Source organism: Pseudomonas sp. AN-B15 (genome assembly GCF_019056475.1).
GTDB classification, from domain to species: Bacteria; Pseudomonadota; Gammaproteobacteria; order Pseudomonadales; family Pseudomonadaceae; genus Aquipseudomonas; species Aquipseudomonas parakoreensis.
In genome coordinates this window covers 1,085,711-1,312,583 of the sequence record NZ_CP049737.1, presented here as the reverse complement: position 1 = coordinate 1,312,583, position 226,873 = coordinate 1,085,711, and the positions used below count along the sequence as shown (strand labels likewise).

General features: G+C 60.2%; 230 protein-coding genes and 2 pseudogenes (2 of these 232 cut by a window edge). 96 read left to right on the top strand and 136 right to left on the bottom strand.

What is annotated here, in order from left to right; genetic code table 11:
• From pyrH to rpsB, 3 genes are all read right to left on the bottom strand, one after another.
• On the bottom strand, positions 1–482 hold the 5' portion of the coding sequence (gene pyrH, locus GTQ41_RS05920; protein ID WP_003222124.1) for a UMP kinase. Its footprint begins 262 nt before the window's first position; only the first 482 of its 744 coding nucleotides appear in the window; it begins with the start codon at positions 480–482; the stop codon falls past the left edge of the window.
• Positions 483–694: 212 nt separating this feature from the next.
• The gene (tsf, locus tag GTQ41_RS05915) at positions 695–1,558 is read right to left on the bottom strand and encodes a translation elongation factor Ts (RefSeq protein ID WP_025110889.1); all 864 of its coding nucleotides are present in this window, start codon (positions 1,556–1,558) and stop codon (positions 695–697) included.
• A gap of 203 nt (positions 1,559–1,761) precedes the next feature.
• Positions 1,762–2,499, bottom strand: coding sequence for a 30S ribosomal protein S2 (gene rpsB / locus GTQ41_RS05910; RefSeq protein ID WP_003222119.1), 738 nt, complete (start codon positions 2,497–2,499; stop codon positions 1,762–1,764).
• Positions 2,500–2,872: 373 nt separating this feature from the next.
• On the opposite strand from rpsB, the gene map reads away from it, so the two are divergent.
• From map to GTQ41_RS05890, 4 genes are all read left to right on the top strand, one after another.
• Complete coding sequence (map, locus tag GTQ41_RS05905; protein ID WP_047291865.1) at positions 2,873–3,655, top strand: type I methionyl aminopeptidase; 783 nt, start codon at positions 2,873–2,875, stop codon at positions 3,653–3,655.
• A 41-nt stretch (positions 3,656–3,696) separates the two neighbouring features.
• The gene (locus tag GTQ41_RS05900) at positions 3,697–6,399 is read left to right on the top strand and encodes a [protein-PII] uridylyltransferase (protein WP_047291863.1); all 2,703 of its coding nucleotides are present in this window, start codon (positions 3,697–3,699) and stop codon (positions 6,397–6,399) included.
• 207 nt (positions 6,400–6,606) lie between these two features.
• The gene (gene dapC / locus GTQ41_RS05895) at positions 6,607–7,806 is read left to right on the top strand and encodes a succinyldiaminopimelate transaminase (RefSeq protein WP_047291860.1); all 1,200 of its coding nucleotides are present in this window, start codon (positions 6,607–6,609) and stop codon (positions 7,804–7,806) included.
• A 261-nt stretch (positions 7,807–8,067) separates the two neighbouring features.
• Positions 8,068–8,715: a hypothetical protein gene (locus GTQ41_RS05890; RefSeq protein WP_047291859.1), complete on the top strand. Its 648-nt coding sequence runs from the start codon at positions 8,068–8,070 to the stop codon at positions 8,713–8,715.
• A gap of 21 nt (positions 8,716–8,736) precedes the next feature.
• On the opposite strand, the gene GTQ41_RS05885 is transcribed toward GTQ41_RS05890, so the two are convergent.
• The 53 genes from GTQ41_RS05885 to GTQ41_RS05625 all read right to left on the bottom strand — a co-directional run bounded on the left by GTQ41_RS05885 (position 8,737) and on the right by GTQ41_RS05625 (position 46,094).
• Positions 8,737–10,368 carry a Na+/H+ antiporter gene (locus tag GTQ41_RS05885; protein ID WP_041072355.1) on the bottom strand — a complete coding sequence of 544 codons (1,632 nt, stop codon included), beginning with the start codon at positions 10,366–10,368 and terminating at the stop codon, positions 8,737–8,739.
• A gap of 518 nt (positions 10,369–10,886) precedes the next feature.
• Entirely contained in the window at positions 10,887–11,393 is a 507-nt protein-coding gene (locus GTQ41_RS05880; protein ID WP_217325467.1) for a lysis system i-spanin subunit Rz, read from the bottom strand.
• Positions 11,393–11,815, bottom strand: coding sequence for a cell wall hydrolase (locus GTQ41_RS05875; protein WP_047297611.1), 423 nt, complete (start codon positions 11,813–11,815; stop codon positions 11,393–11,395). Before GTQ41_RS05875 ends, GTQ41_RS05880 begins: the two co-directional genes overlap by 1 nt.
• A gap of 59 nt (positions 11,816–11,874) precedes the next feature.
• Positions 11,875–13,068, bottom strand: coding sequence for a tail fiber domain-containing protein (locus GTQ41_RS05870; protein WP_217325315.1), 1,194 nt, complete (start codon positions 13,066–13,068; stop codon positions 11,875–11,877).
• A gap of 24 nt (positions 13,069–13,092) precedes the next feature.
• Complete coding sequence (locus GTQ41_RS05865) at positions 13,093–13,755, bottom strand: hypothetical protein (RefSeq protein WP_121184008.1); 663 nt, start codon at positions 13,753–13,755, stop codon at positions 13,093–13,095.
• Positions 13,752–14,105 carry a hypothetical protein gene (locus tag GTQ41_RS05860; RefSeq protein ID WP_047297530.1) on the bottom strand — a complete coding sequence of 118 codons (354 nt, stop codon included), beginning with the start codon at positions 14,103–14,105 and terminating at the stop codon, positions 13,752–13,754. Before GTQ41_RS05860 ends, GTQ41_RS05865 begins: the two co-directional genes overlap by 4 nt.
• On the bottom strand, positions 14,102–17,143 hold the full coding sequence (locus GTQ41_RS05855; RefSeq protein ID WP_217325466.1) for a DUF1983 domain-containing protein: 3,042 nt from the start codon (positions 17,141–17,143) through the stop codon (positions 14,102–14,104). The genes GTQ41_RS05860 and GTQ41_RS05855 overlap by 4 nt, the downstream gene beginning before the upstream one ends.
• A complete protein-coding gene (locus tag GTQ41_RS05850; RefSeq protein WP_047297607.1) occupies positions 17,140–17,538 on the bottom strand; it encodes a hypothetical protein in 399 nt (132 codons plus the stop codon). The genes GTQ41_RS05855 and GTQ41_RS05850 overlap by 4 nt, the downstream gene beginning before the upstream one ends.
• Positions 17,539–17,540: 2 nt before the next feature.
• Positions 17,541–18,143, bottom strand: coding sequence for a hypothetical protein (locus GTQ41_RS05845; protein ID WP_047297606.1), 603 nt, complete (start codon positions 18,141–18,143; stop codon positions 17,541–17,543).
• Entirely contained in the window at positions 18,143–18,727 is a 585-nt protein-coding gene (locus GTQ41_RS05840) for a hypothetical protein (protein WP_217325465.1), read from the bottom strand. Before GTQ41_RS05840 ends, GTQ41_RS05845 begins: the two co-directional genes overlap by 1 nt.
• 23 nt (positions 18,728–18,750) lie before the next feature.
• Positions 18,751–19,050 carry a hypothetical protein gene (locus tag GTQ41_RS05835; RefSeq protein WP_042559961.1) on the bottom strand — a complete coding sequence of 100 codons (300 nt, stop codon included), beginning with the start codon at positions 19,048–19,050 and terminating at the stop codon, positions 18,751–18,753.
• Complete coding sequence (locus GTQ41_RS05830) at positions 19,047–22,997, bottom strand: phage tail tape measure protein (protein ID WP_217325464.1); 3,951 nt, start codon at positions 22,995–22,997, stop codon at positions 19,047–19,049. Before GTQ41_RS05830 ends, GTQ41_RS05835 begins: the two co-directional genes overlap by 4 nt.
• Positions 22,998–23,053: 56 nt before the next feature.
• Positions 23,054–23,407 carry a hypothetical protein gene (locus tag GTQ41_RS05825; protein ID WP_217325463.1) on the bottom strand — a complete coding sequence of 118 codons (354 nt, stop codon included), beginning with the start codon at positions 23,405–23,407 and terminating at the stop codon, positions 23,054–23,056.
• A gap of 196 nt (positions 23,408–23,603) precedes the next feature.
• Positions 23,604–23,789, bottom strand: coding sequence for a hypothetical protein (locus GTQ41_RS05820; RefSeq protein ID WP_217325462.1), 186 nt, complete (start codon positions 23,787–23,789; stop codon positions 23,604–23,606).
• Between the two features lie 535 nt (positions 23,790–24,324).
• A complete protein-coding gene (locus GTQ41_RS05815; protein WP_217325461.1) occupies positions 24,325–24,888 on the bottom strand; it encodes a hypothetical protein in 564 nt (187 codons plus the stop codon).
• 565 nt (positions 24,889–25,453) lie between these two features.
• Entirely contained in the window at positions 25,454–25,666 is a 213-nt protein-coding gene (locus GTQ41_RS05810) for a hypothetical protein (protein ID WP_042559967.1), read from the bottom strand.
• Between the two features lie 47 nt (positions 25,667–25,713).
• On the bottom strand, positions 25,714–26,229 hold the full coding sequence (locus GTQ41_RS05805; protein WP_217325460.1) for a hypothetical protein: 516 nt from the start codon (positions 26,227–26,229) through the stop codon (positions 25,714–25,716).
• Positions 26,230–26,278: 49 nt separating this feature from the next.
• Positions 26,279–27,208, bottom strand: coding sequence for a phage tail tube protein (locus GTQ41_RS05800; protein ID WP_200614849.1), 930 nt, complete (start codon positions 27,206–27,208; stop codon positions 26,279–26,281).
• Positions 27,209–27,277: 69 nt separating this feature from the next.
• Positions 27,278–27,964: a DUF1983 domain-containing protein gene (locus GTQ41_RS05795; RefSeq protein ID WP_042559969.1), complete on the bottom strand. Its 687-nt coding sequence runs from the start codon at positions 27,962–27,964 to the stop codon at positions 27,278–27,280.
• Positions 27,965–27,982: 18 nt separating this feature from the next.
• Positions 27,983–28,378: a phage tail terminator-like protein gene (locus tag GTQ41_RS05790; RefSeq protein WP_042559970.1), complete on the bottom strand. Its 396-nt coding sequence runs from the start codon at positions 28,376–28,378 to the stop codon at positions 27,983–27,985.
• Positions 28,375–28,755: a hypothetical protein gene (locus GTQ41_RS05785; protein ID WP_108183182.1), complete on the bottom strand. Its 381-nt coding sequence runs from the start codon at positions 28,753–28,755 to the stop codon at positions 28,375–28,377. The genes GTQ41_RS05790 and GTQ41_RS05785 overlap by 4 nt, the downstream gene beginning before the upstream one ends.
• 2 nt (positions 28,756–28,757) lie before the next feature.
• The gene (locus tag GTQ41_RS05780; protein ID WP_054898879.1) at positions 28,758–29,123 is read right to left on the bottom strand and encodes a hypothetical protein; all 366 of its coding nucleotides are present in this window, start codon (positions 29,121–29,123) and stop codon (positions 28,758–28,760) included.
• A gap of 2 nt (positions 29,124–29,125) precedes the next feature.
• A complete protein-coding gene (locus tag GTQ41_RS05775; RefSeq protein WP_200614844.1) occupies positions 29,126–29,503 on the bottom strand; it encodes a hypothetical protein in 378 nt (125 codons plus the stop codon).
• Between the two features lie 3 nt (positions 29,504–29,506).
• A complete protein-coding gene (locus GTQ41_RS05770) occupies positions 29,507–29,773 on the bottom strand; it encodes a hypothetical protein (RefSeq protein ID WP_200614842.1) in 267 nt (88 codons plus the stop codon).
• 49 nt (positions 29,774–29,822) lie between these two features.
• Positions 29,823–30,791 (bottom strand): major capsid protein, encoded by a 969-nt coding sequence (locus tag GTQ41_RS05765; RefSeq protein WP_200614840.1) that lies wholly within the window; start codon positions 30,789–30,791, stop codon positions 29,823–29,825.
• 9 nt (positions 30,792–30,800) lie between these two features.
• A complete protein-coding gene (locus GTQ41_RS05760) occupies positions 30,801–31,547 on the bottom strand; it encodes a DUF6651 domain-containing protein (protein WP_200614838.1) in 747 nt (248 codons plus the stop codon).
• Between the two features lie 104 nt (positions 31,548–31,651).
• Complete coding sequence (locus tag GTQ41_RS05755) at positions 31,652–31,915, bottom strand: hypothetical protein (protein ID WP_200614836.1); 264 nt, start codon at positions 31,913–31,915, stop codon at positions 31,652–31,654.
• Between the two features lie 43 nt (positions 31,916–31,958).
• Positions 31,959–33,017, bottom strand: a complete 1,059-nt coding sequence (locus GTQ41_RS05750) for a phage minor head protein (protein ID WP_217325459.1) — start codon at positions 33,015–33,017, stop codon at positions 31,959–31,961.
• A 3-nt stretch (positions 33,018–33,020) separates the two neighbouring features.
• Positions 33,021–34,397 carry a DUF4055 domain-containing protein gene (locus GTQ41_RS05745; RefSeq protein WP_217325458.1) on the bottom strand — a complete coding sequence of 459 codons (1,377 nt, stop codon included), beginning with the start codon at positions 34,395–34,397 and terminating at the stop codon, positions 33,021–33,023.
• A gap of 3 nt (positions 34,398–34,400) precedes the next feature.
• Complete coding sequence (locus GTQ41_RS05740; protein WP_217325457.1) at positions 34,401–35,888, bottom strand: terminase; 1,488 nt, start codon at positions 35,886–35,888, stop codon at positions 34,401–34,403.
• 1 nt (position 35,889) lies between these two features.
• On the bottom strand, positions 35,890–36,498 hold the full coding sequence (locus tag GTQ41_RS05735) for a hypothetical protein (protein WP_217325456.1): 609 nt from the start codon (positions 36,496–36,498) through the stop codon (positions 35,890–35,892).
• 8 nt (positions 36,499–36,506) lie between these two features.
• On the bottom strand, positions 36,507–36,758 hold the full coding sequence (locus GTQ41_RS05730) for a hypothetical protein (protein ID WP_217325455.1): 252 nt from the start codon (positions 36,756–36,758) through the stop codon (positions 36,507–36,509).
• Positions 36,755–36,946: a hypothetical protein gene (locus tag GTQ41_RS05725; RefSeq protein ID WP_212546451.1), complete on the bottom strand. Its 192-nt coding sequence runs from the start codon at positions 36,944–36,946 to the stop codon at positions 36,755–36,757. Before GTQ41_RS05725 ends, GTQ41_RS05730 begins: the two co-directional genes overlap by 4 nt.
• Positions 36,946–37,176, bottom strand: coding sequence for a hypothetical protein (locus GTQ41_RS05720; RefSeq protein WP_212546450.1), 231 nt, complete (start codon positions 37,174–37,176; stop codon positions 36,946–36,948). The genes GTQ41_RS05725 and GTQ41_RS05720 overlap by 1 nt, the downstream gene beginning before the upstream one ends.
• A gap of 59 nt (positions 37,177–37,235) precedes the next feature.
• Positions 37,236–37,736, bottom strand: a complete 501-nt coding sequence (locus GTQ41_RS05715; protein WP_217325454.1) for a DUF2514 family protein — start codon at positions 37,734–37,736, stop codon at positions 37,236–37,238.
• Complete coding sequence (locus tag GTQ41_RS05710; RefSeq protein ID WP_217325453.1) at positions 37,733–38,071, bottom strand: hypothetical protein; 339 nt, start codon at positions 38,069–38,071, stop codon at positions 37,733–37,735. The genes GTQ41_RS05715 and GTQ41_RS05710 overlap by 4 nt, the downstream gene beginning before the upstream one ends.
• Entirely contained in the window at positions 38,071–38,442 is a 372-nt protein-coding gene (locus tag GTQ41_RS05705) for a DUF3450 domain-containing protein (RefSeq protein ID WP_217325452.1), read from the bottom strand. The genes GTQ41_RS05710 and GTQ41_RS05705 overlap by 1 nt, the downstream gene beginning before the upstream one ends.
• Positions 38,443–38,568: 126 nt before the next feature.
• Positions 38,569–39,075 (bottom strand): hypothetical protein, encoded by a 507-nt coding sequence (locus tag GTQ41_RS05700; protein WP_217325451.1) that lies wholly within the window; start codon positions 39,073–39,075, stop codon positions 38,569–38,571.
• 255 nt (positions 39,076–39,330) lie between these two features.
• The gene (locus tag GTQ41_RS05695) at positions 39,331–39,495 is read right to left on the bottom strand and encodes a hypothetical protein (RefSeq protein WP_154220638.1); all 165 of its coding nucleotides are present in this window, start codon (positions 39,493–39,495) and stop codon (positions 39,331–39,333) included.
• 138 nt (positions 39,496–39,633) lie between these two features.
• Entirely contained in the window at positions 39,634–40,305 is a 672-nt protein-coding gene (locus GTQ41_RS05690) for a hypothetical protein (protein ID WP_217325450.1), read from the bottom strand.
• Positions 40,302–40,916: a recombination protein NinG gene (locus tag GTQ41_RS05685; protein ID WP_217325449.1), complete on the bottom strand. Its 615-nt coding sequence runs from the start codon at positions 40,914–40,916 to the stop codon at positions 40,302–40,304. Before GTQ41_RS05685 ends, GTQ41_RS05690 begins: the two co-directional genes overlap by 4 nt.
• Positions 40,916–41,317 (bottom strand): recombination protein NinB, encoded by a 402-nt coding sequence (locus GTQ41_RS05680; protein ID WP_217325448.1) that lies wholly within the window; start codon positions 41,315–41,317, stop codon positions 40,916–40,918. Before GTQ41_RS05680 ends, GTQ41_RS05685 begins: the two co-directional genes overlap by 1 nt.
• On the bottom strand, positions 41,314–41,535 hold the full coding sequence (locus tag GTQ41_RS05675; protein ID WP_217325447.1) for a hypothetical protein: 222 nt from the start codon (positions 41,533–41,535) through the stop codon (positions 41,314–41,316). The genes GTQ41_RS05680 and GTQ41_RS05675 overlap by 4 nt, the downstream gene beginning before the upstream one ends.
• A gap of 2 nt (positions 41,536–41,537) precedes the next feature.
• The gene (locus GTQ41_RS05670; RefSeq protein ID WP_217325446.1) at positions 41,538–42,080 is read right to left on the bottom strand and encodes an ead/Ea22-like family protein; all 543 of its coding nucleotides are present in this window, start codon (positions 42,078–42,080) and stop codon (positions 41,538–41,540) included.
• Positions 42,077–42,487, bottom strand: a complete 411-nt coding sequence (locus GTQ41_RS05665; RefSeq protein WP_217325445.1) for a phage protein NinX family protein — start codon at positions 42,485–42,487, stop codon at positions 42,077–42,079. Before GTQ41_RS05665 ends, GTQ41_RS05670 begins: the two co-directional genes overlap by 4 nt.
• Positions 42,484–42,792: a hypothetical protein gene (locus GTQ41_RS05660; RefSeq protein ID WP_217325444.1), complete on the bottom strand. Its 309-nt coding sequence runs from the start codon at positions 42,790–42,792 to the stop codon at positions 42,484–42,486. Before GTQ41_RS05660 ends, GTQ41_RS05665 begins: the two co-directional genes overlap by 4 nt.
• Positions 42,792–43,544, bottom strand: a complete 753-nt coding sequence (locus GTQ41_RS05655; RefSeq protein ID WP_217325443.1) for a replication protein P — start codon at positions 43,542–43,544, stop codon at positions 42,792–42,794. The genes GTQ41_RS05660 and GTQ41_RS05655 overlap by 1 nt, the downstream gene beginning before the upstream one ends.
• Entirely contained in the window at positions 43,541–44,245 is a 705-nt protein-coding gene (locus GTQ41_RS05650; RefSeq protein ID WP_217325442.1) for a helix-turn-helix domain-containing protein, read from the bottom strand. Before GTQ41_RS05650 ends, GTQ41_RS05655 begins: the two co-directional genes overlap by 4 nt.
• Positions 44,242–44,550, bottom strand: coding sequence for a hypothetical protein (locus GTQ41_RS05645; protein ID WP_048398981.1), 309 nt, complete (start codon positions 44,548–44,550; stop codon positions 44,242–44,244). Before GTQ41_RS05645 ends, GTQ41_RS05650 begins: the two co-directional genes overlap by 4 nt.
• A 2-nt stretch (positions 44,551–44,552) precedes the next feature.
• On the bottom strand, positions 44,553–45,323 hold the full coding sequence (locus tag GTQ41_RS05640) for a KilA-N domain-containing protein (RefSeq protein WP_217325441.1): 771 nt from the start codon (positions 45,321–45,323) through the stop codon (positions 44,553–44,555).
• A gap of 86 nt (positions 45,324–45,409) precedes the next feature.
• Positions 45,410–45,655 (bottom strand): hypothetical protein, encoded by a 246-nt coding sequence (locus GTQ41_RS05635; protein ID WP_047275919.1) that lies wholly within the window; start codon positions 45,653–45,655, stop codon positions 45,410–45,412.
• A gap of 20 nt (positions 45,656–45,675) precedes the next feature.
• Positions 45,676–45,870, bottom strand: coding sequence for a hypothetical protein (locus tag GTQ41_RS05630; protein WP_040267807.1), 195 nt, complete (start codon positions 45,868–45,870; stop codon positions 45,676–45,678).
• A 29-nt stretch (positions 45,871–45,899) separates the two neighbouring features.
• Complete coding sequence (locus tag GTQ41_RS05625) at positions 45,900–46,094, bottom strand: Cro/CI family transcriptional regulator (protein ID WP_060765666.1); 195 nt, start codon at positions 46,092–46,094, stop codon at positions 45,900–45,902.
• 109 nt (positions 46,095–46,203) lie between these two features.
• On the opposite strand from GTQ41_RS05625, the gene GTQ41_RS05620 reads away from it, so the two are divergent.
• From GTQ41_RS05620 to GTQ41_RS05540, 18 genes are all read left to right on the top strand, one after another.
• Complete coding sequence (locus tag GTQ41_RS05620) at positions 46,204–46,956, top strand: S24 family peptidase (RefSeq protein ID WP_060765667.1); 753 nt, start codon at positions 46,204–46,206, stop codon at positions 46,954–46,956.
• Between the two features lie 3 nt (positions 46,957–46,959).
• Positions 46,960–47,205, top strand: a complete 246-nt coding sequence (locus GTQ41_RS05615) for a hypothetical protein (protein WP_217325440.1) — start codon at positions 46,960–46,962, stop codon at positions 47,203–47,205.
• Positions 47,202–47,420, top strand: coding sequence for a hypothetical protein (locus tag GTQ41_RS05610; RefSeq protein WP_217325439.1), 219 nt, complete (start codon positions 47,202–47,204; stop codon positions 47,418–47,420). Before GTQ41_RS05615 ends, GTQ41_RS05610 begins: the two co-directional genes overlap by 4 nt.
• An 88-nt stretch (positions 47,421–47,508) precedes the next feature.
• Complete coding sequence (locus GTQ41_RS05605; RefSeq protein WP_217325438.1) at positions 47,509–48,426, top strand: hypothetical protein; 918 nt, start codon at positions 47,509–47,511, stop codon at positions 48,424–48,426.
• Positions 48,427–49,138: 712 nt separating this feature from the next.
• Positions 49,139–49,387, top strand: coding sequence for a DUF1654 domain-containing protein (locus GTQ41_RS05600; protein WP_060765683.1), 249 nt, complete (start codon positions 49,139–49,141; stop codon positions 49,385–49,387).
• Positions 49,388–50,318: 931 nt separating this feature from the next.
• Complete coding sequence (locus GTQ41_RS05595; RefSeq protein ID WP_217325437.1) at positions 50,319–50,552, top strand: hypothetical protein; 234 nt, start codon at positions 50,319–50,321, stop codon at positions 50,550–50,552.
• 331 nt (positions 50,553–50,883) lie between these two features.
• Positions 50,884–51,465 (top strand): HNH endonuclease, encoded by a 582-nt coding sequence (locus GTQ41_RS05590; protein WP_217325436.1) that lies wholly within the window; start codon positions 50,884–50,886, stop codon positions 51,463–51,465.
• 43 nt (positions 51,466–51,508) lie between these two features.
• A complete protein-coding gene (locus GTQ41_RS05585; RefSeq protein WP_217325435.1) occupies positions 51,509–52,051 on the top strand; it encodes a hypothetical protein in 543 nt (180 codons plus the stop codon).
• A gap of 36 nt (positions 52,052–52,087) precedes the next feature.
• Positions 52,088–52,579 carry an HNH endonuclease gene (locus tag GTQ41_RS05580; protein ID WP_179294972.1) on the top strand — a complete coding sequence of 164 codons (492 nt, stop codon included), beginning with the start codon at positions 52,088–52,090 and terminating at the stop codon, positions 52,577–52,579.
• A 484-nt stretch (positions 52,580–53,063) separates the two neighbouring features.
• The gene (locus GTQ41_RS05575; RefSeq protein ID WP_217325434.1) at positions 53,064–53,300 is read left to right on the top strand and encodes a hypothetical protein; all 237 of its coding nucleotides are present in this window, start codon (positions 53,064–53,066) and stop codon (positions 53,298–53,300) included.
• The gene (locus GTQ41_RS05570) at positions 53,297–53,530 is read left to right on the top strand and encodes a hypothetical protein (RefSeq protein ID WP_097090013.1); all 234 of its coding nucleotides are present in this window, start codon (positions 53,297–53,299) and stop codon (positions 53,528–53,530) included. Before GTQ41_RS05575 ends, GTQ41_RS05570 begins: the two co-directional genes overlap by 4 nt.
• The gene (locus GTQ41_RS05565; protein ID WP_097090012.1) at positions 53,527–53,721 is read left to right on the top strand and encodes a hypothetical protein; all 195 of its coding nucleotides are present in this window, start codon (positions 53,527–53,529) and stop codon (positions 53,719–53,721) included. Before GTQ41_RS05570 ends, GTQ41_RS05565 begins: the two co-directional genes overlap by 4 nt.
• The gene (locus tag GTQ41_RS28765; protein WP_256616944.1) at positions 53,718–53,843 is read left to right on the top strand and encodes a hypothetical protein; all 126 of its coding nucleotides are present in this window, start codon (positions 53,718–53,720) and stop codon (positions 53,841–53,843) included. Before GTQ41_RS05565 ends, GTQ41_RS28765 begins: the two co-directional genes overlap by 4 nt.
• Positions 53,844–54,011: 168 nt before the next feature.
• A complete protein-coding gene (bet, locus tag GTQ41_RS05560) occupies positions 54,012–54,815 on the top strand; it encodes a phage recombination protein Bet (protein WP_047297621.1) in 804 nt (267 codons plus the stop codon).
• Complete coding sequence (locus GTQ41_RS05555; RefSeq protein ID WP_217325433.1) at positions 54,812–56,434, top strand: YqaJ viral recombinase family protein; 1,623 nt, start codon at positions 54,812–54,814, stop codon at positions 56,432–56,434. The genes bet and GTQ41_RS05555 overlap by 4 nt, the downstream gene beginning before the upstream one ends.
• On the top strand, positions 56,431–56,673 hold the full coding sequence (locus tag GTQ41_RS05550) for a hypothetical protein (protein ID WP_047297523.1): 243 nt from the start codon (positions 56,431–56,433) through the stop codon (positions 56,671–56,673). Before GTQ41_RS05555 ends, GTQ41_RS05550 begins: the two co-directional genes overlap by 4 nt.
• Positions 56,670–57,134, top strand: coding sequence for a hypothetical protein (locus GTQ41_RS05545; RefSeq protein ID WP_047297522.1), 465 nt, complete (start codon positions 56,670–56,672; stop codon positions 57,132–57,134). Before GTQ41_RS05550 ends, GTQ41_RS05545 begins: the two co-directional genes overlap by 4 nt.
• 81 nt (positions 57,135–57,215) lie before the next feature.
• On the top strand, positions 57,216–57,599 hold the full coding sequence (locus tag GTQ41_RS05540; RefSeq protein ID WP_047297521.1) for a hypothetical protein: 384 nt from the start codon (positions 57,216–57,218) through the stop codon (positions 57,597–57,599).
• A gap of 35 nt (positions 57,600–57,634) precedes the next feature.
• On the opposite strand, the gene GTQ41_RS05535 is transcribed toward GTQ41_RS05540, so the two are convergent.
• Positions 57,635–58,144, bottom strand: a complete 510-nt coding sequence (locus tag GTQ41_RS05535) for a hypothetical protein (protein WP_230679412.1) — start codon at positions 58,142–58,144, stop codon at positions 57,635–57,637.
• Positions 58,145–58,227: 83 nt separating this feature from the next.
• Between GTQ41_RS05535 and GTQ41_RS05530 the strand changes: the two genes are divergently transcribed.
• From GTQ41_RS05530 to GTQ41_RS05520, 3 genes are all read left to right on the top strand, one after another.
• Complete coding sequence (locus GTQ41_RS05530) at positions 58,228–60,273, top strand: DNA cytosine methyltransferase (protein ID WP_217325432.1); 2,046 nt, start codon at positions 58,228–58,230, stop codon at positions 60,271–60,273.
• 224 nt (positions 60,274–60,497) lie between these two features.
• Complete coding sequence (locus tag GTQ41_RS05525; RefSeq protein WP_217325431.1) at positions 60,498–61,097, top strand: hypothetical protein; 600 nt, start codon at positions 60,498–60,500, stop codon at positions 61,095–61,097.
• The gene (locus GTQ41_RS05520; protein ID WP_047297526.1) at positions 61,094–61,681 is read left to right on the top strand and encodes a hypothetical protein; all 588 of its coding nucleotides are present in this window, start codon (positions 61,094–61,096) and stop codon (positions 61,679–61,681) included. Before GTQ41_RS05525 ends, GTQ41_RS05520 begins: the two co-directional genes overlap by 4 nt.
• Before the next feature lie 35 nt (positions 61,682–61,716).
• Here GTQ41_RS05520 and GTQ41_RS05515 read toward each other — a convergent pair whose 3' ends face one another.
• Positions 61,717–62,298, bottom strand: a complete 582-nt coding sequence (locus tag GTQ41_RS05515) for a hypothetical protein (RefSeq protein WP_217325430.1) — start codon at positions 62,296–62,298, stop codon at positions 61,717–61,719.
• Positions 62,299–62,422: 124 nt separating this feature from the next.
• Here GTQ41_RS05515 and GTQ41_RS05510 point away from each other — a divergent pair, with 124 nt between their 5' ends.
• The 9 genes and pseudogenes from GTQ41_RS05510 to GTQ41_RS05475 all read left to right on the top strand — a co-directional run bounded on the left by GTQ41_RS05510 (position 62,423) and on the right by GTQ41_RS05475 (position 68,205).
• Positions 62,423–63,205, top strand: a complete 783-nt coding sequence (locus GTQ41_RS05510; protein WP_047293247.1) for a hypothetical protein — start codon at positions 62,423–62,425, stop codon at positions 63,203–63,205.
• Positions 63,206–63,254: 49 nt separating this feature from the next.
• A complete protein-coding gene (locus tag GTQ41_RS05505) occupies positions 63,255–63,593 on the top strand; it encodes a hypothetical protein (RefSeq protein WP_254369343.1) in 339 nt (112 codons plus the stop codon).
• Positions 63,594–63,636: 43 nt separating this feature from the next.
• Positions 63,637–63,879 (top strand): excisionase, encoded by a 243-nt coding sequence (locus GTQ41_RS05500; protein WP_083352033.1) that lies wholly within the window; start codon positions 63,637–63,639, stop codon positions 63,877–63,879.
• Positions 63,860–64,963: a phage integrase Arm DNA-binding domain-containing protein gene (locus tag GTQ41_RS05495; RefSeq protein ID WP_131671908.1), complete on the top strand. Its 1,104-nt coding sequence runs from the start codon at positions 63,860–63,862 to the stop codon at positions 64,961–64,963. Before GTQ41_RS05500 ends, GTQ41_RS05495 begins: the two co-directional genes overlap by 20 nt.
• A gap of 50 nt (positions 64,964–65,013) precedes the next feature.
• Positions 65,014–65,376, top strand: a complete 363-nt coding sequence (locus tag GTQ41_RS05490) for an ArsC family reductase (protein ID WP_121183906.1) — start codon at positions 65,014–65,016, stop codon at positions 65,374–65,376.
• Between the two features lie 32 nt (positions 65,377–65,408).
• On the top strand, positions 65,409–66,443 hold the full coding sequence (dapD, locus tag GTQ41_RS05485) for a 2,3,4,5-tetrahydropyridine-2,6-dicarboxylate N-succinyltransferase (RefSeq protein ID WP_007954762.1): 1,035 nt from the start codon (positions 65,409–65,411) through the stop codon (positions 66,441–66,443).
• A 19-nt stretch (positions 66,444–66,462) separates the two neighbouring features.
• Positions 66,463–66,555 (top strand): annotated as a pseudogene (locus GTQ41_RS28595) (metal ABC transporter ATP-binding protein); the annotation flags it as partial.
• A 37-nt stretch (positions 66,556–66,592) separates the two neighbouring features.
• On the top strand, positions 66,593–67,798 hold the full coding sequence (locus GTQ41_RS05480; protein WP_047291856.1) for an aminotransferase class V-fold PLP-dependent enzyme: 1,206 nt from the start codon (positions 66,593–66,595) through the stop codon (positions 67,796–67,798).
• A complete protein-coding gene (locus GTQ41_RS05475) occupies positions 67,795–68,205 on the top strand; it encodes a SufE family protein (protein WP_047291854.1) in 411 nt (136 codons plus the stop codon). Before GTQ41_RS05480 ends, GTQ41_RS05475 begins: the two co-directional genes overlap by 4 nt.
• Before the next feature lie 130 nt (positions 68,206–68,335).
• Here the strand turns inward: GTQ41_RS05475 and tcdA are convergent, their stop codons facing one another.
• Positions 68,336–69,154 carry a tRNA cyclic N6-threonylcarbamoyladenosine(37) synthase TcdA gene (tcdA, locus tag GTQ41_RS05470; protein ID WP_003222099.1) on the bottom strand — a complete coding sequence of 273 codons (819 nt, stop codon included), beginning with the start codon at positions 69,152–69,154 and terminating at the stop codon, positions 68,336–68,338.
• Between the two features lie 382 nt (positions 69,155–69,536).
• Between tcdA and GTQ41_RS05465 the strand changes: the two genes are divergently transcribed.
• The 4 genes from GTQ41_RS05465 (at position 69,537) to GTQ41_RS05450 (ending at position 74,744) form a co-directional block, all read left to right on the top strand.
• Positions 69,537–72,125 (top strand): glycosyltransferase, encoded by a 2,589-nt coding sequence (locus GTQ41_RS05465; protein WP_047291852.1) that lies wholly within the window; start codon positions 69,537–69,539, stop codon positions 72,123–72,125.
• Positions 72,126–72,330: 205 nt separating this feature from the next.
• Positions 72,331–73,482, top strand: a complete 1,152-nt coding sequence (gene dapE / locus GTQ41_RS05460; protein WP_041072365.1) for a succinyl-diaminopimelate desuccinylase — start codon at positions 72,331–72,333, stop codon at positions 73,480–73,482.
• Positions 73,482–74,291, top strand: coding sequence for a putative RNA methyltransferase (locus GTQ41_RS05455; protein ID WP_047291849.1), 810 nt, complete (start codon positions 73,482–73,484; stop codon positions 74,289–74,291). The genes dapE and GTQ41_RS05455 overlap by 1 nt, the downstream gene beginning before the upstream one ends.
• A gap of 75 nt (positions 74,292–74,366) precedes the next feature.
• Complete coding sequence (locus GTQ41_RS05450) at positions 74,367–74,744, top strand: hypothetical protein (RefSeq protein WP_007964251.1); 378 nt, start codon at positions 74,367–74,369, stop codon at positions 74,742–74,744.
• 93 nt (positions 74,745–74,837) lie between these two features.
• On the opposite strand, the gene GTQ41_RS05445 is transcribed toward GTQ41_RS05450, so the two are convergent.
• Positions 74,838–75,047 (bottom strand): cold shock domain-containing protein, encoded by a 210-nt coding sequence (locus tag GTQ41_RS05445; protein ID WP_047291846.1) that lies wholly within the window; start codon positions 75,045–75,047, stop codon positions 74,838–74,840.
• Between the two features lie 237 nt (positions 75,048–75,284).
• Here GTQ41_RS05445 and plsB point away from each other — a divergent pair, with 237 nt between their 5' ends.
• From plsB to GTQ41_RS05430, 3 genes are all read left to right on the top strand, one after another.
• The gene (gene plsB / locus GTQ41_RS05440; RefSeq protein ID WP_047291844.1) at positions 75,285–77,786 is read left to right on the top strand and encodes a glycerol-3-phosphate 1-O-acyltransferase PlsB; all 2,502 of its coding nucleotides are present in this window, start codon (positions 75,285–75,287) and stop codon (positions 77,784–77,786) included.
• A gap of 119 nt (positions 77,787–77,905) precedes the next feature.
• Positions 77,906–78,304: a YbaY family lipoprotein gene (locus GTQ41_RS05435; protein WP_047291842.1), complete on the top strand. Its 399-nt coding sequence runs from the start codon at positions 77,906–77,908 to the stop codon at positions 78,302–78,304.
• Positions 78,305–78,325: 21 nt separating this feature from the next.
• The gene (locus GTQ41_RS05430) at positions 78,326–79,015 is read left to right on the top strand and encodes a DUF4197 domain-containing protein (protein ID WP_047291840.1); all 690 of its coding nucleotides are present in this window, start codon (positions 78,326–78,328) and stop codon (positions 79,013–79,015) included.
• A gap of 63 nt (positions 79,016–79,078) precedes the next feature.
• Here GTQ41_RS05430 and GTQ41_RS05425 read toward each other — a convergent pair.
• The 3 genes and pseudogenes from GTQ41_RS05425 to GTQ41_RS05415 form a co-directional block, all read right to left on the bottom strand.
• Positions 79,079–79,249: pseudogene (locus tag GTQ41_RS05425) on the bottom strand (hypothetical protein); the annotation flags it as partial.
• Between the two features lie 765 nt (positions 79,250–80,014).
• Positions 80,015–83,083, bottom strand: a complete 3,069-nt coding sequence (locus GTQ41_RS05420) for an efflux RND transporter permease subunit (protein WP_047292824.1) — start codon at positions 83,081–83,083, stop codon at positions 80,015–80,017.
• Positions 83,084–83,089: 6 nt separating this feature from the next.
• The gene (locus GTQ41_RS05415) at positions 83,090–84,190 is read right to left on the bottom strand and encodes an efflux RND transporter periplasmic adaptor subunit (RefSeq protein WP_047292822.1); all 1,101 of its coding nucleotides are present in this window, start codon (positions 84,188–84,190) and stop codon (positions 83,090–83,092) included.
• A 94-nt stretch (positions 84,191–84,284) separates the two neighbouring features.
• Between GTQ41_RS05415 and GTQ41_RS05410 the strand changes: the two genes are divergently transcribed.
• Positions 84,285–84,920: a TetR/AcrR family transcriptional regulator gene (locus GTQ41_RS05410; RefSeq protein ID WP_041063295.1), complete on the top strand. Its 636-nt coding sequence runs from the start codon at positions 84,285–84,287 to the stop codon at positions 84,918–84,920.
• Between the two features lie 129 nt (positions 84,921–85,049).
• On the opposite strand, the gene GTQ41_RS05405 is transcribed toward GTQ41_RS05410, so the two are convergent.
• The gene (locus tag GTQ41_RS05405; RefSeq protein WP_179294993.1) at positions 85,050–85,829 is read right to left on the bottom strand and encodes a class I SAM-dependent methyltransferase; all 780 of its coding nucleotides are present in this window, start codon (positions 85,827–85,829) and stop codon (positions 85,050–85,052) included.
• A 96-nt stretch (positions 85,830–85,925) separates the two neighbouring features.
• Between GTQ41_RS05405 and GTQ41_RS05400 the strand changes: the two genes are divergently transcribed.
• Positions 85,926–86,546 (top strand): hypothetical protein, encoded by a 621-nt coding sequence (locus GTQ41_RS05400; RefSeq protein ID WP_047293047.1) that lies wholly within the window; start codon positions 85,926–85,928, stop codon positions 86,544–86,546.
• Between the two features lie 4 nt (positions 86,547–86,550).
• On the opposite strand, the gene GTQ41_RS05395 is transcribed toward GTQ41_RS05400, so the two are convergent.
• The 7 genes from GTQ41_RS05395 to ppc form a co-directional block, all read right to left on the bottom strand.
• Entirely contained in the window at positions 86,551–87,243 is a 693-nt protein-coding gene (locus GTQ41_RS05395) for an extensin family protein (RefSeq protein WP_047292817.1), read from the bottom strand.
• Positions 87,244–87,245: 2 nt separating this feature from the next.
• Complete coding sequence (locus GTQ41_RS05390; RefSeq protein ID WP_095667404.1) at positions 87,246–88,082, bottom strand: oxaloacetate decarboxylase; 837 nt, start codon at positions 88,080–88,082, stop codon at positions 87,246–87,248.
• A gap of 33 nt (positions 88,083–88,115) precedes the next feature.
• A complete protein-coding gene (locus tag GTQ41_RS05385) occupies positions 88,116–88,976 on the bottom strand; it encodes a DUF72 domain-containing protein (protein WP_047292812.1) in 861 nt (286 codons plus the stop codon).
• Entirely contained in the window at positions 88,976–89,284 is a 309-nt protein-coding gene (locus tag GTQ41_RS05380; RefSeq protein ID WP_003222071.1) for a hypothetical protein, read from the bottom strand. The genes GTQ41_RS05385 and GTQ41_RS05380 overlap by 1 nt, the downstream gene beginning before the upstream one ends.
• 285 nt (positions 89,285–89,569) lie before the next feature.
• Positions 89,570–90,244, bottom strand: coding sequence for a tRNA (adenosine(37)-N6)-threonylcarbamoyltransferase complex dimerization subunit type 1 TsaB (tsaB, locus tag GTQ41_RS05375; protein WP_047292810.1), 675 nt, complete (start codon positions 90,242–90,244; stop codon positions 89,570–89,572).
• Positions 90,245–90,337: 93 nt separating this feature from the next.
• A complete protein-coding gene (gene adk, locus GTQ41_RS05370; protein WP_025112233.1) occupies positions 90,338–90,985 on the bottom strand; it encodes an adenylate kinase in 648 nt (215 codons plus the stop codon).
• Positions 90,986–91,275: 290 nt separating this feature from the next.
• Positions 91,276–93,906 (bottom strand): phosphoenolpyruvate carboxylase, encoded by a 2,631-nt coding sequence (gene ppc / locus GTQ41_RS05365; RefSeq protein ID WP_217325429.1) that lies wholly within the window; start codon positions 93,904–93,906, stop codon positions 91,276–91,278.
• Positions 93,907–94,116: 210 nt separating this feature from the next.
• Here ppc and GTQ41_RS05360 point away from each other — a divergent pair, with 210 nt between their 5' ends.
• From GTQ41_RS05360 to GTQ41_RS05350, 3 genes are all read left to right on the top strand, one after another.
• Positions 94,117–94,461, top strand: coding sequence for a hypothetical protein (locus GTQ41_RS05360; protein WP_003222064.1), 345 nt, complete (start codon positions 94,117–94,119; stop codon positions 94,459–94,461).
• Positions 94,462–94,827: 366 nt separating this feature from the next.
• The gene (locus GTQ41_RS05355) at positions 94,828–95,232 is read left to right on the top strand and encodes a DUF4398 domain-containing protein (RefSeq protein WP_007964219.1); all 405 of its coding nucleotides are present in this window, start codon (positions 94,828–94,830) and stop codon (positions 95,230–95,232) included.
• 56 nt (positions 95,233–95,288) lie between these two features.
• Positions 95,289–96,077 carry an OmpA family protein gene (locus GTQ41_RS05350; protein WP_047292806.1) on the top strand — a complete coding sequence of 263 codons (789 nt, stop codon included), beginning with the start codon at positions 95,289–95,291 and terminating at the stop codon, positions 96,075–96,077.
• 138 nt (positions 96,078–96,215) lie between these two features.
• On the opposite strand, the gene GTQ41_RS05345 is transcribed toward GTQ41_RS05350, so the two are convergent.
• The 15 genes from GTQ41_RS05345 to GTQ41_RS05275 form a co-directional block, all read right to left on the bottom strand.
• The gene (locus GTQ41_RS05345) at positions 96,216–96,545 is read right to left on the bottom strand and encodes a hypothetical protein (RefSeq protein WP_007964217.1); all 330 of its coding nucleotides are present in this window, start codon (positions 96,543–96,545) and stop codon (positions 96,216–96,218) included.
• Positions 96,542–97,447, bottom strand: coding sequence for an alpha/beta hydrolase (locus GTQ41_RS05340; RefSeq protein ID WP_047292804.1), 906 nt, complete (start codon positions 97,445–97,447; stop codon positions 96,542–96,544). The genes GTQ41_RS05345 and GTQ41_RS05340 overlap by 4 nt, the downstream gene beginning before the upstream one ends.
• A 162-nt stretch (positions 97,448–97,609) precedes the next feature.
• Complete coding sequence (locus tag GTQ41_RS05335) at positions 97,610–98,887, bottom strand: flavohemoglobin expression-modulating QEGLA motif protein (RefSeq protein WP_047292802.1); 1,278 nt, start codon at positions 98,885–98,887, stop codon at positions 97,610–97,612.
• Between the two features lie 24 nt (positions 98,888–98,911).
• Complete coding sequence (locus GTQ41_RS05330; protein WP_047292800.1) at positions 98,912–99,469, bottom strand: hypothetical protein; 558 nt, start codon at positions 99,467–99,469, stop codon at positions 98,912–98,914.
• Positions 99,470–99,615: 146 nt separating this feature from the next.
• The gene (locus GTQ41_RS05325) at positions 99,616–100,329 is read right to left on the bottom strand and encodes a TetR/AcrR family transcriptional regulator (RefSeq protein WP_007964212.1); all 714 of its coding nucleotides are present in this window, start codon (positions 100,327–100,329) and stop codon (positions 99,616–99,618) included.
• 105 nt (positions 100,330–100,434) lie between these two features.
• Positions 100,435–101,937, bottom strand: coding sequence for a lysine--tRNA ligase (lysS, locus tag GTQ41_RS05320; RefSeq protein ID WP_041063265.1), 1,503 nt, complete (start codon positions 101,935–101,937; stop codon positions 100,435–100,437).
• A 112-nt stretch (positions 101,938–102,049) separates the two neighbouring features.
• Positions 102,050–103,145, bottom strand: a protein-coding gene (prfB, locus tag GTQ41_RS05315; protein ID WP_096795805.1) for a peptide chain release factor 2 whose coding sequence is annotated in 2 segments (ribosomal slippage) — positions 102,050–103,072 and positions 103,074–103,145 — 1,095 coding nt in all. Because the reading frame shifts where the segments join, the coding sequence is not laid out codon by codon here.
• Positions 103,146–103,347: 202 nt separating this feature from the next.
• Entirely contained in the window at positions 103,348–104,349 is a 1,002-nt protein-coding gene (locus tag GTQ41_RS05310) for a PleD family two-component system response regulator (protein ID WP_047292797.1), read from the bottom strand.
• A 48-nt stretch (positions 104,350–104,397) separates the two neighbouring features.
• Positions 104,398–105,408: a chemotaxis response regulator protein-glutamate methylesterase gene (locus GTQ41_RS05305; protein ID WP_041063258.1), complete on the bottom strand. Its 1,011-nt coding sequence runs from the start codon at positions 105,406–105,408 to the stop codon at positions 104,398–104,400.
• Positions 105,405–107,732, bottom strand: coding sequence for a hybrid sensor histidine kinase/response regulator (locus tag GTQ41_RS05300; RefSeq protein ID WP_217325428.1), 2,328 nt, complete (start codon positions 107,730–107,732; stop codon positions 105,405–105,407). Before GTQ41_RS05300 ends, GTQ41_RS05305 begins: the two co-directional genes overlap by 4 nt.
• Positions 107,729–108,424 carry a chemotaxis protein CheW gene (locus GTQ41_RS05295; protein WP_047292794.1) on the bottom strand — a complete coding sequence of 232 codons (696 nt, stop codon included), beginning with the start codon at positions 108,422–108,424 and terminating at the stop codon, positions 107,729–107,731. Before GTQ41_RS05295 ends, GTQ41_RS05300 begins: the two co-directional genes overlap by 4 nt.
• Complete coding sequence (locus GTQ41_RS05290; RefSeq protein WP_047292792.1) at positions 108,421–109,698, bottom strand: protein-glutamate O-methyltransferase CheR; 1,278 nt, start codon at positions 109,696–109,698, stop codon at positions 108,421–108,423. Before GTQ41_RS05290 ends, GTQ41_RS05295 begins: the two co-directional genes overlap by 4 nt.
• The gene (locus tag GTQ41_RS05285) at positions 109,695–110,213 is read right to left on the bottom strand and encodes a chemotaxis protein CheW (RefSeq protein ID WP_047292789.1); all 519 of its coding nucleotides are present in this window, start codon (positions 110,211–110,213) and stop codon (positions 109,695–109,697) included. Before GTQ41_RS05285 ends, GTQ41_RS05290 begins: the two co-directional genes overlap by 4 nt.
• Positions 110,213–111,835: a methyl-accepting chemotaxis protein gene (locus GTQ41_RS05280; protein WP_041063242.1), complete on the bottom strand. Its 1,623-nt coding sequence runs from the start codon at positions 111,833–111,835 to the stop codon at positions 110,213–110,215. Before GTQ41_RS05280 ends, GTQ41_RS05285 begins: the two co-directional genes overlap by 1 nt.
• A 352-nt stretch (positions 111,836–112,187) precedes the next feature.
• Positions 112,188–112,910, bottom strand: coding sequence for a tellurite resistance TerB family protein (locus GTQ41_RS05275; RefSeq protein WP_047292787.1), 723 nt, complete (start codon positions 112,908–112,910; stop codon positions 112,188–112,190).
• Positions 112,911–113,087: 177 nt separating this feature from the next.
• Between GTQ41_RS05275 and GTQ41_RS05270 the strand changes: the two genes are divergently transcribed.
• The 8 genes from GTQ41_RS05270 (at position 113,088) to GTQ41_RS05235 (ending at position 123,033) form a co-directional block, all read left to right on the top strand.
• Positions 113,088–114,002 carry a LysR family transcriptional regulator gene (locus tag GTQ41_RS05270; protein ID WP_007954670.1) on the top strand — a complete coding sequence of 305 codons (915 nt, stop codon included), beginning with the start codon at positions 113,088–113,090 and terminating at the stop codon, positions 114,000–114,002.
• A 130-nt stretch (positions 114,003–114,132) separates the two neighbouring features.
• On the top strand, positions 114,133–115,590 hold the full coding sequence (locus GTQ41_RS05265; protein ID WP_047292784.1) for a gamma-aminobutyraldehyde dehydrogenase: 1,458 nt from the start codon (positions 114,133–114,135) through the stop codon (positions 115,588–115,590).
• 83 nt (positions 115,591–115,673) lie between these two features.
• Positions 115,674–116,825 carry a putative ABC transporter substrate-binding protein YdcS gene (ydcS, locus tag GTQ41_RS05260; RefSeq protein ID WP_047292782.1) on the top strand — a complete coding sequence of 384 codons (1,152 nt, stop codon included), beginning with the start codon at positions 115,674–115,676 and terminating at the stop codon, positions 116,823–116,825.
• Positions 116,826–116,971: 146 nt separating this feature from the next.
• Complete coding sequence (locus GTQ41_RS05255; protein ID WP_047292780.1) at positions 116,972–118,009, top strand: ABC transporter ATP-binding protein; 1,038 nt, start codon at positions 116,972–116,974, stop codon at positions 118,007–118,009.
• Between the two features lies 1 nt (position 118,010).
• Positions 118,011–118,946, top strand: a complete 936-nt coding sequence (locus tag GTQ41_RS05250) for an ABC transporter permease (RefSeq protein WP_047292778.1) — start codon at positions 118,011–118,013, stop codon at positions 118,944–118,946.
• Complete coding sequence (locus GTQ41_RS05245; protein WP_047292776.1) at positions 118,936–119,745, top strand: ABC transporter permease; 810 nt, start codon at positions 118,936–118,938, stop codon at positions 119,743–119,745. Before GTQ41_RS05250 ends, GTQ41_RS05245 begins: the two co-directional genes overlap by 11 nt.
• Positions 119,746–119,912: 167 nt before the next feature.
• Entirely contained in the window at positions 119,913–121,337 is a 1,425-nt protein-coding gene (locus tag GTQ41_RS05240) for a gamma-aminobutyraldehyde dehydrogenase (protein ID WP_047292773.1), read from the top strand.
• Positions 121,338–121,548: 211 nt separating this feature from the next.
• Positions 121,549–123,033: an APC family permease gene (locus GTQ41_RS05235; RefSeq protein WP_047292771.1), complete on the top strand. Its 1,485-nt coding sequence runs from the start codon at positions 121,549–121,551 to the stop codon at positions 123,031–123,033.
• Positions 123,034–123,139: 106 nt separating this feature from the next.
• On the opposite strand, the gene GTQ41_RS05230 is transcribed toward GTQ41_RS05235, so the two are convergent.
• Positions 123,140–123,325 (bottom strand): hypothetical protein, encoded by a 186-nt coding sequence (locus tag GTQ41_RS05230; RefSeq protein WP_041063212.1) that lies wholly within the window; start codon positions 123,323–123,325, stop codon positions 123,140–123,142.
• 393 nt (positions 123,326–123,718) lie between these two features.
• Here GTQ41_RS05230 and GTQ41_RS05225 point away from each other — a divergent pair, with 393 nt between their 5' ends.
• Positions 123,719–125,347, top strand: coding sequence for a glucan biosynthesis protein D (locus GTQ41_RS05225; protein ID WP_047292768.1), 1,629 nt, complete (start codon positions 123,719–123,721; stop codon positions 125,345–125,347).
• 125 nt (positions 125,348–125,472) lie between these two features.
• Here the strand turns inward: GTQ41_RS05225 and GTQ41_RS05220 are convergent, their stop codons facing one another.
• The 4 genes from GTQ41_RS05220 to GTQ41_RS05205 form a co-directional block, all read right to left on the bottom strand.
• Positions 125,473–126,006 carry a GNAT family N-acetyltransferase gene (locus GTQ41_RS05220; RefSeq protein ID WP_047292766.1) on the bottom strand — a complete coding sequence of 178 codons (534 nt, stop codon included), beginning with the start codon at positions 126,004–126,006 and terminating at the stop codon, positions 125,473–125,475.
• A gap of 83 nt (positions 126,007–126,089) precedes the next feature.
• On the bottom strand, positions 126,090–127,196 hold the full coding sequence (locus GTQ41_RS05215) for an NADH:flavin oxidoreductase/NADH oxidase (protein ID WP_217325427.1): 1,107 nt from the start codon (positions 127,194–127,196) through the stop codon (positions 126,090–126,092).
• A 253-nt stretch (positions 127,197–127,449) separates the two neighbouring features.
• Complete coding sequence (recJ, locus tag GTQ41_RS05210; RefSeq protein WP_047292763.1) at positions 127,450–129,159, bottom strand: single-stranded-DNA-specific exonuclease RecJ; 1,710 nt, start codon at positions 129,157–129,159, stop codon at positions 127,450–127,452.
• A gap of 55 nt (positions 129,160–129,214) precedes the next feature.
• Positions 129,215–129,757 carry a YaeQ family protein gene (locus GTQ41_RS05205; protein ID WP_041063193.1) on the bottom strand — a complete coding sequence of 181 codons (543 nt, stop codon included), beginning with the start codon at positions 129,755–129,757 and terminating at the stop codon, positions 129,215–129,217.
• 146 nt (positions 129,758–129,903) lie between these two features.
• Here GTQ41_RS05205 and GTQ41_RS05200 point away from each other — a divergent pair, with 146 nt between their 5' ends.
• Both GTQ41_RS05200 and GTQ41_RS05195 read left to right on the top strand, forming a co-directional pair.
• Positions 129,904–131,103, top strand: coding sequence for a CaiB/BaiF CoA-transferase family protein (locus tag GTQ41_RS05200; protein WP_047292761.1), 1,200 nt, complete (start codon positions 129,904–129,906; stop codon positions 131,101–131,103).
• The gene (locus tag GTQ41_RS05195; protein ID WP_230679363.1) at positions 131,051–132,010 is read left to right on the top strand and encodes a TIGR02285 family protein; all 960 of its coding nucleotides are present in this window, start codon (positions 131,051–131,053) and stop codon (positions 132,008–132,010) included. The genes GTQ41_RS05200 and GTQ41_RS05195 overlap by 53 nt, the downstream gene beginning before the upstream one ends.
• 176 nt (positions 132,011–132,186) lie before the next feature.
• On the opposite strand, the gene GTQ41_RS05190 is transcribed toward GTQ41_RS05195, so the two are convergent.
• The 7 genes from GTQ41_RS05190 to xerD form a co-directional block, all read right to left on the bottom strand.
• Entirely contained in the window at positions 132,187–132,468 is a 282-nt protein-coding gene (locus GTQ41_RS05190) for a DUF3509 domain-containing protein (RefSeq protein WP_027610974.1), read from the bottom strand.
• A gap of 162 nt (positions 132,469–132,630) precedes the next feature.
• On the bottom strand, positions 132,631–133,038 hold the full coding sequence (locus GTQ41_RS05185) for a response regulator (protein ID WP_047292759.1): 408 nt from the start codon (positions 133,036–133,038) through the stop codon (positions 132,631–132,633).
• A gap of 127 nt (positions 133,039–133,165) precedes the next feature.
• Complete coding sequence (locus GTQ41_RS05180) at positions 133,166–134,518, bottom strand: transporter substrate-binding domain-containing protein (protein ID WP_047292756.1); 1,353 nt, start codon at positions 134,516–134,518, stop codon at positions 133,166–133,168.
• 119 nt (positions 134,519–134,637) lie between these two features.
• Positions 134,638–136,047: a threonine synthase gene (thrC, locus tag GTQ41_RS05175; protein ID WP_027610971.1), complete on the bottom strand. Its 1,410-nt coding sequence runs from the start codon at positions 136,045–136,047 to the stop codon at positions 134,638–134,640.
• A 66-nt stretch (positions 136,048–136,113) separates the two neighbouring features.
• Positions 136,114–137,418, bottom strand: a complete 1,305-nt coding sequence (locus GTQ41_RS05170; protein WP_095667423.1) for a homoserine dehydrogenase — start codon at positions 137,416–137,418, stop codon at positions 136,114–136,116.
• Positions 137,419–137,549: 131 nt separating this feature from the next.
• Entirely contained in the window at positions 137,550–138,281 is a 732-nt protein-coding gene (gene dsbC, locus GTQ41_RS05165) for a bifunctional protein-disulfide isomerase/oxidoreductase DsbC (protein ID WP_007967782.1), read from the bottom strand.
• Between the two features lie 236 nt (positions 138,282–138,517).
• Positions 138,518–139,414, bottom strand: a complete 897-nt coding sequence (xerD, locus tag GTQ41_RS05160) for a site-specific tyrosine recombinase XerD (RefSeq protein ID WP_041063163.1) — start codon at positions 139,412–139,414, stop codon at positions 138,518–138,520.
• 108 nt (positions 139,415–139,522) lie between these two features.
• On the opposite strand from xerD, the gene GTQ41_RS05155 reads away from it, so the two are divergent.
• Complete coding sequence (locus GTQ41_RS05155) at positions 139,523–141,331, top strand: sodium:proton antiporter (protein WP_047292750.1); 1,809 nt, start codon at positions 139,523–139,525, stop codon at positions 141,329–141,331.
• A gap of 107 nt (positions 141,332–141,438) precedes the next feature.
• On the opposite strand, the gene GTQ41_RS05150 is transcribed toward GTQ41_RS05155, so the two are convergent.
• The 6 genes from GTQ41_RS05150 to ffh form a co-directional block, all read right to left on the bottom strand.
• On the bottom strand, positions 141,439–141,852 hold the full coding sequence (locus GTQ41_RS05150) for an acyl-CoA thioesterase (RefSeq protein WP_108181783.1): 414 nt from the start codon (positions 141,850–141,852) through the stop codon (positions 141,439–141,441).
• Between the two features lie 149 nt (positions 141,853–142,001).
• On the bottom strand, positions 142,002–142,352 hold the full coding sequence (rplS, locus tag GTQ41_RS05145; RefSeq protein WP_003175895.1) for a 50S ribosomal protein L19: 351 nt from the start codon (positions 142,350–142,352) through the stop codon (positions 142,002–142,004).
• Between the two features lie 45 nt (positions 142,353–142,397).
• Positions 142,398–143,150: a tRNA (guanosine(37)-N1)-methyltransferase TrmD gene (gene trmD / locus GTQ41_RS05140; protein WP_003221981.1), complete on the bottom strand. Its 753-nt coding sequence runs from the start codon at positions 143,148–143,150 to the stop codon at positions 142,398–142,400.
• Between the two features lie 3 nt (positions 143,151–143,153).
• The gene (rimM, locus tag GTQ41_RS05135) at positions 143,154–143,690 is read right to left on the bottom strand and encodes a ribosome maturation factor RimM (protein ID WP_047292745.1); all 537 of its coding nucleotides are present in this window, start codon (positions 143,688–143,690) and stop codon (positions 143,154–143,156) included.
• Between the two features lie 5 nt (positions 143,691–143,695).
• Positions 143,696–143,947 carry a 30S ribosomal protein S16 gene (rpsP, locus tag GTQ41_RS05130; RefSeq protein WP_003185073.1) on the bottom strand — a complete coding sequence of 84 codons (252 nt, stop codon included), beginning with the start codon at positions 143,945–143,947 and terminating at the stop codon, positions 143,696–143,698.
• 249 nt (positions 143,948–144,196) lie between these two features.
• Positions 144,197–145,573: a signal recognition particle protein gene (ffh, locus tag GTQ41_RS05125; RefSeq protein ID WP_217325426.1), complete on the bottom strand. Its 1,377-nt coding sequence runs from the start codon at positions 145,571–145,573 to the stop codon at positions 144,197–144,199.
• Between the two features lie 195 nt (positions 145,574–145,768).
• On the opposite strand from ffh, the gene ccsA reads away from it, so the two are divergent.
• The 3 genes from ccsA (at position 145,769) to GTQ41_RS05110 (ending at position 149,455) form a co-directional block, all read left to right on the top strand.
• Positions 145,769–146,581 (top strand): inner membrane protein YpjD, encoded by an 813-nt coding sequence (ccsA, locus tag GTQ41_RS05120; RefSeq protein WP_045122140.1) that lies wholly within the window; start codon positions 145,769–145,771, stop codon positions 146,579–146,581.
• 12 nt (positions 146,582–146,593) lie between these two features.
• Entirely contained in the window at positions 146,594–147,835 is a 1,242-nt protein-coding gene (locus tag GTQ41_RS05115; RefSeq protein WP_047292740.1) for an HlyC/CorC family transporter, read from the top strand.
• Between the two features lie 303 nt (positions 147,836–148,138).
• Entirely contained in the window at positions 148,139–149,455 is a 1,317-nt protein-coding gene (locus GTQ41_RS05110) for an MFS transporter (protein ID WP_047292737.1), read from the top strand.
• Between the two features lie 118 nt (positions 149,456–149,573).
• Here GTQ41_RS05110 and purT read toward each other — a convergent pair whose 3' ends face one another.
• From purT to GTQ41_RS05085, 5 genes are all read right to left on the bottom strand, one after another.
• Positions 149,574–150,755 carry a formate-dependent phosphoribosylglycinamide formyltransferase gene (gene purT / locus GTQ41_RS05105; RefSeq protein ID WP_047292735.1) on the bottom strand — a complete coding sequence of 394 codons (1,182 nt, stop codon included), beginning with the start codon at positions 150,753–150,755 and terminating at the stop codon, positions 149,574–149,576.
• Positions 150,756–150,854: 99 nt separating this feature from the next.
• Complete coding sequence (locus GTQ41_RS05100; RefSeq protein WP_047292733.1) at positions 150,855–151,322, bottom strand: VUT family protein; 468 nt, start codon at positions 151,320–151,322, stop codon at positions 150,855–150,857.
• A gap of 136 nt (positions 151,323–151,458) precedes the next feature.
• Positions 151,459–151,674: a DUF1289 domain-containing protein gene (locus GTQ41_RS05095; protein WP_047292731.1), complete on the bottom strand. Its 216-nt coding sequence runs from the start codon at positions 151,672–151,674 to the stop codon at positions 151,459–151,461.
• A complete protein-coding gene (locus tag GTQ41_RS05090; RefSeq protein ID WP_047292730.1) occupies positions 151,671–152,195 on the bottom strand; it encodes a gamma carbonic anhydrase family protein in 525 nt (174 codons plus the stop codon). The genes GTQ41_RS05095 and GTQ41_RS05090 overlap by 4 nt, the downstream gene beginning before the upstream one ends.
• A gap of 47 nt (positions 152,196–152,242) precedes the next feature.
• A complete protein-coding gene (locus GTQ41_RS05085; RefSeq protein ID WP_007967803.1) occupies positions 152,243–152,842 on the bottom strand; it encodes a CoA pyrophosphatase in 600 nt (199 codons plus the stop codon).
• 146 nt (positions 152,843–152,988) lie between these two features.
• Between GTQ41_RS05085 and GTQ41_RS05080 the strand changes: the two genes are divergently transcribed.
• The 7 genes from GTQ41_RS05080 (at position 152,989) to nagE (ending at position 161,779) form a co-directional block, all read left to right on the top strand.
• Positions 152,989–153,540, top strand: a complete 552-nt coding sequence (locus GTQ41_RS05080) for an NUDIX hydrolase (RefSeq protein ID WP_047292729.1) — start codon at positions 152,989–152,991, stop codon at positions 153,538–153,540.
• A gap of 124 nt (positions 153,541–153,664) precedes the next feature.
• Positions 153,665–154,180 (top strand): murein L,D-transpeptidase family protein, encoded by a 516-nt coding sequence (locus GTQ41_RS05075; protein ID WP_041063109.1) that lies wholly within the window; start codon positions 153,665–153,667, stop codon positions 154,178–154,180.
• A 274-nt stretch (positions 154,181–154,454) separates the two neighbouring features.
• Complete coding sequence (locus GTQ41_RS05070; RefSeq protein ID WP_161794889.1) at positions 154,455–155,195, top strand: GntR family transcriptional regulator; 741 nt, start codon at positions 154,455–154,457, stop codon at positions 155,193–155,195.
• A 30-nt stretch (positions 155,196–155,225) separates the two neighbouring features.
• A complete protein-coding gene (gene nagA / locus GTQ41_RS05065; RefSeq protein ID WP_047292725.1) occupies positions 155,226–156,332 on the top strand; it encodes an N-acetylglucosamine-6-phosphate deacetylase in 1,107 nt (368 codons plus the stop codon).
• Positions 156,325–157,335 (top strand): SIS domain-containing protein, encoded by a 1,011-nt coding sequence (locus GTQ41_RS05060; RefSeq protein ID WP_047292722.1) that lies wholly within the window; start codon positions 156,325–156,327, stop codon positions 157,333–157,335. Before nagA ends, GTQ41_RS05060 begins: the two co-directional genes overlap by 8 nt.
• A 179-nt stretch (positions 157,336–157,514) precedes the next feature.
• A complete protein-coding gene (gene ptsP, locus GTQ41_RS05055) occupies positions 157,515–160,028 on the top strand; it encodes a phosphoenolpyruvate--protein phosphotransferase (RefSeq protein ID WP_047292720.1) in 2,514 nt (837 codons plus the stop codon).
• A 35-nt stretch (positions 160,029–160,063) separates the two neighbouring features.
• Positions 160,064–161,779, top strand: a complete 1,716-nt coding sequence (nagE, locus tag GTQ41_RS05050) for an N-acetylglucosamine-specific PTS transporter subunit IIBC (protein ID WP_047292718.1) — start codon at positions 160,064–160,066, stop codon at positions 161,777–161,779.
• A 122-nt stretch (positions 161,780–161,901) separates the two neighbouring features.
• Here nagE and GTQ41_RS05045 read toward each other — a convergent pair whose 3' ends face one another.
• The 3 genes from GTQ41_RS05045 to purL form a co-directional block, all read right to left on the bottom strand.
• Positions 161,902–162,264 carry a DUF6124 family protein gene (locus GTQ41_RS05045; protein ID WP_047292716.1) on the bottom strand — a complete coding sequence of 121 codons (363 nt, stop codon included), beginning with the start codon at positions 162,262–162,264 and terminating at the stop codon, positions 161,902–161,904.
• Positions 162,265–163,277: 1,013 nt separating this feature from the next.
• Positions 163,278–163,589: a YqfO family protein gene (locus GTQ41_RS05040; RefSeq protein ID WP_047292715.1), complete on the bottom strand. Its 312-nt coding sequence runs from the start codon at positions 163,587–163,589 to the stop codon at positions 163,278–163,280.
• Positions 163,590–163,594: 5 nt separating this feature from the next.
• Positions 163,595–167,491 (bottom strand): phosphoribosylformylglycinamidine synthase, encoded by a 3,897-nt coding sequence (gene purL, locus GTQ41_RS05035; protein ID WP_047292712.1) that lies wholly within the window; start codon positions 167,489–167,491, stop codon positions 163,595–163,597.
• Between the two features lie 285 nt (positions 167,492–167,776).
• On the opposite strand from purL, the gene mltF reads away from it, so the two are divergent.
• Entirely contained in the window at positions 167,777–169,237 is a 1,461-nt protein-coding gene (gene mltF / locus GTQ41_RS05030; protein ID WP_080963251.1) for a membrane-bound lytic murein transglycosylase MltF, read from the top strand.
• A gap of 85 nt (positions 169,238–169,322) precedes the next feature.
• On the opposite strand, the gene pdxJ is transcribed toward mltF, so the two are convergent.
• The 8 genes from pdxJ to lptF form a co-directional block, all read right to left on the bottom strand.
• On the bottom strand, positions 169,323–170,069 hold the full coding sequence (gene pdxJ / locus GTQ41_RS05025; RefSeq protein WP_047292711.1) for a pyridoxine 5'-phosphate synthase: 747 nt from the start codon (positions 170,067–170,069) through the stop codon (positions 169,323–169,325).
• 39 nt (positions 170,070–170,108) lie between these two features.
• A complete protein-coding gene (recO, locus tag GTQ41_RS05020) occupies positions 170,109–170,798 on the bottom strand; it encodes a DNA repair protein RecO (protein WP_047292710.1) in 690 nt (229 codons plus the stop codon).
• A gap of 170 nt (positions 170,799–170,968) precedes the next feature.
• Positions 170,969–171,871 (bottom strand): GTPase Era, encoded by a 903-nt coding sequence (gene era / locus GTQ41_RS05015; protein WP_041064729.1) that lies wholly within the window; start codon positions 171,869–171,871, stop codon positions 170,969–170,971.
• On the bottom strand, positions 171,864–172,553 hold the full coding sequence (gene rnc, locus GTQ41_RS05010; protein ID WP_024011703.1) for a ribonuclease III: 690 nt from the start codon (positions 172,551–172,553) through the stop codon (positions 171,864–171,866). The genes era and rnc overlap by 8 nt, the downstream gene beginning before the upstream one ends.
• Positions 172,554–172,736: 183 nt before the next feature.
• The gene (gene lepB / locus GTQ41_RS05005; RefSeq protein ID WP_041064734.1) at positions 172,737–173,591 is read right to left on the bottom strand and encodes a signal peptidase I; all 855 of its coding nucleotides are present in this window, start codon (positions 173,589–173,591) and stop codon (positions 172,737–172,739) included.
• Positions 173,592–173,600: 9 nt separating this feature from the next.
• Entirely contained in the window at positions 173,601–175,397 is a 1,797-nt protein-coding gene (gene lepA / locus GTQ41_RS05000; RefSeq protein ID WP_041064736.1) for a translation elongation factor 4, read from the bottom strand.
• A 172-nt stretch (positions 175,398–175,569) separates the two neighbouring features.
• Complete coding sequence (gene lptG / locus GTQ41_RS04995) at positions 175,570–176,631, bottom strand: LPS export ABC transporter permease LptG (RefSeq protein WP_047292709.1); 1,062 nt, start codon at positions 176,629–176,631, stop codon at positions 175,570–175,572.
• On the bottom strand, positions 176,624–177,745 hold the full coding sequence (gene lptF / locus GTQ41_RS04990) for an LPS export ABC transporter permease LptF (protein ID WP_047292707.1): 1,122 nt from the start codon (positions 177,743–177,745) through the stop codon (positions 176,624–176,626). Before lptF ends, lptG begins: the two co-directional genes overlap by 8 nt.
• 308 nt (positions 177,746–178,053) lie before the next feature.
• Between lptF and GTQ41_RS04985 the strand changes: the two genes are divergently transcribed.
• From GTQ41_RS04985 to rlmF, 5 genes are all read left to right on the top strand, one after another.
• Positions 178,054–179,544, top strand: a complete 1,491-nt coding sequence (locus GTQ41_RS04985) for a leucyl aminopeptidase (protein WP_047292705.1) — start codon at positions 178,054–178,056, stop codon at positions 179,542–179,544.
• Positions 179,545–179,604: 60 nt separating this feature from the next.
• Positions 179,605–180,033, top strand: a complete 429-nt coding sequence (locus GTQ41_RS04980; RefSeq protein ID WP_047292703.1) for a DNA polymerase III subunit chi — start codon at positions 179,605–179,607, stop codon at positions 180,031–180,033.
• An 8-nt stretch (positions 180,034–180,041) separates the two neighbouring features.
• Positions 180,042–180,428 carry a hypothetical protein gene (locus GTQ41_RS04975; protein ID WP_047292702.1) on the top strand — a complete coding sequence of 129 codons (387 nt, stop codon included), beginning with the start codon at positions 180,042–180,044 and terminating at the stop codon, positions 180,426–180,428.
• Between the two features lie 251 nt (positions 180,429–180,679).
• Positions 180,680–183,526, top strand: a complete 2,847-nt coding sequence (locus tag GTQ41_RS04970) for a valine--tRNA ligase (protein ID WP_007965170.1) — start codon at positions 180,680–180,682, stop codon at positions 183,524–183,526.
• Positions 183,527–183,752: 226 nt separating this feature from the next.
• Positions 183,753–184,772, top strand: coding sequence for a 23S rRNA (adenine(1618)-N(6))-methyltransferase RlmF (rlmF, locus tag GTQ41_RS04965; protein WP_047292701.1), 1,020 nt, complete (start codon positions 183,753–183,755; stop codon positions 184,770–184,772).
• A gap of 177 nt (positions 184,773–184,949) precedes the next feature.
• On the opposite strand, the gene GTQ41_RS04960 is transcribed toward rlmF, so the two are convergent.
• Positions 184,950–185,231 carry an HU family DNA-binding protein gene (locus GTQ41_RS04960; RefSeq protein WP_003221909.1) on the bottom strand — a complete coding sequence of 94 codons (282 nt, stop codon included), beginning with the start codon at positions 185,229–185,231 and terminating at the stop codon, positions 184,950–184,952.
• Positions 185,232–185,762: 531 nt separating this feature from the next.
• Between GTQ41_RS04960 and yejK the strand changes: the two genes are divergently transcribed.
• Together yejK and GTQ41_RS04950 are read left to right on the top strand one after the other, a co-directional pair.
• Complete coding sequence (yejK, locus tag GTQ41_RS04955; RefSeq protein WP_047292700.1) at positions 185,763–186,767, top strand: nucleoid-associated protein YejK; 1,005 nt, start codon at positions 185,763–185,765, stop codon at positions 186,765–186,767.
• On the top strand, positions 186,767–187,117 hold the full coding sequence (locus GTQ41_RS04950; protein ID WP_047292699.1) for a glutaredoxin family protein: 351 nt from the start codon (positions 186,767–186,769) through the stop codon (positions 187,115–187,117). The genes yejK and GTQ41_RS04950 overlap by 1 nt, the downstream gene beginning before the upstream one ends.
• Positions 187,118–187,276: 159 nt before the next feature.
• On the opposite strand, the gene GTQ41_RS04945 is transcribed toward GTQ41_RS04950, so the two are convergent.
• The 9 genes from GTQ41_RS04945 to GTQ41_RS04905 form a co-directional block, all read right to left on the bottom strand.
• Positions 187,277–188,212, bottom strand: coding sequence for a glutathione S-transferase family protein (locus GTQ41_RS04945; RefSeq protein ID WP_047292698.1), 936 nt, complete (start codon positions 188,210–188,212; stop codon positions 187,277–187,279).
• Positions 188,213–188,296: 84 nt separating this feature from the next.
• Positions 188,297–188,599, bottom strand: coding sequence for a GIY-YIG nuclease family protein (locus GTQ41_RS04940; protein WP_047292696.1), 303 nt, complete (start codon positions 188,597–188,599; stop codon positions 188,297–188,299).
• Between the two features lie 39 nt (positions 188,600–188,638).
• On the bottom strand, positions 188,639–189,109 hold the full coding sequence (locus GTQ41_RS04935) for a nuclear transport factor 2 family protein (protein WP_003221901.1): 471 nt from the start codon (positions 189,107–189,109) through the stop codon (positions 188,639–188,641).
• A gap of 236 nt (positions 189,110–189,345) precedes the next feature.
• A complete protein-coding gene (locus GTQ41_RS04930; protein ID WP_047292694.1) occupies positions 189,346–190,632 on the bottom strand; it encodes a CynX/NimT family MFS transporter in 1,287 nt (428 codons plus the stop codon).
• Positions 190,622–191,281 (bottom strand): FadR/GntR family transcriptional regulator, encoded by a 660-nt coding sequence (locus GTQ41_RS04925; protein ID WP_047292692.1) that lies wholly within the window; start codon positions 191,279–191,281, stop codon positions 190,622–190,624. Before GTQ41_RS04925 ends, GTQ41_RS04930 begins: the two co-directional genes overlap by 11 nt.
• A 232-nt stretch (positions 191,282–191,513) precedes the next feature.
• Positions 191,514–192,278, bottom strand: a complete 765-nt coding sequence (locus tag GTQ41_RS04920) for an amino acid ABC transporter ATP-binding protein (RefSeq protein ID WP_003221897.1) — start codon at positions 192,276–192,278, stop codon at positions 191,514–191,516.
• 13 nt (positions 192,279–192,291) lie between these two features.
• Positions 192,292–193,389, bottom strand: coding sequence for an amino acid ABC transporter permease (locus tag GTQ41_RS04915; RefSeq protein ID WP_041064780.1), 1,098 nt, complete (start codon positions 193,387–193,389; stop codon positions 192,292–192,294).
• Positions 193,390–193,399: 10 nt separating this feature from the next.
• The gene (locus GTQ41_RS04910) at positions 193,400–194,581 is read right to left on the bottom strand and encodes an amino acid ABC transporter permease (RefSeq protein ID WP_047292689.1); all 1,182 of its coding nucleotides are present in this window, start codon (positions 194,579–194,581) and stop codon (positions 193,400–193,402) included.
• A 65-nt stretch (positions 194,582–194,646) separates the two neighbouring features.
• Positions 194,647–195,678 carry an amino acid ABC transporter substrate-binding protein gene (locus GTQ41_RS04905; RefSeq protein ID WP_047292688.1) on the bottom strand — a complete coding sequence of 344 codons (1,032 nt, stop codon included), beginning with the start codon at positions 195,676–195,678 and terminating at the stop codon, positions 194,647–194,649.
• A gap of 468 nt (positions 195,679–196,146) precedes the next feature.
• Between GTQ41_RS04905 and GTQ41_RS04900 the strand changes: the two genes are divergently transcribed.
• The 5 genes from GTQ41_RS04900 to GTQ41_RS04880 all read left to right on the top strand — a co-directional run bounded on the left by GTQ41_RS04900 (position 196,147) and on the right by GTQ41_RS04880 (position 201,435).
• Positions 196,147–196,803 (top strand): alpha/beta hydrolase, encoded by a 657-nt coding sequence (locus GTQ41_RS04900; RefSeq protein WP_047292685.1) that lies wholly within the window; start codon positions 196,147–196,149, stop codon positions 196,801–196,803.
• A gap of 96 nt (positions 196,804–196,899) precedes the next feature.
• Entirely contained in the window at positions 196,900–198,372 is a 1,473-nt protein-coding gene (gene rhlB, locus GTQ41_RS04895) for an ATP-dependent RNA helicase RhlB (RefSeq protein ID WP_047292683.1), read from the top strand.
• A gap of 136 nt (positions 198,373–198,508) precedes the next feature.
• Complete coding sequence (locus tag GTQ41_RS04890) at positions 198,509–199,453, top strand: ornithine cyclodeaminase family protein (protein WP_047292681.1); 945 nt, start codon at positions 198,509–198,511, stop codon at positions 199,451–199,453.
• A 135-nt stretch (positions 199,454–199,588) separates the two neighbouring features.
• Positions 199,589–200,716: an FAD-binding oxidoreductase gene (locus GTQ41_RS04885; protein ID WP_047292679.1), complete on the top strand. Its 1,128-nt coding sequence runs from the start codon at positions 199,589–199,591 to the stop codon at positions 200,714–200,716.
• Positions 200,717–200,808: 92 nt separating this feature from the next.
• A complete protein-coding gene (locus GTQ41_RS04880) occupies positions 200,809–201,435 on the top strand; it encodes a transcriptional regulator (protein WP_047292678.1) in 627 nt (208 codons plus the stop codon).
• A gap of 124 nt (positions 201,436–201,559) precedes the next feature.
• Here the strand turns inward: GTQ41_RS04880 and GTQ41_RS04875 are convergent, their stop codons facing one another.
• From GTQ41_RS04875 to GTQ41_RS04850, 6 genes are all read right to left on the bottom strand, one after another.
• Positions 201,560–202,336 carry an ABC transporter substrate-binding protein gene (locus GTQ41_RS04875; RefSeq protein ID WP_047292677.1) on the bottom strand — a complete coding sequence of 259 codons (777 nt, stop codon included), beginning with the start codon at positions 202,334–202,336 and terminating at the stop codon, positions 201,560–201,562.
• Positions 202,337–202,605: 269 nt separating this feature from the next.
• Complete coding sequence (gene moaE / locus GTQ41_RS04870) at positions 202,606–203,058, bottom strand: molybdopterin synthase catalytic subunit MoaE (protein ID WP_047292676.1); 453 nt, start codon at positions 203,056–203,058, stop codon at positions 202,606–202,608.
• Between the two features lie 3 nt (positions 203,059–203,061).
• The gene (gene moaD, locus GTQ41_RS04865; RefSeq protein WP_047292675.1) at positions 203,062–203,304 is read right to left on the bottom strand and encodes a molybdopterin converting factor subunit 1; all 243 of its coding nucleotides are present in this window, start codon (positions 203,302–203,304) and stop codon (positions 203,062–203,064) included.
• Positions 203,301–203,774: a cyclic pyranopterin monophosphate synthase MoaC gene (gene moaC, locus GTQ41_RS04860; protein ID WP_007972660.1), complete on the bottom strand. Its 474-nt coding sequence runs from the start codon at positions 203,772–203,774 to the stop codon at positions 203,301–203,303. The genes moaD and moaC overlap by 4 nt, the downstream gene beginning before the upstream one ends.
• Before the next feature lie 250 nt (positions 203,775–204,024).
• Positions 204,025–205,419 (bottom strand): PhoH family protein, encoded by a 1,395-nt coding sequence (locus tag GTQ41_RS04855; RefSeq protein WP_041064814.1) that lies wholly within the window; start codon positions 205,417–205,419, stop codon positions 204,025–204,027.
• A gap of 337 nt (positions 205,420–205,756) precedes the next feature.
• The gene (locus GTQ41_RS04850; protein ID WP_047292673.1) at positions 205,757–206,881 is read right to left on the bottom strand and encodes a polysaccharide deacetylase family protein; all 1,125 of its coding nucleotides are present in this window, start codon (positions 206,879–206,881) and stop codon (positions 205,757–205,759) included.
• 250 nt (positions 206,882–207,131) lie between these two features.
• Here GTQ41_RS04850 and yaaA point away from each other — a divergent pair, with 250 nt between their 5' ends.
• The 15 genes from yaaA to GTQ41_RS04775 all read left to right on the top strand — a co-directional run.
• Positions 207,132–207,911: a peroxide stress protein YaaA gene (gene yaaA / locus GTQ41_RS04845; protein WP_047292672.1), complete on the top strand. Its 780-nt coding sequence runs from the start codon at positions 207,132–207,134 to the stop codon at positions 207,909–207,911.
• A gap of 810 nt (positions 207,912–208,721) precedes the next feature.
• Positions 208,722–210,038 (top strand): nucleotide sugar dehydrogenase, encoded by a 1,317-nt coding sequence (locus GTQ41_RS04840; RefSeq protein ID WP_041064820.1) that lies wholly within the window; start codon positions 208,722–208,724, stop codon positions 210,036–210,038.
• A gap of 262 nt (positions 210,039–210,300) precedes the next feature.
• Positions 210,301–211,785, top strand: coding sequence for a mannuronan synthase (alg8, locus tag GTQ41_RS04835; protein WP_179294994.1), 1,485 nt, complete (start codon positions 210,301–210,303; stop codon positions 211,783–211,785).
• Between the two features lie 35 nt (positions 211,786–211,820).
• Positions 211,821–212,990, top strand: coding sequence for an alginate biosynthesis protein Alg44 (locus tag GTQ41_RS04830; protein WP_047292670.1), 1,170 nt, complete (start codon positions 211,821–211,823; stop codon positions 212,988–212,990).
• A gap of 9 nt (positions 212,991–212,999) precedes the next feature.
• A complete protein-coding gene (gene algK / locus GTQ41_RS04825; RefSeq protein WP_196302418.1) occupies positions 213,000–214,511 on the top strand; it encodes an alginate biosynthesis TPR repeat lipoprotein AlgK in 1,512 nt (503 codons plus the stop codon).
• On the top strand, positions 214,508–215,989 hold the full coding sequence (locus tag GTQ41_RS04820) for an alginate export family protein (RefSeq protein WP_047292669.1): 1,482 nt from the start codon (positions 214,508–214,510) through the stop codon (positions 215,987–215,989). The genes algK and GTQ41_RS04820 overlap by 4 nt, the downstream gene beginning before the upstream one ends.
• A 26-nt stretch (positions 215,990–216,015) precedes the next feature.
• Positions 216,016–217,587: a mannuronan 5-epimerase AlgG gene (gene algG / locus GTQ41_RS04815; protein WP_047293038.1), complete on the top strand. Its 1,572-nt coding sequence runs from the start codon at positions 216,016–216,018 to the stop codon at positions 217,585–217,587.
• 10 nt (positions 217,588–217,597) lie between these two features.
• Positions 217,598–219,058 (top strand): alginate O-acetyltransferase, encoded by a 1,461-nt coding sequence (locus GTQ41_RS04810; protein WP_047292668.1) that lies wholly within the window; start codon positions 217,598–217,600, stop codon positions 219,056–219,058.
• Between the two features lie 8 nt (positions 219,059–219,066).
• Positions 219,067–220,191 (top strand): mannuronate-specific alginate lyase, encoded by a 1,125-nt coding sequence (locus tag GTQ41_RS04805; protein WP_121183804.1) that lies wholly within the window; start codon positions 219,067–219,069, stop codon positions 220,189–220,191.
• Between the two features lie 210 nt (positions 220,192–220,401).
• Positions 220,402–221,967 (top strand): MBOAT family protein, encoded by a 1,566-nt coding sequence (locus GTQ41_RS04800; RefSeq protein ID WP_047292665.1) that lies wholly within the window; start codon positions 220,402–220,404, stop codon positions 221,965–221,967.
• 10 nt (positions 221,968–221,977) lie between these two features.
• Entirely contained in the window at positions 221,978–223,150 is a 1,173-nt protein-coding gene (locus GTQ41_RS04795; RefSeq protein WP_047292663.1) for an alginate O-acetyltransferase, read from the top strand.
• Positions 223,151–223,165: 15 nt separating this feature from the next.
• A complete protein-coding gene (locus tag GTQ41_RS04790) occupies positions 223,166–223,822 on the top strand; it encodes an alginate O-acetyltransferase AlgF (RefSeq protein ID WP_041064839.1) in 657 nt (218 codons plus the stop codon).
• 211 nt (positions 223,823–224,033) lie between these two features.
• Entirely contained in the window at positions 224,034–225,485 is a 1,452-nt protein-coding gene (locus GTQ41_RS04785; protein ID WP_041064843.1) for a mannose-1-phosphate guanylyltransferase/mannose-6-phosphate isomerase, read from the top strand.
• A 234-nt stretch (positions 225,486–225,719) separates the two neighbouring features.
• The gene (locus GTQ41_RS04780; RefSeq protein WP_047292659.1) at positions 225,720–226,184 is read left to right on the top strand and encodes a hypothetical protein; all 465 of its coding nucleotides are present in this window, start codon (positions 225,720–225,722) and stop codon (positions 226,182–226,184) included.
• 35 nt (positions 226,185–226,219) lie between these two features.
• Positions 226,220–226,873, top strand: the 5' portion of a protein-coding gene (locus tag GTQ41_RS04775; protein ID WP_217325425.1) for an SDR family oxidoreductase. Its footprint extends 171 nt past the window's final position; only the first 654 of its 825 coding nucleotides appear in the window; its start codon is at positions 226,220–226,222; its stop codon lies beyond the right edge, outside the window.

Below are 226,873 nucleotides of genomic sequence, written 5' to 3'. Positions count from 1 at the left end.
GCATCGATTTCGATGGCACGCAGGCAGGCTGCCGAATCCGTGGTAAAGAACGGATTGCCGGTACCGGCGGCGAAAATCACCACGTCCTTGGAGTTCAGGTGGCGCATGGCTTTGCGGCGATCATAGTGATCGGTCACGCCAACCATGGAAATGGCCGACATCACGATGGCCGAGATATTGGCACGTTCCAGCGCGTCGCGCATGGCCAGGGCGTTCATCACAGTGGCCAGCATGCCCATGTGGTCGCCTGTCACCCGATCCATGCCGGCCTTGCTCAAGGCCTCGCCACGGAACAGGTTGCCACCGCCGATCACCAGACCGACCTGTACGCCGATGCCGACCAGCTGGCCGACTTCCAGCGCCATCCGATCCAGCACTTTTGGATCGATCCCGAACTCTTCCGAGCCCATCAGGGCCTCGCCGCTAAGCTTGAGTAGAATGCGTTTATAGCGAGCCTGATAACCACTGCCCTGCTGAGCCATTGCGAATCTCTCCTGCGGCGTATTTAAAAAATTCTGTGCAAGCTGTTTTACAGCTGCCGTTCACTCTAGCTTGGCGCTGCTTCAGCGCCATCGGAACCTGGCTTTGTAAGTCAGTTCCCAGCGGAAACCAATTAAAAACTGGTAACCCCATCTGAAAAGAGGCTGCGCGCGTGAGCGGGCAGCCTCTTTCGGGCGACAGTTGAAAAACCGTCTTATTGCTTGGCGGCAGCCAGCTGGGCAGCAACTTCTTCAGCGAAGTTGTCGACCGGCTTCTCGATGCCTTCGCCTACTTTGAAGTAGGTGAAGGAAACGATTTCTGCGCCGCCTTTCTTGGCCAGCTCGCCAACCTTGATCTCAGGGTTCTTGACGAACGCCTGCTCAACCAGGCTCGCTTCTGCCAGGAACTTGCTGATACGGCCTTTGACCATGTTCTCAACAATGTTTTCTGGCTTGCCTTTGATCTTCTCTTCGTTCAGCTGCAGGAACACAGCCTTTTCACGCTCGATCGCTTCAGCCGAAACCTGCGAAGGCAGCAGGAACTCAGGGTTGCTTGCAGCTACGTGCATCGCGATGTCTTTGGCCAGCTCGACGTCGCCGCCTTTCAGAGCCACAACAACACCGATCTTGTTGCCGTGCAGGTAGGAACCTACAACGTCACCTTCGATACGGGTCAGACGACGGATGTTGACGTTTTCGCCTACTTTGGCAACCAGTGCTTCGCGAGCGGCTTCTTGAGCAGCGATCAGCGGAGCAGCGTCGGTCAGCTTGTCAGCGAAGGCTTTTTCTACGCTGGCAGCAACAAAGTTTTTGAAGTCGTCTTGCAGAGCCAGGAAGTCGGTCTGCGAGTTCACTTCCAGGATAACGGCAGCTTTACCGTCGTCCTTGATTGCGATTGCGCCTTCAGCGGCAACGTTGCCAGCCTTTTTCGCAGCCTTGATCGCGCCCGAAGCACGCATGTCATCAATGGCTTTTTCGATGTCGCCGTCAGCCTTTTCCAGGGCTTTCTTGCAGTCCATCATGCCTTCGCCGGTACGCTCGCGCAGTTCTTTAACCAACGCTGCAGTAATTGCTGCCATTTTCAAATTCCTCTTGGATAGGTTTTCAACCATTCCACCCGATCGAACGGGCGTTCAATTCTTCCCGAAACACCTTGTAGCTGCTGCACGTTACAAATGCAGGAGGTGCGCTGCCACACGTGGGCGCCAACAAACGGTTTTCGAGGTGGCAAAAAGGGGGCCAAGCCCCCTTTTTGCTTACTGAGTCAACGCCAGGGCGTCGATTACTCAGCTGCAGCCTGAGTTTCTTCAGCTGCGAATTCAACAGTGCCGCCAGCAACATTGTTGCGACCACGGATCACTGCGTCAGCCATCGAACCCATGTACAGCTGGATAGCGCGAATTGCGTCATCGTTGCCTGGGATGATGTAGTCAACGCCTTCCGGGCTGCTGTTGGTATCGACAACGCCGATGACCGGGATGCCCAGCTTGTTGGCTTCGGTGATCGCGATGCGCTCGTGGTCAACGTCGATCACGAACAGTGCGTCTGGCAGACCGCCCATGTCCTTGATGCCGCCCAGGGAGCGATCCAGCTTTTCCAGGTCACGGGAGCGCATCAGCGCTTCTTTCTTGGTCAGCTTGGCGAAAGTACCGTCTTCGGCTTGAACTTCAAGGTCACGCAGACGCTTGATGGAAGCACGAATGGTTTTGAAGTTGGTCAGCATGCCGCCCAACCAGCGGTGGTCGACGTACGGCGAACCGCAACGTGCTGCTTCTTCAGCAACGATCTTGCCAGCGGAACGCTTGGTGCCGACGAACAGAATCTTGTTTTTGCCCTGGGCCAGACGCTCTACGAAAGTCAGAGCTTCGTTGAACATTGGCAGGGTTTTTTCAAGGTTGATGATGTGAATCTTGTTACGCGCGCCGAAAATGTACTTACCCATTTTCGGATTCCAGTAACGGGTTTGGTGACCGAAGTGCACACCGGCCTTCAGCATATCGCGCATGTTGACTTGGGACATGATAGTTCCTTAATAAGTCGGGTTTGGCCTCCACGTATCCCAATGACCAACCAGTGGCATAAAGCCAAAGGCACCCAGGTCATCGTGTCGACACGTGTGTGGATTTAAGCTTCTCGGGGCATCCCCGGAAAGCGGCGCATTTTATACCACAGGGCGCGCAGAAACGGAACCCGGAATCTGTATTCGCACCAGGGACATGGGCGCAGCCCCCTTGGAATCGCCGTCAGGCACACCATTGTATAGAGAGAGACGATGTACGCAGGCGCGGATTTGCGCCTTTCGTCTGTTAGAATCGGGTTTTTCAGGGTCGCAAAACGTACACCTGCCACCCTATCCGTATCAGCAAGCGCCGCCGAGCGCAGAGAGAGCCTGTATGACCGTCAACCTCAAAACCCCCGAGGACATCGCTGGCATGCGTGTCGCCGGCAAACTGGCCGCCGATGTGCTGGAAATGATTGCCGAACACGTCAAACCGGGCGTGACCACCGATCAACTGAACCAGATCTGCCACGACTACATCGTCAATGTGCAGCAGGCCATTCCGGCCCCGCTCAACTACAAGGGTTTTCCGAAGTCGATCTGCACCTCGATCAACCATGTGGTCTGCCACGGCATCCCGAACGACAAGCCGCTGAAAAACGGTGACACCCTGAATATCGACGTCACCGTGATCAAGGACGGCTACCACGGCGACACCAGCCGCATGTTCCACGTTGGCGAAGTGCCCGTCTGGGCCGAGCGCCTGTCGCAGGTCACTCAGGAATGCATGTACAAGGCAATCGAGATCGTCAAACCTGGCTGCCGCCTCGGCGACATCGGTGAAGTCATCCAGAAGCACGCGGAAAAGAACGGCTTCTCGGTGGTTCGCGAGTTCTGCGGCCACGGCATCGGCAAGGTGTTCCACGAAGAACCGCAGATCCTGCACTACGGCCGCGCCGGCACCGGCATGGAACTGAAGGCCGGCATGACCTTCACCATCGAGCCGATGATCAACCAGGGCAAGGCCGACACCAAGGTGCTGGGCGACGGCTGGACCGCGATCACCAAAGACCGCAAGCTCTCGGCGCAGTGGGAACACACCCTGCTGGTGACCGACACCGGCTACGAGATCTTCACCCTGCGCGCCGACGACACCATCCCGCGCGTCTCGGCCTGACCCCTAGAACGCTCCCACCTTTATAGAAGGAAAGCCAATCGATGCCGCAGGTGGATCCCGAACTCTTCGACCGCGGCCAGTTCCAGGCTGAACTGGCCCTGAAAGCGAGTCCTATCGCGGCGTTCAAAAAGGCGATCCGCCAGGCGCGCGAGGTCCTCGACACGCGTTTTCGCAATGGCCGCGACATCCGCCGCCTGATCGAAGACCGCGCATGGTTCGTCGACAACATCCTGCAAAAGGCCTGGGAGCAGTTCAACTGGAGCGAAGACGCCGACATCGCGCTGGTCGCGGTCGGTGGCTACGGCCGGGGCGAGCTGCATCCCTATTCCGACATCGACTTGCTGATCCTGCTGGACAGCGCCGATCACGAAGTTTTCCGCGACTCCATCGAGCGTTTTCTGACGCTGCTGTGGGACATCGGCCTGGAAGTCGGCCAGAGCGTACGCTCGGTCGATGAATGCGCCGAGGAAGCCCGTGCCGACCTGACCGTGGTCACCAACCTGATGGAAAGCCGCACCATCTGCGGCCCCGAGCGCCTGCGTCAGCGCATGCTTGATGTCACCAGCACGGCCCACATGTGGCCGGCCAAGGAGTTTTTCCTGGCCAAGCGCGCCGAACAGAAGGCCCGTCACCACAAGTACAACGACACCGAATACAACCTGGAACCCAACGTCAAAGGCTCGCCCGGCGGCCTGCGGGATATCCAGACGATTCTGTGGGTGGCCCGGCGTCAGTACGGCACCCTGAACCTGCGCGCCCTCGCCGGCGAAGGTTTTCTGGTCGAGAGCGAAAACGCCCTGCTGGCGTCGTCCCAGGAATTTCTGTGGAAAGTGCGCTATGCCCTGCACATGCTCGCCGGTCGCTCCGAAGATCGTCTGCTGTTCGATCATCAACGGACCATTGCCGGCCTGCTCGGCTTTGAAGGCGACGACGCCAAACAGGCGGTCGAAAACTTCATGCAGCAGTATTTCCGCGTGGTGATGAGCATCGCCCAGCTCAGCGACCTGATCATCCAGCATTTCGAGGAAGTCATCCTCGCCCCGGAAGACGAAGCGCCGCCGCAGCCGATCAACTCGCGCTTCCAGTTGCACGACGGCTACATCGAAGCGCGCAACGACAACGTGTTCCGCCGCACGCCGTTCGCCATGCTCGAGATCTTCGTGCTGATGGCCCAGCAGCCGGAAATCAAAGGTGTGCGCGCCGACACCATTCGTCTGCTGCGCGAGAACCGGCACCTGATCGACGACAATTTCCGCAACGATATCCGCAATACCAGCCTGTTCATCGAGCTGTTCAAGTGCAAGATCGGCGTGCACCGCAACCTGCGCCGGATGAACCGCTACGGCATCCTCGGGCGTTATCTGCCGGAGTTCGGTTTTATCGTCGGGCAAATGCAGCACGACCTGTTCCACATCTATACGGTCGATGCGCACACGCTGAATCTGATCAAACACCTGCGTAAATTGCAGTACACCCAGGTGTCGGAAAAATTCCCGCTGGCCGCCAAGCTCATGGCCAAACTGCCCAAGCCTGAGCTCATTTACATGGCCGGCCTGTACCACGACATCGGCAAGGGCCGGCATGGCGATCACTCGGACATCGGCGCGGTCGATGCCGAAGCGTTCTGCCAGCGCCATCAGTTGCCGCTGTGGGACAGCCGCCTGATCGTCTGGCTGGTGCAGAATCACCTGGTGATGTCGACCACCGCGCAGCGCAAGGATCTGTCCGATCCGCAGGTGATCCATGATTTCGCGCAGATCGTCGGCGACGAAACCCGTCTGGACTACCTGTACGTGCTGACGGTTGCCGATATCAACGCGACCAACCCGACGCTGTGGAACTCCTGGCGCGCCAGCCTGTTGCGCCAGCTCTATACCGAGACCAAACGCGCTCTGCGTCGTGGTCTGGAAAACCCGGTGGATCGCGAAGAGCAGATCCGCCAGACCCAGAGTGCCGCACTGGACATCCTCGTGCGTGGCGGCACCGATCCGGACGACGTCGAGCAGTTGTGGGCGCAACTGGGCGATGACTATTTCCTGCGTCATACCGCCGGCGACGTGGCCTGGCACAGTGACGCGATCCTGCAGCAACCGGCCGATGGCGGCCCGCTGGTGCTGATCAAGGAAACCACCCAGCGCGAGTTCGAGGGCGGCACGCAGATCTTCATCTATGCGCCGGATCAACACGATTTCTTCGCCGTGACCGTGGCCGCGATGGATCAGCTCAACCTGAACATTCATGACGCCAGGGTCATCACCTCAAGCAGCCAGTTCACCCTCGACACCTATATCGTGCTCGACAACGACGGTGAATCCATCGGCGACAACCCGACACGGATCAAACAGATTCGCGACGGTTTGACCGAAGCGCTGCGCAATCCGGACGACTACCCGACGATCATCCAGCGCCGGGTGCCGCGCCAGCTCAAGCACTTCGCCTTCGCGCCGCAGGTAACGATCCACAACGACGCTCAGCGTCCGGTGACGGTGCTGGAACTCACCGCCCCTGATCGCCCAGGCCTGCTGGCGCGGGTCGGCGGGATCTTCCTCGAGTTCGACCTGTCGCTGCAGAACGCCAAGATTGCGACCTTGGGCGAACGCGTGGAAGACGTGTTCTTCATCACCGACGCCCACAACCAGCCGCTCTCCGACCCGCTGCTGTGCAGCCGCCTGCAGGACGCAATCGTCGAGCAACTGAGCGTCAACCAGGAACCGGATATCAAGCTTTCGCGCATCAGTATTTGAATCAGCAAACTACCCCTGTGGAGGCAGATATAGCTGCCGGGGCTTTTGTGGTGAGGGGATTCATCCCCGATGGGTTGCGAAGCAGCCCCGAACCGGCAATCGCGGAGTATCCGTTACACCGCACGCGATGGTTTTGCGGCTGCTGCGCAGCCGATCGGAGATAAATCCCCTCGCCACGGAGTTCTCTCCACATTGAACGAGGCCCCCATGAACAACGCTCTGAACCAGCTCCAGCCTTACCCGTTCGAAAAGCTCCGCGCCTTGCTCGGCAGCGTGACGCCGAACCCGGACAAACGCCCGATCGCCCTGTCGATCGGCGAGCCGAAACACCGTTCGCCAAGCTTTGTCGCCGAAGCGCTGGCGAACAATCTGGATCAGATGGCGGTGTACCCGACCACCCTCGGCATCCCGGCCCTGCGCGAAGCCATCGCCGGCTGGTGCGAACGTCGCTTCGGCGTACCAAGCGGCTGGATTGATCCGGCGCGCAACGTGCTGCCGGTCAACGGCACCCGCGAAGCACTGTTCGCCTTCACCCAGACCGTGGTCAATCGCGGTGACGATGCACTGGTGGTCAGCCCGAACCCGTTCTATCAGATCTACGAAGGCGCCGCGTTCCTCGCCGGGGCCAAGCCGCATTACCTGCCGTGCCTGGACGAAAACGGTTTCAACCCGGATTTCGACGCGGTCTCGCCCGACATCTGGAAACGCTGCCAGATTCTGTTCCTGTGTTCGCCGGGCAATCCGACGGGCGCGCTGATCCCGGTCGAAGTGCTGAAAAAACTCATCGCCCTGGCGGACGAATACGATTTCGTGATCGCCGCCGACGAGTGCTACAGCGAACTGTATTTCGACGAACAGACCCCACCGCCAGGCCTGCTCAGCGCGTGTGTCGAACTGGGCCGCAAGGACTTCAAGCGTTGCGTGGTGTTCCACAGCCTGTCGAAGCGCTCCAACCTGCCGGGGCTGCGTTCCGGTTTCGTCGCGGGCGACGCCGATGTCCTCAAAGGCTTCCTGCTCTACCGCACCTACCACGGCTGCGCGATGCCGGTGCAAACCCAACTGGCCAGCGTTGCGGCATGGAATGACGAAGTGCACGTGCGCGCCAACCGTGCGCTGTACCGCGAGAAATTCGACGCTGTCTTGGCGATCCTCAGCCCGGTGATGGATGTGCAGCGTCCGGACGGCAGTTTCTACCTGTGGCCGAACGTACAAGGTGACGACGCGGCGTTCTGTCGCGACCTGTTCGAGCAAGAACACGTGACCGTGGTGCCAGGCTCGTATCTGTCCCGCGAGGTAGACGGTGTGAATCCGGGCGCCGGTCGTGTGCGCATGGCCCTGGTTGCGCCACTGGCTGAATGCGTCGAGGCCGCAGAGCGGATTCGCGCGTTTGTCTCTCGCCAGTCGTAAGTGTCTTTACCGTGCCAGTTTTGCTGGCACGGTAACCGGTCATAAAACCGTACATATATTCAATTTACCGATTCAACCTCAGCCCCTAGCATCCGTCATTCAAAGCAACTTGTCGGGAACAACAAGCAACCCGAGAAGTTAAACCTGAAGAATGAAAACATGGATGTTCCGTAATGCAATCAACCTGGCTTCAACCAAACAAACAATTCGAACACACACTTATCTCCCGCAACATTAAATGTACTTGGGAGATTCAAAAACATGTGGGCTAAAAACAATCCGGCGAAATTCTGGACTCCCGGCAGCACACTTCGCATCGCGTTCCTCAACGGTACGCAGGCATTCAAGGACGAAACGATCGCCGCCGCCAGCAACTGGTTGCCGCACATCAACTTGAAGTTCGATTTCGTCGAAGGTGAAGAAGGCGATATCCGCATACTCAGTCAACCGGGAACGTTTTCCTCTCTGATCGGTACCGATGCTCTGTTACATCCCGATGAGCCGACCATGCGACTCTGGCCACACCCACCGAGCCAGGCACGTTATTTCGCAGCCAATGTCATGCATGAGTTCGGTCACATGCTCGGCGCAGAACATGAACAGACCAACCCCACGGCAAACATTCCCTGGGATAAACCAGCCATTTATAAACAACACGGAATAACCGCCGACCCGGAAGAGGACAACTACCAGGCCAGCGTGACGCGCAAACGACTGCACGACTGGTATTTTGACCTCGGCAATCCCGACGAAAGCATTTACTCAGAGTACGACCAGAAGTCGATCATGCACTATCCCGTCAGCCAGTCGTGGACGCTCGGTGACTTCCAGATCTTCATTAATCTGGACCTCAGCGAACAGGATAAAACCTTCATGTCGAACGCTTACCCCTACCCCGCGAGTCAGTGAGCGCGCCAGGTCCGTATCGGACTATTTGACCTGCCCCAGATTTGCCTCGCTCAAATCAAGCTCGCTCAATACTTCTCTGAGCACGTCATCACCAATCTGGTGATGACGGCTCAGGCTATACAACTCAAGGCGTTGCGCCCGCAACGCCTTGAGTCGCAAACGGCGCTCCAGCAGATCCATCTGGAACGCCAGCGCCTGGGCTTCCGCCGAATCGTTGAACACCTCAAGCTGATGCCGGTACTCGGACATGATCCGCGCCTTGAGTTCGGCCGAGAGTGCTGCCTGCGCAGCGTCCTGCGGCGCGACCTCTTCGGTTTCCAGCGCATGGATCGCCGCCTCGGCGGTCTTGCGCCAGGCGTCGCGCACTTCCTGACGGCGCTTGTCGTCCGGACTTTTCTCGATGCCGCGCAGTAGCAATGGCAAAGCGATACAGGCGCAAATCAGCGACAACAGAATCACCCCGGCGGCGATGAAGATCAGCAGATCGCGCTCGGGGAACGCCTCGGCCCCCATCAGCATCGGCACCGACATCACACCGGCCAGCGTCACCGCACCGCGCACACCGCCGACGGTCAGCAGCCAGCAGGATCGCGCGGTCGGCACTTGCGTCAGGTCGCCCTTGCCGCGCAAACGGCGCAGCAGCACCGACAGGCGCCAGATGCTCTGCACCCAGATAAAGCGCAACAGCACCAGCGCGAGGAAAATCGCCACCACGTCGAGACCTCGGTACAGCAGCGTCGGCCACAACGTCGGCTCGTGGCTGACCACCGCTTTGATGATGTCCGGCAATTGCAGACCCAGCAGCAGGAAGATCAGACCGTTGAAGGCAAATTCGAGCAGCGACCAGACGCTACGGTTGAGCAAGCGAGTGCTGGTCTGTCGTGGCAACAGATCGAGCCAGCTCTGCATCATTCCCGCCGCCACCGCCGACAGGATGCCCGAAGCGCCCAACCGCTCGGCCAACACATAAGCCGCGAACGGCAGCAGCAACATGAACACCACGTGGGTGGCCGGATCGTCCCAGCCCCGGGCGATCATCCACGCGCGCAAACGCCCGACCAGCCAGCTCAGCACCACGCCGACGGCCAAGCCTCCGACCGCCACCAGCACGAAGGTCAGGCTGGCATTGGCCAGTGAGAACACTCCGGTGACCGCCGCAACCAGGGCAAACTTGAACGTCACCAGACCCGAAGCATCGTTCATCAAGGCTTCGCCCTGCAGTATGTGCATCAGCGGTGTCGGCAAACGGTTCTGCGAGATCGCCGACACCGCCACGGCGTCGGTCGGCGACAGCACCGCGGCCAGCGCGAAGGCCACCGGCAGTGGAATTGTCGGCAACAGCCAGTGAATGAAGTACCCGGCACCGACCACGGTGAACAGCACCAGGCCGACCGCCAGCGTCAGGATCGGCCCACGCAAATGCCAGAACTCGCGTTTGGGCATCCGCCAGCCATCGGAAAACAGCAGCGGCGGCAGGAACAGAAACAGGAACAATTCGGGGTCCAGCGCCACGTGCAGGCCCAGTGTCGGCCAGGCCAGCAAGGCACCGGCGGCGATTTGCACCAGGGGCAGCGGCAGCGGGATGACCCGTCCGACCAGCCGCGAGACGCTGACCAGCATCAGCAGGATAAGGACGGTGTAAGCGGTTTGCATAAAGCGGAAATCTCAGACAATCGACAGCGTTGAACGGTCATATTAGCCGCTCAGGATACGTCTGACCGCTGCACCTATGTCGCACTGCTGGAACGCAGTCCCCTTGTGGGAGCGAGCCTGCTCGCGAATGCGGTGCCTGATTCAACAGAGATATTGCCTGGCACGGCCCCTTCGCGAGCAGGCTCGCTCCCACAGGTTTTGCAGCGTTACGACAACCGTGGCCGCCCGAAACGCGTTGGTCATGGCATAATCCGACACCATTTTTTTCCAGCACCTGTAAAGGGGGCGATTCCTTGACCGTTTCAAGTAAAACGTTGCACCTTTTCGGCATCAAAGCCTGGGATGCCGCATAAGAATCGATCAAGGCCTTTAAAATCAAGGCCTTGAGCCGTAAATCAGCACTGAAAACCACCCGATTTTGCGACTGTTCAGAACCCAATAAACATTGGCCCAAACGGTTGCGTTTTGGGGAAGACTTTCACACCCGCCTGCGGCGTCCTGCCGACCCAACACAACTCCTATTTTTGCAATTCCCGCATATAAGCCTGACACGCCTGCAGGGCAATCAGCCCCCGGTCGCCGGTGTCGGTGATGGCGATAATTCGTTGAGCATGCGCCGGGTCAAGTCGGGCTCGTACGGCTGCATGATCCAAGCCGCCGGTGCTGGAGGTGGTTGGCACGTCGCAGCCTTTGGCAGCGTCGGTTGCGTCGAGGAGGACTGACAGCCGCAAATCAGAAGTGGCAAGGCGATCGCGAAGACGATCTTGGTCACGTTGGGCATCGGTCATTTTCCTGAAGTGGGTTTGCTCACTGGACGCCAGCTTCTGCTCGAGCACCAGCCGTTTGTCCTGCTCGGCCTGCTGTGCAGTGGCCGCGGCCTGGGTCAGTTGATTGAGGATTTCGGCGTGCTGCTGGGACTGCTCGGCCAACTGCTTGCCGTAGCGCCAGTCCTGAAACTGCCAGGCGCTGCCAGCGCCGATCAGCACCAGCGCCAGCACGCCAACCGCTTTCCACGGAACGACCATCACGGCACATCCCTGAAGAAGACGTGCCCACCCAAACTGAGCGTCTGCTTGGCCTTCGCCGCCCAGGCCGGCGCCTTGATGTTGGTAGCGTAGTAATGCGTGGCGCCGCCGGTGGGATCCGGCACCTTGCCGTCGATCACTTGATCAGCAGCGATTCGGCATTGCGCCAGCTCGCGAAACGGGATTTCCTTTACGCCGATCAGGAACTGATAGTTCGGGTCAGTCTTGTTCCAGCAGCTGAACTGGTAAGGCTTCTGGCACACGCCGGCGTAGCCCTCGCCCCACCACGAATTGGTCTTGCCATCGAACACGCGGTTGCGGATCGTCCAGGCCACGGCTACTTGTCCGGCCGGGCCTTCACCTCGGGCCTCGCCCCAAAGCGTGCGGGCAAGGATGTCGCGATCTTTTTCGGTTACAGGCATCACTTTTCTCCAGGCAAAAAAATACCCGCTCAATGGCGGGTGGATTCGAAAACCGGCAGTTATGAACTTGGCTCAATCGCGCTGATTCGGCTTTCAAGTTGTTTATTTCTCAACGAAAGCTCTTGCACTGCACCAACCAGATAGGAAACGAGACCGAGTGAGTCGAGCGAAAGAATTGAGGTGATATTGTCCTTCGTTTCGCCCTCGATGATCTCGCCAGTCACCAGCGCTGAATCCGATACCATTACATCTTGAGCGATGAAACCTCGTTTTATGCCGGACTGAGCAACCGGCCCACGCTGTGAAAATCTGTAGGTAACCGGCCGCAGTGACTCAACTAGCGAGAGGTCGCCAGAGGTATCTTGAACGTAAGTGATTTCATCCTTTATGCGCTCATCCGACGCGGTGTACTGAATCGTGCCAGTGTTAGTGCCATCCACCCACACCTGCATGCCGGAACCCCAAAAGAGATTCCAAGTACTCGAACTGGACGTACCGCCGTTACTTGAGCGATACCCAGGGGGGAAAAACGTGGCGCTAGAGATAAAATATCCGGCGCTACTGGACAAAGTTGCAGCATTATTCAACCGCAGAGTTGCAACGTTGGCTGCCGAGCCAGTCTGCACAGCGCCTGTCATCCTGGGGTCGTTGCCAGCGGCGACAGTTCCAGCACCCGTGCCAACTTCCAGAACAGCCGCACTACCCAATCCGAGGCCAGTTCGCGCGGCCGCCTGTGTTTTCCCTCCCGTACCACCTTGAGACACAGAGAGAGCTGTAGTCATCCCTGTAATGGAGGTGATATCGCCGTTCGCGCCAGACTTCGCCGCCTCCAGCGTGGCGCGTGCCGCTGGTGCGTCCGTGTCATTCAACAGCCCTTCGATGAAAACGGAAAGATCGGTTATGCCCGTGCCGCCCTTGCTGGGAGGCAAAATGTCGTAGTTCCCAGTAGTCCCGAGCGCCGCCAGCTTCTCGCCGTAGTCATTGAGGATGGCGCGCACCTGGTCGGACAGATCCTTCTGGTAGCCCTGTACCGGCATGATCGAGTAGAAGCCGCCGGCCGCTGTCGGGCCTTCGTAGTTGGGCGAGATCGACAGAGCCGTATTGCTGGCGATGTTGGTCACCTCGTACCAGCGACCGTCCGGCCCGCGAAAGCCATCGCCGACCCGGCTGTTGGCAATGAATGCGGTGCCCGAGCCTGTCACCGCGTTGGAATTTTGGGTGACAGAGACCGTTCCCGTCTTGTACCAAGGCATTGTATATCTCCAGAAATAAAGGTTTCAGGCCAGCAACTTGGCGCAGAGAAATGGGCGATGGCCCTGGTCAGTCCAGGCTGTAAAGGCAAGGCTGTACATCATGATGCGGCCGCCAGCGTAATCGACTCCCAGAGCGCAGCCGCCACCGGTACCGTCGTTGTGGCAGTTCATCGTGAAAGGATTGAGGGACACGTACTCACCTACCCCGAGGCTCTTGTTGATACCCCATAAGTACCGGCGCCCAACACTGAGCTGTTCGGTTCCGAGATACGTCCAGTTGCCAGCAGCGAACGTAACGACCACCGCCGGGGCGCCGCTGTCGTAAACAAGCGCGCCAGCGCCATCCCACAGCCGCATCCCATAAGCAGCGGTACCCATCGAAGCCCATGCCGCCACGAAATACTGCCCGCTGAGGGTTTCATTCACCCGTGACGCGTTCATGGCAAAGCCAGTCCAGTTACCCGGCCCTCCCGTAAACCACACTGAAATGGGAACCTGAATCGCGCCTCCCTGATCAGGACGAATGAACACCATTGGCGGGTCTTGGCTGGTCACCGCCCGGGCAAACGTACCTGATGCAGTTGCAACACCGGAATAGGTACCTTTGGTGAGAAGGCAGAGCCTGGGTGCCTCCGAATCAATTTGAACAAACGAGTTGTCATTGATGCTCTGAAAGCCGTAACTCATGTCGAATACCTGATGGCGTAGCCCTTGGCGACGATCCTTGTCTGAATTGTCGAGGCGCTGGCTGACGGATTCTTAGGCCTGACAATCACTTGGCCGACGGCAGTCGTGACATAGGGATAGGACTTGGCATTGCCGCTACCGTCTGTTTCTGACGACTGCACATCCTGTGCACGCGTCGGAATGATCATGAACACGCAGTTGGCTGGGTTGAAGCCTGGAATATTGAGTGTGTAGCTGGGCGTGCTACCGCTGAAGTCGATCACGCCCTGCCACAGCACCTGATAGGTAAAGCTGTTGGTATCCATCCCGAGATTGCCATTCTCGTCCCAGACTCTTGCTCCATAGGTCATGCGTCCAGATCTCCAAGCTGCACCCGTTTCACGCCGTTTTGATCGAACACCTTTATCGCTCTGTTGGTCATCGTCAGTCGCCCGCCACCGGGCGCTGGCCCGTTGAACTCGAGGTTTCCTGCTTTATCCAAGCGCCAACCCAGAGCACCGGCAACATAGTTGTCGGATTGCAAGTACTGGCCGATTTTCAGCATCGTGATGCTGCCGTCCTGAATAAACGCCGAGTTCATGAACACCTGGCCACCCTGCACTGCAAACGGCACCGAGATGGCGCCGCCGGCAATCGTGTTGACGATGGCAAACCGGTCAGCGCTGACCAGGAACTGACTCTGCAGCCCGGCACCGGTGTTTTCGATGCCAAGACCGATGCCAGCCGCGACGTACTGCCCATTCGCCGTGACTTGCATCTTCACCGACCACATCGTGTTCAACTTGCCGGCCGTGTCCGCGTAGGCGGTCGAGGTCTGCTGAATGGCCGTCGAGTTTTGCCCGACGGAAACATTCAATTGGTCGATTTTCGTCGCGGTCGCTGATTCGTTAGTGGCCACCACCTCTTCAAGCTCGGTGATGTTGGCAGCGTTCTCTCCGATTTTCGCGTCGAACGTCGTGACGCGCCTTGCCATTGCCTCGTTTTCGGAGGCTCGAACCTTCGATTCCGATGCGAGCGAAGCGGTGCTGGTATAGCTCTTGATCGCGTCTGCAAGATCACCAGCGCCATCATCGTCTCGATAGGAGGCGCGCAGGGCTTCGAAGGCCGTTGCCTGGGCCGTAACCACGCCGTCGAGTTCAGTGATCTCGGCAGTGTTGGTGGCAACCTGCTGGGCAAGTCCATTAGCCGTCTCAACGGTCTGGCCAACGTCGAGCCAATAGGCAGGGTTCGGCGGAGGCGTGTCTTTCGGCACCGGCCCAGTCGCCTGATAGATGCGCTTGCCCTGCACCACCAGGTCGTACTCTTCGTAGGTATCGTCGGGGTTGTAACCCTTCAGCCCGTCGAGCGCATCGATCTGTTCCTGCAAGCCTGGGATTTTGTCGATTTCGTCGACGATGTCCTGTCCCAACTCTGTGCGACCAATCTTCCCGGCCAGCGCCGCAAGGTATGCCGATACATCGTTTGAGGTCTGAGCCGGCACATATAGAAAGGAGCTTTTCCCGTAGGCGTTCGATGAGCGGATGAAGTAGTAGTAGTTGGTCCAGAACCCCAGCCCGTTGTGGGTGAAGGTCAGGCCTTGCCCCAGATATTCGGCATCCGCAGACGTTGCCGTCGGCGAAGTGCTGAAGAAGTATTCGTAGGTGCCTCCGTTCAGCCCATTTTGTGAATTGCTTGGGATCAGCACGATGCTGTCGATCGAGGACTGCACCACGCAGCTCTCTGGAATGGGCGGCCCGTTGATGCTGACGGTGATCGTTGCCTCACCGGAACGCGCCATCGGCCCAACCGCCGCCACGCTCATTGTGTAGTTTCCAGACGGCAGGCCGTTAATGGCGATCTCCGTCGAGGTGGCCGGAACGTTGTGCGACTGCACCGCGGTAGCGCCCTGCCGAACGATGACGATGTATTCCTTTACGATGCCTGTCGGTGGAAGCCACGACAGCACGCCCTGAGTTACCTCGGCGGTGGTGTCCTGCGTCCACGTGACTGCACTCGGGGTACCGAGACCGCCGGCCGGCAGATTGATGAATCCGATCGGGTTGTACGGTTGGCCCACGGCATCATCGAAGATCGCCGCCTCGTACTGTTTGACCTGGACGGTGCAGCCTTCGCTGTCGCCCATTGACCAGTCCGATACGATGAACTCGCCCAGGATGTTCAGCGACGGCAGGTTGACCCGCACCACGCGGCCCGGCCGGCAGTTGTAGCCGGCGAAGTTCATCGGAATGCTGATCGCCCCGCCCGCGCGGCGCCGGCGCAACTCCATGTTCGCCAGGCGCTGGGCCTGATACGGATCGGTGACGTAGGAGTAGGTCAGCGTTTCTGCCGCCTCGCCGCCATCCTCGACGATCCACTGAGCAACACTGACCTCCGGGTAGTCGGTTTCCGTCCACGACTGCGACGGATCAATGAACGTGCCCCGGACGGTATTGATCGCCGAGTCGTTGGTCGGCTCGGTGCTGCCGGTGACAGTGCCGATCACCATGTCCTCGGTGATTTCGAAGTCATACGGGCCGTAGTACGCGCCAGCCTGAAGCATCCAGCGCCCACCAACACGGATCAGGTGGCCACCGCAGGCCGCTTCCAGTTTCTGCAGCACACCCGTGCGCTGCTCGTCCGCGCCGATCACACAGCCGCTGCGATAGCGCTGGCTGGTCGAGCCATCGGCATTGGTCAGGGCCTCGTCGCACACGTTGGCAGCACTGGCGAAGGTTTCGAACACGATCTCGTCGTCCGGCACGCCACAACGCGCGCGCAGGAACCAGAGCAGGTGCAGCGCGGTATTGGCGCTGTAAACAGCGGTACCGGTGCGCGGGTCGTAAACGTCGTTGCGGCCGCGCACCACGAAACGGGTGTCCGGGATGCCCGACGGGAATTTCTCTGCGCTGTACTGCAGCGAAACCCGAACGAACGACAGACCCCGGCCGATCTGGCTGTCCTTCCAGTCTGGGCAGTTGGCCTTCAGGAAAGCGTTCACCTGAGTCGGATTCACCACCAGCTCATACGTCGCCTGCGCGCCGTAGCTGCCGATCTCTTCCTCGCCAAGGTAGATGTTTTCAAGCGCGGTGATCGGGCCCTCGCACAGCACGTACACCAGGTGCAGCCACTCGCCCTCACCTTGCGCACCGGCCTGCTCCTGCGCCCAGACCAGCACGCCACCGGTTGAAACGCGGCCGAGGATGAAACGGACCGGCGCCTTCGACGACCGAACAGTCTGCGCCGACGGCTCGTTGTCGCGCAGTGGCGACTTGGTATTGAGCTTTTCCTGCTGCTCCGATGCGTAAAAGGCCAGCGCGGCGCCGGCGACCGCTCCCCACGGGCCACCTTGGGCAAAACCAACAACCGCACCGACTACAACCGAGGCAAGTTTTCTGACGCCGCCGCTCATTCAACCCTCCACGCGGCCAGTGGCTCGCATACGACACGGGCTGCGCCGTCGTCGGTTGTTGCCCAATAATCGCCAGCCCAGAAAACAGCCATGCTTCGGCCGCCGGGGGCGTCGTACAGCACCACGTCACCGCGCTGGATGAACGTCAGCGGTACCCTTGCAAAATGGGCATCCCACGCCGCCTCAAGGCTGCCGTGCTGCTTCTTCAGCTGCCGCTTGGCGCCGGTTTCCGTCGTGTACTTGCCCCGATAGTTCTCCGCCGGATCAACGCCACACACCGACACCGTGCAGTCGGCGGCGAACAGGCAGCAGTCAAATTCGCCCCATGAAAAAGGCCGCTCTTGGGCGGCCTTGATCGTTTCGTTCAGACGTGTTGTCCAGTCTCGGTAGCGCATGGCTAGCTTCCATAGGTGAATGTTGGTGCGTCCTTCTTCGAGCCCCAGTAAATGGGCCACTCGGACATCTGGGCGATGGCGTAGAAAAACCGGTCGCCCTGGTGGCGCGCGCGGTGATTTTCGTCAGTGAATCGTTCGGTGCCGGTGCGGCTCCACTCGGCCATGCGGTCAATAACAGGGACGGTGATGCTGTTGCCGTCCTCGCCATTGCCAGCGAAGGAGAACTTCGCCGCGTCCATCCGGCCGGAGAACAGAATGTCCGCCGCGTAGTTGCCGGCCTCGTCGAACACCACGAACATGACTTTGGCCATCCGCCCACGGCAGCCTCGGACGTTGGTTTCGGAAAGGATGTAGGCATCGAGACCGCTGAGGGTCAGCTCGACCGACATTGGCGAGCCGGAGTTGTCGCTCTCCTGCGACTGGCTGACCTGGCCGAAATTGCCCACGCCGAGGTAGGTAATGCCGTCGATCACCAGATCACCGGTACCGGTATGCGCGAAGACCATGCCGTCGACGAAGTCGAGCTGCACGGCATACACCGGCATGAATCGGCCGGTCGCGATGATGTTCACCACGTTCTGGCTGAACGGGAATGCTGATGGCATCAGAACGCCTCCCTGAATTGGTAGCTACCGTTGGCGATCACCGGCTTTACGGACATGGCCCAGGTGTCGGTGGTCATGCGCATTTCTGAATATGGGTTGAGGTACTCGACGGCGGTACCGGCCGTGAGCGTCCTGCGGATCCGCTTGTTGAGCGACACCGTCACCCTGCCCTGCGCATTTGCTGATGCAGGATCAGTGACTTCAAACATCTCGCCGGCGATGGTGATGTAGTCGCCGGCGCTGAAAGCGGGCGCGTTCGCCGTTGCGCCGCCGATGATCATTGACCGCGCCTGCGCGTTGCCGGTGACCACTGAGAGCGCGCCGACACTGTTGGTGCGCCGGCGGGTAAAGGCCGGAAGGTTGAAGGTGCCGAACATCCCATCCAGTCGCCCGAGAAACGCTGAAAGCTCGCGCTCCTGCTCTCTGGTCAGCACCCCAAAGGTCAAGGTGCATTGCCAGTAAGCGCCCGGGTAGCCGACGATCTGCTGGGCATTTGACAGCGTCGATGTGAACGCCCTGCTGTTGTTGACGATGCCCCACGTCATTTCTGACGGGCGCAGCGAAGCCGGCCACGTGAGAGCCATGCGGTACTCCTTGGAGAAACGGGTTAAGGCTTGCGGATCTTGCTTAAGGAGCCGCCCGGTCCCAGCACCTCAGAAAATGATTGCTCGTAACCGGCGCGCATATTGCGAGTGCAAATTTCAATGAGCTCACCGATATCTGGGCCGACCTCATCGCCGCAGTGCAGAACGGCCGTGATTCGGCCCACGATCTCAGCGTGCAGTTTCATGCGCTCACGCCAAAGGTGAGGAGACGAGTCTTGGTCTATCCCCTTGAATATCACCGGCGATATAGCCTTGGTGATCACATCCAGCAGCTCAGGGACATCTAGATCGGAAACTTTCATCGATTTCTCCTTATCAGTTGCATTGCCGGTCCGTTCTGTTTGAGGTCACGCAGCATCATCTCGTACGCCCCTTTCATGCCGCGATTCGCGCCATCATCTGCAGCCTGTTTCAGTTGCTCGGCGGTGTTTGAATCGGGGCTTCCTTGGAAATAGAAGTTCTGCTCAATGGGCGGGAGGCTCATTGGTGCAGAGGGCGTAGCTGCTCGGGAGGTAGATGCGCCGCCACCAACGTAGCCGCCGTCAGCATAGCCTTTCGAGTTCGCGTTCATACGCTCGAGGAATTCACGGGCGCCTGGCTGACTCACCGCTTCCTTGCGGACAACGAACTCGCCGCCGTGCACAACGCCTTTCGGCTCGAACTTGCCACCATCACCGGTATAGCCGCCGTCGGAGAAACCGAACTTGGAGCTGTACCCGGCAGCCGATGCGCCAAGGCTGGAGGATGTGGCCGCAGCAGAGCCAGCCGCGAAACCGTTACCTGCGGCGGAGGCACCGGCACCAGCCAACCCGCTGAACAGCGTGCCGAAGATGCCGACCGCCGCCTGACGCACCTGAATGCGGATCAGATCGGCGATAATGCTGTCCGCAAGGTCTTTGAACGACAGCTTCCCGGTTTTCACGAAATTTACGATCGAGTCTTCCATGTTGCTGAAGGCATTGGTGAATAGCGATTTGCTTTGGCCGGCCACATCAGCAGCTTGCTCGGCATAGTTCTGAAATGCCGACCTTGCACCGTTCGACCAGTCGACTTGAGCCTTATCCACTTTGGCCCAGCCATTCACCATGATTGCGACCTGCTGCGGGAATAGCTCTTCGGTGATATTGATCTGATCCTGTAAACCCTTGCGCTGCTGGTCAGTTGACGCCCTGGCAAGCTTGGTACGCAGATCAAGGATTCGGTCGTTGTGATCGCTTTCAAGCTTCAGTCGCTCCGAGGCTCGTTGTGCCTCCTCGGTACCCTGCCCAATAGCAGCAGCCGCCTGATTGGCAGCTTCCTGCTGGGTTTGGAGCTGCTTCTGGATCTGCAGTCGATACTGCTCGGCCTGGCTCAGCTCGCCACTTTTTTCAATAACTGCGGCGTAATCCTTTGATGCCTGACCAAGCGCAATACCATACTGCTCCTGCGTGATCTTCCCCTTCGAAAGGGCAAGCTGCAGCTTCTCCTGTGCCTCGGTCAGATCTCGAACAGCCTGTGCTGCCGGGTCTGCCTTTTTGTAGAGGGCATCGAAGGCGGTCAATGCGGCGTTCAGCTCACCTTTTTCGCTCGGACCCTTGGGGGTTTTTGTTGGCTTGTTTGGCGTGGTGCCGGCCAAAATTTGCGCCATTTGCTCTTCGGCAAGTTGCTGAGGCGTTTTCCGCGGGGTAGCCGGTGCGGCTGGAGCGGTACCGCCATTTGTCAGCAGCCCATAGCCACTGAGCCCTTGCTTTTGCTGATCAACCAGCAGCAGATTGCGACCTGCAGTCAGGTTAATCGACTTGTCGATGATCCGCTGCATCGCGCTGACTTGCCGGGCCGAACTTTCTTCGGCCGCTTTTGCCGTATCGTCCAGAGCCTTCTTCTGTGCAGCTGCCGTATCCTCAGCGGCCTGCATGGCGGTGTAACTCGCCACCAGCAGAACCTTCAGGCGCTCCTGCTCGACTTTGTTGTTCTCCTTGACCGCGTCCTGGTACTTATTGAGCAGGTCGGTCTGCGCTGCGATGGCCTTGGCTTGCTCTTGCTGCGACGAATTGGCGCCCATCTTGATGGCGGTGTATGCCGCCTCAGCCGCTGCGTTTGCGCCAACCAGGTCGCGGGTCTTGGTCAGTTGCTCAATGTACTTTGCCCAAGCTTGTGCGCTGGCGCCATTGGCCTTGCTGGTGGCGCCTAGAGATGCCGCCATCTTGCCGTTATTGGCTGACACGTCCTGAGTTAGCGTGTTTACGGATTGCAGGCGCTCGGCATAGCCAGCCGCAGATTGAATATTGGTGTCATAGCCGGCCGCGATCCCTTCCAAAGAGGACTTGAATCCGCCCGAAAGGCCTTGCGTCGATTGCAGCCAAACAGTGACATCGTCCAGGGTTTTCTGTCCGGACTGCACTTCCGCAATCATGGTGGACAGGGTCGCCAGATCAGCTACCCGCGCCGCACCCACGGAAGTGATCGCATTCTCGGCGATGTTTCCGTATTTGCTGGCGGCGGACGACGCCTGATCGAGTGCCGCCCGTTGCGCTTCGGCCCATTTCGACGCCTGATTGCGCTGCTGGGCAGCTGTCAGGCTGTCGAACTTCTTGACTGTTTCGTCTAGGGTCAGGTTCTGATCAATGAGCGACTTGGTGCCTTCGTCGGCCGAACTGCTGAAGTACAGATATGCGCCGGCTACAGCTGCCAAGCCCAGAGTGATCGCCCCCATTGGGCCGCCAATGGCTGACAACGCAAGCGATCCGGCGGTGCGAGCTACAATGCCCTGTTGCTGGGCTGCGTTCAGCCTAAGCTGTGCCGCGTTTTGAGCGTTCATCGCTAGCGTGTCAGCTTCGCGCGATGTGGCCAGCCTTGCATTTGCAGCCGTGACGCCTGACTGGGCGAGAATCTCGGCGGTTGTCGCCTGGCCGAGCGCGAGCCGAGCAGCAGTTTGTTGAGTGGTGACAATCGCCTCGGTCCGACGAATCTCCGCCAGGCGGGCAAGCGATTGCTGGCGACCGGTTTCAGTGATCTGCGACTGCAACCGCTGAGTTTCGAGCGATCGATCCGCGACCAGCTGTGCTTGAACAGCCTGGATTTGAATAAGCGCGCTTGCCTGGGCCGATTTTGTCGCAAGCGCCTCTGCAAGCGATCGCCGAGAGATGGCCAGAGTGGCAGCCTCTTCAGCAACGACTCGGCGGGTTGTCTGTGCGGCAGCAGCCGTGGATGCAACTTCGGCCTGACTTTCTGTGACGATCTGCGCTTTGGTAGCAACGATTAGGTCGTATCTAGCCTTGACCGCCAGCCCTAGAGAGCTGACCAGTCCGACACCAACTTTTGCAGCGTATGCACCGGTTATAGCCATCAACGCATCGGTGTTGGAGACGACTGTTTTCAGCCCATCACCGCCGACAGCAACGACATTGCCGAGGCCGGTCGCGATGGACTGAATGCCATCGATTACTTCTGGTTTCGACAGAGAGTCGGCCAGCGCATCAACCGAACTGATAAGCGGATTTATGTCGATCTGCCCGACAGCAGCAAGGAAGTTGTTTTTCAGTGCGGTCGATGCCTGCTCGAACCGGCGCGGCATGCGGTCAAGCTCCGAGTTCAGCGAAGTCAGAGACTTGAGAAGCGCATTGGTAACAACCTCAGCGGTGATCTTGCCGTCGGCCGCCATCTGGCGAATCTGGCCGTTGGTGACGCCCAGGTACTCTGCCAGCGCACGGGTGATGCGTGGCCCCTGCTCCATAACAGAGTTCAGTTCCTCGCCGCGGAGCGTGCCAGAAGCCAAGCCCTGGGATAGCTGAATCGCGGCGTTCGAAGCCTCCTGCATGGTGGCGCCGGAAATTACGAACGCCTTGTTGATAGCATCGGTTACGCCAAGCAACTGCTCCGTGGTGTAGCCAGCGCCTCGAGTCGCGTTCGCCAGCCGGGTATACAGCGACACGGTAGACTCGAGCGAGCTGCCGGTGTTATTCGCCATCGTCAGCAGCTTTTGGAATGAATCGCTCGCTACCGAAGTCGAAGAACTGACGAGCGCCAGAGACCCCTGCATGGACTTGAAGGCGTCTGTAAGTCGGATGATCTCGCTGACCACTCGACCGGCACCGAGAGCCGCGAACGCTACGCCAGCTGCTCGAGCCGCCGATCCAGCCCCAGACATAGAGTTGGCAGCTTGATCTCCGACCACAACAAGGTTGTTCAGGGTGATCCGCAGCTGCTCACCATTCCGCTGAGCCTGCCGCGAATCGATGATGATATCCAGGCGGCTGGATTGCTGGGTCATGGCTTTCTCCGGGCGTAAAAAAACCCGCCGGAGCGGGTTGTTATGTTGTTTCAAATTTACCGCGAACTTTTCTCTGCGACCGCCTTCAGGCAGCCGCTATAGAAGTCGTTTCTGAAGTCACTGATCGCCGACTCTTTCATTGGCTGTGTGCTGTATCTAGGCCGCTTAAATGCCTCTACAAACGCTATACGGAGCGTTGAATTAACCTGAGCTTCCACTGGTTCGGAAATCTTTGATGCTTGTTTGTCGAGAATTGCCAGCGCTTCTGACAAGTTCCGTCCATCTTGCCTGTACTCCATCGCCCCTTTTGCAGCGGTGTCGTAGACCTTGCAGGGGTCTTCTTCCGCTGCATGGACCGCTGGCGAAGCGAATATCGACGAAATAAATAGCGTTCGAATGAGCACCTGCATAACCCTTCCCTGTTTGATGGCATCAATCTACCACCATCAGAGAAGGCACCAAAGCCCCGTCGTAACGGTGCTTGTGATCGGTTTATCTATCCGTTGGCATCTAGGCACTGACGAAACGCATCGCTCCTGAATTCATTGATCGCTTCAGTCTTGATGCTGTCGACTATTGCTACCGGTCGCTCGTAGGCTTTGAGGATCATAGATAGCGCAAATTTGCTGCCATCGCCGATCTTTTCGAGCGAATCTCTAGCAGCTGACCGTTCTGGCGCGCCGTCATAGCCTGTCCGGCAAGCGCCGACACTTTCTTGCACGAACTGTCGTCCGCATGGGCTGATAACGCAATGCACATCAATGCTAACGATGCTGCGAGCAATCGATTCATGCCGCCTCTCTACTTGTATTTGTAGGGCTCTGGTGATGTGAGTAGTGGCTCAGCCTTGTCCCACCTTCCGCGATATCCGCGAACTGAATAAGAGTACCCAGGCTTCAGATCGAGCAACATTCCTCGCAGATCTCCGCCGGCGCATGCAGCATTGTTTTTAATACTCAGCTGAACCGGGCCGGGCTTGTGGTACAGCCTCACTGATTTCCCGCTGCTTGTTTCAGCTGCCAGCCTTTCGTTAAGAAAAACCTGCATACCAGCACCGAAGCAGCTCATAGCGCCTGCATCTTGAGTGAAGACGATACGTGCATCGCTAGCTGAGGTTGGCTTCCCAAAGGCGAAAACATCGTCTGCTCGAACCTGTGCAGCCTTCTCAGGCGAAACGCGAGTGGTTTCACAACCTGCTAGCAGCAAGAACACCAACCCAAATGCTATTTGTCTTTTCAAAGACACCCCTCCCTGATTGAAAGAGGAATCTAGCACCAAGTCGAGGCTCTCGACAAAATCACAATTCGTCGCCAACCGAGCTCACAGCCTAAAGCGCCGGCAGCCAGGCCCGCATAGTGCCAGCCACTCCAGCGAAAACCTGATATGCGCCGGTAGGCACGGCAAGATAAACAGATCCGATGATAGCGAGCACTCCGGCAAGGATGATTGCCCCAGCCCCCTGTCCGAGGATTTTCGGAAGTGTCACATCTTCGTGGTAGCGCATCTGTGCCAAGCAAATATCGATGCGGTAGTTGGCGAGCATCATTTGGTCACGAAAGTTCTTCTCGTCTGCAGCGGCTACCTTCCTGAGCTCATCAACTTTATCTTCAATATTCTTGAGAGGGTTCCGCGGGTCCACCCCGTACATACCAGCTACAAATTTGAAAGAGTGTGAGACTTTTTCATCGATTACTGGGGCGTAAGACTCGTAAGAGACCTTCTCGGCTTGGGATGCCTTTCGGCCACCCAGATAGGCCAAAATGATTGAAGTTACGGCCGAGATCACAACAATTGCCAAGCCGAACTCAATGAACCAGTTTTCCTTGGAAAATCCCAAGCCAATCGACAATGCGAGAATCAAAATCGGGATAAGTGTCGCGATGCAGGTCACTTGGATCGTCCTTAATATATGGTTTGTTATTATACGGCAGCCACCGCAATGCCGCTGTACGAATCCCCAGTAACGCCCCGCCGCTCACCGATAGTAGCCTCTCGCCCTCACGCAACGGATAACCCCAGTCCTTTGCTTGCAAGCCCAAGGACTGGGAGAGCGCCAATCTCGGCGCGTTTATGACCTGGAGGTCGGTATGAGCAGCTTTGAGGGAGCCCTGATTAACCATAGGGGCGTCACGTTTGCAGTCGTTATCGTAAAGCACCACTACACGTCGTCATCTAGCGCAGCGCAGCCGGTCCGCGAATCGTTCCAGCCGCACTTTCCAGGAGTGCCCGTTGTTCTGGCGTCACAAGATTCGCGGGGAACCTTCCGGTATCACGGTCGGCAAGATCTGGCCAAACTCCTTGCAGGACTTCAGCCTTCGCAGATTCCGTGGCGCAAATACCACACGTAACTGAGACCATTTCGAACTCGACTCCCGCGGGTGTGAATGTGTTCATTTTTGCTCCTGCGGGATGTCCCGCTCTGTGGTTAATCTTCATCACAAGCCGAGCACCCGAGATCACTTGGTCATTGAGCTTTCCTGCTGCTCTGCCCATCTTTTGCGGAAATCGTCATCAAGGGCGAATATCACTGCATCAAACTCTTCGCGGGAATATCGCTCACCGTAGGCTGCCAGGTAATCACTCAGATCCCGAACAGAGAGAGGTGCCGGAACACCGTTCATGCCGACATACTGCCGCCCCCGACTGATGACGTAGTAGGCTTCCAGCATATCGGTGGTTGGACCGTCCAGCTCTGGCGGCTCAGGGATGTAAACCCTCAGCTTTTCGTGGACTTCTCTTTTGCGCTCGTTTTCCGGGCCCGCCCACTCGGCTGCCCAGCGGTAGGCGGCGAGGGCTTTTCCACTGTTTCGGCCACCTGCTCCTTGTGACGTAGGGCGATGTCATTGGCAGCATTCAGAGCGAGGAAGTAAACCTCTGGCATCTGCTCGATCAAAACAACGCCGCGCTCCGGGGTATACGGCGCAGGTGCGTCTGGATCTTCTGCCTCTGCAACACCCTCCCAGTCGAGGATCAGGTGCTTGCATGCCAGCTCAACGAAAAGAATATCTGGATCTGGTATTTCAACCGATGACTTCTTGAGGATGTCGAACTCTTCAGTCCCTACGCCCATCTGGCGCGAGGCGAATTCAAGGTGTCGCTGAATCTGGCGGTAGTCGCTGGTGTAGCCTGGTCGAGCGGACGATCCGATCTGCAGGCGCAGGCCGGGGGTCGGCTCGATCCATCGCGTAGACACCGCATCGAGCGGATCTTTCTTCTTCAAAATAAAGGTCATTCTGTACTCCAGCAACGAGGCCCTTTCGGGGCCTCTGCATTATTAGCGGTTAAGGCGTAACAGCAGGTACGCGAGTAATCGTTGGCGGGATACGTCGGGCCGAAACAGCCAGCTCCACCTCAATGATGTCGGTCGCACCACCGTCCGGCCAACTGCCTACCGCTTCCATTTCTGGCAGCAGCACCGTGTAAGCACCGTCAGCATTCTCGAGCGTGAAGCTCATGGCTACCGATTCGCCGGTACGCTGTTTGCGGTACAGGGCGTAGGAAGCGGCAGACCAGGCCACGGTGACGCTGCCGGAGGCGCTGAAGGTTGTCGGGATAATGCTGCCGGCGAACGCATCACCCGAGCCCAAGCAGCGCTGCGTCTGGACTGCGTTATCGAAGGTCAGCGACATTGCGCTGATGCAGGTGCCGTTAGCTGCCGAGGCGGCGACACCATCCAGGGTCAATGCGGTGAAGTTCTTGAAGTTGAATCGAGGGCCGTCCGGCTCCGCAGCGGCAGCACTGAAGAAGCTGGTGCCATCGGCCTTGTCTTCCCAGTCAGTCGCCGAAAACGTGGTGTCAATGGTGACATCGTTGTCGGTGCCGAAGGTGAAGGCCATCGATGCCACTTGTGCGCCGCGAGCAACTGACGCAACGGTCACATCGCTCGCGTAGGAGGCGATCGAGTAGCTGATGCGCTGATTACCCATGGTCAGAGAGTCAGCGGTCCAGCGCGCGCCGAAGCACGACTCCAGGAAATCATCGACTGCGCCGCCGTAGCGCCACTTCATACCGATCGCGCCAGCCACATCAACCGTGGTCGGCGTGGTGCCCTGACTCATTCGAGTCGAGCCAATTTCGTTGTTTTCTGCGGTGTTCTGGGTTGGGCCGATACCGAACGAGGTACGGATCAGCTCTTTCCAGCCAGTTGCGGGCGTGATGCCCTGGGTTACTTCTTCAACATAGGCCGTGGCGACCTTTGCTCCTGACGACATGGGTATGTCTCCTTTCTGCGGGCATAAAAAAACCCGCGCTTGGCGGGATTGGCTGGATCGAAGGGGAGTTTATTTCTTGCCGAACCCGGCAGGTCCGCCGCCGCACATGCAATTGATGCTGAATCTGTCAGCGCTTACCAAAAACTGCGAACCGATACCCAGTCCGACACCGGCGGCAACGTATTGCCCTTGCTCATTGACCTGCATCTTCAAAGACCACTGGGGGGCGAGCTTGGCCTTGATCGTGGAATCCTTGATTGACGTCTCGCTCACGAAAACAACGCCATCAACTACCACGAAGGGCTCTGGCTTCTCTGGCTTTTCCAGATTGCCGATGCGGCAGCGAACTGCGCCATCCGTAGTGATAGTCATGACGCCATTCACCATCGAGACTCGCGTACCGGAAGACTTAGCCTTCTCTGCACGGGCCAGCGCCTCCTCCGGGGCTTCCTGCCGAACATAGGTCAGCGTGGTGCGGTAGTCCGATCCGTCGCGGTCAAATGAGAAGTCCTCGGTCGTGAACTCTGCGCTTTCGCGGAACTCGACCGGGATCTTCGCCAGCTCAGTACCGATGAACGCGTAGCGCTCCATCGCATTGGCTGCAAGTTCGCAATCAGGCCATTGTCCGGCAGTTATCGTGACCAACTTGGGGCCGGATGGCTTGATGTCGTCGACAGCGGCGCCATTCAGCTCAAACGACCCGTCATCGCTGTACTTCCAGCCGGAGACGCCCGGCACGTAATCTTTGCTTTGCATTGATGCTCTCCGACGGCCTCAGTAGGCCCTGTAGGGAATTTGCACGTTGACTTGATACCAACCGTTGCCGTCGTCGCCAAGAGTTGCGGCCGAGGCCGCGAAACAGTCGAAACCGCTATCGCTGAAGAACTCGAAGTGCTGCACCAGCGTGTCAGCCGCACGGGTGATTGCCAGCGTGCCTTTGTAGCTCGGCACGAACAGCTGAATGATGATGATCCCGGTGCGCTGCACGCATGGCGACAGGCCGACTTCTGGCGTAGAGGACAGACCTGGAACGTCGGCCAGCCTTGCCCAAATCGGCTTCCCGGACGGGTCGAATATCGCGTTGTTCGGGAAGTCGACGCTCGCCGCCGGGATGCCGGTCCATTGCGTCATGCGCGTGGTGACGATGTTCCGGATCTGCTCGAAGGTCATTGGTTGGCCCTCGCCACGCTATTGAATGCTGCGCCGAACATGCCGACCGGTGCCTGTTTCGAGTGGCCATCTTCAAGGCGCTCGATATATGGCAAATTGTTCTGCAAATAAACAACCGTATACGGCTCAAGGCCACTCAGGCGCGTCACGCCCTCCAGGATCGTCGCTCCTCCGTCCTTATCAAAACGATCCAAGACCTGATAGACAGGAGAGCCAATGCTGATCTGGTTATTCGCTCTTGCGCGACCATAATCAACCGGCGTCCTCATAACCACCTCGTTCAGGCACTGAATCGCGATGGTCCTGACCTTCTTCGACAAGTCCTTCTCTACCACCCCCATAAACAGGCTCGGCGGGATGCTCCAGCCTCTTGCCATGCTCAAGCCCTCCGCAGGTGAAGCTGGTACGTCGCGCCAGTTGGATCGGGAAGAACCAGGTGGACGAGAAAGTTTTCAGTGCCGGCGCTGATGGTGTGGCCTACGTCCGGCACGGCGTCTATCTCGTTGCTGAGGATGACGCACTTCGCATCACCCACCTTGATGTTGATCCCGTCGATGCGCTCGACCTTGAAGCCGGTGATAACGCCCCGACCTGTGTAGGTGATCGTTTCAGCCGTGGTTTCTTCGGTGACCGGGTCAAAGACGCCGGGGCCGTTGTAGCTGCCGACGATCTGGCTCACTGCATCTTCCAGCTTTCCGTCAAACGCCTTGGACAGTTTGGTCTGAAGTTTGTCCTTCATGCCCATGCTCAGCCCCTCACCATCGGGATGGAGTTGGTGCCATTGACCCATGGATAGATAAGCGCCATGGCGAAGCTCTCCCCGGAAGACAGCGCGACAGATCCCTGAATGTAGGTTTCGCTTACAGAGACGCCGCCACCAGCCGATACCGTCTCGCTGATGGTCTCGCGCTCGACAGCCTTATATAGGGAGCCCGTCGCGGCGATTTTCGCAACTTGGGCGCCGGCCTGCTTGATCTCGGCCGGTACTTCGGCGGGAACAGGACGCTTAATCTTGCTGGTCAGCCAGGCATTGGCCTGCATCACAGACAGAACCGGATCACCGGCACCCGCCCAGCCCGACCCCAGCAATGTGTCAACGTCTGCAACAGTGATGAAGTCGGTCATGGGTTATTCCTGGACGGCCTTGTCGAGCAGTTCAGCAAGAGACTGCTTGTTGGACGAGGCTTCGAACTCAATGCCCTTTTCGGTCAGCGCAGCTTTGATCTGGTCGACGTTCAGGCCTTTTGAAGGGCGGTCGACCTTTTTGATCGGCTCGGGATGCTCGTACTCATCCGGTGCGAACTTGGCGTCGATGATCTTGTAGCCCTTCTGACGCAGCTCAGCCTTGCGCTCAGCGGTGACCGGGTGTTTCTCGTAAATGACTTTTTCGTCCATGGTGGACTCCTGACATGTAGGTCAGGCGACCCGAAGGCCGCCGTCCCGATTACTGAGCGGCATCGCCGATGGTGATAACGCCAGCCGAGGCCTTGATGCTGTTCGCAACCAGATCCCAGTTGGTGCCAGTGGCCAGTTCGGCGCTGGTTGGCGACTTGCCGCCGTTGGCGGTGTCCCAGGTGTAGCCCTTGAGGCCCATGCCGAAGGTGTAATCCGCCTGCATGGTGGTCTCGATGCGCTCCTTGCCGTTGGAGGTCTCGATGTTGGTGATCAGGTCAGAGCCATCCATCACCATCGCAGCGCCGTCAGCCAGGCTCAGCACCTTTTGCTTGTTCGGGGTGCCCGCCTCGTACAGAGCTGCGGCGTCGGTAATGATCACCGCCTTACCCAGGATGTCGACCACCTGCACGCCGCTGAAGGTGAACAGCTTCTCGGCGTTAACCAGGTTCTTTCCGATCAGCTTGTGGTACATGGCGCCGGTCATTACCTGGGCAATGAGACGCTGCGAAGCATCACCGAACAGCGCATGGGCGTTGTTGATGGCGACGTAGTCCACGCCGAGAGTGGCGGAAACGTCGTTGGTGGCGGTTGGCTGGTTGCCAATGGCGGCGACCAGGGCGGCGATGGCGGTGTTCAGCTGGTCCGACATGATAGCTTCGGACAGGTTGCGGCTGATCACTTCCAGGGCTTCTTCAGGGTTTTTCTGAACCCACGACAGCTGCGAAGGCTCCCACAGGATCGGACCGAAGCCGCCTGCGATCTTCACCGAGTCGTACTGCTTCTGGGTCAGCGGGGTTGCAGCCTGCGCGCCGTTGGCGGCATAGCGGTCAACACGGCGCTGAGCGCTGTGCAGGCCAGCCCAGAACGACTCTTGCAGGAAGTCTCCGTCGATACCTTGAGTGGTCAGGCGGATGGAGCCAGCGGAGGCGGCGTTGAATTTCTCAACGTCCTGCGCCAGGGTTTCGATGGTGGTTTTCTTGAGGTACTCGTTGAATACCTTCATGTTCGACAGGGACATAGTTGCTCCTTAACTTGTTGCGGTCATGGCCTTAATGGCTGCTACGCGATCTGCTTTGCTGCCGCCAAAGTCGCCCTTGGCGCCGGAATTTCCGCCATCACCGCCCTGAGCGCCGCCGCCGTTGGCGTTGGAACTCTTCAGGATGTGGTCGCGGTGCGGGTACTGCGAAACAAGTGTCTCGATGGCTTCGTCGAAGTCGGCCAGTTCGCCCGGACGGGAGCGGCTGAAAATCTTCTGGCCCTGACCGTCATAAGCGACGACCTTGCCTTCCTCGATCTTCAGGTTCTTGCCGAAAGTGGCTTGAACCATATCCACTGGCACGGCCAGCTTGTCGGCGATGTACTTCGAGCGGGCGAAACTGCCTCCGATCTTCTCGGCATACAGCTGCTGCTCAAAGGTCTGCACCTTGCCGTTGGCTTCATCCAGCTGGGTTTGGAAGGCCTTGCTGATTTCGCCCTTCACCTTCTCGATCTCACCGGCATCCACCAGTTTTTTAGCATCGAGATTGGAGACAGTCTCCAGCGCCTTGCGGGCTGCAGCTGGGTCGTCGATACCTTCGAAGGTCTTTACCAGCCCCTCGGCAGTCTCGGCGCGAGTGCGGTGCGATTTGGCCTCGGCGTTCAGCCGGGTGATGGTGTCGCGGGTGCCCACGGCATCGAACGCAATGTCCTTGCCGTCGTCACCAGTGAATACGGGCTTCCCATCCAGGACTTCCGCGTATTGCTTGCCATCCACTTCAACGATCTTGAGCTTCATTGTTTCTCCTAGCAGGCCATCCGGCCCAGTGCGCCCCGCTCATCCGAACAGACAGGCAATAAAAAGCCCCGGCGTGTGCCAGGGCTGAATGATTTGGTTTGTGGTTACTTGATACGCTTGCCGCTGATCACTTCACCGAGCGACAGGCCCCCGCGAACCCGGATAGAGTCGATTCCGTTAGCCTTGTCGCGGGCAACTAGAGCATCAGCAACTAAGTCAGCCTGATCGCCATTTGGGTACTCGCCGATCTGCGCGCACGATTGCCCGCAACCTCGAGGGCCGTCGCCGACGACGTCGTCCGTCTCGCTGACGAACATGGTCACGATGTGGCGTGTAACCGGGAGAACTTTGTATTCAATGGTCTTCATGGAGCCTCCAGCCTGCGCACAGGCCAAGTTGTGGGGTTGTTCGTTACAGTCCTGCTCGGCCGAATGCCTCTGGCACCATCTGCCGAAGCTGATCCAGCGTGCGCGGCTTGAAGTTGTTGCCGATCTGCAGTTCAGAGAACTGCTCAGGCGTCATACCGCCATCGCGGAACAGCTTCGCCCTGGACTTGCCGATGACCGCATCCTGGAAGGCGGCCGGCTGCGTCTTGATCCACTCGTAATAGGTGGTGTCGGCCTTGACCTGGCCGTTCATGCTCGATCGGTCAGCCAGCGCACCCATTGACGGCGCATCCTTGAGGATCAGAATGAAGCTGGTCCGGCAGCGGATGTGAAAAGGTGGCCGAGGCCCCTCCTCAATCGCGTACTCGGTTCCGTCTGCGGCTCGACAGTAAGCAGTCGTTCGGCCGTCCAGCGTGGCGATGATCTTCACGCCCTGCAGGATGTCGCTGTTCTGTTTGGCGAACTGATTGCGCGCTTGGCTGGCGACGTGCTGAACCGCGGTGCGTGTTACGGCATCGGCGTTGCGGCTGGTGATGGCCAGCAGGCCGTCCGCGTACTTCATGTCCTTAGTACCGCGCAGGGTACGGATGATCTCGGAGTTGGTCTTGCCCTCGAACCACCCTTGCCGTATCGCGCCAGTTACCCGGGATCGCTCGGCCTTGCTCCAGTCCTCGATGAAAGGTGTCAGCAGCTTCCCGCCATCAGCGCCCTTGATGCCGAGGGGCGACCTGAAGGCTGCTGTCTTGAGCGTTGCGAGCGCAGGGATGGTCGCGGTATAGCTCGGCACCGCAGCGCCGATCAAGACCGCCTCGGCGGTTGCTTGCCAGACTGCAACATCCATCAAATCCAGCTGCATCTGATCGGTGTATTGAGTGAGGATGCCGGCCAGCGCTCCATCCACCTGCTTGAGCATGGCATCGAGGCGGGCACGCTTGAACTCGGTCAGCTCCGACCCACCCAACTGCTCGCGCAATGAACGATCGATCTGTCGCAGGAACGGGGCGAACTTCTCGACCTCGCTGGACTTGAGGCTTTCCAGCAGCACCGCATTGCGGATCGTGTCGCTGATCTGATCGATACCCATGGGTTAATCGTCCAGGCTCACGCCTTTGCTTGGTTGAGTTTGTATGCGGGCGAACTCCTTCGGCCAGTCCAGTTCGTCGCTGATGACGCCACGGCGCTGCATTTCGGAGTAGAGCGTTTCGTCGCTGAGCTTTCCGGAGTTGGCCATGCTGATCAGGTTGGGCAGGGACACTTCGGGCGCGAAGTCGCTGTCGAAGTTGCCGCGCATTTCGACGTGGCCACCGTCACCCAGGCTGCCGTAATCGGCCAGGATCTGGAGCAGCTGCGCGACACAGTCAGCGAACTGACCAGCCAGGCGAGCCAGCGGGGACAATTCCTGCGCTGCCTCCTCGTTGGCCTGCGCCGCCGTCTTCACGGCCTGCTTATCCTTCTGGAGCAGCTTGGCCCCAGCCATGCGCATGTCATCGACCAGATCGCTCAGCGAGTCGCGCCCGGCGGTGATTGCCGCCCCGGTGTGCTCGACGTACTGGGCTTTCCCGTCCTTCGGCATGCGGGTTGCACTGGCCGAACTGATGGTCAGCTGGAATTCTTCGTTGTCGGTGAACACGAAAAGCAGCGGGACGCGGGCAACGTGCAGCAAGTTGTCCTGGTCGCTCTGTGACTGCCAGTGCTTGACGTTCAGGTGAGCCAGTTCGAGCAGTGGCGGCTTGGCCGTCATCGGCCCGGTGCGGCCCGTGTAGAACGTCACCCATGGAATGTAGGTGAGGCTGGTCGAGCCCTGATCGTTTTGCTCCCATGCGCCGCCATTCTCGGCCTTTCGATAGGTGCGCCAGCTACCAGGCTCCAGCACGCGGACCTGATCCACGCACTTGACGCCGAAGTCACCGTCTGCAACCTCGACCGACTCCATGTATCGAACCTGCATCAGCTTGCCGCCGTCGAAGCGCCAGCCGAGCACCTGGCCCGGCTTGATGATGACAGCATAAGGGCGAACCCCTGCGGCTTGCTCCTCTGCGATGGTCTTGTACAGCTTGTTACCCTCAGCATCGAGGGTGGGCTGATGCTCGATCATTGCGTGACACAGGCCCTTAGCCAGAGACTCGCGGAACCACTCGACCGACCACGAATTGAGGTCATTGCCGCCAAGGTCGATGTCGGCCGAAAGCAGCTTGATCGGCTCAGGAATATCCTCGCCCAGCTGAAGGGGCTCAGCGAATACGCGGGAAGTGCTGCTGGCCACCGTCTCGGCGTAGGCCGGGAGCAGTGTGGATAGCGCCAGGCGATCCTTGTAGGTGTCGTCGGCTTCAGCTGGGTATTGCGGTAGCAGTTTGGTGCCGGCCGCACGCATTGCCTGGGTTCCACCCATCAGCGGGTCAACAATGGCCCAGTGCTCGCGCATGCGCTCAACCGCCGGCAAGGCGATGCTTGGGTCATTACTCATGGGCTAGATTCTCAGGGATGTGGTGGTGGTTGGTGTCGGCTTGCGCTTGGTCATGGCGACAGCGAAGTAGCGCCAAGCATCAGCACCGTGCGACGTGCTGTCGTGCAGCGGTTTGTCTTTCCAGCAGCCATGCTTGTCGTCCCACTCCTTGCGGTATGCCTCAAGATGGGTGATGCCTTCGCTGCATTTGGATTCATCGAAAACGCAGCGCGGCAGGATCTCCCGAGCCGCTTCAATGCCAGTATCTACGCCAGTCTTCGGGACAACCTGAAACTTCAGGGTGTATTTCACGCCGTCGATCTCGTAGCCCTCTTTGGCGATGTCCTTGCGACTCTTGGCATCACTACCGAACTCACGGTTTTCGATGTCATGCGGCCCCCAGTGCTCGGAATAGGTGTAACCCTTATCCTTAAGCACCTTCATGTAATGCCTCAGGCCTTCGCCGGAATTCTCGTAGTAATCGATGACGTGATATTCGTTGCCGACCTGACGCACGAACCAGATGGCCGTGGAGTCGCCGACGCCGATGTCCCAGAAGGTCATCACCGGCAGGTGGCTGTTGTCTGGCAGCGTGCCGATGCGCTGAGAGGCATACAGCTTGGTGAACTGCTGGGCGTAGTAAGCGCCCTCGATCGACTGCTGGAAGGCTTCGGCAGGGATCGAAGGGTATTCCCGCTTCATGTCGTCGCCGAGGGTCTTCTCCTTGGCGGCGTACCAGGCGCGCTGGCCAGGGTTCGTGTCGATGCCTTGCTTGGCGAACAGCTCAGTGAAGTAGTCAGTCAGGCGTTGCGGGATGACCACATCGGCCGGGTCAAGCCAGTAGGCTTTGTTCTTCCACCAACTGAAGAAGAAGAATTTCCAGTCAAGCTTGCCGAGGGGCGTGCCGGACAGCAGTTGCTTCTCCGCGCTTTGCGAGTAATCGAAGAAGTAACCGGCCCGGCCCTCCGCCGTCGATTCAATCGTGACGAAGCAATCGGTGGCGACAGCCTCGAAGGCGCCGGTGACGATCTCTCTGGCCTTGTGGGGAAACTTGGCGCAGATCTTCCCGAACTCGGAAACGTGCAGATACCGTAGAGTCCCGCCCCGGAAGGACGTAGAAACGTAGAGCGATCCGCCTTTGCTGAACACAAGCTCACCAGCAGCATCGTTAGAAGCAGGATTGGCAGCGCGTATTTCAGCAGGCAGGTTGTCGTAGGCATATTTGACCTTCTCCCGGAACAGGCGCTTGGCGTCGTTCAGGGTGTGAGCGATCAATGCGCACTTGGCCGATTCGAACAAAGCGGCATCGAGCTGGATGATGCAGCACTCAGTGGTGAAGCCGAGTTGCCGGGCTTTCAGGATGATGTTCCGGGTGTGCATCCCGTCGAAGTATTCGATCTGCTCGTCCGTCATCCGGAAGCGGACTTTCTTGCCCTGCTTGTCCGTGATGAAGTAGAGATTGTTCAGGCGCCATCGCTTGTCCCGGAGCAGCTTCAAGTGCTCGGGCTTCATATCAGGCGTCCTTCGATAGATCGTCCATCATTTTGGACAGCTCGTCAGCGTCATTGCCGCCGGATTTGGTGTCGAGGTCGTAGGCTTGGCGCTCCAGCGAGATCAGGGTCTTCAGCGTCTCCGCCATTTCCTTCATCGTCTTAGAGCGGCCAGGCAGATCGATGATCTTCTGGTACAGGTCATTGCGCTTGTCCTGCCCGCTGTCATCCTCGGAGCGCATCAGCTCACCGAGCTCTTCGAACAGTTGGCGGTTATCCGTCAGCCCCTCAAGCTCGTCCAGGAGCTTGTTGGTGAGGCGCCGTCCACGTGAGATATCACCGCGGTGAGCCATGCGGATGTTCGCAATGACCTCAGCGTTGACCTCGATGATCTCGCGCTCGGTTTCCACCGATTTGCTGGCAACCTGTGTGGCAACCTCTCGTTTGGCAACCAGCGAATCAGCCTTCGCCTTGATCTTCGCCTTGAGGTCGCGCTCCCAACCATTAGCCTTGGCGCGCTTCTGGATTGCGGTATGTGAGACGCCACAGGAAGCGGCGATCTCTCTGACGGAAAGCAATCCAGCCCGGTAGGCGCGTTCGATTGCCTCCCAGTCGGGTTGCTTCGTTGTCATGGGAATCCTTAGTCTTCGTTGTCGAGTAGCACATCAATCAGCTTTTGCTCACCCAGGCGCATAGCACCCAGGCATTGCAGGTCGTCGCACTTGGGGCCCAGCCCGAACACCGTCACCTGCCCCTTCGGGCCGATAAGGGTCAAGTCGCCTACGGTGCATTCCGGATGGACACCAGCATCGAGGTCGTCGGCGATCTTGCGCAGTGTCTTCGCAGCGTCTCGCCATCCTTCCCGTTTGAAGTCGATCAGCTTGGCGGTCATGCCTTCACCATCTCGTGCGTCTGGGCATGAGCCTGTCCGTGAAGGATTGCCACCACCAGCCCTTGAGGCAGTCCGGCGGACTTGGCTGCGTCGATGGCCTTGGCGATTGCGGCATCCAGTTCGATCACAGCCTTGTTGATGTCTGGGCTCAGCGGCAGCGCGTGGCGCAGGCGGGTTACGTTGCTCATCAGCTGAATGGATCAGCAGGTTTGGCAATTGAGCGAACGAACCACATGAAGCCTTGTTGCAAGTTGGTCTTGGCCAAGGCCAGCAGGCGCGGGTCAACGCTTTCAATCTGGCCGATCTGCTTGAACAACTCACCAGCGTCAGCCTCAAGCGACTTGATGGAGTTCATGCCGTCGATCTCGGACTGGGTCAGGTCGCGGTAGCCGGTGATTTTCTTGTGCTGGTTGTCCATAGTGATTCCCTCGTCGCGGGTCGCGACACAATTTGCTGATTCGCGAAACGTGTCGCGGATTACTTGCTCTTCTGCGCTGCGGTGTATGCCGCCTCACACGCAAAGCCGGCTATTCGACTTCGATCAAGCGCTTCTGCCAGTCTTCCCGCTTCTTCGTCAGCGCTTCTACGCAGGTCGGCAAGCAGAACGGTAAGGTCGGCTCTTGCCTGGCTTCCGCTGGCAACCTCGGCAGCACAAGACTGTCGCTTGGCGATGAGGTCGGTGATTTGCTGCTGCAGGCTGCGAGCCCGGTTATCAGCAACAACAACGGCAGCCGACACGTGCTCAGTCTTGGCTTTCGCATCATCGGAGACTCGGTTGATGTCATTGGTGATCTCGCGCTGGAGGTGGAGCGTGTTGGTGAGCGAGTCCACGCGGGCGGCGGCAGTGTCGCGCTCGGCGGTGATGGCTGCTCGATCGTCCTTCACGCTATCCAGTCGAAGCGACAGGTAACCAACGGCTGCGAGCGCTGCCAGCACCACCCACAACCATGCAGGGACCAACTTCAGAAAGGCGCTCATGGTGTCTGCCGTTCGACGGCTTCGTTGACCTTCTCCGCTGCCTTGCTGGCGGTGTCCGCCGCTTGGACTGCCGAGTTCGATGCCTCTTGCACCTTCACTGCTGCGTCCTGCGTCTTCTCGGCCAAGCTGTTCAGGCGAACGTCACGTTTTCCAAGCGCGGCGTCGTAAGCTGCGCGCACCTCGGCAAGCTGTTTTGTCTGCTCACTGCTGGCTGACCATACGCCAGCTTGAAAACCGAGGGTCAGACCGCCGACGAGCAGCAGTGCTGCGATAACCCAGACCTCCGCCCGGCGCCACCAGCGGCGAGCAATGAATTCCATAGCGCATCTGTCCATCAGTTGATGCCTCCCAGCTTGGTACGCAGGCGGGCGATCTCTTCGCTCTGCGAGGTAACCGTGGTGGTTAGCTGTGCGACCTGGCTGGTGAGGGCTTCGATCTTCCCCTCCATTCGCCCTACTGCTGCGGCGAGCTCGTTGCGCTCTTTGGCGAACTGATCAGCGCGGGCCTCAGCTTCCTTTCGCGCAACACGCTCGGAGTCCAGCAACTCATTCAGTCGGCGAAGCGTGAAAATGTCGGCGTTATCCATCGCCCTGTCAGCAGCATCCTTTGAGAGGAATTTACGCAGCCAAAGGAAGGCGGCCAGCAACACGGTTCCGGTACCGCCCAGCCAGGTAGCGGTGCCTGGGCCGAGGTCAGTAGGATCCATCGCAACTCCATCGTGAAAAGCTGACCTGTTAGGCCAGCGCAAATAGGTCGGCGTCCGCTGCACTCCCAGCTCGGAGCAATGGGTGTGGGGAGCCGAAAACGAAAGGCCCCGATCTTGGGGCCGAAATTAGTGAGCGTTTACTGGGTTGAGCGCAGCCAAGAGCAGCGCCTGCCCTTTGTGCAACTCAACATGCGCGAGGCTGGTCAGCTTCGAATCCGCGAACGAATGTCGCTTCAGCAAGTCTTCCATTTCTTCGAGAGCGGCCTTCAGGCCAAGCGCCTTCTGCAGCACTTTCTCGTCGTGTTCGCCGCGCGCTTTCAGGACTGCGTCGCGAACCTGCTCGAACGGCAGGCCTTCGCCAGATGGACTGGCTTTTTTGCACATGAATTCGGATGGCGTGTACACAGCTCCGAACACATGACCGTCACGGTAGTAGAACGGGCTTTCGTAGCCGATCACGAACATTGAAAACTTTTCACGCTGATCGGTGTTCATCAGCTGCCCAGTAACTGTGGAGAACTCGTAGCCTGGCAACTCGGAAAGCCGAGCAAGGCCCGATTTCAGTCGACCGAGATCGCCACCGACCACTGCATCAACTACACACTGAACCGCCTTTTTCTCTGCCTCGGACATTTCCCTGCTCCTCAAACGAAAAAGCCCCTGCGAATGCAGAGGCCCTGAATAGGTGCGCTCGTCTTTCCGAGCTGTCAGCCAAAGACCATCCCAGCGTCGACACCCCTTTGCATCGATCTCGCTGATCTAGTTTCGCGCCACTCCACAAGCATGTGAGGTCAGAGTGCGCGGGCTGCCGGCGTTGATTCCGTACATCGCACTTTCCGGCTATCGACGTCCAGGCCTTCCCGAAGGCTGTCCTGGCTACAGGTAAAACTACAGATTCTTTTTGTGAATGCGCCAACCCATGGCGACACCGGGGTGCAGATACTCGCCGGTGCGCGGATGGCGCGAGAAGTCGGTCTCGCCAACTTGGCGTGCGACCGCCTCCCATGCCGTTCTGGCGCGCTCCAGCAGATTGCTTTTGGCTTTCAGCTTCACGCGCACCTCCAGAAGGTTGAATTCGAGGCAATAAAAAACCCGGCGCGGTGGCCGGGTTTCGTTAGTCACTCCTCGATACGCGCAGGAATGACAGGATGGGTGAATAATCGGCGAACCGGCAGGCCCTGTCAAGGCCCTCTATGCAGCATCTTGATCATCGAAGAAAACACCCTCCTTGGTCAGAATCTCGCCAGCTTCGAGAAGCGCCTCGTTGACCAGTTTATCCAGTCCCTTGAAGATCTTCCGGCGCCAGTCTCGGCGCGTTCGCTCCGGCGTGCCATCCAAGTCCCAGGTGTTCATGTCGTAGTTATGGGCCGGCAAGATGATGACCCCTTCGCATGGAGCCTCTTGGCGCTGCTTCAGCTTGGCATTGATGGCCTTCTGGGATTTCTCCACAGCCGCTTTCCTCCAAGCCGGCGCGTCATCATCAACCTCAAGCTCAACCTTCCCGGCCGGCGCGCGCTCGGCGCCGCCAAGTTGCGGATATGCCCAGGCTGTCACCGCCTTGGTCAGAAACAGGCGTGGCGCCGGTGAAGATACGTGCGAAACGATGCGGCCGATGGCGCCAACTTTCGAGGCCATGTGCGTCGAATAGCAGGCGTTCAGGGCCACCCAGTGCTTCGGCTCAAGGCAGGAGTGCAAACGACCAAACACCCAGCAATCCGTGAGGAATGCCGCTTCCTTGCCAACGATCTCGCCTTTGAGCTTATTGGCCTGAACCTTTGGGGTGTAGTCGCAACCCCCAGCGCTGTTGATCGTCTCGGACGCGAGCGCACGGATTACTGCGGAAATAACGTCTCGATAAATCATGCGGCTTCCCCTTTTTTTAGCTCTCTTGTCTTGGCTCGGTATTCGGCCTTGATGGTTTTGATTTCGTCGACGGTGTACTTGCGGGGTTCATGAGGCCCTTCGAGCCAAGCCACGGTTTCGGCGCCGATGCGCTGCACTAATCGGATGCGGTACTCGACCGCGTTACCGGACAGGTTGCGGTTGCACTTAACACACTGTCGGTGGATGTTCAGCGGCTCGAAGCGCAGCTCAGGACAGGCGCCGACGGATCGGTAGTGGCCAGCGTCCCAGCGGCTGCCCGTCATCAGGTCGTTGTCGTTCGGCATTGAGTCGCAGCTTATGCATGGCAAGTGCGCGTCACGCAGGCGGACGTACTCATTCACCGCGGCCTGGGCTTCGCGCAGGTGGTCAGCCCTGGTCTTCAGTTTCTCCTTGCGGATCTTGATCTCGGCACGTCCAATTTGGGCCAGCGCCTTACCGGCTTTCGCCTGATTGACGTCCTTGATGGCCAGGCCGCACTTGTATCCGCACACCGTCTGCCCGAGGCGCTGCGGGACGAATGAGTCCCCGCAAGCTGGGTTCTTGCACTTCTTCGGCTTGGGCGCCTTCGATTCCTTGATGGCTACGCGCATCAGTAGCGCCCTCCCCACTTGTCCTGCTCCGTCCAGCGCACGTCCTGCTCGGCGCCGAAGGCATGCATCAGCTCGAACAGATCGCTGAACCACTTCTGCGACTGCTTGCGGGTCGATACGGCCATGACCACGAACCCACCGTCGAGGCCAGGCTCCGCGCGCTGCTTCTCCAGCGAGGCACTGAAAAGACACTTCCAGTCTTCACTGGTCAGCTTCTTGCCGTGCCAGATGACCTGCTCGGATACGTCCTTGAGCATTGCCCACATCTTGCGGTTGCAGACGTCAGGGCGTTTTTCGTCGCGGATCACCACCACCTTCGGCTTGCTCAGGTCGATGGCGTGCAAGGCGCCGGCGAGGCGGTTGATGTCGCTACGGTCGCGGATCGTGTATTCGGGGCTCATGACTGCACCCCCGTCTTTTTGCTGACCTTCCCTTCCGCCTCAAGCCGACGCATGGTTTTGCGCAGGGTGTTCAAGTCGTAGGCGCGCATCATCGCCTTGATCCACTTGTTCATGATCGTTACGCAGGCGTAGGACAGGAGGAACAAAATCAAGGCAAGCGCGCCAACCGCAGAGCAAACCATCACGCCGTAGCCGATCCATTGAGCAATCTCGTTCATGACTAGCTCCCCTTGCCCATGGCTGCGCGACCTGCGATGCCCTGAACATCCAGCAGGCCCGCCAAAGACTTGCGCAGAGCCTCGGTCTCAGCGTTCAGCTCAGCATTCACCCGCTCGTAGGCTTCGTAGCCGGTGCGTAGGCCGGCGATCTCGGCTCGCAGCTGGTCGCGCTCGGCAACAACCTCGACCAGCTCAACCGCTCGACTCCAACCGGGCACGCCCTCAAGCTCAGTCAGCGGCACATGCTGATCTACCGTGCGCTCAAGCAGTTTGAATAGACGCTCGTTCTCGGCGATCAGGGCCAAGACGGCGGAAGGGTTGGCGGCTGCGATAAAGTCAGCATCCGGCCGACGGATAACCCCTAACGGGTCGCTTTCATAACTCCACTCGTAGACCACCACATCCATGCCGGTGTGGGTTCCGTGCTCGTTCCAAATATCCTGAACAATCTCGAAGCCTTGGGTGCTGTCGACCTCCCCGCACACACTCCATGGCCCTGGGGTCGCGCCCTCGGCTAGCCGCTTCAGTTCGGTGTTGTCGGTCATGACAGCAGCTCCTTTGGCACGCTTACGGTTTCGCCAAGGGCTGAGGCGACGATGGCGCGGCAGGCGGCGATGAGGTGGGTTTTCCCGAACATCATCCGGTCGTCGATGTACATGCCGTTCTCATCGCAGAGCGCGGCACCGATGGTTTCTTGGTGCTCGCAGCAAAAGTCCAAGTGGTACTTCGAAACCAGCGGCCCGCCCTGGCTCCAGTCGGTGGACGGCGCATAAGAGGACTTCAGCCATGAGCGGGGATCACTTGAATCGACTGCTATGCCGACAATCCAGCAACCCATGTCGGCAGTCGCATCGCGCATAACAAAGCCTTCCGGGTTTTCCACCTGAGCAACAGCCCAATCCAGCGCCACGCCCGACAGGTCTTGCGTCTTCACTTCTACGAATTCGCTCATGCCCGCTTCTCCCCTGCTTCTGCGATCAATGCCAGGCGCTCCAGGCGCTCGGATTCGTCTTTTCGGATCGCCCGAACCATCGTGAAGATGCAGTAGCCGATGCAGATGGCGATGGGTGCGAAAAGAATCCAGCCATTGAAAACCCATGCTTTGCGCCACTCCAAAGAGCCAATGGTGGTTCCTTCGTAGATCCACGGACCGATCCAGATAGTGTTCAGCGGCCCCCAAATCACGAAACAGAAAACGAGCATTGCCAGAACTGCTACGGCGCAGCGAATACCTGCCTTGTCGGTGTGATCTTTCATCAGAATTTCTCCGCGCCGCGCTGTGCATCGCGCTTGATGTTCATTTTTGCCAGCAGCAGCTCGCGGGCGGACTTGCCGTCGACCGGGATGCCTTGCTGGAGGATTCGCGCCTGGGTCTGCTGGTCGGCAAGCTCGTTCGCGAGGTCGAACTCGGTCTTCTGGCTGTCGTGGCCGATACCGGTGAGGATCTTCCCGTCGAGCGGCTGGCCTTCCTGGGCGCGGCGGATCACCACGGCGTAGTTGTGGTCGAATCGCTGACGAAGACCTTTGTCTTCCTGCTTTGCGGCGCGTAGGTCGAAGATTCCTGTCTCGTTGGCAGCGATGCGCACGCCTTCATGGCTGTAGACGCCCATCAACGCCTCCACCCATGCGTCAGCGCTCGCTGGCAGACCGAACGCCTCAGGGCCAGGCGTGCACCAGCCTATGAACTGGCCGACGCTTGGCGCGAACGGTGAGCCGCTTTTCCGGCACTGCTCGATTCCATAGCGGATCTGCTCCAGCGTGCGGATACCGGCAGCCATGAAACCCATGGTCCAGTTGCGCATCGCTGCGGCCTTGGCCTTGTCGTCCGGCCAAGCCTGCTTGTGGGCCGGGAAGATGGCTTGCAGCTGCCGAAACAGGCGCTCAACCACTTCACCGGTGGCGTCGTCCACCACTCCAAGCTGGCTACCGATCTGCTCCGGAGCCTGATAAGGGGCGCCGGCGGAAAGAGCGCGCGCAGCACCTGGGATCATCTGAGTGACGTTTTTCATAGGTCATCACTCGTATCAGTGCGCCACGACTGGTCGTAGAAGTCAGGTCCGTTGCCGACAGTCCTGCCGCCAGCCACCACCTTCTCCGGGAACAGGCCGGTCCAGCCATTGCTGATGGACTGGTTGATCACTGCGTCAGCGTCGTGGTGGCCTGCCAGGGTCTTGGCTTGACGGGCACAGGTAGTGGCGGTCAGCGACTTGCGGATCTCCTTGCGGTGTTGGCACCAGTCAGCCCAAGCAGTGGCGCTGACATTGGTCGGCTTGGCAGTCAGCGGGTCGAATTTCTCAGCCTTCGATTTTTTGCGAGAGGGAGCTTTGGCGACCGGCTCTTTTACTGGTTCCTTGACTGGTTCAAAAGAGTGACTGGTTCTGGGGGCAGCTCCTGCCCCACCCCCTGGGTTATCTCCTGCCCCAGGTAGGGCAGCTCCTGACCCACTATTAAGCGAAAGGTGGAAGAGATTCGACTGATTAAGCTCACCCTTGCGACGGAACTCACGACGCAGCAGGCCGCACTTCTCCAGCTCTCGAATGTGAACCTTCACAGTGGAGCGACCGATCTCACACTGATCAGCGATATGCTGATACGACGGCCAGCACTCGCCCACGTCGTTGGCGTTGTCAGCCAGCTTGATCAGTACCAGCTTGCGCAGCGGGTTTCCGACCTTGGTCTTCATGGCCTTGACCATCAGCTCCATGCTCATTGCAGGGTCTCCCACTGAGGCAAGCAATCGCTTCTCAGGAGCTTGTTAAAAGCCCTTTCACGAATGGAGCGAGGGTCGACACCGGTCAGGCGGCGGATCAACACCTTAGAAGCAAGAACGGCCGTCATAAGCTCGAAACGGGCGTCGTTCGTGCAGTCTTCACACTTCGATTCCTCTTCATCCAGGTAGACGCTCAGAGAGAACTCGCTTTTGTCCCAAGCCATATAGGCGAGCTGGTCATCGGTGAACTGTTCCATGTAGGCGTCGTCAATCATCGTCGCCTGGATTTTTGGTTCGTCTTTCATGGTCAGAACTCCAGGCGCTTGATTTCGGAGAGAAGAGCCCGGCTATGGCGCTGGATGTAGATCTGGCTGAGCTTCTGCTTGCGGGATTCGAAGTCCATGCCTACATCGATCAGAGACGCGTTGACGCGCTGCAAGTGTTCAATGCACCGAATCTCGCAAGGCGTTAGGTGGTCACGGATCGAATCTGTAGGGCTGATGCAATGCGCCGCCCGGTACACCTTGGAAGGCATGCCCAGGGCGATACGGTTGATCAGGTCGAACTCATTGCTGAAGTGGTAGTGCTTGATTTCTTTGCCGGCGGCGAGGCGCCCGTGCTTGATGGCGTCGGTCAGGGCTGGCGCCTCAAGGCGAGCCCGATCCCGGGCCTGCTTTCCTTCGACCAGTTGAATGTGGCCGACGACAACAGCATCGAAGGTACGGATCACTTGCAAATGAAATTTCGCGCTGACCCACATTGCATAGGCATAAACCAGCTCCTTCATAACGAAGGTGCCGCCATTTCGGCCCTCAATCGTAACTACCGGAATTCCGGTAGTTTCCAGCTCGCCCACAAGCTCTGCGGTTTGCTGGATCGCAAGCCAATAACCTGGCGCGTGACGCTTCTCTTTTCCGGCAGCCTTGTGCAGGTCATTCAGGCAATAGCGACCCTCTAGGTCTTGCTTGATTTTGACGCCACCGAGACTGAGGGCCATTGTCCGCGCCACGTTTTCAGATTGCGAAAAACGTGGCGCGGGATTATTGAGGGCCTGTACATCAAGATTAGAGGTGTGCATAATCGGCTCCAGATTGAAACGATATTTGCAAGTGCTTTAAAAGAGCCGGGATTGCGCCCCGGCTTTTTTGTGCCTGCGATTTGGGTTTATGGGTTGAGGTCTTCATCAGTCCCTCCTTTTTCAGGCCCTTTTAAGTCCTGCGGCGGGTCGCGCCGTGGTGTAGGCAGGTGTCGGAGTTTTCCGGCCCCTTTTGGCCTGGTCTTTTCGAAAAAGCGTTCTGCTCCAAGCTTTGCGGCGTACTCGTCAGGCGACATGCCTGCGGCTTTAGCCAGTCGTTCAAGCTTTTCGTAGAGGCGCCCATCGATCCCATGGCAGATCGTGGTTTCAGGCACAGAGCCTCCTTTCAGGGCCTTCAGGCCTGCATGTGTTTACCGGTAGCATTCGGTTCAACGATGCTTTCCAACTTCTCCTCGACGCACATGCGCACAAACACAGCCAGCTGCAGCTTGTGCAGGCGGGCCACAGCCTTTAACGCCTCATAGGTTTCATCGTCATAGCGGGACTTGATCTCCCGGTCTTTCAGGTGGCGCGTGTCGTCGTATGCCATTGGTGAGGCTCCTTGGTTGTTCGAAAGGGTTAAGCGGCGGATTTTTGGGACGGGAACGGACGCTGCTCTTGAGCAGAAAGGCTGCCGTCCTCTTCAAGGATCACGAACACGTCTCGACCTACACGAATCGCCTTGCTCAAGGCTCCTTGTGTGCAGCCGAGCATCTGCGCGGCCTTTGTGTGGCCATGCTCTTTGGCAAATTCGGTAAGCGGGATACGGCGCATTGCGGCGTCCTCAATGTAGAAACTCTATCCAAGTATGACCGCCGGTATTGTTGATAGTCAATACCGGCGATATTGGTTATGCGAATACCGTAGGTAATAAGATCGCAGCATGAAAAAAGACAGCCGAAAACTACCCCTCACAGATGAGCAGATTCGTGAAAGCGATCTTCTGAAGGCTATCTACACGCGCAAGAAGCCAGAGCTTGGTTTCACTCAAGACAAAATCGCAGCAGATTTGGGTGAAGGTGTTTCGCAAGGTGCGGTCAGCCATTTCATGAATCGCCGGACGGCGCTCAACATCAAGGCTGCTTCAGTTTTCGCCAAACACTTAAAGGTTCCGGTTGAGGAGTTCAGCCCTCGACTGGCTAGCGAGCTGAAAAACCTCACTGATACACCCGCCACCGCCGAGGATGAGTCGGGCAGCGAGAATGACGACAATTTCGCCTTCATTCCGCAGTACACCGCGAAGGCAGCGGCAGGCCTCGGACATGAGAACCCTCATGTGGAGTCAGTGAACACTCTCGCATTCAAGCGGGAATGGCTGCGCGCTAAGGGGCTCAACTCAAAGCACTTGATAGCTATCTCTGCCGACGGCGACAGCATGTGGCCAACGATCAATGACCATGACGTACTGCTGCTGGATACGTCCAAGACCGAACCGGCCGACCGCCAGATCTTCGTGCTCACTAGTTCGGACAAAGGAACAATTGTAAAGCGGCTGATCAAGACCGCCATGGGCGGCTGGATCATTCGGAGTGACAACGACGACTGCGACGACTATGCGGATGTGATGCTGGCGCGCAGCGAAGTGAACGAACACCGCATCATCGGCAAGGTGGTCTGGCGCGGCGGGGATTTGTAAGTCGTGCCCCTCACCAAGCCCAACCAAGACCTAAAGCGCGACCTGCAAGGCATCGCCTCCGACCTCAAGTGGTCAGCCGTAGAGCTGATGAGGGTTGCAGAGAGATTGAGTCAGGCCGGGAATGAAGCGGACGCCCAGGCCGTGCTGAAGATGTGCACCGTGTTTCATGCTGATGAGGATCGACTGGCGGGTTATGCGGATGAGGTGAAGGACGGCCGGATAATTCGGTCTGCGGAACAGAAAAAATGACTGCATGGCGAGAGCAGAGCTTCTGGAGCAAGTACTGGGTCTGGGCCTGGCTGGCGTTCATGACCGTTTTTATCGCCTGCACCGGCGCGTTCTGGCTGGGTGATGGCTCATCTAATCGCAAGCGAGTCTTCAGCCCTGGCTTCGTTGTGCTCTGCACCATCGTGGCTGTGGTTGAGCTGATAGCGCTGAACCACTTCTATGGCGCGCGCGGATGAGGTGAAGGCGGGAAGGATTGTGCGGGGGAAGGCTGAGTAGTATCGAGCTTGAATTTAATAGTTTGGATAAGACTTTCAAGGATAAGAGATGAGCGGCTTTGAACTTAGTTTAGATGATGTACCAGTCCTTCCTGATATTGAATCAATTATTGGCCGGACTAATTTTCAATCCCCTCTATACTTTATGCCCGATCACAAGGACCGAGGCTTCGGCAGCATCATTGCTCCATACCATTTAAAAGGGAAAATGATAAAGTGTGGAATCGCCAATTGCGGCAAACCACACCTTCATGGCTATGCCATTACCACAAGCGACTCGCTCGAAACAAATATTGGCAAGGATTGCGGAACCAAGCATTTCAAAGCCAATTTTGCCGCCGAAATGAAAAGGCATGACGAGTTATATAATCGAAGACTGAAGATCAATCGAATTCTAGAGCTGAAGGGCGTCGCCCCCGAAATGCTCAACGCACTCCTTTCAGCCAAAGCTGATTACTCAACGCTTAAGTCCTTGAGGTACTCGCTTCGAGCGGCACTGTCGGCTACTGATAACGAACGCATCGCTCACAAGCTGAAAACCGGAGACTCAAACCTTTACCGTTATGAGTCAAGATCTCTTGCCGAGCGAGAGGCCTACTTTGAGACGAATCCAGCGGCTAAGAAATCCGGGGTGGTACCGCCTCACCAAATCAGAGTCGGCGAAATAGCGGGTTTTGATTTTTTGAATGCGACCCATAGGGACGAAGAGGTGTTTAATTTTGCAACTCCGCTAAGAGCTGTTATATCAGCATCCGTTGAGGATATTTATTCATGGCGTACAGGCGAAATTGATAAAGTTCATATTTGGATAGGCAAAGCAAACAAGGGTTTAGAGCGAGTCAGCTACCTAATAGCAAGTGGAAAGAAATTCTTCACGAAAGATAATCTATCCGGGCTTGGGTCTGTGGGTCTTTCTGAGGAGAGCGTACAGTCAGCCATCAAAATAGCTAGCGGCTTGAGATACTGATTGGGCTCCCGACTCCCTAGCGGTTACTGCTTGAGTAAGGACATGCATTGCGTCCACAGAGGGAAGCTCAGCCCAAAACAAGGTCTGGTCGGGATGCATTGCTTCGTAAGTTGCGAATAGATAAAACCCTGGCGGATCTTCATTCAGCTGCTTCCAGGTAGCAATCATAAACCCCTCACAAGGACTGTAAACGAGGCACTCCTGATAATCTTCCGGCTGTGTTTTGGAGGTTTGATGAAAGATCTGAAGAAATCGAGAATCAGTCGATGTATTACCCATGGGAATAGATCCTAAAGAATTCATTCCACAAGAGAATACACCATAGCCCGGCCCAGCGCCGGGCTTCTTGTTTCTGGCCTTCCTTGATCGCCTCCTAAATTGGTCTACGATTACATAGTCGAGCTACTGGTCCCCCAACTGGCTCGACTTTGCCCGCACATGCGGGCTTTTTTGTATCTGCCCTTCCTGCATTACCCCCTACCCCTCGCAGGCATCGACCTGCACCGCCTGCACCGCCTGTACCGCCTGTACCGAACGGTACGACCTGCTGATTTGTGGTCGGCCTGCGCCTGACCGGGTCGAGAACTGAGCCCGCCATTGAGCGGGCTTTTTATCGTCTGCATCCCACAGGAGTACAAAAGTACTCTCGCCATCTTGCCTTTTACTTATGGATAAAATACTGTTTATACATACAGTAAACCAGGGATCAATCATGGCAAAAGCAAAGGCAGCACCGAAACCACCCTCCTCTTACGAGCTGCTGGGTATGCGAATCCAGAGGGCGATCAATACGCCTAAGGCCCAGCTCTCGAAGTCGGTGCTGCTGGAGCGCTCAGAAGATGATGCTGCCGCCGACTGGGACCGCATCCTGGATGAGATAGCCGAAAACGAGAACGTCACCATCGCTCACCGCGATGACGGCCTGATACAGCTATTCTGGACCGTGCCGAAAGAAGACTGACCGCCCGCCTGAGCCCGCCTCTGCTGCGGGCTTTTTTACGCCAGTCGAAAAATATATGACCGGAGGTATTGACCAATACACAATACCGGCGGTATTGTTCACTCCATCGAGTCACCCAACAGGGACTCGCCAGGGCCTCACGGCCTGACCCGCTCTTTAAAAATTCAGAACACGATCCCGCTGCGGAAATAACAGCGGGGCCGCCTGTCCGGCAAGGACAGGGAGGGCCGATGCAAAGGCTCTGTCAAAACCAAACTATTAAGCCGCTACGCCTCTACTGGGGACCGGCGATCTGATCTGACCTACCGCCTGGGGAGTGACTTGGGTGCTGGAAGGAAACGCAGGGAGAACCTGCGGCGGATCGAGGGATACCGAACTGGCGAATGATCCAGATATGCGTAGCGAGACAGATTTCCTCGATGCCCTTCTCACGAGGGGTATCAGGGAAATCAAACCGGAGAAAGATGATGAGCAATCAAGTAGCACGACTTCCTGAATGCCCTCAGCACGGCGCCATGCAACTTCAGCAGGCTGGCACTAAGGAGCAAGCATTTTGCGGAACCTGGTATCGCTGCAACCACTGCACGCATAGCGTCCTGCTGACTTCTAGCGAGCTGGTAAGAAAATGAGCAAGCCAGCAGCCGTAGCAATAGGGAGTCGGTGGCTTTCAAGCAAGAACGGGGAGCCCGTAATTCTTGTTGTAACCGAGCGCATGCCATTTGGGATTTTGGAATATCAAGTAGAGGGAAAGTGGATTTTTGGAAGAAGCAAGCAGGCCGACTTCCTGCGCAACTTCAAGCCAGCATGAATAAACATTTTATCCGCCTGCTGATTCAGCCGGGCAAGGAAAGAGATTACCTGCCCGTTACCAGCGGGCAGGATGCTCTCCAGGTGGCCCTACTCAGGACCACGCGGAAAGCAGGAGAGTGAGATGAACGAAGAGCAGATTGAGCGGTTTCGCCAGATTATTCAGGAGATCGCGACGGATGAAAGCGTCACTTTTGATGAGGCTTTCGCCATCGCTTCAAACTACCTGGCCTACTGGGTAAGTGAAATGCCCAAAGGAAGACCTTCCGCTGGCGGCGGTAGTTCGTCTCAGGCGGGTCGAAGCCAGCCAGACCAGTCGCTTGACTCTGAAACAAACACTGAAGGATCTGCTGGGTAGGAGAAAGGGGCGGCAAGAGCCTTAACTTTCTCCCTCAGCTCATAGGTTCCCAGCGAGCTTGCTCCGTAGTAGGTGCCAGGCGGCATCCTGAGAACCCCATTATCCCCTTGAACCGTCCTCTTGAGGCCAAGCGCTTCCAGCGCCTTATGTAGGTCTGCGTATTCCTCGCTGTCAGCCTTGAAAATCTCAACCCGCACCATGTAATTCGCCATTACTACATTCCTTGTTTCGACTGTGGAAGTCGAAGCATATGGATTTCCCTCGACTATGGAAAGCGAGGAAACAGGGAGCCTGCCCCTGTAAAAACAGGCGACCACATTGATTCAAGCCGGTGACCGACGCCAGTAGCGGGTTACGGCGAACAGATTTCCTCGATGACCTTGGCGACAGGGTCATCCGGGAAGCAAAACGGGAGTCCAAGATGCTTACTTATGATCAAGCAATAAGCGCCCTAACCTACAACCCCGCTACAGGGATGCTGACCTGGAATAGCTCGCCTAACACGCGGATCGTTCCGGGACGCACAGCAGGCAGCAAGGGCACCAATGGCTATATTCGAATCAAGATGGGCGGCAAGACATACCTCGCCCACCGTGTTGCCTGGCTGATTCATCGCGGCAACTGGCCCGACGGTCAGATTGATCACGTAGATGGATGCCGGCAAAACAATGCGATTGCCAATTTGCGTGATTCAACCCCATCCCAAAACCAGCATAACCAAGCGCTGCGCAAGACCAACAAGTCTGGCGTGAAGGGTGTTAGCTGGAATCCAGATTCCAGAAAATGGCACGTCCAGGTGACGCTGAGTCGAAAGGTCTATAACGGCGGCCACTACGAATGCTTGGCCGAGGCAACAACGGTAGCTGCAACGCTGCGCGACAGGCTGCACGGCGACTTTGCACGACACGACTAACCGCTTCGATGAGGCGGCATTGGAAATCAACGGGAGTCACAAAATGCTCAACATCAACGAAGACGATCTGAAAACCGCAATCGTAGCCAAGGTATCTGATGAACTTCTCCGCGACGGCGATGACCTTTCCGGCATGGTCGCTGCGGAATTGAAGAAGCGCATCGACAAGATCTTCAACGAGCGTGTGACAGCGCAAATTGAGGCGGCAATCAACGAAACCATCAACGGTTCCTTTGAGCGCGAGTATCGCCGGGTAAATACCTGGGGCGAGCCAGAAGGTCCGGCTACAACAATTCGCAAAGATCTGGAAAAGACCGTGAACGCTTACTGGTCTGCGAAGGTTGAGCCGCGCACAGGCAAGGCCGCGACGAGCGACTACAACACGGTCACCCGTGCCGAATACATCATGACTCAGGTCTGCGCCGAAGACTTCACGAAGGAAATGACCCAGAGCGTGCGGAATGTGTCGGGCGCACTGAAGGATGGCCTTCGCATCCAATTGGCAAAACAGATGGACGCCATGCTGGACGGCCTCTTTCACATCAAAAGCCTGCAAGACCAAGGCAAGGTTGAAAAGCCGTACTGAACAACCAGCGCCACGACAGCCTGATAGGAGGTGCGAGTGAAAGACGTTCCAGTAGAGAAAATAGCTGAGCTTCTGTACTACGATCCTGATACCGGGCTGTTCGTGAGGAAGCGTTACATCGTTGGCGGTGACAGCGCTGTAAAGCAGCGCCTCGACCATGATGGATACCTTCGGATAAACGTGGCGAAGGGAACCTTCAAAGCCCACAGACTAGCTTGGGCGCTCTATCACGGAAGGTGGCCAGCCGGAGACGTGGACCATATCAATTGCGATCGCGCCGACAACCGAATCGTAAACCTTCGGGAGTGCAACAGGAGCCAGAACTGCCATAACAGCTCTTTGCGCCGAAACAACAAGTCAGGGGTCAAGGGCGTTTCGTGGTCTGGTCGCCGAAAGAAATGGCACGTTCAAGTCGCAGTCAACAGAAAGATCCACAACGGCGGTATGTATGCAGATATCGCCGAGGCGGAAGCAGTTGCTATTGCTTTAAGGGCTCGTCTCCACGGCGAGTTCTCGAATCACGGCTAACTGCCCGATCCTCTCTATGAGAGCGCATCGGACTGCTCTCCACCTTTCACGGCAGGCTTGAGATTGTTCAAGAACCTCCACCGGAAGCCTGAGAGCAGTCCGATGCGGACGAAACTGCGGCCTATAACCGCCCACCTGCATCAAATCCCAGAAGCGGTTGTTATCGAGCGCTGGCGAACTGAACACGGCCGTGGAACTCGGCGCCGGAGACGTGACCGGCAAGCAGATGCGGCGTTGAAAGCTGGGTTGAACGCTTCGGCGGCCCTAGAGAAACGCAGGTTAATAGGCGCCAGATAATGCTGGTTGCTCCTCCGAGCGGTCGTCCCGAAAGGGTCCGCTCTCGCCGGAATCGCGCCCGGCCATCTGCACCCACCTCCCCGACCAATCCCGAATGCACTCCCCTACGCGCCCAGCGGCAACCAGCGGAGCGGATGAGTGCATCCGAGTTTTGTTGGATCAATACCCCGCCACCACGGAGGCGACCATGGCAACCAGCTATGCAGACAGTGCGCAGGCCCGAGAGTGGGACAGGCGCTACGACGATTGGGGGCGCCCGAAAGCGCCAAGGCCTGAAGACTTCCACGACTACGAGGCCGCAGCGTTGAAGCGCACTCAGTTGCAGCAGCAGGCCGCGGCGCAAGAGCTGATCGACCGCAAGGCCCGAGCCAAGCGCGTCGCAGCAGCTGTCGTCGCCTACGGAGAATTCTGGGGGTTGGAATGAACATCCAGCAGCGTGACCACCAGACAGCGATCACCTGGATCGAGGGCGAGATCAACAACATGATTCGCGACCTCGGACAGCCAAACGCCAGCGCTGCGGCGACTTCCTGCATCACGTTGGCGTTCATGCTTCGAGCCATCGACGACGCAGAGCATCGCCACTACCGCGCTCGCATTGACCAGATTTACGCCTCCTACAACGCTTCAGTCACGCAAGGAGCAGCAGCATGACCACACCAATCGTGACAACGCTTGTTGATGAACAACTGGCCGATATCGAACGCAAGATCGCGATCCTCGGTTTCGGCCTGCCCTTCAATGAGGTGATCGGCCGCAAGCGCGAGGATCTGGTCGACAGCCTCCCGCAGCGTCTGTCGGTGACCATGAAAGGCGGACGCATCGCCGTGAGGGCCAGGCCATGAAGATCATGTTTTGGGTTCTCGCCGGCGGTTTGCTGATCGTGATGGCCAGCTACAACGTGGCGCGCGATTCCTCCAGCACCTGCCAGCCGCCGCAGTCGACCACCTACAAGGTGTTCCAGTGACCAGCCGCCAATGGGCGCGCCGCCTGATCATCTGGCGCGGCGCGTTCTCTTCCCTCGGCGTTTTCACCTTTCTGATGCTGCTCAGCGCCCTCGCCGACCGCATCACTCAATAAACCAAGCATTCAATCGCTGCGCTGGGCGCGGCAAGGATTCCCCATGTCCGCAGTAATGAAACAGGCTGACCATCTGCCAGCCATCTCCGAGGACGCGCTCGTCGAAGTGCTGAGCGGAAGCCTGTATCCAGGCGCGGCGCACAACTCTGTAGTGATGGTGCTGGCCTACTGCAAGGCGGCTCAGCTCGATCCGATGCTCAAGCCGGTGCACATCGTTCCCATCTACCAAAAAGGCCGCGGGATGGTCGACACGGTCATGCCCGGTATCGGCCTTTACCGCATTCAGGCTGCGCGCACCGGTCAATACGCCGGAATCAGCGATCCGGAGTACGGGCCATCGATCACAGCAAAGTTGGGCGGCGTTGAAGTCACTTATCCAGAGTGGTGCCGAGTTACCGTCAAAAGGCAGATGTCGAACGGCCTTGTCGCCGAGTTCACCGCTAATGAGCGCTGGCTCGAAAACTACGCCACGGCAGCCAAAGACACCATTGCGCCGAACTCCATGTGGAAGCGCCGCGCCTTCGCCCAGCTGGCGAAGTGTGCCGAGGCTCAGGCACTGCGCAAGGCCTTTCCAGAGGTCGGATCTGCTCCCACGGCGGATGAAATGGAAGGCAAGTCGTTCGAAGAGCCAGCAAAGGACATTTCACCGACACGACAAACCCAGCAAGAGCCGGATGCGAAACCTGATTACCCCGACGAGCTTTTGGCGGCAAACATCGAAAAGTGGCAGCCGCTCATTGACGCGGGTCGCACCAGTCCGAAACACATCATCGCCAACGTCAGTAGCAAATACACGCTACGCGACGACCAGATCGAAACCATCCATAACCTGAAAGCCATCGACGGAGACACAGCATGAAAATTCACAACGTAGCTCAAGGCTCCGCCGAGTGGCATGCACTCCGCGCCCAGCACTTCACCGCCTCCGAGGCCCCAGCAATGATGGGAGCCTCGAAGTACCAAACCCGTTCCGAGCTGCTGACGCTGAAAAAAACCGGCATTGCGCCGGAAGTCACCCAAGCTCAGCAGTACATCTTCGACAAAGGCCACGCCACTGAAGCGCTGGCCCGGCCACTGGTTGAAGTCATGATCGGCGAAGAGCTGTACCCGGTTGTAGGTACCGACGGAAACCTGCTCGCCTCTATGGACGGCGCGACGATGCTCGGCGAGACGCTTTTCGAGCACAAGCTCTGGAATGAATCGCTGGCTGCCCAGGTTCGTGCCGAAAACCTGGAGCCGCATTACTACTGGCAGCTTGAACAGCAACTGCTGGTGAGCGGCGCCGAGCGTGTGATCTTTGTTTGCTCAGACGGTACCCCTGAAAACTTCGTGCACATGGAGTATCGGCCTGTCGCTGGCCGGGCCGCGCAGTTGGTGGAAGGCTGGAAACAGTTCGAGGCCGACCTGGCCAACTTCGAATTGGCCGAGGCGCCTTCTATTGTCGTCGGCAAGGCCCCGGACGAGCTGCCAGCGCTACGCATCGAACTGACTGGCATGGTCACCGCGAGCAACCTAAAAGTGTTCGAGGAATCGGCACTGGCGGTGATCGACTCCGTGAAGACCGAGCTGACTACAGATCAGGACTTCGCCGACGCCAAGAAGGCCGTGAAATGGTGCGGCGATGTTGAAGAGGCCGTGGCGACGGCGAAGAAACAGGCACTATCTCAAACCCAGACCATTGACGACCTGTTTTCCTCACTGGATCGGATCAGCGCTCACGCTCGCGAGACTCGACTGAAGGTCGACAAACTGGTGAAGGCTCAAGAGCTGCTGGTGAAGACCAACATCAAGCAGAAAGCAGAGCAGTCGCTGACAGACCATATCGCGGCGATCAACAAGACGCTGGGCCGGGTCACCATGCCGGTAGTCGCCGCAGACTTCGCCGGCGTCATGAAGAACAAGCGAACGATCGCCAGCTTGCAGGACGCTGTAGATACTGAGCTGGCCCGCGCGAAAATCGCCGCGAGCCAGGCCGCCGACGCGATTCGCCTGAACCTGGCCAGCTTGGCTGAGCTGGCGGCCGACTACGCTTTCCTGTTTAACGATATTCAGCAACTGGTGATGAAGGCAAACGACGATTTGATCACGCTGATCAAATTGCGGATTTCGGAACACCAGAAGGCCGAGGAGCAGAAAGCCGAAGCCCAGCGCGAGCAGATCCGCCAGCAGGAGCTGAAGCGAATCGAGGACGAGGCAAAGGCCAAGGCGCCGATCGAACAGGCTCCAGTTGCCAGCCCGGCACCGATGAAAGCTGCGGCGCCGGTTCAGTCAGCCTCGAAACCATCGACTGCAACCGCGACGCCGGTGAACCTGCAGGCTGAAGTGTTCGATCTGGAATCGCTGATCAAAGCTGTCGCCTACGGCCAAGCGCCTATTTCGGTGCTGACCGTGGACTGGGAGGCACTCGACGCAATGGTCGCCGCCCAGGGCGCTAAGTTCAGCATGGCCGGCGTCAAGCTGGTCAAGGTGGCCGCATGATCAGCAACCACCTCAACCTGGTGGAGCAGCACCGGCCGGACGCTGAGGCGATCTCTGAACGAGTCGCCCAGTACCTGGCCGCCGGCGGGCGGATCGACCAACTTAAAAGTCCGCCGCGAAATCCGCTGCCACCGCCCCGCTCCAACAAAATAGACCCTGAAACGGTCCTCAAGCGTCGGCCGAAGCCGATATCGGCCGCCGACCGCAAGGCCCTACGCAAAATGGCGGACTCGCTATGAAATCGAAACGCAAACCCAATAACGGTTTCGCCCGAGCCGAACGCAGTTGCCGGGCGCTGCTGCGCACCAACCACGTCGCGGTGGTGAACATCGACCCAAGCGGCAGCCAGATCATGGCGAACTGGAAGAACTGCCGGCAGATCCGAAGCCTGGCGATCGCCAACGCGATTTTCGATTTCTCCTACCGCTGGACGATCTACATCGCCGCCATGTGTCGAGACGAGCGCGGCGCCGAGTACATCAAGTCGGTCGAGATTTCGCCCGAGGGCATCTACAAGGTCGAGCGCCTGACCGATGCCATCGAGCATTACTACCTGGAGCTGCGCAACAGCGCGAACCCGAACCATCTGGTGGCCTCGGGCTGGATCGCCATCCCCAACGAGATCTCGATGGATGAAGCCCAAGCCGCGAAGCTGTTCTACGCCGCCGGCGCCTGGCATCAGGTGAAGGTAGCTGCGTGAGACGAACCAACAACCGGGCGGCCACGCGCCGCCGACAGACCTGGCTGGACTTGCCGGCCAGCGGAATTGAAGAGGTAGGCTATGGCCGAAGAACAGGAACTGACGGTGGAAGAGCCGCAGCTGACAGCGGAAGCCATCAAGCAGCGCAGGAAGCGCGAGAAGGCAGCAGCGAAGGACGCTGCATTGGGCGTCGAGAAGTTTACGGTTGAGGTGGCCGGGGTGTTCAAGCCTGACCTGAAGAAGGTGATGAAAGCCCACGGGATCAATAACCAGCAGGAGGTTTACCAGCTCCTGCTGATGAACCTGATCAACTCCGACTTTGATACCCAGTCCAAGATGTTGCGATGTGTCACGACACCTTGCGTAGTTACGGAAAAGGTGTCACGACTTATCGAGGCCGCCGGCATGAAGTCGCTCGCCGACGATCCGCCAGAGCATGACGACGAAGTCGACATACCAAAGTAGCCAATGACACGATGCGAAGCAGAGATAGTGGAACGCTACCAGCGGCCGTCGCTTCGATACATCTGGGCAACCAACTCAAAGCTCCTGAGCAGGTGCCGCCTGAGATAAATGCGATTCTTACCGTAGTAAATTGCCATGTCATCTTCGTGATCGCAGCCCATTTCTTGGCCGTTGATAACAAACGCACCTGGCCCATAACCAGAAGTCACACAAAATGTGAACTTATTAGAATCGATCTTGTGCTCCCCGCTCGTGACATGACAGGCCGCATTTCTGCACGTCCGCACTAGGTCAGTGATATCAGCCACGACGTCAGTTGCCTCCATGTCGTCAGAGAAATCTATCCGTTTCCCGTCTTGTTTCGCCTTCTGCAGCAGGTCGTTTAGATGGACCAACAAAAGTGTTACTGCTGATTCGAACAATGGCCCGGCGGTGTTGTTGGAGTTGAAAACTCCACAGTTGAATAGGTCCGCACATCGCGAAACGGATGCCTGAATGTCGGCAGCCCTCATCCATGCAGAAAAGTTCTTCGTATCTTCAGCCATATCAGTTCCTTGATCCGGCCCCATGCCGGGCCGAACACAAATACCCCACTTCTACGAATCACGCCAGCCGGCGAGGATCCCCTATGTCCGCAAAACAGAAGAAACACCCCTTCGATTTCAAAACTCAATACGGACTCGGCTTCAGTACTCAGGACGATGAGATCGTTGTCGATTTTTTCTGCGGTGGCGGCGGCGCCGGTACCGGGCTGGAGATGGGCCTTGGCCGCGCAGTAAACGTGGCGAAGAACCACAGCGCCGCGGCGATCAGCATGCACACCGTGAATCACCCGGGCGCTGTGCACTTCACCACCGATGTGTTCGAGGGTGATCCGGATACCGAATGCGGCGGCAAGGCCGTGGGATGGTTCCACATGTCGCCGGATTGCACGCATCATAGCCAGGCCGCCGGCGGCCAGCCGCGCAAGCGCGAGATCCGCAACCTGTCATGGATCGGCCTGAAGTGGGCCGGTAAGAAGAAGCCGCGCGTCATCAGCCTGGAGAACGTAAAACAGATCCTCCAGTGGGGGCCGCTGATCGCCAAGCGCTGCAAGGCCACCGGCCGTGTTGTGAAGCTGGGCGGCGGTGTTGCCGAACCTGGCGAAGTGGTACCGGTGAGCCAGCAGTTTCTTGTTCCGGATCCGGCACGCCGCGGGCAGACTTGGGCTGTGTTCGTCGCCGAGCTGCAGCGTCTGGGTTACGCAGTTGAATGGCGGGTGATCAAGGCCTGCGACTTCGGTGCACCGACCAGCCGCGAACGCCTGTTCATGATCGCCCGGTGCGACGGGCAGCCAATCGTCTGGCCTGAGCCGACCCACGCCAAGAACCCAGCCAAGGGCCAAAAGAAGTGGCGCACGGCCGCGGAGTGCATCGACTGGACCATCCCGAGCAAAAGTATCTTCGACCGGGCAAAGCCGCTGGCACCCGCAACCCTGCGCCGGATCGCCAAGGGCATGAAGAAGTTCGTCATTGATGCTGCTGACCCGTTCATTGTGCCGATCGCGAACTGGTCTGGCGAAAGTGTCCAGTCTGCGCATGACCCACTGCGCACCGTGACGTCTTGGCCGCGCGGCGGATCCTTCGCCATGGCCAGCCCAATCATCGCGCCGGCAACCCACCAAGGCAGCGACCGGATCAACGATCCCCACGAACCGCTGCCGACGGTCACCTGCGCGAATCGCGGTGAGCTGACGTTGATCAGCCCGGTGCTGGTTGGTGCCGGTGGCCCGGTATACGCCGGAAATCCGGTAGCAGCGGATAAGCCTCTCGGCACCTTGATGACGCGTGGTCACCGTGCACTCGCAGCTGCGCACCTGGTGAAGTTCAGGTTTGCGGACGAAGGCAAGGCGCTCGACGAGCCGCTGCCGACCATCACCAGCGGCGGCGACTGCAAGCGCCCAGCCGGGGCTGCGCATGCGATGGGAATCTCAACAGTATTCATGGCCCAGATGAACGGAGGGTTCAACACCACCGACGCCAAGAGCCTCGACGATCCGATGACCACGGTGACCAACACCGGCAGCCAGCAGCAGCTGGTGACGGCAAACCTGGTACACCTGCGCGGCAACTGCGATGCACGGGACATAGCCGATCCGCTGCACACCATCAGCGCTGGCGGCACTCACCACGGGCTGGTCACCGCCTTCATGGAACGCCAGTTCGGAGCCAGCGTTGGCCAGGGCGTGGACGAGCCAGCACCAACCATCACTGCCGGCGGTGGCGGCAAGAGTTCGCTGGTAGAGCTGCAGCTCTCGCCGGAAGTTGAAGCCGGCGCGCTGCGGGTCGCGGCATTCCTGATCAGCTACTACGGCACTGAGAACATGAGCGCCGCCGACGCGCCAGCGCCAACCATCACCACCAAAGATCGGCTTGGCCTGGTCACGGTAACGATAAAGGGCACGCCCTACGTCATCGTCGACATCTGCCTGCGGATGCTGCAACCGGCCGAGCTGTACAAGGCTCAGGGCTTCCCTGCCGACTACATCATCAGCCACGGCGCCGACGGCAAGCCGTTCACCAAGACCCAGCAAGTGCACATGTGCGGCAACAGCGTCAGCCCGCCGCCGATGGCCGCTCTGGCACGGGCCAACGACCCGTGGCGCGTTGTCGAACAGCAGGCAGCCGCGGCGTAGTCACAGCAACGGCCACGCCGCCAGCCAGTCCGCCAAGCGCATCAGGATCTGGCTCAGCAGCTCGATAAGTACCTGGTACATCACTTCAGCAATGAGTCGCTTCATTCGGTTGGCTCCGGCTTATTTGATAGCCAGATCATTCCGTCACGACTCCTGCACCGGCAATAAAACGCTTGAACTCCAACTTATCCACCGCCCGGGCATGCCCCGGCATAGGACGCCCCATGCCCACAGAAAAGATGAAGGCCTATCACGTCGGTGAAGGCTCCGAAGGTGAACACGTGATCACCTTCGCCACCAACAGCGCAACGGCACGGCGCGAAGGTGGCAATGAGTTGAACCTGACATTCGAAGAGGTTGAGTTCTGTCGGCGCGCGCCGTGGGCTGATCAGTTCGCTGGCCAACCGTTTATCCCGGCCAAGGCCTACCACGAACAGGGCTGGTGGTTTTACTGCAACAACTGCGAAAACCAGCTCTACGAGGACGAGGAAGACGACGAAGGCAATCCGCTCGCGATCGTCTACGACGGCCGGCACGCTTACTGCGATCAGAACTGCAAAGATGCGCGGGACAAGAAGATCTCCGACGCGAACGCCAAGGGCGAGGCCTTCAAGGCAAAGGTACTGGCAGAGCGACCTGATCTGACCTTTACCGAGTGGAGTATCGGGTGGCCACGGATTTCTATGTCGGCCAAGTTCCAGTTCCCTGGCTCGCAGTACGGCGGGTCGGTGAGTGATCACGACGGCGATGGCACCCTGACCTGGTACGTCGCTCAAGGCGACAAGGCAGCTTGGGACCTCTACCAGCAGGAGCGCGCGGCATGATCAATCTCTTCTGGAGCATCGTCGCCAAGGTACTCGCCCGCCCGGCCATCGCCGACTGGCTCATCGCCCGCGCCAAGCTCACCCCGTACCAGCACATCATGTCCGCCGACGGCACCGAGATGTACATGGGCCGCTGGTGGCTGTTCAACCCGTACAGCAGGGAGACGCACAAGGCGGCGCTGTGGTGGTGCCCGTGGTCGTTCCGCATTCACCACATCATGCGGCCGGACGAAGATCGGGATATGCACGATCACCCGTGGAACGCACGGACGATCATCCTGCGTGGTTGGTACAACGAGCAGCGGCCGGCGAGCGATTGGTGGAAGAAAGCGGTCAGGTCCTCGATGGTTCCAAATCCAGACCCGAGGATCGTTGAGTGGGTCATGAAGGACGCCTGCGAGTGGCTGAAACGCTCCGAAGGCGACACCGCCCGCCTCAACCACGGCGAATACCACCGCATCGACCAGGTATCACCCGGCGGCGTCATCACCCTCTTCATCACCAGCAAGTGGCGCGGTGACTGGGGATTTCTCGTAAACGGCGTGAAGGTGCCTTGGCGCACTTATACAGGCACCAACGACTGAAGGTGCTGGACCGGGATTCTCTGATAAGCCAAAGATCACAGCAGCTGGAGCTTTTCGCCAATCATTGGCGCCAAGTAAAAAGCCGCTTTAACAATGCCATACCCCACAGTGACAGCTCCGATCGCTGCCGCCCAAGTAGCTAGCCTCAGAGCCCACACTGGAAACTGGCGCTGCAATATCACGGGGATGGCCTTAGCAAAGCCATCGTCATGTTTTATGCCGAGGTTCACCCCCGATACCAGCAGCGGAGCGAAATAGAGGTATGAGACGGTGATCTGAGCTCCAGGAACAACCGTTGGAAACACAAGGTCCACCCCGCCACCCGGAATATTCTCAATTCTGTATGGGGTATGCGGATATACCGTAACGCTAGGTAGAGTGGCGTGCGTCATCCTGACATTCACCGCGCTTCGCTTCCCAACGTTTCGAATCACGACTGCGTGCGTGTTAACGATCAGCCCGTTACCGCTTTCAGAAGGGATGCTGAAAGAGGATGCGTGTCCGTAATAGGAAACTATCTCCGGCCGCTTTTCAAATCGCCTGGTCACCCATGCCCCAATAAAAAGGCACGCAACCGGTACGGCTATAGATGAAACCAGATTCCAATCCACAGCCATCATCCACTCCTTAAATAATTGCCAGCATTACGCCACTGCTGATCATCGAATTAAAGCTGATAGCACATAAACAAACCACTCCCTCCACCTTCAAAGTCAGCCGCTATAGCGGCAAGGACGAGAAATGCCTATCGAGAAAATCGAAAAGGAGGCTGACCTCTGCGCGCTGTTCATCCAGGAGTTCAACGAGCTGCCCGGCTGGACGTGCTACCCCGAGGCCGCCGGCTTCGACGTGCTGGTCGTTCATGAGGACGGCCGGCAGATCGGCGTCGAGGCGAAGATGCAACTGAACGCCAAGGTGGCCGATCAGATCCTGCCCTGCCGCGGCGACGAACTTTACGGGCGCGCCGGGCCGGATTACCGACTGGTGATCGTGAGCAAAATCACCGACGCCAGCAAAGGAATCGTGAAGATGCTGGAACACCTCGGCGTGAGAGTGCTGATGCCGCGTTCGAGCTGGACGCGCCACGGTGACTGTTTCACCTTCAGCCTCGCCCATTCCTTGCTGGAAGCCAGCAATCACCAACCGTTTTATGACTGGTACATGTTCGACTGGAACCCGCCCGAACGCTGCCAGGTGCCAGTGCTGGTGACGAACCTGCCCGCCGGCGTGCCCGCACCGGTGCGCCTGACGCCGTGGAAAGAGTCAGCACTGAAGGTTCTGGCCCAGCTTCGGCGACAAGGCTTCATTACCGCCAAACAGATCGCCAGCCACGGCATCGGCGTCACCGCATGGACACAGGCACCGGGAAGCAAACCGGCATGGCTGTCCAAGGGCGCCGTACGTGGAACATGGATCGAAACTGAACACATGCCGGCCTTCGACAAACAGCACCCGGACGTGTACGCCCTGGCCGTCGAAACCCTGGCCGCTACAGCGCCAGCAGAACTGGAGTTATCACAATGATCTTCGCCCCGCTCTACATGGCCTACCTCATCTACAAGGGGCCGTGGCGATGAACAACAGGATCGTCTGTCAGTTCAGTTGTGGCGCCGCTTCAGCGGTGGCTACCAAGCTGGCACTGTCGCAATACGGGTCGACGCACGACGTGCAGATCATCAACGCGTTCCTGGCTAACGAACACGCTGACAACCGGCGCTTCCTGCAGGACTGCCAGAACTGGTTCGGCCAAGAGATCGTTCAACTTCGTGACGAGAAGTACGGCGCCGATATCATCCAGGTATTCCGGCGCGAACGCTTCATGAAAGGCCGGAACGGGGCGCCCTGCACCAACGAGACTTATCGAAAGGCTTCGGCCGAGCGTCGCGGCGAAACTTACGCCCCACTCGCATAACCCATCACCACCTTCTGCCGCCACGCGCGGCATGGAGCATCACATGAGCAAAGTCACCCTGGATGAATGGGCGGCGGCCGAGTTCAAGACGCCGCCCAGCCCCAACACGTTGCGCAAATGGGCGCGCGAAGGCCGGATCGCGCCAGCACCGGTGAAGCACGGGCGCAGCTACTATGTAGACTCCAACGCCCACTATCAGGAACCTGACCAGCAACCAATCCGCATTGTCGGCGGCAGCCTGATCAGCAGAATAGAGAGAGCACGCAATGGCGCCCAGGCCGCGTAACACAGGGTCAAAGGATCTTCCCCCGAATCTCTACCGCAAGACCGACGCCCGCAACGGCGTCACTTATTACACCTACCGCGACCCGATCAGTGGTCGCGTGTTCGGTCTGGGCAAGGACAAAGAAGCAGCGATCCGTGAGGCGGTCGCTGCGAATCACGCCGACGCCATCAAGCCAACGCTGACCGAGCGCATCAGTGCGCCGGCGCCAGCACCGGGCAAACTGTTCTCGGAATGGCTGGATGAATACCGCGATCTGTTCGCAGAGCGCAAGCTGTCCGCCAGCAGCAACAAAAACGTGCGCATGCGGATCAACCGGTTGGACGCCGAGTTCGGTTCGAAAGGGATCAAGGAAATCACAACGATGGAAGTGGCTGATTACCTGACAGGTATGGCCAAACAAGGAAAGGCGCAGATGGCCAGGGCGATGCGCTCGCTGTTGCGAGACGTGTTCGTCGAGGCTCAGGCGCGGGGGTGGGCAGACACCAACCCGGTCGAGATTACCAAGGCGGCGCGGGTGAACATCAAGCGCGAACGGCTGACGCTGGAACTGTGGCAGGCTATTTACGCCGAGGCGGCGAAGCCATGGCTTCGCAGGGCAATGGAGCTGGCAGTGCTGACCGGTCAGCGCCGCGACGATATCGCCTCGATGCTGTTCAAGGATGTGCACGACGGCTTCCTGCATGTCGTGCAGTCCAAGACCGGCGCGCGCCTGCGGATCAAAATGGAGTTGCGGCTGGACTCGGTCGGGCTGGACCTCTCAACCGTCATCAAGCAATGCCGCGATCGCGTTCTGTCACAACACCTGGTGCATCATGCGCAGGCGTCGGGCCGGGCGAAGGCTGGTCAACCTGTCGTGCTGGACACGCTCAGTTCGGCATTTGCCGAGGCTCGGGACAAAGCCGGCGCGAAGCTGGGGATAACTTTCGGGCGGCAACCGCCGTCCTTCCATGAACAGCGATCACTTGCCGCGCGCCTTCATGAACTCGAAGGCCGTGATGCCCAGAAACTGCTCGGGCACCGTTCGGCCGCCATGACTGACGTGTATCGCGACAGTCGAGGCGCTGAGTGGATCGACGTGGCATAATCACCGGCTGAATTTTGGGGCGATATTGGGGAAGTTTTGGGGAGGATTTTATGCCCAACGAAATCAAGCACTTACAGCTTTACGGCATCAAAGCCTGCGACACCATGAAGAAGGCGCGCACCTGGCTCGATGAACACGCTGTCAGCTACGACTTTCACGACTACAAAACCGCCGGTATCGACCGTGAGCACCTGACCCAATGGTGCAACGAGCACGGCTGGCAAACGGTGTTGAACCGTGCCGGCACGACCTTTCGCAAACTCGACGACGAACGTAAAGCCGATCTCGACCAGTCGAAAGCCATCGAACTGATGCTCGCTCAACCCTCGATGATCAAGCGCCCGGTGCTCGATCTCGGTGACCGAACCCTGATTGGCTTCAAGCCAGACATCTACGCGGCCGCACTCAAGTAAGCAGCCCGTCACTTATTGCTAGAGGTATTCACATGTCCAACTCTCTGTTCAGCATCGCCTTCGGTGTCGGCACGCAAAACCGTCAAGGTGCCTGGCTGGAAGTGTTCTACGCCCAGCCACTGCTCAACCCGTCGGCAGAACTGGTCGCTGCCGTTGCGCCGATCCTCGGCTACACCGAAGGCAACCAGGCCATCACCTTCACCACCGCGCAGGCGGCGCAACTGGCTGAAGCGGTCAAAGGCATCGACGCCGTTCAAGGCAAGCTGCTGACCCGTCTGGCCGAAAGCCACAAGCCGCTGGTCGCCACTCTTCTGGCCGAAGACGCACAGCTGACCTCGACGCCAGAGGCGTACCTGAAGCTGCACCTGCTGTCCCATCGTCTGGTCAAGCCGCACGGCGTGAGCCTGGCCGGGATCTTCCCGCTGCTGCCGAACGTGGCCTGGACCAGCCAGGGCGCGATCGACCTGAGCGAACTGGCCGAGCTGCAACTCGAAGCCCGCCTGCGCGGCGAGCTGCTGGAAGTGTTCTCGGTGGACAAGTTCCCGAAAATGACCGACTACGTGGTGCCGGCCGGCGTGCGTATCGCTGACGCCGCGCGCCTGCGTCTGGGTGCGTACGTGGGCGAAGGCACCACCGTGATGCACGAAGGCTTCATCAACTTCAACGCCGGCACCGAAGGCCCGGGCATGATCGAAGGCCGCGTTTCCGCTGGCGTATTCGTTGGCAAGGGCTCGGACCTGGGCGGCGGTTGCTCGACCATGGGCACTCTGTCGGGTGGCGGCAACATCGTAATCAAGGTTGGCGAAGGCTGCCTGATCGGCGCCAACGCCGGTATCGGTATTCCGTTGGGCGACCGCAACACTGTCGAGTCGGGCCTGTACGTGACCGCCGGCACCAAAGTCGCGCTGCTGGACGAGCACAACAACCTGGTCAAGGTTGTAAAAGCCCGTGAGCTGGCCGGCCAGACCGACCTGCTGTTCCGTCGCAATTCGGAAACCGGTGCCGTGGAATGCAAGACCCACAAATCGGCGATCGAGCTGAACGAAGCGCTGCACGCGCACAACTAAGCAGCCGTACGATCCCCCTGTGGGAGCGAGCTTGCTCGCGAAGGCGTCCGGTCAGTCAACAACAGAGCTGAATGACACGACGCTTTCGCGAGCAAGCTCGCTCCCACAAGGTTCGATGTACCCCCGCCCAAGTTCACAGGGCTGAACCTATGATGATTCCCTCCCCCTGGCGCGCCGACTTTCCGGCCATCGCCGCCCTGCAACGGCAAGACCAGACCTATCTGGACAACGCCGCCACCACGCAAAAACCCCAGGCCCTGCTTGACGCACTGACGCATTACTACGCCAATGGCGCGGCCAATGTGCATCGCGCGCAGCATCTGCCCGGTGCCCACGCCACGCAGGCGTTCGAAGACAGTCGGCTCAAGGTGGCCCAGTGGCTGAATGCCGGTGACAGCGGGCAGATCATCTTCACCCACGGCGCCACCAGCGCGCTGAATCTCCTGGCCTATGGCCTGGAACCTCTTTTCCACCCGGGCGATGAAATTGTCATCAGCGCCCTGGAGCATCACGCCAACCTGCTGCCGTGGCAGCAACTGGCGCAGCGTCGCGAACTGAAACTGGTGATCCTGCCGCTGGACGCTGACGGCGTGATCGACCTCGGCGCCGCTGTGCGCCTGATCAATCCGCGTACCCGCTTGCTGGCGGTCAGTCAGCTGTCCAACGTGCTTGGTGCCTGGCAACCCTTGCCGGCGTTGCTGGCGATGGCCAAGGCGCACAACGCGCTGACCGTGGTCGATGGCGCCCAGGGTGTGGTGCACGGTCGGCACGACGTGCAGGCGCTCGGTTGCGACTTCTATGTGTTTTCCAGCCACAAGCTGTACGGCCCTGATGGCCTCGGCGTGCTGTTCGGACGCAACAAGGCGCTTGAGCAACTGCAGCCGTGGCAGTTCGGCGGCGAAATGGTCCTGGAAGCCAATTATCACGATGCACGCTTCCGCCCTGCCCCGCTGGGTTTCGAAGCGGGCACACCGCCGATCGCCAGTGTGATTGGCCTCGGTGCCACGCTCGATTATCTGGCCGGGCTGGATCAGGACGCGGTGTCGGCCCATGAAGCGGCGCTGCACGCCTACCTGCTGCAAGGTCTGGCCGCGCGTAACGGCATTCGTCTGTTGGGCAAGCCGCAACTGGCGCTGGCCAGTTTTGTCGTCGAGGGTGTGCACAACGCCGATCTGGCGCACCTGCTCACCGAGCAAGGCATCGCCGTGCGCGCCGGACATCACTGCGCCATGCCGTTGCTGAAAAGCTTCGAACTGGCCGGGGCGATCCGCGTGTCGCTGGCGCTGTACAACGATTCCGAGGATCTGGAGCGTTTCTTTGACGCGCTGGATCAGGCCTTGGAGTTGCTGCGATGAGCCTGCCGCTCGCCGCCGCCGAAGCGCTGCAGACCTTTCAGAACGCCGCTGGTTGGGAACAACGCGCACGGTTGCTGATGCAGTTTGGCGATCGTCTGCCGCCGCTGAATGACGCGGACAAATGCGAAGCCAACCGGGTGCATGGCTGTGAGAGTCAAGTGTGGCTGGTGGGTGAGCTGCAGGACGGCCACTGGCAGTTCAGCGCTGCCAGCGATGCGCGGATGATTCGCGGGCTGGTGGCGTTGTTGCTGTTGCGGGTTAACGGTTTGAGCGCTGTCGAGTTGCAGCAGGTGGATTTGCCGGACTGGTTCAATCAGCTGGGACTGTCGCGGCAGTTGTCGCCGTCGCGCAGTAATGGCTTGAATGCCGTGCTCAAACGCATGAATGAGTTGGCCACCACCGCGTAGGAGCTGCCGCAGGCTGCGATCTTTGATCTTGTTTTTTAAAATCAGGATCAAAAGATCGCAGCCTGCGGCAGCTCCTACAAGGGAGGTGTGGGGGCTGGCTTGCCAGCGATGAGGTCATCAGCCTCACAGATCAAACCTGAGGTTTTACTCGGTCAGCCGGCCGTCGCACACCCGCCACAATCTTGTCCACCGCCTTGGTCGCCGCGACCATGCCGAACGTCGCCGTGACCATCATCACCGCGCCAAACCCGCCGGCGCAGTCGAGCTTCACCCCGTCGCCGACAAAACTCTTCTGCAAGCAGATGCTGCCGTCCGGTTTCGGATAGCGCAGTTGCTCGGTGGAAAACACGCACGGCACACTGTAATGACGGGTCACCGTGCGCGAGAAGCCGTAGTCGCGACGCAACGTCGAACGTACTTTCGAGGCCAGTGGATCGTTGAACGTGCGGTTGAGGTCGCAGACCTGAATCAGCGTCGGATCGATCTGCCCGCCGGCACCGCCGGTGGTGATGATCTGGATCTTGCGCCGCTTGCACCAGGCGATCAGCGCAGCCTTGGCGTTGACCGCGTCGATGCAGTCGATCACGCAGTCGATGTTCGGTGTGATGTACTCGGCCATGGTGTCGCGGGTGACGAAATCCGCCACCGCATGCACGGTGCAATCCGGGTTGATCCCGCGCAGACGCTCGGCCATCACCTCGACCTTGGGTTTGCCGACGGTACTGTCCAGTGCGTGCAACTGACGGTTGGCGTTGCTGACGCAGACGTCGTCCAGATCGAACAGCGAAATCTCACCCACGCCACAGCGGGCCATGGCTTCCGCCGCCCAAGAACCAACGCCACCGACGCCGACAATCGCCACATGGGCCGCACGCAGGCGCTCAAGGCCCTCGATGCCATACAAACGGGCGATGCCTGCAAACCGCGGATCTTCTGTACTCATGACCATTACCCCAAAAACCGGCGCGCATTATAGGACCGTCGGCGGCCAAGAGCATCTTTGATGCTATGAACGGTGAACGCAGGCGTTTTCACACAACCTTTGTGGCGAGGGAGCTTGCCCCCGCCGGGTCGCGAAGCGGCCCTTGAAAAGCGGACTGCTTCGCAGTCCAGCGGGAGCAAGCTCCCTCGCCACCGGGAATTGCTATAACTGAATAACAAAGTTTTCTCTTACAAGCTGTTACTAAAGAACTTAAATCAGGTTGGACTGCCCAATGTCGGGCATTTCCCTGTCCGGTGTACGAGCAGTGAACTGCCGGTGTAGGATTCGCGCCCTCTTGGCGCTTGCCAACCGTTCCTTCGTTCCACAGCCTTTGGAACCCGAAATAGCTATGTCATCGCGTAAATTTGGTCTCAACCTGGTGGTGGTTCTGGCAATCGCCGCCCTGTTCACCGGTTTCTGGGCGCTGATCAACCGCCCGGTCTCCGCGCCCAATTGGCCGGAGCAGATCTCCGGTTTCTCTTATTCGCCATTCCAGCAGGGCCAATTCCCGCAGAAGGATCAGTATCCGACTGACGATGAAATGCGCCGTGATCTGGAGATCATGAGCAAGCTGACGGACAACATCCGCATCTATTCGGTTGACGGTTCGCTGCAGGACATCCCGAAACTGGCGGAAGAGTTTGGTCTGCGCGTGACCCTCGGGATCTGGATCAGCCCCGATCAGGAACGCAACGAGCGCGAGATCCAGCGCGCCATCGAACTGGCCAACACCTCGCGCAGCGTGGTGCGGGTGGTGGTCGGTAACGAGGCGATTTTCCGCAAGGAAATCACCGCTGAACAACTCAGCGTGCTGCTGGATCGCGTGCGCGCAGCGGTGAAAGTGCCGGTGACCACCTCCGAGCAATGGCACGTCTGGGAAGAACACCCGGAACTGGCCAAACACGTCGACCTTATCGCCGCGCACGTGCTGCCTTACTGGGAATTCATTCCGGTGGACAAGGCCGGGCAGTTCGTCTTCGACCGCGCCCGCGACCTGAAAAAGCTGTTCCCGAAAAAACCGTTGCTGCTGTCCGAAGTCGGCTGGCCGAGCAACGGGCGCATGCGCGGTGGCGCCGATGCGTCGCCGGCGGATCAGGCGATCTACCTGCGCACGCTGGTCAACAAACTCAACCGTCAGGGCTTCAACTACTTCGTGATTGAAGCCTTCGACCAGCCGTGGAAGGCCAGTGACGAAGGTTCGGTCGGCGCCTACTGGGGCGTGTTCAACGCCGCGCGCCAGCAGAAATTCAACTTCGAAGGCCCGGTGGTGGCGATCCCGCAATGGCGCGTGCTGGCCATCGGTTCGGTGGTGCTGGCGCTGTTGTCGCTGACCCTGCTGATGATCGACGGCTCGGCCCTGCGTCAGCGCGGCCGCACCTTCCTGACCTTTATCGCGTTCCTTTGCGGTTCGGTGCTGGTGTGGATCGGCTACGACTACAGCCAGCAATACAGCACGTGGTTCAGCCTGACGGTGGGTTTCCTCCTGGCGTTGGGTGCGCTCGGGGTGTTCATCGTGTTGCTGACCGAGGCGCATGAACTGGCCGAAGCCGTGTGGATTCACAAGCGTCGGCGGGAATTCCTGCCGGTGATCGGTGATTCGGACTACCGGCCGAAAGTCTCGATCCACGTGCCTTGCTACAACGAGCCGCCGGACATGGTCAAACAGACCCTCGACGCCCTCGCGGCCCTCGATTACCCGGACTATGAAGTCCTGATCATCGACAACAACACCAAGGACCCGGCAGTCTGGGAACCGGTGCGCGACTACTGCGCGACCCTCGGCCCGCGCTTCAAGTTCTTCCACGTCTCGCCCCTGGCCGGGTTCAAGGGCGGCGCGCTGAACTACCTGATTCCGCACACCGCCAAGGACGCCGAAGTGATCGCGGTGATCGACTCCGACTACTGCGTACACCCGAACTGGCTCAAGCACATGGTGCCGCACTTCGCCGACCCGAAAATCGCCGTGGTGCAGTCGCCGCAGGATTACCGCGACCAGAACGAAAGCACCTTCAAGAAGCTCTGCTACGCCGAATACAAAGGCTTCTTCCACATCGGCATGGTCACCCGTAACGACCGCGACGCGATCATCCAGCACGGCACCATGACCATGACCCGCCGTTCGGTTCTGGAAGAGCTGGGCTGGGCCGACTGGTGCATCTGTGAAGACGCCGAACTCGGCCTGCGCGTGTTCGAGAAAGGCCTGTCGGCGGCGTATTACCACGACAGCTACGGCAAGGGTCTGATGCCGGACACCTTCATCGACTTCAAGAAGCAGCGTTTCCGCTGGGCCTACGGCGCGATCCAGATCATCAAGCGCCACACCCGCAGCCTGCTGCGCGGCAAGGACACCGAGCTGACCCGTGGCCAGCGTTACCACTTCCTCGCGGGCTGGTTGCCGTGGGTGGCGGACGGCATGAACATTTTCTTCACCGTCGGCGCGTTGTTGTGGTCAGCGGCGATGATCATCGTGCCGCAACGGTTCGATCCGCCGCTGCTGATTTTCGCCATCCCGCCGCTGGCGCTGTTCGTGTTCAAGGTCGGCAAGATCATCTTCCTCTACCGTCGCGCCGTCGGCGTGAACCTCAAGGATGCGTTCTGCGCGGCGCTGGCCGGGCTGGCGTTGTCGCACACCATCGCCAAAGCGGTGCTGTACGGTTTCTTCACCAGCAGCATTCCGTTCTTCCGCACACCGAAAAATGCCGACAACCACGGCTTCTGGGTGGCGATTTCCGAAGCGCGGGAAGAGCTGTTCATCATGCTGCTGTTGTGGGGCGCGGCGCTGGGGATCTACCTGGTGCAAGGCATTCCGAGCAACGACATGCGCTTCTGGGTGGCGATGCTGCTGGTGCAGTCGTTGCCGTACGTCGCGGCGCTGATCATGGCGTTCCTCTCGTCGCTGCCAAAACCGGCGGCGGAGCCTGAACCGGCCGCCGCTTGATCAGTTATTGTTGAACGTCAAACGGCGGCCTTCGGGCCGCCGTTTTGCATTAGAATGGTCGCCTTTTTCAATGCCAACACATCCTGTAGGAGCTGCCGCAGGCTGCGATCCTTTGATCTTGCTGTAGATTTGAAAAAACAAAATCAAAAGATCGCAGCCTGCGGCAGCTCCTACAGGTTTACCGTGCGCACCCCGGAGTTATTACATGACGGCCCACGCCGACCTTTCGCCGACCCTCCAACTCGCCATCGACCTGATCCGCCGTCCGTCCGTGACGCCGGTCGACGCCGATTGCCAGAAGCAGATGATGCAGCGCCTGGGCGATGCCGGTTTCACCCTCGAACCGATGCGCATCGAAGATGTGGATAACTTCTGGGCCACCCACGGCAACGACGACGGCCCGGTGCTGTGCTTCGCCGGCCACACCGACGTGGTGCCGACCGGTCCGGTGACCGCTTGGCAGATCGACCCGTTCAACGCCGTCATCGATGAACACGGCATGCTCTGTGGCCGTGGTGCGGCGGACATGAAAGGCAGCCTGGCATCGATGACCGTGGCCGCCGAGCGTTTCGTTGCCGACTACCCGAATCACAAGGGCAAGGTCGCGTTCCTCATCACCAGCGACGAAGAAGGCCCGGCGCACCACGGCACCAAAGCGGTGGTTGAACGTCTGGTGGCGCGCAAGGAACGTCTGGACTGGTGCATCGTCGGCGAACCGTCGAGCACCACGCTGGTCGGTGACGTGGTGAAAAACGGGCGTCGCGGCTCGCTGGGCGCCAAGCTCACCGTGCGCGGCGTGCAGGGGCACGTGGCCTATCCGCATCTGGCAAAGAACCCGATCCACCTCGCGGCTCCGGCGCTGGCCGAGCTGGCCGCCGAGCATTGGGATCACGGTAACGATTTCTTCCCGCCGACCAGTTTCCAGATTTCCAACCTCAACTCCGGCACCGGCGCGACCAACGTGATTCCGGGTGATCTGGTGGCGGTGTTCAACTTCCGCTTCTCCACCGAATCCACCGTCGAAGGCCTGCAAAAACGCGTGGCCGACATCCTCGACAAACACAACCTGGACTGGCACATCGACTGGGCGCTGTCCGGTCTGCCGTTCCTCACCGAGCCGGGCGCGCTGCTCGACGCGGTATCGTCGAGCATCAAGGACATCACCGGCCGCGAAACCCACGCGTCGACCAGCGGCGGCACTTCCGACGGTCGTTTCATCGCGACCATGGGTACGCAAGTGGTTGAGCTGGGGCCGGTCAACGCGACCATTCACCAGGTCAACGAGCGTGTGCTGGCGGCCGATCTCGACGTGCTGACCGAGATCTACTACCAGACCCTGATCAAGTTGCTCGCCTGATGCTCGCGTGCCCGATCTGCAGTGAACCGCTCAGCAGCGTCGATAACGGTGTGGTCTGCCCCGCCGGCCACCGCTTCGACCGCGCGCGTCAGGGTTACTTGAACCTGTTGCCGGTGCAGCACAAGAACAGCCGCGATCCTGGCGACAACCAGGCGATGGTCGAGGCGCGTCGCGACTTCCTGAATGCCGGGCATTACGCGCCAGTGGCCAAACGTCTGGCCGAGCTGGCGGCGGGTTATGCGCCGGCACGCTGGGTCGATATCGGTTGCGGTGAGGGTTACTACACCGCGCAGATTGCCGATGCCTTGCCGGATGCCGATGGCTACGCGCTGGACATCTCGCGCGAGGCGGTGAAACGCGCCTGCAAGCGTAATCCGGCAATCACTTGGTTGATCGCCAGCATGGCCCGCGTGCCATTGGCGTCGGGCAGTTGCCAGTTTCTCGCCAGCGTTTTCAGTCCGCTGGACTGGGAGGAAGCCAAGCGCCTGCTCAGCGTCGGTGGCGGCCTGATGAAGGTCGGCCCGACCAGCGGCCACCTGATGGAACTGCGCGAACGCCTGTACGACGAAGTGCGCGAGTACACCGACGACAAGCATCTGGCATTAGTGCCCGAAGGCATGGCGCTGGCGCACAGCGAAACCCTGGAATTCCAACTGACGCTGGACAAGCCCGAGGACCGCGCCAACCTGTTGGCGATGACACCCCACGGCTGGCGCGCCAGTGCCGAACGCCGCGCCGCAGTGATCGAACAGCCCGAGCCGTTCGTGACCACCGTGTCGATGCGCTACGATTATTTCGTTCTTCAATAACTTTTGGTCTCGGGCGAGTGCCCGGGGCCGGCTAAATCCGCGAATGGATTTTTCAGACCCGCAGTGAGGACATCCATGCGCCAACCGGATATCGAGATTTACCTGAAAGACGCCGACGTCGACCACAAGGCGATTTCCGCCTGGCTCGGTGAGGCTCTGGGCCCGTGCAGCGATTGGGTACAGAAAGGCCAGACCTACAAGTGCAAGGCCGGCAACATCCCGGTGACGTGGCTGCCGAAGGCCGTGGGCAAATGGAACAGCCTGTACCTGGAAAGCGATGCGACGCCTTGGGACGACGACATCGCCTGCGCCCGTGCGGCTTTCGCCGCGCTGAACGTGGAAGTGCGTTGCGCGCCGGGCACCTGGGTCGAGGAAGAAGGTGAGGAAACGGCGGATCGCTGGATTCGCATCAGCGCCGACGGTGAAGAAGAAATCACCTGGAAGACTGCCTGAAAGCAAAAGATCGCAGCCTTCGGCAGCTCCTACAGGGGAATGCATTCCAAACTGTAGGAGCTGCCGCAGGCTGCGATCTTTTGATCTTGAAAGTTACAGGCCTACAACATCCTCAGCCTGCAAACCCTTCTGCCCTTCCACCACCGCGTATTCAACCTGCTGACCCTCGGTCAGCGAACGGTGTCCTTCGCCGCGGATCGCGCGGTAGTGCACGAACACGTCCACCCCGTCGTTGCGCTGAATGAAGCCGTAGCCCTTGGCGTCGTTGAACCACTTCACATTGCCGGTTTCACGTGTTGCCATCTGTTCATACTCCTTTTTTATTATTGAACAGGCTTTTCGCAGGAAAGCCTTTGCGGAACGTCAGCCTGCGCCCGACGTCCATAAAGGGCCCCGGCGACAGATTGCCGAGTATATGACAGGCGCAAAAACTCTCAACAGGAGATTACTTCGCCGCTTTTTTGCCGATTTTCGGTGAATACGGCAAACTGTCGACCGCCCGAGCATCTGCTCGGTTTTATCAACTCACGCAGAAGCCGTATGACCCGTTCCCCGTTCCGCCGTCTAGTGTTTGGCACCTTGCGCCGACTGTTGTACCTCTGGGTTCGCTCGGAGACGATCAACCAGTCGTCGCTCACCCTCAACCTCGACCGCAGTCGCCCGGTGTTCTACGTCCTGCAAAACCCCTCGCTCACTGATCTGGCGGTGGTCGACACCGAATGCACCAAGGCCGGTCTGCCGCGTCCGGTGCTGCCAGTGTCGGTGGGGCCGTTGATCGAACCGGCGGCGTTTTTCTACCTGACGCCGGACCCGGACTGGCTTGGCCGTCAGGACAAGCGCGGTGCACCGCCGACCCTGACCCGTCTGGTCAGCGCCCTGACGCAGAACGCCGCCGAAGACGCGCAGATCATTCCGGTCAGCGTGTTCTGGGGCCAGTCGCCGGACAGCGAAAACAGTCCGTGGAAGTTGCTGTTCGCCGACAGCTGGGCCGTCACCGGGCGCCTGCGTCGGCTGCTGAGCATCATCGTTCTGGGGCGCAAGACTCGCGTGCAGTTCTCCGCGCCGATCCACCTGCGCGAACTGATCGAACACAACAAGGGCCACGAACGCACCGTGCGCATGGCCCAGCGCATCCTGCGCGTGCACTTCCGCAACCTGAAGGCAGCAGTGATCGGCCCGGACATCTCGCACCGGCGCAATCTGGTCAAGGGGCTGCTCAATCAACCACTGGTCAAGCAAGCGATCGTCGAAGAAGCCGAACGCGAGAACATTTCCCTGGAAAAAGCCAAGGCCCAGGCCCTGCGCTACGGCAACGAGATCGCTTCGGACTACACCTACACCGCGATTCGTTTCCTCGAAGTGGTACTGAGCTGGTTCTGGAACAAGATCTACGACGGGATCAAGGTCAACCACATCGAAGGCGTGCAGAAGGTCGCTCAGGGTCACGAAGTGATCTACGTGCCGTGCCACCGCAGCCACATCGACTACTTGCTGCTCTCGTATCTGCTGTTTCGCAACGGCCTGACCCCGCCGCACATTGCCGCCGGGATCAACCTGAACATGCCGGTGATCGGCAGCCTGCTGCGCCGTGGCGGCGCGTTCTTCATGCGCCGCACGTTCAAGGGCAATCCGCTGTATACCTCGGTGTTCAACGAATACCTGCACACCCTGTTTACCAAAGGTTTCCCGGTCGAATACTTCGTCGAGGGCGGCCGCTCGCGCACCGGGCGCATGCTGCAACCGAAGACCGGCATGCTCGCGATCACAATGCGCAGCTTCCTGCGCTCATCGCGGATGCCGATCGTCTTCGTGCCGGTGTACATCGGTTACGAGCGCGTGCTGGAAGGTCGCACCTACCTTGGCGAACTGCGTGGTGCGAGCAAGAAGAAAGAGTCGATCTTCGACATCTTCAAAGTCATCGGCGCGCTCAAGCAGCGCTTCGGTCAGGTCGCGGTGAACTTCGGTGAACCGATCAAACTCGCAGAATTCCTCGACGCTGAGCAACCGGACTGGCGCCAGCAGGCACTCGGCCCGCAGTACAAACCGGCCTGGCTTAACGAAACCACCAACCGCCTCGGCGAGAAAGTCGCGCAGCACCTGAACGAAGCGGCGGCGATCAACCCGGTCAATCTGGTCGCACTGGCGCTGCTCTCGACCACCCGCCTGGCACTGGACGATCGGGCCATGGCGCGGGTGCTGGATCTGTATCTGGCGCTGCTGCGCAAAGTCCCGTACTCACCGCACACGACCCTGCCGGAAGGCGACGGCCGCGCGCTGATCGAGCATGTGAAGGACATGGATTTGCTGTCCGAGCAAAACGATGCGCTGGGCAAGATTCTCTATCTGGACGAGCAGAACGCCGTCCTGATGACCTACTACCGCAACAACGTGCTGCACATCTTCGCCTTGCCGGCGCTGCTGGCGAGCTTCTTCCAGAGCACTTCGCGCATGAGCCGCGAGCAGATCCTGCGCTACACCCGCGCGCTGTATCCGTACTTGCAGTCGGAGCTGTTCATCCGCTGGAGCCTGGAGGAGCTGGACGCAGTAATCGATCAATGGCTGGAAGCGTTCGTCGAGCAAGGCCTGCTGCGTTTCGAAAAGGACGTGTACCTGCGCCCCGCTCCAAGTTCGCGGCACTTTGTGCTGCTGACCCTGCTGTCGAAAAGCATCGCGCAGACCCTGCAGCGCTTCTACATGACCGTCTCGCTGCTGCTCAACGCCGGGCAGAACAGCATCAGCGCCGAAGAGCTGGAAGACCTGTGCACGGTCATGGCCCAGCGCCTGTCAATCCTGCACGGCCTGAATGCCCCGGAGTTCTTCGACAAGAGTCTGTTCCGTCATTTCATCCAGACGATGCTCGACCTCGACGTCCTGCGCCGCGACGAAGCCGGCAAGTTGAGCTACCACGAACTGCTCGGCGAACTGGCGGAGGGCGCAGCCAAACGCGTATTGCCGGCGGAGATTCGCCTGTCGATTCGTCAGGTGGCGCTGCATCGCAGTGAAGATGCAGCGGATCAGATCACGCCACTGCCTGAGGCTTGATGCATTACCCCGGTGGGAGCGAGCCTGCTCGCGAAGACGGCTGATCAGTCACTGGAAATATTGACTGAATCACCGCATTCGCGAGCAGGCTCGCTCCCACATTGAAAGGAGCTCTACCCATGAAAAAACTGTTGACCCTCGCCGCCGCCACCCTTCTCAGCGCCTGCCAATCAACCACACCCGCCGGCAAGGTCGGTCTCGACGGTGAAGTGTTCTACCTGCAACGCATCGCCCTGCCACCGAGCGCGACACTGAGCGTGAGCTTGCAGGACGTATCGCTGGCCGACGCTCCGGCGGTGGTCCTCGACGAGCAGAAAGGCCCGGTCAAAGGCCAGGTGCCGCTGCCGTTCCACTTGAGTTACGATCCGGCCCAGGTCAAACCCGGTCACCGCTATTCGGTCAGCGCGCGCATCGAGGTCAACGGTGAGCTGATGTTCATCACCACCGAGAACCACGCCGTGCAACTGGACGGTAATGATCCGCAGCCGCTGAAAATCCGCGTCGACGCCATTCGCTAACTGTCTTTCAAGGAAGCTGCCATGCTCCGCCCTACCCTTCGCTTCGCCAGCCTGTGCGCGGGCCTGATGATCTCTGCCAGCGCCCTGGCGCTGTCGCTCAGCGACCTCTCGCAACAAGACGCCACCGGCGGCCTCAAGGACGCCCTGACCCAAGGCGCGCAAATCGCCGTCAAACAACTCGGCACCCCGGGCGGCTTCAGCAACAACCCGGAGGTGAAAATCGAACTGCCGGGCAAACTCGGCAAAGTCGCCGGCAAGATGAAAGCCTTCGGCATGGGCGCCCAGGTCGACGAACTCGAAACCGCCATGAACAAGGCCGCCGAAAGCGCCGTGACCCAGGCCCAGCCGATCCTCGTCGACGCCGTGAAGAAAATGACCGTGGCCGACGCCAAGGGCATCCTCAGCGGCGGCACCGACTCGGCCACCCAATACCTGGACAAAACCAGCCGCGAACAGATCCGCGCCAGGTTCCTGCCGATCGTCAAACAAGCCACCGACAAAGTCGGCGTAGCGCAAAAGTACAACGCCTTCGCCGGCCAGGCCGCGACCTTGGGCGTGGTGGATGCGAAAAGCGCCAACGTCGAAAGCTACGTCACCGAGCAGGCACTGAACGGCCTGTTCGAAATGATCGGCAAACAGGAAGAAACCATCCGCAAGAACCCGGCGGCTGCGGCGACTGGCCTTGCCAAGAAAGTGTTCGGCACATTGTAATTTTTGCCGCTGCACGCAAAAGCCCGCTGAACCTGTGAAGGTCAGCGGGCTTTTTGTTGCGTGTCAGCCTTGCGGATCGACTTGGTCAAGGACGCGGTTTACCGACAGCTCAGCGAGCGAAATCATCTGCTGAATGCCCAGAAGCTGACTGCACGTCGAGCCGCTCAGGGTAAACGCCAACTCACTGGCCATGACATTGGCCGAGGCCAGCGTTTCACAGGCATGGGCCAGCATTAAATACAACCTGACTCAAAGTAGGAGCTGCCGAAGGCTGCGATTTTTTGATCTTGCTTTTGATTTTGAAAAGCCAGGATCAAAAGATCGCAGCCTTCGGCAGCTCCTACAGGAGATTGGGTGCGGGCAGTTGGAGATTGGTCGGCTGTCAGGCCGCCTTCGCTGGCAAGCCAGCTCCCACAGTGGGGTTGGAGGTGGTCAGTTGGAAACCGGTCGGCCCGTAGGCCGCCTTCGCCGGCAAGCCAGCTTCCACAAGATCAAGATCAAAAGATCGCAGCCTCAGGCAGCTCCTACAGGAGACTGGGTGTGGTCTGTTGAAGATTGGTCGGCTGTCAGGCCGCCTTCGCTGGCAAGTCAGCTCCCACAAAAATCAACAGCAGACCGCATCCGCTTCTCACCACTCAACAGGATGAGCGTTAGCTCGGCTGCAGCTCTTGATCTTGCCGTGCCGGCCCCTTCGGCAGGCTGAGTGGAGGGGTTTATCCGGGGGTGGGAGCGCAGCGACCGTTTGGCGAAGCCAAAGGCATCGAGAGGAGGTGCAGCGAAGCAAACCGGAGGCGATGCCCCCGGATAAACCCCGCAACGAAGGAACCCGAGCCTAAGCGAGGGCCGTACGCCGGGGCCCAGCGTTTTGGTTACTTTTGGGCGTCTGCAAAAGTGACTCGCCGTAAGGGCGAAACCGCCAGCCGCAACACCCGAAGCAACGGATAAACACCCAAAACCCCAGGAGCATGGTCGGCCCAAAGGCCGCCAAGTCCAAAAGCCTCACCCCTCCCGACGCACTCGGAACCAGGCCGCATACAAAGCAGGCAAAAACAAAAGCGTCAAAGCCGTAGCCACAATCAACCCCCCCATGATCGCCACCGCCATCGGCCCGAAAAACACACTGCGCGACAACGGAATCATCGCCAACACAGCCGCCAAAGCCGTCAACACAATCGGCCGAAACCGCCGCACCGTCGCCTCGATAATCGCCTGCCAAGGCTTGAGACCAGAGGCAATATCCTGCTCGATCTGATCCACCAGAATCACCGAGTTGCGCATGATCATCCCCGACAGCGCGATCGTCCCCAGCATCGCCACAAACCCGAACGGCTGACGGAACACCATCAGAAACAATACCACCCCGATCAACCCCAACGGCGCCGTCAGAAACACCATCGCCGTGCGCGAAAAGCTGCGTAATTGCACCATCAGCAACGTCAACACCACCACGATAAACATCGGCACCCCGGCATTCACCGACTTCTGCCCACGCTCCGAATCCTCCACCGTGCCGCCGACATCCAACAGATACCCGTCAGGCAATTCGGCACGGATCGGATCCAGCGTCGGAGCGATCTGCTTCACCAGCGTCGCCGGCTGCTCCTTACCGTAAATGTCCGCCCGCACCGTCACGGTTGGCAGACGATTACGGTGCCAGATAATCCCTTCCTCAAACCCGTACTCCAACGTGGCAATCTGCGACAACGCCACACTGCGACTGTTATCGGTCGGTACCGCCAGACTCGGCAGCAACGACAACTCGGTGCGCTCATGCACCGTGCCGCGCAACAGGATCTCGATCAGCTCGTTGTCCTCGCGGTACTGACTGACACTCGAACCAGTCAGCGAGCTCTGGAGGAATTTCGCCAGATTGGCCGTGCTCACACCGAGCGCCCGGGCGCGGTCCTGATCGATGTTCAGGTACACCACTTTGCTCGGCTCTTCCCAGTCCAGGTGCACGTTGACCACATGCGGGTTCTCGCGCACCTTGGCTGCTACTTTGCGCGCCAACGCGCGGACCTCTTCGATGTGCTCACCGGTGACGCGGAACTGCACCGGGTAGCCCACCGGCGGACCGTTTTCCAGACGCGTGACCCGCGAGCGCAGGGCCGGGAATTGCTCGTTGAGGGTTTCGATCAACCAGGTGCGCAGGTTCTCGCGCTCCTCGATGTTTTTCGCCAATACCACAAACTGGGCGAAGCTCGCCGCCGGCAGTTGCTGATCCAGCGGCAGGTAGAAACGCGGCGAACCGGTGCCGACATACGCCACATAGTTATCGATGCCGGCGTGATCCTTGAGCATTGCTTCCAGGCGTTTGACCTCGGCCGTGGTGTTGGCCAGCGACGCCCCTTCGGCCAACTTCAGATCGACCATCAACTCCAGTCGATTGGAGGCCGGGAAGAACTGCTGCGGTACGAAACGGAACAGCATCACCGACGCGATGAACAGCCCCACCGTCAGCACGATCACGGTTTTGCGATGCGCCACGCACCACTCCACCAGACGCCGCACCCGTTGATAGAACGGCGTGCCATACGGGTCGGCTTGCCCGTCAGCTGTGCCGTGTTTGGCCGCATGAATTTTCGCCAGATCCGGCAGGAGTTTTTCCCCCAGATACGGCACGAACATCACCGCCGCGACCCACGACGCGAGCAAGGCGATGGTCACCACCTGGAAGATCGAACGGGTGTATTCACCGGTGCCGGACTGCGCGGTGGCAATCGGCAGAAACCCGGCGGCGGTGATCAGCGTACCGGTGAGCATCGGGAACGCGGTGCTGGTCCAGGCATAGCTCGCGGCCTTGATCCGGTCGAAGCCCTGCTCCATTTTGATCGCCATCATTTCCACGGCGATGATCGCGTCGTCCACCAGCAAGCCCAGCGCCAGCACCAGCGCGCCGAGCGAGATTTTGTGCAGACCGATGCCGAGGTAATACATGCAGGCGAAGGTCATCGCCAGCACCAGCGGAATGGTCAGAGCGACCACCATGCCGGTGCGCACGCCGAGAGAGAAGAAGCTCACCAGCAACACGATCGCCAACGCCTCGACCAGCACCTGGACGAACTCGCCGACACCGGTCTTTACCGCCGCCGGTTGGTCGGAGACTTTGCGCAGTTGCATGCCGGCCGGGAGGTTTTTCTGCAGGCGCGAGAACTCGCCTTCCAGCGCTTTGCCCAGCACCAGAATGTCGCCGCCGTCCTTCATCGCGACAGCGAGGCCAATGGCGTCTTCGCCCATGAAGCGCATGCGTGGCGCCGGTGGATCGTTGAAACCGCGATGCACATCGGCGACATCGGAGATACGGAACGTCCGGTCACCGACGCGGATCGGGAAGTTCTTAATCTCCTCGACCGTTTGAAAATTCCCCGAGACCCGCAGTTGCACACGTTCGCTGCCGGTTTCAAAGAACCCCGCAGTGGACACCGCGTTCTGCTCTTCCAGCGCTTGCTGCACCGCCGCCAGTGGCAAACCGAGGGTGGCGAGTTTGACGTTGGACAGCTCGACCCAGATTTTCTCGTCCTGCAAACCGAGCAGGTCGACCTTGCCGACATCCTTGACCCGCTGCAGCTGGATCTGGATGCGGTCGGCGTAATCCTTGAGCACTGCGTAATCGAAACCGTCGCCGGTCAGCGCGTAAATATTGCCGAACGTGGTGCCGAATTCATCGTTGAAAAACGGTCCCTGAATCCCCGGCGGCAAGGTCTGGCGAATGTCGCTGACCTTCTTGCGCACCTGATACCAGAGGTCCGGAATTTCCTTGGAGTGCATCGAGTCGCGGGCAATGAAGGTGACCTGCGACTCGCCGGGGCGAGAGAACGACACGATGCGTTCGTACTCGCCGGTTTCCATCAATTTCTTTTCGATGCGTTCGGTGACCTGCCGTGAAACTTCCTGTGCGGTCGCCCCCGGCCAGCGGGTCTGGATGACCATGGCCTTGAAGGTGAACGGCGGGTCTTCGCTCTGGCCGAGTTTGGTGTAGGACAAGGCCCCGACGATGGCCAGCAAAAGCATCAGGAACAAGACGATCTGGCGATTACGCAACGCCCATTCGGAAAGGTTGAAGCGCATCGGGACTTACTCCTTGTCCGCCAGATTGACCACACGGTTGGAGCGATCCACAGGCCGCACCTGCTGACCGTCGAGCAATACGTGAACCCCGGCGGCGACTACCCAGTCGCTGGCATTCAAGCCTTCGAGCACCGGCACACTTTTCTCGCCGAACGGGCCGATGCGCACTGGCGTCTTCTTCAGGGTGTTGTTGGCGCTGACGACCCAGACATAGGTCGCACCGTTCTCGGCAGTCAGGGCCGAAAGCGGTACTGACAGCGGCACACTGTCTGCCGATTGCACGAACACCCGAGCGCTCTGCCCGAGTTCAGCCGGGACTTTGCCGCTGGTGAACGAGATGCGCGCGGCGAAGGTACGGGATTTCGGATCGGCCGCCGGCGACAGCTCACGAATCTGCCCGGCGAAGCGCTGGTTCTGCTGGGTCCACAGTTCAACGGTCACTGGCTGGCCGACCTTGAACCGCCCGAAGCTCTGCTCCGGCAGGCTGATCGACACTTCCCGCTCGCCGTCGGTGGCGAGGGTAAACACGGTTTGTCCGGCGGCGACCACCTGCCCGACTTCCACCGAACGCTTGGCCACCACGCCGTCCTGCGGCGCGCGCAGCACGGCGTAACTGGCCTGGTTGGTCGAGACGTTGAATTCGGCTTTGATTTGCTTGAGGCGGGCTTCGCCGGAGCGGTAGAGGTTTTCCGCGTTGTCGTAGGCAGAACGGCTGACCATCTGCCGTTCCATCAAGGTTTTGTAGCGGTCACGCTCAGCGCGCACCAGGTTCAGATTGGCTTCAGCGGCGGCGACCTGGGCGCGAGTGGCTTCCAGTTGCAGGCGTACGTCCTGCGGATCGAGCTCGGCCAATGGTTGATCAGCCTTCACGCGCTGGCCTTCCTCGACCAGTCGTCGGCTGACTTTGCCGCCAATGCGGAACGCCAGATCGGGTTCGTAGCGGGCGCGAACCTCACCCGGATAACTTTCCATCGCCTGCGCCGAAGGCTCTGGCTGCACCACCATGGCCGGTCGAACGCTGACTGACGTCGCCTCTTCCTGACCGCATGCGGACAATAAAACAGCCAGACTGACTGGCACGGCAAAGGACAACGCATAGCGGAACATGGTGACGGACCTTTCGCTTATGGTGCTTGGAATATTTATACTGGCCGGTATGGTATTAATAGCAAACTCACCAGTCCAGTATTAAAAGCGAAGAATGTCGAACAATCTTTCAGCTCCAAACGGCCCGGGCCGTCCGAAGGATCCGGCCAAGCGCCGGGCAATCCTCGATGCGGCGAAAACCCTGTTTCTGAGTCACGGCTACGCCAACACCAGCATGGACGCGGTAGCCGCCGAGGCGGGCGTGTCGAAACTGACGGTTTACAGCCACTTCAACGACAAGGAGACGCTGTTCTCCTCCGCGGTAATGGCCAAATGCGAGGAACAGTTACCGCCGTTGTTCTTCGAATTGCCCGCCGGCATCCCCGTGGAAAATGTGTTGCTGAACATTGCCCGGGGCTTTCATCAGCTGATCAACAGCGACGAGTCGGTGAATCTGCATCGCTTGATGATGGCGCTGGGCACCCAGGATCCGAAGCTGTCGCAGATCTTCTTCGACGCTGGCCCCGAACGCATGGTGCAAGGCATGGAGCGGCTGCTCAAACGCATCGACGAGACCGGCGTGCTGAGCATCGACCTGCCGCGCAATGCCGCCGAGCATTTCTTCTGCCTGCTCAAGGGTGCGGGGAATTTTCGTTTGCTGTATTGCTGCGGTGAACCGCTGAGCGAAGAAGCGGCAGAGAGTCATGTGCAAGAAGTGGTGGGGTTGTTCATGCGGGCGTATCGGCCCTGATTTTTTAGCGCCTGATCTGACGTCATCGCTGGCAAGCCAGCTCCCACATTGATCGTGCTGAACACAAATTGTGCGAACGACACAAAAACTTGTGGGAGCTGGCTTGCCAGCGATTGAGGCGACTCGGTATCAAGCCTTGAGTGCTTTCTTCGGGTAGATGTCATACCGACTGGATTTGCCATCCAGCGCATGGCTCGGCTTCGGCCCCTCAATACACGGCGCCTTGCGCGGGCGCTTGACCACCACCCGGTGTGTCGCCAGGGCCAGCGCCGCTTCGAGCAACGCCGGCGCATCCGGATCATCCCCGACCAGCGGACGGAACAGGCGCATCTCTTTCTTCACCAGCGCCGTCTTCTCGCGGTGCGGGAACATCGGGTCGAGGTAGATCACCTGCGGTGGCTCGCCTTGCCAATTGCGCATCACCTCGATGGAGTTGCCCTTGAGCAGCTTCATCCGCGCGACAATCGGCGCCACGTCGAAATCTTCCGCCGCCCGCGCCAGACCATCCTCCAGCAACGCCCCGATCAGCGGCTGGCGCTCGATCAGGCTCATCTCGCAGCCCAGACTGGCCAGCACGAACGCGTCCTTGCCCAGCCCCGCCGTGGCGTCCAGCACCCGAGGGCGCACGCCTTGGGCAATGCCAACCGCCTTGGCGATCATCTGCCCGCTGCCGCCGCCGTACAGACGCCGGTGCGCCGCGCCCCCCTCGACAAAGTCCACCCGCACCGGTCCCGGCGCATCCGGGCCGAGCTGCTGCAGCTGCAAACCCTGCTCGCCCACCTGCAAGGCGAACTCGCCGTCGTCCACCTGCAGCGGCAGGCCCAGGCGCTCCGCCCATTGCTCGGCTTGCGCTTCAAACGTCGGGCCGAGGGCCTGGACATGGATGCGGCAGGCCGCGGGTTGCTCAATCATGAAAACACGCTCAAAAAAGTTAAGGATCGGCAAAAAGTGGCCGATAAACCAATCAACGCGCATTTTGCCAGAGCTGAGCGTCAACCGAAAAAAATGTCAGGCATTCTTCCCACATCGATTGGCTACATTTCGCCCAAGGGCGACTTCAGCCGTCATAACACTCAAGCATTGGGCGGCGTCAGTCACCTGTGGCAGGATTTCTTTGCCCAGGCCCTGGCCGAACAGACGAGTGATGTGGTGCCAGCCTGCGGCACATTCCCGCCGGTTGACCTGAACAGCCCGGAAGAACCGACCCTGGGCAGCGAGCTGCACGCGCACATCGTCGAGCAGCGTCAGTGCGATGTGGTCGAGACCGAAGTGCGTCCGCCGGAGCCGCTGTTCCTGCCGATCGCCGAGTTCGAAACCGATCTGCTGGACAAGCCGTTCCCACCGTTCCCGCCAGAAGAACTCAAGGCTCAGCAGGAGCAGCAAGACTTCGACAGCAGCTGGGTTCGCCCGATCGTGATCAACAACGGTCAGCCGGTGCCAGAGCCGGGTCCGGCGCCGCAGAAGAAGCCACTGTACCTGCCGATTGCCGAGTTCGATCTCGACCTGCTGCAAAAACCTTATCCGCCGTTCCCGCCGGAAGAAATCGTCGAGCAGCAGAAAGCGCTCGACTTCGATAACGGCTGGGCGCGCCCGATTGTCCTGCAGAACCTGCGCCTCGCCGCCTGATCCCTCAGCGACAAACGCTCCAGCGCCCGACATCGACATGAAAGTGATTGCGATGGGCGGCGTTGTAATCCGGACTCAACACCACACTGAACGCCTCGCAGGCACCATCGCGCACCTGGCGCAGAAATTGCGCGTCCTGATTTTGCTTCGGCCAGTCTTTGAGCACACTGACGCTGCGCCCATCCGCCAGCCGAAAACCGCTGATGTCCAGCGCATCGGCACTGGCGTGGCGACTGAGCGCCCCGCTCTCGCGGTTGTAGACATTGCGGCAGGCAAAGCTGCCGAGGTGATCGATACGCGCCACAGACTGGCCGTAAAGCGCTTGCGCGGCAGGTTGCAGGGTATGTCGTTCAAACATCGCGTAAGCCACCGCCAATGGACAACTGGCGAGGAAGCTGCTGCTCAGCGCCACCTCGCCGCTCTGCACGCGCACGGCGCCGATCAGCGGGCACTTGGCGTCGGGGCTGTCGGCTTGCGCTGTGATGCGCAGACCCGAGTTGCTGAGCACTTGTGCGCATAACTCGGGATTGCCACGCAGGCGCATCAGCTTGAAACCGGTCAGCCAGTTCGGCGCGGCCTTCACGTCCAGCGGCGCCCACGGGTTCCACTCGGCCGGCACGTCGACCCAGCCGCGCCAGACGCTGACCACGGCGCCAGCAATCATCAACAGTACCGACAGCGCGATCCAGCGGCCCATGCTCAGCCTTTGAAGAACTGATTGGCCTGAGCGTACGGCATCGATTGCGCAGTGAAGCCGAAGGTGCCGTGCTGCTGGATCTCTTCAGCCGCGCGGTAAAACTCGCCGAACGCTGCCAAAGCCAGCGCCGAACCGGTGCTGATCCTGCGCACACCCATTTCTTCCAGCGCCTGCACGGTCAGTTTCAAACCGCCGGACATCAGCACGTTGACCGGTTTTGGTGCCACCGCGCGCACCACCGCCAGCACTTCTTCGGCGCTGCGCAAACCCGGCGCGTACAGCACGTCGGCGCCCGCTGCGGCAAAGGCCTGCAGGCGGCGGATGGTATCGTCGAGATCGGGATTGCCGTGCAAGTAGTTTTCCGCACGGGCGGTCAGGGTGAAGGGAAATGGCAGCGTGCGCACTGCGGCGACGGCGGCTTCGATGCGCGCCACAGCGTGTTCGAAGCAGTAGATCGGCGCGTCGGCACGGCCCGTGGCGTCCTCGATCGAACCGCCCACCGCGCCCGCCTCGGCGGCACGCAGCAAGCTTTTCGCACACTCGGCCGGGTCATCGGCGAAACCGTTTTCCAGGTCCACCGCCACCGGCAGATCGGTGGCCGCGACAATGGCCCGGACATTGGCCAAGGTCTCATCGAGACTCAGGGCGCCATCGGCCTTGCCTTGGGAAAACGCATAACCGGCACTGGTGGTCGCCAACGCCTTATAGCCCAGACTGGCGAGCATTTTCGCCGAGCCGGCATCCCACGGGTTGGGGATGACGAAAATCCCCGCACCTTCATGCAGGGCCTTGAAGGCCTGGGCTTTGCGGGCTTGTTCTTGAAGGGCGTGGGCGTTCATCGGCAGGCTCCTGGGCAGGGGGAAAATCCGCCTTCAGAGCAAGCCGAGTTGCTCGGCGGCGGGTTCTCTGTATAGCTCAGGCAGGGACGGCAGGCCAGGCAAACGTTGCATCAATTGTGCGTGAAAACGTTGCGCCAGCTTCGCCGCCATCACGTTGTCGGCAGTGTGCAGGAAGATGTACGGCGTGCGGCCCTCTTCAATCCACTCGGCGATTTTCGCCACCCACGGCACGAGAAACGGATCGTTGGCTTCCAGCTCCGGATGGCCAATGAAACGTACCTGCGGAGATTGGGTAAACGCCGCCGGACGGGTCGGCACCCGAGGCTTTTTCGATTGCGCGTGGATCACCGAAGACTCGGTCGACAGGCAACTGAACAGCGCCCGCGGATCGAGGCAGATCCGCTCCACGCCACGCTCAAGCAGCAGACGATTGAGCAGGCGCTCGCTCTCGCCCTTGGCGAAAAACTGTTCGTGACGGACTTCCACTGCCAGTGGCCGGTCCAGCGCGTCGATGAACGCCGTCAGCTCGGGCAATCGATGCGGGGTGAAGCTTTTCGACAGTTGCAGCCACAGCGGCGAAACCCGTTCGCCGAGCGGGCTGAGAAGATTCACGAAGGTTTCGGCGGCGGTCAGCTGATCACGCAGGTCACCGCTGTGGCTGATGTCGCCGGGAAACTTGGCGGTGAAGCGAAAGTGTTCGGGCATGGTCTCGGCCCAACGCTGCACGGTGGCCGGCGACGGGCTGGCGTAGAAGGTCGTGTTGCCTTCGACGGCATTGAACACTTGAGCATAGAGACTGAGGAAGTCGGAAGTCTTGGCGTCTTCGGGGTACAGATACTCGCGCCAGGCGTTTTCGCTCCAGGACGGACAACCGAGGTAGTAAGGCAGATCCATCAGATGTACAGGTCGAGGCCCAGCACATCCGCATCCCAATCGACAAAACCGGCGGTGCTCAGGTAGCTGGCCAGGGCCATCGCTACGCTTTTGCTCATGGCGCGGTGATAAATCATGTCTTGCTGACGGGCAGGCAGATTGGCCAGACGTTGTGCGGAGGCTTTGGCAGCGCGGGCGGCCAGTTGCTCTTCAGTCGGGAATTCCAGCTCGCCATCGATATCGTCGACGGACTCATCCAGCGCCACATTGCCTTTGCGAGGCTTGCGCTTGATGGGGTAGGACTGAGAGGAAAGGCCGTCTATACGCATAATTTCATGCTCGGTATCGATGATGGCAATTTAGCGGCACTTGACCGACTTAGCAAACCGCCGAGTGATAACTAGAACACATAAAGCGTAAAAGGTTTAAAGCGCGGGGTTGGAAACTGACGATTGGCAGAATTTGGAATAAGCAGTGGGATTGTGGAGAGCCTTATGTGGTGAGGGGATTCATCCCCGATGGGTCGCGAAGCGGCCCCAAAATCGGCGACTGCTTCGCAGCCGATCGGGGATAAATCCCCTCACCACAGAAGCTACCCCGCTAGAAGTCAGGACTCAGCGAGCCTTTGGAGTAGCGACTTTGTCGCGCAGGTAAACCGGTTGCGCATCATCGGCAGGGATCGACTCACCGCGTTCCCAGGCAAACCGCGCCAGGGTCAGCAGGTCTTCGGCGTGAGGCAGCATGCCGGCATTCGAGCCGCTCAGGCTGACCGCGATCCGCTCGCCATAGCCCCAACCGGTGCCCGCACCGAACCAATCGCCGCTGGCATCGACCGGCAGCGCCGCGGCTTCCGGTGGCAGCACCGCTTCGACACCCACCAGACGCATCTCGCCGGCGGTCTCGCGGTAGCAGCCCCAATACACTTCATCCATCCGCGCATCGATGGCCGCCGCGACCTGGCTCACACCGTGTTCGCGATACGCGCGCTGTGCCAGCACCGCCAGGTTCGACACCGGCAGCACCGGGCGATCCAGCGCAAAGGCCAGACCTTGCACCACACCAATGGCGATCCGCACACCGGTAAACGCCCCCGGCCCACGACCGAAGGCAATGGCGTCCACCGCTTGCAACGTGGTGCCGGCGTCGGCCAGCAGTTGCTGGATCATCGGCAGCAGCTTCTGCGCGTGCAGACGCGGGATCACCTCGTAATGGCTCGTGACCTTGCCGTCATGCAGCAAGGCAACGGAGCAAGCTTCGGTCGCGGTGTCCAGGGCCAGCAAGGTGCTCATCGATGTTTCCAAAACAGGTGGGAGAAAAAGGGCGTCAGTATAAACAACTACGGCCCGCAAGCGGGCCGTGGATGATGCAGCGGATCGGCTTTTTCAGCTCAGCGCTTCGAGCACCTTGGCGGTGATCGCTTCAACCGAGCCAACGCCCGGGATGTGGCTGTACTTCGGCTTGCCGTTGGCAGCGGAGAGCTTCTGGTAGAAATCCACCAGCGGCTTGGTCTGCGAATGGTAGACCGACAGGCGATGACGCACGGTTTCTTCGGTGTCGTCCTTGCGCTGCACCAGATCGTCGCCGGTAACGTCGTCTTTGCCAGCCACTTTCGGCGGGTTGTAGACGATGTGGTAAACGCGGCCGCTGGCCTCGTGAACGCGACGACCGGCGATACGCTGAACGATTTCTTCGTCTTCAACAGCGATTTCAACCACGGCGTCCAGTTCGACACCGGCAGTCACCAGGGCTTCGGCTTGCGGAATGGTGCGCGGGAAGCCGTCGAACAGGAAGCCATTGACGCAGTCGGGTTGAGCGATGCGATCCTGCACCAGCGCGATGATCAGGTCATCCGACACCAGGCCGCCGGCATCCATGATGCTCTTGGCTTGAACGCCCAGCGGAGTGCCGGCCTTGACCGCAGCACGCAGCATGTCGCCGGTGGAGATTTGCGGAATGCCGAATTTCTCGGTGATGAACTTAGCCTGAGTACCTTTACCGGCCCCGGGAGCTCCCAGCAGAATGACGCGCATCGATGTGCTCCTCAATTTTTTATATAGAAAACAACGGGATTCGCCTCTTTGGGCCAATCTCAAAAAAACGGGTCGTGGCCGCACAAACGGCCAAAGGCTGATCAAGATACACAGCAGGCTGCGCCCACACAAGACGCCAAAAGTCGGAGAAACCGGCGCCCGCCGCGACCTTGCGACGCGGTAACCCAAGTCGCAACCCCATCATTAACTGTCGCCTGCCCGCACTTTCTGCCTGTGTACAAAGCGGCACCCGGCCTGTGCACCGGGTGCCTGATAGCACCGCAAAAACCTTAGCCGGTATTGCGCAATCCGGCGGCAATCCCCGCCACAGACACCAGCAGCGCCTGCTCCACCGGGCTGCCCTGCTCGACATTCTGCTGCCGCGAACGGGCCAGCAGCTCGGCCTGCAATAGATGAAGCGGGTCGAGGTAAGTGTTGCGCAAACGGATGAATTCCAAGGTGTCTGGGCTATGTGCCAGCAGTTGCGACTGACCGGTCAGGCCGAGCACCACCGTGCACGCCTGCGACAATAGGTCGCGTAACTGCGCGCCCAACGGCAGCAAGTCCGGCTCGACCAGACGCTGGTCGTACGACAGCGCGATGTCGGCGTCGGCCTTGGCCAGGACCATTTCCAGCATGTCGATACGGGTGCGGAAGAACGGCCACTGTTCACGCATCTGCCCGAGCAGTTCGCCCTCGCCGCGCTCCAGCGCCTTGCTCAATGCAGTTTCCCAGCCGAGCCAGGCCGGCAGCATCAGACGAGTCTGGGTCCAGCCGAAGATCCACGGAATCGCCCGCAGGCTCTCGATCCCACCCGCACGGCGCTTGGCCGGACGGCTGCCGAGGGGCAAGCGTCCCAGCTCCTGCTCCGGTGTCGACTGGCGGAAATACTCGACGAACTGCGGATTCTCCCGCACCACGGCGCGGTACGCGGCGACGCCGTCGGCGGCCAGTTCATCCATCAGGTGCCGCCATTCCGGCGTCGGCGGTGGTGGTGGCAACAGCGTCGCTTCGAGCACCGCGGCCAGATACAGATTGAGGTTCTGCTCGGCGATGTCCGGCAAGCCGAATTTGAATCGAATCATTTCGCCCTGCTCGGTGGTGCGGAAGCGCCCCGCCACCGACCCCGGCGGCTGCGACAAAATCGCCGCGTGCGCCGGTCCGCCGCCGCGGCCCACGGTGCCACCGCGACCGTGGAACAACAGCAGTTCGACTTGCTGCTCGCGGCAGATCTCCACCAGCCGCTCCTGCGCGCGGTATTGCGCCCAGGCGGCGGCGGTGGTGCCCGCATCCTTGGCCGAGTCGGAGTAACCGATCATCACTTCCTGCGGGCCTTGCAGCCTTGCGCGGTAGCCCGGCAACAGCAACAGACGCTCCATCACCGGCCCGGCGTTGTCGAGGTCGGCGAGGGTTTCGAACAGCGGCACCACGCGCATCGGCCGCAACACGCCGGACTCTTTGAGCAGCAACTGCACTGCCAGCACGTCGGAGGCGGCGCCCGCCATCGAGATCACGTAGGAACCCAAGGACGCGGCCGGTGCGGCGGCGATTTCCTTGCAAGTGGCGAGCACTTCAGCGGTGTCGGCGGACGGTTTGAAATGCGCCGGCAGCAGTGGCCGGCGATTGCTCAATTCGCGGGTAAGGAAGCTGATGCGCTGTTCTTCGTCCCAGTCTTCGTAGCGACCGAGGCCCAGGTAATCGGTGATTTCGGTCATTGCCGAACTGTGCCGCGTCGAATCCTGACGTACATCGAGGCGCACCAGAAACAGGCCGAAGGTCACCGCCCGGCGCAGGCAATCGAGCAACGGCCCGTCGGCAATCACGCCCATGCCGCATTCGTGCAGGGAGTTGAAACACAGTTCCAGCGGATCGAGCAGATCGCGGTTGTTGTGCAACACGTCGGCCGGCGCCGGTGTACTGGCGCTGAGCGAGGCATGCGCCCAATTGCGCGTGGCACGCAGGCGTTCGCGCAATTGCTTGAGCACCGCACGGTAAGGTTCGGCACTGTCACCGGCCTTGGCCTTGAGCGCATCACTGGCCTGCTGCATCGACAGCTCGGCGGCGAGGTGATCGACGTCACGCAGGTACAGGTCGGCCGCCATCCAGCGCGCCAGCAACAGCACTTCGCGGGTCACCGCTGCCGTGACATTCGGGTTGCCGTCACGGTCGCCGCCCATCCACGAGGCAAAGCGGATCGGCGCCGCTTCCAGCGGCAAGTGCAGGCCCGTCGCTTCATAAAGCGCCTTGTCGGCCTTGCGCATATGGTTGGGAATCGCCTGCCACAGCGAGTGTTCGATGACCGCAAAACCCCACTTGGCTTCATCGACCGGGGTCGGCCGGGTACGGCGGATTTCTTCGGTGTGCCAGGCTTCGGCGATCAACCGTTGCAGGGTGTTCTGGATCTGTTCGCGTTCGGCGCTGGTCAGGTCGCGGTGATCTTGGGCGGCCAATTGCACGGCGATCGCGTCGTACTTCTGGATCAGCGTGCGCCGCGCCACTTCGGTCGGGTGCGCAGTCAGCACCAGTTCGATTTCCAGGCGCGCCAGTTGCCGGGCCAGAGATTCGGCGCTGTGGCCTTCGTTGCGCAGGCGGGCGAGCAGTTCCGGCAGTACGCGGGATTCGAACGGCGCAGGCTGCGACTCTTCGCGGCGATGAATCAATTGATACTGCTCGGCGATGTTCGCCAGGTTGAGAAACTGGTTGAACGCCCGCGCCACCGGCAGCAGTTCGTCTTCGCTCAATTGATTGAGGCTGGCGCTGAGTTCGGCGTCCATCGAGCCACGGCGATCAGCCTTGGCGCCCTTGCGGATCTGCTCGATCTTGTCGAGAAATTCCTCGCCGTACTGGTCGCGGATGGTATTGCCCAACAGTTCACCCAACAGGTGAACGTCCTCGCGCAAGCGTGCATCAATATCGGTCATCAGCAGTTCTCCAACGGTAATCGGGACGGCGCAGAAACGAATGCTTTGCCCAGAGAGTGCCGCTCTACGGCGCTTCTTACAAGCAGACGACGAAGGGACTTTAAACCTTGCGGCTTGAAGCTAGTCTCAACAGTAAGCCGCACAACGGCTTGCCGGCCGCGCCGGACACTCACCCGATCCTGCCATGAGCAGGTACGACATGAGGTCATCATGAAAATCCGTGAACTCGCCCAGCATTGGGAAGAAAACGCCAAGGGTCGCCTGACCGATACTGGCTACACGATTCATCTGGACGTCGAGGCCGCTGCGCGACTGGCGGCGATTGCCGAGATGTACCCCAAACGTCATCCGGAAGAACTGCTCGGCGAACTGATCGGCGCCGCGCTCGAAGAGTTCGAGGCGAGCCTGCCGTATGTGAAAGGTTCGACGGTGGTGGCGACGGATGAAGAAGGTGATCCGCTGTATGAAGACGTCGGGCCGACGCCACGGTTTCTGGCGCTTTCACGCCGGCATTTGCAGGATTTGTCCGCCGCTGCCGGCAAGCAAAAACACTGATCAGACAACACAAAAACCTGTGGGAGCGGGCTTGCCCGCGATGGCGTCAGTTCAGTCACATCAGTGTTGAATTTGATGGCCTCATCGCTGGCAAGCCAGCTCCCACAGGGATCGTATCCTTCTCCGCTTCTGCACGCTTTTTACCCCGCGCGTACCTCTCCACGCCTCCAAAGTTCCCGGTTTAGAGCCTTGTCGACTTGGTCAAAAAAACTTTTGGCGATAGGCCATCTTTTCTGAACTTTTGAAAAACGCCTTCGGTCGGAAGCTGTAACCACGCCTGGAACGAGCGTTTCAAAAACGCGCTTTTACACGACGCTTGCGGCTCCTCGACCAGGATGGATTTTCGGTTTTATCAGGAGTTAAACAATGGAGTTGAAGACCATGAAGACCCAAACCTCGTTCTCCCACCTGCGCGGTCTGAAACTGGCTGCTCTGGCCATCGGTACCAGCTTCGTACTGGCCGGTTGCGCCGGTAACCCGCCAACCGAGCAGTACGCCGTGACCCAATCGGCGGTCAACAGTGCGGTCAGCGCCGGTGGTACCGAGTTCGCTGCTGTGGAAATGAAGCAGGCGCAGGACAAGCTCAAGCAAGCCGAAATCGCCATGCACGACAAGAAGTATGAACAAGCTCGCACCCTCGCCGAGCAAGCCGAATGGGACGCTCGCGTAGCAGAACGCAAGGCTCAGGCTGCCAAGGCCGAACAGGCTGTGAAGGATTCCCAGAAAGGTGTTCAGGAACTGCGTCAGGAAAGTCAGCGCACCGTGCAGTAAGCGCGCATCCCGAATCGCAAAGCTGAAACTTTTATCGATAGAAAGGACGACAAATTATGCGTAAGCAACTGATGATCCCCGCTCTTCTGGCCGCAAGCGTTGCCCTGGCTGCCTGCTCCACCCCGCCTAACCCGAACCTGGAGCAGGCACGTACCAACTACGCCGGCCTGCAGGCCAACCCACAGGCAAGCAAAGTCGCGGCCCTGGAAACCAAAGACGCCAGCGATTACCTGGACAAGGCCGACAAGGCTTACCTGGACAAGGAAGACGCGGCCAAGGTTGACCAACTGGCCTACCTGACCAACCAGCGCGTGGAAGTGGCCAAGCAGACCATCGCCCTGCGCACCGCTGAAAACAACCTGAAGAACGCTGCCGCGCAACGTGCCCAGGCCCGCCTGGACGCTCGCGATCAGCAGATCAAACAACTGCAGCAGAGCCTGAACGCCAAGCAGACCGATCGCGGTACGCTGGTGACTTTCGGTGACGTGCTGTTCGCCACCAACAAGGCTGATCTGAAGTCCAGCGGGCTGGTGAACATCAACAAACTGGCGCAGTTCCTCCAGGAAAATCCGGATCGCAAAGTGATCGTCGAGGGTTACACCGACAGCACCGGGTCGGCTTCGTACAACCAGTCGCTGTCCGAGCGTCGCGCGACTTCGGTTCAAGTGGCGCTGATCAAGATGGGCGTAGATCCTTCGCGCATCGTGGTTCAGGGTTACGGCAAGGAATACCCGGTTGCCGACAACGGCAGCGTTTCCGGTCGTGCGATGAACCGTCGTGTGGAAGTAACCATTTCCAACGACAACCAGCCAGTGATGCCACGTTCGGCAGTCAGCTCGAACTAAGCAACACGCGCTAACGCCAAAGCCCCGCCTGAGTGATCAGGCGGGGCTTTTTCAAGATCAAAAGATCGCAGCCTTCGGCAGCTCCTACAGGGATCGTGTTCCAATGCAGGAGCTGCCGAAGGCTGCGATCTTTTGCGTTTAAGGCTCGAGTTTCTGCGGGGTTTCCTGGCCCATGCAGCGCACGGCTTTTTTCTGCGCATTGATCAGCACCCCGGTCAGGCCTTTCTGCTCGGTGTCGAACAGCACCAGCACGCCGTCGATGCACTGCGCCACCTGCGGCGCCGGGTCCAGCGAGACTTTGTAGTCTTCGCCCGGCACGGTCTTGAGCATGGTGAATTCGTTGAGCAGCAGCGCATCCTCGGGTTTGGCGAAGTGCAGGTAGCCGTAATACCACAGCGCCCCAACGGTGCCGAGGATGCTGCAGATACCGGTGATGATCAGCGGGATGGCGTTACGTTCTTCAGTCATTGCGGACTCTCATCTTCAGAATTCGGGGGTTGCGGATAATTGGGGATCTCGCCGAGGCGCCGCAGGCCGTTGAAGTGCTCGGGATCTTCCAGATAACGCAGCATCACTTGGCGCCAGACCGGGTCGCCGAAGGTCTGTACGTGGCCGCCGCGGGTCAACTGCAACACCCGTGGTGGTGGCGCTGCCTGATACAGGCGGATGGCGTTGGACATTGGCACCAGTGGGTCGTCGATGCTGTGAAAGATCAGTTTCGGCACGCCGTTAAGCTGCGGCATCGAGTTGATCGCACTGTCGCCGTCCGGCACCAGCCACGACAACGGCACTTGAAACGGCCAGGTCAGCCACGACGTGCTGAGGGCGTACTGACCGACGCTGCGGTAACTGGCGGGTACACCGTCGAGCACGAAGGCTTTCAGCTGTTTCTGCCGCTCGGGGTGCTGCACGAGCCAATGCACGGCCATTGAGCCGCCGAGGCTCTGGCCGAGGAGGATCAGCGGCTTGCCTTTGACCTCTGGCGCCTGATCCAGCCAGGCAAACGCGGCGTCGATGTCCTGATAGATCGCCGGCAGACTCGGCTTGCCCTCGGACAAGCCATACCCGCGATAGTCCACCAGCAGCACCTGATAGCCGTTTTTCGGCAACCACCAACTGCCACCCAAGTGCATCGGCAGATTGCCGCCGTTGCCGTGCAGGTGCAGGACTGTGCCTTTGACCTCGACACCAGGCTTGGCCGGCAGCCACCAGGCGTTGAGCTTGAGGCCGTCGGCCGTGGTCAGGGTGACGGTGCGGTATTCGAGCCTGGCTTTTTCCGGGGTGAAGATCTGGCCCGGTTCGGGGTAAAACAACAGCGAACTGCAACCGCCGAGGGTCAGGAGCAGGCAAAGGATGCCGAGGATTCTCATCCGGTGAAACCTCGCAGGATTCGGGTTGAAAACAATAATTGTGTCAACAAATAACCCTGTGGGAGCTGGCTTGCCAGCGATAGCGGTGGGTCAGCCAACATCAATATTGACTGTCAGACTGCAATCGCTGGCAAGCCAGCTCCCACAGGGTTTGTATGTGGTTCAGAGGATATTGGAGTAATCCGCCTCGATCCGGTCCAGGCTCAAGTGATTGAGGAAGTTGGAGAAGCACATCCATGCCGACAGCGCGTTCATGTCGCGGAACTGTTCCGGCAGGTATTTCGGCGGCACCACCAGACCTTCATCGACCAGTTGACGCAGGGTACGCATGTCCTCCAGGGTGGTCTTGCCGCAGAACAGCAGCGGTACCTGCTCAAGCTTGCCCTTACGCACGGCCAACTGAATGTAGTTGTAAACCATGATAAAGCCCTTGAGGTAGGACAAGTCTTTGGTGAATGGCAGACCGTTCGGCGTCGAGCCTCGGAACACCCGGCTGGCGTTGCCGTAGCTTTCGGCCATTTCGAAACCCTGTTCGCGGAAGAACTCGAACACCTGCAAAAAGTCCGCGCCCTCCTCGACCATGTGAATGGCACGGGTGCGGTTGGTCAGTTTGCGCAGGCGACTCGGGTAGGAGGCAAAGGTGATGATTTCCATCAGGATCGCCAGGCCTTCCTGGGTCACTGTCGACGACGGTGGGCCCTTGGACAGGAAGGTGCAGATCGGCTGGTTCAGGCCGTTAAGCGTGGTGCCGACATGCACCAGGCCTTCGTGGACTTCCAGTGCACGCACGTCGCGGTCGTTGAACAGCGCGTCGGTGCGGATCTTGATGTAGTCGGCGCCTGCTGCCGCGTCGGCGACGATGCCGTCGGACTCGAACACGCGGATGGTTTCCTCGGCCTCGCCGAACACCTTGTTCAACCGGGTTTGCAACAGGTGTACGGCATCCTTGGCGGTGAGGACCTTCGGTTCGTCTTTCAGGTCGCCGCGGCCGTCGATGTTGTTCAGGTAGTCAGACATCATCAGGCCGAGGTCGGCCAAGGTCGGGTCGCCGGCGTGGAACGCATCGGACGCAGCGCCGTACAGCTCTTGCGAGATCAGGCCAAAATCTTCGGTGCCGCGCGCTTCGAGCATGCGCACCACCATCCGGTATTCCTTGCACATGCGGCGCATGATCTGCCCGACCGGGTTGAACTGGCCGAGCTGGCGGGTGATGTCGCGTTCGATGTTCTGGAACTCGAGTTTGACCTTGCTCGAATCGAAACTCAGCGGCCGATTGAGGTAGTAGTCGCGATCCACCGCCGGCATTTCCTTGCCCTTGGCCTTGAGAAAGCCCTTGCGGATGTTCTCGTCCCACTTCACCGCATCGAGCACGCGGATCGGCGTCTGCGCCAGCACAATGCGATCGGACAACGTGCGTATCGTCTGCTGGTAATCGTCCACCCGAAACTCCTGTAGAAAACTGAATTATTTGGCGCGGGCTTGGCGCTGATAGCGCGCGGCCTCGACGAAGACATCGGAATTGGCCGGATCGTCGAGGTAAGCAAAGACCTTGTCGAGGCTACTGTCGACTTGCACGCCGTCGCCGTCGTCCTCGGTCTGGAAAGCCTTGCCGTCGAAGACTTGCTGCTTGATCGCCTGATTGATCTGTTCGAGGTCGAGGTTGTACACCACCAGCTCGTGTTTGTCGGTGAGTTCGAAACCGGCGATGGCGTATTGGCCACCGTAACGCGCCGGCACTTTCGCCGACAGGTACCAGCGGCTGCCGTGGCGCGACACGGTGAACGGGTACGCCTCACGCTCGTGAGGCCGGGCCTTGAACCAGGTGATCGCCTGATAGCGATCATGGCCGACGCGGGTCAGCTCAAGGTTCATCGGCTCGCCCCAGGCATTGGTGCTCGACCACGTGCCCAGCAGGCCCTTGGGCGCCGACTCACTGGCGGGCAGCGGATCCTTGAAAGTCACCAGACAACCGCTGAGCAGCAGGAACGACAAGGCGATCAGCACGCCACGCCAGGCTTTCATTCAATACTCCCATGAACTCGCAATACCTCCCTGTAGGAGCTGCCGCAGGCTGCGATCTTTTGATCCTGATCTCTTAAAGCAAGATCAAAAGATCGCAGCCTGCGGCAGCTCCTACATTGGGATCGGTGTCAGACGGACAACAGGGCTTACACCGAGGCCAGGACCAGATGCATGTACCGCGTCAGAATCCCGAGCATGTCCTGTTCGGCCAAAGGCTCGGCGTCGTTGAGCAGGCCCTGATATTCCATCCGTCCGATAATCGCCGTCAACACTTTGGCATCCTGTTGCGGTTCACGTGAGCCCAGGACTTGGAACAACTGGCAGGTGCCCTGCAGCAGGATCTGCTGGTGGGAGCGCACCAGATCCGCCAGGCGCGGGTTGAGCAGTGCTTCCTGGCGGAACGCCTGCTCGGCCATCAGGTGCTCGCGACGGTTGACCAGTTGCCGGTGCACATAGTCGGCCATCAGCCGCGCGATGTCGTCGGCCAGTTGCGAGCGCGACTCGGGGCTGCCGTCGCCACTGACGACCATCTCGCGCAGCAGGCCTTCGTTGTTGATCCACAGCTTGGCCATGTAGGCCGCGCTGCGTTCGACGTATTGGGCGAAGGTATCGGTGAGCAGGTCATCGATGTCCTTGAAGTAATAGGTGGTGGCCGACAGTGGCACGCCGGCCTCGGCCGCCACGGCCCGGTGGCGCACGGCGCGCACGCCGTCGCGCACGACAATGCGCATCGCCGCGTCGAGAATGTCCTGTCGACGCTGCTCACTGCCCTGTCGGCTGGCCTTGCGGCCCTGGTACTGAACACTTTCAGCGACCGCAGTGGCGATACCCGCTGCACCTTCTTGAGCGATTGCAACCATCACGACTGGACTTCCTCTGCTATTGCAAAATTAACCAATTGATACATTTGTACCAGACAGGCAATAAAAAGCCGCCTGTTTTAGGCGGCTTTTTAACTGAAACGTTTACGCTTGCGGTCGCATGTGCGGGAACAGGATCACATCGCGGATCGATGGCGAGTTGGTCAGCAACATCACCAGACGGTCGATGCCGATACCTTCACCGGCCGTTGGCGGCATGCCGTACTCCAGCGCGCGCACGAAGTCGGCGTCGTAATGCATGGCTTCGTCGTCGCCGGCGTCCTTGTCGGCCACCTGCGCCATGAAGCGCTCGGCCTGGTCTTCCGCGTCGTTCAACTCGGAGTAGGCGTTGGCGATTTCACGGCCGCCGATGAACAGCTCGAAACGGTCGGTGACGTTCGGGTTCTCGTCGTTACGACGAGCCAGCGGCGACACTTCGAACGGGTACTGAGTGATGAAGTGCGGCTGCTCCAGTTTGTGCTCGACCAGTTCTTCGAAAATCATCACCTGCAGCTTGCCCAGACCTTCGAAGCCCAGCACCTTGGCGCCGGCCTTCTTGGCGATGGCGCGCGCCTTGTCGATGTCGTTCAGGTCATCGGCAGTCAGCTCAGGGTTGTACTTGAGGATCGAGTCGAACACCGACAGACGGGCAAACGGCTCACCGAAGTGGAACACCTTGTCGCCGTACGGCACGTCGGTGCTGCCCAGCACCAGTTGCGCCAGTTCACGGAACAGCTCCTCGGTCAGGTCCATGTTGTCTTCGTAGTCGGCGTAAGCCTGGTAGAACTCCAACATGGTGAATTCAGGGTTGTGACGCGTCGAAACACCTTCGTTACGGAAGTTGCGGTTGATCTCGAACACCTTCTCGAAACCGCCAACCACCAGACGCTTGAGGTACAGCTCAGGCGCGATACGCAGGAACATTTCCATGTCCAGCGCGTTGTGGTGGGTTTCGAACGGCTTGGCCGCTGCGCCGCCAGGAATGGTCTGCAGCATCGGCGTTTCGACTTCGAGGAAGTCGCGCTTCATCAGGAAGCTGCGGATGTGCGCGATCACTTGCGAACGCACGCGGAAGGTCTGGCGTACTTCTTCGTTGACGATCAGGTCAACGTAACGCTGACGGTAGCGCTGCTCGGTGTCGGTCAGGCCGTGGTGCTTGTCCGGCAGCGGGCGCAGCGACTTGGTCAGCAGGCGCACGTTGGTCATTTCGACGTACAGGTCGCCCTTGCCGGAACGCGCCAGGGTGCCTTCGGCGGCAATGATGTCGCCCATGTCCCAGGTCTTGACGGCGGCCAGGGTGTCTTCGGACAGGGTCTTGCGGTTGACGTAGACCTGGATGCGCCCGGTCATGTCCTGGATCACCATGAACGAGCCACGGTTAAGCATGATGCGACCGGCAACCTTGACCGGGATTGCAGCCTCGGCCAGCTCTTCCTTGGTCTTGTCCGCGTATTTCTTCTGCAGATCTTCGCAGTAGTTTTCGCGGCGGAAGTCGTTCGGGAAGGCGTTGCCCTTGGCGCGCTCGGCAGCCAGCTTTTCCTTGCGCAGGGCGATCAGGGAGTTTTCTTCCTGTTGCAGGGCTTGCGGGTCGAGTTGTTGGTCGCTCATGTCTTCAGATATTCCATCAGGTTCGTTGCCCCCGGGCCTGGCGGCCCGGGAATCGCCAGCAGGGCTGGCTCCTACAGGGATCGCGTTGCATCAGCGATCCTGTGTGCGTCTGTTACAGCCCCGATTTCAGGCTGGCTTCCAGGTATTCGTCGATATCGCCGTCGAGTACCTTGTCGCAGTCGCTGCGTTCGATGTTGGTGCGCAAGTCCTTGATCCGCGACGCGTCGAGCACGTACGAACGGATCTGGTGACCCCAGCCGATGTCCGACTTGGTGTCTTCCAGCGCCTGGGAAGCGGCGTTGCGCTTCTGCATTTCCTGCTCGTACAACTTGGCCCGCAGCATTTTCATCGCGGTGTCCTTGTTGGCGTGCTGGGAACGTTCGTTCTGGCAGCTGACCACGGTGTTGGTCGGTACGTGGGTGATACGTACGGCCGAGTCGGTGGTGTTTACGTGCTGACCACCGGCACCGGATGAACGATAGGTGTCAATCCGCAGGTCTGCCGGGTTGATTTCGATTTCGACCTTGTCGTCGATCTCTGGCGAGACGAAAACGGCAGAAAACGAAGTGTGGCGACGGTTGCCGGAGTCGAACGGGCTCTTGCGCACCAGACGGTGCACGCCGATCTCGGTGCGCAGCCAGCCAAAGGCGTATTCGCCCTTGATGTGCACGGTCGCACCTTTGATACCGGCGACTTCACCGGCCGACAGCTCCATGATGGTCGCGTCGAAACCGCGTTTGTCCGCCCAGCGCAGGTACATGCGCAGCAGGATGTTGGCCCAGTCCTGGGCCTCGGTGCCGCCGGAACCGGCCTGGATGTCCAGGTAGGCGTTGTTCGGATCCATCTCGTGGCTGAACATGCGGCGGAATTCAAGCTTGGCCAGTGACTCTTCAAGCCCTTGAAGCAGTTCAACGACGTCGTTTACCGCACCTTCGTCGTTTTCTTCAACGGCCATGTCGAGCAGCTCGCGGGAATCGGCCAGACCGCTGGACAGCTCATCCAAAGTGTCGACGATCTGCGCCAGCGATGCTCGCTCGCGGCCCAGTTCCTGGGCGTATTCAGGTTTGTTCCAGACTGCAGGATCTTCAAGCTCGCGATTGACTTCGATCAGACGCTCATGCTTTTGATCGTAGTCAAAGATACCCCCGAATAGTTTCGGAGCGCTCGGACAGGTCCTTGATGGTGTTCAGGATCGGGTTGATTTCCATGACGGGCAGCACTCGTTGGCGAACTTTTGAAAGCCGGCGAGTATAACGTAATCACGCGGTCACGGCAGCCCGTCTGGCGGCTGTCGGGGTGAATCACTTGACACATTGCCCTGTAGGAGCTGCCGCAGGCTGCGATCTTTTGATTTTGCATTTTAAGATCAAAAGATCGCAGCCTGCGGCAGCTCCTACAGCAATTGATGGGTTACTCGATACCTACCTGGTTACGGCCATTGTTTTTCGCCTGATACAACCCACGATCCGCCGCCGAAATCAGCAACCGGCAGTCGCTGCCCGCCTGCGGCACCATGGTCGCCAGGCCGATGCTGATGGTCAGGCTCGCCCCTTCGCTCGGAGTGTTGTGCGGAATCTTCAGCGCCGCCACGGTCTGGCGCAGCTTCTCTGCCACCAGCCGGGCACCGCCCGGCGAGGTATTCGGCAGTACCAGCGCGAACTCTTCACCGCCGTAGCGTGCCGGCAGATCCGACGGTCGCGCGCTGGCGTCGCGGATCGCCGTGGCGACTTTGCGCAGCGCCTCATCGCCTTCGACATGGCCAAAGCTGTCGTTGTACGACTTGAAGTAATCGACGTCGATCATCAGCAACGACAACTGGCTCTGATCGCGCAACGAGCGGCGCCACTCCAGCTCCAGGTACTCGTCGAAGTGCCGGCGGTTGGACAGCCCGGTCAGGCCGTCGGAGTTCATCAGCCGTTGCAGGACCAGGTTGGTGTCGAGCAACTGCTGCTGGCTGACGCGCAACGCACGGTACGCCGCATCCCGCTGCAGCAGGGTCATGTAGGAGCGCGAGTGATAGCGAATGCGCGCCACCAGCTCGATGGTATCCGGCAGCTTCACCAGATAATCGTTGGCCCCGGCGGAGAACGCCGCGCTCTTGATCAGCGGATCTTCCTTGGTCGACAGCACAATGATCGGGATGTCCTTGGTCGCCGGGTGATTGCGGTATTCGCGCACCAGGCTCAGGCCGTCGAGGCCGGGCATCACCAGGTCCTGCAAAATCACCGTCGGCTTGATCCGGACCGCCTGGGCGATGGCCTGGTGCGGATCGGAACAGAAGTGGAAGTCGATGTTCTCTTCATTCGACAGCCCACGGCGCACGGCTTCGCCGATCATCGCCTGATCGTCCACCAACAACACCATGGCGGCGTTTTCGTCGGTTTTAATGTCGTCGATCTGTAAATCATTCATGGGCGGTCACCTGAGTACTGCGGGGGCCAGGATTGCGGAAAACGCTGTTCATTTGGGGAAAACCTCCAGCAATCGTGGCGCTATCTTTTCCAGTGGACGGATTTCGACGGCTGCATCGATGGCCGCTGCGGCCTTGGGCATGCCGTACACCGCACTGCTTTGCTGATCCTGCGCGATGGTCAGGTATCCCTGCTGGCGCATGAGCTTAAGCCCTTGCGCCCCGTCGCGTCCCATTCCGGTCAATAAAACCCCGATGGCATCACCGTTCCAATAGTTGGCGACACTTTCGAAGAAGACGTCGATCGAGGGGCGGTAGATCTCGTTGACCGGCTCGGCGGTGTAGGCCAGCGTGCCGTTTTTCAATAAGCGAATATGGTGATTGGTGCCAGCCAGCAGCACCGCGCCGGCCTGTGGCGGCTCGCCTTCGCGGGCCAGGCGCACGTCCAGGCCACTGGCGCTGGCCAGCCATTCGGCCATGCCCGCCGCAAACACCTGATCGACGTGCTGCACCAGCACAATGGCCGCCGAAAAATTGCGTGGCAGACCCTTGAGCAATACTTCCAGCGCTGCCGGCCCGCCGGCAGACGAGCCGATCGCCACCAGCCGCTTGCAAGACGCCGAACTGCGGTGCGGTGTCGGCACCGGACGCGAGCGTGGGGTTTTCTCGCCGATCAGCCAGCCGATATTGAGGATCTTGCGCAGCAACGGCGCCGCCGCTTCCTGCGCGTTACCGGCCCCCAGGGCCGGGGTATCGACCACATCCAGCGCACCGTGGCCCATGGCCTCGAAGACCCGGTGCACGTTCTGCTGGCGGTCAACCGTAACGATGACGATCGCGCACGGGGTTTCAGCCATGATCCGTCGCGTGGCCTCGACGCCGTCCATGACCGGCATGATCAGATCCATCAGGATCAGATCCGGGGTGTTTTCGGCGCACAGACGCACGGCCTCGGCGCCGTTGCCGGCCACCCAGACCACTTGATGCGCCGGTTCGAAGGCCAGCGCACGGCGCAAAGCCTCCACCGCCAGTGGCATGTCGTTGACGATTGCGATTTTCATGCCCGCGCTCCTCCAATGAGCTCAACCACTGCATCGAGCAGGGCGTCGTCATGAAAACTGGCCTTGGCTAAATAATAGTCGGCGCCCGCATCCAGTCCACGACGGCGGTCCTCTTCACGGTCCTTGTACGAGACCACCATCACCGGCAGCGATTGCAGACGGGTATCGCGGCGCAGCAACGTAACCAGCTCGATGCCGTCCATGCGCGGCATGTCGATGTCGGTGATCAGCAAATCGAAGTCCTCCGAACGCAGCGCGTTCCAGCCGTCCATGCCATCCACCGCGACCGCCACGTCGTAGCCGCGATTGAGTAGCAGCTTGCGCTGCAGCTCGCGCACCGTGAGCGAATCGTCGACCACCAGAATCCGTTTGCGCGCCACCTCGGCGGCCTGGTTGCCATGCCGCGCAATACGCTCCAGGCGCCCGGTATTGAGCAGTTTGTCCACCGAGCGCAGCATGTCCTCGACATCGACGATCAGCACCACCGAGCCATCGTCAAGCAGCGCCCCGGCGGAGATGTCCTGCACTTTGCCCAGACGTTCATCCAGCGGCAGCACCACCAGAGTGCGCTCGCCGACAAAACGTTCGACCGCCACGCCATAGACCGCATCGCGCTCGCGGATCACCACAACCTTGAGGGTTTCGCCGCTGCTCTGACTGGCCGGACGATTCAGCAACTGGCTGGCGGCGACCAACCCGACATGTCGGCCTTCGTGCCAGAAATGCTGGCGACCTTCGATCTGCACGATGTCCTGTGGCTCCAGATCGCACATGCGCTCGATGTGCGCCAGCGGAAACGCATAGGCTTCCTCGCCGACCTCCACCACCAGACTGCGCACCACGGACAGGGTCAGCGGCACTTCCAGATGAAAGCGACTGCCCTCGCCCGCCGTCTGCTCCAGCACCACTGCGCCGCGCAGCTGCCGGACCATGTGCTGCACCGCGTCGAGGCCGACGCCACGCCCCGACACTTCGGTGACCGTGTCGCGCAGGCTGAAACCCGGCAGAAACAGGAACGTCAGCAACTCTTCCTCGCTCAATTGTGCGGCGGTTTCGGCCGGTGACAATTGGCGTTCGACGATGCTGCGGCGGACCTTTTCCAGGTCGACGCCATTGCCGTCGTCACTCAGTTCGAGCACCAGCAAACCGGCCTGATGCGAAGCACGCAGGCGGATCAGGCCCTCTTCGGACTTGCCCTTGAGCAGGCGTTGTTCCGGGGTTTCGATGCCGTGGTCGACCGCGTTGCGCAGCAGATGGGTCAGCGGCGCTTCGAGTTTTTCCAGTACATCGCGGTCGACCTGCGTCTTCTCGCCTTCGATTTCCAGCCGCACCTGTTTGCCAAGGCTGCGCCCCAGATCCCGCACCATGCGCACTTGCCCGGTGAGCACATCGGCGAACGGACGCATGCGGCAGGCCAGCGCGGTGTCGTAGAGCACTTGTGCGCGCTGGCTGGCCTGCCAGGCAAATTCGTCGAGCTCGGCGTTCTTTTCCGCGAGCAATTGCTGGGACTCGGCCAACAGGCGCCGCGCCTCTTCAAGGGCTTCTTGGGCTTCGAGGCTCAGCGCGTGTTCCTTGAGGTGTACGTTGAGGCTTTCCAGCGCCCGCAGACCATTGTTCTGCATGCGCCTGAGGCGCTGCATGGTCGCCAGATGCGGCTTGAGGCGCTGGGTTTCGACCAGTGATTTACTCGACAGGTCGAGCAGGCTGTTCAGACGCTCGGCAGTGACCCGCAGCACGCGCTCGCCACCTTCGGTGGTGCGTTTGCTCTTGCGCGGCGCCGGGTCGGAGGTTTCCAGCGGTGCATCAACCGCCGGCCTGGGCGCTGGCGGTGGCGGTGGCGGTGGCGGTGGCGGTGGCGGTGGCGTTTCAATCGGCGCAGACGGTGCCTGCATCTGCAATTCGGCCATGGGCGGCGACGCCACGGCAGGCGGTGTCGAAGGGTCGAGCAGGCGGCCCATCAACGCCACATACGCCTCAATGTCCGGCGTTTGCGGGGCATTCGCCGGCGTAGCGATGCGCATCAACAGATCGGTGCCCTGCAACAACGCATCGATGTGTTCGGGGCGCAGCAACAGCCGTTTTTCCTGAGCGCTGACCAGACAATCTTCCATCACGTGGGCAACGCTGACGCCGTTGTCGATGCCGACGATCCGCGCCGCGCCCTTGAGCGAGTGCGCCGCACGCATGCACGATTCCAGATAGTCAGCCTGGGTCGGATTACGCTCCAGCGCCAGCAGCCCGCTGCTCAGCACCTGGGTCTGGGCCTCGGCTTCGAGGCTGAACAGTTCCAGCAGCGAGGCGTCGCGCATTTGCTCGGGGGTCATGTGAGGCTCCGGGTCACGGCGGACAGCAGCTGTTCTTCATCCAGCCAGCGCAGGCTGCGCCCCCGGAATTGCAGGACACCACGGGTGTATTTGGCGCTGGCCGTGCTGTTGTGCTCACCGCCGGCACGCGACGCAGCGTCGAGAATGCGTTCGTCGATGGCGTGGATGCCGTCGACCTCATCCACTGGCACCACCACCGGCCCGCCGTGGGCGGCGATGATCAACATGCGCGGCATGATCCGTGCGCCCGTGGCCGGTGCGGCGTTGCCATCCAGATCGAGCAACTCGACCAGCGACAGGCACGCCACCAGCGCGCCGCGCACGTTCGCCACACCGAGCAAGGCCCGCGAGCGCTGGTGTGGCAACGAGTGGATCGCCTGCAGCGGCGCCACCTCCACCAGACTGCGAGTGGCCAGCCCCAGCCACTCTTCGCCAAGGCGGAACATCAGCAGCGAACGGGTTTTCACGTCGCTTTCGACCGCCACGGCGACCGGGTCGCGCTCATCCTGCTGCAACGCATAGCGGTCGAGCAGACGCGTGGCGGCAGCGGAATACACCGCGCAGTTACGGCAATGGATATGCTCGGCCAGCAACGGGCACGACTTGTCGCCGTGAATGCCGATGCGGTTCCAGCAGTCATCGATGGCCCGGGCGTCTTCGTGGGTGACGTTCAAGGTGTCGGACGGGATCATCGTTTACGCTCACTGTCGGCGGTACGACCGCTGCGCGCGGCGCGTTCCTGCAATCGTCTGGCACCGGCGCTGTCGCCCTGAGCCTGCAGCAACGCAGCCAGGTGCATCAATGCTTCGGGATGTTGCGGCTCAAGGTACAAGGCCTTGCGGTAATGACTCTGGGCTTCGAGGGTGGCGCCGGCCACGTCACTGAGCAGGCCGAGCCAGTAAAACACCTGCGCTACCGGTTCGTGACTGCGCAGGTACTGCTCGCACGCCACACGGGCCTCGGCGCTTTTGCCTTCGTTGGCCAGCGCGGCGATGTTGGCGAGCAAGGTCGCCGCGTCCGGGTTGGCGCTTTTGCTGTTGACGGGCAACGATGCAACGCTGGCAAACGGCCGCGGACGCACCGGCGGCGATACTGGCGGCGGACTGCGCAGCGGTTGGCGCACTGGCAAAGGGGTCGGGGTCGGCAATACCACAGGTTCGGGCATGGGTTCAGCGTGTCGACTGAAGGCAAACGACTGCGGGATGCCAATCGAGCGCATGCCCAGACGCCCGAGCAGACTGCCCTCGGCCGGGCCGATGAACAGCACGCCGTCAACATGAGTCAGACGCTTGAGCACTTCAAACACCTGCTTCTGGGTCGGCTGGTCGAAATAGATCAGCAGGTTGCGGCAGAACACAAAATCGAACGGCGGCTCACCCGCCAGTAGCGTCGGATCCAACACATTGCCGGCCTGCAGGCGCACCTGCTCATGCACCGCTTCGCTGACCCGATGGCCGTCCTGTTCGGCGGTGAAATGACGCTCGCGAAAGCCCAGATCCTGACCCCGAAACGAGTTCTTGCCGTACAACCCGCGCCGCGCCTTGTCCACCGACAGCGGGCTGACATCCATGCCATCGACCTTGAACTGATGGGGCTTGAGCCCGGCATCGAGCAAGGCCATGGCAATCGAGTAGGGTTCTTCACCGGTCGAACACGGCAGGCTGAGGATGCGCAGCGCACGCATGTTGTTCAATTGGTCCAGACGCTTGCGCGCCAGCTTGCCGAGCGTGGCGAAGGATTCCGGGTAACGGAAAAACCAGGTTTCAGGGACGATCACCGCTTCGATCAACGCTTGCTGTTCATCCCGCGAACCTTGCAGCAGTTGCCAGTATTCATCGCTGTGCGCCGCCTGCGAGAGCGTGGTGCGTTGGCGCACCGCGCGCTCGATGATCGCCGGCCCCACCGACGTGACATCCAGACCGATGCGTTCCTTGAGGAAATCGAAAAAACGCTGATCGCTGCTCATGACGGCGTCTCACGCGGCGCGGGAAAGAGCAGGCTGCGCACGGCGTCATCCAGCAAATCGTTGACCCGCACCCACTGCACCAGCCCCTGGGCATCTTCGCGCACCGGGCCGAGGTACGGCGCCTGACGATTGTCCAGGCCATATGGCTGAAAATCCTCGGGATTGCAGCGCAGGGTGTCGGTCGCCTGCTCAAGGATCAGCCCGAGCCAGTGCGACCGCTGCAGTGCATCCGGGCGGTAATGCACCAGCACCAGCCGGGTGCTGGTGCGCGCCTCGGCCGGTTGACCAAAGGTCAACGCGCTGAGGTCGATCGCCGGCACCACCGCACCACGATAGGCGAACACCCCGGCGACCCACTTCGGCGCCTGGGCAATTGGCTTCAACGGTACGCGCGGCAGAACCTCCGCCACTTCAGTGGCGCGCAATGCATAGCGTTCGTTGCCGATGCGAAACAGCAGAAACAGCGCCTGTCTGGCCACTGGCGCAGCGCTGCGTTTGGCAGTGATTTCGCTCATCAGACTTTGAATCGCGAAACGCCACTGCGCAGCCCGACGGCCACCTGGCTCAGTTCGTCGATGGCGAAACTGGCCTGACGCAACGACTCGACGGTCTGGCTGCTGGCGTCGCCCAACTGCACCAGCGCATGGTTGATCTGTTCGGCACCGGTGGCCTGGGCCTGCATGCCTTCGTTGACCATCAACACCCGCGGCGCCAGCGCCTGCACCTGGTGGATGATCTGCGACAGTTGCTCGCCGACCTGCTGCACTTCGGCCATGCCCCGGCGCACTTCTTCGGAGAACTTGTCCATGCCCATCACACCGGCAGACACCGCCGACTGGATCTCGCGGACCATCTGTTCAATGTCATACGTGGCGACGGCGGTCTGATCCGCCAGACGCCGCACTTCGGTGGCGACCACGGCAAAACCACGGCCGTACTCACCGGCCTTCTCGGCCTCGATGGCGGCGTTGAGCGACAGCAGGTTGGTCTGGTCGGCAACCTTGACGATGGTCACCACCACCTGATTGATGTTGCCGGCCTTCTCGTTGAGGATCGCCAGTTTCGCGTTGACCAGGTCAGCCGCGCCCATCACCGAGTGCATGGTGTCTTCCATGCGCGCCAGGCCTTGCTGGCCGGACCCGGCGAGCACCGAGGCCTGATCGGCGGCGGTGGACACTTCGGTCATGGTGCGCACCAGATCCCGCGAGGTGGCGGCGATTTCCCGCGAGGTCGCGCCGATTTCGGTGGTGGTGGCGGCGGTTTCGGTGGCGGTGGCCTGTTGCTGCTTCGATGTGGCGGCGATCTCGGTCACCGAGGTGGTCACCTGCACCGACGAACGCTGGGCCTGAGACACCAGCGAGGTCAGCTCGGTCATCATGTCGTTGAAGCCGGTTTCCACCGCGCCGAACTCGTCCTTGCGATCCAGATTCAGACGGCTGCTCAAGTCACCGGTGCGCATGATTTCGAGGATCTTCACGATGCGGTTCATCGGCGCCATGATTGCACGCATCAGCAGCAGGCCACAGGCACCTGCCGCCAGCACGGCCACCAGCAGCGAGACAAACATGCTGACCTTGGCCGCCGCTACCGCCTCGTCGATGTTGGCCATGGCCTGATCGGCGACCCGCTTGTTCTCACCGATGATGTCGTTGAGTTTCATGCGGCCGGTGTACCAGGCCGGGGTCAGCTTCTCGGTAAACAGCTTGACCGCCTCGGCTTCGAGATTGCGCTTGTGCAGATCGAGTACCTGATCCTGAATCTGCATGTAGGTGTCGTGATCCTTCTCGAACGCAGCGAACTCGACCCGGTCTTCGTCGGTGGTGACGGTGCTGCGATAGTTGGCCATCTGCTCTTGCAGGCGCGTCTCGAACGCCTTGTAGTCCGCCGCATCTTCACTGCTGATGCCCTGCCCCTCCTTGAGCCCCAGCAGTTCCTGGGTCTGCAGGTAACTGTCGACCCACGCACCGCGAATCATCGAGCTGTAATAGACGCCGGGAACGGCGTCATCACGCACGCTGCTTTCACTGGCTTCGATTTTCAGCAGGCGGGAATACGAAACAACGACCATCAGCAACATGATGGCGATAATCACCGCAAAGCTCGCCAAAATGCGTTGGCGCAACGTCCAGTTCTTCACAGTGATTCCTCGTGCCTAAGTCGAAATGCGGGGAGTATAGCCGAGGGCGGTGTTTCATTTATAAGACGCTTTTTAACCCTCGGGCCTGCCAGGCATGGATGGCCGGGAGGCTCTGGGGTGGGACTGTCCGACAATCGGGGGCTGGCGTGCCAGTGCCGGAACGGCAAAAAGGGGCGCTGGATCGGCCATTGCTGTGGATGCGCGGCTGAAAACGCAATCGTGAGCAGGCTTCGGCGTCTGGCCCAAAACCTTGTAGGAGCTGCGGCACGCTGCGATCTTTTGCTGTTGGCTTAAAAAATCAAAAGATCGCAGCGTACCGCAGCTCCTACATGAATACCGTGTTCAGGCAGTTCTATTGCGATGCCAGGCGCACCTGCTTCTCCAGTTCTACCTTCAACCCCGGCTCCAGCTTCAGTTGCTTGGCCAGTTCCTCCAGATACGCCTTTTCCATAAAGCTCTCCTCATCCACCAGCATCACGCTGGCGATGTACATTTCCGCCGCCATCTCCGGCGTACTCGCGGCGCGGGCGACGTCGCTTGGGTCGAGGGGTTTGTTGAGTTCGGCGTGCAGCCAGTGTTGCAGTTCCTGATCGTTGTCGAGTTTGATGAATTCGCCTTCGATCAATTGGCGCTCGCGATCATCGATATGGCCATCAGCCTTTGCAGCGGCGACCAGTGCTTTGAGAATGGCCTGGCTGTGTTGCTCGGCTTGCGCCGGTGGCAAGCGGTCGAGGGTTTGCGGTTCGGTTTGTGGGGCGGTGCCTTTTTGCGCGTTCCAGTTGCCGTAGGCCTTGTAGGCCAGCACACCCAGTGCTGCGAGGCCGCCGTAGATCGCGACTTTGCCGCCGACCTTGCGTACTTTCTTGTTGCCGAGAAGCAGCCCCATCGCTCCGGCCGCCAGCGCACCACCGCCGGCTCCCGACAGCAGTCCTCCCAGCGCCCCTGAGCCTGAAGACCCACCAAGCAAACCGCCCAGGCCGCCAGCCGTCGGTTTGTTCTGCGCGCCGCCGGCCTTGTTCTGCAACAGATCCTGGCCGGATTTGAGTAGTTGGTCGAGCAATCCACGGGTGTTCATGTTCCGCCTCCAAAGCAGGGGTTATCCGGATCTATCAGGCCCTCAGCCTAGTTCGAAAGTGCCCTGGCCCGGCCTGCGAGTGTGCTTCCAGATGTTGCTCCGCCTGCAGCAGCCCTTCGTGAAAATCGATATACACTCAGGCCAATCGATAAAAACTGCCCACCGGGTACCCTCCTCATGATGACCCTGCGTCAGATCCGTCACTTCATCGCGGTGGCCGAGACCGGCTCGATTTCCGCCGCCGCGCAAACCGCGTTTATTTCCCAATCGACCCTGACGCTCGCCATTCAGCAACTGGAAGAGGAAATCGGCGTCAGCCTGTTCAACCGTCACGCCAAGGGCATGACCTTGACTCATCAGGGTCATCAATTCCTGCGCCAGGCGCATCTGATTCTGGCAACGGTGGATAACGCCAAGCGCAGCCTGCAACAAAGCACCGACCAAGTGGCCGGGCAGTTGATTGTCGGCGTGACCAGTCTGGTGGCCGGTTATTACCTCGCCGATTTGCTCACCCGTTTTCAGCGCGCCTATCCCAATGTCGAGATCCGGGTGATGGAGGACGAGCGGCCGTACATCGAACATTTGCTGGTCAGCGGCGAGATCGATGTCGGCGTGCTGATCCTGTCCAACCTCGAAGACCGCCACGCCTTGCAAACCGAAGTGCTGACGCACTCGCCGCACCGTCTGTGGCTGCCGGCCCAGCATCCGCTGCTGGAGCACGACAGCATCAATCTCGCCGATGTTGCCCGCGAACCGCTGATTCAACTGAACGTCGACGAGATGGATCGCAATGCCCAACGCCTGTGGCGCGGTGCCGGGCTGCAACCGAAGATCACCCTCAGAACCGCCTCCACAGAGGCGGTACGAAGTCTCGTCGCAGCCGGCCTGGGCGTGTCGATCCAGCCGGACATGACTTACCGCCCATGGTCACTGGAGGGCGACATCATCGAAGCACGGCCGATCGCCGACCTCAACCAGACCCTCGACGTCGGTCTGGCCTGGCGCCGTGGGACAGCGCGCCCCGCTCTGGTCGATCCATTCCTGACCGTGGCCCGCGAGCAACCGCACGGCGGACGCAAGCCATCTATTTAATCGAATGCCACCTTCAGTATTTAGAATTTGTCGACCTCGGAGCCGCGCACTAGTCTTGCTGCATCTATAAGACGGTCGGCTCCCGGGCATGGGAGCCACAATGACCACACAAGAAAAGAGATCGCGGAAAATGGCTGGCGTGCAGACCCCGATGTGTACCGCGTTGCTGATCGACGGCGAACTGGTCGCCGGGCAGGGTTTTGTCGAACCGATCCTCAACCCGGCCACCGGTGAAATCCTCACCCACATCGCCGAGGCCAGCACCGAGCAGGTCGAAACCGCGATTCTCGCCGCCCACCGCGCGTTTGCCGAATGGTCGCGCACCACACCGCAACAACGCTCGAATCTGTTGCTGGACATCGCCAACGCGGTGGAAAAACACGCCGATCACCTCGCCCGCCTCGAAGCGCTGAATTGCGGCAAGCCGCTGCACCTGGCGCGGCAGGACGACCTGACTGCGACTGTCGATGTGTTCCGCTTCTTTGCCGGTGCCGTACGCTGCCAGACCGGTCAGCTCAGCGGCGAATACCTGCCGGGCTACACCAGCATGGTGCGCCGCGATCCGATTGGCGTGGTGGCGTCGATTGCGCCGTGGAACTACCCGATCATGATGGCCGCGTGGAAAATCGCCCCGGCCCTCGCCGCCGGCAATACGCTGGTATTCAAGCCCTCGGAACACACGCCGCTGTCGATCCTCGCGCTGGCGCCAGCGCTGGCCGAGATTCTGCCACGCGGGGTGATCAACATCCTCTGCGGTGGCGGTGAAGGCGTCGGCAGCCATCTGGTCGGGCATGCCAAGGTGCGCATGGTCTCGCTGACCGGCGATATCGTCACCGGGCAGAAAATCCTGCAAGCCGCTGCAAAAACCCTCAAGCGCACGCATCTGGAACTCGGCGGCAAAGCCCCGGTGATCGTCTGCAACGACGCCGACCTGCAAGCGGTGGTCGACGGCGTGCGCACCTACGGTTACTACAACGCCGGTCAGGACTGCACCGCCGCGTGCCGCATCTACGCGCAAGCCGGGATTCACGACAAACTGGTTGCCGAACTGGGTGCGGCAGTCAGCAGCCTGCGCTTCGCCGGCAAGCGCGATGCCGACAACGAAATCGGGCCGCTGATCAGCACCCGCCAGCGCGACCGCGTCGCCAGTTTCGTCGAACGCGCCCTCGGTCAGCCGCACATCGAGCGGGTGACCGGCGCGGCGGTGCATTCCGGTGCCGGATTCTTCTACCAGCCGACGCTGCTGGCCGGTTGCAAACAGAGCGATGAAATTGTCCAGCGCGAAGTGTTCGGCCCGGTGGTGACCGTGACCCGTTTCGACGAACTCGCGCAAGCGGTGGACTGGGCCAACGACTCCGAATACGGCCTCGCCTCGTCGGTGTGGACGCAGAATCTGGACAAGGCAATGCAGGTCGCCGCCCGTTTGCAGTACGGCTGCACGTGGATCAACAGCCACTTCATGCTGGTCAGCGAAATGCCCCACGGCGGGCTGAAACGCTCCGGATACGGCAAAGACTTATCCAGTGATTCGCTGCAGGACTACAGCGTGGTGCGGCACATCATGGCCCGCCACGGCCAGCATCTCTGACTACGCTAATAACAAGCCATCAACGGCATGCTTCACCGCGTTCACAACTGCCCCGACCATAATTTAAAGAAGAGGGTTCAACCATGTTCGTGCACAAGACCGCACTGCTCAGTGCAATCACCACAGCCCTGTTGGCCAGCGCCAGCCTGCAAGCCGCCGAGCCGCTGAAGGCCGTCGGCGCCGGCGAGGGTCAGCTGGATATCGTGGCCTGGCCCGGCTACATCGAACGTGGCGAGAGCGACAAGGCTTACGACTGGGTCACCGGTTTCGAAAAAGAAACCGGCTGCAAGGTCAATGTGAAGACTGCCGCCACCTCCGACGAAATGGTCAGCCTGATGGCCAAGGGCGGTTACGACCTGGTCACCGCGTCCGGTGATGCGTCGTTGCGCTTGATCGTCGGCAAACGCGTGCAACCGATCAACACCGTGTTGATCCCGAACTGGAACACCCTCGATCCACGCCTGAAAGATGCGCCATGGTACGTGGTCAACAAGCAGACCTACGGCACCCCGTATCAGTGGGGCCCGAACGTGCTGATGTACAACACCAACGTGTTCAAGACGCCGCCGACCAGCTGGAATGTGCTGTTCGACGCGCAGAACTTCCCCGACGGCAAGCCGAACAAGGGCCGCGTGCAGGCCTATGACGGGCCGATCTACATCGCCGATGCGGCGCTGTACCTGAAGTCCGCCAAGCCTGAGCTGGGGATCAAGGATCCGTATCAATTGACCGAAGCACAGTACAAAGCGGTGCTCGATCTGTTGCGTGCGCAGCAGCCATTGATCCACCGCTACTGGCATGACACCACGGTGCAGATGAGCGACTTCAAGAACGAAGGTGTGGTGGCGTCGAGTGCCTGGCCGTATCAGGTCAACGGCCTGATCAATGAGAAACAGCCGATTGCCTCGACCATTCCGAAAGAAGGCGCCACCGGTTGGGCCGACACCACCATGCTGCACGCCGAGGCCAAGCACCCGAACTGCGCGTACAAGTGGATGGATTGGTCGCTGCAGCCGAAAGTCCAGGGTGACGTGGCGGCGTGGTTTGGTTCGCTGCCAGCCGTGCCGGCAGCGTGCAAGGAAAGCGAACTGCTCGGCGCCGAGGGTTGCAAGACCAATGGCTTCGACCAGTTCGACAAGATCGCCTTCTGGAAAACCCCGCAGGCTGAAGGCGGCAAATTCGTGCCGTACAGCCGCTGGACCCAGGACTACATCGCGATCATGGGCGGCAGGTAAGCCCTTTCAAGATCAAAAGATCGCAGCCTGCGGCAGCTCCTACATCAATGGACACCGCTCTCCTGTAGGAGCTGCCGCAGGCTGCGATCTTTTCGACGCAACACCTGATCATTCTTTGAAAGCCTGCTTTACCGGAGCACCGCACCATGACGCTTGCAGTCCAGTTCACCAACGTTTCCCGGCAGTTCGGCGAGGTGAAGGCCGTTGACCGGGTTTCCATCGATATCCAGGACGGCGAGTTCTTTTCCATGCTCGGCCCATCCGGCTCGGGCAAAACCACCTGCCTGCGCCTGATCGCCGGGTTCGAACAACCGAGCGCCGGCTCGATCCGCATTCACGGCGCTGAAGCGGCCGGTCTGCCACCGTATCAACGTGATGTAAACACTGTCTTCCAGGACTACGCGCTGTTCCCGCACATGAACGTGCTGGACAACGTCGCCTACGGCTTGAAGGTCAAAGGCGTGAGTAAAACCGAGCGCCACAAGCGCGCCGAAGAGGCGTTGGCCATGGTCGCCCTCGGCGGCTACGGCGCACGCAAACCGGTGCAGTTGTCCGGCGGTCAGCGCCAGCGTGTCGCCCTCGCCCGCGCCTTGGTCAATCGCCCGCGCGTGCTGCTGCTCGACGAGCCGCTCGGCGCCCTCGACCTGAAACTGCGCGAGCAGATGCAGAGCGAACTGAAGAAGCTGCAACGCCAGCTCGGCATTACCTTCATCTTCGTGACACACGACCAGACCGAAGCGCTGTCGATGTCCGACCGCGTGGCGGTGTTCAACAAGGGCCGCATCGAACAGGTCGACACCCCGCGCAATTTGTACATGAAACCGACCACCACCTTCGTCGCCGAATTCGTCGGCACTTCCAATGTGATTCGCGGCGACCTGGCGCGCCAGCTCAGCGGTCATCCGCAGCCGTTTTCGATTCGCCCCGAGCACGTGCGCTTCGCCGACGGCCCGCTGGCCAGCCACGAAATCGAAGTCAGTGGCGTGCTGCATGACATCCAGTATCAGGGCAGCGCGACGCGCTATGAACTGACCCTGGAAAACGGCCAGACCCTGAGCATCAGCCACGCCAACAATCAGTGGATCGACAGCAGCGCGCAGCACCAGACCGGCCAGCGTCTGCGTGCACGCTGGGCGCGGGAAGCCATGATTGCGCTGCACGACACTGTCTCGAGCGGGGTGTGAGATGAGCACGCTCGCAATGACTCAAGCACCGCCCTTGCGGCGATTTTCCAACCTGCTCTATCGCAAGCCGAATCTGTATCTGTCGCTGCTGCTGGTACCACCATTGCTGTGGTTTGGCGCGATCTACCTCGGCTCGCTGCTGGTGCTGTTGTGGCAGGGTTTCTACACCTTCGACGACTTCACCATGGCGGTCACCCCTGACCTGACCCTGGCCAATTTTGCCGCGCTGTTCCAGCCGTCGAACTTCGACATCATCCTGCGCACGCTGAGCATGGCCATCGTGGTGTCGATCGCCAGCGCCATCGTCGCGTTCCCGATTGCCTATTACATGGCCCGCTACACCACGGGCAAGACCAAGGCGTTTTTCTACATCGCGGTGATGCTGCCGATGTGGGCCAGTTACATCGTCAAGGCCTATGCGTGGACGTTGCTGCTGGCCAAGGGCGGCGTGGCGCAGTGGTTCGTGCAGCATCTGGGGCTGGAGCCGGTGTTGCAGTTCATCCTCGGCATTCCCGGGGTCGGCGGCAGCACCTTGTCGACCTCGCATCTGGGACGCTTCATGGTCTTTGTCTATATCTGGTTGCCGTTCATGATCCTGCCGATTCAGGCCTCGCTGGAGCGCCTGCCGCCGTCGCTGCTGCAGGCCTCCGCCGACCTCGGGGCCAAGCCGCGCCAGACCTTCATGCAGGTGATTCTGCCGCTGTCGGTGCCGGGTATTGCTGCCGGCTCGATCTTCACTTTTTCCCTGACCCTGGGCGACTTCATCGTGCCGCAACTGGTCGGCCCGCCGGGCTACTTCGTCGGCAGCATGGTCTACGCCCAGCAAGGCGCGATCGGCAACATGCCGATGGCGGCGGCATTCACGCTGGTGCCAATTGTGTTGATCGCTATTTACCTGTCCATCGTCAAACGACTGGGGGCCTTCGATGCACTCTGAAAAAGCCTCTATCGGTCTGCGCATCGCAGCCTGGGGCGGGTTGGTATTTCTGCACTTCCCGATCCTGATCATCTTCCTTTACGCCTTCAACACCGAGGAAGCGGCGTTCAGCTTTCCGCCAAAGGGCTTCACCCTGCACTGGTTCAGCGTGGCGTTTTCGCGGCCGGACGTGCTGGAGGCGATCAAGCTCTCGCTGCAGATTGCCGCTATCGCCACGCTGATTGCGATGGTGCTCGGCACATTGGCTTCAGCCGCGCTGTATCGCCGGGACTTCTTCGGCAAGCAGGGCATTTCGCTGATGCTGATCTTGCCGATTGCGCTGCCGGGGATCATCACCGGGATCGCGCTGTTGGCGACGTTCAAAACGCTGGGGATCGAGCCGGGGATGTTCACCATCATTGTTGGTCACGCGACGTTCTGCGTGGTGATCGTCTACAACAACGTCATCGCCCGCCTGCGGCGTACTTCGCACAGTCTGATCGAGGCCTCGATGGATCTGGGTGCCGATGGCTGGCAGACCTTCCGCTACATCATCCTGCCGAACCTCGGCTCGGCGCTGTTGGCCGGCGGCATGCTCGCCTTTGCGCTGTCGTTCGACGAAATCATCGTCACCACGTTTACCGCCGGGCATGAGCGCACATTGCCGCTGTGGTTGCTCAATCAACTCAGCCGTCCTCGAGACGTGCCGGTGACCAATGTCGTCGCGATGCTGGTGATGATGGTGACCATGCTGCCGATTCTCGGGGCGTATTACCTGACCCGGGGTGGCGAGAGTGTCGCCGGTAGCGGTGGCAAATAATTGAATAACCACTGAACAAACCGAATCCCTGTAGGAGCTGCCGAAGGCTGCGATCTTTTGATGTTGCTTTGAAAATCAAGATCAAGATCAAAAGATCGCAGCCTTCGGCAGCTCCTACATGGGTTCGGTTTCGACAGAACAATAAAAGTGTTAGCGAGGACAATGAAATGCAAACCAGACTCTTGATCAACGGCCACCTGGTCAACGGCGAAGGACCGGCGCAACCGGTGCTCAACCCGGCGCTCGGCAGCGTACTGGTGGAAATCAATGAAGCCTCCGAGGCCCAGGTCGATGCCGCCGTGCGCGCCGCCGATAACGCGTTCGCCGAATGGTCGCAGACCACGCCGAAAGACCGTTCGCTGCTGCTGCTCAAACTCGCCGACGCCATCGAAGCCCACGGCGAAGAACTGGCCAAACTGGAATCGGACAACTGCGGCAAACCCTATAGCGCTGCGCTGAACGACGAGATTCCGGCGATTGCCGACGTGTTCCGTTTCTTCGCCGGCGCCAGCCGTTGCATGAGCGGTTCGGCCGGTGGTGAATACCTGCCCGGCCACACCTCAATGATTCGCCGCGACCCGGTGGGCGTGATCGCCTCGATTGCGCCGTGGAACTACCCGCTGATGATGGTCGCCTGGAAAATCGCCCCGGCCCTCGCTGCCGGTAATACCGTAGTGCTCAAGCCGTCGGAACAAACCCCGCTGACCGCGTTGCGTCTGGCCGAACTGGCGTCGGACATCTTCCCGGCCGGTGTACTCAATCTGGTGTTCGGGCGTGGGCCTACCGTCGGCAGCCCGTTGGTCACGCATCCGAAAGTGCGCATGGTTTCTCTGACCGGCTCGATTGCCACAGGCTCGAACATCATTTCCAGCACCGCCGACAGCGTCAAACGCCTGCACATGGAACTGGGTGGCAAGGCGCCGGTGATCATCTTCGACGACGCCGATATCGATGCTGCGGTGGAAGGTATTCGCACCTTTGGTTTCTACAATGCCGGGCAGGACTGCACCGCCGCGTGCCGGATCTACGCGCAGCAGGGCATTTACGAAAAATTCGTCGAGAAGCTCGGCGCGGCGGTCAGCAGCATCAAGTATGGCTTGCAGGAAGATCCGTCGACTGAGCTTGGGCCGTTGATTACTGCGCAACATCGCGACCGCGTCGCTGGTTTTGTCGAACGTGCCGTGGCGCAGCCGCACATTCGCTTGATCACCGGCGGCAAGGCTGTGGACGGCGACGGTTTCTTCTTCGAACCGACGGTGCTGGCCGACGCGCAGCAGGATGACGAAATCGTGCGCCGTGAAGTATTCGGCCCGGTGGTGTCGGTGACCAAGTTCACCGATGAAGCCCAGGCGCTGGAATGGGCCAACGATTCGGACTACGGCCTCGCCTCCTCGGTGTGGACGGCGGACGTCGGACGCGCGCATCGCTTGTCCGCGCGGTTGCAGTACGGCTGCACCTGGGTCAACACACACTTCATGCTCGTCAGCGAAATGCCTCACGGCGGTCAGAAATTGTCCGGTTATGGCAAGGACATGTCCATGTATGGGCTGGAGGACTACACCACGGTTCGGCATGTGATGTTCAAGCACTAAAAGCATCGCTGGCAAGCCAGCTCCCACAAGGTTCAATGCAGCTCTTGTGGGAGCTGGCTTGCCAGCGATGGCGTCACCCGGTTTCAGGAAGGAAACCGGCATTACGCACCACCAGGACACCAAAACAATAACTACCGAACCGGGCGGCGCCGCAAAGCACCGCCACGGCCTCGGCCATCCGAAATCTGCCGATTTCACGGAGCAAACACACATGAGTGCCTCACCCGAATTCGCGGCCGCCGTTGCCGACAGCGATGCCGAACAACTGCGCAAACTGGGCTACACCTCCAACTTCAACCGCAGCATGAGCCTGTGGGAAAACTTCGCGCTGGGCTTCACTTATCTGTCGCCGGTCGTAGGGGTTTATACCCTGTTCGGCCTGTGCCTCGCCGCTGGCGGACCACCGATGTTCTGGGCTTACTTGCTGGTCGGTTGCGGCCAACTGCTGGTGTGCCTGATCTTCGGCGAAGTGGTGTCGCAGTTCCCGATTTCCGGGGGCGTCTATCCATGGGCACGGCGTCTGGTCGGCAAGAAATGGGCATGGATGGTCGGCTGGATCTACTCCATCGCCCTGTGCGTGACCATTGCGGCAGTGGCTGTCGGCGCCGGCCCGTATCTGGCGGCGATGCTCGGGTTTGAGCCGAGCAACAACACCAATATCGTTATCGCGCTGGTGCTGACACTGTTCGCCACGCTGGTCAATCTGAGCGGCACCCAAGTGCTGGCGCGGATCGCCATGTTCGGCTTCCTCTGCGAACTGGTCGGCGCGGTGATCGTCGGCGTCTACCTGCTGGTTTTCGAACGACATCAGCCGCTGAGCGTGCTGTTCAACACCTTCGACATCAGCGTTGACGGCTCGTACCTGCCGGCGTTCCTCACCGCTTCGCTGGCAGGGATGTTCCTCTACTACGGTTTCGAAGCCTGCGGCGATGTCGCCGAGGAAACCCCGAACCCCAGCGCAAAAATCCCGGTGGCCATGCGCATGACCATCTACATCGGCGGCATCGCGGCGATGTTCGCCTGCCTGGCGCTGATCCTCGCCGTGCCGGACATGCAAGCGGTGATCAACGGCACCGACAAGGACCCGGTCACCACCATCCTCAACAACGCCTTCGGCCCGATCGGCTCGAAAGTGGTGATGGGCGTGGTGATGATTTCCTTCATCTCCTGCGTCATCAGCCTGCAGGCAGCAGCCAGTCGTCTGCTGTACTCCTACGCTCGCGATGAAATGGTGATCGGCAGCCGACTGCTGAAAAAGATTTCTCCTACCACTCAGGTGCCGGTTGCCGCGCTGTTCGTGTCCGGCGTCCTGCCCGCCCTGATCATCGCCCTCGGCTTCTTCCTGCAGGACGCCGTGGCCACGATCGTCAGCTTCGCCGCCATCGGCATCTACCTCGCGTTCCAGATGATCGTGCTGGCCGCTTTGTATGCGCGGATGAAAGGCTGGAAACCGAGCGGCAAATTCACCCTCGGCGCGTGGGGCTGGCCGGTAAACATCGGCGCGCTGGTGTACGGCGTCGGCGCAATCATCAACATGGCCTGGCCACGCACGCCGGATGCGGCGTGGTACATCAACTACGCGATGGTGCTGAGCACGGTGATTGTGATTGGGCTGGGGTTGATTTACATGTGGATTGGCAAGCCGTATGACCATGGGAAGGCGCCGGCTGGGGATGCGTGGAAGGTGAGTCGCTAAGACGAGTTCCCCGGAATCGAATTTTGATTCCGGGGCCTCCTCGAAGCGCCGTCATCAATTGTCTAGCCCTGAAACAGGTGTGAGCCTGTTTCAGGGCTAGACACACTCAAAACCGCGAAACACTGCGCATCGCATCCACCAGATAGCGCATCGCAATCCGGTCACTCTCCGACAACTCGCGATAACGCTCCACCAGCTTCAGCTCTTCAGAACTCAATCGACGCCTTCTGCGTCCGCTGCTCAGGCAGGGAAAGATGCCGAGCATTTCGGCGATGCCTTGTATTTTTGCCATGGACGATGTCCTTCTCTGATACGTCGAAGAATTGCTTGATCACCACATCGCCCTGCCCCTTACAGCAGCGCCTGTGCCCTGCCGGTCGCACCGGCCATGCCCATAGAATAGAAATTTAATCGGCGCTGAAAAGCGGTTTTTAGAGTAATTAGTCGAAAAAAGCAGATATGCCCTGTAAATCAGTAAGTGCCGTAGGACGTTTAACCGACATGTCTTGTTTCATTGACACGCTGTCATCGTGTATCAACGAATTTTGCTCGGCGAGCGAACCGTTTAAGCTAGCCGGCATCTGTTTATAGTCCGTTGCGTTTGGCCGAAGGCTTGTCCGAACCGTAATTTCTGATCCAGCACGTGCCAGGAAAGGCGCGGGATTGCTCACGACAGGTTGTATTTATGCACCGCAGGAATTTGCTCAAAGCGTCGATGGCCATTGCGGCTTACACCGGTCTCTCGGCTTCCGGCCTGCTGGCCGCCCGTGCCTGGGCCGCCAATGGTGGCGCCGCTGATGGCGAAGCGCAGGCCTTCGACTTCGAAGCGCTCAAGCGTCAGGCCAAGCAACTGGCCGGTTCGGCCTATCAGGACACTAAACAGGTGCTGCCGCCGACCCTGGCGACCATGACCCCGCAGAACTTCAACGCGATCCGCTACGACGGCGATCATTCGCTGTGGAAGGAAAACAAGGGTCAGCTGGACGTGCAGTTCTTCCACGTTGGCATGGGTTTCCGCCAGCCAGTGCGCATGTACAGCGTCGATCCAAAGACCCGCACCGCGCGCGAAGTGCATTTCCGCCCGACGTTGTTCAACTACGAGAACACCTCGGTCGATACCCAGCAGCTCAAGGGCGACCTGGGCTTTGCCGGCTTCAAGCTGTTCAAGGCGCCGGAGCTGGATCGTCACGACGTGGTGTCGTTCCTCGGCGCCAGCTATTTCCGCGCGGTGGACGCCACTGGCCAATATGGCCTCTCCGCCCGTGGTCTGGCCATCGACACCTACGCCAAGAAGCGCGAAGAGTTTCCTGACTTCACCAAGTTCTGGTTCGAGACACCGGAGCAGAACGCCACGCGTTTTGTGGTCTACGCCCTGCTCGACTCGCCGAGTGCGACTGGCGCCTATCGCTTCGACATCGATTGCCAGGCCGAGCGTGTGGTGATGGAGATCGACGCCCACATCAACGCGCGGACCGCCATCGAACAGCTGGGCATTGCGCCGATGACCAGCATGTTCAGTTGCGGCACCCACGAACGCCGCATGTGCGACACCATTCACCCGCAGATCCATGACTCTGATCGACTGGCGATGTGGCGTGGCAATGGCGAGTGGATTTGCCGTCCGCTGAACAACCCGGCGACCCTGCAGTTCAACGCGTTTGCCGACACCGATCCGAAAGGCTTCGGTCTGGTACAGACCGACCACGAATTCGCCAACTATCAGGACACTGTCGACTGGTACAGCAAGCGCCCGAGCCTGTGGGTCGAGCCTACAACCGCGTGGGGCGAAGGCTCGATCGATCTGCTGGAAATTCCGACCACCGGCGAAACCCTCGATAACATCGTCGCGTTCTGGACCCCGAAGAAGCCGGTCGCCGCCGGCGACTCGCTGAATTACGGCTACAAGCTCTACTGGAGCGCTCTGCCGCCCGTTGGCACACCGCTGGCGCGAGTGCATGCGACCCGCTCGGGTATGGGGGGCTTCGTCGAAGGCTGGGCACCGGGCGAGCACTATCCGCCGGTCTGGGCACGGCGCTTTGCCGTGGACTTCACCGGTGGCGGCCTGGATCGCCTGCCGCAGGGCACCGGGATCGAACCGGTGGTCACCTGTTCCAACGGCAAGGTGCAGGACTTCAGCGTGCTGGTGCTGGATGACATCAAGGGCTACCGGGTCCTGTTCGACTGGTACCCGACCAGCGACAGTGTCGACCCGGTGGAACTGCGCCTGTTCATCCGCACCAATGACCGCACGCTGAGCGAGACCTGGTTGTACCAGTACTTCCCGCCGGCGCCGGACAAGCGCAAATATCCTTGAAGGTTGTCTAGCGTCTGATCGGGCCTCATCGCTGGCAAGCCAGCTCCCACAAGTTTGGTGCCGTACACAAATTTCGTGATCGACACCGACCACTGTGGGAGCTGGCTTGCCAGCGATGGCGTCCGTCAGGTCAGCGGCAAATACAAATGGATGTCGCGGGGTTCCAGAGCGAATAACTCCGGATCCGGTTGATCAACCAACCGGCAACCCTGTCGCTGATAAAACTCCACAGTGTTGCGCGATTCAGTCGCTGAGACATACAACGCCTCGGCACCGAACCGCCGCCCCTGCTCACAGGCCAGCGCAAACAGCTTCGCCCCCAGTCCCTGCCCGCGGTAGTCGCGGCTGATGTGCAGAAACGTCAATTGCCGCATGCTCAGCCCCTGATTGTGGATAACCTGGTTATCCACAACCACCGCCGCGACCAGCGCCTGCCCGTCGAAAGCGCCATACAGCCAACCTCCACGCCGCAAACACTTTTCCAGCACCAACGCATTTTCCTCAGCTTCCCCTTCCGGCCAACCACGCATGTCGACATGCACCGGGTACAGAATCAGCGCACCGTTCTCCAGACGATAGTTCGCCTCAACCCGCTCACTGCGGTCGATCTGCGCCAGCAACGGCAAGTCGTGTTCGCTCAGTTCTCGTTCGATCAACATGCTCGACTTCCTTGGCAAATGGCAGGCAAGAAAAAACCCGCCGGTTCAATGGCGGGTTTTATAGACGTTACGCGGGTTTGAAATCAATCGCGCAGGTCAGACTCATGGATCGACTGATCACGATGGGTTGCGCGCTGATACTGCGCCGGCCACACCGCTTTGCGCCCGCCCAGATCATCGTCGGCGTGCAGCGGCCAGTACGGGTCACGCAGCAGTTCGCGGGCGAGGAAGATGATGTCAGCCTGACAGGTGCGCAGAATGTGCTCGGCCTGCGCTGGCTCGGTAATCATGCCGACGGTGCCGGTGGCGATGCCTGACTCCTTGCGCACCCGTTCAGCGAAGCGTGTCTGATACCCCGGCCCTACGGGAATCTCGGCGTTGGCGGCGGTACCACCAGACGAGACATCAATCAGATCCGCGCCCAGTGCCTTGAGGCGACGCGCCAGTTCGACGGTTTCATCAGGGTTCCAGCCGTCTTCGACCCAATCGGTGGCCGAAACCCGGACAAACACCGGCAACTCTTGCGGCCAGACCTCGCGCACGGCCTCGGTGACCTGCAGCACCAGGCGAATACGGTTTTCGAACGAACCACCGTATTGATCGCGGCGCTGGTTGCTCAACGGTGACAGGAACTGATGCAGCAGATAACCGTGCGCGGCATGCACCTCGACCACGCTGAAACCCGCGGTCAACGCGCGTTTGGCCGCGGCAACGAAGGCCTGGATGACGTCGGCGATCTGCGCTTCATCGAGCTGTTTCGGTTGCGTGTGTTGCGGATCGAAGGCTATCGGCGATGGCCCGACCGGGGTCCAGCCGCCATCCTCCGGTTTGACGCTACCGTGTTTGCCGATCCATGGCCGATGGGTGCTGGCCTTGCGCCCGGCGTGGGCCAATTGAATGCCAGCAACCGCGCCCTGAGCCGTGATGAAACGGGTGATGCGTTGCAACGGTTCGATCTGTTCGTCGTTCCACAAACCGAGGTCTTCGGCGGTGATTCGCCCGTCGGCGGTGACCGCCGTGGCCTCGGTGAAAATCAGTCCGGCACCGCCCACCGCGCGGCTGCCCAGGTGCACCAGATGCCAGTCGTTGGCCAGACCGTCGACGCTGGAGTACTGGCACATCGGTGACACGGCGATGCGGTTGGGCAGGGTCAGTTGGCGAAGGGTAAAGGGTTCGAGCAGCAGACTCATGGGGCACCTCTCAAATCAGTGGGCAGGCTCCAGGGTTCTGTTTGAAAAGTCGACGAGTGACAAAAAAGGCGCAGCACCCGCCCCCGCGGGCAAAAAATTCGACAAGACGTCACAAGGCCAATCAAGCAGTGCTTAGAGCCTAGTCGACAACGGGGGTTCTCGGGGGGTTCCTGAAAAGATCGAAGCCTGCGGCAGCTCCTGCAATGGAATGCGATCCCCTGTAGGAGCTGCCGCAGGCTGCGATCTTTTGATTTCAGCGTGGTTCGATGTGGGCAATCATCAACTGCACCGTCTCGTTGCCCCGAAACTCGTTGACGTCGAGCTTGTAAGCCAGCTCGACCCACTGAATGGTCGGGTTCGGCCATACATCGCGGTCAATGCCGAAAGCGATGCCATCCAGCTTCACCGACCCGCACTCGCTTTTCAGCACTACTTTCAGATGGCGCTCGCCGACCACGCGCTGCTCGACCAGCTGGAACACACCATGGAACAGCGGCTCCGGGAAATGCTGGCCCCAAGGCCCGGCATGGCGCAGGGCGCGGGCCAGTTCGAGGTGGAATTCCTCGACGGCGAGCGTGCCGTCGGAGAGCATCCGCCCGGTCAGGTCTTCTTCGCGGAGTTGCCGACGCACTTCGGCATCGAAAGCCTCGGCGAACAGCGCAAAATTCTCCTGCGGCAAGGTCAGGCCCGCCGCCATCGCGTGACCACCGTACTTGGCAATCAGGTTCGGATGCTGCGCGGCCACCACGCTCAGGGCGTCACGAATGTGGAAGCCTTGCACCGAACGCCCAGAGCCCTTGAGCAGCCCGTCGCCAGCATCGGCGAAAGCAATGGTCGGACGGAAATAACGCTCTTTCATCCGCGAGGCGAGAATGCCGATCACGCCCTGATGCCATTCGGGATCGAACAGGCACAGGCCGAACGGCATCGATTCCACTGGCAAATCCTTGAGCTGGGCCAGCGCCTCGCGCTGCATGCCCTGCTCGATGGATTTGCGGTCCTGGTTCAAGCCGTCCAGTTGCGCAGCCATTTCCCGCGCCAGATTGGCGTCGGCGGTGAGCAGGCATTCGATCCCGAGGCTCATGTCATCCAGGCGCCCCGCTGCATTCAAGCGCGGGCCGACGATGAAACCCAGATCGGTGGAGGTAATCCGCGCCGCGTCACGCTTGGCCACTTCAAGAATCGCCTTGATCCCCGGCCGTGCGCGCCCGGCGCGAATCCGTTCAAGGCCCTGATGCACCAGAATCCGGTTGTTGGCGTCCAGCGGCACCACGTCGGCGACGCTGCCCAGCGCCACCAGATCCAGCAGTTCACCGATGTTCGGTTGTGGCTTGCTCTCATACCAGCCGAGGCTGCGCAGGCGCGCGCGCAAGGCCATCAGCACGTAGAAAATCACCCCGACCCCGGCCAGCGCCTTGCTCGGAAACTCGCAGCCTGGCTGATTCGGGTTGACCAGTGCATCGGCCAGCGGCAGTTCATCGCCGGGCAAGTGGTGGTCGGTGATTAACACCTTCAATCCCGCGCGCCTGGCAGCAGCCACGCCTTCGACGCTGGAGATGCCGTTGTCGACAGTGATCAACAATTGCGGCTCACGGGTCAGGGCGACTTCGACGATTTCCGGGGTCAGGCCATAGCCGTATTCGAAGCGGTTCGGCACCAGATAATCGACATGTGCCGCGCCCAGCAGACGCAAGCCGAGCACGCCGACCGTACTGGCCGTCGCCCCGTCCGCATCGAAGTCACCGACGATCAGAATCCGTTGACGCTGCTCCAGCGCCGTCACCAGCAGATCCACCGCCGCCTCGATGCCCTTGAGCTGCTGGAACGGAATCAGCCGCGCCAGACTTTTATCCAGCTCTGCCTCGGATTGAACGCCCCGCGCCGCGTACAAACGGGTCAGCAGAGGTGGCAGGTCACCGAGAAACGGCAGCGTGGCAGGCAACGGTCGAGGATCAATACGCATGGGGTAACGGAAACTTCTCTTGAATACGTGGGATTAATCAGCGGACGACGCGGGATCAGCCGCGCTCGCCTGCCAGCCATTCCAGCTGGACTTCGTGCTGACCACGGTCGTCGGTGACGAAAATCGTGCCTTCGCTGATCATCACATCCCACTTGATGACACGCGGCATGTCCTTGGCCAGGGTTTCCAGCACCTCTTGCGGCACGGCGGCGATGTTGACGTTTTTCAGGTTCTTCGCCACCGGCACCACTTTGCCTTCCCATACGCGCAGGCTGCCATAGGCCAGCAGGCTGGTGCGTTCAGTGCGACGCGAGCACCAGGTCAGGCGATCGGCATCCGGCTGGCCGACTTCGATCCAGTGCAGAACGCGGTCGTCCAGGCTTTTTTCCCACAGCGCAGGTTCATCCACATCCGACAGACCACGGCCAAACGACAGCAGTTCGTTGTACCAGAGGGCGTAGGCCAGCAGCCGCACGGTCATGCGCTCTTCAGTTTCCGAAGGGTGACGGGCGATGGTCTGCTTGACGCTCTCGTAGACACCACGGTCGAGGTCAGTGAGGTTCAGTTCGAATTTGTAAGTGGTAGACGGCTGGGCCATGAACGGGCTTCTTGATACGAGGAAAGTCGGCAAGTCTAACCGATGCGGTAGGCAATCATCGAATTGATGGCGATCAAGCTGCGGCGTCTGACAGCCGGCTATGTTAAAACGCTGTATCTGCTCAGCCTTGTCCTACAGGATTCAGTATGCCGTTCGCCAACAAACCGCTCAGCGGTGTGAAAGTCATTGAATTGGGTACGTTGATTGCCGGGCCGTTCGCCTCACGCATTTGCGGCGAGTTCGGCGCCGAAGTGATCAAGGTCGAATCGCCCGACGGCGGCGATCCGTTGCGCAAATGGCGCAAATTGTATGAAGGCACTTCGTTGTGGTGGTTCGTCCAGGCGCGCAACAAGAAGTCGCTGACGCTGAACCTCAAGCACCCCGAGGGTCTGGCGATCCTGAAAAAACTGCTGGGCGAAGCCGACATCCTGATCGAGAACTTTCGCCCCGGCGTCCTGGAAAAACTCGGGCTAAGCTGGGAAACCCTGCATGCCCTGAACCCGAAACTGGTGATGGTGCGTCTCTCGGGCTTCGGCCAGAGCGGGCCGATGAAGGATCAACCGGGTTTCGGCGCGGTCGGTGAATCCATGGGCGGTTTGCGCTACATCACCGGTTTCGAGGATCGGCCACCGGTGCGCACCGGCATTTCCATCGGTGATTCGATTGCCGCGTTATGGGGCGTGATCGGTGCGCTGATGGCCCTGCGTCACCGCGAGGTCAACGGCGGTCTCGGCCAGGTCGTCGATGTCGCGTTGTACGAGGCGATTTTCGCCATGATGGAAAGCATGGTGCCGGAGTTCGACGTGTTTGGCTTCATCCGCGAACGCACCGGCAACATCATGCCGGGTATCACGCCGTCATCGATCCACACCAGTGCCGACGGCAAGCATGTGCAGATCGGCGCGAATGGCGACGCGATCTTCAAACGTTTCATGCTGATCATCGGCCGCGAGGATCTGGCCAACGACCCGACGCTGGCGAGCAACGACGGGCGCGACACTCGCCGTGACGAGCTGTATGGGGTGATCGACCGCTGGGTCAATTCGCTACCGCTGCAAAGCGTGCTCGACCTGCTCAACCAGGCGGAAGTGCCGGCCAGCCGGATCTTCAGTGCCGAGGACATGTTCAGCGACCCGCAGTACCTCGCCCGGGAAATGTTCCTGCAGGCGAAACTGCCGGACGGCAAGCCTTTCAAGATGCCGGGCATCGTGCCGAAACTCTCCGAGACGCCGGGTACTTCCGAATGGGTCGGGCCACAACTCGGTGAACACAATGCGCAGGTGCTGCACGATCTTGGCTACGACGAACAGCAGATCGCCCGGTTGCGCACAGACGGAGCCATTTAAGCTGAAACATCGCCAGACATCGGCCGCCAACCGCGCCCAACCATGGTGGACGTGGCGGCTGTTCGGCCTGCTGTTTCTGCTGGCCCTGCCCGCCTGGGCGCAAGCGAAACCCACGCTGATCTGGTTGTTGCGCGACCTGCCGCCCCTGACCATTTTCGAAGGCCCGAAAAAGGGCCAGGGCGTGATCGATCAACTGATGCCGATGCTGATCGCCGGCATGCCGCAATACGAACACACACTGATGCGGGTCAATCGCGCCCGGGGCATGCAGATGCTGCACGAGCCGACCTTCACTTGCGATCCGTCGCTGATCTGGAGCAAGGAGCGCACGCAATGGATCGCCTTCTCTATTCCGGCGTTTCGCGCTGTCAGTAATGGTCTGGTGGTGCGTCAGCAAGATCGCGAGGTACTGGCGCCATACCTGGTCGACGGTGAGGTTGATCTGACGGCATTTCTGGCCAACGGCGAAATCAAGGTCGGCGTCGTCGCAGAACGCAGTTACGGCGAGTATCTCGACACGCTGCTCAAGCAGGCCCCGGACGGTGCGCTGACGCCGCATTATGGCAACGACGCCCTGAGCAGCCTGCTATCGATGCAGCGCCTGGGGCGTCTGCAAGTGGTGTTGGGTTACTGGCCGGAGATCCGCTATCAGGCGCATCAGGCGCAAATCGCCGAAGACCAACTGGTGTTCTATCCGATTCGTGGCACCGGCAAATATCTGTCCGGCTATGTCGGGTGTTCCGATACGCCTCAGGGCCGTCAGGCGATCAGTGAGATCAACCAACTGCTGCGTACCCTGCCCCATGAGCAACTTAACCAGTCGTATGCCGACTGGCTGGACCCCGAAATGCGCACGGATTACCTGCATCAGGCACGGATCTTTTTCGAACAACAGGCCGCGCAATAAAAACCTGCGGGCAAAAAGAAACCCCGAGAAGTGGGGAGACGACTCGGGGTTAAACGCGGTCTACATAAAGACCCGTAGCAGCAAGCGACAAGCACCGGAGCACAATGCTTGATCCTGCTGTTACGGGGTCTGACTGACGGGAATGCAGGAAGGTTCCCACAAAAAATATTTCATCTTTACAGTGCCGCACGCTTATCCAGCGCCGCATTGCGCAAAGCCGCGATGACACAGGGCTCCAGCCGCCCTTCGGCGATCAGGACGTCGCGGTGCAAACCGTCGACCACATCGGTCAGCAGACGTTTGTCGCTCAACTGCGCCTGATTGAATTCGCGCTCGACCACAAGGGCGCCGTTGCTGTTCTTCAGCGTCACCAGGCATTCGCCATGGGCGCCACACGGAGTCAACGTCACCTGATACGGGCTCAGAGCCTCACCGAGCAATAGACTGATACTTTCCATCTCGATCTCCACTCAATAGTCCGAAAACATTGTGCCTGGGGCGTGTTCACATTAAGTGACCACCGGCCCGAGAAGAAAGTTCTGAATGCCGCGCTGCTCACGAAGCAGTTAGCGGTCTGTCAGAGCATGCACAGTGAAGATGACAGAAACATAACCGCCGGTTCAGGCACCGGCCGGCTGGGCTGCCGATTGCAGGTAGCGGTCCAGCAGCCCGCGCATCAGCACTGCCGAAACCGGCGTGTGCAGGCGCCCCAGCAGCGTCAACGCCTGTGTTTGCAGCAGGCTTTCGAGATCGCTCAACAGGCCCGGTGCTACTCGGCCCAACAGAATGAGAGCACTGGCCTCCCGCTCGGCGGCCAGATGCCGGATCAGCGCCAGGCCTTCCCCGCCTTTCAGCTGCGGATCGCAGATCGCGATGTCGACCCGGGTGCGACGCTCCAGCGAGCAGCGTGCCGAAGCCAGCGATGGCGCCGTGAGTACGTCATAGATACCGAACGCGTTGAGCATCTGGTGCAACGCCATCATTCGATAAGGATCTGGTTCGAGAATCAGGACTTTGAGCGAGCGCATGGGCGACCTCGGAAACGGCAATCGCGGACTCGCCGCAGTGGTTGCCCACTTTAGGCGAGCCTCCTTCAGTCCCCCATCGGAAAAAGAGGCGTGTGACATAGGAAATTTCCCAATATCAGTGCGGACCTTATTCCGCCGCCGCATCACGCAGGGTGATATCTGTCCAGCCCCCGAGCAGGCCGCGCAATTCCCCATTGGCGCTGTAGAACGGCACGGTCCACTGGTAGATATCCCGATTGCCATCGTTGAACTGCAAACGGCGCTTGCTGAAGCGGGTTCTGCGCGTTCTCAACTGAATCATGAACTCATCATGCAGCGTGGCGGCAGTGGCTCGCGGTAGCGCATCGACCTCGATCAAACGGCATCCCTGCACCTGCTCAAAGCGGAGCGACAAGGCCTCTTCGTAACTCTTGTTGCACAGGATCAGGCGCCCTTCCAGGTCACGGACGAACACCGGATCGGGCATGGCATCAATCAATGCACGCTGGAAGACCAATTGATCGTCGAGCTCGCTTTGCACGTCTCGATGCCGCTTGATCACGGCCGCCATTCGCCGATTCCATAACAGCGACATCACGCAAAAGCCCCCCACCAAAACCACCCCCCAGCAGCTCGAGCGGAGCCAGTGCTGCCAACCGGCGGCGGCAGGTTTCGGCCCGATACCGCCCAGCCAGTTCAGGCGAATGGCCCGGAGTTCGGAAGCCGGAAACGCCTCAAGCGCCTTGTTCAGTATGCTCAGTAATTGCGGCTGCCCCTTGCGCACAGCCAGAAGATCGGCCTCCCACTTGCCCTCCAGCAATTCGCCGACCTTCAGCAGGCCGGAAGGATAGAGTTGCGCACCGATTTCATTTTCGATGGTGGCATAGGCCTCACCGCTTTCGACCAGCGCCCGCGCCTCGGCATAGGTTTTCACCGAACGTAACTCGATGGACGGGTAATCGCGCCGGATCACCCCCTCCAGTGCATGCCGACCCGGCAATACCAGCACCCGTTTGGCCAACTGCTCCAGCGACTGCACCTGCGGCTCGCCAGCCCGGCCGACAAATACCCAACCGGCACCGCCAAAGGCATGACTGAAATCCAGGCTCAATCGGCGTTCATCATTCATCGCCAGGGTTGTGCTGATGTCCGCAGCACCGGTTTCCAGGCGCTCAAGCATTTGCGCGGTGGAAAAGGATTCCCGGTAGATGAACTGCAAGCCGGTCATGGCGCTGATGCGCTTGAGCACATCGCTGTTGAGGCCGCTCCAATGACCGTGCTCGTCGAGAAACAGGTACAACGGGTACTGCTCCGCCGCCACAATCACTGTCGGATTATCGCGAATCCATTGCTGCTCTTCCTCATCCAGCACCACGGTGCCGATGTTCAACTTCTCTTCCTCATACGCCAGATGCGCCGCCGCGCTCATGCGCCAGCCGTACAACAGGCACAACAGCAGAACCTGCTTCAGGGTGTGTTTCCATCCTCTTTCAAACAGCATTGCCACTTCCTTCGTGATCGACTCACCCGTCCTTCATGGGCGGTAACCCGAGCAGTGTGGCAGCAGAAACAAAAAAGCCCGTCAGGAGACGGGCTTCAAAATGTGACAGCTTTTTCGGCTTACAACGGCTTGCCGCGGTTGCCATGCTGGCTGACAAAGGCCTGTACGGCTTTCAGTTCGTTCGGCAGAACGGTGCAACGCTCGTTTCGCTCAAACAAATCAGAAAGATGTGCAGGCAGTTCGAGAGCTTTTCCTACACCGGCTTTCTCCACGGCATCCGGGAATTTCACCGGATGTGCAGTGCCCAGAATCACCATCGGGATGTCCAGGCTGCGACGGCATTCGCGGGCGGCCTTGACGCCGATAGCGGTATGCGGGTCCAGCACTTCACCGCACTGTGCGTAAACTTCAGCGATGGTTTCGCAGGTTTGTGCATCGTCCACGGCCAGTGAGTCGAACAGCTTGCGGGCTTCGGTCCAGCGCTCTTGCTCGACGCTGAAACCACCGCCCTGTTTGAACGAATCCATCAACCCGGCAATCGCCGCACCGTTGCGACCGTGCAAGTCGAACAGCAGGCGTTCGAAGTTCGACGAGACCATGATGTCCATCGACGGCGACAGCGTGGCGTGCAGGGTTTCCTTGACGTACTGATTGCCGCTCATGAAACGGTGCAGGATGTCGTTGCGATTGGTGGCGACGATCAACTGGTTGATCGGCAGGCCCATGTTGCGCGCCAGGTACCCGGCGAAGATGTCGCCGAAATTGCCGGTTGGCACCGAAAACGCCACCGAACGCGCCGGACCGCCCAGTTGCAGGGCGGCGTGGAAGTAGTAAACGATCTGGGCCATGATCCGCGCCCAGTTGATCGAGTTCACCGCCACCAGGCGCGTGCCCTTGAGGAAGCTCTGGTCGGCGAAGCTGTTCTTGACCATTTCCTGGCAGTCATCGAAGTTGCCTTCGATGGCGATGTTGTGGATGTTCTCGCCGACAATGGTGGTCATCTGCCGACGCTGCACTTCGGACACGCGGTTGTGCGGGTGCAGGATGAAGATGTCGACGTTTTCGCAGTGCTTGCAGCCTTCGATGGCGGCCGAACCGGTATCACCGGAGGTGGCGCCGACGATCACCACGCGCTCGCCGCGCTTTTCCAGCACGTAATCGAGCAGACGACCGAGCAGTTGCAGGGCAAAGTCCTTGAACGCCAGGGTCGGACCGTGGAACAGCTCCAGCACCCATTCGTTGCCGTTGAGCTGACGCAGCGGCGCCACGGCGCTGTGCGAGAACACGCCGTAGGTTTCTTCGAGGATCTTTTTGAAATCCGCGTCAGGAATACTGCCGGTGACAAACGGGCGCATGACCCGGAAAGCCAGCTCGTGATACGGCAGGCCGGCCCAGGAAGCGATTTCTTCCTGGGTGAAACGTGGCAGGTTTTCCGGGACGTACAGACCGCCGTCGGTCGCGAGACCCGCCAGCAGGACGTCTTCGAAATTCAGGGCCGGTGCCTGGCCGCGGGTACTGATGTAACGCATGACTGACTCCAATGCAGAGTGTTCGCAATGCCGGACCCGCGCACGGGCCCGGTCAATGATGGCGACTTAGTTCAGGTGCTCGACGCGGATCCGCACAACCGGACCGTTGACGCCCGCCAGCGCTTCGAGGGCAGCGATCGCGTCGTTGATGCGCTGCTCGACCACGCGGTGGGTCAGCAGGATCATCGGCACCAGACCGTCATGCTCTTCGACTTCCTTCTGCATGATCGACTCGATGTTGATACCGCGCTCCGAGAGGATGCTTGCCACCTGAGCCAGAACGCCCGGATGGTCCTTGGCCTGGATGCGCAAGTAGTAGGCGCTTTCGCAGGCTTCGATCGGCAGGATCGGATGGGCCGACAGCGAGTCCGGCTGGAAGGCCAGGTGCGGTACGCGGTTTTCCGGATCGGAGGTCATCGCGCGAACCACGTCCACCAGGTCGGCGATCACCGACGAAGCGGTCGGCTCCATGCCGGCGCCAGCGCCGTAGAACAGGGTCGAGCCGGCAGCGTCACCGTTGACCATCACGGCGTTCATCACGCCGTTGACGTTGGCGATCAGACGATCGGCCGGGATCAGCGTCGGGTGTACGCGCAGCTCGATACCGGCAGCGGTGCTGCGCGCTACACCGAGGTGCTTGATGCGGTAGCCCAACGCTTCGGCGTAGTTCACGTCAGCGGTGGTCAGCCGGGTGATGCCTTCGGTGTAGGCCTTGTCGAATTGCAGCGGGATGCCGAACGCGATCGACGCCAGAATCGTCAGCTTGTGCGCCGCGTCGATGCCTTCGACGTCGAAGGTCGGATCGGCTTCGGCGTAGCCCAGCGCTTGCGCTTCGGCCAGCACGTCTTCGAAGGTGCGACCCTTCTCGCGCATTTCAGTGAGGATGAAGTTACCGGTACCGTTGATGATCCCGGCCACCCAATTGATGCGGTTGGCGGACAGGCCTTCACGGATCGCCTTGATCACCGGAATGCCACCAGCCACGGCCGCTTCGAACGCCACGATCACGCCTTTCTCGCGTGCCTTGGCGAAAATCTCATTACCGTGAACGGCAATCAGTGCCTTGTTCGCGGTGACCACATGCTTGCCATTCTCGATGGCCTTGAGTACCAGCTCGCGGGCAACGGTGTAGCCGCCCATGAGTTCTATGACGATGTCGATCTCAGGGTTCGTGGCCACTTCGAAGACATCGTTGGTAATCGCAATACCGGTCGTCTGGAACTGAGGCTTTGGCGTGCGCATGGCAATTTGTGCCACTTCGATCCCACGCCCGGCACGACGAGCAATTTCCTCGGCGTTGCGCTGAAGTACGTTGAAGGTACCGCCACCGACGGTCCCTAACCCACAGATGCCTACTTTGACCGGATTCACTGTGAACTCCCCATGAAACGGCCGACGCAAGGTCGGCCGGAAAACAACCGCGCATTCGCGGCTCTCTATTAATGGCCCGGCGATGCTGCTGCCGGACCATGATCGTCAACGGCGGACCGTGACGATGCGAATTACTTGGCGCCCAGCGCCAGTTTGGCGACTTGTGGCGCCGGCTGGTAGCCCGGAATGACTTGTCCGTCGGCCAAAACGATGGCCGGTGTACCGTTCACGCCAATCGACTGGCCCAAAGCGAACTGTTTGGAAACCGGGTTGGCGCACTTGGCGGCTTTGATTTCCTTGCCATCGACCATTTTGTCCATGGCGGCTTTCTTGTCGGTCGAGCACCACACGGCCTGCAGTTGCTCGTCACCCGGCGAGCCGAGGCCCTGGCGCGGGAACGCCACATAACGCACTTCGATACCACGCTTGTTCAGCTCGGGTACTTCGGCGTGCAGCTTGTGGCAGTACGGGCAAGTGGTGTCGGTGAATACGGTGATGTGCGATTTGGTCTCGCCGACAGCCGGATACACCACGGTTTCGGCCACTGGAATGGCATTGATCAGTTTGGAGATGCCCAGGCGTTCGGTTTTCTCGGTCAGGTTGACCGGTTTGCCGTCCTTGAGCTGGAACAGGTAGCCCTGAACGATGTACTGGCCGTCGGCGCTGGCGTACAGCACGCGGCTGCCCTTGAGCTTGACTTCATACATGCCCGGCAACGGGCTGGCACTGATGCTTTCTACCGGAACCTCGAGTTCGAGCTTTTCCAGGCTTTGACGAATGGCTTTGTCGGCCGCGTCATCGGCGACGGCAAAGGTGCTGACCAACGCAATGGCTGCGGCGGCGAAAATCTGGGTCAGACGCATGAGAACTCCTGAAGGCGGACAAATGAAACGGTCAGAACGCCCGTGCCGGAACACCGGGTCATAACCGTCCATCGTGCAAACCGGCAAAGCCTAACACATAAGGTCACGGTGGCCGAATGCGCCTGACACAAGACATGCAGGAGCTGCCGAAGGCTGCGATCTTTTGACTTTGCTTTTGGAATCACAAGCAAGATCAAAAGATCGCAGCCTTCGGCAGCTCCTACAGGGGGGGGCAATCAGCCTCTTGGGTGGTGTTTGGCATGCAGGTCTTGCAGACGAGCCCGCGCCACATGGGTGTAAATCTGCGTGGTCGACAGATCACTGTGCCCCAGCAGCATCTGCACCACCCGCAGGTCGGCGCCGTGGTTGAGCAGGTGCGTGGCAAACGCGTGACGCAAGGTGTGCGGTGACAACGATTTGCCGATCCCGGCGACCTTGGCCCAATGCTTGATCCGGTGCCAGAAGGTCTGGCGCGTCATCTGCTCGCCTCGCTGGCTGGGGAACAGCACATCGCTGGGGCGTCCGCCGAGCAGCTCGCTGCGGCCATCACGCAGGTAGCGTTCGACCCAGACAATCGCCTCCTCGCCCATCGGCACCAGCCGCTCCTTGCTGCCCTTGCCCATCACCCGCAACACGCCCTGACGCAGGTTGACCTGCTCCAGCGTCAGACTCACCAGTTCGGTCACGCGCAGACCACAGGCGTACAACACCTCAAGCATGGCGCGATCACGCTGACCGATGGCTTCGCTCAGATCCGGCGCCTTGAGCAGCGCTTCGACGTCCGCTTCCGACAACGATTTGGGCAGTGGTCTGCCCAGTTGCGGCATGTCGACGCGCAAGGTCGGATCGACCGTAATCAGCTTCTCCCTCAGCAGATAGCGATAAAAGCCACGCACACCGGAGAGAAACCGGGCGGTGGAGCGCGGTTTGTAATTCTGCTCCAGACGCCAGGACAGGTGATCGAGGATCAACTCGCGACCAGCATTGATCAGCTCGAGGTTTTTCTCCTGCAGCCAGCCGTTGAACAGCGCCAGATCGCTGCGGTAGGCGCCGCGGGTATTGTCGGACAGGCCCTTTTCCAGCCACAGGGCGTCGAGGAATTGGTCAATCAGCGGGTGGTCGATGGCAGGCATGGGCGCTCAAGACACACAACCTCCGGGGCTGCGCGCAAATGTCGAGTGAACTGTAGGAATGGCCGCTAGTCTTTCATAGCCCGCCATTTCAAGGAACAAGGAGCTTCAATGAACGAACAACAAATTCTCTTGGCATTTGGCGGGATCGGCGCCGCTGCGCTGGGTTGCCAGTGGCTGGCGTGGCGCCTGAAGCTGCCGGCCATTCTGTTTTTGTTGCTGACCGGGATTCTCGCCGGGCCGGTGCTCGGCTGGCTCGACCCGCAGGAAATGTTCGGCCCGCTGCTGATGCCGCTGGTGTCGCTGGCGGTCGCGTTGATCCTGTTTGAGGGCAGTCTGACCCTGCATCTGTCGGAATGGCGCGAGATCGGCAGCGTCGTGCATCGGCTGGTGACAATCGGCGCGCTCACGACCTGGGTGGTGATTGCCGTCGCGACCCACTTCTTGCTCGGCTTCGACTGGTTGCTGGCAATTCTGTTCGGCAGCCTGACGCTGGTGACCGGGCCGACGGTGATCGTGCCGATGCTGCGGGTGGTGCGGCCGAAAGCCTCGATCGCCAACATCCTGCGCTGGGAAGGCATCGTCATCGACCCGATTGGCGCCCTGCTTGCGGTGGTGGTCTACAGCTTCATTATCGCCCGCTCGGAGGGTAACGGTCTCGAACAGAGCTTGCTGACCTTCGGCGGCGTGATCCTCTGCGGCAGCGTATTCGGGGTGGTCGGCGGCTGGGTGCTCGGCACCATCATCCGTCGCCAATGGCTGCCGGAATACCTGCACAACCTCGCCTCACTGGCGGCGGTGCTGGGGATTTTCATTGCCGCCAATCAGGTGATGCATGAGTCCGGTCTGTTGGCGGTGACGCTGATGGGCATGTGGCTGGCGAACATGAAGGGCGTGGATGTGCGGCACATCCTGCACTTCAAGGAAAACCTCAGCGTGCTGCTGATTTCCGGACTGTTCATTCTGCTCGCGGCGCGACTGGATCTGCATGCACTGATCAGCCTCGGGCCGTTGGTGCTGATTCTGCTGCTGGTGATTCAACTGATCGCGCGCCCGCTGAACGTGCTGCTGAGCACTGCCGGCTCCAGCCTGAGCTGGCGTGAACGCGCCTTGCTGTGCTGGATCGCCCCGCGCGGGATCGTGGCGGCGGCGGTGTCGGCGATTTTCGCGATTCGCCTGGATCAAGCCGGACACGAAGGCGCGTTGCTGCTGGTACCACTGACTTTCGCGGTAATCATCGGCACTGTGGTGCTGCAAAGCGCAACAGCACGACCCTTGGCACGTTTGCTGAACGTTGCCGAACCGGCGCCGAGCGGCTTCCTGATCGTCGGCGCCAACGGCCCGGCGCGTCTGCTGGGCAAATCGTTGCAGCAACTGGGCAGCCGCGTGCTGTTGACCGATTCGAGTTGGGAAAATATTCGTGCAGCACGCATGGAGGGTTTGCCGACGTACTTCGGTAACCCGGCGTCGCAGCATGCCGATGCGCATCTGGATCTGGTGGGGCTGGGGCATCTATTGGCGCTATCGCCCTCGGGCGAACTGAATACTTTGGCGGCAATGCGCTTTCGCCACGACTTTGGTCACCAGCGTTTGTTCGGTCTGGCCAGCGGTCAGGAAACTCGTCGCACTGACAAGCATCGCGCGAGTCTGGAGCATCGCGGTAATCAGCTGGGCAGCGAGGCGCTGACCTATGCCAAGCTGGCCAGCCTGATCAGCAACGGCGCCGAGCTGTACAGCACGACGCTGACCGACGGTTTTGGCTGGGAGGACTATCAGGCATTGCATGGCAATCGGGCGACCCTGCTGTTCATGCGTGATGACAGCGGCTGGGTGCACGTGGTGACGCCGGAGACTGCTGTGAAACCAGGATCAGGATGGACCTTGTTGGCATTGATTCAGCCGGAGGCCAGCGGCGTCTGAGCTGACGCCTTCGCGAGCAGGCTCGCTCCCACTGTGATCGGAAATTGTGTCCGACACAAAACCTGTGGGAGCGAGCCTGCTCGCGAATGGCGCGACTCGGTTCCGGATCAGGCAGGAAATCCGGGTAGCACCGGCACCGGCCGCTTGTCATCATCAATTGCCACAAAGCTGAACTGCCCGTGGATCGCTTTCTCGCGACCATCGCAGCTCATACTCTCGACAAACACTTCCACTTCAACCTTGAGGCTGGTGTTGCCGACTTTGATCACCCGCCCTACCAGCTCGACGATCGAACCAGCCGGGATCGCATGATTGAAGTCAATCCGGTCGGTGGACACAGTCACCAATGGCAGACGGCAGAAGCGTGTGGCGGTGATGAACGACACTTCGTCCATCCACGCCAGCGCGGTGCCGCCGAACAGGGTGTTGTGATGGTTGGTGGTCGGCGGGAAGACGGCTTTGGTCACGCGGGTTACCGAGAGTTCGGTGCGGCGCTGGATTTCCTGGTCGCGGGTGGTCATGGGTTATTGCTCGTAAATCGCGGGCTTCCGAATTGAAAGCAAGATCAAAAGATCGCACCCTTCGGCAGCTCCTACAGGGGAGGCGGGTTGAATTGCGGGCAACAAAAAAGCAGCCCGTAGGCTGCTTTTTTCTGCATCGGAAGCTGGACTTAAGCCAGTTTTTCCTTGATGCGAGCTGCTTTACCCGACAGGTCGCGCAGGTAGTACAGCTTGGCTTTACGTACGTCACCGCGACGTTTGACAGCCATGCTGTCGATCTGCGGGGAGTAGGTCTGGAAAGTACGTTCTACGCCAACACCGTTGGAGATTTTACGAACGGTGAACGCACTGTTCACGCCGCGGTTACGCTTGGCGATGACAACGCCTTCGAACGCTTGCAGACGGGAACGATCGCCTTCCTTCACTTTCACCTGAACGACAATGGTGTCGCCTGGGGCAAAGGTAGGGATTTCTTTGGTCATCTGCTCTGCTTCGAGTGCAAGGATGATTTTGTTGGTCATGCTGTGCTCCTAAGGTAAATCAACTGATCTACCATCGATACGTTGTTAACTATCGTCCCGCTCGCGGATGTATTCCTCGAGCAGCTTCTTCTCTTCTCCAGAAAGCGAGCGGCTTTCCAGAAGATCGGCGCGTCGTTCATAGGTCCTACCAAGGGACTGCTGTAAACGCCAACGCCGGATATGCGCGTGATTGCCACTTAGCAACACGTCGGGAACACGCTGATCCGCATACACCTCAGGTCGGGTGTAGTGCGGGCAATCCAGCAGACCATCCGTAAAGGAATCTTCCTCAGCGGAATCCGCATGCCCTAAAGCTCCGGGCAGCAGTCGTGTAACCGCATCGATCATGACCATGGCCGGCAGCTCGCCGCCAGACAATACATAGTCACCAATCGACCACTCTTCATCGACATGAGCCTCAATAAAGCGCTCGTCAATGCCTTCATAGCGACCGGCAATCAGGATCAATGCATCCGATTTTGCCAGTTCGCGTACCGCCGACTGAGTCAGTTGACGGCCTTGGGGGGACAGGTAAATCACCTTCGCCGCCTCCCCGGCTGCTGCCTTGGCCTGAACCAGAGCATCTTCCAGGGGCTTGATCTTCATCACCATGCCCGGACCACCGCCAAACGGGCGATCGTCCACAGTGTGATGCCGATCCGTCGTGTAATCCCGCGGATTCCAACAGGTCAGCTGCAACAGCCCCTGTTTGACCGCACGACTGGTAATGCCGTACTCACTGATGGCCGAGAACATCTCGGGGAACAGCGTTATGACGTCTACGCGCAGGCTGGCCATTGCTTAGAAGTCCGCGTCCCATTCCACCCTCATCACGCCTGCATCCAGATCGATTGTCAGCACGCATTGCTCCGTGTAGGGCAACAACCGCTCACGATCATCCAGGCTGCCCGCGCAGGGCTTGACCACCAATACATCGTTCGCGCCGGTCTCCAACAGGTGATCAACCTTGCCGAACAATTGCTCGTCCTGGTTGATGACGCTCAGACCCTGCAACTGGTACCAGTAGTACTCGTCGCCTGTCAGGTTGGGCAAAAGGCTTCGCGAGATGCAAATCTCATAACCGCTCAGAAGACGGGCTTCATCGCGATCGTCGAGGCCTTTGAGCTTGGCAACCAGATCCTTTTGAGTGGATCGGCCGCTGACCAGCTCGACCTGTTTCACCACGCCTTCACGCCGAAGCGTCCAGTTGCGGTAGTCCAACAGGTTTTCAATCGGATCGGTAAAGGAAAAGACCTTCACCTCGCCGCGAACGCCGTGAACCGAAAAAATCTTGCCGACAACGATCAGGTCATCAGCTTTTTCTGGCGTCGCGCTCATACTGCTCAGGCTGCAGCCTTGGCAGATTCCTTCAGCAACTGAGCGACACGCTCAGAAGGCTGTGCACCAACGCTCAGCCAGTAGGCTACGCGCTCTTGGTTCACGGACAGACGGATTTCCTGACCACGGGCAACAGGGTTGAAGAAGCCAACCTGTTCTTTGTGGGAGCCGTCACGCGGGTTACGCGAGTCGGTTACGGTCAGGTGGTAAAACGGGCGCTTTTTGGAGCCGCCAAGGGCAAGACGGATTGTTAGCATGTGAACATCGTTCCTGTAGTCGGTGCTGCAAATCTAAATGCACAGCGGGCATGGGTGCCCGAAAGGCCGCATATTCTAAGGAATATCCGGACTTTTGCAAATGACTTTTTCCGGCGCCTATGGCATGCCGTGCGGATTTGCATATAGAGCCGTCGATGAAAACGGCCGGTCAGCTCCCGCCGAGTGCGGGTTTGCTGTTGATCCTGCGTCCTTGCAGGGTCTGCGCCGGTGCGACGACCGGCGAAGTCTTTACATCTTTGGCATACCGCCGCCGGGCAACATACCGCCCATGCCGCGCATCATTTTCGCCATACCGCCTTTGGCGGTGAATTTCTTCATCATCTTCTGCATCTGCTTGTGCTGCTTGATCAAGCGACCGATGTCCTGCACCTGGGTGCCGGAACCCATGGCGATCCGGCGTTTGCGCGAGCCGCTGATCAGCTCAGGGTCGCGACGCTCGGCCGGGGTCATGGAGTTGATGATGGCTTCCATCTGCTTGAACTGTTTCTCTGCCGCGTTCTGGGCATTGCCCATTTGCGACAGGTTGACGCCGCCAATGCTCGGCAGCTTGTCCATGAGCCCGCCGAGGCCGCCCATGTTCTTCATTTGTTGCAGCTGATCGCGGAAGTCTTCGAGGTCGAAGCCCTTGCCCTTCTTCAGCTTCTTGGCCAGCTTGTCGGCCTTGTCCTTGTCGAGGGTCGCTTCAGCCTGTTCGATCAGGCTGAGCACGTCGCCCATGCCGAGAATCCGCGAAGCGATACGCTCAGGGTGGAACGGATCGAGCGCTTCGCTCTTCTCGCCCATACCGATGAACTTGATCGGCTTGCCGGTGATCGCGCGTACCGACAATGCCGCACCGCCACGGGCATCGCCGTCGACCTTGGTCAGGATCACACCGGTCAGCGGCAACGCATCACCGAAGGCCTTGGCCGTGTTGGCGGCGTCCTGACCGGTCATGGCATCGACCACGAACAGGGTTTCAACCGGCTTGATCGCGGCGTGCAGCGCCTTGATCTCGCCCATCATCTCTTCGTCGATGTGCAGACGACCGGCGGTGTCGACGATGACCACGTCGATGAATTTGAGTTTTGCTTCTTTAATAGCCGCGTTGGCGATGTCGACCGGCTTCTGGCCCAGGTCGGACGGGAAGAACGTCACGCCGATGTCGTTGGCCAGGGTTTCCAGTTGCTTGATGGCCGCCGGGCGGTAGATGTCCGCCGACACGACCATCACCGACTTCTTCTTGCGCTCTTTAAGGAAGCGCGCGAGTTTGCCGGCGGTGGTGGTTTTACCGGCACCCTGCAGACCGGCCATCAGAATGACAGCGGGCGGCACGGCGCTCAGGTTCAAGTCTTCGTTGGCCGCACCCATCAGGCTTTCGAGTTCGGCCTGGACGATCTTCACGAAGGCCTGGCCCGGCGTCAGGCTGCGCGACACCTCGGTGCCGACAGCGCGCTCCTTGACCGAATTGACGAAGTCCTTGACCACCGGCAGGGCGACGTCGGCTTCGAGCAACGCCATGCGCACTTCGCGCAGGGTGTCTTTGATATTGTCTTCAGTCAGCTTCGCCTTGCCGGTGACATGGCGCAGCGTCTGCGAGAGACGGTCGGTTAAGTTTTCAAACATTGCGCGATCCTTTCAGGCCCTGTGTAGACCGGGATAATGGCGGCCCAGACCGGATTCAACATGTGCTCGGCGAGCCTGCGGCGTGGGCAGGTCGCGGATTATAGCGAAGACTGCGTCGGGCGGACACCTCGCACTTTCGTGGTGTGGCGGTTCTATGCCAAACTCAGCGCCTTTCGGGCCTGCCTATCAGGATTTATGCTCCCCTTGTCACCCAGTTTGCTGACTACCATCGCCGCCGCGCTTCTTTATGCCGCTGCGACCCTTTATCAGGGCACCCGCCTGGCCTCCGGCGCCAAGGCGAACAAGCGCCTGCTGGTTACGCTCGGCATCCTCGCCGTGCTCGCCCACAGCGCCAGCCTGCTCACTCACCTGCTGACGCCGATTGGCCTGGGCCTGGACTTCTTCAGCGCCGCCAGCCTGATCGCCGCGGCCGTCATCGCCCTGACGCTGCTGGCCTGCTCGCGGATCCCGGTGGAAAACCTCCTGGTGCTACTGTTCCCGCTCGGCGCGGCGACGGTGCTGCTGGCGCAGTTCGCGCCGGCCGGTACGGTGCAGATCATCGACGAAGAGCCGGGCATCCTCGCCCACATCCTGCTGTCGATCCTCGCCTACGGCATGTTCACCATCGCAGTATTCCAGGCCTTGCTGCTGCTGGTGCAGGATCACCAACTCAAGCACAAGCACCCGTCGGGCCTGATCAAGAACTTCCCGCCGCTGCAAACCATGGAAAGCCTGTTGTTCGGCTTTCTCTGGGCCGGCTGGACGCTGCTGTCGCTGTCGCTGATCTCCGGCTGGCTGTTCGTCGAGAACCTGTTCGCCCAGCATCTGGTGCACAAGACCCTGCTGGCGTGCCTGGCCTGGGTGGTGTTCAGCGTGCTGCTGTGGGGGCGCAATCGCCTCGGCTGGCGCGGCCACAAGGCGATTCGCTGGACCCTCGCCGGTTTCTGCCTGCTGATGTTGGCGTATTTCGGCAGCAAACTGGTTCGTGAATACATCCTGCACATCTGACGGGCGGCATAAATGGACGGTTTGCCCATAGGGCCGATGCTCGCGGTATTTGTCCTGCTGATTTTATGGTCGGGACTCTTTACCGCCGTCGAAATCGCGCAGCAGCACCTGCTCGCGCAACGCACCGCCTCGCGCGCCAGCGATAAACCGCTGGCGAAGCTGAGCTTCCCGCTCGACAGTCTGATCCTGTGCAACACCCTGTGCCGCGCCCTTGCGGTGGTCATTGCCACGCTGCTGGCAATCTTCCTTTGCGAAGAAAACGGCCCGTGGGCCGCCTGCCTCGGCGCCGCTGCCGTGTTGCTGGTGTTTGCCGATTACTTCCCGCGCACGGTGGCCCAGCGCTATCCGGAGGCCGTGCTGTCCTTCGGCAATACCCTGCTGGCCGTTCCGCTGAAGATTCTTTATCCGCTGGCCTGGCTGCTGAGCCGCATCAGCGGTTTGCTGCTGCGTCCCTTCGCGCGCAAAACCCAAGTGGTGCAGCAAAGCGAAGACGAAGAACCTGCCGACCCGAACGACGACCCGGAACACCCGTCTCGCGCCCACCCGGTTTCCGGGATCCACGCGCTGGACAACATCACGGTCAATGACATTCTGGTGCCGCGCAGCGATGTCGACGGCATCAACCTCGACGACTCGATCGAGGAGATCATCGAACAACTGCGCCACAACAAACGCACGCGCCTGCCGGTGTTCCACAGCGACATCAACCAGGTCGAAGCAGTGCTCAACACCCGGCAAATCCGCCATCTGCTCAACGATGGCGAGCTGACCCGCGAAGCGCTACTGGCCGCCAGCTACGAACCGTACTTCGTTCCGGAAAGCACGCCGCTGCAACTGCAACTGCTCAATTTCCACAAACAACAACGCCGGCTGGGCATGGTGGTGGACGAGTACGGCGAAGTGCTGGGCATCGTTACCCTGGAAGACATTCTCGAAGAAATCGTCGGCGAATTCGAAAGCGAGCACAGTCTCGACAACCCGCACATCCATCCGCAGCCCGACGGGCGCATGGTGATCGACGGCACCGCGTCGATTCGCGAGTTGAACAAATGCCTGGGCTGGCATTTGCCGAGCGACGGGCCGAAAACCCTCAACGGCCTGGTGACCGAGGCGCTGGAAACCATTCCGGACAGCGCGGTGTGCCTGAAGATCGGGCGTTATCGGCTGGAGATTCTCGAAACCGAGGACAACCGGGTGAGCAAGGTGCTGATCTGGCATACGAGCTCGGTGTCTGCTCTGGTACCGGCCAGATAAAAGATCAAAAGATCGCAGCCTTCGGCAGCTCCTACATTTTGGAATGCGTTCCTCTGTAGGAGCTGCCGAAGGCTGCGATCTTTTGCTCTTGTTTGATCGTTAGCCTCCTTCCTATAATCGAGCCGCTTACCCAAGCGCTGCCGAGCCCTGTGCTTACCCCGCACTAAAGCGGTTTCGGCCATTTTCCGCACTACCCCGACGACTGTTCCTACTCGAAACAGCGCTCGCGTCTCATCCCACATCCCTGGGTGTTCAACCATAATAATTCGCTCCAACGGAGCCATGACTGTCAGGGATCACCGCATGACGACCAGTACCGCTTACAGCGCCACCGCGCCTGCCCAGCCGACCAACTCCGCCACCCGCGTGGCGACGGCGAGCTTCATCGGCACCGCCATCGAGTTTTACGACTTCTATGTCTACGCCACCGCCGCTGCACTGGTGATCGGACCGGTGTTCTTTCCACAGACGTCCGGCACCGCGCAAATGCTCTCGGCGTTTCTCACTTTCGGCATCGCCTTCCTCGCCCGCCCCCTGGGTTCAGCATTGTTCGGCCACTTCGGTGACCGCATCGGGCGCAAATCGACGCTGGTCGCTTCACTCTTGCTGATGGGCGTGTGCACCACCCTGATCGGGGTGCTGCCGGGTTACGACAGCATTGGCGCCTGGGCCCCGATTCTGCTGTGCGTGCTGCGTTTCGGTCAGGGGTTGGGGCTAGGCGGAGAATGGGGTGGCGCGGCGTTGCTGGCCACCGAGAATGCGCCGAAGGGCAAGCGGGCGTGGTTCGGCATGTTCCCGCAACTGGGGCCTTCGATCGGTTTTCTCGCGGCCAATGGGTTGTTCCTGACCCTGGCCATGACCCTCAATGACGAGCAGTTCCGCAGCTGGGGCTGGCGGATTCCGTTCTTGCTCAGCGCAGTGCTGGTGATGGTCGGTCTGTATGTACGCCTCAAGCTTCACGAAACGCCGGTGTTCGCCAACGCGATTGCCCGTCAGGAGCGAGTGAAAGTGCCACTGGTCGAGCTGTTCAGCCAATATTGGGCGCCCACCCTGCTCGGCGCGGCGGCGATGGTGGTGTGCTACGCGCTGTTTTACATCTCGACGGTGTTTTCCCTGAGCTACGGCGTGTCCACCCTCGGCTACAGCCGTGAGACGTTCCTTGGGCTGCTGTGTTTTGCCGTACTGTTCATGGCCGCGGCTACACCGTTGTCCGCCTGGGCCAGCGACCGTTACGGACGCAAACCGGTGCTGATCGTCGGCGGTGTGCTGGCGATCCTGTCCGGGTTCCTGATGGAGCCGTTGCTGACACAGGGCTCGACCTGGGGCGTGGCACTGTTCCTGTGCATTGAGCTGTTCCTGATGGGCGTGACGTTTGCCCCGATGGGCGCGCTGCTGCCGGAACTGTTTCCGACCCACGTGCGCTACACCGGCGCATCGGCGGCCTACAATCTGGGCGGCATCGTCGGCGCCTCGGCGGCACCGTTCTTTGCGCAGAAACTGGTGGCGATGGGCGGTTTGAGTTATGTCGGCGGGTATGTGTCGGCGGCAGCGGTGCTCAGCTTGATTGCTGTGCTGTGCCTGAAGGAAACGCGCAATAACGATCTGAATCAGGTTGCCTGACGGAAGATCAAAAGCTTCGCGAGCAGGCTCGCTCCCACAGTGTCCGCGCAGTACACAAAATTTGTGAACACCGCCGAACCTGTGGGAGCGAGCTTGCTCGCGAATGCCGCGCCTCGGTTTACAGCTCTACAACAACAGCCTGAGCCGCACGGGTCGCCTTGGCACGAGCCGCCTCAATCGACTCATCCCGCGCCAACGCCACGCCCATCCGGCGCTGACCGTTGACTTCAGGCTTGCCGAACAGCCGCAGTGCGGTATCCGGCTCGCTCAGCGCTGCGCCAAGGTTGGCGAACGCGGTCTGGGTCGACTGCCCTTCGACCAGAATCACCGCCGAAGCGGATGGGCCGAACTGACGGATCAGCGGCACCGGCAGACCGAGAATGGCGCGCGCGTGCAGGGCGAACTGCGACAGGTCCTGAGAAATCAGGGTCACCAGACCGGTGTCATGCGGGCGCGGCGAGACTTCGCTGAACCACACCTGATCACCCTTGATGAACAACTCGACGCCGAACAACCCGCGACCACCCAGCGCCTCGGTCACGGCTTTGGCCACCCGCTCGGACTCAGCCAGAGCAATCGGGCTCATGGCCTGCGGCTGCCAGGATTCCTGATAGTCGCCCTTTTCCTGACGGTGACCGACCGGTGCGCAGAACGTGGTGCCGCCGATGTGGCGCACGGTCAGCAGGGTGATTTCGTAGTCGAAATCAATGAAGCCTTCGATGATCACCCGACCTTTGCCGGCGCGACCGCCCTCTTGCGCGTAATCCCAGGCTTTCTGCACATCATCGGCGCTGCGCAGCAAGCTCTGGCCTTTGCCCGACGAACTCATGACCGGCTTGACCACGCATGGGAAGCCCAGGTCCAGAACGGCTTTGCTGTAATCCTCGAAGGTGTCGGCAAAGTGGTACGGCGAGGTCGGCAGATCCAGCTCTTCAGCGGCCAGGCGACGGATGCCTTCGCGGTTCATGGTCAGTTGTGCAGCGCGGGCGGTCGGGATCACGGTGAAGCCTTCGGCTTCCAGTTCGACCAGGGTGGCGGTGGCGATGGCTTCGATTTCCGGCACGATGAAGTGTGGCTTCTCGGCTTCGATCACTGCACGCAGCGCGGCGCCGTCGAGCATGTTGATCACGTGGCTGCGGTGCGCCACCTGCATGGCCGGCGCGTTGGCGTAACGGTCGACGGCAATCACTTCAACGCCCAGGCGCTGCAGCTCGATCACCACTTCCTTGCCCAACTCACCACAGCCACACAGCAATACGCGGGTCGCGGTCGGCGACAATGGAGTTCCGATACGGGTCATCTCAGGTCCTCAAAGAAGCGGATCATCGAGGAAAGCAACGCCAGACGCGCTTTCCATGGGGAGAAAGCGCGGCATTTTACATGAACCGCAGGGTTTGGCTCAGCTGGCGACAGCCTGTTTGCGCTCGCGCCAGGCCATGATCAGCCAGACGGCAGTAACACCCGCGAACTTCGAGGCCAATGCCGTGATGATCACCGGTGGCGTCATCAGGTCGATCATGCCGAAAAAGATGAAGGTATCGAGGGGAATGCTCAGCGCCGAACTGATCCACAGGCGATCCCGCAGCGGCCGTTTGGTGATGCTGAACACCAGCCAGTCGATGATTTCCGACACCGCGAACGCCGTGGCGCTGGCCAAGGCGATGGATGGATCAGAAGTGACGTAAGACAGTACCAGCGCCGCCAGCATCGCCACGAGCGCACCGTGGCCGAAACGGGTTTGCACCATGTCGCGCAACACGAACACCAACCCGCCCCAGGCCGACCAGATGATGTCCAGGTGTGGCGCGGTGGAGAAGGCGAAGTTGATCAGCACGACGCTGCTGATGTAGGCGATGAGGAAAATCATGGCGGTGACCTGGGAAATTGGCGCACAGGTTACTTCAGGCAAAGCAGAAGCAAAAGATCGCAGCCTGCGGCAGCTCCTACAGGAAGATCGCATTCCCATGTAGGAGCTGCCGCAGGCTGCGATCTTTTGATCTTCGCTACTTGTTGGGGGGCGCCGGGATCATCCACACCAACCCACTCGCCTTCGCCCGCTCATGACACAACTCGAGCACCACCCGCCGCTCGTCGTTGGTCATGCGGCCCCAGCGGGTGATCTCCGCGACCGTGCGCTGGCAACCGGTGCAGATATCGTCCTCATCCAGCGCACAGATATTCACGCACGGCGAGGCAACCGGTCTTTCGGGCGTGCTCATTCTTCCTGCTCGACCAGATCACGCGCATAGCGCTGGGAATTGTGCACATAGTGCGCGGCGCTGGCTTCAAGCATTTTCTTCTGTGGCTCGGTCAGTTCGCGCACGACCTTGCCCGGCGACCCCATCACCAGCGAGCCATCGGGGATTTCCTTGCCTTCGCCGATCAGCGAATTGGCGCCGATGATGCAGTTCTTGCCGATTTTCGCGCCGTTGAGGATCACCGCGTTGATGCCGATCAAGCTGTAGTCGCCAACGGTGCAGCCATGCAGCATGGCGTTGTGGCCGATGGTCACACCGGTGCCGATGGTCAGCGGAAAGCCCATGTCGGTGTGCATCACCGTGCCATCCTGGACGTTGCTGTTTTTGCCGATCAGGATCAGCTCGTTGTCGCCGCGCAGCACGGCGTTGAACCAGACGTTGGCGCCCTCTTCGAGTCTGACCTTGCCCACCAGCACGGCATTGGGTGCAACCCAGCTCTGCGGATGGGTGTCGACGCGGGCGTCGCCCAGGCGGTATTTCATCTTGTTTTCCTCAGGGCTCACGATGACGGGCCATTCGAGCGATGGCTTCAGGTGTTGATATAGCTTTTGGGCGGGTGATGCAGGCTGATCTGTTCGTCATAGAGCAGATTGATCAGTTCGACGATCATGATAGCGGTCAAACCCCAGATCTTGAATTCGCCGTAGCGATAACTCGGCACGTACCAGCTGCGGCCCTGGTAATCGATACGATGCGTGTGTTCCCGCGGGTCTTTACGGAAGAACTCCAGCGGCACGTTGAAGACGGCAGCGATCTCGGCATCGTTGGCCTGGTATTCGACGAAGTCGGGAATCACCCCGACATACGGCGTGACCTTGATGCCGTGCAGGGAGATCAGCGGGCTGAGCGGGCCGATTACCTCGACCAGCCCCGGTGGCAGGCCGATTTCTTCTTCGGCTTCGCGCAGCGCGGTAAAAATCAGGTCAGGGTCTTCCGGGTCGCGGCGACCGCCGGGAAAGGCCACTTCGCCGCCATGGGTCGAGAGGCCGCTGGCCCGCAGGGTCAGTACCAGCTCGGGCTCGTCACTGCGGGTGATCGGCACCAGAACAGCGGCCTCGGGGAAACGTTTATCGGTCTCCAGCGTGCGCGGTGTGTGGTTGCTTACCCTATGCAGTAGCTCGTCCAGCATGAGTGTTCTCGATCTGTGCCTTACCCTGCATCATGCACCAATCATTGCAGCCGCCCAAGCCCTTCGCCGGGCCATGTCGCGAAACGACAACTTGCCGACCGGCACCGCTGCACGCCAAGATAGGCGCAGCATTCAGGAACCCCAGCATGAAATTTTGCAGCCAGTGCGGCAACCCGGTGACCCAGCGCATTCCCGAAGGCGACTCGCGACTGCGATTTGTCTGTGACAGCTGTCAGACCATTCACTATCAAAACCCCAATATCGTCGCCGGTTGCGTCGCGACCTGGGGTCGCCAGGTGCTGCTCTGCCGCCGTGCCATCGAACCACGCCTGGGTTACTGGACGCTGCCCGCCGGCTTCATGGAAAACGGCGAGACCATCGAACAGGCCGCGATCCGCGAAACCGCCGAGGAAGCCTGCGCCCGAGTGCGCAATCTGAGCATCTATACCCTGATCGATGTGCCGCACATCAGCCAGGTGCATGTGTTCTTTCGCGCCGAACTGGCCGACCTGGACTTCGCGGCCGGCCCCGAAAGCCTCGAAGTGCAACTATTCGACGAAGCCGACATTCCCTGGGACGAGCTGGCTTTCCGCACCGTGGGGCGTACCTTAGAATGCTTCTTCGCTGACCGCCGCGCCGAAACCTACCCGGTTCGCTCCGAATCGATTCCGCCGCTGGCTCAGCCTGCCATTAGCTGACTCAAAAAATCCAAAGATCAAAAGATCAAAAGATCAAAAGATCAGAAGATCAGAAGATCAAAAGATCGCAGCCTTCGGCAGCTCCTACACTTAACGTTGCGTCACTCTTTGGGGAATGGTTTCAATGCGCTGGTTGTTTGCTCTGTTTTGCCTGTCATTCGTCTCAGTCTCCCAAGCGTCCTTCGTGACCACCGTGACGCCATCGAACACCCCGCTGATCGAAAAAATCCTGGTGCTCAAATCGGCGCATCAACTGCAGTTGATTGCCGACGGCAAACCGATCAAGACCTATCGGATTTCCTTGGGCAAGGGCGCGAAAAAGGGGCCGAAACTGATTGAAGGCGACAAGCGCACGCCGGAAGGTTTCTATTGGATCGACTGGCGCAAGGTCAGCGAGAAATTCAACCTGGCGATGCACATTTCCTACCCGAACATCAGCGATTCGGCCCGTGCCCGCCGCGAAGGCGTCGAGCCTGGCGGGATGATCATGATTCACGGCACGCCGGATTCGGAAGAAACCCCCGAAGACCTGTTCCACACCCTGGACTGGACCGACGGCTGCATCGCCATGCGCAACATGGACATGCGTGAAGTCTGGGGTCTGGTGCCGGACGGCACGATGATCGAGATTCGTCCTTAACCAGCGACCACTGGTCACCAGAAAAAAAATAAATCAAAAGATCGCAGCCTGCGGCAGCTCCTACAGGGTTGATACCACTTCCCACTGTAGGAGCTGCCGCAGGCTGCGATCTTTTGTTTTTTACAGCCCACCCCTAATACCACTTAAAACCACAAACCCCGAAACCCGCCATTTCATTGGGCTACACGCCAATTCACTGCGTTGACATGGTATTCAAGTGGTATTAATTTCCGCCCCACAAGCGAGCCACAACAATCCTATACTCGCGTCGGAAATGACCTACATGAACGACCTCCAGGCCCTACGCCCAGATGACTCCCAGCCGACGCCGCTGTACCTGCAGCTAGCGCGCAATCTGGAATCGGCGATCCATTCCGGGCAGTGGAAGGCCGAGCAGGCCATGCCCTCCGAGCGCAACCTCAGCGAGCAACTCGGGATCTCCCGGGTCACCGCGCGCAAGGCGCTGGAGGTGTTGCTCGATCAAGGTCTGATCCGCCGCTTGCAAGGTTCCGGCACCTTCATCACCCCACGCCTGGAACAACCGCTGTCACGCCTCTCGGGCTTCAGCGAAATGCTCCGCCTCAAGGGTTTCGTGCCCAGCTCGCAGTGGCTGGAACGCGAAATCACCCTGCCGACTCACGAAGAACTGATCCGCCTGAGCCTGTCGCCGAACGACAAGGTGGCGCGCATGAAACGCCTGCGCAAGGCCGACGACACCGTGATGGCCATCGAGATGAGCACCCTGCCCGCCTCGATCATGCCCAAGCCGCACCTGGTCGGCGATTCGCTCTACGAGTACCTCGACGGCATCGGCAAACCGATCGTCCGCGCCCTGCAGCACATCCAGGCGATCAACGCCTCGGACGAGTTCGCCGCACTGGTCGGCATCGCCCCCGGCACCGCCATGCTGCTGATGACCCGGGTCGGCTACCTGGAAGACAACACGCCGATCGAAGTCACCGACACCTATTGCCGCAACGACTACTACGACTTTGTTGCAGAGCTTCGCCGCTGACCAGCAGCCAGGCCAAACGAGAGAAGCAAAATGTCCGAAGACAACATCCTCACCGCCAGCGGCTGGGTTCGCGGCCGGCTGATTCACGAACACGGCAAAGTCGTGTCGATCGAAGGCGTGCCCTGCGATCCGGCCGACAATGACCTGCCGTACCTGCTGCCGGGTTTCATCGACCTGCACGTCCACGGCGGCGGCGGCAAAGACATCATGGAAGGCGCCAGCGCCTTCGAAACCATCACCAAAACCCACGTGCGCTTCGGCACCACTTCACTGCTGGCCACCACCATGACCGCGCCGAGTGCCGAGATCTCCAGCGTGCTGAAAGAAGTCGGTGAGTTCTGCGAACAGCGTCCGCAAGGCGCCGCCCGCGTCCTTGGTGTGCATCTGGAAGGCCCGTACATCAACCCGGGAAAACTCGGCGCGCAGCCGAACTTTGCCCACACCGCGTTGATGGCCGAGGTCGAGCAATACCTCGCGCTGGCGCCGATCCGGGTGATCACCATCGCCCCGGAAATCGCCGGCCACGACGGCTTGATCCGCGAACTCAGCAGCCGCGGCATCCGCATGCAGATTGGCCACACCCTCGGCAGCTACGAGGAAGGCGTTGCCGCCCTCGATGCCGGCGCGACCAGCTTCACCCATTTGTACAACGCCATGAGCCCGCTGCATCACCGCGAGCCGGGCATCGTCGGCGCCGCGCTGGCCCACGCCAAATTCGCCGAACTGATCCCGGACTTGTTGCACGTGCACCCCGGCGCGATCCGCGTGGCCCTGCGTTCGATCCCTTGTCTGTACTGCGTCACCGATTCAACCGCCGCCGCCGGCATGCCCGACGGTGAATACAAGCTCGGCAGCCACACCGTGACCAAATGCCTGGGCGGCGTGCGCCTGCCCGACGGCACGCTGGCCGGCAGCACCCTGACCATGGATCAGGCCCTGCGCAACCTGGTGAAGATCGGTTTGCCGATCGCCGAAGCCTCGCAACGTCTTTCGCAATTCCCCGCCGACTACCTCGGCATCACCGAACGCGGGCGCCTGCAACCGGGCGCCTGGGCCGACTGCGTGCGGCTGGATCGCTCACTCACACTGACCGCCGTCATGGTCGAAGGAGAAGACATTGACTTCAAAAATGCTTGAAGAGGCGCTGTCCTCGTTCGAGGCCGTGCAAGCCCAACTGCAACAGCTCGACCCGCAGATGATCGAGATCGCCGGACGCCTGCGCCGTCAGCCGCCGCAAGTGGCAATGACCGTCGCGCGCGGCAGTTCCGACCACGCGGCGAGCTACTTCGCCTACCTGACCATGCAGCAACTGGGTGTGCCGGTGGCGTCGTTGCCGATGTCGGTGGTGACCATGCAGCAGGCACCGTTGAAGGTCAGCGGTCAGGTGGCGTTCGCGTTCTCGCAATCGGGGCAGAGCCCGGATCTGGTCAACAGCCTGCGTCTGCTGCGCAAGCGTGGCGCGCTGAGCGTATCGATGGTCAATGCCGCCGATTCGCCACTGGAAGCGGCGTGTGAATTCAGCCTGCCGCTGCTCGCCGGCACCGAAAGCAGTGTCGCCGCGACCAAGAGTTTCATCGCCACCCTCAGCGCCAGCGCCCGCCTGATCGCGCACTGGAAAGAAGACCGCGAACTGCTGGAAGCGCACAACGCCCTGGCCGAAGGACTGCGCGATGCGGCGCAACAGGACTGGAGCAGCGCGATCGACGCCTTGCGCGACTGTGAACGGCTGATGGTCATCGGCCGTGGCGCCGGTTTTGCCATCGCCCAAGAGGCCGCGCTGAAGTTCAAGGAAACCTCGGCGATTCAGGCCGAAGCGTTCAGCAGCGCCGAAGTCCGTCACGGCCCGATGGCGCTGATCGACGCGCATTACCCGCTGCTGGTGTTCGCCCCGCGCGGTGCCGAACAGGCCGGCCTGATCAGCCTCGCGGCAGAGATGCGTCAACGTGGCGCCCGTGTGCTGCTCGCGGCACCGGACGACATCCTCGAGCGCGACCTGACCCTGAGCCGCGCCGAACACCCGGCCCTCGACCCGATTCTGGCGATCCAGAGCTTCTACGTGATGGCCGCTGGCCTGGCCGTGGCCCGCGGCATGAACCCGGATCAGCCGCGCCACCTGAGCAAAGTGACCCGTACGCACTGACCACTGCTGAACGATGCACAACCCTGTCGGCGGACGCGAAAACCGTTGATTGATGCACAACCCTGTAGGAGCTGCCGAAGGCTGCGATCTTTTGATTTTGATCCAAAAAACAAGATCAAAAGATCGCAGCCTGCGGCAGCTCCTACAGGGGAAAGCGAAATTACTGATGAGACCGAGCCATGCACAACAACAATAAAGAGCTGACCCTCAGCGCCCCGCTCAGCGGCCCGGTGCTCACGCTCGCCAAAGTCCCGGACGCGGTGTTCGCCAGTGGCGCGATGGGCGACGGCATCGCCATCGACCCGTTGAATGACACCCTGTACTCGCCCTGCGCCGGGGAGATCATCCACGTCGCCCGCACCGGCCACGCGCTGACCGTGCGCGCCGACAACGGCGCGGAAATCCTCCTGCACCTGGGCCTCGACACTGTCGAACTGAACGGCGAAGGCTTCTCGATGCTGGTCAAGCAAGGCACGCGGGTCGACAAGGGCCAACCGTTGTTGCGCTACGACCTGGACAAGGTCGGCCAGCAGTGCAAAAGCCTGGTCAGCCTGCTGATCCTGACCAACAGCCAGGACTTCCAGGTACGCCCGATCACGCTCAAAGCGGTGAAAGTCGGCGAGCCGCTGCTGCACATCATTGCCCGTACCAGTACGGCGGCGAATGCTGAAGTGCTGGGTGGGCCAGCGGTGCAGGGGCTGGCCTTGGTGGCACATCGCGGCGGCCTGCATGCGCGCCCGGCCGCGCTAATTCGCCAGACCGCACAAGGTTTCAAGAGCCAGTCGCAGCTGCACTTCGCCGGCCAATCGGCGCCGTGCAACAGCCTGATCGGGCTGATGGGCCTGGGCATCGGTGAACAGGATGAAGTGCAGGTCAGCTGTCAGGGACCGGACGCCGAAGCCGCGCTGCAGGCTTTGCTCAATGCGCTGGCGACCGCCCTGCCCGATGATCATCACGCCGCTGCGCCGGCCAGCGCCACACCGCGCAAACGCCCGGCCGAGGCGGGTGTGCTGCAAGGGGTGTGCGCCGCACCGGGTCTGGTCGGCGGGCCGCTGTTTCGCTTGAATGCGATCAGCCTGCCGGCAGATACAGGCAGTCATGATCCGCTGGTGCAACAGCAGGTGCTGGAGTCGGCGCTGAAGCAGGTTCGCAACGAAATCAACGCCACGCTCACCCAAGCAAAAAAGCACAAGAACATCGATGAAGAAGCGATCTTCGCCGCGCACCTGGCCCTGCTCGAAGACCCGGCCCTGCTCGACGCCGCGCAGCATTCCATCGATCAAGGCACAGCGGCGACTCACGCCTGGAGCCAGTCGATCGATGTGCAGTGCGAAGTGCTGCAACACACCGGCAGCGCACTGTTGGCCGAACGCGCCAACGACCTGCGCGACCTCAAGCAACGGGTGCTGCGCGCCGTGCTCGGCGAAGCCTGGCATTACGACGTGCCGGCCGGGGCCATCGTCGCTGCGCATGAACTGACGCCGTCGGATCTGCTGCAACTCAGCGCCCAGGGTGTCGCCGGGTTGTGCATGGCCGAGGGTGGCGCGACGTCGCATGTCGCGATTCTGGCGCGCGGCAAAGGCCTGCCATGCCTGGTGGCGTTGGGCGCCGCTCTGCTCGATCAGCCGCAAGGTCAGTCGGTTGTGCTGGATGCCGATGGCGGCCGCCTCGAACTGGCGCCGAGCACCGAACGCCTGACCGAAGTGCAGCAGGCGCAAATGGACCGTCAGCAACGCCGCGATGCGCAACAGGCCAAGGCGCATCTGCCCGCCGAAACCCGCAATGGCGTGGCCATCGAAGTGGTCGCCAACGTTGCCTCCAGCCATGAAGCGGCGGACGCCTTTGCCAACGGTGCCGATGGCGTCGGCCTGCTGCGCACCGAGTTTCTGTTCGTCGACCGGCAGACCGCGCCGGACGTCGAAGAGCAGCGCGCCGCCTATCAAGCCGTGCTCGATGCCATGGGCGAGCACTCGGTGATCATCCGCACCATCGACGTCGGCGGCGACAAGCAACTCGACTACCTGCCGCTGCCCGCCGAAGCCAATCCGGTACTCGGCCTGCGCGGCATTCGCCTGGCTCAGGCCCGTCCGGAAATCCTCGATCAGCAACTGCGCGCACTGCTGCAGGTCAGCCCGTTGCAGCGCTGCCGGATCCTGCTGCCGATGGTTACCGAAGTCGATGAACTGCTGCACATCCGCCAGCAGGTCGATGCGCTGTGCCTGGAGCTGGGCATCAATCAACGTCCGGAAATCGGCGTGATGATCGAAGTCCCCGCCGCCGCGCTGCAAGCCGAGCAACTGGCCGAACATGCCGACTTCCTGTCCATCGGCACCAACGACCTGTCGCAATACACCCTAGCCATGGACCGCGATCACGCAGGTTTGGCCGCCCGGGTCGATGCCCTGCACCCGGCGCTGCTGCGACTGATCGCCATGACTTGCGCAGGCGCGGCGGTGCACAAGCGCTGGGTTGGCGTGTGCGGTGCCCTCGCCTCCGACCCACTGGCGACGCCTGTACTGATCGGCCTCGGCGTAACCGAGTTGTCGGTGAGCCCGGTGCAAATCGGTGAAATCAAGGATCGCGTGCGCCAGCTGCACGAGGCCGAATGCCAACGCCTCAGCCTCGACCTGTTGAAACTCAACAGCGCCGCTGCGGTTCGTCACGCCTGCCACCAGCATTGGCCTCTGCACTAACAACAAGCTCTCTACAAAGAGCAGGGAGAACCACCATGTACCAACTCTTCATCGAAGGCCTGCAACGCCTCGGCCGCGCGCTGATGCTGCCGATCGCGATCCTGCCGATTGCCGGCCTGCTGCTGCGTCTGGGTGACACCGACCTTTTGAACATCGCGATCATTCACGATGCCGGCCAAGTCATTTTTGCCAACCTGGCAATGATCTTCGCCATCGGCATCGCCGTCGGGTTTGCCAAGGACAACAACGGCACCGCGGGTCTGGCCGGAGTGATCGGTTACCTGGTGATGATCTCCACCCTCAAGGTGCTCGACCCGAGCATCAACATGGGCATGCTCGCCGGGATCGTCAGCGGCCTGATGGCCGGGGCGCTGTACAACCGCTTCAAAGACATCAAGCTGCCGGAGTACCTGGCGTTCTTCGGCGGCCGACGGTTTGTACCGATTGTCACCGGGTTCGCGGCGGTCGGTCTGGGCGTAGTGTTCGGCTACATCTGGCCGCCGATCCAGCACGGCATCAATGCCTTCGGCGCGCTGATGATGGAAAGCGGCAGCATTGGTGCGTTCGTCTTCGGCGTGTTCAACCGCCTGCTGATCGTCACCGGCCTGCACCACATCCTCAACAACATGGCGTGGTTCGTATTCGGCAACTTCACCGACCCGACCACTGGCGCACTGGTCACCGGCGACCTGTCACGCTACTTCGCCGGCGATCCAAAGGGCGGCCAGTTCATGACCGGCATGTTCCCGATGATGATCTTCGGTCTGCCTGCTGCGTGCCTGGCGATGTACCGCAACGCGCTGCCGGAGCGGCGCAAGGTCATGGGCGGGATTTTCCTGTCGATGGCGCTGACCTCGTTTTTGACCGGGGTAACCGAACCCATCGAATTCGCCTTCATGTTTCTCGCCCCGCTGCTGTATCTGCTGCATGCGCTGCTGACCGGCCTGTCGATGGCGATCACCAATGCGCTGAACATCCACCTCGGTTTCACCTTCTCCGGCGGCTTCATCGACATGGTGCTCGGTTGGGGGCGCTCGACCAATGGCTGGCTGGTGATTCCGGTCGGACTGGCGTATGCCGTGGTGTATTACGCGGTGTTTGATTTCTGTATTCGTCGCTTCAATTTGAAGACGCCGGGGCGTGAGGATGTGGCGTCGGCCGAAAAGTCGGTGCTGACAGAAAACGAACGTGCGGCTGCGTACATCAAAGCCTTGGGCGGTGCCGAGAATCTGGTCACAGTTGGCGCCTGCACGACTCGTCTGCGCCTGGAAATGGTTGATCGCAACAAGGCTTCCGACGCTGATTTGAAAGCTCTGGGTGCGATGGCCGTGGTACGCCCGGGCAAGGGCGGCAGCTTGCAGGTGGTGGTCGGGCCATTGGCCGACAGCATCGCCGACGAAATCCGCCTCGCCATGCCGACGCTGGGGCGTGCGTTGGTGGCTGCGCCTGCGGTGGTAGTCGAGGAATCGAAAGCTGCAATGGTCGCTGCACCGGAAGCCCAACAATGGCTGACGGCGTTGGGCGGTAGCGACAATGTGCTGCAGCTGGACTGCATCGCCCTGACCCGCATTCGCCTGCAACTGGTCGATGGTAAAGCGTTGTCCGAGGCTCAGTTGAAAGAGCTGGGGTGCCAGGGTGTCAGCCCGCTGGAGGGTGGGGTCTGGCATTTGTTGATTGGTGAGAAAGCGGCGAGTTTGAGTGGGGCGATTGAGGCGTTGGTTAATCGGAGTGAGGTCAGCGCCAAGGTTTGACTCGCCGGCGTCTGGGCGGGCCTCTTCGCGAGCAAGCTCGCTCCCACATTGACCTGTGTACGCCGGTCAAATGCGGGAGCGGGCTTGCTCGCGAAGAACGATAACGCGGTGAACCTGAGAGATCAGGTCTGTGGATCGACTCGATCCAGCGCGCGGTTTACCGCGAGTTCGGCGAGCATGACGATCTGCTGGATGGCAAGAGCGGTGCTGCGTTGCAGACCGCTGAGTTCGTTGGCGAAGTTGCTGGCCATGGCACTGGCGCAGGCCAACGATTCGTAGGCGTGGGCTAGCAGGGTTTCGGAGTCGACGTTGGGGTTGACCAAGAACATCGTGCTGGGCTGATGCGCCTCAGCGGATTGCGGGGTGAAGTAGAAATCGACAGCGCGCTTGATGGCTTCGCGGTCTTTTGTCAGGTCTTCGACGCGGATGGCGTCGGCGGGTGGCGCTGTAGTTTCGTGGGGTGGATCGGGGATTAGCTTGTCCAAAATTCAACTCCTGCTAGGGCGTGTGAAGATGCCATCGTTCGCCGGATCTCACGCGGCAAAGAGGTGGCAGCTATGTGCAGGGTGAGATCCACCGGAGCAGGCAACCGGCCAGACCGAAGTCTGCCCGCACACAGCCGCCATAAAGCAGGCAGCAGATTGAGCTGGCGCCAATTATCGTGGTGTTGGCGCTAGTTGCAAGCATTCCGGGGATCTCACGCCCGGTCGCTGAATTGGCAGCGACAGACAAAGCCTAGAGACCGGACGTCCGAGGGACAACCTGAAAACCTTGTGGGAAGGTTCTGGTAGTTCCACACACTCTTAAACACAAAACATCCCGTGTAGGAGCTGCCGAAGGCTGCGATCTTTTGATCTGGCCTTTGACTGTAAAAAACCAAAGTCAAAAGATCGCAGCCTTCGGCAGCTCCTACAGGTGAGTACTGCACCCGATAGAAATTGGTCGTTTTTCAGGCCGCCATCGCTGGCAAGCCAGCTCCCACAGTTTTGATTTGTGTATACCCCATGCGGCGCAGCCGCCCACTCAACACAATGAGCGCAAGCTCGAGTACCGCTCTTGATCTTGATCCACGGGCGACATCGGAAGGCTGAGCGGAGGGATTGATCCGGGGGTGGGAGCGCAGCGACCGTTTGGCGCAGCCAAACACAGCGAGAGGAGGTGCAGCGAAGCAAACCGTAGGCGCTGCCCCCGGATCGATCCCGCAGCGAAGGGACCCCGAGCCCCAGCGAGCGGGCCGAACGCAGGAGCAAGCGTTTTTTTGCTTACTTTTTTTAGGCGTTTGTAAAAAAAGTGAGTCGCCGTAAGGGCGAAACCGCCAGCCGCCGCACCCGAAGCAACGGATACTCACTCAATCAGACAGAGCATGGTCGCCTATAAGGGCGCCATCGCTGGCAAGCCAGCTCCCACAATGAAACGCAGTCCCCCCTCAAATCGCAGGTAACAAAAAACCCGCAGACAATCACTCATCTGCGGGTTTCCCGTTCCAGCGGCAGAAAGATCAGAAATCCTCCAGCCGCCACACCTCATAAGCCGGCGTCTCGTAAGGGTGACTCAACTTCAAAGCCGCCACCACCTCACGAATCAGCTCATCACAAACCACAAGCTCAACCTTCCATTCCTCGACCCGCTCAACCCGCCCCGCCTCGCCAATGAACGGCTGACTGCCGTCCAAAGGCCGAAACTGACCAGACCCAGGCACCTGCCACGCACAGTGGTCATAGTCCCCGATCCGCCCACCACCGGCAGCGAATACAGCGTCCTTGACCACCTCGACATGACTGTCGGGAACAAAAAACGCGAGCTTGTACACAGGCCTCAGTTCACCCAGACGCGCGCGTTACGGAACATGCGCATCCAAGGAGCATCTTCGGTCCAGTCCTCCGAACGCCACGAGTTCTGCACCGCGCGGAACACACGCTCCGGGTGCGGCATCATGATCGTCACACGACCGTCGCGGCTGGTAAGGCCGGTGATCCCGCGCGGCGAACCGTTCGGGTTGGCCGGGTAGGCTTCGGTGACCTTGCCGTGGTTGTCGACGAAACGCATCGCCACGCAACCGGACAGATCGGCTTCCAGCAAGGCTTCTTCGCTGGAGAACTCGGCATGCCCTTCACCGTGCGCGATGGCGATCGGCATGCGCGAACCGGCCATGCCCTGCAGGAAGATCGAGTTCGATTCCTGGATCTGCACCATCGCCACGCGCGCTTCGAACTGCTCGGAGCGGTTGCGCACGAAGTGCGGCCAGAACTCGCTGCCCGGGATCAGCTCGTGCAGGTTGGACATCATCTGGCAGCCGTTGCACACGCCGAGGGTGAAGCTGTCGTTACGCTCGAAGAAGCCCTGGAATGCATCGCGGGCACGGCTGTTGAACAGTGCCGACTTGGCCCAGCCTTCACCGGCGCCGAGGACGTCGCCGTAGGAGAAACCACCGCAGGCCACCAGGCCTTTGAACTCGTTCAGGTCAACACGGCCGGCGAGAATATCGCTCATGTGCACGTCGATCGCGTTGAAACCGGCGCGGTCGAACGCCGCCGCCATTTCCACCTGACCGTTGACGCCCTGCTCACGCAGTACGGCAACCTGTGGGCGAATGCCTTTCTTGATGTAAGGCGCGGCGATGTCCTGGTTGACGTCGTAGCTCAGCTTGACGCTCAGGCCCGGGTTGTCCTCTTCCAGCAGCGCATCGAACTCTTGCTCGGCGCAGTCGGCGTTGTCGCGCAGGCGCTGGATCTGGTAGCTGGTTTCAGCCCAGGTACGTTGCAGCAGACGACGCTGGCCTTCGAACACGGTGTCACCGTTGAAGGTGATGTTGATCTGGCCATTGTTGATCGGCTGACCGATCACGGAAACGCAGTCACCCAGACCGGCAGCGCTGAATTGGGCGAGGATGTCCGGGGTCGCGTCCTGGCGAACCTGGATCACGGCACCCAGTTCTTCGTTGAACAGGATGGCGGCGATTTCTGCCGAGGATTCAGCAACGCTGTCGAGGTTCAGGCTCAGACCGCAGTGGCCGGCGAAGGCCATTTCCACCACGGAGGTCAGCAGACCACCGTCGGAACGGTCGTGGTACGCCAGCAGGTGACCGTCGGCGTTGAGGCCCTGGATCACCGCGAAGAAGGCTTTCAGGTCTTCGGCGTCATCGACGTCCGGCGCCTGCTTGCCGAGCTTGCCGTGAACCTGAGCGAGGATCGAGGCACCCATGCGGTTCTGACCGCGACCGAGGTCGATCAGGATCAGGTCGGTGGTGCCCTTGTCCATGCGCAGTTCCGGGGTCAGGGTCTGACGGATGTCAGCCACTGGGGCGAAACCGGTCACGATCAGCGACATCGGCGAGGTAACGGTTTTTTCTTCACCGTTGTCGTTCCAGCGGGTGGCCATGGACATCGAGTCCTTGCCGACCGGAATGGTGATGCCCAGCTCAGGGCACAGTTCCATACCGACCGCTTTCACGGTGTCGTACAGACGCGCGTCTTCGCCCGGGTGGCCGGCAGCGGACATCCAGTTCGCCGACAGTTTGATGTCGGAGAGCTTGTTGATGCGCGAGGCGGCAATGTTGGTCAGGGTTTCGCCGATGGCCATGCGGCCCGACGCCGGAGCGTCCAGCAGCGCCAGCGGAGTACGCTCGCCCATGGCCATCGCTTCACCGGTATAGACGTCGAAACTGGTGGCGGTGACGGCGACGTCGGCCACCGGAACCTGCCATGGGCCGACCATCTGGTCACGGGCCACGAGGCCGGTGATGGTGCGGTCGCCGATGGTGATCAGGAAGCTTTTGCTCGCCACGGCCGGATGGTGCAGGACGCGCTCGATGGAATCGGCGATGTCGAGGTTCGACGGATCGAAGTCATCGCCCAGCTCGGCTTCGCGAACCACCGAACGGTGCATGCGCGGCGCCTTGCCCAGCAACACTTCCAGCGGCATGTCCACCGGGTTGTTGCCGAAGTGGCTGTCGGTCACAGTCAGTTGCGGCTCGGCAGTGGCTTCACCGACCACCGCAAACGGGCAACGCTCGCGTTCGCAGATCGCCTTGAAGCGCTCGAAGTCAGCCGGGCCGACCGCCAGAACGTAACGTTCCTGGGATTCGTTGGACCAGATTTCGTGCGGGGCCATGCCCGGCTCATCGTTTGGAATGTTGCGCAGTTCGAAACGGCCACCGCGGTCGCCGTCGTTGACCAGTTCCGGGAAGGCGTTGGACAGACCGCCCGCGCCCACGTCGTGGATGAAGCTGATCGGGTTCTTGTCGCCCAGCTGCCAGCAACGGTCGATGACTTCCTGGCAGCGACGTTCCATTTCAGGGTTTTCACGCTGTACGGAAGCGAAGTCCAGATCCGCCGAGCTGGTGCCGGTGGCCATCGAGGACGCGGCGCCGCCGCCCAGACCGATCAGCATCGCCGGGCCGCCGAGCACGATCAGCTTGGAGCCGACGACGATCTCGCCTTTCTTGACGTGCTCTTCACGGATGTTGCCCATGCCGCCAGCCAACATGATCGGCTTGTGGTAACCGCGAACTTCGTCACCGTGCGGGGTGCTGATCGACTGTTCGAAGGTACGGAAGTAGCCGGTCAGGGCCGGACGGCCGAATTCGTTGTTGAACGCGGCGCCGCCAAGCGGGCCTTCGATCATGATGTCCAGCGCGGTAACGATGCGCTCAGGCTTGCCGTACGGCACTTCCCACGGCTGTTCGAAGCCCGGGATCTGCAGGTTGGACACGGTGAAACCGGTCAGGCCGGCCTTTGGCTTGGCGCCACGACCGGTTGCGCCTTCGTCGCGGATCTCGCCACCGGAACCGGTGGACGCGCCCGGGAACGGGGCGATCGCGGTCGGGTGGTTGTGGGTCTCGACCTTCATCAGGATGTGCACCGGCTCCTGCACCGCGCCGTACTGGCGGGTTTCCGGATCCGGGAAGAAGCGGCCGGCGACGTTACCGACGATCACCGAAGCGTTGTCCTTATAAGCGGACAGCACGCCTTCGTTGTGCATCTGATAGGTATTCTTGATCATGCCGAACAGGCTTTTTTCCTGGCTCTCGCCGTCAATATCCCAACTGGCGTTGAAGATCTTGTGGCGGCAGTGCTCGGAGTTGGCCTGGGCGAACATCATCAGTTCGATGTCGTGCGGGTTGCGCTTGAGACCGTTGAAGGCGTTGACCAGATAGTCGATTTCGTCTTCGGCCAGGGCCAGGCCCAGCTCGGTGTTGGCTTTTTCCAGCGCGGCGCGGCCGCCACCAAGAATGTCGATGGCGGTCAGCGGTTTCGGCTCGGCGTGGCTGAACAGACCCGCGGCCTGTTCCAGATTGCCCAGGACGATCTGGGTCATGCGGTCATGCAGCACGTCGGCAATCTGCTGGGCTTCAATGTCGCTGAACTGGCCGGCCACGTAGAACGCGATACCGCGCTCCAGACGCTGGATCTTGCTCAGGCCGCAGTTGCGGGCGATGTCGCTGGCCTTGCTCGACCATGGCGAGATGGTGCCGAAACGCGGCAACACCAGGAACAGACGGCCGGTCGGCTCTTGTACCGGAACGCTTGGGCCGTACTTCAGAAGGCGCGCAAGCACCTGCTGTTCGTCGCCGGTCAGGACGCCGGTGACTTCGGCGAAGTGAGCGAATTCAGCATACAGGCCATTGACAGCTGGAACCTTCTGGCTCAGTTGCTCAAGGAGTTTGCTGTGGCGAAAGGCAGAAAGGGCAGGAGCGCCGCGCAGGATCAACATCTTCGGGACAGCCTCGGGAAGGGGTGTGCTTTGAGGCCGTGCATTCTAGCCTAAACCGCCCTCAACATCACCCGAAACGCTACGCACGGTTGCACTCGGATATCAATCTGTGTTTCTGCCTTTGAAGTCAAATTTCGAGCGTGTGCGGGCCACGCTTATTTTTTCTGTCACAAAATGCCGTTCAGCCCCATTCCTGCGGGGTTTCGTGCGGTTTTGTGATCTCTAGCAGACAAGCCCTTCACTGTCGAGATATGGCGCCCGCAGCCGTTTGCGTATACTGCGCACATGTTTTTCCCAACGGCTTTGCGTCCGCGGTACGCCAAATGGCTGATCGCAACCGGACTCTTCCTGATGCTCGGCGGCTGTGTTGATAAACCCAACACACTCGAGCGCGTAAAGGAGGATGGTGTGCTGCGGGTGATTACCCGTAACAGCCCCGCCACCTACTTTCAGGATCGCAGCGGTGAAACCGGCTTCGAATACGAGCTGGTGAAGCGCTTCGCCGACGATTTGGGGGTCGAACTGAAGATCGAGACCGCCGACAACCTCGACGACCTGTTCAACCAGATCGGCAAGCCGAACGGCCCGGTACTGGCGGCGGCGGGCCTGGTCAGCAGCGAGGAGCGCAAGAAGCAGGTGCGGTTCTCCCACTCCTACCTCGAAGTCACCCCGCAGATCATCTATCGCAACGGCCAGTCGCGGCCGACGGATCCCGGCGATCTGGTCGGCAAAAAGATCATGGTGCTCAAGGGCAGCACCCACGCCGAACAGCTGGCCGAGCTGAAAAAGAAATTTCCGGGCATCGAATACGAAGAATCCGACGCCGTGGAAGTGGTCGACCTGTTGCGCATGGTCGATGAAGGCCAGATCGACCTGACGCTGGTTGATTCCAACGAAGTGGCAATGAACCAGGTGTACTTCACCAACATCCGTGTGGCCTTCGACCTCGGGGATGCGCGCAGCCAGAGCTGGGCGGTGGCCGCCGGCGAAGACAACAGCCTGCTCAACGAGATCAACGCCTACCTCGACAAGGTGCAGAAGAACGGCACCCTGCAGCGCCTGAAAGACCGTTACTACGGCCACGTCGATGTCCTCGGCTACATGGGCGCCACCACCTTCGCCCAGCACCTGCAGCAGCGCCTGCCCAAATACGAACAGCACTTCAAGGCCTACGCCAAGAAAGAGAAAATCGACTGGCGCCTGCTCGCGGCCATCGGTTATCAGGAATCGCTGTGGCAACCGGCGGTCACTTCGAAAACCGGCGTGCGCGGTTTGATGATGTTGACCCAGAACACCGCTCAGGCGATGGGCGTGTCGAACCGGCTCGATCCCAAGCAAAGCATCATGGGCGGCGCCAAGTACCTGGCCTACATGAAGGATCAGCTCGACGAGTCGATTCAGGAACCGGACCGTACCTGGTTCGCCCTGGCGGCGTACAACGTCGGCAGCGGCCACCTCGATGATGCGCGCAAACTGGCATCCCGCGAAGGCCTGAACCCGGACAAGTGGCTGGACGTGAAGAAGATGCTGCCGCGCCTGTCGCAGAAGCAGTGGTACAGCAAGACCCGCTACGGCTATGCCCGGGGCGGCGAGCCGGTGCATTTCGTGGCGAACATCCGTCGCTACTACGACATTCTGACCTGGGTGACCCAGCCGCAGCTCGAGGGCGATCAGGTGGCCGAAGGCAATCTGCATGTGCCGGGGATCGACAAGTCAAAACCGGCTCAAGAGCCTGCCCCGCTCTAAAAGCAAAAGATCGCAGCCTTCGGCAGCTCCTACAGGGTTTTGCGTACATCTGTAGGAGCTGCCGAAGGCTGCGATCTTTTGATCTTCAGCCTTTGAGCGCAGCTGCCAGAATCAGCGCCTTCATCTCGGACACTGCCGACTTGAACCCGACGAACAACGCATGCGCCACCAGCGCATGGCCGATGTTCAGTTCGTTGATGCCTTTGATCGCCGCCACCGCTTCGACGTTGTGATAATGCAGGCCATGCCCGGCATTGACGATCAGGCCCTGCGCCAGACCAAATGCTACGCCGTCCGCCACACGCTTCAATTCCTCAGCAACTTCGGTCGGGGTTTCGGCATCGGCGTAACGCCCGGTGTGCAGCTCGATGGCCGGTGCACCAACGCGCTTCGACGCAGCGATCTGGCGCTCGTCGGCATCGATGAACAGCGACACTTCGCTGCCGATCTTCGACAGGCGCTCGACCGCCGCCTTGATCCGCTCTTCCTGCCCCGCTACATCCAGACCGCCTTCAGTGGTCAGTTCCTGCCGGGTCTCCGGGACCAGGCAGATGTGCGCCGGACGGATGCGCTCGGCGAACGCCATCATTTCTTCGGTGACGCCCATTTCGAAGTTCATGCGGGTCTGCAGCACATCCTTGAGCAGCAACACGTCGCGCTCCTGAATGTGCCGACGGTCTTCACGCAGGTGCACGGTGATGCCGTCGGCGCCCGCCTCTTCCGCGTCCAGCGCTGCCTTGACCGGATCCGGGTAGCGTGTGCCACGGGCCTGACGCAGGGTGGCGACGTGGTCGATGTTCACGCCAAGAAGAATGCGATTGCTGGTGGTCACGGATGCGCTCCTGAAGGGAAAGATTCGGCGCACAGCATATCAGGGCTTGCGAAATAGCTCGCGGCTGACGAGGGGGCGACCGCCCAAATGAACGGCCAGTGCCTGACGCATCAGACGCTTGGCCGCCGACAGTGCACCGGGCGCGGTCCAGTCGGCTTCGGCCATGGCCAGCAGTTCCGTGCCGTTGAACAGACCCGGCTGCAACAGGAAGACGCGCTCAAGCCCGGCATCCACTTGCAGGCGATAGAGGCCATCCGCAGCCACTGGCTCGCCGTGGATATCAGTGTTCATCGAGAAGCCGTAACCGAGGTCGTCCAGCAGGCGCCATTCGAAGGAGCGCAACAACGGCTCCAATGGGCGGCCTTCGGCCAGGGCCAGCAGGGTTGCAGCGTAGTGATCGAACACCGCCGGGTGCGGATCTTCGGCGGGCAGCAGGCGGATCAGCAGCTCATTGAGATAGAGGCCGCTGAACAGCGCATCACCGACCATCCAGGTCGCGTTGCCGGCACTTTCCATGCGCCCGACATTCTTCAACTCACCCTTGCCACGAAACTCGACTTCCAGCGGCACGAACGGTCGCGCCAATGTCCCGGCCTTGCCCCGCGCACTGCGCAACACCGCCCGCAGCCGACCTTGCGGCGTAAGGAAGTCGACCAGCGCGCTGGTTTCGCGGTAGGCGCGCGAATGCAGGACGTAGGCGGGTTGGGCGGGAGGTGGGGTTTGCGACATGGAGTTCTCGATGAAGAAACGCAGTCTTGAGATCAACATAAACCAAATGTGGGAGCGGGCTTGCCCGCGATGGCGGATTCACATTCAACATCTCTGTTGAACATTACATCCTCATCGCGGGCAAGCCCGCTCCCACAGGGTTCTCTGGTTTAAACAGGAACCGAGATTTTTTACAGGTCGCCGTAACCCAGCGAACGCAGAGCACGCTCGTCGTCGGACCAGCCGCCCTTCACCTTCACCCACAGGTTGAGCATGATCTTGGCGTCGAACAGCAACTCCATGTCCTTGCGCGCTTCGGTGCCGATACGTTTGATGCGCTCGCCCTTGTCGCCAATGATGATCTTCTTCTGGCCGTCACGCTCAACGAGGATCAGCGCATGGATGTGCAGGGTCTTGCCTTGCTGCTTGAACTCTTCGATCTCGACGGTGATCTGGTAAGGCAGTTCGGCGCCCATCTGGCGCATGATCTTCTCGCGCACCAGTTCGGCAGCGAGGAAGCGGCTGCTGCGGTCGGTGATCTGGTCTTCCGGGAAGAAATGATCGTTCTCCGGCAAGTGATCGGCGATGACCTTTTCCAGCGCGTCGAGGTTGTGCCCTTGCTGCGCGGAAATCGGGATGATCTGCGCGTTCGGCAGCTGTTCCTGCAACCACGACAGGTGTGGCATCAGCTCGGCCTTGTCTTCGATGCGGTCGGTCTTGTTCAGCGCGACGATCAGCGGACCGGTCACGTACTGCACGCGCTCCAGCACCATCTGGTCTTCTTCGGTCCACTTGGTGCGATCAACCACGAAGATCACCACGTCGACGTCTTTCAACGCCGCCGAGGCGGTTTTGTTCATGTAGCGGTTCAGGGCCTTTTCGCCACCCTTGTGCATGCCGGGGGTGTCGACGTAGATCGCCTGGACGTCACCTTCGGTCTTGATCCCGAGCATGTTGTGACGGGTGGTCTGCGGCTTGCGCGAGGTGATCGCGAGCTTCTGGCCGAGGATGTGGTTGAGCAACGTCGACTTGCCGACGTTGGGACGGCCGACGATGGCAACGTAGCCACAGCGAGTTGCGTTTGTATCAGTCATTGCCATTCTCCACGCCCAGGGCAATCAGTGCTGCGGCGGCCGCTACCTGTTCGGCAATACGACGGCTCACACCCTGACCTCGGCTTTTTTCATTCAATAAGACCACTTCGCACTCGACGAAGAAGGTACGGCAGTGCGGCTCACCCTGGATGTCCACCACTTCATAGCGCGGCAGTTCACAACCGCGCGATTGCAGATGTTCCTGCAGACGGGTCTTCGGATCCTTGTTGGTGTCGACCAGCGTCAGGCCTTCGAACTCACCGGCCAGCCAGGCCAGCACACGCTCGCGAGCGACGTCCATGCCAGCATCCAGGTAGATCGCGCCGATCAGCGCTTCGAGGGCGTCGGCCAGAATCGATTCGCGACGGAAACCACCGCTTTTCAGTTCGCCCGAACCCAGACGCAGGTAGTCACCCAGATCGAAACCACGGGCCAGCACGGCCAGTGTCTCACCCTTCACCAGGCGTGCGCGCAAACGCGACAACTGGCCTTCGCGAGCCAGCGGGAAGCGATCGAACAGCGCCTCGCCGGCGACGAAGTTGAGGATGGCATCGCCAAGGAATTCCAGGCGTTCGTTGTTACGCCCGGCAAAGCTGCGGTGCGTGAGGGCCAGCAGCATCAGCTCCTGATCCTTGAAGGTGTAACCGAGCTGGCGCTCGAGACGGCTTAGAGAAACGCTCACGGTTTACCCACGCTGAGTTCGTGGCTGGATTCCACTGCCATCGCCGGGGTACGGCGCAGGCCTGGGACAATTAACGCTGTGTTCAAAAATGACGTCCTGAATATCGTGGCTTCATGCCCTGGCGCCAATTTGTGTCGACGCCAGAAATGCATTCGGCGCTGTGGTCAACAGCGCCGTGATTGATTACTTGATCAGGCCAACCCGCGAGAAGTTCGGCAGGTGGCTGAGTTTCGGTTCCGGCCAGCTCATCCAGACAGCGAAGGCTTTGCCGACGATATTCTGGTCGGGAACCATGCCCAGCAGATCCTTGGGAATGTTCGGATCATCCCAGTAGCGACTGTCGTTGGAGTTGTCGCGGTTGTCGCCCATCATGAAGTAGTGCCCGGCCGGCACGGTCCAGGTATGGTCCGGCGTCGCGCGGTAGCGGCTCATTTCCTTGCGGATCAGGTGCTCGGCGGCGCCGAGTTTTTCCTTGTAGAGTTCCGCGCTGCCCAGCGTGCCCGGCTCGGAGCCGACCAGTTGCTCGGCAATCGACTCGCCATTGACGAACAGACGCTTGTCGGCGGTGTAACGCACCGTGTCGCCCGGAACGCCGACTACACGTTTGATGTAGTTGACGTTGGGGTCGCTCGGGTAGCGGAACACCATCACATCGCCACGCTGTGGATCACCGACTTCGATGATTTTCTTGTCGATCACCGGCAGGCGGATCCCGTAAGAAAACTTGTTCACCAGAATGAAGTCGCCGACGTCCAGCGTCGGTTTCATCGAGCCGGACGGAATCTGGAACGGTTCCACCAGGAACGAACGCAGCACCAGCACGATGAACAGCACCGGAAAGAACGACTTGCCGTATTCAACCAGCAACGGCTCTTTGTTCAGCTTCTCGACCACCACGGGCTCCGGCTGGCTGACACTGCCTTGATAAGAGGCAATCGCAGCACGCCGACGCGGCGCCAGGAACAGCAGATCGAGCAACGCCAACAGGCCGCAGACGAACACGGCGATGACCAGCAACAGCGGGAAATTTAGTGACATAGGACCTGACTATTCCAACCTGAGCACGGCGAGGAAGGCTTCTTGTGGAATTTCCACGTTGCCGACCTGCTTCATGCGTTTCTTACCGGCCTTTTGCTTTTCAAGCAGCTTTTTCTTACGGCTTACGTCACCGCCGTAGCATTTGGCCAATACGTTCTTTCTGAGTGCCTTGACGGTTGTCCGGGCAACGATCTGACCGCCAATGGCCGCCTGGATCGCCACGTCGAACATCTGACGAGGAATCAGTTCTTTCATCTTCTCGGTCAACTGGCGACCTTTGAAGTGCGAATTGTCACGGTGCACGATCAACGCGAGGGCGTCGACCTTGTCACCGTTGATCAGCACGTCCAGTTTCACCAGATTAGCCGATTGGTAACGATCGAAATGGTAATCCAGCGAAGCATAGCCGCGGCTGGTGGATTTGAGACGGTCGAAGAAGTCCAGGACCACTTCGTTCATCGGCAGGTCGTAGGTCACTTGGACCTGATTGCCGAGGAACAGCATGTCGACCTGTACGCCGCGTTTCTCGATGCACAGGGTGATGACGTTGCCCAGGTGTTCCTGCGGAACCAGGATGTTGGCGCGCACGATTGGTTCGCGCATGTCTTCGATGGCCGACACATCCGGAAGCTTGGACGGGTTGTCGACGTAAATCGTTTCACCGGTTTTCAACACCAACTCGAAAATTACCGTTGGCGCGGTGGTGATCAGGTCCAGGTCGTATTCGCGCTCCAGGCGCTCCTGGATGATCTCCATGTGCAGCATGCCGAGGAACCCGCAACGGAAGCCGAAGCCCAGGGCGTCGGAGCTTTCCGGGGTGTACTGCAGCGAGGAGTCGTTCAGGGTCAGTTTCTGCAGCGCTTCGCGGAAGTCCTCGAAGTCGTCGGAACTGACCGGGAACAGACCGGCGTAAACCTGTGGCTGGATGCGTTTGAAGCCGGGCAGCACTTCAACGTCCGGGGTCGAACTCAGGGTCAGGGTGTCACCGACCGGTGCACCGTGAATGTCCTTGATGCTGGCGATGATGAAGCCCACTTCGCCGGCCTTGAGGTCGGCAGTGGCAGTGTGTTTCGGGTTGAACACACCGACGCTGTCCACCAGGTGGATCTTGCCGGTGGATTTCACCAGGATCTTGTCGCCTTTCTTCACGCGGCCATGACGCACGCGCACCAGGGAGACAACGCCCAGGTAGTTGTCGAACCAGGAGTCGATGATCAACGCTTGCAGCGGATCTTCGATGTTGCCGGTCGGCGCAGGAATGGTCGCGACCAGACGCTCGAGCACTTCGTCGACACCCAGGCCGGTCTTGGCACTGCAGGTAACGGCGTCGGTGGCGTCGATGCCGATGATCTTCTCGATCTCGTCCTTGACGCGGTCCGGCTCGGCCTGTGGCAGGTCGATCTTGTTCAGCACCGGCATGACCTCGAGGCCTTGCTCGATGGCGGTGTAGCAGTTGGCCACGGACTGGGCTTCAACACCCTGACCGGCATCGACCACCAGCAACGCACCTTCACACGCAGCCAGGGAACGGCTGACTTCGTAGGTGAAGTCGACGTGACCCGGGGTGTCAATGAAGTTCAGCTGGTAGGTGACGCCGTCTTTGGCTTTGTAATAGAGGGTAACGCTGTGGGCCTTGATGGTGATCCCGCGTTCGCGCTCCAGATCCATGGAATCCAGTACCTGGGCTTCCATTTCACGCTCGGCCAGGCCACCGCACATCTGGATGAAACGGTCAGCCAGCGTCGACTTGCCATGGTCAATGTGGGCGATGATGGAGAAATTGCGGATATGACTCAAATCACTCACGGATCAACACTCAAAAAGGCTGCAGGCTTGGCCCGCCGAAAAATAGCCGGGAATTGTACCTGATACACGGCACAAGCGTCACGTTCGCCTGTCACCCGGATTGCATACGAAAACGCCCCGATCTGTCGATCGAGGCGTTTTCGCGGTTAAAGCATTGGCAACAACGCGGTCATCAACCGGCGCGTCGCAGCAGCCAGACACCCGCCAGCGCACAGACCGTGGCCGGTACCAGCACCGCGAACAGCGGCGAGAAGCCAAACACCAGGCTCGACGGGCCGAGCAGATCCTGGACGATGCGGAAGGTGAAGCCTACCAGCACACCAGTGAACACCCGCTGACCGAGGGTCACCGAGCGCAACGGGCCGAAGATGAAGGAAATCGCCATCAGCACCAGCGCAGCGGTGACCAGCGGCTGCAACACCTTGACCCAAAATGCCAGCCAGTAACGACCATTGCTCAGGCCTTGATCCGCCAGATAGTGGATATAGCCCCACAGACCGGAAATCGACAGCGACTCAGGCGCCATCACCACCGTGTTGAGCAATTGCGGGCTCAGCGACACGTCCCACTCCTCGCTCGGCGCATTCACCACTTCGGTGCTGCGCTCGTGGAACACCGTGGTGGTCACGTCAGTGAGCAGCCAGCGCTTGCCGTCGAACTCCGCACGCTTGGCGAAGCTGGAGCTGAGCAGGTGGCGCTCTTTGTCGAAGTGATAGCGGGTCACGCCATACAGCAGGCCGTCGGGTTGCACGGCGTTGATATGGATGAACTCCTCGCCCTGACGGTGCCACATACCGTGTTTGGCGCTCTGCGCATCGCCGCTGCCTTGCGCCAGCGAGCGATTGGCCTGCGCCATGCTTTCGGTGGCCGGGGCCACGTATTCACCGATCAGCACACCGGCCAGCATCAACACCAGCATGGGCTTCATGACCGCCCAGACAATGCGCCCGATGGACACACCCGCAGCGCGCATGACCGTCAGCTCGCTGCTGCTGGCCAGACTGCCGAGGCCGATCAGACAGCCGATCAGCGCGGCCATCGGCAGCATTTCATACAGACGGCGCGGCGCGGTGAGCAGGACGAAGCTCAGCACATCGGTCAGGGTGTAGGTATCGCTGACGTCGCTCATCTCGTCGATGAAGGCAAACAGGGTCGCCAGACCCAGAATGATCGCCAGCACCGCGATGATCGCCACGAATACGCTGCTGCCGATGTAGCGGTCGAGTTTAACCACGGGCCACCTCCAGCGCAGCGCTGCGACGACTGGCCAGCTTCAGGCGCAACGGTTCCCAGTACAACAGGCCGAGACCGATGAACAGGAAGATCCCGTGCACCCACCACAGGCCAAGGGCCGGTGGAATCTTGCCTTTTTCGAGGGCGCCGCGGGCGGCAATCAGGATGGTCAGGTAAGCCATATAAAGAAGAATCGCCGGCAGCAGCTTCAGGAAACGGCCCTGACGCGGATTGACCCGCGACAGCGGCACCGCCATCAGGGTCACGATGAATACCAGCAACGGCAGCGAAATCCGCCATTGCAGTTCGGCCCTGGATCGCTCGTCGTCGGCGCTCAGCAGGGTCGAAGTCGGGATCGCATCACGGTCGGTAACTTCGTCGCTGGCATCGGGCTTGGGCAGCAATACACCGTAGGTGTCGTATTTGATCGCGCGGTAATCGGCCTGACCCGGGCTGCCGTCATAGCGATAGCCGTTGTGCAGGATCAGGTAGCGGTTGCCGTCCGAGTGGACTTCCTGCCGCCCCTTCTCAGCCACCAGTACGGAAATCCCGCGGTCTTTCTGATCCGAGCCGAGGTTCTTCTGCGAGATGAACACGCCGCCGAGGTTGACGCGATCGTCGGTCAGGCTTTCGGTGTAGGTCACCCGGGTACCGTCACGCAATGCCTGGAAACGGCCGGGTTCGAGGGTATCGAACTCGGTCAGCGCGTCCTGCTTGTTCAGCAGCAGCTGAAACTGATTGGCGCCCTGCGGGGCCAGGCTCAGGCTCAGCCACGCGACGGCCAGTGCCACCAGCGTTGCCGGGAACAGGGTCATGCGCAGCAGACGCTGCTGACTCATGCCGGTGGCCGAGAGCACGGTCATTTCGCTTTCGAGGTACAACCGGCCGTAAGCCAGCAGGATCCCGAGAAACAGCCCCAACGGCAGGATCAGCTGCATGAAACCCGGCAGGCGGTAACCCATGATCAGGAACAGCGATCCCGGATCGAGTTGGCCCGCAGCGGCCTGGGCAAGGTATTTGATGAAGCGACCGCTCATGATGATGACCAGCAGCACGGCGCTGACGGCGCTCAGGGTCAACATCACTTCACGGGACAGATAACGGAAGACGATCAAACCAGACACTCCAGGGTTGTCAGGCTAAGGCGGCCAAACAAGCAAACGTTTCGAGCGACCCGCAAGGCAGAGCCGTCGAAAAAAGATGCGGCATTATCCTGTGATTGAGGGCGCCTGTCACTGCGCACACTCACCCAAGCGTAGATTCCGTTGAAGATCGCACAACCGAGGGTTGTCAGGCGCGGTGAGCGAGGTTCAAACTGCCGCCTTCGTCGCAGGCACAGACCTGCGCCTCTTCTATCTATAAGCAGGCGACTGCGGACACCGTCGAACGCCTGCGTGTTGACCATTCATTCAGGGATCCGGACATGGAACTGGTTGTAAAAAGCGTTAGCCCAGAAACGTTGAAAACCGCCACCCTGGTGGTTGCCGTTGGCGAAGGCCGCAAACTCGGCGTTGCCGCCCGACAGGTCGACGAGCTGAGCGGTGGCGCGATCAGCGCCGTACTCAAGCGTGGCGATCTGGCCGGCAAGGTCGGTCAAAGCCTGCTGCTGCACAGCCTGCCGAACCTCAAGGCCGAGCGCGTGCTGCTGGTCGGCGTGGGCAAGGATGAAGAACTGGGTGACCGTCCGTTCCGCAAAATCGTTGCCGGCATCCTCAACACCCTGAAAGGTCTGGGCGGCAGCGACGCCGTACTGGCCCTGGATGAAATCATCGTCAAGAACCGCGACAGCTACGGCAAGACCCGCCTGCTGGCCGAAACCCTGGTGGATGGCGAATACACGTTCGACCAGTTCAAGAGCCAGAAAGCCGAACCGCGCGCCCTGAAGAAAATCACCCTGCTGACCATCAAAGCCGCCCAGGCCGAAGTGCAGCGCGCGGTGAACCATGCCACCGCCATCGCCAACGGCATGGCGTTCACCCGCAATCTGGGCAACCTGCCACCCAACATCTGCCATCCGACCTTCCTTGGCGAACAAGCCAAGAACCTGGGCAAAGAGTTCAAGGATCTGAAAGTCGAAGTCCTCGACGAGAAGAAGATCAAGTCCCTGGGCATGGGTTCGTTCTACGCCGTCGGTCAGGGCAGCGCCCAGCCACCGCGCCTGATCGTCATGCAATACAACGGTGGCAAGAAGTCCGAGAAGCCTTACGCGCTGGTCGGTAAAGGTATCACCTTCGACACCGGCGGCATCAGCCTCAAGCCTGGCGCCGGCATGGACGAAATGAAGTACGACATGGGCGGCGCGGCCTCCGTGTTCGGTACCCTGCGTGCCGTCCTTGAGCTGAAGCTGCCGATCAATCTGGTGTGCATCCTCGCCTGCGCGGAAAACATGCCGAGCGGCACTGCGTCGCGTCCGGGCGACATCGTCACCACCATGAGCGGCCAGACCGTGGAAATCCTCAACACCGACGCCGAAGGCCGTCTGGTGCTGTGCGACGCGCTGACCTACTCCGAGCGCTTCAAGCCGCAAGCGGTGATCGACATCGCCACCCTGACCGGTGCCTGTGTGGTTGCACTCGGTGCACACACGTCTGGCCTGCTGGGCAACAACGACGAGCTGATCGAGCAACTGCTCAGTGCCGGCAAGGCCGCTGACGACCGCGCCTGGCAACTGCCGCTGTTCGACGAATACCAGGAGCAGCTGGACAGCCCGTTCGCCGACATCGCCAACATTGGCGGGCCGAAGGCCGGCACCATCACCGCCGCATGCTTCCTGTCGCGCTTCACCAAGAACCTTAACTGGGCGCACCTGGACATCGCCGGCACCGCATGGACCAGCGGCGGCAAGGACAAAGGCGCCACTGGCCGTCCGGTTCCGCTGCTGACCCAATACCTGTTGGACCGCGCCAAAGCCTGAAACCGATGAACCTGAACGGCGTCACTTGGCGGTGACGCCGTTCCAGGCTCAGGAACCGCAATGACCAAAGTCGACTTCTATATCCTGCCCAGCGCCGATCCTTCGGCTCGCCTGGACTTTGCCTGCAAGCTCACCGAAAAAGCCTGGCGCATGGGCCACCGCATCTACCTGCATTGCAGCGATGCTGCTCAGCGTGATGATCTCGATGCGCGCCTGTGGGCATTCAAGGGCGAAACCTTCGTCCCTCATGGCCCTGCCGATAGCGAACCGGACGGTTTGATTGTGCTGGGAGTCGGCGCGGACTGCGGCGCGCATCAGGATCTGCTGGTCAACCTCGACCTGAAAGTCCCGGCCTTTGCCAGCCAATTCGCCCGCGTGGCGGAAGTGGTGGTGGAAGATCCGACGATTCGCGCGGCGGCACGGGAGAGTTTCCGTTTCTACCGCGAACAGGGCTATCCTCTGCAAGATCACCGTTTACAGCGACTCTGAGTACGCCGATGGACACTCCAAAACCGCTGCAAAAGCCTGCGCACCTGCTGGACGATCTCGAATCGATCCGCCAGTTGCTCGGCGATGACAACCTGCAACCGCCACTGCTGACCGACACGGTCGATGACGGTGAACAGGAACAGATTCCTATGCTGTTCGAGGCCGTCGACGCCACGCCGCCGACCATCGAACCGACACCTGCTCCGGCTCCGGCACCCGCTGCCGCACCTGTGGATAAAGGCCCGGACGCCCTGCTGCACCTGGACAGCGAACTGCGCGCCGCCGCGCAATTGATCATGCAGGACGTGATCGACGACTTCGCACCGCACATTGAAACCGAAATCAAACGCCGCCTCGAGGCGCGGATGGAACGGTTGCTCAGCCAGTACGAATAACCCGGATAGATCCCCTTGTGGCGAGGGGATTTATCCCCGATCGGCTGCGCAGCAGTCGTGAACCCTGCGAATACGCAGCGTGATTGAGTTATTTGGGGCTGCTGCGCGGCCCATCGGGGATAAATCCCCTCACTACAAGGGTTCCCCCCAACATTAGTGTCCGCCCAGCCTCCCCCCGCTCGCCCTCGGCCCCATGCCCCGCTATACTTCCCGGCTTTTCCTGAATAAATGCCAATAGGGTCCCGCCGCGCATGGATAAGACCTACCAGCCGCACGCCATTGAAACTTCCTGGTACAACACCTGGGAGTCCGAGAACTATTTCGCACCGCAAGGCGCGGGCGATTCCTACACCATCATGATCCCGCCGCCGAACGTCACCGGCAGCCTGCACATGGGTCACGGTTTCAACAACGCGATCATGGACGCCCTGATCCGTTTCCGCCGCATGCAGGGTCGCAACACCCTGTGGCAGCCGGGCACCGACCACGCCGGTATCGCCACGCAGATGCTGGTGGAGCGCCAACTGGAAGCCACCGGGCAGAACCGCCACGACCTGGGTCGCGAGAAATTCCTCGAGAAAGTCTGGGAGTGGAAGGATCAGTCCGGCGGCAACATCAGCCGTCAGATCCGCCGCCTCGGCTCGTCCGTGGACTGGAGCCGCGAGCGCTTCACCATGGACGACGGCCTCTCGGAAGCGGTCAAGGAAGCCTTCGTACGCCTGCACGAAGACGGTCTGATCTACCGCGGCAAGCGTCTGGTCAACTGGGACACCAAGCTGCACACGGCGATTTCCGACCTCGAAGTGGAAAACCACGACGAAAAAGGTTTCCTGTGGAACCTCAAGTACCCGCTGGCCGACGGCGCGAAAACCGCTGAAGGCAACGATTTCCTGATCGTCGCGACCACCCGTCCGGAAACCATGCTCGGCGACTCCGCCGTCGCGGTTAACCCGAACGACGAACGCTACAAAGCCCTGATCGGCAAATTCGTCGAGCTGCCACTGGTCGGCCGCCGTATCCCGATCATCGCCGACGATTACTGCGACCCTGAATTCGGCACCGGCTGCGTGAAGATCACCCCGGCCCACGATTTCAACGACTACGAAGTCGGCAAGCGCCACAACCTGCCGCTGCTGAACATCTTCGACAAGAACGCCAACGTGCTGCCCGCAGCCCAGGTGTTCAACCTTGACGGCACGTTGAACGACAGCATCGACGGCAAGATCCCGGCCGAGTACGCCGGTCTCGAGCGTTTCGAAGCGCGCAAGCAGATCGTCGCTGCGTTCGACGCCGCCGGCCTGCTGGTCAGCGTCGACGATCACAACCTGAAAGTGCCGAAAGGCGACCGTTCTGGCACCGTCATCGAGCCGTGGCTGACCGACCAGTGGTACGTGTCGACCAAGCCTCTGGCCGAGCCGGCGATTGCTGCCGTTGAAGACGGCCGCATCCAGTTCGTGCCCAAGCAGTACGAAAACATGTACTTCTCGTGGATGCGCGACATCCAGGACTGGTGCATCAGCCGTCAACTGTGGTGGGGCCACCGGATTCCGGCCTGGTACGACGAGTCGGGCAAGGTCTACGTCGGTCGCGACGAAGCCGAAGTACGTGCCAAGCACAACCTCGGCCCGGACGTTGCGCTGCAACAGGACAACGACGTGCTCGACACCTGGTTCAGCTCGGGCCTGTGGACGTTCTCCACTCTGGGTTGGCCGGAAAAGACCGAGTTCCTGAAGAAATTCCACTCCACCGACGTGCTGGTCACCGGTTTCGACATCATTTTCTTCTGGGTCGCCCGGATGATCATGCTGACGATGCACCTGATCAAGAACGAGGACGGCACCCCGCAGGTACCGTTCAAGACCGTTTACGTGCACGGCCTGGTGCGTGATGGCCAGGGCCAGAAGATGTCCAAGTCCAAAGGCAACGTCCTGGACCCGCTGGACATCATCGACGGTATCGAGCTGGAAGCGCTGGTGCAGAAACGTACCTCCGGCATGATGCAGCCGAAACTGGCGAAGAAGATCGAGAAGCAGACCCGCGACGAGTTCGCCGACGGCATTGCCAGCTACGGCACCGACGCCCTGCGCTTCACCTTCTGCTCGCTGGCCTCGACCGGTCGCGACATCAAGTTCGACATGGGCCGCGTCGAAGGCTATCGCAACTTCTGCAACAAGATCTGGAACGCCGCGCGTTATGTTCTGGACAAAGGTGAAGACTGCGGCCAGAACGGCGAAGCCTACGAGCTGTCGCTGGCGGATCGCTGGATCATCTCGCAACTGCAACGCACCGAAGCCGAAGTGACCCGTCAACTGGATCAGTTCCGTTTCGACCTCGCCGCGCAAGCGCTGTACGAGTTCATCTGGAACCAGTACTGCGACTGGTACCTGGAACTGTCCAAGCCAGTGCTGTGGGACGAAAACGCGCCGGTCGAGCGCCAGCGCGGCACCCGTCGCACGCTGGTGCGCGTGCTGGAAGTGGCGCTGCGCCTGGCGCATCCGTTCATGCCGTTCATCACTGAAGAAATCTGGCAGCGCATCGCGCCGCTGGCCGGTATTCAGGGCAAGACGATCATGCTGCAGCCTTGGCCAGTGGCCAACGAAGAGCGCATCGATCCGGCCGCCGAGGACGACATCGAATGGCTCAAAGGCCTGATGCTCGGCACGCGCAACATTCGTGGCGAGATGAACATCGGCCCGGGCAAACCGCTGCCGATCTACCTGAAGAACGTCAGCGCTGAAGACCAGCGTCGTCTGACCGAGAACGAAGCGCTGCTGAAGAAGCTGGCGCGTCTGGAATCGATCACCGTGCTGGCCGCTGGCGAAGAAGCGCCACTGTCCGCCACCGCGCTGGTTGGCGAGATGGAAGTGCTGGTGCCGATGGCCGGCCTGATTGACAAGGGCGCCGAGCTGGCGCGTCTGGACAAGGAAATCCTGCGTCTGCAGGGTGAAGTCCAGCGAGTTGGCGGCAAGCTGTCGAACGCCGGTTTCGTTGACAAGGCCCCGGCCGAAGTCATCGAGAAGGAACGCGCCAAACTGGCCGAGGCGGAACAGGCCTTGGGCAAACTGGCCGAGCAACACGCGCGGATTTCCAGCCTGTAAGGGCAAGCCGCAATGACAAAGGGAGGCCAAGTGGCCTCCCTTTTTTATTCCAGAACACCAATCCCCTGTAGGAGCTGCCGAAGGCTGCGATCTTTTGACTTTGATTTTTTTAAAAACAAGATCAAAAGATCGCAGCCTTCGGCAGCTCCTACATGCGTTCGGCGCATGACTCATCAATGTGGGACAATACCCGCCACTTTCAGCCATACCCGAATCGATCACACCCATGAACGCCCCCCGCACACCCAAACCTGCGCGCAACAAGCCTGATGCCGCGACCCCGGCCAAAGCCGTCGAGCCGCGTGAAAAGGCCAGCCTGCACCCGCGCAATCGCCATCAGGGCCGCTACGACTTCCCGGCGCTGATCAAGACCACGCCGGAACTGGCGAAGTTCGTGATCACCAACCCGTATGGCAAGGAAAGCATCGACTTCGCCAGCCCCGACGCGGTGCGCGTGTTCAACCGGGCGCTGCTCAAGGCGTTTTATGGCATCGAGCATTGGGACATCCCGGCCGATTACCTCTGCCCACCGGTGCCGGGCCGTGCCGATTACGTGCATTTCCTCGCCGACCTGCTGGCCAGCATGAACGACGGCAAGGTGCCGCGCGGTGCGATCGTCAACGTGCTGGACATCGGCATGGGCGCCAACTGCGTTTATCCGCTGATCGGCAACAGCGAATACCGCTGGCACTTCCTCGGTTCGGAAATCGACCCGACCGCCGTGGCTGCCGCCCGAGCCATCGTCCAGTCCAACGGGCTGAACAAGGTGATCCAGCTGCGCCAGCAGGAGAACCGCAAGCACATCCTGATTGGCTTGCTGGAGCCGGGCGAGCGCTTTGACCTGACCATGTGCAACCCGCCGTTCCACGCCTCGATGGAAGAGGCAACCAAGGGCAGCGAGCGCAAATGGCGCGCACTGGGCAAGGCTGATCCGAAACGCAAACTGCCGGTGCTGAACTTCGGTGGTCAGTCTGCCGAGCTGTGGTGTGAAGGCGGTGAAGCGCGTTTCGTGACGCAACTGATCGCCGAGAGCGCGAACTTCCAGCACAAGGTGCTGTGGTTCAGCACCCTGGTCTCGAAAGCCTCGAACCTGCCGGCCATCGAAACCGCCCTGAAAAAGGCCGGCGTGCTGGAAAGCCAGGTGGTGGAGATGTCGCAGGGGCAGAAACAGAGCCGCTTCGTGGCGTGGACCTTCCAGACCAAGTCCGAGCAGCAGATCTGGCGTCGCGAGCGCTGGGTTCGCTGATTCTGTAGGAGCTGCGGCACGCTGCGATCTTTTGATCCTGCTTGAAAACAAGATCAAAAGATCGCTGCCTCGTTTCACTCGACAGCTCCTACAGGGCGGCGTAACGCCTTGCCAAATCGCAGGCACAAAAAAACCGTGCCCGGATCGCTCCGGTGCACGGTTTTTTATCGCTGCGTCTTACTTGTTCACAGCGTCGGTCAGGCCTTTGGCCACAACCAGCTTGATCACTTTCTTGGCAGGGATTTCGATGGCAGCGCCAGTCGAAGGGTTACGGCCAGTGCGGGCAGGACGCTCGGTCACTTTCAGCTTGCCGATACCTGGCAAGGTGATTTCGCCGCCGTTTTCCAGCTGATCGGCAACGATTTGGCCCAGTTGGTCCAGAGCGTTACGCGCGGTGGTTTTCGGCGCGTCGATAGCTTCAGCGATGTCGGCGATCAGTTGGTCTTTAGTAAGAGCCATGTAGTGTTCCTTCCCTATCAAATTCATATGGATTGCAGAGTGCAGTGTCAGCCATCGAGCCCGATCTTCTGGATCTGGCACCCTCGGCGATAACCACGACGAGTCGGGTTATAGATACCGAAATCAGGGTTTGGTTCGACCTGACAAATGCTGATTGCACGCTTAACGCAGTGACTTCGCGTAAGACCGGGCAAAACTAGCACAGAGACGGGGAAATATCCGCCTCTAGCTACCCATTTGGTCAGGTTTATTGCTCTAAATCGGTAAAAAACTGCATAAGCACAGGCGCTTGCCCCGGATTTAGCCTTCAACCCCGTGATTACGCGACCACGGGCCACAATTTTCAAGTCATCCCCCATTCATGTAGGAGCTGCCGAAGGCTGCGATCTTTTGACTTTGATTTTTCAAAAACAAGATCAAAAGATCGCAGCCTTCGGCAGCTCCTACAGGGAGCCTCGGATGGAGTTTGCGGTACACTGGGCGCTTTTTCGGGGGAGCCCGCCCTCCTCCCTTCCACCAGCCGAGAAGCCCATGCCGATCCGTCATTGCATCGTCCACCTGATCGACAAAAAACCCGACGGCACGCCCGCAGTTCTGCACGCCCGCGACTCCGAACTGGCTGAGTCCGCGGCCATCGAGAACATGCTTGCCGACCTCAACGAGAGCTACAACGCCAAGCAAGGCAAAGCCTGGGGCCTGTTCCATCCGGAATCCGGCGCGTTTCCGTTCAGCGGCTGGCTGAAGGAATACATGGAAGGCGGCCAGGACTTCACTGCGTTCAGCAAAGTCGCGGTCGAGCATCTGCAGAAACTGATGGAGGAATCGAACCTGTCGGTCGGCGGCCACGTGCTGTTCGCCCACTATCAGCAAGGCATGACCGACTACCTGGCGATCGCCCTGCTGCACCACAGCGAAGGCGTGGCGGTGACCGACGAGCTGGACGTCACCCCGTCGCGTCACCTCGACCTCGGCCAACTGCACCTGGCGGCGCGGATCAACGTCTCCGAGTGGCAGAACAACAAGCAGTCCAAGCAGTACATCTCGTTCATCAAGGGCAAGAACGGCAAGAAGGTTTCGGAGTACTTCCGCGACTTCATCGGCTGCCAGGAAGGCGTCGACGGCCCGGGCGAGACCCGCACCCTGCTCAAGGCCTTCAGCGACTTCGTCGAGAGCGAAGACCTGCCGGAAGATTCCGCTCGCGAGAAAACCAAGACTCTGGTCGATTACGCCAGCAGCCAGGCCAAGCTCGGCGAGCCAATGGGCCTGGAAGAGCTGTCGGAGCTGATCGACGAAGAACGGCCGAAAGCCTTCTACGATCACATCCGCAACAAGGACTACGGTCTGTCGCCGGAAATTCCGGCGGACAAACGCACCCTCAACCAGTTCCGCCGCTTCACCGGGCGCGCCGAAGGCCTGTCAATCAGCTTTGAAGCGCACCTGCTGGGTTCGAAGATCGAATACGACGAAGAGGCCGGCACCCTGATCATCAAGGGCCTGCCAACCTCGCTCACCGATCAGCTCAAGCGCCGCAACTGATGCTGGGCAATGTGCTGAAGAAGGTTGCGCTGGTTCTGCTGGTGGTGGTGATCTATCAGAACTGGGGCAAGATCGAGCGGGTGTTCAACCCGTCGCAGATGGTCTCTGAGCAGACGCGGGCGCAGGCCCGTGTCGTGCTGTATGCCACCGACTGGTGCGGCTACTGCAAACAGACCAAGCGCTTTCTCGACAGCAAGGGGATTCCTTTCAGGGAATTCGATATCGAGAAGGACGCCGAGGCGCGCAAAGCATACGAGGCGCTGGGCGGGCGCGGGATTCCGTTGATCGACGTGAATGGCACGCTGATTCGCGGATTCGACCCGGACGAGATTCTCGCTGCCCTGCAGTAACACAACTCCTCTGTGGTGAGGGGATTTATCCCCGATCGGCGGCGAAGCCGTCGCAAAATCTGCCTGGTAGGGCGTGCAGTTTTTTGGGGGCGCTTCGCGCCCCATCGGGGATAAATCCCCTCACCACAATTGCCCCCCCAAGCAAAGGCCGCTTGCTGATCAGCGGGCTTCGATGCGGAAACCAAAGCGCGGGAAGTGCACGTGCACCACGCCGCCACGCGGGTCTTCGCGTCGCAGGATCAGCTCTTCGCGGCCAGCAAACAGCAACTCGCCTTCCACCGGATCCACCCCGTAGTCAATGGCGGCAATCGCCACCTGCTGCCCGGCCTTGAACCCGTTCGGATCGACAAACTGCTCATCCGGCAACGCCGCCGGCGTCGAGGTACGCGCCACTTGCAGTGCCTCCTCGGCGCTCATTTCGCTCGCGGCGCCATGGCCAAAGCCCAGCACACGCCCAAGCCAGGCCGTCACGGCCGGATATTCATCGACCAACGGCGCAGTGACGTGCGTCGCCTTGAGGAACCACAGCGGATGCGCCAGGGCGAAGTCGGCAATCGACGGCTCACCGAACAGAAAGTCGCCCTGCTCGCGCTGCAACTGCTGCTCCAGGCGCGACATGATCGTTGGCCATTGGTGTTTGGCCTGCTCGGCCGGCAACCGCGTGGCGCTGCCACCACTGAACAGACCGGCACGGTCAGCCATGAACGCCTTGATCGCTTCCGGCGGCAACTTGCCGAAACGCACCGCCACCGATTCTGGCTGGAACACCAGGCTGACCGCATGCTGGAACACCACCGAATCGGCCCATGCCGCGAAGCTGGCACTGATCATTTCCTGACCTTCCGGAAAAAACGCCGGCAGGGCTTTTTCCTGCTCCAGGCGACGGGCGATCAACGAGGTGTCGCAATAGATGTCCGCGCCGACCTGCAACACCGGAGTCTTGCGGTAGCCGCCAGTCAGCGCGGTCAGATCCGGCTTGGGCATCACCGGCGAGATGTGCACCGAGCGCCAGGACAAGCCTTTGAAGCCCAACAGCAGGCGAGCCTTTTCGGCAAATGGAGAGGTCGGGTAATGATGCAGAATCAACTCGGACATGCTCGGCTCCGCCGCACAGAAAGTGAATCGGCAGCTTAGCGTGCATTTGATTAGCAGCCTACAGATCTGGCTGATGGGAACCGATCAGTCAGATTGATAAGACGCGACCAGGCATTCCTTGGCGCTTTTGCGCAGCTTCTTGATCAAGCGTTCCTGGCGCAACGCATCGCTCTTGTCGCGGCAACGTTCGGTGTAGACCAGCGCCATCGCCGGGCTGGACAGGAAGAACCGCGCGCCCTTGCCGCTCTGATGCTTGGCAAAGCGCCGCACCGGATCGTCGCTGATCCCGCAATACAGCGAGCCGTTGGCCGCGCGCACGAGATAGACGAACCAGGACTTGCTCACGGGTTCGACAACATCAACCGGTTTTTCGCTGAGGCTGGTCACTTCGGGATCTGGACGTGCAGGAAACAGGCCGCGATCTTATCAGCGACCGGCCTGAAATGCCTTCAGCCCTTTCAGCGCCTGCGCCCGGACGGCGTTGCGCACCAGCGGTGTCCAGCCCAGCAGCAAGCCCTTGAAACCCAACGCCTGACGCGACCAGCGCCACAGGTCGAAGTGATCGTGATGCTCGCAGATCTTGCCGTCACGAAAGACGAAGCGCGCCTGAATATCGTTGATCACCACGTTGCCGGTCTGGCTGAACAGATACGTCGCCACCCAGTGCGCGCCACCGCTGCGCTCGTCGGCGCGGACATTGTCGAAGGTCAGGGAGAAGTCCTTGGCGCGAGTGGTGAGCATGCGCCACATGTCGCCGGCATCGCGCCCGCGCAACTCGCCGAAGGCCGGATCGCTGAACACCACGTCATCGGTGTAGCACGCGGCCATGGCCTCGGCGTCGAGGCGCTGGAAGGCTTGGTAGAAGCGGGTGATCAGGGCGGCGTGGGCTTCGCTCATGGGCAAACTCCGGGAAATGGACAGATTGCCAGCACGATAAGCTGCAAATCGCAGAAACACTATCGGCATTCGCAAAGCGAATACCACGCAAGATTTAAAGCACCGCAAAAACTATGGGAGCGAGTCTGCTCGCGAAGAGGCCGGCACATTCAACACGATCAGTGCCTGAACCACTGTCTTCGCGAGCAGGCTCGCTCCCACATGGGATATCACTGGCCGCAAAAAAGGGTTACGCGTCAGATCTTTTCGCTTTGCACTTGCACGTACAGCGCCCGGCCGGCACCAAGGCCGGCAACGATCGCACCGGTGCCGATGATGCCGAAAATCCAGCCCACGGCATTCCAGCCGCCAGTCCAGTCATGCACCACGCCGACGGCGAACGGCCCCATCGACGCCAGGGTGTAGCCGAAGCCCTGGGACATGCTCGACAGGTTCGCCGCCACGTGCGAATCCCGCGAGCGCAGCACGATCAGGGTCAGCGCCAGACTGAACGTACCGCCCTGCCCCAGCCCCAACAGAATCGCCCAGCCCCACAGCCCTTCAATCGGCGCATACAGGCAACCGAACAGACCACCTAGGGTCAGCGCCATCACCACCACGATCGCCAGGCGCTGATCCTTGCCCCGGGTCGCCAGCCACGGCGCCGCGAGGGAGCTGGCGAGCTGGATGATCACCGAGCCGGACAGCACCAGGCCGGCCTGGGTCGGAGTCAAGCCGCGGCCGATCAGGATCGACGGCAACCAGCCGAACACGATGTACGCCAGCGACGATTGCAGGCCCATGTACAACGTCACTTGCCAGGCCAGCGGATCGCGCAGCAGCCCACGCACCCGATAGGCAACGTGGTGCGCGCCGTGTTTCTGCCCGACTTGCGGCAGCCAGAACAGCGCCGCCACCAGTGCCGGAATCACCCAGAAGCCCAGGCCCAGTGCCCAGCTGTTATCAAAGTGCTCGCTCAACGGCACGGTGGAACCCGCGGCCATCGCCGCACCCAGGCACAGCGCCATGGTGTAGACGCCGGTCATGGTTCCGGCGTGTCTGGCGAAGTCGCGTTTGACGATGCCCGGCAGCAGCACGCCGATAATGCCGATGCTTGCGCCACCGAGGACGCTGCCGGCGAACAGGCCGATCTCACCGAAATTGCTGCGCAGGATGATCCCGCCGGCCAGGGTCAGCAGTATCCCCAACACCACCCGTTCAGCGCCGAAACGCCGCGCGAGAATCGGCGCCAGCGGCGCGAACAAACCGAGGCACAACACCGGCAGCGTGGTCAGCAGACCGGCCTGCGCCGCAGACAGGCCAAGGCTTTTCGACACTTCGCTGAGCAACGGCGCCATGCTCGACAGTGCCGGGCGCAAGTTGAGCGCCACGAGAATCAGCCCCAGCAGCAACAGCCACGGCCGACGCACCAGCGGATGGCTTTGCTGTACTTGTTCGTCGTCAGCCTCGGCATCGATCAGCAGCTCTTCGAGCTCCGCCGTGCGCTTGGGGGTTGAAAAGTTTTTCTCGCTTTCAAGGTTCATTGATCAACTGCCTCGATATGGCTTTGGCCCGTTCCGGGTCGCGTTGTTCGACGGCATCGAGCAACTCGATGTGCAGGTCGAACACTTCCTGACGGCGCGGGACGATATTGAGCGTCTGGCGCAATTGCGCGCCGACGATGCTGGAGAAATAGCGATACAGCTCGCTGAGGGTCGGGTTGTGCGCGGCGTCCACCAGACGGCGGTGGAACACCAGATCGCAGGAAATATAGGTGTCGAGATCACCGTGGTAATGACTGCCACTGGTGCCAAGTGCCTCGCGCAGTGCGACCAGATCCTCATCGGTACGACGCAGCGCGGCCAGACCAATCGCCTCGACTTCGAGGATGTGGCGGGTTTCCCGCGCCTGCTCCAGCGAGCAACGGGACAACGCCTTGAGCGTGTCCATCGGATCCACCACCGCGCGCAAATAACTGCCGTCGCCCTGCCGGATTTCAATCAACCCGGAAAACGCCAGCACGCGCATGGCTTCACGCACGGTGTTGCGGCTGATGCCCAGCTCGGCGCACAGCTCAGGCTCGGTGGGCAGCCGTTCGCCGACCTGCCACACGCCATCGGTGATGCGTTGGCGCAATTGATCCAGGGCCTGATCGACCAGGGATCGCTTGATCAAAGGTGAGGTGTCTGTCATGAAATTCGCCCTTTCATCCAATCATAGGATGAATTTTCTGACATCTTAGTCAGCTGGCCGGGTTCATACAACCCCGTGTAGGAGCTGCCGCAGGCTGCGATCTTTTGATCTTGTGCTTAACGATCAACGTCAAAAGATCGCAGCCTGCGGCAGCTCCTACAGGGGAAAAATGAAAATCGCAGGCAAAAGAAAACCCGGCACAGGGCCGGGTTTGTCTGTGCATCAACTTGAATCAATGCAGGATCTGGCTCAGGAACAGTTTGGTGCGGTCATTTTGCGGGTTGTCGAAGAAGTCGTTAGGCGCCGCCTGCTCGACGATTTCGCCTTTGTCCATGAAGATCACCCGGTTGGCCACGGTGCGGGCGAAGCCCATTTCGTGGGTCACGCAGAGCATGGTCATGCCGTCTTCGGCGAGGCCGATCATGGTGTCGAGCACCTCTTTCACCATCTCCGGGTCGAGTGCCGAAGTCGGTTCGTCGAACAGCATGATTTTCGGTTTCATGCACAGCGCGCGGGCGATCGCCACACGCTGTTGCTGACCGCCGGACAACTGCCCCGGGAATTTATGCGCCTGCTCCGGAATGCGTACGCGCTCCAGGTAATGCATGGCGATTTCCTCGGCCTTGCGCTTGGGCATCTTGCGCACCCACATCGGCGCCAGCGTGCAGTTCTGCAGGATGGTCAGGTGCGGGAACAGGTTGAAGTGCTGGAACACCATGCCGACTTCGCGGCGGATCGCTTCGATCTGCTTGAGGTCGTTGGTCAGCTCAACGCCATCGACGACGATGCGGCCCTGCTGGTGTTCTTCCAGGCGATTGAGGCAGCGGATGGTGGTCGACTTGCCGGAACCCGACGGACCGCACAGAACAATACGCTCGCCCTGTTTGACGTTGAGGTTGATGTCCTTGAGTACGTGGAACTGGCCGTACCACTTGTTCACGCCCTGCATCTGGATAATGCCTTCAGGGCCCACAGGCTTTTTGATTGCTTCGCTCATTTACAAAGAACTCCTAACGCTTGTGGCCAGTGTCGAGCTTGCGTTCCAGATGCATGGAATAGCGCGACATACCAAAACAGAAAATCCAGAACACCAAGGCGGCGAACACGTAGCCTTCGGTGGCCATGCCCAGCCATTTCGGATCGGCAGCGGCTTGCTTGACGCTGTTGAGCAGGTCGAACAGGCCGATGATGATCACCAGGCTGGTGTCCTTGAACAGCGCAATGAAGGTGTTGACGATGCCGGGGATCACCAGCTTCAGGGCTTGCGGCAGAATCACCAGGCCCATGGCTCGCCAGTAACCGAGGCCCATCGCCGCAGCCGCTTCGTACTGCCCTTTGGGGATCGCTTGCAGACCGCCGCGCACCACCTCGGCGACGTAGGCCGACTGGAACAGAATCACCCCGATCAGCGCCCGCAGCAGCTTGTCGAAGTTCATGCCCTCGGGCAGGAACAGCGGCAGCATCACCGAGGACATGAACAGCACCGTGATCAACGGCACGCCACGCCAGAACTCGATGAACGTCACGCAGACCACGCGAATCGCCGGCATGTTCGAGCGACGGCCCAATGCCAGAATGATCCCCAGCGGCAAGGCGCCGGCGATACCGACAGTGGCGATCACCAGGGTCAGCATCAGACCGCCCCACTGGCTGGTCGCCACGGCGTCGAGGCCGAACACGCCACCGTGCAGCAGGCACCAGGCGACAATCGGGTAGATCACCAGGAAACTCAGGCCGTACACCGCTTTACGCGGGAAGCGCGAGATGAACAGCGGCGCCACGCCGAGCACTGCCAGCCAAACAGTGAGGTCTACACGCCAGCGCAGTTCCACCGGGTAGTAGCCGTACATGAACTGGCCGAAACGCTGTTGAATGAACACCCAGCAGGCGCCGTCCTTGGTGCAGTCGGCGCGGGTGGTGCCGACCCAGTTGGCATCGAGGATCGCCCAGCTGAGGATTGGCGGCACGACGAGATAAATCAGGTAAAACGCAAACAGGGTCAACAGGGTGTTGAGCCAGCTGGAGAACATGTTGGCGCGTATCCATGCCATCGGGCCGAAAACCTTGGCCGGCGGTGGCATGTCGGGTTTGAAAGTATGGGTTGTCATGCGCTATTCCTCACCGCTCGATCAGCGCAATGCGCTTGTTGTACCAGTTCATCAGCAGGGAAATGCTGATACTGATCGCCAGGTACACGCTCATGGTGATGGCAATGACTTCGATGGCCTGACCGGTCTGGTTGAGCACGGTACCGGCGAACAGCGAAACCATTTCCGGATAACCGATACCGGCGGCCAGCGACGAGTTCTTCGCCAGGTTCAGGTATTGGCTGGTCAGCGGCGGAATGATCACCCGCAGCGCTTGCGGAATGATCACCTTGCGCAGGGTCGGGCCGTTGCGCAAGCCGAGCGAACGCGCCGCTTCGGTCTGGCCATGGCTGACCGACTTGATCCCGGAACGGACGATTTCCGCGATGAATGCGGCGGTGTACACGGTCAACGCCAGGGTCAAGGCGAGCAGTTCCGGGATCAGCACCCAGCCGCCGACGAAGTTGAAGCCCTTGAGTTGCGGCATTTCCCAGTGCAGGGGTGCACCGAAGATCAGCGTGCACAAGGTCGGGATCACCAGCAGGATCGCCAGGCCGGTCCAAAACTTGTGGAATGGTTCGCCGGTGTCTTCGAATCGCTTGTTGGCCCAGCGGCACATCAGCACGATGGCGACGATGGCCAGCACCACGCTGATGAAGAATGCCCAGAAGCCGTCAGCCATTTGCGCGGCCGGCATGTTCAGGCCCCGGCTGCTGACAAAGAAGGTGTCACCGAAGTTGTGGCTGTTACGCGGACCCGGCATGGTCAGGAACACCGCGAAGTACCAGAACAGGATCTGCAGCAGCGGCGGAATGTTGCGGAACACTTCCACATACACGGTCGCCAGTTTGCTGATGATCCAGTTCGGCGACAGCCGCGCCACACCGATGATGAAGCCCAGCAGGGTCGCCAGGATCACGCCGATGAAGGTCACCAGCAGCGTATTGAGCAGGCCGATCACGAACACCCGCGCGTAACTGTCCGCTTCGGTGTAGGAGATCAGGTGTTGAGCGATGCCGAACCCGGCACTGCGCTCGAGAAAGTCGAAACCGGACGTGATGCCCCGGTGTTGAAGGTTGGTCTGGGTGTTATCAAACAGATACCAGCCCATGGCGACCACCGCCACGACGGTGATGATCTGAAACAGCCACGCACGCACTCGCGGATCGCTGAGGCTGAACCTCTGCTTTGGTGCGCCGATTGAATTTTGCATGAAGTGCCCCGGAAAAAATGGAACAGAACATCACCCGGCGGTTGGCCCGCCGGGTGATAGAACCATTAGCGCACTGGTGGTGCGTACTGAATGCCGCCGTTGGTCCACAGCGCGTTCAGGCCACGGTCGATTTCCAGCGGAGTGCTCTTGCCGAGGTTTTTCTCGAAGATTTCACCGTAGTTACCGACCTGCGAAACGATTTTCACAACCCAGTCCTTCGGCAGTTTCAGGTCCTTGCCGTATTCACCGTCAGCCCCCAGCAGACGAGCAACGTCCGGGTTCTTGGTGGATTTGGCTTCTTCCAGCACGTTTTTCGAGGTCACGCCGGCTTCTTCGGCGTTCAGCAGCGCGTAGCCAACCCAGCGAACGATCGCCAGCCACTCGTCGTCGCCATTACGCACGACCGGGCCCAGTGGTTCTTTGGAGATGGTTTCCGGCAGTACCACGTAGTCTTTTGGCGAGGCCAGCTTGCTGCGCTGTGCGTACAGCTGCGACTTGTCGGAGGTCAGCACGTCGCAACGACCGGATTCCAGCGACTTGGCGCTTTCATCGGAGGTGTCGAAGGTGATCGGGGTGTACTTCAGGCCGTTGGCGCGGAAGTAGTCGGAGACGTTCAGTTCGGTGGTGGTACCGGCCTGGATGCAGATGGTTGCACCGTCCAGTTCCTTGGCACTTTTCACGCCCAGCTTGTTGTTGGCCAGGAAGCCCACGCCGTCGTAGTAAGTGATGAAGCCCGGGAATTTCAGGCCCATGCCGGCGTCACGCGAGCTGGTCATGGTGGTGTTGCGCGAGAGCAGGTCGATTTCGCCGGACTGCAGCGCGGTGAAGCGCTCCTTGGCGTTCAACTGGCTGAACTTGACCTTGTTGGCGTCGCCGAATACGGCAGCGGCCACAGCGCGGCAAACGTCAGCGTCGATCCCGAGAATCTTGCCCGAAGCGTCCGGCACCGAGAAACCCGGCAGACCGTCGCTCACGCCGCATTGCACGAAACCTTTCTTCTGCACGGCATCCAGGGTTGCACCCGCCTGAGCGAACCCGCTGACGCCGAGTACTGCTGCAGCAGTCACGACCGCCAGAGTGGATTTCAACATCTTCATTCAAACCTCCAGTTTTGCTCTTGTTGTGTCGGAGCTTGAGTCCAGTCGCACCCTTTTGAGGCGTTGTTGACCCGTGTTGGCTTTTTTTGGGGTCAACCGACGTAAGACCTTCGCTATGAGTCTAGTAGGAGAAAATCCACATCATGGACAACTCACTTCTCACCAGTCGGCCGAACGGGCTGTAGCCCTTTCACGTTCGCGTTGCCCGTAGCGGCCATTGGCGAACATCCATCACCGGATTCTTTGCAATCCCTTCGCACGACGTACACTGATAGTGTTACCGCAAGGCGTAGGACGCTTCATACAGAATCCTCCATAGCAAAGCCCGTACCACACCGCTTGCTGAAGCGGTTGCGCGACAGGTCAATAGCAAAACTTGTAGCCTTGCGACATCTTGTTAACGGATCGACCGGGCGCGCACGCAAATCACGCACTTATTGAGAGCGCCCGCACATTTTTGGAGCAGCCATGCACGAGCCCCTGATTCTTCAACCCCAAAAGCCCGCAGACGCCTGTGTGATCTGGCTGCACGGTCTCGGCGCGGATCGCTATGACTTCCTGCCAGTGGCTGAAGCGCTGCAGGAAAGCCTGCTGAGTACGCGCTTCGTATTGCCGCAAGCGCCAACCCTGCCCGTCACCATCAACGGCGGTTACGCGATGCCGAGCTGGTACGACATAAAAGCAATGAGTCCGGCGCGGTCGATTGACCGTGAGCAGTTGGAAGCGTCGGCGGATCGCATCATCGAATTGATCGAAAAGGAGCGCGCCAGCGGAATAGACGCCTCGCGGATTTTTCTCGCCGGGTTTTCCCAGGGTGGCGCCGTTGTGCTGCACACCGCTTATATAAAGTGGCAAGGCCCGTTGGGTGGTGTACTCGCCCTGTCCACCTATGCCCCGACCTTCACTGACGAGATGGAGCTTTCAGCCAGTCAGCAGCGCATTCCAGCGCTGTGCCTGCACGGTCAATTCGACGGCGTGGTGCAGAACTCGATGGGGCGTAGCGCCTATGAGCATTTGGTGAAGCATGGTGTCACCGTGACATGGCAGGAATACCCAATGGAACACGAAGTGTTACCCGAAGAAATTCGCGACATCGGGGTCTGGCTGGGTGAACACCTGCGTTGATCGTTTCAGTTCGAACGTCCCTTTGATCATCCCACTACGCCGAGCCCGCTTCTTGCATTACACTGGCCGGCGTACATTCCTTAACCAATTGATGAGATGACCGTGCTCAAAGCACTCAAGAAAATGTTCGGTAAAAGCGAGGCTGAGCAGCTCGCGCCAGTCCCCAGTGCGCCGTCGCACGCCCCCGGCCCTCGCAGTGAAGCGCCCAAGGTTGAACGTCCGGCTCCGGTAGCGACACCCAAGCCCGAGCCGAAACCTGCCAGCGCCGCCGAACCTGCCCGCGCCGAAGCGCCGAAACCGGCCCGTCCGCGCCGCGAACCGAAGCCCAAGGCACCGGTCATTCCCTGGAAACTCGAAGATTTCGTCGTCGAACCCCAGGAAGGCAAAACCCGCTTCCACGATTTCAAACTCGCTCCGGAACTGATGCACGCCATCCAGGACCTGGGCTTTCCGTACTGCACGCCGATTCAGGCGCAGGTGCTGGGTTTCACCCTCGCCGGCAAAGACGCCATCGGCCGCGCGCAGACCGGTACCGGCAAGACCGCCGCGTTCCTGATCTCGATCATCACCCAGCTGTTGCAGACCCCGCCGCCGAAAGAACGCTACATGGGCGAACCCCGTGCGCTGATCATCGCGCCGACCCGTGAGCTGGTGGTGCAGATCGCCAAGGATGCGGCCGACCTGACCAAGTACACCGGCCTCAACGTGATGACGTTCGTTGGCGGCATGGACTTCGACAAGCAGCTCAAGCACCTCGAAGCACGCCACTGCGACATCCTCGTCGCCACACCGGGCCGTCTGCTCGACTTCAACCAGCGCGGCGACGTGCACCTGGACATGGTCGAAGTGATGGTGCTGGACGAAGCCGACCGCATGCTCGACATGGGCTTTATCCCGCAAGTGCGGCAGATCATTCGCCAGACTCCGCCGAAGTCCGAGCGTCAGACCCTGCTGTTCTCCGCCACCTTCACCGAAGACGTGATGAACCTGGCCAAGCAATGGACCACCGATCCGGCAATCGTCGAAATCGAAGTCACCAACGTGGCCAACGAAAACGTCGAGCAGCACATCTACGCGGTAGCCGGTGCGGACAAGTACAAATTGCTGTTCAACCTGGTCAACGACAACGGCTGGGAGCGCGTGATCGTCTTCGCCAACCGCAAGGACGAAGTGCGCCGCATCGAAGAGCGTCTGGTACGTGACGGCATCAACGCTGCGCAACTGTCCGGCGACGTGCCGCAGCACAAGCGCATCAAGACCCTGGAAGGCTTCCGCGAAGGCAAGATTCGCGTGCTGGTGGCCACCGATGTCGCCGGTCGTGGCATCCACATCGACGGCATCAGCCACGTGATCAACTTCACCCTCCCGGAAGTCCCGGACGATTACGTGCACCGCATCGGCCGTACCGGTCGCGCCGGCGCCGATGGCGTGTCGATCAGCTTCGCCGGTGAGGACGACTCGTACCAGTTGCCGTCGATCGAAGAGAAGCTCGGTCGCAAGATCAGCTGCGAAACACCGCCGACGCACCTGCTGCGTGCAGTCGAACGCAAGCGTCCGCAGCCGCAGTAAACGACCCGAAAGCAAAAAGCGCAGCCGGCAACGGACTGCGCTTTTTTTTGCCCGACGTTTTCACCAGGCGCTTGCGATAGATAACTAAAAGTCCATAATGGACAAATAAGTTTATATCCAGACCGCGGAGCCTGACATGTCCAGTACACCCTACGTGATCGACCACACCCAGGCCCGCGAGCTGCTGGCGCGCATTGACGTGCCGCAGATCCTGCGCAAACTGTTTCGCGACCTTGCCGCCGGCCACGCCGTACAACCCGCGCAGCAACTGGTGGAGTTCCCGCAGGGCGCCGGCGACTTTATCAACTACCTGGGCGTGCTGGCCGAGGACGGTGTGTACGGGGTCAAGACCTCGCCGTACATCGTCCGCGAACAAGGGCCGCTGGTGACGGCGTGGACACTGTTGATGTCGATGCAAACCGGCCAGCCACTGCTGCTGTGCGACGCCGGCGAACTGACCACCGCACGCACCGCTGCGACCACCGCCGTTGCTGTCGATGCCCTCGCCCCGCTGAATGCCACACGACTGGCGATCATCGGCAGCGGCAAGGTTGCCCAGGCGCATCTGCATTACGTGAAAGGGCTGCGCGACTGGCAGCGCATCAGCGTGTATTCGCCGAGTCTGTCTGAAGACGCTGAAACCCGGGCGCTGCTGAAAGAGATCTACCCCGGGTTGAACATTGCCGACAGCCGCGCAGCCGCCCTCGCCGAGGCCGACGTGATCATGCTCTGCACGTCATCTCCCGGTCCGGTCATCGACCCGGCCAGCTTGAGCAAACCGGCACTGATCACCTCGATCAGCACCAACGCCCCCCGCGCCCATGAAGTACCGCCAAAGACTCTGGGCGACATGCAGGTGTTCTGCGACTATCGGCTGACCACGCCGGGCTCGGCGGGCGAGATGTTGATCGCCGCCGAGCAGCATGGCTGGAACAAGGATTTGATCATCGGCGACCTGGCCGATCTGCTCAGCGAGAAAGTGCAGCGCCCCGGTTACGACCGTCACGTATTTTTCCGTTCAATCGGCCTGGGCCTGGAAGACATTGCGCTGGCCAATGCTATTTATCACCTCAAGCACTGACACCTCGATCCCTTGTAGGAGCTGACGAGTGAAACGAGGCTGCGATCTTTTGATTTTCAAAAGACAAGATCAAAAGATCGCAGCCTCGTTTCACTCGTCAGCTCCTACAGGATTCCAGATAAATTGGGAGATTTCATGAGCCAGGCAGATTTCATCATCATCGGCGGCGGGATTGCCGGCGCTTCCACCGGTTTCTGGCTGTCGCGCCACGCCAAAGTGATCGTGCTCGAACGCGAATCACACCCGGCCTATCACTCCACCGGACGCTCCGCGGCGCTCTATACCGCCGCCTACGGCACGCCGCAGGTGCGCGCGCTGACGCTGGCCAGCCGTGAGTTTTTCGACCATCCGCCGAGCGGCTTTTGCGAGCACCCATTGCTGACACCGCGCGGCGAAATGACCGTGGATTTCACTGGTGATGCCGCCGAGCTGAACAACCAGTACCTCAGCGCCAAAGCCACAGTGCCAGAGATGCAGCTGCTCAGCGCCGACGAAGCCTGCGCCCGTCTGCCGATCCTGCGTCGGGAAAAGGTCCACGGCGCGATCTACGACCCGACCGCCAGCGACATCGACACCGACGCCCTGCATCAAGGCTACCTGCGCGGTATCCGTCGCAACAACGGCCAGGTGCACACCGATTGCGAAGTGCTGGGCCTGCGTCGTGACACTGACGGCCAGTGGCAAGTGCAGACCAGCGGTCAGACCTTCTGCGCGCCGGTCATCATCAACGCCGCCGGCGCCTGGGCCGACAAGATCGGCGCACTGGCCGGTGCCCAAGCGCTGGGCCTGCAACCCAAGCGCCGCGCGGCGTTCATTTTCGCCGGTCCCGAGGGCGTGGACATTCATCACTGGCCGATGCTGGTCAGCCTCGATGAGTCGTTCTATATGAAGCCCGACGCCGGGATGTTCCTCGGTTCGCCGGCCAACGCCGACCCGGTCGAACCCCACGACGTGCAGCCGGAAGAGCTGGACATCGCCATGGGCATCTACCAGATCGAAGAGGCCACGACCCTGACCATCCGCCGTCCGACCCGCACCTGGGCCGGTTTGCGCAGTTTTGTCGCCGACGGTGATCTGCTCAGCGGTTTCGATCCGCAGGTGCCCGGGCTGTTCTGGGTCGCGGCCCAAGGCGGTTACGGTATTCAGACCTCACCGGCCATGGGCCAGGCCAGTGCGGCATTGGTACGCGGTGAAGCCTTGCCTGAACATCTGCAGCAGTTCGGCCTGAGCAGCGCCATGCTCTCCCTCGCAAGGCTCGGCTAAGACCCTTGGCGGATGACGCGCCCAACGGATTGCGGCACACTCGCAGCGCCCCCGTGCACGGGGGCGTTGACGCCGCCTGGAGCTCCACAAACATGACCGCCCCCGAATTCGATCCGGCACTGGATAATTTCCGCGCCATCGCCGACGCCATCGCCACGCTGTTCTTTCCCCACGCCGAAGTGGTGCTGCACGACTTGCGCACGCAGAAGGTCGACTACATCGCCAACAACTTGTCCAAACGCGAGATCGGCGACGATTCATCGCTTGAAGACATGCTCAGCGAGGAGGTCAGTGAGCGCAACATCGGTCCGTACGAAAAGCTCAATTGGGACGGCCAGAAGATACGCAGCCTGAGCACGGTGCTGCGCGACAGCGAAGAGCGGCCACTGGCGGTGCTGTGCATTAACCTGAATATTTCTTTGTTCGAGAATGCCAAGGCTGCGCTGGACCTGTTCCTGTCACCGAGCAAACTGATCCCGCAGCCGGATTCACTGTTTCGCGATGACTGGCAGGAGCGCATCAACACCTTCCTCCACGCCTGGCTGCGCGAGCGCCAGCTGAGCCTGAATCTGCTGACTCGCGACCACAAGCGCGAACTGGTGCTGGCGCTGCACGCCGAAGGCGCGTTCAAGGGCAAGAGCGCCTCGAACTATGTGGCCAACGTGCTGAACATGGGGCGGGCGACGGTGTACAAGCATTTGAAGGAATTGAAGGGCTGAAGACCTGCATTGGCATTTCCGGCCCCATCGCTGGCAAGCCAACTCCCACAGTTTTTTGGGTGTACACAAAATCTGTGCACGACTCGGTCGCTGTGGGAGCTGGCTTGCCAGCGATAGCGGACTGTCAGTCGCCGTAGATGTCGGACTTGAAATACTTCTCGGAAATCTTCTGATATTCGCCGCTGGCACGAATCCCGTCGATGGCCGTATTCAACTGGCTGACCAGTTCGGTATTGCCCTTGCGCACCGCAATCCCCGCGCCTTCGCCCACGTACTTCGGATCCTTCAGTTCCGGCCCGACAAACGCGTAACCCTTGCCGCGTGGCATCGACAGGAAGTCGGTCAGCGGGATGGTGTCGGCAAAAATCGCATCGAGCCGCCCTGCTGCCAGGTCCATGTAGATTTCTTCGTTATTGCCATAGCGCTTGACGATGATGCCCTTGGGTTCGAAGACCTCGGTGGCATACCGGTCGGTGGTGGTCGCACGCTGCACACCGACGGTCTTGCCCTTGAGGCTGGCGTACTGGTCATCGACCGTGGCGCCTTCCTTCATCACCAGCCGCGACGAAGTGAAGTAGTACTTGTGGGTGAAATCCACCGACTTCTTGCGGTCTTCGTTGATGGTCATCGACGACAGCGCCATGTCGATTTTCTTCACTTTCAGCGAAGGGATCAGGCCATCGAACTCACCCTCGACCCACACGCACTTGACCTTCATCTGCGCGCACAGGGCGTTGCCGATGTCGTAGTCGAAACCGACGATCTCGCCCTTGTCGGTTTTCGAGGCGAACGGTGGATAAGCGGCCTCAATGCCGATGCGCAGGGCTTTCTCAGCGGCAAAGGAATGGGTGCACGCCAACAGGCTCAGGGCCAGACCGGTGATGAGGGGGAGTTTCTTCATGTTCGTTCTCTCGCGGGTTGTTGTTGGTTTGGCAAGACAGAAGAAAGGAGCTGGAAAGGGGAATGCCTTTTTTGTACTTATAAATCCATATTGGACTCGCACGTACAAATCGTCAATTAGCTGAAGAAAGGTATTTGGTGTTGCGGATGGCCTCATCGCCGGCAAGCCATCTCCCACAGGGTTCAGAGGTGTACATGAATATGTGCATGACACAAAACACTGTGGGAGCTGGCTTGCCAGCGATGACTGACTAGAGGGCAATGCAGTAATTACTTCTTCCAGCGATCCGCCGCAGCATGATCACTGTCACGCCCTTCGACCCAGCGCGGGCCATCGCGGGTGTTTTCTTTTTTCCAGAACGGCGCGCGGGTTTTCAGGTAGTCCATGACAAAGGCGCAGGCGTCGAATGCCGCCTGGCGATGGGCGCTGGCCGCGCCGACAAACACAATCGGCTCGCCCGGCTCCAGCGCGCCGATGCGGTGCAGCACTTCCAGCTTCAGCAGCGGCCAGCGCTGCTCGGCCTCGACGGCGATCTTGCCAAGGGCTTTTTCGGTCATGCCCGGATAGTGTTCAAGGAACATCCCGGCCACATCCAGCCCGTCATTAAAGTCGCGCACGTAGCCGACAAAACTCACCACCGCGCCGACACCGACATTCGCCGCGTGCATCGCGTTGACTTCAGCGCCGGGATCGAACGCCGTGGACTGCACACGAATCGCCATGTCTCAGCCTCCGGTCACGGTGGGAAAGAACGCCACCTCGTCGCCGTCGCTCACCGGTTCGTCGAGCTGGCACAGGTCTTCGTTGCGCGCGCACATCAGGTTCTGCTCGCTCAAGACCTCGGCGCCATCGCGTTGCGCGAGCAGCGTACGGACATCGTCGACCGTGGCGAAATCGCCTTCGACCTTGACCGAGTCCACGCCCAGCGCTTCACGGTAACGGGCAAAGAATTTAACCGTCAGTTTCATGGTTGCTCCGCCTGAAAATGCCCGCTCTTGCCGCCGACCTTTTCCAGCAAACGCACGCTTTCGATGGTCATGCCCCGGTCCACCGCTTTGCACATGTCGTAAATGGTCAGCGCGGCAACGCTGGCAGCGGTCAGTGCTTCCATCTCCACGCCGGTCTGCCCGGAGAGCTTGCAGCGGGCGACGATGCGCACACTGTCGTCACCCTCAGCGCTGAGTTCAACCTTGACACCGGTGAGCATCAGCGGATGGCACAACGGGATCAGATCGCTGGTTTTCTTCGCGGCCTGAATGCCGGCAATGCGAGCGACGGCAAACACGTCACCCTTGGGGTGGCCGCCGCTGACGATCATCTGCAGGGTTTCGGGCAGCATGCGCACCAGCGCCTGGGCGGTCGCCTCACGGAATGTCACGGCTTTTTCGGTGACGTCGACCATGTTGGCGCGACCTTGGGAATCGAGATGAGTCAGCACGGGATTACTCCTGATCAGGAGCGTGGATTGTAAACCTGTGGGTCAAATTTCCGCACCCACGAATATGGCGCTCTTTGTGTAGGAGCTGCCGCAGGCTGCGATCTTTTGACTTTGATTTTTAAAGCAGGATCAAAAGATCGCAGCCTTCGGCAGCTCCTACATCGGATCAGTGGTGCATCAATCAAGGGATTTTGTGGTTCAGGCATAAAAAACCGGGCGGCTTTGCGGCCGCCCGGTTTTGTTGGAAGGGTTACAGATGCGATTCGGCGTATTCGGCCAGGATCGAGCGTGGCACGCCCTGCAGGGTGATGTGCACCCCGTTGGGGAAATCCTTGAAGCGTTCGGTCAGGTAGGTCAGCCCGGAGCTGGTCGCGGACAGGTAAGGGGTGTCGATCTGTGCCAGGTTGCCCAGGCACACCACTTTGGAACCGGCGCCGGCCCGGGTGATGATGGTTTTCATCTGATGCGGCGTAAGGTTCTGGCATTCGTCGATCAGGATCAGGCTCTGCTGGAAGCTGCGACCGCGAATGTAGTTGAGCGATTTGAACTGCAACGGCACTTTGCTGAGGATGTAATCGACGCTGCCATGGGTGTTTTCATCATCCATGTGCAAAGCTTCGAGGTTGTCGGTGATGGCCCCCAGCCAGGGCTCCATTTTTTCCGCTTCGGTGCCGGGCAGGAAGCCGATTTCCTGGTCCAGGCCCTGCACGCTGCGGGTCGCGATGATGCGGCGATAGCGCTTGCTGACCATGGTCTGCTCGATCGCCGCGGCCAGCGCCAGAATGGTTTTACCGGAACCTGCCGCACCCGACAGGTTGACCAGATGAATGTCCGGATCCAGCAGCGCGTAGAGCGCCAGACTCTGATAGATGTCCCGCGGCTTGAGGCCCCAGGCTTCCTGGTGCAGCAGCGGTTCCTGGTGCAGGTCGAGGATCAGCAGCTTGTCTTCCTGGATTTCCTTGATCCAGCCGACAAAGCCTTGTTCGTCAATGATGAACTCGTTGATGTGCACCGCGGGCAGGTTGTCGATCAACTGCACCTGATGCCAGGTGCGGCCGTGATCCTGACGGGTATCGACCTTGCTCACGCGGTCCCAGAAGGAGCCGGTCATGTTGTGATAACCGTTGGGCAGCAGGGACACGTCATCGACCAGTTGGTCGGTGCTGTAGTCCTCGGCATCGATGCCGCAGGCGCGTGCCTTGAGGCGCATGTTGATGTCTTTGGTGACCAGCACCACCGCCTTCTGTGGATCACGGGTGTGCAGGTCGATCAACTGGTTGATGATTTTGTTGTCGTTCAGATGCTCGGGCAGAATCAGGTTCGACTCGGCCTGTTTGCTCATCAGAATTGACAGCAAGCCTTTCGGCCCGCCCTTTCCGCGCTGAATCGGCACGCCCAACTCGACATCCTCGGGGGAGGCATCGCCCAGGGTCTTGTCGATCAGCCGGATGGCCTGGCGGCATTCGGCAGCGACGCTGTGATGGCCGCTCTTGAGCTTGTCCAGCTCCTCAAGCACGGTCATCGGGATCGCGACGTGGTGTTCTTCGAAATTCAGCAGGGCATTTGGATCGTGAATCAATACGTTGGTATCGAGTACATAAAGGATTGGCTGGTTGGAAGAAGGGCTACGTCCGTGATCATCCATACTCGGTCACCTTTGTGGGAGCCATTCGACGCAATACCTGGGCGGTGCTGCGCCTCGAAGTGACTGCCGAATTCATCCACGAGGGCCTGGATGAACTGCACACAAAAGGAGTCTTGGAAGACGCCACCTGTGTTGCAGGTTTCGGCGGTCTGTCTTCGTAATACTCCAAAACCCATGACATAAAAAAGCACTTTGACGGTTTTTTTAAGTTTATTTTGCAGAGTGACGAAAAGCCCTTGGCGGACCGTGCAGACCCCGCTAAAGTCGGAAGTCCGCCTGCATCGAATTCTCTGAAAAAATCGTCAAAAGCCCAATGTTTCCGGGCTTTTTCCGCTTACTAGCGAAACCCGTCCTGACAGTCTTCAAACCCGATGCCGCTTTGCGCAGTCTGCGTGATCAGCCACGGCAACGCGGTCCTCACCGCATCCTGTTTCATGTTGAAATTGATCACCCCGTGGCGCCACAACAACATCAGGGTCAGCACTCGCTGTGCGCTCTGCGCACCCTTGAGCTTGCCGGCACCATCCTGGGCATCGATGTCCCACAGCGCCACTTGCAAGCCCTGATTGCGCAAGAAGCTGCCAGCATCAGAACGACGCTGTCCCTCCGGCGGACGGAACAGCGGCACGTAGTTTTCCGGCAACTTGTTCTTCACCAGGTCACTGCTGCGGCGCACCGAGTCCTGCCAGTCCTGCCAATAGCTGTGGGAACGGAACTCCCAACCCTGCACGCCGACACACTGCTTCGAGAACTCCGATTGCAGGTTGCTCACCGAGCGATCCGCCAGTCGCGCCTGCACATCCTTGCCCAACAGGAAGAACGTGCCGCTGAGATTGGCTTTGCGCAGGTAGTCGGCGATCCAGTCGGTGTTGTCCGGTTGCAGATTGGCAGCACTGTCGAAACTCAGCAGAAACAGCCGGTCATGCATCTCGTCGCCGCTGCGTTCATAGTCGCCGAAACGATCGATTTCACTGCTGGTCTGCGGCGACAGCGCGGCCTTGCGCATCAGCTCGTCCAGGTACTGCAGATGAAACAACCGGCTCGGTTCGGCCCATTTGGTGTAATAACTGTCGTCGCTGACCACGAACTTGGCGGCCTGCTCGCGCAGGGTCGGCAGGTCTTCGACGAGGAAGCAGAACGAGGCATCCTGATCGCAGCTCTGCTGGGCGAAGTTGTAGTTGGCCAACAGACGTTCCCAGAGCCGCTGCCGCAGGCGGCTGATCGCGTCGACATTGACCGTGCGCAGGCCAAGACGCTGGGCCAGCGCAGCCTCGTCCAGCGCTTCGGTGCCGAGCAGGCCCCGGGCGAACATGAGGATTTCCGCGCGCGAGGCGACGTCGAACAGCGTCGGATTGCTGAGCTGCTCCGGCCAGGTGCTGCGATCCAGCGTCGCCACATCGCCCGGTGCCGCCATGGCCCCGCAGCTCATCAGCCACGCCGTGAATAAAAGAACAATGCGCAAAGGGGTGTCTCCATAACCAAACCCGCGCGGCACTATATCGCGGGTGGCCGCAGGACAATCAAAAGAAAGATCAAAAGATCGCAGCCTTCGGCAGCTCCTACAGAGGCAGCCAACAGTCGACCGTAACCTGTAGGAGCTGCCGAAGGCTGCGATCTTTTCCAGCACACCATCGATCACCTATGGGCTTGATAGCTGGAGTCAACCCGGCCAACCCCCTAGAATCGCGCCCACGATTAAAGGAGACGACTTCATGCTGATGGTGATTTCCCCCGCCAAGACCCTCGATTACGAAACACCGCCGGCGACCCAGCGCTTTACCCAGCCGCAATACCTCGACCATTCCCAGGAGCTGATCCAGCAACTGCGCGAACTGAGCCCGGCACAAATCAGCGAACTGATGCACGTGTCCGACAAGATTGGCGGCCTCAACGCCGCGCGTTTCGGCAGCTGGACGCCCGCCTTCACCCCGGAAAACGCCAAGCAGGCGCTGCTCGCCTTTAAAGGTGATGTGTACACCGGCCTCGACGCCCAGTCCTTCAGCGAAGCCCAGTTCGACTACGCGCAAAAGCACCTGCGCATGCTCTCCGGCCTTTATGGCCTGCTGCGTCCGCTGGATCTGATGCAGCCGTACCGTCTGGAAATGGGCACCAAACTGGCCAACGCCCGTGGCAAGGATCTGTATGGGTTCTGGGGCACCCGCATCAGCGAATGGCTCAACGAAGCCCTGGCCGAGCAAGGTGACGACGTGCTGCTGAACCTGGCGTCCAACGAGTACTTCTCGGCGGTCAAGCGCAGCGCCCTGAACGCGCGGATCATCAACACCGAGTTCAAGGACCTGAAGAACGGTCAGTACAAGATCATCAGCTTCTATGCGAAGAAGGCCCGTGGGCTGATGAGCCGTTTCGTGATTCAGGAAAAAATCAATGATCCCGCCCTGCTCAAACAGTTCGACGTGCAGGGTTATCAGTACAGCGCCGAGCAGTCGAAACCGGACAATCTGGTGTTTCTGCGCGACCACGCCCCGGAATAAAGCATGCCCAATGCACGACTCTTTCTATAACGAGTCGTGCAGCTCGCACGACGTCAAAAATCCCCCGCCCCATTTCGCCGTTTTATTGGCGCCATAAAATCGTCCCACTTAATTCTAATTTTAGTTTCACTCGACACCCGCACTTTTTTTCAGTAGTGGCACGTAAATTTTTTTACGGTAGTGGCACAAAACTATCTAGCTCGATTGCGCACCGATTAATAAAGGCCCAAATCGAAAGTGCTATCAATTTGAGACCAGTGCCATCTTTGTCAATATTTCAAAAAATTTCAGATTTCGCGATGAGCGGGTAGGAACTATGTCCAAATGCATAGCTCATACCACCGGTAACGATTCTCGCCGAGTTTGTACGAGATAACTTACGCAGAGCGGAGAACCATGTAACCAAGTTGTCACAGCAACTTGCCTAGATGGTTCACTCATCTGATCAACTAACGATGGATAGGTGATACGCACCATAAACATCCTCTACAAGGCCAAGGCTGCGCCCCTGTAAACGTGCTCGCCTGAGCACCCAACCGCTTGATCTACGGGCCTTTCGACCGAAATCAGGTGGACTGAAAACATGCACAAGAGTCTTCCAGCAAGAGGATCCGCTGCATAACAGGGCAAGTCATAACAACCAGGCCTAGTTGCGCACATCTTGAGTGCACTTATTTAGACACTCGGAACTTAGTATGCCTGCACACGGCATTGTGGCGCCTGTTTGCCGCACTTTCGAGTGCACTATGACCGCTGAACACCATTAACTCCGGCCATCTAATGGCTTGATAAAACACAGAGGTATTTGCGATGCGCATCAGCATATTTGGTTTGGGTTACGTTGGCGCAGTATGTGCCGGTTGCCTGTCTGCACGGGGCCATGACGTGGTTGGCGTCGATGTTGCCAAAGACAAGATCGACATGATCAACGCCGGCAAGTCGCCGATTGTTGAACCGGGTCTGGGCGAACTTCTGGCCCAGGGTATCGAGACCGGTCGTCTGCGCGGTACAACCAACTTCGCCGAAGCAATTCGTGACACCGACCTGTCGATGATCTGCGTCGGTACACCAAGCAAGAAGAACGGCGACCTGGAACTGAACTACATCGAGGCGGTGTGCCGCGAGATCGGTTTCGTGCTGCGTGAAAAATCCACCCGCCACACCATCGTGGTGCGCAGCACCGTGCTGCCGGGTACCGTCGCCAACGTGGTCATCCCGATCCTCGAAGACTGCTCGGGCAAGAAGGCCGGTGTCGATTTCGGCGTCGCGGTCAACCCGGAATTCCTGCGTGAATCCACCGCGATCAAGGACTACGACCTGCCACCGATGACCGTCATCGGCGAGTTCGACAAGGCCTCGGGCGACGTTCTGCAATCGCTGTACGAAGAACTCGACGCGCCGATCATCCGCAAGGACATCGCCGTCGCCGAGATGATCAAGTACACCTGCAACGTCTGGCACGCAACCAAGGTCACCTTCGCCAACGAGATCGGCAATATCGCCAAAGCGGTCGGCGTCGATGGCCGTGAAGTGATGGACGTGGTCTGCCAGGACAAGACCCTCAACCTGTCCCAGTACTACATGCGCCCGGGCTTCGCCTTCGGCGGTTCGTGCCTGCCCAAAGACGTGCGCGCCCTGACCTACCGCGCCGGTTCGCTGGACGTCGAAGCGCCGCTGCTCAACTCGCTGATGCGCAGCAACGAATCGCAAGTGCAGAACGCCTTCGACATCGTTGAAAGCCACGACAAACGCAAAGTCGCCCTGCTCGGCCTGAGCTTCAAGGCCGGCACCGACGACCTGCGCGAAAGCCCGCTGGTGGAACTGGCCGAAATGCTGATCGGCAAGGGCTATGACCTGAGCATCTACGACAGCAACGTCGAGTACGCCCGTGTTCACGGCGCGAACAAGGACTACATCGAGTCGAAGATCCCGCACGTGTCGTCCCTGCTCAACGCGGACTTCGATTCGGTGATCGACAACTCCGACGTGATCATCCTCGGCAACCGCGACGAGAAATTCCGCGCGCTGGCCCAGGAAGCTCCGCAAGGCAAACAGGTCATCGACCTGGTCGGCTTCATGGCCAAAGCCACCAACCCAGGTACTCGCACTGAAGGTATCTGCTGGTAACACAGACGTTGCGCGCCGCCGCGTAACCCATAGGCGGCGCGCAACCAATGTGTGATCCCGGAATGTAGGAGCTGCCGCAGGCTGCGATCTTTACCCGGCGCACTTGAGTCCTGAGTGAACCCGAAAAGATCAAAAGATCGCAGCCTTCGGCAGCTCCTACACAGGGTTCGCCCGAATTGCGCGTGACATTGCAGTTCTTTGTAAGCCTGCCTTAACCCCATCGGGCCACCGACAGGCTCGCCCGAGATAGAGACGGATGCAGATTATGCACAGGCTAAAGCACGGCCTACTTCAGGCCGCCGGTTGGCTGTTTTACCTCAGTTTGTTGATGGGCCTGGCCTTGATGCTGCCCACGTCCACATTCGACTCCGAGTCGAAGGACTTCATTTTCCTGATTGGCGCCGTGGGTATCTGGCGCTACTCGATGGGTGCAACGCACTTTGTGCGCGGCATGATTTTTCTCTACATCGTTTACCCGCACCTGCGCCGCAAAGTGCGTAAGCTGGGTAAAGCGGCGGACCCGTCGCATGTGTTTCTGATGGTCACCAGTTTCCGTATCGACGCGCTGACCACCGCGCAGGTCTACAGCTCGGTGATCCGCGAAGCCATCGACTGCGACCTGCCGACCACCGTGGTCTGCTCGATCGTCGAGATGTCCGATGAGCTGCTGGTCAAGGCGCTGTGGGCGCGGATGAATCCGCCAGACCGGGTGAAGCTCGACTTCGTGCGCATTCCCGGCACAGGCAAACGTGATGGCCTGGCCTACGGTTTCCGCGCGATCTCCCGTCACCTGCCGGACGACCGCGCCGTGGTGGCCGTGATCGACGGTGACACCGTGCTCGGTGAAGGCACCGTGCGCAAGACCGTGCCGTGGTTCCAGCTGTTCGGCAATGTCGGCGGCCTGACCACCAACGAATTCTGCGAAGTGCGCGGCGGCTACATCATGAGCGAATGGCACAAGCTGCGTTTCGCCCAGCGTCACATCAACATGTGCTCGATGGCCCTGTCCAAGCGCGTACTGACCATGACCGGGCGTATGTCGGTGTTCCGCGCCACCGTGGTGACCGACCCGGAATTCATCGCCGACGTCGAAAGCGACTCGCTGCAACACTGGCGCCTGGGCCGTTTCAAGTTCCTCACCGGTGATGACAAATCGAGCTGGTTCAGCCTGATGCGTCTGGGTTACGACACCTTTTACGTGCCGGACGCCGCGATCAACACCGTTGAACATCCGCCGGAAAAGAGCTTCATCAAGGCCAGCCGCAAGCTGATGTTCCGCTGGTACGGCAACAACCTGCGCCAGAACTCGCGAGCGCTGGGGCTGGGTGTGAAACGCCTCGGCGCCTTCACCTCGGTGGTGCTGTTCGATCAGCGTGTGTCGATGTGGACCTCGCTGCTGGGCCTGACCGTGGCGATCATCGCCAGCTTCAAGTACGGCGGTGCGTTCATCCTCGCCTACCTGCTGTGGATCGGCATCACGCGCCTGATTCTGACCTTGCTGCTGTCGTGCTCCGGTCACCGGATCGGCCCGGCCTATCCCGTGATTCTGTATTACAACCAGATCGTCGGTGCGCTGGTGAAGATCTACGTGTTCTTCCGCCTCGACCAGCAATCCTGGACGCGCCAACCCACTTCCCTGACCCGTGATCTCGCCAGCTTTCAACGTTGGTTCAACACCTGGTCGTCTCGGACCATGACCTTCTCCGCCGGCAGCATTTTCGTCGCCGTGCTGCTGATGATGGTCTGACCTGCCCCTATTGAATTAACAAGGAAATCGCCCCCATGAATACCGCCGTCAACGCCAACGTAGTGCATGAATCCGAAGCCCAGCGTCAGCACGCCCGAGTGAAAATCCCGGCCAAACTGCGCTTCTTCGGCCCGGACCGGACGCCGGTCGAGGCGCGGGTCCTGGACCTGTCCGCCGGTGGTCTGGCGTTCAACGCCGGACAACTGCCGCTCAAGACCGGCGACGTGTACAAGGCACGCCTGCAATTCGTGATCGACAACCTCGGCCTGGCCATGGACGTCGAACTGCAAGTGCGCTCCTACGACCGCCAGAGCGGCCGCGTCGGTTGCCAGTTCCAGAACCTCGAACCGCAAGACATCTCGACCCTGCGTCACCTGATCACGTCGCACTTGGCCGGCGACATCGTCAGCATGGGTGAAGTGCTGGCGACGCTGCAGCGCGACAACTTCACCAAGGCACGCAAGGTCAAGGACGGCGGCAGCGGCATGACCCCGTTCGGGCGTCTGAAAGCCGTGACCTTCAGCGCCGGGGTATTCGCCATCGGCCTGGTGGCGTTCGGTTTCGTCTTCAAGTCGGTGTACGGCATGTACTTCGTCAGCCATGCGCAGGCCGGTCTGGTCAGCGTACCGGGAATGAACATCACCATGCCGCGTGACGGCACCGTGCAGAGCCTGGTCAAGTCCGACGGCGTCGCGGCCAAAGGCGCCCCGCTGGCGACCTTCAGCACCAGCATGCTCGACGTGCTCAAGGGCCATCTCGACGAAGACCAGTTGCAACCGGCCAAGGTGGAAGAACTGTTCGGCAAGCAGATGACCGGCACCCTGACCTCGCCGTGCGATTGCACCGTGGCCCAGCAACTGGTGGCTGACGGTCAGTACGCAAGCAAAGGCGACGTGATTTTCACCCTGGTACCGCGCAACACCCAGGCCACCGTCGATGCACGCTTCTCCTATCGCCAGTTCGGCGACGTGCGTCCGGGTACGCCAGTGAGCTTCCAGATTGCCGGCGAAGACCAGACCCGCACCGGCAAGATCGTCAGCAGCACCAGCCTGAAAAGCGCCGACCTGTCCTCCGACATCCGCGTGCAGATCCAGCCGGACGAACCGCTGGACAGCAGCTTCGCCGGCCGTCCGGTGGAAGTGAACAGCGACCGTGGTCCGAACCTGAACTGGCTGATCGACAAAGCCATGGCTGCCGGTCTTTAAGTCGAGGACATGCCTGTGACTATCATCCGTCTCCTGAGAACACCGCGATCCCTGTGGGAGCTGGCTTGCCAGCGATTGGATCAACGCGGTCTGTCTGACACACCGAGCCGCCTGAATCGCTGGCAAGCCAGCTCCCACAAAGGTCATATGGTGTGCTCGCTGGCACTGGCCGTCAGCCTCGCCGGTTGCGCCGGCCTGCCCGACCAGCGCCTGGCCAACGAAGCGCTCAAGCGTGGCGACACTGCCACTGCCGCGCAGAACTACCGCGCACTGGCCGATCTGGGTTACAGCGAGGCGCAAGTCGGTCTCGCCGATATTCAGGTCGACAGCCGCGACCCCGAGCAGATCAAACAGGCCGAAGCGACCTACCGCGCAGCCGCCGACGTGTCGCCACGGGCCCAGGCCCGTCTCGGTCGCCTGCTGGTGGCCAAGCCCGGTTCCACCGAAGCCGAGCACCACGAAGCTGAAAGCCTGCTGAAAAAAGCCGCCGCCAACGGCGAAGGCAACACGTTGATCCCACTGGCGATGCTGTACCTGCAATACCCGCACAGCTTCCCCAACATCAACGCACAGCAACAGATCGATCAGTGGCGCAAATCCGGTTACCCGGAAGCGGGTCTGGCGCAGGTGCTGCTGTATCGCACCCAAGGCACTTACGACCAGCATCTGGATGACGTGGAAAAGATCTGCAAGGCCGCGCTCAACACCACCGACATCTGCTACGTCGAACTGGCCACGGTGTATCAGAAACGTGCCCAGCCTGAGCAACAGGCCGAGCTGCTCAAGCAGATGCAGGCCGGTTACAGCCGCGGCACGGTCAGCGCGCAGCGCGTCGATTCGGTGGCCCGCGTGCTGGCTGATTCGACCCTGGGCAAGACCGACGAAAAGACCGCACAGTCGCTGCTCGAACCGATCGCACCGGGCTACCCGGCGTCGTGGGTGACCCTCGCGCAACTGCTTTACGACTTCCCGGAACTGGGCGACGTCGATCAGATGATGAAGTACCTGGACAACGGCCGCGCCGCCGACCAGCCGCGCGCCGAACTGTTGCTGGGCAAGCTCTATTACGAAGGCAAACTGGTGCCGGCAGACGCCAAAGTCGCCGAAGAACACTTCCAGAAAGCCGTCGGCCGCGAAGTCGCCGCTGACTACTACCTCGGCCAGATCTATCGCCGTGGTTACCTGGGCAAGGTCTATCCGCAGAAGGCTCTCGACCACCTGCTGACCGCTGCGCGCAACGGCCAGAACAGCGCCGACTTCGCCATCGCCCAACTGTTTTCCCAAGGCAAGGGCACCAAGCCCGACCCGCTCAACGCCTATGTATTCAGCCAATTGGCCAAGGCGCAGAACACCCCGCAAGCCGATGAACTGGCGACCACCCTCGCAGCGCAATTGCCGCCCGAGCGTCTGGCCGAAGCCCAGCGCCTGCTGCAACAGGAACAGGCCAGCCGTGGCGCCCTGAACCAGAACACGCTGCAACTGCACGCCCTGCAAGAAGAAGACGGCGAGGAATCCCTATGAAGTTGAATCCCTTTGTGAAGGCTGGCATTGGCCTCACGTTCGCGCTGATCTGGTCTTGCCCGACACTGGCCGCGATCACTGAAACCAAGAACTTCGGCCTGGAAGTGAAAATCACCGGCCAGTCCGAAGACGACCGCGACCTCGGCACCGCCAGCGGCGGCGACGTCAACGGTGTGGGCCTGGACCTGCGTCCGTGGGTGTACGGCGAAAGCGGTGCGTGGAGTGCCTACGCCATGGGCCAGGCCGTGACCTCGACCGACATTATCGAAACCGACACCCTGCAGCAGTCCGACGGTGAACAAACCACCGACAACAGCGACCGCAAAACCAAGAAAAACTACCTGGCGATGCGCGAATTCTGGGTCGGCTACAGCGGCCTGACGCCGTACCCCGGCGAGATGCTCAAGTTCGGTCGCCAGCGTCTGCGCAATGACGACGGCCAATGGCGTGACACCAACATCGAAGCGCTGAACTGGACCTTCGACACCACCCTGCTGCGCGCCAACGTCGGTGTCGCCGAACGCTTCAGCGAATACCGCACCGACCTCAAGGAGCTGGCGCCGAAAGACAAGGATCGCCTGCACGCGTACGCCGATGCCGCTTATCAGTGGACGCCGGGTAACTGGGTCGGCATTCGCGGTCATCACACCCACGACAACGGCAAGCTCGATTACGCCGAACCGGGCGTGCCCCGCGACACCCTCGACAAAACCCAGAACGGCGACATCAGCTGGCTCGGTCTGACCGCCGACAGTGACGCCTACAACTGGCGCAACACCAACACCGTCAACTACTGGGGCAGCATCACCGGCATGAGCGGCGACCTTGATTCGGTCAACCCGCTGAACGCTGATGGCAGCCGTCCTGCCCAAGCCAAGCGCAGTGATGACATCAACGGCTGGGCCACTGACCTGGGCGTGCGCCTGCGCCTCGATCCGCAGTGGCAGGTCGGTGCGGCCTACGCCCGCGCCAGCGCCGATTACCAGCAGAACGGTCTGGAAAGCAACCGCTCCAACTACACCGGTACCCGCTCGCGCGTGCACCGTTTCGGCGAAGCGTTCCGTGGCGAAATGAACAACATGCAGACCGCCACCCTGTTCGGTTCGTGGATGCTCAACGACCAGTACGACGCCAGCCTGATCTACCACAAGTTCTGGCGCGTGGACGGCAACAAGCCGGTGGGCAGCAACGGCATCAACGCCGTGGAAAACAACACCGACGACGTCACTGGCGCGATCCTTTCCAGCACCTCGCTGCCACTGCAGGATGGCAACAAGGACCTGGGTCAGGAAATGGACCTGGTGGTGACCAAGTACTTCAAGCAAGGCTTGCTGCCGGCGGCGTTGAGCCAGTCGATCGACGAACCGTCGGCGCTGGTGCGTTTCCGTGGCGGCGTGTTCAAGCCGGGTGATGCCTATGGCAGCCAGGTCGATTCGTACATGCACCGCGCGTTCATCGACGTGATCTGGCGCTTCTGATGCAAACCGCCAAGGGAGTGCCCGACATGCACCATGCAAGGAAAGGCTCGCTCAGCCTGTTGGCCGGCGCCATGCTGCTGGCCTCCGCTGGCGCGTTCGCCACGGTGGAACCGGCCAAGCCGGTGACCACCGCCAAAGAGCTGCAACAAGCCAAGACCTACACCGTCAGCAGCGCGCCGACCGAGGCGCTGGAGCTGGCCAAGCCGAAACTGCCCGACCTGTCCGGCTTCACCGCCGAGGCTGCCGCTGCGAAGATCAATCGCAGCAAAGCAGGCAAGATCAGCGTGCGCCGGATGATGCAGGAAGACGCCCTGAAGGACTTCATCGGCGGCGACAACAAGATGGCCGAATGGGTGGTGCGTCAGCACGGTATCCCGCAGGCGATCTTCGTCGACGACGGTTACCTGAACCTCAAGGATCTGGCGCAGAAGCTGCCCAAGCAGTACTTCAGCGAGACCTCGCCGGGCGTGTACCTGGCGAAGCTGCCGATTGTGGTCGGCCGCAAAGGCATCCTCGAAATCGATGGTCAGACCCAGGAGTTGCGCCTGTCGCAAGAGGCCGGTTCGTTCCTGGTCAACGACGGTCAGTTGTTTGTGCGTGACACCAAAGTCACTGGCTGGCGCGAGAAGGACAACGGCCCGGCCACCTTCCGTTCGCCGAAGGAATTCCGTCCGTTCCTGCTGGCCTGGGGCGGCACCGAGACCTACATCGTCAACAGCAAGATGGCCAGCTTCGGCTACGCCAACAGTAAGTCGTACGGGGTGAGTATTTCCCAGTACACGCCGAACATGGCCAAGGTCCTCAAGCGTCCCGAGCCGACCGGCTGGATCGTCGGCTCCGAGTTCTCCGACATGTGGTACGGCTTCTACTGCTACGAGACCCGCGACTTCGTGGTCAAGGGCAACACCTACAAGGACAACATCGTCTACGGCATCGACCCGCACGACCGTTCCCACGGTCTGATCATTGCCGAGAACACCGTCCACGGCACGAAGAAGAAGCACGGCATCATCATTTCCCGTGAGGTGAACGACAGCTTCATCTTCAACAACAAGAGCTACGACAACCACCTCTCGGGCCTGGTGATCGACCGTAACAGCGTCAACAACATCATTGCCTACAACGAGATCTACAAGAACCACACGGACGGCATCACCCTCTACGAGTCCGCCGACAACCTGCTGTGGGGCAACAAGGTCATCAGCAACAAGCGCCACGGCATCCGCATTCGTAACAGCGTGAACATCCGCCTCTACGAAAACGTCGCCATGGCCAACGGGCTGACCGGCGTCTACGGCCACATCAAGGACCTGACCGACACCGACCGCGACATCAAGCTCGACCCGTTCGACGCCCAGGTCTCGCTGATCGTGGTCGGCGGTGAACTGGCGGCCAACGGCAGCGGCCCGATGGCCATCGACTCGCCGTTGAGCGTCGAGCTGTATCGCGTATCGATGCTGGCGCCGACCAAGTCCAGCGGCATCAGCTTCAACGGCATCCTCGGCGAGCGCCAGGATGAAATTCTCGACCTGCTGGTGCGCCAGCAGAAAGCCGTACTGATCGACCCTGTCGAACGCCAGACCGAACTGCGGGACTGAGGATAATTTTATGCACCCACACTTGATCAAATTACTCAGCCTGTCGGCCCTGACCGTGGGCATTCTGGCGGCCAGCAATGCTGCCCGCGCCGATGAAGCGGCGGGCGCCACCGCGCCAAAATTCAGCGCCGAACCGTGCTGCAACCTGTGCCCGGCCGCGCACGACGCGAAGAACTACACCACGCGTTATCAGCAGAACTTCACCACCCTGGTGCAGGCGCAGGGCGACTGGCTGTTCCGTACCCAGGAAGATTTGCGCACCGAGTTCAACACCACCCCGGCCGGCTACAAACGCCTGCAACAGCTGCACGATGCGTTCAAGGCCAAAGGCGTCGAACTGGTGATCGTCTACCAGCCGACCCGTGGTCTGGTGAACCGCAACAAGCTCAACCCGCAGGAAAAAGCCGCGTTCGATTACGAGAAAGCGCTGGGCAACTACAAGACCATGCTCGGCCGATTCGCCAAGATGGGATACGTGGTACCGGACCTGTCGCCGCTGACCAACGAATCGCTGCCGGACACCCTGCCCGCCCACGATTTCTACTTCCGCGGCGACCAGCACTGGACCCCATACGGTGCTCAGCGCACAGCGAAAATCGTCGCCGAGAAGGTCAAGCAGATCCCGGCCTTCGCCGACATTCCCAAGCGTGAATTCGAGACCAAGCGCACCGGGCGCATGGGCAAGACCGGCACCCTGCACAACATGGCCGGGCAACTGTGCGGCACCAGTTACGCGATCCAGTACATGGACCAGTTCACCACCGAGCCGAAAGGCGAGGCCGGTGACGGCGACCTGTTCGGTGATTCCGGCAACCCGCAAATCACCCTCGTGGGCACCTCGCACAGCGGCAAGAACTACAACTTCGCCGGCTTCCTCGAAGAGGCCATTGGCGCCGACATCCTCAACGTCGCCTTCCCCGGCGGTGGTCTGGAAGGTTCGATGCTGCAGTACCTCGGTAGCGACGAATTCCAGAAGACCCCGCCGAAGATTCTGATCTGGGAATTCTCGCCGCTGTACCGCCTCGACCAGGAAACCATCTATCGCCAAATGATGGCGCTGCTGGATAACGGTTGCGAAGGCAAGGAAACCCAAATGTCCGCCAGTACCACGCTCAAGCCTGGCGGCAAACAGGAACTGCTGGTCAACAGCAAGAACCTGAACCTGCAGAACAGCAGCCATCAGGTCGACATCCGCTTCGCCGACACCTCGGTGAAAACCCTGCAAGCCACCCTCTGGTACATGAACGGTCGCCACGAGGACATCAAGATCGAGAAACCGGAAACCTCCGACACCGACGGTCGTTTCGCCTTTGAGCTGCGCACGGACGAAGACTGGGCCTCGCAAAATCTGCTGGCCGTCGAAGTCCAGGGCCCGGAAGCGGGTACCGCGCCGCAAAAAGTCGAAGCGAAAATCTGCAAACGCAACGTATTCCCGGGCGCTGGGCCACAAACCGCTCAGCTCGGGCAATGAGGTCTGCTATGCGAAATCGAACGATCAAACACCTGCTTGCGCCATCCCTGTTGACCCTGGCGATGTTCGCCGGGGCCACTCAGGCCGCCGCGCCATTGCGCCCGCCGCAGGGCTATTTCGCCCCGGTGGATAAATTCAAGAGCGGCGACAACAGCGAAGGCTGCGACGCGATGCCGGCGCCGTACACCGGACCGCTGCAATTTCGCAGCAAATACGAAGGCTCGGACAAGGCCCGCGCGACCCTGAACGTGCAGTCGGAAAAAGCTTTCCGCGACACCACCAAGGACATCACCACCCTGGAGCGCGGCACCGCCAAACGAGTGATGCAGTTCATGCGCGACGGCCGGCCGGAGCAGCTCGACTGCACGCTGAACTGGCTGACCGCGTGGGCCAAGGCCGATGCATTGATGTCGAAAGACTTCAACCACACCGGCAAGTCGATGCGCAAATGGGCACTGGGCAGCATGGCCTCTTCGTACATCCGCCTGAAGTTCTCCGATTCGCATCCGCTGGCCACGCATCAGCAAGAAGCGCAGCAGATCGAGGCGTGGTTCAGCAAGATGGCCGATCAGGTGGTCAGCGACTGGGACAACCTACCGCTGGAAAAAACCAACAACCACTCGTACTGGGCCGCCTGGTCGGTGATGGCCACCGCTGTCGCCACCAACCGTCGCGACCTGTTCGACTGGGCGGTGAAGGAATACAAGGTCGGGGTCAATCAAGTCGACGCCGACGGCTTCCTGCCCAACGAACTCAAGCGCCAGCAACGCGCCCTCGCCTATCACAACTACGCCCTGCCGCCACTGGCGATGATCGCCAGCTTCGCCCAGGTCAACGGCGTCGATCTGCGTCAGGAAAACAACAGCGCGCTCAAGCGTCTGGGTGATCGGGTGTTGGCCGGGGTGAAAGACCCGGATCAGTTCGAGGAAAAGAACGGCAAGAAACAGGACATGACCGACCTGAAAGAGGACATGAAATTCGCCTGGCTCGAACCGTTCTGCACCCTCTACACCTGCCCGGCGGATGTGATCGAGAAGAAGCACGGCATGCAACCGTTCAAGACCTTCCGCCTCGGCGGCGACCTGACCAAGGTCTACGACCCGTCGCATGAGAAGGGCAACAAGGGTTCGTAGGACAGGACACAAAACCCTGTGGGAGCTGGCTTGCCAGCGATTGCAATCCGACATTCAACACGGATGTCGAACGACCTGACGCTATCGCTGGCAAGCCATCTCCCACACGGGTTGTGGTGAATCTGGATGCAATACATCCCCCGGAATTTTCATGGGGGGTTTGGGGGGGCTTTGGCCCTTGACTGTTGGTTCAAACATGGAGAGATCGGGATGGTATTTTCATCCAACGTGTTCCTGTTTCTGTTCTTGCCGATCTTTCTCGGCTTGTACTATTTGAGCGGGCAACGCTATCGCAACCTGTTGCTGCTGATCGCCAGCTACGTGTTCTACGCGTGGTGGCGGGTGGACTTCCTGGCGCTGTTCGCCGGCGTCACCCTGTGGAACTACTGGATCGGCCTGAAAGTCGGTGCCGCCGGCGTGCGTACCAAACCGGCGCAGCGCTGGCTGCTGCTCGGCGTCGCGGTCGACCTGTGCATCCTCGGCTACTTCAAATACGCCAATTTCGGCGTGGACAGCATCAACGCGATCATGACCTCGTTCGGTCTGGAACCGTTCATCCTGACCCACGTGCTGCTGCCGATCGGTATCTCGTTCTACATCTTCGAATCGATCAGCTACATCATCGACGTGTACCGCGGCGACACCCCGGCCACGCGCAACCTGATCGACTTCGCGGCGTTCGTGGCGATCTTCCCGCACCTGATTGCCGGCCCGGTTCTGCGCTTCCGCGACCTCGCCGATCAATTCAACAACCGCACCCACACCCTCGACAAGTTCTCCGAGGGCTGCACGCGGTTCATGCAGGGTTTCATCAAGAAGGTGTTCATCGCCGACACCCTCGCGGTAGTGGCCGACCACTGCTTCGCCCTGCAAAACCCGACTACGGGTGATGCCTGGCTGGGCGCGCTGGCGTACACCGCGCAGCTGTATTTCGACTTCTCCGGTTACAGCGACATGGCCATCGGTCTGGGCCTGATGATGGGTTTCCGCTTCATGGAAAACTTCAAGCAGCCGTACATCAGCCAGTCGATCACCGAGTTCTGGCGTCGCTGGCACATCAGCCTGTCGACCTGGCTGCGTGACTACCTGTACATCACCCTCGGCGGTAACCGCAAAGGCACGCTGATGACCTATCGCAACCTGTTCCTGACCATGCTGCTGGGTGGTCTGTGGCACGGCGCGAACATCACTTACATCGTCTGGGGCGCCTGGCACGGCATGTGGCTGGCGATCGAAAAAATGCTCGGCATCAACACCTCGCCGCGCAGCCTCAACCCGATCCGCTGGGCGCTGACCTTCCTGCTGGTGGTGATGGGCTGGGTGATCTTCCGTGCCGAGAACCTGCACGTCGCCGGGCGCATGTACGGCGCGATGTTCAGCTTCGGCGACTGGTCGCTGTCGGAACTCAACCGCGCCAGCCTCACCGGTCTGCAAGTGGCAACCCTGGTGGTGGCGTACGCAACGCTGGCGTTCTTCGGCCTGCGTGATCTGTACACCAACCAGCCTCCGGTCAAAACCAAGCCAGTAGTCAACGTCGAAACCGACGGCCCTGCCGCTGCGACCCCGGGCATCATCAAAGCCGCACCCGGCGAAAACCCGGCGAGCATCCACGAGCCTGGCTACACCGTCGGCGTCGAAGCCCAGGTGCAACCGGCGTACTGGACGGCGGACTGGTCGCGCTACGTGATGCGCGGGCTGATCCTGCTGCTGTTCATCGCCTCGATTCTCAAACTCTCGGCGCAAAGCTTCTCGCCGTTCCTTTACTTCCAGTTCTGAGGGATCTGACATGACCCGCTCATTACGCATCTTCTACATCGCGCTGTTTCTGCTGACCCTGCTGGTGCTCGGTCTGTGGTCGGTGCGCAGCTTCTTCGGCTTCAACACCAATGCCGACGCGACGGTGCTCAACGGTCGCTGGACCAAAGCCGTGGAAACCCACTACGACGATCAGTTTCCGATCAAGCGACTGGGCACCAACCTCTGGGCGGCGCTGGATTTCAAACTGTTCAACGAAGGGCGTCCGGGCGTGGTGCTCGGTCGCGATCAGTGGCTGTACAGCGACGAAGAATTCAACCCGATCGTCAACGAAGAGCTGAACCTGCAAGGCAACTACGCGCTGGTCGAAGGCGTGCGGCAGACCCTGAAAGAGAAAGGCGTGAAACTGGTGATGGCGATCGTGCCGGCCAAGGTGCGCCTGTACCCGGAACACCTGGGTGAAGTGAAACCGGCAAGCATTCACGCCAACCTTTATCAGGACTTCCACGCCCGTGTCGCGGCAGACAAGATCCTCGCCCCGGACCTGCTCGGCCCGCTGCAACAAGCCAAGCAAAACGGTCAGCAAGTGTTCCTGCGCACCGACACCCACTGGACCCCGGAAGGCGCCGAAATCGCCGCCAACACCCTGGCCAAGACCATCGCCGACAAGTTCCCGCTCAGCGGCGAGCCGCAGCGCTTCGTCACCACGCCAGCCGAAAAGGTCACGCACAAGGGCGACCTGCGTCTGTTCCTGCCGCTGGATCCGCTGTTCGAAAACCTGATGCCGGCGCAAGAGCCGCTGCAAAAGCGCAACACCGTGGCCGCCGAGCAACCGGCCGGTGACGACGCGCTGTTCGCCAGCAGCGAAGTACCGGTCGCACTGATCGGCACCAGCTACAGCGCGAACCCCAACTGGAACTTCGTCGGTGCGCTGAAACAAGCGCTGCACAGCGACGTGGTCAATTACGCCGAGGACGGCCACGGCCCGATCCTGCCGATGCTCAGCTACCTGAAAAGCGATGACTTCAAGAACAGCCCGCCACAGGTGCTGATCTGGGAGTTTCCTGAACGATATCTGCCTGTGAACAACGAAATCGGCGACGCCGACCCGCAGTGGGTCGCAGAGCTCAAACAAGCCGGTGCTCGCCAACAAAACGTAGCCATCAACACTAAATCCGAGACGCCCGATCGGGCGCAAAACTGAAAGAGAGGTAACACCATGACTTTCACTACTACTCCTCGTCGTCTCGCCAAACGCTTCGCACTGGTTGCGGGTCTGAGCGTGCTGTCGGTCCAGGCCTTTGCCGGTGGTGACGCCGCGCTGTACGGCCCGACCGCACCAAAAGGCTCGACCTTCGTGCGGGTCTACAACGCCAGCAACGCCGAAGTCAGCGCCACCGTCGGCAGCACCAATCTGAGTGACGTAGCGCCACTGGCCAGCAGCGACTTCAGCTTCATGCCGGGCGGTGACTACAGCGCCAAAGTCGGCAGCCAGACCCTGCCGGTCAAACTGGCCGGTGACCACTACTACACCCTGGTCAACAACGCGTCCGGCGCGCCGCAACTGATCGAAGAACCGCCGTTCAAGAACAAGCAGAAATCCCTGGTGCGCGTGCAGAACCTCAGCGACAAGCCGCTGACCCTGAAGACCGCCGACGGCAAGACCGAGGTGGTGCCGAACGTGGCCGCCAAGGGCCGTGGCGAGCGTGAAATCAACCCGGTGAAAGTCAGCCTGGCGCTGTACGAAGGTGACAAGAAAGTCGGCGACGTGAAACCGGTCGCGCTGGAGCGCGGTGAGGCCGCGGTGCTGTACGTCACCGGCTCCGGCAGCAGCCTGTCGCCAGTCTGGGTGAAACGCCCGGTGTCGACTCGCTAACAAATTTCATGAACTGACCCGGCCTCCTGTGGGAGCTGGCTTGCCAGCGATGCAGACACCTCGGTTCTGCAGATACACCGAGGTGATGCCATCGCTGGCAAGCCAGGCTCCCACAGGGACCGAGGCAAGAGTTCGGATACGAGACAAAAACAAGAGTGAAACGACACAACGTTCGTGCCTCTAACCAATCGATTTTTATGGAGTAAACAACATGATTCCGGTGATCTTGTCAGGTGGTAGCGGTTCACGTCTTTGGCCGCTTTCGCGTAAGCAATTCCCTAAACAATTCCTGGCCCTGACCGGTGAACACACGCTGTTCCAGCAAACGCTGGAGCGCCTGGTGTTCGAAGGCATGGACACGCCGATCGTGGTCTGCAACAAGGATCACCGTTTCATCGTCAACGAACAGTTGGCCAACCGTAACCTCGAATGCCAGCGCATCCTCATGGAGCCGTTCGGCCGCAACACCGCACCAGCGGTAGCGCTGACTGCGATGATGCTGGTCAACGAAGGGCGTGACGAACTGATGCTGGTGCTGCCGGCCGACCACGTGCTGGAAGACCAGAAAGCCCTGCAACGCGCCCTCGCCCTGGCCACCGTCGCCGCCGAAAACGGCGAGATGGTGCTGTTCGGCGTGCCGGCGACCAAACCGGAAACCGGCTACGGCTACATCAAATCCACCGGCGACTCGCTGCTGCCAGAAGGCGTCAGCCGCGTTTCGCACTTCGTTGAAAAACCCGACGTCAAACGCGCCACCGAATACGTCGAGTCCGGCGGCTACTACTGGAACAGCGGCATGTTCCTGTTCCGCGCCAGCCGCTTCCTCGAAGAGCTGAAAAAGCACGATCCGGACATCTACGACACCTGCCTGCTGACCCTTGAGCGCAGCCAGCAGGACGCCGACACCATCACCTTCGACGAAGCCACCTTCGCTTGCTGCCCGGACAACTCCATCGACTACTCGGTGATGGAAAAAACCCAGCGCGCCTGCGTGGTGCCGCTGACCGCCGGCTGGAGCGATGTCGGTTGCTGGTCGTCGCTGTGGGAAGTCAACGAGAAGGATGCCAACGGCAACGTCAGCAAAGGCGACGTGGTGATCCAGGACAGCAAGAACTGCATGATCCACGGCAACGGCAAACTGGTGTCGGTGATCGGCCTGGAAAACATCGTCGTGGTCGAAACCAAGGACGCGATGATGATCGCCCACAAAGACAAGGTTCAGGGCGTCAAGCAGATGGTCAACACCCTCAACGAGCAGGGCCGCAGCGAAACCCAGAACCACTGCGAGGTCTACCGTCCGTGGGGTTCCTACGACTCGGTGGACATGGGCGGCCGTTTCCAGGTCAAGCACATCTCGGTGAAGCCGGGCGCGTGCCTGTCGCTGCAAATGCACCACCACCGCGCCGAACACTGGATCGTGGTCAGCGGCACCGCCGAAGTGACCTGCGATGACAACGTGTTCCTGCTCTGCGAGAACCAGTCGACCTACATCCCGATCGCCTCGGTGCACCGCCTGCGCAACCCGGGCAAGATCCCGCTGGAAATCATCGAAGTGCAGTCGGGTTCGTACCTGGGTGAAGACGATATCGAGCGCTTCGAAGACATCTACGGTCGCTCCACCCCGATCGAACGCGGCGTGTCGGTGAAAACCATCGCGCAGTGATCTCCCGGCAATAAGAAGCCCCCGTCCAGCCCGCTGCGTCCCCTATCCGCAGTGGGTTGGGCGGGGGCTTTTTTTAGAAGCAAAAGATCGCAGCCTGCGGCAGCTCCTACAGGGAAAACGCGTTCAAACCGTAGGAGCTGCCGCAGGCTGCGATCTTTTGACTTTACCCTGCCCATCGCCAACCTCACCTACGCTTAGGTAGGATGCCCGTCTATCCCTGCGAGGTTGTGCGACATGTTCATCGGCGTCTTGCTGGTCATTACCTGGCTGATCCTCTTGCTGCGTTATCCGGCCAAGGCCGTGCCGGTGTCGGTCGCGGCCGCCGTAGGTCTGGGATTGGTCGCGGTCTGGGTGGTGTGGCTGGACAACCGCGAGCTCAAGCAACTGGCACGCCTTGAGATGCGCATTGTCTATGCGCCCGAACAATGCCCGGCGGATCGTCCGCTGCAACTGAAAATGAAAAACGGCAACGACGTGCCGCTGACCGAATTACGCTGGCGCATCGCAGCCTACGCGCCCGGCGACACGGTCAATCTGGCCGACAACCAATACTCCGCCCCACGCTATCGCGGCCCCGGCGAACTGCAGGCCGGCGGTAACTGGGAAGACTGCCTGCCGATGCCACCGCTGCGCCCCGGTTACCGTCCGCAAACCCTGGAGTTTCGCGCAGAGCGTTTGCAGGGCAGTTTCTCCGACTGATCCCCCTCCCCACCTTTTTGCACAAGGAATGCGCCATGCCCGTTGCGTTGATTACCGGTTGCTCCAGCGGCATTGGCCGCGCCCTCGCCGATGCATTCAAAGCCGCCGGCTACGAAGTCTGGGCCACTGCGCGCAAAACCGAAGATGTCGCGGCCCTCGCCGCTGCCGGGTTCACCGCCATCGCGCTGGACGTCAATGACAGCGTGGCGCTGGAACAGCTCGCCGAACGCCTCAACCAGCAACACGGCGGCCTCGATGTGCTGATCAACAACGCCGGTTATGGCGCGATGGGGCCGCTGCTCGACGGCGGCGTGCCGGCCATGCAGCGCCAGTTCGAAACCAATGTGTTTTCGATGGTCGGCGTTACCCGCGCACTGTTTCCGGTACTGCGTCGGGCCAAGGGGCTGGTGGTGAACATCGGCAGTGTCTCAGGCGTGCTGGTGACGCCGTTCGCTGGCGCGTATTGCGCCTCGAAAGCGGCGGTGCATGCGTTGAGCGATGCACTGCGCATGGAGCTGGCGCCGTTCGGCATTCGCGTGATGGAGGTCCAGCCCGGGGCGATTCAGTCGAGCTTCGCCAAGAATGCAGGGCACGAAGCCGAGCAACTGATCAACGAGCAATCGCCGTGGTTTCCCTTGCGTGAGGGGATCCGCGCACGGGCCAAGGCCTCGCAGGACAAGCCGACGCCA

Bases quoted from the DNA above. Each gene is read 5' to 3' on its own strand.
- GTQ41_RS05565 (WP_097090012.1), top strand. From the start codon at position 53,527: ATGACCACACCAATCGTGACAACGCTTGTTGATGAACAACTGGCCGAT.
- GTQ41_RS05240 (WP_047292773.1), top strand. From the start codon at position 119,913: ATGCAAACCAGACTCTTGATCAACGGCCACCTGGTCAACGGCGAAGGA.
- rhlB (WP_047292683.1), top strand. From the start codon at position 196,900: ATGACCGTGCTCAAAGCACTCAAGAAAATGTTCGGTAAAAGCGAGGCT.
- GTQ41_RS05500 (WP_083352033.1), top strand. From the start codon at position 63,637: ATGAGCAAAGTCACCCTGGATGAATGGGCGGCGGCCGAGTTCAAGACG.
- adk (WP_025112233.1), bottom strand. From the start codon at position 90,985: ATGCGCGTCATTCTGCTGGGAGCTCCCGGGGCCGGTAAAGGTACTCAG.
- GTQ41_RS05550 (WP_047297523.1), top strand. From the start codon at position 56,431: ATGATCAGCAACCACCTCAACCTGGTGGAGCAGCACCGGCCGGACGCT.
- GTQ41_RS05070 (WP_161794889.1), top strand. From the start codon at position 154,455: ATGACCTACATGAACGACCTCCAGGCCCTACGCCCAGATGACTCCCAG.
- GTQ41_RS05305 (WP_041063258.1), bottom strand. From the start codon at position 105,408: ATGAAAATCGCAATCGTCAACGACATGCCACTGGCGGTGGAGGCTTTG.
- GTQ41_RS05555 (WP_217325433.1), top strand. From the start codon at position 54,812: ATGAAAATTCACAACGTAGCTCAAGGCTCCGCCGAGTGGCATGCACTC.
- lepB (WP_041064734.1), bottom strand. From the start codon at position 173,591: ATGTCACTAAATTTCCCGCTGTTGCTGGTCATCGCCGTGTTCGTCTGC.
- lysS (WP_041063265.1), bottom strand. From the start codon at position 101,937: ATGAGCGACCAACAACTCGACCCGCAAGCCCTGCAACAGGAAGAAAAC.
- GTQ41_RS05205 (WP_041063193.1), bottom strand. From the start codon at position 129,757: ATGGCCCAGCCGTCTACCACTTACAAATTCGAACTGAACCTCACTGAC.
- GTQ41_RS05265 (WP_047292784.1), top strand. From the start codon at position 114,133: ATGGCTGGCGTGCAGACCCCGATGTGTACCGCGTTGCTGATCGACGGC.
- GTQ41_RS05880 (WP_217325467.1), bottom strand. From the start codon at position 11,393: ATGGTCGTTCCGTGGAAAGCGGTTGGCGTGCTGGCGCTGGTGCTGATC.
- GTQ41_RS05430 (WP_047291840.1), top strand. From the start codon at position 78,326: ATGCTCCGCCCTACCCTTCGCTTCGCCAGCCTGTGCGCGGGCCTGATG.
- GTQ41_RS04920 (WP_003221897.1), bottom strand. From the start codon at position 192,278: ATGAGCGAAGCAATCAAAAAGCCTGTGGGCCCTGAAGGCATTATCCAG.
- GTQ41_RS05670 (WP_217325446.1), bottom strand. From the start codon at position 42,080: ATGACCGACAACACCGAACTGAAGCGGCTAGCCGAGGGCGCGACCCCA.
- GTQ41_RS04810 (WP_047292668.1), top strand. From the start codon at position 217,598: ATGCACCCACACTTGATCAAATTACTCAGCCTGTCGGCCCTGACCGTG.
- era (WP_041064729.1), bottom strand. From the start codon at position 171,871: ATGACTGATACAAACGCAACTCGCTGTGGCTACGTTGCCATCGTCGGC.
- GTQ41_RS05775 (WP_200614844.1), bottom strand. From the start codon at position 29,503: ATGACCGACTTCATCACTGTTGCAGACGTTGACACATTGCTGGGGTCG.
- GTQ41_RS05115 (WP_047292740.1), top strand. From the start codon at position 146,594: ATGGACGGTTTGCCCATAGGGCCGATGCTCGCGGTATTTGTCCTGCTG.
- ccsA (WP_045122140.1), top strand. From the start codon at position 145,769: ATGCTCCCCTTGTCACCCAGTTTGCTGACTACCATCGCCGCCGCGCTT.
- GTQ41_RS04985 (WP_047292705.1), top strand. From the start codon at position 178,054: ATGGAACTGGTTGTAAAAAGCGTTAGCCCAGAAACGTTGAAAACCGCC.
- trmD (WP_003221981.1), bottom strand. From the start codon at position 143,150: ATGGCCAGCCTGCGCGTAGACGTCATAACGCTGTTCCCCGAGATGTTC.
- GTQ41_RS05795 (WP_042559969.1), bottom strand. From the start codon at position 27,964: ATGCAAAGCAAAGATTACGTGCCGGGCGTCTCCGGCTGGAAGTACAGC.
- GTQ41_RS05535 (WP_230679412.1), bottom strand. From the start codon at position 58,144: ATGGCTGAAGATACGAAGAACTTTTCTGCATGGATGAGGGCTGCCGAC.
- GTQ41_RS05060 (WP_047292722.1), top strand. From the start codon at position 156,325: ATGCTTGAAGAGGCGCTGTCCTCGTTCGAGGCCGTGCAAGCCCAACTG.
- algG (WP_047293038.1), top strand. From the start codon at position 216,016: ATGCACCATGCAAGGAAAGGCTCGCTCAGCCTGTTGGCCGGCGCCATG.
- dapE (WP_041072365.1), top strand. From the start codon at position 72,331: ATGACGGCCCACGCCGACCTTTCGCCGACCCTCCAACTCGCCATCGAC.
- GTQ41_RS05720 (WP_212546450.1), bottom strand. From the start codon at position 37,176: ATGGACAACCAGCACAAGAAAATCACCGGCTACCGCGACCTGACCCAG.
- GTQ41_RS04795 (WP_047292663.1), top strand. From the start codon at position 221,978: ATGACCCGCTCATTACGCATCTTCTACATCGCGCTGTTTCTGCTGACC.
- purL (WP_047292712.1), bottom strand. From the start codon at position 167,491: ATGTTGATCCTGCGCGGCGCTCCTGCCCTTTCTGCCTTTCGCCACAGC.
- GTQ41_RS05085 (WP_007967803.1), bottom strand. From the start codon at position 152,842: ATGCTGGACGAGCTACTGCATAGGGTAAGCAACCACACACCGCGCACG.
- GTQ41_RS05410 (WP_041063295.1), top strand. From the start codon at position 84,285: ATGTCGAACAATCTTTCAGCTCCAAACGGCCCGGGCCGTCCGAAGGAT.
- ffh (WP_217325426.1), bottom strand. From the start codon at position 145,573: ATGTTTGAAAACTTAACCGACCGTCTCTCGCAGACGCTGCGCCATGTC.
- ppc (WP_217325429.1), bottom strand. From the start codon at position 93,906: ATGACCGATATTGATGCACGCTTGCGCGAGGACGTTCACCTGTTGGGT.
- GTQ41_RS05420 (WP_047292824.1), bottom strand. From the start codon at position 83,083: ATGCGCTTCAACCTTTCCGAATGGGCGTTGCGTAATCGCCAGATCGTC.
- tcdA (WP_003222099.1), bottom strand. From the start codon at position 69,154: ATGGTCATGAGTACAGAAGATCCGCGGTTTGCAGGCATCGCCCGTTTG.
- GTQ41_RS05630 (WP_040267807.1), bottom strand. From the start codon at position 45,870: ATGGCATACGACGACACGCGCCACCTGAAAGACCGGGAGATCAAGTCC.
- GTQ41_RS05235 (WP_047292771.1), top strand. From the start codon at position 121,549: ATGAGTGCCTCACCCGAATTCGCGGCCGCCGTTGCCGACAGCGATGCC.
- yaaA (WP_047292672.1), top strand. From the start codon at position 207,132: ATGCTGATGGTGATTTCCCCCGCCAAGACCCTCGATTACGAAACACCG.
- GTQ41_RS05755 (WP_200614836.1), bottom strand. From the start codon at position 31,915: ATGAAGACCATTGAATACAAAGTTCTCCCGGTTACACGCCACATCGTG.
- ydcS (WP_047292782.1), top strand. From the start codon at position 115,674: ATGTTCGTGCACAAGACCGCACTGCTCAGTGCAATCACCACAGCCCTG.
- GTQ41_RS05625 (WP_060765666.1), bottom strand. From the start codon at position 46,094: ATGCGCCGTATCCCGCTTACCGAATTTGCCAAAGAGCATGGCCACACA.
- GTQ41_RS05150 (WP_108181783.1), bottom strand. From the start codon at position 141,852: ATGACCACCCGCGACCAGGAAATCCAGCGCCGCACCGAACTCTCGGTA.
- GTQ41_RS05875 (WP_047297611.1), bottom strand. From the start codon at position 11,815: ATGCCTGTAACCGAAAAAGATCGCGACATCCTTGCCCGCACGCTTTGG.
- mltF (WP_080963251.1), top strand. From the start codon at position 167,777: ATGTTTTTCCCAACGGCTTTGCGTCCGCGGTACGCCAAATGGCTGATC.
- GTQ41_RS05230 (WP_041063212.1), bottom strand. From the start codon at position 123,325: ATGGCAAAAATACAAGGCATCGCCGAAATGCTCGGCATCTTTCCCTGC.
- GTQ41_RS05610 (WP_217325439.1), top strand. From the start codon at position 47,202: ATGACTGCATGGCGAGAGCAGAGCTTCTGGAGCAAGTACTGGGTCTGG.
- GTQ41_RS04880 (WP_047292678.1), top strand. From the start codon at position 200,809: ATGACCGCCCCCGAATTCGATCCGGCACTGGATAATTTCCGCGCCATC.
- GTQ41_RS05075 (WP_041063109.1), top strand. From the start codon at position 153,665: ATGCGCTGGTTGTTTGCTCTGTTTTGCCTGTCATTCGTCTCAGTCTCC.
- GTQ41_RS05885 (WP_041072355.1), bottom strand. From the start codon at position 10,368: ATGCAAACCGCTTACACCGTCCTTATCCTGCTGATGCTGGTCAGCGTC.
- GTQ41_RS05475 (WP_047291854.1), top strand. From the start codon at position 67,795: ATGAGCCTGCCGCTCGCCGCCGCCGAAGCGCTGCAGACCTTTCAGAAC.
- GTQ41_RS05520 (WP_047297526.1), top strand. From the start codon at position 61,094: ATGATCAATCTCTTCTGGAGCATCGTCGCCAAGGTACTCGCCCGCCCG.
- rimM (WP_047292745.1), bottom strand. From the start codon at position 143,690: ATGAGCGCGACGCCAGAAAAAGCTGATGACCTGATCGTTGTCGGCAAG.
- GTQ41_RS05275 (WP_047292787.1), bottom strand. From the start codon at position 112,910: ATGAACACCCGTGGATTGCTCGACCAACTACTCAAATCCGGCCAGGAT.
- GTQ41_RS05725 (WP_212546451.1), bottom strand. From the start codon at position 36,946: ATGAGCAACGTAACCCGCCTGCGCCACGCGCTGCCGCTGAGCCCAGAC.
- GTQ41_RS05835 (WP_042559961.1), bottom strand. From the start codon at position 19,050: ATGAAAGTTTCCGATCTAGATGTCCCTGAGCTGCTGGATGTGATCACC.
- rpsB (WP_003222119.1), bottom strand. From the start codon at position 2,499: ATGTCCCAAGTCAACATGCGCGATATGCTGAAGGCCGGTGTGCACTTC.
- GTQ41_RS05505 (WP_254369343.1), top strand. From the start codon at position 63,255: ATGAACAACAGGATCGTCTGTCAGTTCAGTTGTGGCGCCGCTTCAGCG.
- GTQ41_RS05455 (WP_047291849.1), top strand. From the start codon at position 73,482: ATGCTCGCGTGCCCGATCTGCAGTGAACCGCTCAGCAGCGTCGATAAC.
- ptsP (WP_047292720.1), top strand. From the start codon at position 157,515: ATGCACAACAACAATAAAGAGCTGACCCTCAGCGCCCCGCTCAGCGGC.
- GTQ41_RS05450 (WP_007964251.1), top strand. From the start codon at position 74,367: ATGCGCCAACCGGATATCGAGATTTACCTGAAAGACGCCGACGTCGAC.
- GTQ41_RS05490 (WP_121183906.1), top strand. From the start codon at position 65,014: ATGCCCAACGAAATCAAGCACTTACAGCTTTACGGCATCAAAGCCTGC.
- recJ (WP_047292763.1), bottom strand. From the start codon at position 129,159: ATGCGTATTGATCCTCGACCGTTGCCTGCCACGCTGCCGTTTCTCGGT.
- GTQ41_RS05215 (WP_217325427.1), bottom strand. From the start codon at position 127,196: ATGAGTCTGCTGCTCGAACCCTTTACCCTTCGCCAACTGACCCTGCCC.
- GTQ41_RS05780 (WP_054898879.1), bottom strand. From the start codon at position 29,123: ATGGGCATGAAGGACAAACTTCAGACCAAACTGTCCAAGGCGTTTGAC.
- GTQ41_RS04950 (WP_047292699.1), top strand. From the start codon at position 186,767: ATGCTGGGCAATGTGCTGAAGAAGGTTGCGCTGGTTCTGCTGGTGGTG.
- dapD (WP_007954762.1), top strand. From the start codon at position 65,409: ATGTCCAACTCTCTGTTCAGCATCGCCTTCGGTGTCGGCACGCAAAAC.
- GTQ41_RS05680 (WP_217325448.1), bottom strand. From the start codon at position 41,317: ATGAGCCCCGAATACACGATCCGCGACCGTAGCGACATCAACCGCCTC.
- GTQ41_RS05735 (WP_217325456.1), bottom strand. From the start codon at position 36,498: ATGACAACGAAGCAACCCGACTGGGAGGCAATCGAACGCGCCTACCGG.
- GTQ41_RS05245 (WP_047292776.1), top strand. From the start codon at position 118,936: ATGCACTCTGAAAAAGCCTCTATCGGTCTGCGCATCGCAGCCTGGGGC.
- GTQ41_RS05385 (WP_047292812.1), bottom strand. From the start codon at position 88,976: ATGGATCTGCCTTACTACCTCGGTTGTCCGTCCTGGAGCGAAAACGCC.
- purT (WP_047292735.1), bottom strand. From the start codon at position 150,755: ATGACCCGTATCGGAACTCCATTGTCGCCGACCGCGACCCGCGTATTG.
- GTQ41_RS28765 (WP_256616944.1), top strand. From the start codon at position 53,718: ATGAAGATCATGTTTTGGGTTCTCGCCGGCGGTTTGCTGATCGTGATG.
- nagE (WP_047292718.1), top strand. From the start codon at position 160,064: ATGTACCAACTCTTCATCGAAGGCCTGCAACGCCTCGGCCGCGCGCTG.
- GTQ41_RS04805 (WP_121183804.1), top strand. From the start codon at position 219,067: ATGCGAAATCGAACGATCAAACACCTGCTTGCGCCATCCCTGTTGACC.
- GTQ41_RS05575 (WP_217325434.1), top strand. From the start codon at position 53,064: ATGGCAACCAGCTATGCAGACAGTGCGCAGGCCCGAGAGTGGGACAGG.
- GTQ41_RS04785 (WP_041064843.1), top strand. From the start codon at position 224,034: ATGATTCCGGTGATCTTGTCAGGTGGTAGCGGTTCACGTCTTTGGCCG.
- GTQ41_RS05530 (WP_217325432.1), top strand. From the start codon at position 58,228: ATGTCCGCAAAACAGAAGAAACACCCCTTCGATTTCAAAACTCAATAC.
- GTQ41_RS05865 (WP_121184008.1), bottom strand. From the start codon at position 13,755: ATGAGTTACGGCTTTCAGAGCATCAATGACAACTCGTTTGTTCAAATT.
- GTQ41_RS05180 (WP_047292756.1), bottom strand. From the start codon at position 134,518: ATGCTGTTTGAAAGAGGATGGAAACACACCCTGAAGCAGGTTCTGCTG.
- GTQ41_RS04780 (WP_047292659.1), top strand. From the start codon at position 225,720: ATGTTCATCGGCGTCTTGCTGGTCATTACCTGGCTGATCCTCTTGCTG.
- GTQ41_RS05290 (WP_047292792.1), bottom strand. From the start codon at position 109,698: ATGAGCAGCGATCAGCGTTTTTTCGATTTCCTCAAGGAACGCATCGGT.
- rpsP (WP_003185073.1), bottom strand. From the start codon at position 143,947: ATGCTAACAATCCGTCTTGCCCTTGGCGGCTCCAAAAAGCGCCCGTTT.
- GTQ41_RS04900 (WP_047292685.1), top strand. From the start codon at position 196,147: ATGCACGAGCCCCTGATTCTTCAACCCCAAAAGCCCGCAGACGCCTGT.
- GTQ41_RS05360 (WP_003222064.1), top strand. From the start codon at position 94,117: ATGAAAATCCGTGAACTCGCCCAGCATTGGGAAGAAAACGCCAAGGGT.
- GTQ41_RS05740 (WP_217325457.1), bottom strand. From the start codon at position 35,888: ATGAAGCCCGAGCACTTGAAGCTGCTCCGGGACAAGCGATGGCGCCTG.
- GTQ41_RS05730 (WP_217325455.1), bottom strand. From the start codon at position 36,758: ATGACCGCCAAGCTGATCGACTTCAAACGGGAAGGATGGCGAGACGCT.
- plsB (WP_047291844.1), top strand. From the start codon at position 75,285: ATGACCCGTTCCCCGTTCCGCCGTCTAGTGTTTGGCACCTTGCGCCGA.
- tsaB (WP_047292810.1), bottom strand. From the start codon at position 90,244: ATGAGCACCTTGCTGGCCCTGGACACCGCGACCGAAGCTTGCTCCGTT.
- GTQ41_RS05770 (WP_200614842.1), bottom strand. From the start codon at position 29,773: ATGGACGAAAAAGTCATTTACGAGAAACACCCGGTCACCGCTGAGCGC.
- GTQ41_RS05845 (WP_047297606.1), bottom strand. From the start codon at position 18,143: ATGCCATCAGCATTCCCGTTCAGCCAGAACGTGGTGAACATCATCGCG.
- algK (WP_196302418.1), top strand. From the start codon at position 213,000: ATGCCTGTGACTATCATCCGTCTCCTGAGAACACCGCGATCCCTGTGG.
- GTQ41_RS04875 (WP_047292677.1), bottom strand. From the start codon at position 202,336: ATGAAGAAACTCCCCCTCATCACCGGTCTGGCCCTGAGCCTGTTGGCG.
- GTQ41_RS05325 (WP_007964212.1), bottom strand. From the start codon at position 100,329: ATGGTTGCAATCGCTCAAGAAGGTGCAGCGGGTATCGCCACTGCGGTC.
- recO (WP_047292710.1), bottom strand. From the start codon at position 170,798: ATGTCGCAAACCCCACCTCCCGCCCAACCCGCCTACGTCCTGCATTCG.
- GTQ41_RS05690 (WP_217325450.1), bottom strand. From the start codon at position 40,305: ATGATTTATCGAGACGTTATTTCCGCAGTAATCCGTGCGCTCGCGTCC.
- GTQ41_RS04925 (WP_047292692.1), bottom strand. From the start codon at position 191,281: ATGACAGACACCTCACCTTTGATCAAGCGATCCCTGGTCGATCAGGCC.
- GTQ41_RS05820 (WP_217325462.1), bottom strand. From the start codon at position 23,789: ATGAATCGATTGCTCGCAGCATCGTTAGCATTGATGTGCATTGCGTTA.
- GTQ41_RS05185 (WP_047292759.1), bottom strand. From the start codon at position 133,038: ATGCGCTCGCTCAAAGTCCTGATTCTCGAACCAGATCCTTATCGAATG.
- GTQ41_RS05110 (WP_047292737.1), top strand. From the start codon at position 148,139: ATGACGACCAGTACCGCTTACAGCGCCACCGCGCCTGCCCAGCCGACC.
- GTQ41_RS04800 (WP_047292665.1), top strand. From the start codon at position 220,402: ATGGTATTTTCATCCAACGTGTTCCTGTTTCTGTTCTTGCCGATCTTT.
- GTQ41_RS05095 (WP_047292731.1), bottom strand. From the start codon at position 151,674: ATGAGCACGCCCGAAAGACCGGTTGCCTCGCCGTGCGTGAATATCTGT.
- GTQ41_RS05660 (WP_217325444.1), bottom strand. From the start codon at position 42,792: ATGAAAGATCACACCGACAAGGCAGGTATTCGCTGCGCCGTAGCAGTT.
- xerD (WP_041063163.1), bottom strand. From the start codon at position 139,414: ATGCCTGCCATCGACCACCCGCTGATTGACCAATTCCTCGACGCCCTG.
- GTQ41_RS05295 (WP_047292794.1), bottom strand. From the start codon at position 108,424: ATGATCCCGTCCGACACCTTGAACGTCACCCACGAAGACGCCCGGGCC.
- GTQ41_RS05605 (WP_217325438.1), top strand. From the start codon at position 47,509: ATGAGCGGCTTTGAACTTAGTTTAGATGATGTACCAGTCCTTCCTGAT.
- GTQ41_RS05640 (WP_217325441.1), bottom strand. From the start codon at position 45,323: ATGCACACCTCTAATCTTGATGTACAGGCCCTCAATAATCCCGCGCCA.
- GTQ41_RS05345 (WP_007964217.1), bottom strand. From the start codon at position 96,545: ATGACTGAAGAACGTAACGCCATCCCGCTGATCATCACCGGTATCTGC.
- GTQ41_RS04820 (WP_047292669.1), top strand. From the start codon at position 214,508: ATGAAGTTGAATCCCTTTGTGAAGGCTGGCATTGGCCTCACGTTCGCG.
- GTQ41_RS04885 (WP_047292679.1), top strand. From the start codon at position 199,589: ATGAGCCAGGCAGATTTCATCATCATCGGCGGCGGGATTGCCGGCGCT.
- thrC (WP_027610971.1), bottom strand. From the start codon at position 136,047: ATGCGTTACATCAGTACCCGCGGCCAGGCACCGGCCCTGAATTTCGAA.
- GTQ41_RS04790 (WP_041064839.1), top strand. From the start codon at position 223,166: ATGACTTTCACTACTACTCCTCGTCGTCTCGCCAAACGCTTCGCACTG.
- GTQ41_RS05600 (WP_060765683.1), top strand. From the start codon at position 49,139: ATGGCAAAAGCAAAGGCAGCACCGAAACCACCCTCCTCTTACGAGCTG.
- GTQ41_RS05155 (WP_047292750.1), top strand. From the start codon at position 139,523: ATGAACGAACAACAAATTCTCTTGGCATTTGGCGGGATCGGCGCCGCT.
- GTQ41_RS04855 (WP_041064814.1), bottom strand. From the start codon at position 205,419: ATGGATGATCACGGACGTAGCCCTTCTTCCAACCAGCCAATCCTTTAT.
- GTQ41_RS05330 (WP_047292800.1), bottom strand. From the start codon at position 99,469: ATGAAAGCCTGGCGTGGCGTGCTGATCGCCTTGTCGTTCCTGCTGCTC.
- GTQ41_RS05310 (WP_047292797.1), bottom strand. From the start codon at position 104,349: ATGAATGATTTACAGATCGACGACATTAAAACCGACGAAAACGCCGCC.
- GTQ41_RS05495 (WP_131671908.1), top strand. From the start codon at position 63,860: ATGGCGCCCAGGCCGCGTAACACAGGGTCAAAGGATCTTCCCCCGAAT.
- GTQ41_RS05080 (WP_047292729.1), top strand. From the start codon at position 152,989: ATGAAATTTTGCAGCCAGTGCGGCAACCCGGTGACCCAGCGCATTCCC.
- GTQ41_RS05745 (WP_217325458.1), bottom strand. From the start codon at position 34,397: ATGAGTAATGACCCAAGCATCGCCTTGCCGGCGGTTGAGCGCATGCGC.
- GTQ41_RS05595 (WP_217325437.1), top strand. From the start codon at position 50,319: ATGAACGAAGAGCAGATTGAGCGGTTTCGCCAGATTATTCAGGAGATC.
- GTQ41_RS04890 (WP_047292681.1), top strand. From the start codon at position 198,509: ATGTCCAGTACACCCTACGTGATCGACCACACCCAGGCCCGCGAGCTG.
- GTQ41_RS05190 (WP_027610974.1), bottom strand. From the start codon at position 132,468: ATGGAAAGTATCAGTCTATTGCTCGGTGAGGCTCTGAGCCCGTATCAG.
- GTQ41_RS05545 (WP_047297522.1), top strand. From the start codon at position 56,670: ATGAAATCGAAACGCAAACCCAATAACGGTTTCGCCCGAGCCGAACGC.
- GTQ41_RS04960 (WP_003221909.1), bottom strand. From the start codon at position 185,231: ATGGCTCTTACTAAAGACCAACTGATCGCCGACATCGCTGAAGCTATC.
- GTQ41_RS05645 (WP_048398981.1), bottom strand. From the start codon at position 44,550: ATGAAAGACGAACCAAAAATCCAGGCGACGATGATTGACGACGCCTAC.
- GTQ41_RS05570 (WP_097090013.1), top strand. From the start codon at position 53,297: ATGAACATCCAGCAGCGTGACCACCAGACAGCGATCACCTGGATCGAG.
- GTQ41_RS05810 (WP_042559967.1), bottom strand. From the start codon at position 25,666: ATGCTGGAAGCCTACTACGTCATCAGTCGGGGGCGGCAGTATGTCGGC.
- GTQ41_RS04945 (WP_047292698.1), bottom strand. From the start codon at position 188,212: ATGTCCGAGTTGATTCTGCATCATTACCCGACCTCTCCATTTGCCGAA.
- GTQ41_RS05355 (WP_007964219.1), top strand. From the start codon at position 94,828: ATGGAGTTGAAGACCATGAAGACCCAAACCTCGTTCTCCCACCTGCGC.
- GTQ41_RS05715 (WP_217325454.1), bottom strand. From the start codon at position 37,736: ATGAGCGCCTTTCTGAAGTTGGTCCCTGCATGGTTGTGGGTGGTGCTG.
- GTQ41_RS04970 (WP_007965170.1), top strand. From the start codon at position 180,680: ATGGATAAGACCTACCAGCCGCACGCCATTGAAACTTCCTGGTACAAC.
- GTQ41_RS04840 (WP_041064820.1), top strand. From the start codon at position 208,722: ATGCGCATCAGCATATTTGGTTTGGGTTACGTTGGCGCAGTATGTGCC.
- GTQ41_RS05220 (WP_047292766.1), bottom strand. From the start codon at position 126,006: ATGTTGATCGAACGAGAACTGAGCGAACACGACTTGCCGTTGCTGGCG.
- GTQ41_RS05665 (WP_217325445.1), bottom strand. From the start codon at position 42,487: ATGAGCGAATTCGTAGAAGTGAAGACGCAAGACCTGTCGGGCGTGGCG.
- GTQ41_RS05825 (WP_217325463.1), bottom strand. From the start codon at position 23,407: ATGCAGGTGCTCATTCGAACGCTATTTATTTCGTCGATATTCGCTTCG.
- GTQ41_RS04910 (WP_047292689.1), bottom strand. From the start codon at position 194,581: ATGCAAAATTCAATCGGCGCACCAAAGCAGAGGTTCAGCCTCAGCGAT.
- GTQ41_RS05870 (WP_217325315.1), bottom strand. From the start codon at position 13,068: ATGCCTTGGTACAAGACGGGAACGGTCTCTGTCACCCAAAATTCCAAC.
- GTQ41_RS05655 (WP_217325443.1), bottom strand. From the start codon at position 43,544: ATGAAAAACGTCACTCAGATGATCCCAGGTGCTGCGCGCGCTCTTTCC.
- GTQ41_RS04980 (WP_047292703.1), top strand. From the start codon at position 179,605: ATGACCAAAGTCGACTTCTATATCCTGCCCAGCGCCGATCCTTCGGCT.
- GTQ41_RS04830 (WP_047292670.1), top strand. From the start codon at position 211,821: ATGAATACCGCCGTCAACGCCAACGTAGTGCATGAATCCGAAGCCCAG.
- GTQ41_RS05650 (WP_217325442.1), bottom strand. From the start codon at position 44,245: ATGAGCATGGAGCTGATGGTCAAGGCCATGAAGACCAAGGTCGGAAAC.
- moaD (WP_047292675.1), bottom strand. From the start codon at position 203,304: ATGAAACTGACGGTTAAATTCTTTGCCCGTTACCGTGAAGCGCTGGGC.
- yejK (WP_047292700.1), top strand. From the start codon at position 185,763: ATGCCGATCCGTCATTGCATCGTCCACCTGATCGACAAAAAACCCGAC.
- moaE (WP_047292676.1), bottom strand. From the start codon at position 203,058: ATGGCGATTCGTGTGCAGTCCACGGCGTTCGATCCCGGCGCTGAAGTC.
- GTQ41_RS05750 (WP_217325459.1), bottom strand. From the start codon at position 33,017: ATGGGTATCGATCAGATCAGCGACACGATCCGCAATGCGGTGCTGCTG.
- GTQ41_RS05525 (WP_217325431.1), top strand. From the start codon at position 60,498: ATGCCCACAGAAAAGATGAAGGCCTATCACGTCGGTGAAGGCTCCGAA.
- GTQ41_RS05710 (WP_217325453.1), bottom strand. From the start codon at position 38,071: ATGGACAGATGCGCTATGGAATTCATTGCTCGCCGCTGGTGGCGCCGG.
- GTQ41_RS04905 (WP_047292688.1), bottom strand. From the start codon at position 195,678: ATGAAGATGTTGAAATCCACTCTGGCGGTCGTGACTGCTGCAGCAGTA.
- GTQ41_RS05705 (WP_217325452.1), bottom strand. From the start codon at position 38,442: ATGGATCCTACTGACCTCGGCCCAGGCACCGCTACCTGGCTGGGCGGT.
- GTQ41_RS05350 (WP_047292806.1), top strand. From the start codon at position 95,289: ATGCGTAAGCAACTGATGATCCCCGCTCTTCTGGCCGCAAGCGTTGCC.
- GTQ41_RS05685 (WP_217325449.1), bottom strand. From the start codon at position 40,916: ATGCGCGTAGCCATCAAGGAATCGAAGGCGCCCAAGCCGAAGAAGTGC.
- GTQ41_RS05480 (WP_047291856.1), top strand. From the start codon at position 66,593: ATGATGATTCCCTCCCCCTGGCGCGCCGACTTTCCGGCCATCGCCGCC.
- GTQ41_RS04930 (WP_047292694.1), bottom strand. From the start codon at position 190,632: ATGAACCTTGAAAGCGAGAAAAACTTTTCAACCCCCAAGCGCACGGCG.
- GTQ41_RS05380 (WP_003222071.1), bottom strand. From the start codon at position 89,284: ATGCGTATAGACGGCCTTTCCTCTCAGTCCTACCCCATCAAGCGCAAG.
- GTQ41_RS05785 (WP_108183182.1), bottom strand. From the start codon at position 28,755: ATGGCAAGAGGCTGGAGCATCCCGCCGAGCCTGTTTATGGGGGTGGTA.
- GTQ41_RS05585 (WP_217325435.1), top strand. From the start codon at position 51,509: ATGCTCAACATCAACGAAGACGATCTGAAAACCGCAATCGTAGCCAAG.
- GTQ41_RS05435 (WP_047291842.1), top strand. From the start codon at position 77,906: ATGAAAAAACTGTTGACCCTCGCCGCCGCCACCCTTCTCAGCGCCTGC.
- map (WP_047291865.1), top strand. From the start codon at position 2,873: ATGACCGTCAACCTCAAAACCCCCGAGGACATCGCTGGCATGCGTGTC.
- GTQ41_RS05855 (WP_217325466.1), bottom strand. From the start codon at position 17,143: ATGAGCGGCGGCGTCAGAAAACTTGCCTCGGTTGTAGTCGGTGCGGTT.
- GTQ41_RS05890 (WP_047291859.1), top strand. From the start codon at position 8,068: ATGTGGGCTAAAAACAATCCGGCGAAATTCTGGACTCCCGGCAGCACA.
- GTQ41_RS05620 (WP_060765667.1), top strand. From the start codon at position 46,204: ATGAAAAAAGACAGCCGAAAACTACCCCTCACAGATGAGCAGATTCGT.
- GTQ41_RS05270 (WP_007954670.1), top strand. From the start codon at position 113,088: ATGATGACCCTGCGTCAGATCCGTCACTTCATCGCGGTGGCCGAGACC.
- GTQ41_RS04935 (WP_003221901.1), bottom strand. From the start codon at position 189,109: ATGAGCGAAGCCCACGCCGCCCTGATCACCCGCTTCTACCAAGCCTTC.
- GTQ41_RS05390 (WP_095667404.1), bottom strand. From the start codon at position 88,082: ATGAACGCCCACGCCCTTCAAGAACAAGCCCGCAAAGCCCAGGCCTTC.
- GTQ41_RS05700 (WP_217325451.1), bottom strand. From the start codon at position 39,075: ATGTCCGAGGCAGAGAAAAAGGCGGTTCAGTGTGTAGTTGATGCAGTG.
- GTQ41_RS05850 (WP_047297607.1), bottom strand. From the start codon at position 17,538: ATGCGCTACCGAGACTGGACAACACGTCTGAACGAAACGATCAAGGCC.
- GTQ41_RS05840 (WP_217325465.1), bottom strand. From the start codon at position 18,727: ATGGCTCTCACGTGGCCGGCTTCGCTGCGCCCGTCAGAAATGACGTGG.
- GTQ41_RS05395 (WP_047292817.1), bottom strand. From the start codon at position 87,243: ATGGGCCGCTGGATCGCGCTGTCGGTACTGTTGATGATTGCTGGCGCC.
- bet (WP_047297621.1), top strand. From the start codon at position 54,012: ATGAAACAGGCTGACCATCTGCCAGCCATCTCCGAGGACGCGCTCGTC.
- GTQ41_RS04975 (WP_047292702.1), top strand. From the start codon at position 180,042: ATGGACACTCCAAAACCGCTGCAAAAGCCTGCGCACCTGCTGGACGAT.
- GTQ41_RS05760 (WP_200614838.1), bottom strand. From the start codon at position 31,547: ATGAAGCTCAAGATCGTTGAAGTGGATGGCAAGCAATACGCGGAAGTC.
- dsbC (WP_007967782.1), bottom strand. From the start codon at position 138,281: ATGCGTCTGACCCAGATTTTCGCCGCCGCAGCCATTGCGTTGGTCAGC.
- GTQ41_RS05285 (WP_047292789.1), bottom strand. From the start codon at position 110,213: ATGAGCGAAATCACTGCCAAACGCAGCGCTGCGCCAGTGGCCAGACAG.
- GTQ41_RS05300 (WP_217325428.1), bottom strand. From the start codon at position 107,732: ATGACCCCCGAGCAAATGCGCGACGCCTCGCTGCTGGAACTGTTCAGC.
- rplS (WP_003175895.1), bottom strand. From the start codon at position 142,352: ATGACCAACAAAATCATCCTTGCACTCGAAGCAGAGCAGATGACCAAA.
- GTQ41_RS05100 (WP_047292733.1), bottom strand. From the start codon at position 151,322: ATGATTTTCCTCATCGCCTACATCAGCAGCGTCGTGCTGATCAACTTC.
- GTQ41_RS05465 (WP_047291852.1), top strand. From the start codon at position 69,537: ATGTCATCGCGTAAATTTGGTCTCAACCTGGTGGTGGTTCTGGCAATC.
- GTQ41_RS05540 (WP_047297521.1), top strand. From the start codon at position 57,216: ATGGCCGAAGAACAGGAACTGACGGTGGAAGAGCCGCAGCTGACAGCG.
- GTQ41_RS05805 (WP_217325460.1), bottom strand. From the start codon at position 26,229: ATGACCTTTATTTTGAAGAAGAAAGATCCGCTCGATGCGGTGTCTACG.
- GTQ41_RS05340 (WP_047292804.1), bottom strand. From the start codon at position 97,447: ATGAGAATCCTCGGCATCCTTTGCCTGCTCCTGACCCTCGGCGGTTGC.
- GTQ41_RS05250 (WP_047292778.1), top strand. From the start codon at position 118,011: ATGAGCACGCTCGCAATGACTCAAGCACCGCCCTTGCGGCGATTTTCC.
- GTQ41_RS05900 (WP_047291863.1), top strand. From the start codon at position 3,697: ATGCCGCAGGTGGATCCCGAACTCTTCGACCGCGGCCAGTTCCAGGCT.
- GTQ41_RS05445 (WP_047291846.1), bottom strand. From the start codon at position 75,047: ATGGCAACACGTGAAACCGGCAATGTGAAGTGGTTCAACGACGCCAAG.
- nagA (WP_047292725.1), top strand. From the start codon at position 155,226: ATGTCCGAAGACAACATCCTCACCGCCAGCGGCTGGGTTCGCGGCCGG.
- GTQ41_RS05510 (WP_047293247.1), top strand. From the start codon at position 62,423: ATGCCTATCGAGAAAATCGAAAAGGAGGCTGACCTCTGCGCGCTGTTC.
- GTQ41_RS05860 (WP_047297530.1), bottom strand. From the start codon at position 14,105: ATGACCTATGGAGCAAGAGTCTGGGACGAGAATGGCAATCTCGGGATG.
- GTQ41_RS04915 (WP_041064780.1), bottom strand. From the start codon at position 193,389: ATGACAACCCATACTTTCAAACCCGACATGCCACCGCCGGCCAAGGTT.
- GTQ41_RS05765 (WP_200614840.1), bottom strand. From the start codon at position 30,791: ATGTCCCTGTCGAACATGAAGGTATTCAACGAGTACCTCAAGAAAACC.
- tsf (WP_025110889.1), bottom strand. From the start codon at position 1,558: ATGGCAGCAATTACTGCAGCGTTGGTTAAAGAACTGCGCGAGCGTACC.
- GTQ41_RS05675 (WP_217325447.1), bottom strand. From the start codon at position 41,535: ATGAACGAGATTGCTCAATGGATCGGCTACGGCGTGATGGTTTGCTCT.
- GTQ41_RS05090 (WP_047292730.1), bottom strand. From the start codon at position 152,195: ATGAAATACCGCCTGGGCGACGCCCGCGTCGACACCCATCCGCAGAGC.
- GTQ41_RS05400 (WP_047293047.1), top strand. From the start codon at position 85,926: ATGTCAGGCATTCTTCCCACATCGATTGGCTACATTTCGCCCAAGGGC.
- GTQ41_RS05225 (WP_047292768.1), top strand. From the start codon at position 123,719: ATGCACCGCAGGAATTTGCTCAAAGCGTCGATGGCCATTGCGGCTTAC.
- GTQ41_RS05255 (WP_047292780.1), top strand. From the start codon at position 116,972: ATGACGCTTGCAGTCCAGTTCACCAACGTTTCCCGGCAGTTCGGCGAG.
- GTQ41_RS05200 (WP_047292761.1), top strand. From the start codon at position 129,904: ATGCCGTTCGCCAACAAACCGCTCAGCGGTGTGAAAGTCATTGAATTG.
- rlmF (WP_047292701.1), top strand. From the start codon at position 183,753: ATGAACGCCCCCCGCACACCCAAACCTGCGCGCAACAAGCCTGATGCC.
- GTQ41_RS05790 (WP_042559970.1), bottom strand. From the start codon at position 28,378: ATGACCTTCGAGCAGATCCGGAACATCGTCACCACGCGCATGACGCAA.
- GTQ41_RS05800 (WP_200614849.1), bottom strand. From the start codon at position 27,208: ATGTCGTCAGGAGCAAAGGTCGCCACGGCCTATGTTGAAGAAGTAACC.
- GTQ41_RS05515 (WP_217325430.1), bottom strand. From the start codon at position 62,298: ATGGCTGTGGATTGGAATCTGGTTTCATCTATAGCCGTACCGGTTGCG.
- GTQ41_RS05415 (WP_047292822.1), bottom strand. From the start codon at position 84,190: ATGTTCCGCTATGCGTTGTCCTTTGCCGTGCCAGTCAGTCTGGCTGTT.
- dapC (WP_047291860.1), top strand. From the start codon at position 6,607: ATGAACAACGCTCTGAACCAGCTCCAGCCTTACCCGTTCGAAAAGCTC.
- GTQ41_RS05830 (WP_217325464.1), bottom strand. From the start codon at position 22,997: ATGACCCAGCAATCCAGCCGCCTGGATATCATCATCGATTCGCGGCAG.